The sequence below is a fragment of the Bradyrhizobium sp. 76 genome, assembly GCF_023073025.1.
Classification (GTDB): Bacteria; Pseudomonadota; Alphaproteobacteria; order Rhizobiales; family Xanthobacteraceae; genus Bradyrhizobium.
Window position 1 is genome coordinate 55,072 of the sequence record NZ_JADPIS010000015.1, and the last position, 222,210, is coordinate 277,281.

Here is a 222,210-nt window from a genome sequence, read left to right on the forward strand (position 1 = left end):
CGACATGGTTCGCCGCGGCGATGACGCCGCCGGCAAATTGCTCGCCGCTCTTGAACAGCGTGGCGACGATGTTTTCCTTCGATGCCTTTCCGAGCGCCGTGACGTACTGGTATTCGTCGATGATGGTGTCGCCGACCAGCACCACGTGCATGTCCTGCACCTTGTCGATCAGTTTCAGCAGGCGATCGGCGCCGCCACCTTCACGGACCTTTTGCAGGTAGTCGCGGAGCGGCGGATCGTAGATGTCGAAATACCGGTTCACCAGCGACGAGGAGCTGAATGTCACGTCCCGGGTGAACACGATGCGTCCGCCGTGACGCTCGACGGCGTCGCGTTCGCTCCGGATCTTGCCGGTTACGTCGTCTTCGGGGTTTTCGTAATCGGACCCCTTCACATAGATGTCCGGTCGCACCGTATCCAGGATCGGCTCGGCGCTGGAGGTGTGATTGATGCCGACCCAATCGACCGTCGCGAGCGAGGCCAGCATCTCGGCCCGCATGTTTTCGGGGAAAATCGGCCGACCCGGTCCCTTGTTGACATAACGGTCGGCGGTGATCGTCACCATAACGACGTCGCCCTCGTTGCGCGCCGCCTGGATGTGTCTGATATGGCCGAGATGCACGAGGTCGAAGACGCCGTGGCAGAGCGCAACCTTCCGGCCTCGCGCTTGCGCGGACCGCGCGATCTCGCCCAGTTCCTCGATCGTCTTGATCTTTTCGTGCGCCGCCAGTTGGTCGTTCAACGCGGGATTGCCGGTCGGAATATTGCCCATGTGAATAACCTAAAGCGCCAGCCGGCCTCAGCCGGGCGGCCCGGAATTGATCGATTCGCGGCAACGATACCCGGCGAACCTGTTCACTGGCTTGCCTTCTGCGGCACGCCGCGCGCCGCGTCGTTGTTGTCCCCGAGATATTTGAACCAGTCCTTCGTGGCGTCCGCGATCTTGTCCACCGTCCACAGGGGGGCGTCCTTGTACTGATCCATCGACTTCAGCATCGTCCCGACCCCGTCCTCAAATTTTACCTTCGGCGTCCATTTCAGGATCCGCTTGATCTTGGTGATGTCGGCATAGGTGCAATCGGGCTCGCCGGGACGCTTGGGAATGTGGACCTTGTCGCCGCCGAGAAGCTCGATCAGCCGGTTGACACTGTAGGTGTTGTCGGAGCCGACGTTGAAAATTTCGTTCGAGACCTCGGAGCGCGCGGCGGTCACGAAAGCGTCGGCGACATCGCTGACGAACGTGAAGTCGCGGGTCTGCTCGCCGTCGCCGACCACCGTGAAGGGCTTGCCGGCGAGCTTCTGCGCCATGAACACGCCGAACACCGCACCGTAGGTTCCCGTGGTGCGATGGCGCGGCCCGTACACGTTGAACAGGCGCAGCGCGACCGCGGGCAGCTTGTAGACCTGGCACCAGTGCATGACGCACTGCTCGCCGAGATTCTTGGTGAGGGCATAGGGATACATCGGCCGGATCTCGGCGCTCTCCGGCGTCGGATAGACGTCGGGAATTCCGTAGCAGGACGACGACGCGGCATAAACGAAGCGACTGACGCCCGCCTGCCGTGCAGCCTCGAGAACGTTGACGGTGCCGTCGACATTGGCGCGGTGATACGGGATCGGGGATTCGATCGAGGGAACGATGTCTGCCAGCGCTGCGAGATGGAATACCCAGTCGATGCCGTCGAAATGCGGCTTGATCGATTCGAGCTCGGTGACGTCGGCCCGCACGATCTTCAGTCGATCAGAATCGACGCGCGAGGCCAGATTTTCGGGACGTCCGATCACAAAATTGTCGAGCGCGACGACCTCGTGGCCGTCGTCGAGGAGGCGGTCGACGAGGTGACTGCCGATGAAGCCGGCGCCACCGGTAACGATGCATTTCATAGGAACATCCGTGATGCGAATGCCCAGCGAAACAGACCCGCCAATGTTGAGTGAAGGTGGAAACCGAATCGGCTGCTGGTCAACTTCGAAGGTAATATACCTTTGCAATCACTGGTGATAGCCGGTATCAGGGCGTCATGTCGCCGTCGAGCTGCGAGCCCATGCCTGCCGAGTCCGTCGATCCCGATCACAAGGCTTTCCTTGACGACTACGTAGGACGCCTCCATCGCGCGACGGCGATTGACGACGGTGTTTTCGCCAGGATTTCCGCCACCCGCACGGCTTGGTTGTGCGCGCGCGAGCAGGGCGGCCGCGTCATCTTCATCGGCAATGGAGGCTCGGCCGGCATCGCCTCCCATCTCGCGATCGATCTGGCGAAGAACGCATCTGTGCCGGCACTCTGCTTCAGCGATGCCAGCATGATGTCGTGCCTCGCCAATGACTATGGTTTCGAGGACTGGCTTGCGCATGCCGTGAGGTTGAGCGCCCGCGCCGGCGACTGCCTCGTCGCGATCAGCTCGTCGGGACGCTCGAAGAACATTCTCAATGCGGTCGCGCAGGCGCGGACGATGAAGCTCGATGTGATCACGCTGTCGGGCATGACCGCGGAGAATCCGCTGCGCAATCTCGGCAACGTCAATTATTACGTCGACAGTCGCAGCTACAATATTGTCGAGACCACGCATCAGTTCTGGATGATGGCCGCGATCGACCTCATCATCGGTCGCGCGGAATATCCGGCCTCCTGAGGCGGTGCCCTCTACTGATCACCACGGGTGAGATTGCCTCGCCTGTTCGCATGTCTCCGTCTTACGGTCCTACGATGAAAAACCTGTTCTACGTCCGCCATACCTGCCGCCTCTGTCATTCGGACAAGCAAGAGCTCGTCGTGCCGATGGCAGGCATGCCCATCGGCACGCCGAACTTTCAGGTGCCGGACGCAAGCGTCGACGATCCCGTCTTTCGGGCCGCGGTGCCGATGGCGCTGCACCTGTGCGCGGACTGCGGCCATCTGCAGATTCTCCACGTCGGCAATCCAGAGATCCAATACCGAAACTACGTCTATACCACCTCGCTCTCGCTTGGCCTGCGGGAGCACTTCGCGGGCTATGCCAACGACGTCGTCAGCCGATTCGCCATCGCGCCGGGCTCGCTGGTCGTCGAGCTCGGCAGCAACGACGGATCGCTGCTCGGTTTCTTCAGGGAGCGCGGCATGCGGGTGCTCGGTGTCGATCCCGCCGTCGACATCGCGCGGCGTGCGACGGAAGCGGGGATCGAGACCATCGGCGATTTCTTCACCGATGCCATAGGTCGCCGCATCCTGCAAAGCCACGGCGCGGCCAGTGTCGTGATCGCCAACAACATGATCGCCAATGTCGACAATCTCGACCCGCTGGTGATCGGGGTTCGCGACGTGCTTGCGCCGGACGGGCTGTTCGTTTTCGAAACGCAGTATGGCGTCGACGTCACCGAGAAGAACCTTCTCGACACCGTCTATCACGAGCATCTGTCGTATTTTAACATCAAGCCGCTGACGCGCTTCTTCGCGCGACTCGGCATGGAAGTGATCGACGTCCAGCACATCGAGACCAAGGGCGGCTCGATCCGGGTGACGGTGCAGCGTGCCGGCGGCGCGAAGAAGCCGTCCGCGGAGGTCGCGCGCTTCATCGCCGAGGAAGACCGGCTCGGCGTCGACCGGCCGGCCTACTATGTGCCCTATGCGAAGAGAATCGCCGCCATCCGCGACGAGCTGGTCGCGATGGCCGATGCCGCCCATGCGCGCGGCCAGCTCGTGGCCGGCTACGGCGTCTCGGTCGGGACCACGACCCTGCTGCCGCAGTTCGGCCTGGAGAACAAGATCGACTTCCTGGTGGACGACGACCCCAAGAAGGGGAGCGTTATGGCCGGCCCGGGGTATGACATCCCGATCCTGCCGCCCGCCGCCCTTTACGAGCGCAAGCCGGCGTTCGTCGTCGTCTTCGCCTGGCGCTATGTGGATCCGATCCGGGCCAAGCATGCCGGCTATTTCGCCGAGGGCGGAAAGTTCGTCGTGGCGTTGCCGGGCATTTCGACGATCGATCGGGCCGACTGACCTTGAGGGGTCGCCAAAGAGGCTGCAGGTGAGGGGGACGGGCCCGGTGGTCTCGTTCTGCGAGGAACCGGCTGAGGCCCTGGGAAGGCGCGCTTTGCAGGCGGCAGATAAGCCCTTGATCGGCCTGATCTCTAGTCGGTCGCCCGCGGAGGTCGGTTTACTCGCGCGGGCCCTCTCTATCTTGACCTTTGGTCCCATCCGCAGTAGATACCGCGCACTCGCAGCCGGCCCGTTAGACGCGGATTTCCGGCGCGGCTTTGAAATCCCCGAACAATCGAGCCCGATTTCCGGCTCATCCTTCGACAGAGGGCTGGGCCAACGGCGGCTGTTCGGATCCCTGAAATTCATTCGCGTCTGTCGACGGACGTTGGACATCAAACGATGGCAGTCAGCCCGTTCAAGTTCTTGCAGGAAGTGCGCTCGGAGACCGCCAAGGTCACCTGGCCGACCCGCCGCGAGACCACGATCACCACCATCATGGTGTTCGTGATGGTCGCCGTGGCCTCGATCTTCTTCTTCGCCGCCGACCAGATCATCCGCGTCCTCATCACCTTCCTTCTGGGCATTCACTGATGGCAACAGCAACGGCTCAATTGTCTGACAAGCGCTGGTACATCGTCCACGCCTATTCGAACTTCGAGAAGAAGGTCGCCGAATCGATCCGCGAGCAGGCCAAGCAGCGCGGGCTCGAGGAGCTGTTCGAGCTGGTGCTGGTTCCGACCGAGAAGGTCACGGAAGTGCGCCGCGGCCGCAAGATCGACGCCGAGCGCAAGTTCTTCCCGGGCTACGTGCTGGTGAAGATGAAGCTGACCGACGAGGCGTTTCATCTGATCAAGAATACGCCGAAGGTGACCGGCTTCCTCGGCGCGGAAAACAAGCCGATGCCGATCTCGGAAGCCGAGGCCATGCGCATTCTGCACCAGGTGCAAGAGGGCGTGGAGCGGCCGAAGGCGTCGGTGTCGTTCGAAATCGGCGAGAACGTGCGCGTGGCCGACGGCCCGTTTGCCTCGTTCTCGGGTGTGGTCGAGGAAATCGACGAGGCGCGCTCGCGCGTGAAGGTCGCGGTGTCGATCTTCGGCCGCGCCACGCCGGTCGAACTGGAATTCGGTCAGGTCGAGAAGGTCTGATCGGGTAGGCGTGAGGCTTCGGTCTCGCGCAGCAAGAGGCCGTGGGAGGGAGAGGGCGGTTGCCAGCCGCATCCGACCCAAACCACGAACCTGAAACCGCCGGCCCAGGCCGGCCCAACAGGAGTGATACATGGCAAAGAAAGTGACCGGATACCTGAAGCTTCAGGTCCCGGCCGGTGCGGCGAATCCTTCGCCCCCGATCGGTCCCGCGCTCGGTCAGCGCGGTCTCAACATCATGGAGTTCTGCAAGGCGTTCAACGCCCAGACCCAGAAGGAAGAGAAGAATACCCCGATTCCCGTCGTGATCACGATCTACGCCGATCGTTCGTTCACGTTCGAGATGAAGACGCCGCCGATGTCCTTCTTCCTCAAGCAGGCTGCCAAGATCCAGTCCGGCTCCAAGGCGCCGGGCCGTGACAAGGCGGGTGCGGTGACCAAAGCGCAGGTGCGCGAGATCGCCGAGAAGAAGATGAAGGATCTCAATTGCGACTCGATCGAGTCGGCCATGAAGATGGTCGAGGGCTCTGCCCGTTCGATGGGTCTGGAAGTGGCGGGGTAAGGGCTCATGGCAATCGGAAAGCGTTTGAACAAAGCCCGCGAAGGTATTGATCGCGAAAAGCTTTACCCGCTCGCGGACGCCATCAAGATGGTCAAGGAACGCGCGAAAGCGAAGTTCGACGAGACCATCGAGGTCGCGATCAATCTCGGCGTCGATCCGCGTCACGCCGACCAGATGGTCCGGGGTGTCGTGACCCTGCCGAACGGCACCGGCCGTACGCTCCGCGTCGGCGTGTTCGCCCGCGGCGCCAAGGCCGACGAGGCCAAGGCTGCGGGTGCCGATGTCGTCGGCGCCGAGGACCTGGTCGAGAAGGTTCAGAACGGCACGATCGATTTCGACCGCTGTATCGCAACACCCGACATGATGCCGCTGGTCGGCCGCCTTGGTAAGGTGCTCGGTCCGCGCGGCCTGATGCCGAACCCTAAGATCGGCACCGTGACCATGGACGTCACCGGCGCTGTGAAGGGCGCCAAGGGCGGCTCGGTGGAGTTCCGCGTCGAGAAGGCCGGCATCCTGCAGGCCGGCGTCGGCAAGGCCTCGTTCACCGAGGAAAAACTGGTCGAGAACATCAAGGCTCTCGCTGACGCCGTCTCCAAGGCCAAGCCGGCCGGTTCCAAGGGCACCTACATCCAGCGCGTTGCGGTGTCCTCGTCGATGGGTCCCGGCGTGAAGGTCGAGCCGGGCACCATTCTCGGCTAAGGTTTGGAAACGACATGAGGCGAGGGGCGGAATTGGGCAACCGATTCCGCCCCTCGTCGTTTGTCACGGCGTTCACCGGAAACAAGAACAATGACTGACAAGGTCCTGATCTACTCGCGCTTTCCCAAGACGATGATGGCGCGCTTCGCCGAGCGGTTCGAGCTGCTCGACACCGGCGGCAAGCCGGCGCGGGAGATGTTTTCGGCCGACGCGCTCGGCGATATCCGCGCAGTGCTCACCGCCGGCGGCACGCCGCTGGGCACGGAGGCGATGGACCTGTTTCCGAAGCTCGGTGCCATCGTCTGCTACGGCACTGGCTATGACGGTGTTGATCTGAAGGCCGCTGCCGCCCGCAACATCGCGGTCGGACATAGCCCGGGCGCCAATGCGGCCTCGGTCGCCGACATCGCGATGACGCTGGTGCTCGCGACGACGCGGCGAATCCTGGTTGCCGACCAGTACGTCCGAAGCGGCGATTGGGCCGCGTCAAAGCCCTCGCCGATGATGCGCCCGCAGGCCGGGATGCCGGGCCGCCGCATCGGCGTCTACGGCATGGGCGAAATCGGCCGCAAGATCGCAGCGCGCTGCGCCGCCTTCGAGAGCGAAATCGGCTATTTCAGCCGCAGCAAATACGACCTGCCCTATCAATATTTCCCGACGCTGGAGGCGCTCGCCGACTGGTGCAGCGTGCTGATGATCGCGGTCCGGGCAGGGGCCGAGACCCAGCATGCCGTCGGCGCCGATATCCTCAGGCGCCTCGGGGCGGACGGCTATGTTGTCAACATCTCCCGCGGCTCGGTGATCGATGAGAAAGCCCTGGTGGTGGCGCTCACCGAAAAGACCATCGCCGGAGCCGGTCTCGACGTCTACGACAAGGAGCCGCACGCCCCGGACGCGCTGACGGCGCTGCCCAACGTCGTGTTCGCCCCCCATATCGGCGGCCACACCCTCGAATCGCACGTCGCCATGCAGAACTGCGTGCTGGCGAACCTGACCGCATTTTTCGAGGGCCAGCCGCTGCCTTACGCGGTCAAAGGAGCCTGAATCGGCCCTTGTCGGCCCGGGTCAAGCGCCAGCGGCAACGGATTGGAACTGGTGTGAATTTTGCTCTTGGCAAGCCGGCGCCGAGCGGTTAAAGAACCGCTTCCGGACGTGCCGGCCTCGGCTGGCGCGTTCGTGCACGCATTCCGAAAACAAGCGATGGAGATCATTCCTTTTCAGGGCGTCCGTGAGGATTTGCCGGAAAAGGAGGGAAACCCGTCGGGTGTGGGATGCGGGCAGAGGTCGGGCGGTTCGCCGGCTGACCTTGTCCTGTCCAAGACTGCAGGCGCCCGCGGGGAATTTCGATTTCTCAACGGCTTAATCGCATGGCCTGCATAGACGGGTGAAGACCGGATTTCACGTCGTGACCGCCTTAGGGTCGTTGCGGAATGAGTTTGGTTCGGACCTCGACACGCCGTGGGCTCCAACGAGCTCCCGGAGGGCAGGCTTTGAATTGTCGTCTTGCCCGGCGTGTCCGATGGGTTTGGCCCTGAGGTTCAGGTTTGGGCGGGACGATGGGTGCAACCCGGCGGTCCCGCTTTCGCGATGACCGCCAACCGGAAAGAGCTTGCTGTGGAACGAGCGGCAAAAAAGGAAGCGGTCGAACAGCTCAATGGGGTCTTCAAGACCACGAGCGTCGCGGTCGTTGCCCAATATTCCGGCCTGACCGTTGCCCAGATGCAGAAGCTGCGCTCGCAGATGAAGCAGGCTGGCGCCTCGGTGAAGGTCTCGAAGAACCGTCTCGCCAAAATTGCTCTTGAAGGCACTGACGTCGTTGCCATCGGCCCCATGCTGAAGGGACCGACCGTGATCGCCACTTCGGACGATCCGGTAGCGGCGCCAAAGGTCGCCGTCGAATTCGCCAAGGCGAACGAAAAGTTCGTCATCATTGGTGGCTCGATGGGAACGACCGTCCTGAATGTCGACGGCGTGAAGGCTCTTGCCTCGCTGCCGTCGCTTGACGAACTGCGCGCCAAGATCGTCGGCCTGCTTGTGGCCCCGGCGACCAAGATCGCTCAGCTCGCCAACGCGCCCGCGGGCAAGCTCGCGCGCGTCATCCAGGCTTATGCCTCAAAGGGCGAAGCGGCCTGACGCCCTTCGCAAAACTCAAACCCGAACCAGACTTACATTCAAGGAAACTGAACAATGGCTGACCTGCAGAAGATCGTTGACGACCTCTCGAGCCTCACCGTGCTCGAAGCTGCCGAACTCGCGAAGCTCCTCGAAGAGAAGTGGGGCGTTTCGGCTGCCGCGGCTGTCGCCGTGGCTGGCCCGGCTGGTGGTGGCGCCGCCGCCGCTCCGGCCGAAGAGAAGACCGAGTTCACGGTCGTTCTTGCCGCCGCCGGCGACAAGAAGATCGAGGTCATCAAGGAAGTCCGCGCCATCACCGGCCTGGGCCTGAAGGAAGCAAAGGACCTCGTCGAGGGCGCGCCGAAGCCTGTCAAGGAAGGCGTGAACAAGGACGAAGCCGAGAAGCTCAAGGCCCAGCTCGAGAAGGCTGGCGCGAAGGTCGAGCTCAAGTAAGCAGCGCTTACTGGCACGAGATCCCGGTCAGCATCATCGCAACCGGGATCTCGGTCCACTCCCTGAAGGGGTGGGCCGGATGCAAAAGGCGTGCGACGGAACGACCCGACGCAGGCCGAACACGAAAAAGTGTGGGGATTTGAGGGTTTACCCCTCGAATCTGCACTAATGTCGCCCCATATCGGGTCGGCAGCACGAAAGCGCGGTGGGCAGGGATGCCGGATTCCTGTAAGCCGTTGGGAGAGCAAGCTATTTCGGGCTTTTGCAGTCCGTGAAGAGGTTGGTTGTGACGGGCGGGCGCGCTCCTGCGCCCCGCGCGTCGTTTTGCGTTTTGAAGGTCTGAAGAACAGATTCAGGACATTCCTGCCTGAAACTGAGTCTCCGGCCCCCAAGACGGGTTCGAAAAATTCAACCCGGGGAGCGGCGGTCGCTGCGTTCCGGAGGGCGCGCCCAAATCGGGCGACGAAAATGAGAGGCCACGATGGCGCAGCAGACATTCACCGGTCGCAAACGCGTTCGCAAGTTCTTCGGACACATCAAGGAAGTGGCCGAGATGCCGAACCTCATCGAGGTTCAGAAGGCGTCCTATGACCAGTTCCTGATGGTCGACGAGCCGCAGGGCGGTCGGTCGGACGAGGGCTTGCAGGCGGTGTTCCGCTCGGTGTTCCCGATCTCGGACTTCTCGGGCACCTCGATGCTGGAATTCGTCCGCTACGAGTTCGAGCCGCCGAAATACGACGTCGACGAGTGCCGCCAGCGCGGCATGACCTTCGCGGCCCCCCTCAAGGTGACGCTGCGCCTCATCGTGTTCGATATCGACGAGGAAACCGGCGCGAAGTCGGTCAAGGACATCAAGGAGCAGGACGTCTACATGGGCGACATCCCGCTCATGACGATGAACGGCACCTTCATTGTCAACGGCACCGAGCGCGTCATCGTCTCGCAGATGCACCGTTCGCCGGGCGTGTTCTTCGATCACGACAAGGGCAAGACCCATTCGTCGGGCAAGCTGCTGTTCGCGGCCCGCGTGATCCCGTATCGCGGTTCCTGGCTCGACATCGAGTTCGACGCCAAGGACATCGTCTATGCGCGTATCGACCGTCGCCGCAAGCTTCCGGTGACGTCGCTGATGTTCGCGCTCGGCCTCGACGGCGAGGCGATCCTCAGCACCTTCTACAAGAAGATCCAGTACAAGCGGATCAAGGAGGGCTGGCGTGTTCCGTTCGACGCCAATCGTTTCCGCGGCTACTCGACCATCAACGACCTGATCGACGCCGATACCGGCAAAGTCGTGCTCGAAGCCGGCAAGAAGCTCACCGTGCGCGGTGCGCGTCAGATGCAGGAGAAGGGGCTGAAGGCGCTGCGCCTCTCGGATGCGGAGCTCGTCGGCAACTACATCGCCGAGGACCTCGTCAATCCCAAGACCGGCGAGATCCACGCGGAAGCCGGTGAAGAGATCACCGACAAGTCGATGAAGGCTCTCAACGAGCAGGGCTACAAGGAACTGCCGCTGCTCGACATCGACCACGTCAATGTCGGCGCCTACATCCGCAACACGCTCTCGGCCGACAAGAACATGACGCGTGAGGACGCGCTGTTCGACATCTACCGCGTGATGCGTCCCGGCGAGCCGCCGACGCTGGATTCGGCGCAGGCGATGTTCCAGTCGCTGTTCTTCGACGCCGAGCGCTACGACCTCTCTGCGGTCGGCCGCGTCAAGATGAACATGCGCCTCGACCTCGATGCGCCCGACACCCAGCGCACGCTGCGCAAGGAAGACATCCTCTCCGTCATCAAGACGCTGGTGGATTTGCGCGACGGCAAGGGCGAGATCGACGACATCGACCATCTCGGCAACCGCCGTGTGCGTTCGGTCGGCGAGCTCATGGAGAACCAGTACCGCATCGGCTTGCTCCGCATGGAGCGCGCGATCAAGGAGCGCATGTCGTCGGTCGACATCGACACGGTCATGCCGCAGGACCTGATCAACGCCAAGCCGGCGGCCGCCGCCGTGCGCGAGTTCTTCGGCTCCTCGCAGCTCTCGCAGTTCATGGACCAGACCAACCCGCTCTCGGAGATCACCCACAAGCGCCGCCTGTCGGCACTTGGACCGGGCGGTCTGACCCGCGAGCGCGCCGGCTTCGAGGTGCGCGACGTGCATCCGACGCATTACGGCCGCATCTGCCCGATCGAGACGCCGGAAGGCCCGAACATCGGCCTGATCAACTCGCTCGCGACCTTCGCGCGCGTGAACAAGTACGGCTTCGTCGAGACGCCTTACCGCAAGGTCAAGGACGGTCGCGTCACCGACGAGGTCGTGTACCTCTCGGCGATGGAAGAGGGCCGCTACACGGTCGCGCAGGCCAACGTGCCGCTCGATCCGAAGGGCCGCTTCACCGAAGATCTCGTGGTCTGCCGTCACGCCGGCGAAGTCTTGCCGGTGACCCCGGACAAGGTCGACTACATGGACGTGTCGCCGAAGCAGCTCGTTTCGGTCGCAGCCGCGCTGATCCCGTTCCTCGAGAACGACGACGCCAACCGCGCGCTGATGGGCTCGAACATGCAGCGCCAGGCGGTGCCGCTGGTTCGCGCCGAAGCGCCGTTCGTCGGCACCGGCATGGAAGGCGTGGTTGCGCGTGACTCGGGTGCTGCGATCGCGGCGCGCCGTTCGGGCGTGATCGACCAGATCGACGCCACCCGCGTCGTCATCCGCGCCACGGAAGATCTCGATCCGACCAAGTCGGGCGTCGATATCTACCGGCTGATGAAGTACCAGCGCTCCAACCAGTCGACCTGCATCAACCAGCGTCCGCTGGTGAAGGTCGGCGACATCGTCAAGAAGGGCGACATCATCGCCGACGGTCCGTCGACCGATCTCGGCGAGCTCGCGCTCGGCCGGAACGTGCTCGTCGCGTTCATGCCGTGGAACGGTTACAACTTCGAAGACTCGATCCTGCTCTCCGAGCGGATCGTGAAGGAAGACGTGTTTACCTCAATTCATATCGAAGAATTCGAGGTGATGGCCCGCGACACCAAGCTCGGACCCGAGGAAATCACCCGCGACATTCCGAACGTCTCGGAAGAAGCGCTGAAGAACCTCGACGAAGCCGGCATCGTGTACATCGGCGCGGAAGTGCGCGCCGGCGACATCCTGGTCGGCAAGATCACGCCGAAGGGCGAAAGCCCGATGACGCCGGAGGAAAAGCTCCTGCGCGCCATCTTCGGCGAAAAGGCTTCCGACGTCCGCGACACCTCGCTGCGCGTTCCTCCGGGCGTGCAGGGCACCATCGTCGAAGTGCGCGTGTTCAACCGGCACGGCGTCGACAAGGACGAGCGTGCGCTGGCAATCGAGCGGGAAGAGATCGAGCGTCTGGCCAAGGACCGCGACGACGAGCAGGCGATCCTGGACCGCAACGTCTACAACCGTCTTGCCGAGCTGCTCGAGGGACGGCAGGGCATCGCCGGTCCGAAGGGCTTCAAGAAGGACACCAAGATCACCCGTGCGGTGCTCGAGGAGTACCCGAAGTCGCAGTGGTGGCTGTTCGCTTCGCCGAACGACAAGCTGATGGCCGAGATCGAGGCCATGCGGAAGCAGTACGACGAGTCGAAGAAGGGGCTGGAACAGCGCTTCCTCGACAAGGTCGAAAAGCTTCAGCGCGGTGACGAATTGCCGCCCGGCGTGATGAAGATGGTCAAGGTCTTCGTCGCGGTGAAGCGCAAGATCCAGCCCGGCGACAAGATGGCCGGCCGCCACGGCAACAAGGGCGTGGTGTCGAAGATCGTGCCGATCGAGGACATGCCGTTCCTCGAAGACGGTACGCATGCCGACATCGTGCTCAATCCGCTCGGCGTGCCCTCGCGCATGAACGTCGGACAGATCCTCGAGACCCATCTCGGCTGGGCCTGTGCCGGCCTCGGCAAGCGTATCGGCCAGACGGTCGATGCCTATTTGTCGAAGCAGGACATCAGGCCGCTGAAGGAAACCTTGAAGAAGGTCTACGGCGAGGACGAGACGATCAAGTCGCTCAACGACAACGAGTTGATCGAGCTCGGCCACAATCTGAGCCGCGGCGTTCCGATCGCGACGCCGGTGTTCGACGGCGCCAAGGAAGCCGACATCGAGGAGATGCTGAAGCTTGCCGGTCTGGACGCTTCGGGCCAGTCGACCGTCTATGACGGCCGCACCGGCGACGCCTTCGACCGCAAGGTGACGGTGGGCTACATCTACATGCTCAAGCTGCACCATCTCGTCGACGACAAGATCCACGCGCGTTCGATCGGTCCGTACTCGCTCGTTACCCAGCAGCCGCTGGGCGGCAAGGCGCAGTTCGGCGGCCAGCGCTTCGGTGAAATGGAAGTGTGGGCGCTCGAGGCTTACGGCGCGGCGTACACGCTCCAGGAGATGCTGACCGTGAAGTCGGACGACGTCGCCGGCCGTACCAAGGTGTACGAGGCGATCGTGCGTGGCGACGACACCTTCGAGGCCGGTATTCCGGAATCGTTCAACGTGCTGGTCAAGGAAATGCGCTCGCTCGGCCTCAACGTCGACCTGCACAATTCCAAGGTCGGACCGGGGACGGCGGAAGCGGCCGAGTAATACGACCCTCATGCCCGGCCTGAATGGCCGGGCATCGGCGCCCAGTCCTCGAATCGCGAGGGCAGGGCGCCCCGCATAGTGATTTTCGAATTTGCTGCCGGAGGCGACCGGCACGCGAGGAGAAGACGATGAACCAAGAAATTATGAATCTCTTTAATCCGACGACGCCGGCTCAGGTCTTCGACCAGATCCGGATCTCGATCGCGAGCCCCGAGAAGATTCTGTCCTGGTCGTACGGCGAGATCAAGAAGCCGGAAACCATCAACTACCGTACCTTCAAGCCCGAGCGCGATGGCCTGTTCTGCGCCCGCATCTTCGGGCCGATCAAGGATTACGAGTGCTTGTGCGGCAAGTACAAGCGCATGAAGTACAAGGGCATCATCTGCGAGAAGTGCTCGGTCGAGGTTACGCTGTCGCGCGTCCGGCGCGAGCGCATGGGCCATATCGAGCTCGCAGCCCCCGTCGCCCACATCTGGTTCCTGAAGTCGCTGCCCTCGCGCATCGGCCTCCTGCTCGACATGACGTTGAAGGATCTCGAGCGGATCCTCTACTTCGAATATTACGTCGTGCTCGAGCCGGGCCTCACCGCGCTGAAGGACCGTCAGCTCTTGTCGGAAGACGAGTATCTGAAGGCGCAGGACGAATACGGCCAGGATTCCTTCACCGCCATGATCGGCGCGGAAGCGATCCGCGAGCTGCTCAAGGGCATGGATCTCGAGAAGCTCGAGCTGACCTTGCGCGCGGAGATGCAGGAGACCGACTCCGACATCAAGCACAAGAAGCTCGCCAAGCGCCTGAAGATCGTGGAAGCGTTCCGCCACTCCGGCAACAAGCCGGAATGGATGATCATGACCGTGGTCCCGGTGATTCCGCCGGACCTGCGTCCGCTGGTGCCGCTGGACGGCGGCCGCTTCGCGACCTCGGACCTCAACGACCTCTACCGCCGCGTCATCAACCGCAACAACCGCTTGAAGCGGCTGATGGAGCTGCGCGCGCCGGACATCATCATCCGCAACGAGAAGCGCATGCTTCAGGAGGCGGTCGACGCGCTGTTCGACAACGGCCGCCGTGGCCGCGTCATCACCGGTGCCAACAAGCGTCCGCTGAAGTCGCTCGCCGACATGCTCAAGGGCAAGCAGGGCCGGTTCCGTCAGAACCTGCTCGGCAAGCGCGTCGACTATTCGGGCCGTTCCGTGATCGTGGTCGGTCCCGAGCTGCGCCTGCATCAGTGCGGCCTGCCGAAGAAGATGGCGCTCGAGCTGTTCAAGCCGTTCATCTACTCGCGGCTTGACGCCAAAGGCCTCTCCACCACCGTGAAGCAGGCCAAGAAGCTGGTCGAGAAGGAGCGGCCCGAGGTCTGGGACATCCTGGACGAGGTCATCCGCGAGCATCCGGTGCTGCTCAACCGCGCACCGACGCTGCATCGCCTCGGCATCCAGGCGTTCGAGCCCGTGCTGATCGAGGGCAAGGCGATCCAGCTTCACCCGCTGGTCTGCGCCGCGTTCAACGCCGACTTCGACGGCGACCAGATGGCCGTGCACGTTCCGCTGTCGCTGGAAGCGCAGCTGGAAGCGCGCGTCCTGATGATGTCGACCAACAACATCCTGCATCCGGCGAACGGCCAGCCGATCATCGTGCCGTCGCAGGACATCGTGCTCGGTCTCTACTACGTCTCCATCATGCGCGAAGGCCTGCCCGGCGAGGGCAAGATCTTCGGCGAGATGGCGGAGCTCGAGCACGCGCTGCACGCGAAGGTCATCCACCTCCACACCAAGATCAAGTACCGGTGGGAAGGCATCGACGATACCGGCAAGATCTCCAAGCGCTGGATCGAGACCACCGCTGGCCGTGTCATGCTGGGCAATTTGCTGCCGAAGAACCCGCGTGTTCCGTACGAGATCATCAACAAGCTGATGACCAAGCGCGAGATCTCCGGCGTCATCGACCAAGTCTACCGCCACTGCGGTCAGAAGGAGACGGTGATCTTCTGCGACCGAATCATGGCGCTCGGCTTCTACAACGCGTTCAAGGCCGGCATCTCGTTCGGCAAGGACGACATGGTCGTGCCGCACTCCAAGTGGAAGATCGTCGACACCACCCGTACGCTGGCGAAGGATTTCGAGCAGCAGTACAACGACGGTCTGATCACCCATGGCGAGAAGTACAACAAGGTCGTCGACGCCTGGTCGAAGGCCACGGAAGAAATCGCCAAGGCGATGATGAAGGAGATCTCCTCGACCAAGAAGACGGCGAGCGGGGCGGATGCCGACATCAACTCGATCTACATGATGGCTCACTCCGGTGCCCGCGGTTCGCCGGCCCAGATGCGCCAGCTCGCCGGCATGCGCGGCCTGATGGCCAAGCCGTCTGGCGAGATCATCGAGACGCCGATCATCTCGAACTTCAAGGAAGGCCTCTCGGTGCTCGAGTACTTCAACTCGACCCACGGCGCCCGCAAGGGCCTCGCGGACACCGCGTTGAAGACCGCGAACTCCGGCTACCTGACCCGTCGTCTGGTCGACGTGGCGCAGGATTGCATCATCACGCAGGACGATTGCGGCACCAAGCTCGGCATCAAGATGCGCGCCATCGTCGATGCCGGCACCGTGGTAGCTTCGCTCGGCTCGCGCATCCTCGGACGCACGGCCTGCGAAGACGTGCGTGACAGCACGGGCAAGGTGATCTTCAAGCGCGGTACGCTGATGGAAGAGAGCCATCTGGATGCCATCCATCAGGGCGGCGTCCAGGAGGTGAAAATCCGCTCGGCGCTGACCTGCGAGCTCGTCAACGGCATCTGCGGCAAGTGCTACGGCCGCGATCTCGCTCGCGGCACGCCGGTCAACCACGGCGAAGCGGTCGGCGTCATCGCGGCGCAGTCGATCGGCGAGCCTGGCACCCAGCTCACCATGCGCACCTTCCACATCGGCGGTGCGGCGCAGCTGAACGAGCAATCTTTCGTCGAATCCAACTTCGACGGCAAGATCGTGATCCGGAACAAGGCCATCGCTCGCAACAGCGACGGCCACCTGGTCGCGATGGTTCGCAACATGGTGATCGCGATCGTCGATGCCGACGGCACCGAGCGTGCGACGCACCGTATTCAGTACGGTTCGCGCCTGCACGTCGACGAAGGCGACATGGTCAAGCGCGGCCAGCGCATCGTAGAGTGGGATCCCTACTCCCGTCCGCTTCTCACCGAGGTCGAAGGCACCATCGGCTTCGAGGATCTGGTCGAGGGACAGTCGATCTCGGAAACACTGGACGAGGCCACCGGTATTGCCAAGCGCGTGGTCATCGACTGGCGCTCGATGCGCGGCGGCGGGGACCTGCGTCCCGCCATCGTGATCAAGGGCAAGGACGGCAAGGTGCTCAAGCTCGCCCGTGGCGGCGATGCCCGCTACATGCTGTCGGTCGATGCCATTCTGTCGGTCGATGTCGGCGCCAAGGTCCAGGCGGGCGACATTCTCGCCCGTGTCTCGACCGAAAGCGCCAAGACGCGCGACATCACCGGCGGTCTGCCGCGGGTGGCGGAACTGTTCGAGGCTCGGCGTCCGAAGGATGCGGCGATCATCGCCGAAATCGCGGGCACCATCCGGTTTGGGCGCGACTACAAGAACAAGCGTCGCATCTCGATCGAGCCGATGGACAAGACCGACGAGCCGCGTGAGTACCTGATCCCGAAGGGCAAGCACATCCACCTTCAGGACGGCGACATCGTCGAAAAGGGCGACTTCATCGTAGAAGGCAACCCGGCGCCGCACGACATTCTGGCGGTCAAGGGCATCGAGGAACTCGCAGCCTATCTGGTCAACGAGATCCAGGAGGTCTACCGGCTCCAGGGCGTGCTCATCAACGACAAGCATATCGAGGTGATCGTTCGTCAGATGCTCCAGAAGGTGGAAGTCACCGACCAGGGCGACACGGACATGATCTCGGGCGAGCAGATCGACAAGATCGAGTTCGACCAGATCAACGCGAAGGCCAAGGAAGAGGGCAAGAAGATCGCCACGGGGACGCCGGTTCTGCTCGGCATCACCAAGGCGAGCCTTCAGACCCGCTCCTTCTTCTCGGCGGCCTCGTTCCAGGAGACCACCCGCGTCCTTACGGAAGCGGCGGTCAACGGCAAGGTCGATCCGCTCGAAGGCCTCAAGGAGAACGTCATCGTCGGCCGGCTGATTCCGGCAGGCACCGGCGCCTCCATGGCGAAGATCCGCGAAGTCGCCGTGAAGCGCGACAAGATGATCCTCGACGAGCGCGAGAAGCAGGCGGCGGTCGTGCCGCCGGCGCCGGAAGTGGAGCCGATGGCGCTGCCACCTGCGGAATGATCGTTCATCCGTAGGAATACCGAGGACACTGAAAAGGCCGGCGAAAGCCGGCCTTTTTGCTGCTTTGTTTCCCTGTTGCGGTGCAGGATCAACCTTTGTTCATCTTTCCTTCAGGCGCAAAAGCGCTTCTGCTAGGAGAGCTTAGACCGGTGGTCCCGTGAAGGGGGCGGGCCGGAGACCACGGAATTCTCATGCTTGATCTCGCAATCGTAGGCGGCGGCCCCGGCGGGCTGATGAGCGCTTGGTATTTGAAGCGCAAGCTCGGCGATCTCTGCCGCGTCACCATCTACGAGGCATCCGACCGGCTCGGCGGCAAGATCGTCACGCGCAAATTCGATTCCGCGCCCGCGATGTACGAGGCCGGCGTTGCCGAGATCTACGACTACTCGATGACCGGGCCGGATCCGTTGCGCGAGTTGATCCAGCATTTCGGCCTGCAGACCATTCCGATGGATGCCGAGCAGGTGCAGTTCGGCGGCGAGCTCCTCAACGACGTCGCTGGCATGCGCCGTAAATACGGCGCCAAGACCGCGGCCGCGATCGAGGCGTTCCGTAAGCGCTGCGCCGAGGCGATGACGCCGATCGAGTATTACGAGGGTGTCGGCGCTCACGACAACGAGAATCCCTGGGCCTACAAGACCGCCGAACAGGTGCTCGACGAGGAGGTCGAGGACGAGACCGCAAAGCGATTCTTCAAGGTGATGGCACGCTCGGACCTCGCGACCGAGAGCCACAACACCAACGGGCTCAACGCGCTCAAGAACTACCTGATGGATGTCGACGGCTACATCGGCCTCTATTCCATCCAGAACGGCAACGAGCAGCTCATCGAGTGCCTCCAGTCCGAGGTCAATGCCGACATCCAGCTCAATCACCGCGTCCTCACCGTCGGCAAGGCGCCGACCGGCCGCTATCAGCTCAAGATGATGAACGGTAAGGGGCCGGAGACGCGCGACTTCGACCTTGTGCTGGTCTGCTTGCCGCATTCCTGGCTCGGGACCGTCGGCTGGGAGGGCGAACAGCTCCGCAAGTCGATGGTCAAGCACGTCTCGTACTTCGACCGTCCCGCGCACTATTTGCGCGTCTCAATCCTGTTCGACACGCCGTTCTGGGGCGACAAGATCGCCGGCGCCTGGTTCATGTCGGAAGCCTTTGGCGGTTGCTGCGTCTACAACGAGGGCGCGCGCCATGATGTGGGCAAGCACGGCGTACTGAACTGGCTGATTCCGGGCTCCGACGCGCTGGCCTTTGCGAATCTCTCCGACCAGGAGCTGATCGATGCCGCGCTGAAATCGCTGCCGGCATCGCTCGGCGATGCGCGCGCCCATTTCATGGAAGGCAAGATCCACCGCTGGCTGTCGTCCGTGAACGCGATTCCGGGCGGCTTGCCCGTGCGCGACGTCATGACCAATCACCGGCCGGAGCCGAAGGAACATCCCGGAATCGTGGTGGTCGGCGACTATCTGTTCGACTCGACGCTGAACGGCCTGCTCGATTCCTCGGACGCGGCGACGGACATCATCTTGACCGAGATGATGCGCCTGCGCCGCGAGCGTTCGCAGGACGACAAGCCGCTCTCGGACAAGATCGATCGCGACTATTTTGACAATTATCGCGGCCAGGGTCCCTACAGCGAAGTGTGGCAACACTTCACCGATCCCGACTATCTCACAAAACTGATCGGCATTGTCTGGGGCAAGGCCAAAGGCACGAAGCTCTTGATCGCGGGCTCGGCCAGCGGCGAGCTTGTCGGCGCGCTGCGCGATCGCGGCATCGATGCCTGGGGCATCGAGAACAACCGCACCATTCACGCCAGAACGCCGAAGGCGCTGAAGAAGTACAACAAGCTCGGTTCGATCACCGACATGCCGTTCAAGGACGGTGCGTTCGACTTCGTGTTCGAGACCAGCCTCTGCCATGTTTCCCCGAAGCAGGTGGTCCGTGCGATCAGGGAGCTGAACCGTGTGGTCAAGACCGGGCTCGTGTTCGGCTCGGTCACCTCGGACATGGCGCCGGCACTGATTGACCGCTACGACCTCCTGCGTGGGGTCAAGAAGCTCGGCACCTGGTGGGAATGGTCCGAACTGTTCTTCGGCAACGGCTTCGAGCTGTCGATGCACCGCAAGGACTGCACGGACGCGCTCTGGGAGACGACGCTCGCCGCCAACAAGGGGCCGGGCCAGTGGTACGCCGACGCCGATTCCCTGCGCTATTCCTTTTTCGACAAGGTCGAGGACGAGGAAGACGACTAGCCGCCTGAAACGGGCGCCTTTGCCAATTGTTTTGCCGAATTCATCCTGATCGCATAGAATCGATGCAATAGCGGTTTCCGCTATTTCCTGCTTTCTCCGCGGTCATGCCGGCCGTCAGCATCGGTTGGTTTCATGGCGTCCAAGCCCCTCCCGCCCGACAAACAGAAGCTCGCCGCGGAAGAGGCGGCCGAGTTCGACGAGAAGCTCGTCCCCACCGTCAAGCCGGACCTCGAAGACGACGAGGACGATGAAGACGAGGAGGATGGAGGGCTGGAGCTCGATGACGATGATGAGGACGAGGACCTCGTCGTCTTTACCGCGCGCGAGGCCGCCGGCGCGCTCGCGACCATCCTGGGCTTCGTCAAACCCTTCCTGGTCAATTACAAGCAGATGCTGTCGTTCGTGGCGTTCGGCGTCTTCGTCGAAACGCTCTTCAACGTCATCATGCCGCTCAGCCTGAAGTACCTGATCGACGACGCGCTCGGCGAGGAGGATTTCCAGGCGCTGTACAAGATCCTCGGCGTGCTCGCGGTCGCGGGCATCTTCACCTCGATCGTCGCGGTCTGGTACGAGCGCTGGGATGCGAGGCTCGCGGCGTGCATCATCTCCGACGTCCGCAAACGGCTGTTCGAGCACGTCCAGGACCTGCCGGCGGCCTATTTCGGTCGCACCAAGCGCGGCGAGATCCTGTCGCGCTTCTCCGTCGACCTCGCGGCCTTCGAGGGCTCGGTCAAGACCTTCGCCAACAGCGCGGCGTTGCCGTTCCTGGAATTGATCGCGGGCATCATCCTGATGGTGTTCCTGAACTGGCAGCTCGCGGCGGTTGCGCTGCTGGTGTTCCCGATCACGCTGATCGGTCCCCGCATGCTCACACCGAAAGCTGTTCAGGCGAATTACGAGCAGAAGCTCAATGAGTCCGCGCTGCTCGGCATGGTGCAGGAGAACGTGGCGGCGCAGGCCGTGATCAAGGCGTTCAGCCTGCAACGCCGGATGTTCGGGTTCTTCAAATTCCGCAACGACGAGACGCGAAACAAGATGGCCTCGGCGGCGTTCCTGTCGACCATGGTGGAGCGGACGGTCACAATTTCGGTGCTGCTCCTGCATCTCGTCGTGCTCGCGATCGGCGCATATCTGGCGACCAAGGGGCAGATCACCATCGGCACCTTCGTCACCTTCGAGAGCGCGTTCTGGGAGGTGTCCTACAACATCGCCCATGTGATGCATTTCATCCCCGTGTCGATCTCCTCGGCAGCCGCGATTCGTCACATGCAGGAGCTGCTCGACGAGCCCACGCGCAGCGCCGATCGTGCCGGCGCGCCCGATCTGCCGCGCATCACCAACGACATCACCTTCGACCACGTGACCTTCCAGTACGAAGGCAGCCAGACGCCGGTGCTAGACAATCTCAGTCTCAAACTCAGTGTCGGCAAGCGCATTGCCATCGTCGGTCCCTCGGGCTCCGGCAAGAGCACGCTGCTGAATCTGATCCTGCGGCTCTATGTGCCTGACGAGGGGCGCGTCACCATCGACGGCGTCGACGTCCGCAAGGTGACGCTGGATTCGCTGCGCCGGAGCATGGCGGTGGTGTTCCAGGAGAACATGCTGTTCAACATGTCGATCCGAGAGAACATCCGGCTCGGCAAGGAGGGCGCGACCGACGAGGAAGTGGAGGAGGCGGCCAAGAAGGCCGAGATCCACCGCTACATCATGAGCCTGCCGCAACGATACGATACGCCGGTGGGCGAGCGCGGCGATACCTTGTCGGGCGGCCAGCGCCAGCGCATCGCGATCGCGCGCGCGGTCATCCGTAATCCTTCCGTGCTGCTGCTGGACGAAGCCACGTCGGCGCTCGACCAGACCACGGAAGCTGCGATCAACCGCACGCTGCTGAAGGTTGCCAAGGGCCGCACCATGATCTGGTCGACCCACCGCCTGACCTCGGTGGTCGAGATGGACGAGATCATCGTGATTTCAGGAGGCAGGGCGATCGAGCGCGGCTCTCATGCGGAACTGCTCGCCAAGAACGGCACCTATCGCAAGCTGTGGAACGACCAGATCCACCAACCTCATGGCGCGCCGGCTCACGTCGACGAGGACAGCGACGATGACGACGAGGATGAAGACGATCTCGACGAGGACGATGAGGAGGAGTGACCGAGGAAGTTCGGCTCCAGATCGAAGGCTCCTCCAAGCGGCCGCAATAGCCCCTGAACCGACCAGGCAATGAAGCGTGCCCAGCGCTGCGCCGTCCAATAGGGGCTCGTCGCAATGGAGACTGAGCGGAAGTCGAACGCCTTCGCCGCCGACCAATCGTCGCACGCCCGCTTGACCGGATCTGCGTAGAAGGTGGCGATCTTGCTTGTATCCATCCCGTCGGAGGCCAGCCATCGCGGGATGTAGAGGTTGCAGAGCCGCTCGACGTCGGTGAAGACCTTGTCGCAGCCGGTGCCGGCGGCAGGGCAGGAGGTCGAGAAGGCATCGCCCACCAGCACGAGGCCGGGTAGGCCGCTGGCATCGTTCACATAGAGATCGACCGGGCGGATTTTCAGCTCACCGGGAATGTCGAACGGTCCAGTGATGCGCTTGAGCCGTGGCAGCGCGGCGTTCAACGTCTCGGCGGGCGCGCGGCGCAGCTCAAGCAGCCAGGGATCGTCGAAGCTGCGGTAGACGAACAGATTGGCGCGCATCCGCGTCCCGATCGGAAAAAGCGTGAGGTAGGGGATGCGGTCGCTCGGCCGTTCCGAGAAATAGGTCAACGCCGGGAAGTCGAAGGAGTCCCGTCCCGCGGGCACCACGTCGAACCCGATCGAAATCGAATGGCAGGCACTGACGATCTTTCGGGCGATTCCCAGCTGGTGGCGCAGCCCGACATTGAGGCCGTTGGCGAGCACGACCAACCGGGCGGAGATCATCTCGTCGTTGGAGAGAGTGACCCTCTGCCGCTCCGCGCTTGTCTCGACCAAGATGGCCTTGGCGCAGATGCGCTCGACGCCGGCAGGAATTTCGTCGCGGACCGCGTTGACGAGGGCGTCGTAGAGGATGTTGAACTGGCGGCTTGGCGCCTTGTCGAGAAGGCGGCCGAAGCGGGCGATCCAGTTCTCACCCACATAGGTCGCGCGGCGCAGCACCGATTCGGCGATTCCCGTCTGCAGGAATCGCCCGACCTGCACGTGACCGCTGAGTTTTTCGACACGAAAGTCCGCCGAATAGTTCTCCTGCGGATCGATCAGAATGGTCGAAATGCCGCTACGGCCGAGCATCGCGGCGGCGGTTGAGCCGGACAATCCCCCGCCGATAATGGCAATGTCGGTGTACCGCATGGTGCTAATCTCTGCCCAAGGCGGCACATTGGCGCTCCAACCGGAAAGAAAGCCTTAGCCAAAGGTTACAAAAGTATATTTAACCCGGGTATAAATTGGTTTCGAGGTGGCGGAACGCGCTCTTCGTTTCCATCTCGCGAAGGTGCAGCGAGCGGCCCGTGAAGCGATTTCAGCAGGCGCGGGAAGCGCTTCTGACTGACGTTTCGCCTTGACTTGACCGACTCCCACTTATAGAACCCCCTCACTTAACGACAGGCGGTGAGCATCGCCAACGTCGGAACGGGCCACCTGTTTGATCCCCTGGGATCGCCAAGACAGGCACCAACCTCGACGAATGCCGCTCAAACGCTGTCGATCATAGCTAGGCAATGCCAGTGCGATTTTAGTTCTCTTGAGCATGTTCTCTCGAGATCGAATTCGGATGCATGACCTCGGTGCGCGGGCCGCAGCTTCAAGCTGACCGGTTCAACTACTGCGGTCCTCTGTGGCGTCGAAGCGCTTTCCGCCCGTTGATGGGTGGTTGGCGCGATTTCGCTTTGTGCGGATTGTTCCGCGCAAGACGGCCTCGTCGGGCGGGTAGCTCGAAAGAATTTGCGGACCCGGTGACGGGCCGCGGCAGAACACAAAGGGTAATGCCAGGATGCCGACGATCAACCAGCTGATCGCTCAACCGCGGGAAGTGCAGAAGTCGCGCAAGAAGGTGCCGGCACTGCAGCAGTCGCCGCAGAAGCGCGGTGTTTGCACGCGCGTTTACACCACGACCCCGAAGAAGCCGAACTCGGCGCTTCGTAAGGTTGCCAAGGTGCGCCTGACCAACGGCTTCGAGGTGATCGGCTACATCCCCGGTGAGGGCCATAACCTCCAGGAGCACTCGGTGGTCATGATCCGCGGCGGTCGCGTCAAGGACTTGCCCGGCGTGCGCTACCACATCCTCCGCGGCGTTCTGGATACCCAGGGCGTCAAGAACCGTAAGCAGCGCCGTTCGAAGTACGGCGCCAAGCGTCCGAAGTAAGCGGGAACCAGGTCCATGTCTCGTCGCCATTCTGCCGAAAAGCGCGAAGTCCTTCCCGATCCGAAGTTCGGGAACATCATCGTCACGAAGTTCATGAATTCGGTGATGTACGCCGGAAAGAAGTCTGTCGCCGAAGGCATCGTCTACGGCGCGTTCGGCCTCATCGAAAGCAAGACCAAGCAGAACCCGCTCGGCGTGTTCGAGCAGGCACTCGAGAACGTCATGCCGACGATCGAAGTGCGCTCCCGCCGCGTCGGTGGCGCGACCTATCAGGTTCCGGTCGAAGTTCGCTCGGTGCGCCGTCAGGCGCTGGGCATTCGCTGGCTGATCTCGGCTGCGCGCGATCGCAACGAGAAGACGATGACCGAGCGGCTCTCTGCGGAGCTCCTGGACGCGTCGAACAACCGGGGTAACGCCGTCAAGAAGCGCGAAGACGTGCACCGGATGGCGGAAGCCAACCGCGCCTTCTCGCACTATCGCTGGTAACGGCGACACACGGAATCTAAGGAACACTCCATGCCCCGCGTTCATGCCATAGAGAACTACCGTAACTTCGGTATCATGGCGCATATCGATGCCGGCAAGACCACGACCACCGAGCGCATCCTCTATTACACCGGCAAGAGCCACAAGATCGGCGAAGTGCACGAAGGTGCCGCGACGATGGACTGGATGGAGCAGGAGCAGGAGCGCGGCATTACGATTACGTCGGCCGCGACCACCGCGTTCTGGGAAGGCAAGCGTCTCAACATCATCGACACTCCCGGCCACGTCGACTTCACCATCGAAGTCGAGCGCAGCTTGCGGGTGCTCGACGGCGCCGTGTGCGTGCTCGACTCGAACCAGGGCGTCGAGCCCCAGACCGAGACGGTCTGGCGCCAGGGCGACAAGTACAAGGTTCCGCGCATCGTCTTCGCCAACAAGATGGATAAGACCGGCGCCGACTTCTACAAGTGCATGCAGGATATCGTCGATCGTCTCGGCGCGAAGCCGATCGCGATCCAGCTTCCGATCGGCTCCGAGAACAACTTCAAGGGTCTGGTCGATCTCGTTCGTATGAAGGGCGTGGTCTGGGAAGAAGAGAAGCTCGACGCCAAGTTCGTCGACATCGATATTCCCGAGGACATGGTCGAGAAGGCCAAGGAATATCGCGAGAAGCTGTTGGAAGCCGCCGTCGAGCTCGACGACGAAGTTCTCGCCGCTTACCTCGACGGCAAGGAGCCGGACGAGGCGACGTTGAAGCGCTTGATCCGCAAGGCCGTGCTGACTGGCGCGTTCTTCCCGGTATTGTGCGGCTCGGCGTTCAAGAACAAAGGCGTGCAGCCTTTGCTCGACGCGGTCGTGGATTATCTGCCGTCGCCGGTTGACGTGCCCGCCATCAAGGGCGTCGACGAAGACGGCAACGAGGTCGTTCGCCTGCCGGACGACAAGGAGCCGCTGGCTCTGTTGGCCTTCAAGATCATGGACGACCCGTTCGTCGGCACCATCACCTTCTGCCGCATCTATTCCGGCACGCTGCTGTCGGGCACCGGCGTCATCAATTCGACGCGCGACCGCAAGGAGCGCATCGGCCGCATGTTGCTGATGCATGCGAACAACCGCGAAGACATCAAGGAAGCCTATGCCGGCGACATCGTCGCACTGGCTGGCCTGAAGGAAGCGCGCACCGGTGACACGTTGTGCGATCCCGACAAGGCGGTGATCCTCGAAAAGATGGAATTCCCCGAGCCGGTCATCGAGATCGCGATCGAACCCAAGTCCAAGGCCGACCAGGAAAAGCTCGGCGTGGCGCTGGCGAAGCTCGCTGCGGAGGATCCGTCCTTCCGCGTGTCGACCGACCAAGAGTCCGGCCAGACCATCCTCAAGGGAATGGGCGAACTCCATCTCGACATCAAGGTCGATATTCTCCGCCGCACCTACAAGGTCGATGCCAACATCGGCGCGCCGCAGGTGGCGTTCCGTGAGCGCGTCACCAAGAGGGCCGAAGTCAAGTACACCCACAAGAAGCAGACCGGCGGTACCGGTCAGTTCGCGGAAGTGTCGATCGTGGTCGAGCCGAACGAGCCCGGCAAGGGTTACGAGTTCGAGTCCAAGATCGTCGGCGGTGCGGTTCCGAAGGAATACATCCCCGGCGTCGAAAAGGGCCTCAACAGCGTGATGGGCTCTGGTGTCGTCGCGGGCTTCCCCGTAGTCGACGTCAAGGTTCAGCTCGTCGACGGCAAGTATCACGACGTCGACTCGTCGGCGCTCGCCTTCGAAATCGCATCGCGTGCTGCATTCCGCGAAGCCTTGCAGAAGGGCAAGTCCGTCCTGCTCGAGCCGATCATGAAGGTCGAAGTGGTGACCCCGGAAGATTACACCGGCTCGGTCATCGGCGACCTGAATTCCCGGCGCGGTCAGATCCAGGGCCAGGACATGCGCGGCAACGCCAACGTCATCAACGCGATGGTGCCGCTCATGAACATGTTCGGTTACGTGAATAACCTGCGCTCGATGAGCCAGGGTCGCGCGACCTTTACCATGCAGTTCGACCACTACGCAGAAGCGCCGGCCAACGTGTCGGCAGAAGTCCAGAAGAAGTTTGCCTGATTGTCGTCGGTCTCGAACTGACGATTGAACGGAGAGTCAAATGGCCAAAGCAAAGTTTGAACGTAACAAGCCGCACTGCAACATCGGCACCATCGGTCACGTCGACCATGGCAAGACGTCGCTGACCGCGGCGATCACCAAGGTCCTCGCCGAAGCCGGCGGCGCGACGTTCACGGCGTACGACCAGATCGACAAGGCGCCGGAAGAGAAGGCGCGCGGTATCACGATCTCGACGGCGCATGTCGAATACGAGACCAAGAACCGCCACTACGCGCACGTCGACTGCCCCGGCCACGCCGACTACGTGAAGAACATGATCACCGGCGCCGCCCAGATGGACGGTGCGATCCTGGTCGTGTCGGCCGCTGACGGTCCGATGCCGCAGACCCGCGAGCACATCCTGCTCGCCCGCCAGGTCGGCGTTCCCGCGCTCGTCGTGTTCCTCAACAAGTGCGACATGGTCGACGATCCGGAACTGCTCGAGCTCGTCGAGCTCGAGGTTCGCGAGTTGCTCTCGAAGTACGAATTCCCGGGCGACACCATCCCGATCATCAAGGGCTCGGCGCTCGCCGCTCTCGAAGATTCCGACAAGACGCTCGGCCATGACGCGATCCTCGAGCTGATGAAGCAGGTCGACGCCTACATTCCGCAGCCGGAGCGTCCGGTCGACCTTCCGTTCCTGATGCCGGTTGAAGACGTGTTCTCGATCTCGGGCCGCGGCACCGTCGTGACCGGCCGTGTCGAGCGCGGTATCGTCAAGGTCGGCGAGGAAATCGAGATCGTCGGTCTGCGCGCCACGCAGAAGACCACGGTCACTGGCGTCGAAATGTTCCGCAAGCTGCTCGATCAGGGCCAGGCCGGCGATAACATCGGTGCGCTGCTTCGCGGTACCAAGCGCGAGGACGTCGAGCGCGGCCAGGTGCTGTGCAAGCCGGGTTCGGTCAAGCCGCACACCAAGTTCAAGGCTGAGGCTTACATCCTCACCAAGGAAGAGGGCGGCCGCCACACCCCGTTCTTCACCAACTACCGTCCGCAGTTCTACTTCCGCACCACCGACGTGACCGGTGTCGTGCATCTGCCGGAAGGCACCGAGATGGTGATGCCGGGCGACAACATCGCGATGGAAGTGCACCTGATCGTGCCGATCGCGATGGAAGAGAAGCTCCGCTTCGCGATCCGCGAAGGTGGCCGTACCGTCGGCGCCGGCGTCGTCGCCTCGATCATCGAGTAATTACGAGAATAGGGATCGGCGAATAGCGAATGTGAAATTCGCTATTCGCTATTCGCCACCCCACTGAAGAAAGACCACGGCAATGAACGGCCAAAACATTCGTATCCGTCTCAAGGCGTTCGACCATCGTATCCTCGATACGTCGACCCGCGAGATCGTGAACACGGCGAAGCGCACCGGCGCGCAGGTCCGCGGACCCATTCCGCTGCCCACCCGCATCGAGAAGTTCACCGTCAACCGTTCGCCGCACGTCGACAAGAAGAGCCGCGAGCAGTTCGAGATGCGCACTCACAAGCGCCTGCTCGACATCGTCGATCCGACCCCGCAGACCGTCGATGCTTTGATGAAGCTCGACTTGGCCGCCGGTGTCGACGTCGAGATCAAGCTCTAAGATTTTTGGATCACGTTCGCCACTAGCGGACAGAAAGAACAGGAAGCACGCCGATGCGCTCCGGAGTGATCGCACAAAAGGTCGGGATGACGCGGGTCTTTACAGAGGCCGGCGAACATATCCCCGTGACCGTGCTGAAGCTCGGCAATTGCCAGGTCGTAGGCCACCGCACCGAAGAGAAAAACGGTTATGTCGCGCTCCAGCTTGGTTCTGGCAGCCGCAAGACCGTGTACATGCCCAAGGCGGAGCGCGGCCAGTTCGCGGTCGCCAAGGTCGAGCCGAAGCGGCAGGTCGAGGAATTCCGCGTCTCCGCGGATCAGATGATCCCCGTCGGTGCCGAGATCCTGGCCGACCACTTTGTCGTCGGTCAGTTCGTCGACGTCACCGGTACTTCGGTCGGTAAGGGTTTTGCCGGCGGTATGAAGCGCTGGAACTTCGGCGGTCTGCGCGCCACTCACGGCGTCTCGGTCTCGCACCGTTCGATCGGTTCGACCGGTGGCCGTCAGGACCCGGGCAAGACCTGGAAGAACAAGAAGATGCCCGGTCACATGGGCGTCGACCGCATCACCACGCTCAACCTTCGGGTCGTTCAGCTCGATGTCGAGCGCGGCCTGATCCTCGTCGAAGGCGCCGTTCCCGGTTCCAAGGGCGGCTGGATCCGCGTGCGCGACGCCGTCAAGAAGCCGCTGCCTAAGGAAGCTCCGAAGCCCGGCAAGTTCAAGGTTGCTGGCGAAGCGGACGCTGCTCCGGCTGCGCAGGAGGCGTGAGATGGAATTGAAGGTCACCACCCTCGAAGGAAAGGAAGCCGGCTCGGTCCAGCTTTCCGACACCATTTTCGGCCTCGAGCCGCGCCAGGACATCATTGCACGTTGCGTGCAGTGGCAGCTCAACAAGCGCCAGGCCGGCACGCACAAGGCCAAGGGCCGCGCCGAGATCTGGCGCACCGGCAAGAAGATGTACAAGCAGAAGGGCACCGGTGGTGCTCGTCACGGCTCGGCTCGCGTGCCGCAGTTCCGCGGCGGTGGCCGTGCCTTCGGTCCGGTGGTGCGTTCGCACGCCACCGACCTGCCGAAGAAGGTCCGTGCGCTCGCGCTCAAGCATGCGCTCTCGGCCAAGGCCAAGGACGGCGATCTCATCGTGATCGACAAAGCCGCGCTGGAAGCCGCCAAGACCAAGGCGCTGCTTGGTCATTTCTCCGGTCTGGGTTTGACCAACGCGCTGATCATCGACGGCGCCGAGCTCAACAACGGCTTCGCCGCTGCAGCCCGCAACATCCCGAACATGGACGTGCTGCCGATCCAGGGCATCAACGTCTATGACATCCTGCGCCGTCGGAAACTCGTTCTGACCAAGGCCGCCATCGATGCGCTGGAGGCGCGCTTCAAATGACGAAGAACATCGAGCCTCGCCACTACGACGTGATCCTGTCGCCGGTCGTGACCGAAAAGGCCACGATCGCCTCGGAGCACAACAAGGTGCTGTTCAAGGTGGCCGCGAAGGCGACCAAGCCGCAGATCAAGGAAGCGATCGAGAAGCTGTTCGACGTCAAGGTCAAGAGTGTCAACACGCTGGTCCGCAAGGGCAAGACCAAGATCTTCCGCGGCAACCTCGGCTCGCAGTCGAACTCCAAGCGCGCGATCGTGACTCTCGAAGAGGGTCACCGGATCGACGTGACCACCGGTCTGTAAGGTCGTACGACGATGGCACTGAAGACATTCAATCCCACGACGCCGGGCCAGCGCCAGCTGGTCATGGTCGATCGTTCGGCCCTCTACAAGGGCAAGCCGGTCAAGGCGCTCACCGAAGGCAAGCACTCCTCTGGCGGCCGCAACAACACCGGTCGCATCACGGTGCGCTTCCGCGGCGGCGGTCATAAGCGGACGTTGCGTACCGTCGATTTCAAGCGCGACAAGGTCGATGCGCCCGCGACGGTCGAGCGGCTGGAATATGATCCGAACCGCACCGCGTTCATCGCGCTGGTCAAGTACGAAGACGGCACCCAGGCCTATATCCTGGCGCCGCAGCGCCTGGCCGTCGGTGATTCCGTCGTCGCCGGCAACTACGTCGACGTGAAGCCGGGCAATGTCATGCCGCTGGGCAACATGCCGGTCGGCACGATCATCCACAACATCGAGGTCAAGATCGGGAAGGGCGGCCAGCTCGCCCGTTCCGCGGGCACCTACGCCCAGCTCGTCGGTCGCGACCAGGACTACGTGATCGTCCGCCTGAACTCGGGTGAACAGCGCCTGGTGCACGGCCGTTGCCGCGCCACGATTGGCGCGGTGTCGAACCCGGATCACATGAACACGTCGATCGGCAAGGCCGGCCGCAACCGTTGGCTGGGCCGCAAGCCGCATAACCGCGGCGTCTCGATGAACCCGATCGACCATCCGCACGGCGGTGGTGAAGGTCGTACCTCGGGCGGCCGCCACCCGGTTACTCCGTGGGGCAAGCCGACCAAGGGCAAGAAGACCCGCTCCAACAAGTCGACCAACAAATTCATTCTCCTAAGCCGCCACAAGCGGAAGAAGTAAGGAACGCCGGACATGGTTCGTTCAGTCTGGAAAGGCCCGTTCGTCGAGGGTTCTCTGCTCAAGAAGGCAGATGCCGCGCGCTCGTCCGGCCGTCACGACGTCATCAAGATCTGGAGCCGTCGCTCGACGATCCTGCCGCAATTCGTCGGTCTGACCTTCGGCGTCTACAACGGTCAGAAGCACGTGCCGGTGGCCGTCAACGAGGAAATGGTCGGTCACAAGTTCGGCGAGTTCTCGCCGACCCGGACCTTCCATGGCCACTCCGGGGACAAGAAAGCCAAGAAGGCTTGAGGATTAAACGATGAGCAAACCTAAGCGCGAACGGAGCCTCGCCGAGAACGAGGCCAAGGCGGTCGCCCGGATGCTGCGGGTGAGCCCGCAGAAGCTCAACCTGGTCGCCCAGCTCATTCGCGGCCGGAAGGCGGCTGCTGCGCTCGCCGACCTGCAGTTTTCGCGCAAGCGGATCGCGGTTGACGTGAAGAAGTGCCTGGAATCGGCTATTGCCAACGCCGAGAACAACCACGACCTCGACGTCGACGATCTCGTCGTGGCGCAGGCCTTCGTCGGCAACGGCCTCGTGATGAAGCGCTTTGCCGCCCGCGGCCGTGGCCGTTCGGGCCGTGTCTACAAACCATTTTCACAGCTGACGATCATCGTTCGTCAGGTCGAAGCCGCAGCAGCGGCTTAAGGGACGCAGGAGAACACGATGGGTCAAAAGATCAATCCGATCGGTCTGCGTCTCGGCATCAACCGGACCTGGGATTCCCGCTGGTACGCGGGCAAGCAGGAATACGGCAAGCTGCTGCACGAGGACGTCAAGATCCGCGAGATCCTGCACAAGGAGCTCAAGCAGGCGGCCGTCGCCCGCATCGTGATCGAGCGTCCGCACAAGAAGTGCCGCGTCACCATCCACTCGGCTCGTCCGGGCGTGGTGATCGGCAAAAAGGGTGCCGACATCGACAAGCTGCGCAAGAAGGTCGCGGACATCACCGCGTCCGACGTCGTCATCAACATCGTCGAAATCCGCAAGCCGGAGCTCGATGCGACGCTGGTGGCCGAGTCGATCGCGCAGCAGCTGGAGCGCCGCGTGGCGTTCCGCCGCGCCATGAAGCGCGCCGTGCAGTCGGCGATGCGTCTCGGCGCGGAAGGCATCCGCATCAACTGCTCGGGACGTCTGGGCGGCGCGGAAATCGCGCGCATGGAGTGGTACCGCGAAGGTCGCGTGCCGCTGCACACGCTGCGCGCAGACATCGACTACGGCGTTGCGACCGCGTTCACGACCTTCGGCACCTGCGGTGTCAAGGTCTGGATCTTCAAGGGCGAGATCCTCGAGCACGATCCGATGGCCCAGGACAAGAGAATGGCCGAAGGTGAGACTGGTGGCGGCGGCGATCGCGGCGGCCGGCAGCGCCGGGACAACGCTGCAGCCTGACGCCAGCACAGAGAATTTGAGGGCTTGAAGCCATGATGCAACCTAAGAAAACGAAGTTCCGGAAGGCGCATAAGGGCCGTATCCACGGCGTTGCGTCTTCGGGCGCGACGTTGGCCTTCGGCCAGTTCGGTCTGAAGGCGACCGAGCCTGAGCGCGTCACTGCGCGCCAGATCGAAGCCGCTCGCCGCGCGCTGACCCGCCACATGAAGCGCGCCGGCCGCGTCTGGATCCGCATATTCCCCGACGTTCCCGTGTCGAAGAAGCCTGCCGAAGTCCGCATGGGCTCCGGCAAGGGCGCGCCGGAATTGTGGGTCGCGCGCGTCAAGCCGGGCCGGGTGCTGTTCGAGATCGACGGCGTCAACACCCAGACGGCGCGTGAAGCGCTGACCCTGGCGGCAGCCAAGCTGCCGATCAAGACGCGCTTCGTCGAGCGCATTGCGGAGTAATGGCCATGGCCCAGATGAAAATCGAAGACATCCGCGCGTTGAGCCCCGATCAGCAGGATGACGCCATCCTGAATCTGAAGAAGGAGCGCTTCAACCTGCGCTTCCAGCGCGCCACCGGGCAGCTCGAGAACACCTCGCGTCTGCGCGAGGCCCGCCGTGACATCGCCCGGATCAAGACCGTCGCCGCGCAGACGCGCGCGAAGAAGAAGTAAGAGGCTTACGAAGATGCCGAAACGTACTTTGCAGGGCGTGGTCGTCAGCGACAAGCAAGCCAAGACCATCGTGGTGCGCGTCGATCGCCGCTTCACGCACCCGATCTACAAGAAGACGATCCGCCGTTCGAAGAACTACCACGCGCACGACGAGAGCAACGAGTTCAAGCCGGGCGACATGGTGTGGATCGAGGAATCGAAGCCGATTTCGAAGTTGAAGCGCTGGGTCGTGATCCGGGGCGAACACAAGAAAAGCGCCTGATCTGTTGGCTTTAGCCAACTGACTTCAGGTAAATGTTGAGCGCCGGCTGGGCTGGCGCAAATAGAAGAGGACGAGGTGCATCAATGATTCAGATGCAGACCAACCTCGACGTGGCCGATAATTCTGGCGCACGCCGTGTCATGTGTATCAAGGTGCTCGGGGGCTCCAAGCGCCGCTACGCCACGATCGGCGACATCATCGTTGTCTCGATCAAGGAAGCGATTCCGCGTGGCAAGGTGAAGAAGGGCGACGTGATGAAGGCCGTCGTGGTGCGCGTCCGCAAGGACATCCGCCGCGCCGACGGTTCGGTCATCCGCTTCGACCGCAACGCCGCCGTTCTGATCAACAATCAGTCCGAGCCGGTCGGTACCCGTATCTTCGGGCCCGTGCCGCGCGAGCTGCGCGCCAAGAACCACATGAAGATCATCTCGCTCGCGCCGGAGGTGCTGTGATGGCTGCGAAGATCCGCAAGGGCGACAAGGTCGTCGTGCTGACCGGCCGCGACAAGGGCCGCACCGGCGAGGTGTTCGAAGTGCGTCCGGACGCCGGTACGGCGCTGGTGCGCGGCATCAACATGGTCAAGCGTCACCAGAAGCAGACGCAGGCCCAGGAGGGCGGCATCATCTCGAAAGAGTCGCCGATCCAACTGTCCAACATCGCGTATGTCGGCAAGGACGGGAAGCCGACCCGCGTGGGATTCAAGATTCTGGCGGACGGCAAGAAGGTCCGCATCGCCAAGAGCTCGGGAGCTGAGATCGATGGCTGAGGCCGCTTACACGCCGCGCCTGCGCGCGGAATACGACGCGAAGATCCGGACGGAAATGACCGAGAAGTTCGGTTATGAGAACGTCATGCAGGTTCCGCGCCTGGACAAGGTCGTGCTGAACATGGGCGTTGGCGATTCCGTCAACGACCGCAAGAAGGCCGAGAACGCCGCTGCGGAATTGACCCAGATCGCCGGCCAGAAGGCGATCGTGACCTATTCGCGGATCGCGATCGCGACCTTCAAGTTGCGTGAGAACCAGCCGATCGGCTGCAAGGTCACGCTGCGCAAGGCCCGCATGTACGAGTTCATCGATCGCCTGGTGACGGTCGCGCTGCCGCGCGTCCGCGACTTCCGCGGCTTGAACCCGAAGAGCTTCGATGGCCGCGGCAACTACTCGCTCGGCCTCAAGGAACACATCATTTTCCCCGAGATCGACTTCGACAAGGTCACGGAATCCCGCGGTATGGACATCACCGTCTGCACCACGGCCAAGACCGACGACGAGGCGAGGGCCTTGTTGACCGCTTTCAATTTCCCGTTCCGGCAGTGAGACGCTGACCTAAAGCCTCTCAAACGCGGATACCCAGGAGCCAAACATGGCAAAGAAGAGTTCAATCGAGAAGAACAACCGGCGCAAGCGGATGACGAAGAACGCCGCTCCGAAGCGCGAGCGGTTGAAGGCGATCATCGCCGACAAGACGTTGCCGATGGAGGAGCGGTTCGCCGCGACCCTGAAGCTGGCGGAAATGCCGCGCAACTCGTCGGCGACCCGCATCCGTCTGCGTTGCGAGCTGTCGGGCCGTTCGCGCTCGAACTATCGCTTGACCAAACTGTCCCGCATCGCAATGCGGGACCTTGGCTCCAAGGGCATGGTCCCGGGCCTCGTGAAGTCCAGCTGGTAAGGAGGGTCGTTTAGATGTCTACGCACGATCCAATCAGCGATCTGATCACCCGCATCCGCAACGCGCAGATGCGCTCCAAGAACAAGGTCTCCACGCCTGGCTCGAAGATGCGCGAGAACGTCCTCGAGGTGCTGAAGAGCGAAGGCTACATCCGCGGTTACGCCACGCTCGAGCACTCCTCGGGCCGCAGCGAGATCGAGATCGAGCTGAAGTATTTCGACGGCGAGCCCGTTATCCGCGAGATCGAGCGTGTCTCCAAGCCCGGGCGTCGCGTTTACGCCTCGGTGAAGAACCTGCCGCGGGTCAATAACGGACTCGGCATTTCGGTGTTGTCGACACCGAAGGGAATCATGGCTGACCACAGTGCGCGTGAAGCGAACGTGGGCGGCGAAGTTCTCTTCACGGTGTTCTGAGAAGGATTTTTGATCCATGTCACGTGTTGGCAAAAGGCCGGTAGCGGTGCCGTCGGGTGTGACCGCGACCGTCGACGGGCAGACCGTCAAGATGAAGGGGCCGAAGGGCCAGCTTCAGTTCGTCGTCCATAGCGACGTCGAGGTGAAGCTCGACAACGGCCAGGTCAAGGTGAACCCGCGGGTCGAGACCAACCGCGCGCGGGCCCTTTACGGGACCGCTCGCGCCCAGGTCGCGAATCTGGTCGAAGGCGTCACCAAGGGTTTCGAGAAGAAGCTCGAAATCACCGGCGTCGGTTACCGCGCCGCGCTGCAGGGCAAGAACCTGCAGCTCGCGCTCGGCTACAGCCACGATGTGGTCTACGCGATCCCGGAAGGGATCACGATCACCGTGCCGAAGCCGACGGAGATCACGGTGACCGGCAGCGACATTCAGCGCGTCGGCCAGGTCGCCGCCGAGATTCGCTCCTATCGTCCGCCGGAGCCCTACAAGGGTAAGGGCGTGAAGTATGTTGGCGAATTCATCTTCCGCAAGGAAGGCAAGAAGAAGTAACGGAGCCGGTCATGTCGAAAGCCAAGGTTACGAATGCCCGGCGCAAGCGCAGTGTACGTCTGAAGCTGCGCCGCTCGGGTGGCGGCCGTCCGCGCCTGTCGGTGTTCCGCTCGTCGAAGCACATCTACGCCCAGGTCATCGACGACCTGAAGGGCGAGACGCTGGCCTCTGCCTCGTCGCTCGAGAAGTCGATGCGCGATGGCGGCAAGACCGGCGCCGACATCGATGCGGCGAAGGCGGTCGGCAAGCTGCTGGCCGAGCGCGCCGCCGAGAAGGGCGTCAAGGAAGTCGTGTTTGATCGCGGCAGCTATCTCTACCACGGGCGCGTCAAGGCTCTTGCCGACGCGGCGCGTGAGAGCGGGCTGAGCTTCTAACAGAATTTGAGGATTGAGGCGTAAGCCTCTGAAGGACTGGAAAAACCATGGCAGAACGCGAACAACGTGGTGGACGCGATCAACGCGGCGGCGGACGTGAACGCAGGGAAGAGCGCGACAGCGAGTTCGTCGACAAGCTCGTCCACATCAATCGCGTCGCCAAGGTCGTCAAGGGCGGCAAGCGCTTCGGTTTCGCAGCGCTGGTCGTGATCGGCGACCAGAAGGGCCGCGCCGGCTTCGGTCACGGCAAGGCGCGCGAAGTGCCTGAGGCGATCCGCAAGGCAACCGAATCCGCCAAGCGCAACCTGACCCGCGTGTCGTTGCGCGAGGGCCGCACGCTGCATCACGATATCGCCGGCCGTCATGGCGCGGGCCGTGTTTACCTGCGCGCGGCTCCGGCCGGTACCGGGATCATCGCCGGCGGTCCGATGCGCGCGGTGTTCGAGACGCTCGGCGTCCAGGACGTGGTTGCGAAGTCGATCGGCTCGTCGAATCCGTACAACATGGTTCGCGCGACTTTCGATGCGCTGAAGCATCAGGATTCGCCGCGCTCGGTCGCTGCCCGCCGCAACATCAAGGTGTCCACCCTCCAGTCCCGCCGTATTGGTGGCGACGCCGAGGCGGTTGCCGAATAACGGAAGCTTTTCGGAGTAGACGCCCATGGCCAAGAGTGCCGTTACGACCGCAAAGACGATCAAGATCGAGCAGACCGGCAGCGCGATCCGCCGCCATCACTCGCAGCGCTCGACGCTGATCGGGCTCAAGCTCAACAAGATCGGCCGCACCAGCGAACTGCCGGACACCCCGGCGGTGCGCGGCATGATCTTGAAGGTTCACCATCTCGTTCGCATCGTCGACGAGAAGTAAGCAAAGGCGCACGATCCCGAAGCGGGGACCCGTTTTCGGTGAAGGTCATGCGCAAGAAACAAGGAGCAGGGCGATGAAGCTCAGCGATATCGCCGACAATGCCGGCTCACGCAAGAAGCGTATGCGCGTCGGCCGCGGCATTGGTTCGGGCAAGGGCAAGCAGGCCGGCCGCGGTGGCAAGGGCCAGACCGCGCGGTCGGGCGTGCGCATCAAGGGTTTCGAAGGCGGTCAGATGCCCTTGCATCGCCGTCTGCCCAAGCGCGGCTTCAACAACATCTTCCGCATCGAGTTCGCCGAGATCAATCTCGACCGGCTCCAGGATGCGGTCGATGCCAAGAAGATCGATGCCGGCAGCGTCGTGAACGTCGAATCCCTGGTCAAGGCCGGCGTGCTGCGCCGCGCCAAGGGCGGCCTGCGGCTGCTCGGCCGCGGCGAGTTCAAGGCCAAGCTCAACATTGAAGTGCACGGCGCCTCGAAGACCGCGATCGCGGCAGTCGAGAAGGCCGGCGGCTCGGTGAAGATCCTCGCGCCTGCCAAGGAAGAAGGCGAGGCGGCGTAACAACTGCGTCATCGGCCCGCGGCTCGCGGGCCTTTACGCATGCGGGACGATGGACTTATCGAAGCCGTAGCCCCAGATAATGTCCGGTGTCCGGTATAATGTAGCCCGGCCGCGGGCATAACGGCGCAAAAAGCGGCGGGAGAAAGTCCAAGATGGCCTCTGCAGCGGAACAACTGGCAGCCAATCTTAATTTCGGTGCGTTTGCCAAGGCCGACGAACTGAAGAAGCGCATCTGGTTCACCCTGGGTGCGCTGCTCGTTTATCGGCTCGGGACCTACATCCCGCTGCCCGGCATCGATCCCAACATCTGGGAGCAGGTATTCCGCTCCCAGGCGGGCGGCATCCTCGGCATGTTCAACATGTTCGCCGGCGGCGGCATTCACCGCATGGCGATCTTTGCGCTGAACATCATGCCGTACATCTCGGCCTCCATTATCATCCAGCTCCTGACCACCGTCTCGCCGCAGCTTGAGGCGCTGAAGAAGGAAGGCGAATCCGGCCGCAAGCTGCTGAACCAGTACACCCGTTATCTCACGGTGATCCTGGCCGCGTTCCAGTCCTACGGCATCGCGGTGGGCCTCGAAGGCGCCGGCAACGTCGTCAGCGACCCCGGCATGTTCTTCCGTCTGTCCACCGCGATCACGCTGACTGGCGGCACCATGTTCCTGATGTGGCTGGGCGAGCAGATCACCTCGCGCGGCATCGGCAACGGCATTTCCCTGATCATTCTCTCCGGCATCGTCGCCGAGCTGCCCGCGGCGCTCGCCAACATGCTCGAGCTCGGCCGTCAGGGTGCGATGTCGACCGGCCTGATTCTGGTCGTCATCATCATGGCGGTGGCCGTGATCGCCTTCATCGTGTTCGTGGAGCGCGCCCAGCGCCGGCTCTTGATCCAGTATCCGAAGCGCCAGGTCGGCAACAAGATGTTCGAGGGGCAGTCCTCGCATCTGCCGCTCAAGCTCAACACTTCGGGCGTGATCCCGCCGATCTTCGCGTCCTCGTTGCTGCTGCTGCCGACCACGGTTGCGAACTTCAACGCGGGCAGCGGGCCGGAATGGTTCCAGTGGATCAACACCCAGCTCGGCCACGGCCGTCCGCTGTTCCTGATCATGTATCTGGCGCTGATCGTGTTCTTCGCCTTCTTCTACACCGCGATCGTGTTCAATCCGACCGAGACCGCAGACAATCTGAAGAAGCACGGCGGCTTCATTCCGGGTATCCGTCCGGGCGAGCGTACCGCGGAATATATCGACTACGTGCTGTCGCGCATCACCGTGCTCGGCGCGGTCTACCTGGCGATCGTCTGCTTGATTCCGGAGATCCTGATCTCCTACGCCTCGGTGCCGTTCTACTTTGGCGGCACTTCGCTGCTGATCGTCGTCAGCGTCACCATGGACACGGTGGCGCAGGTGCAGGGCTATCTCCTGGCGCATCAGTACGAAGGTCTGATCCGGAAATCGAAGCTGCGCGGCCGGCGCCGTTAAGCGCGGAGTCCTCTCAGGCGGCGCAATTGCGCCGCCGATTCGCCGCGCGAGTAACGCGCGGCGCCTGCGGGAGCGGCCAGCCAGCCATCCGGTGGCATCGGCAGAGCCACTCGCACTGAAGCGCAATCACTGATCTCAAAGGCTTCTTGGCGTCCGGCCATTTGCTCCCCTATGATATGGGTAGCGGTGCGGCGCTGATTATGATTTGCACTGTAACTGGACTTCAAAACACAGGTGCGCGACGTATCGCGCACCAATCGGGGGGCGTACGCCGATGAGAATTATACTTCTGGGGCCGCCGGGATCGGGCAAGGGCACCCAGGCGCAGCTGCTGGTGCAGCGCTATGGCATCGTCCAACTCTCGACCGGCGAGATGTTGCGTGCCGCGGTGGCGGCCGGAACGCCGGTCGGTCTCAAGGCCAAGGAGATCATGGCCAGCGGCGGTCTTGTGCCCGACGATGTCGTGGTCGGAATCATCTCCGATCGAATCGATCAGCCGGATGCCAAAAACGGTTTCATCCTCGACGGTTTCCCGCGCACTGTGCCGCAGGCGGAGGCGCTGGATGAGCTGCTCAAGCACAAGCACCTCAAGCTCGACGCCGTGATCGAGCTCCGCGTCAACGAGAGTGCACTCCTGAACCGTGTCGAGACCCGCGTCGCCCAGATGCGCGAGCGCGGGGAGGAGGTCCGACTCGACGACACCCCGGAGGTCCTGACCAAGCGGTTAGCCAGCTACCGCAACCAGACGGAACCGCTGATTCACTACTATTCCGAGCGGCGGAAGCTCTCGACCATCGACGGCATGATGGCGATCGACGAGGTCACCCGCGCCATCCATCGCCTGCTCCTGGCGCTTGGGGCGGTCGAGCCCAAGACGCATGGCAAGACGCACGGCAAGGCCTCCGCCCGTCGCGCGGCCAAGGCGGCCCCGGCCAAAAAGGCCAAGGCGGCGAAGAAATCGGCCAAAAAGCCGGCGAAGGCGGCCAAAAAGGCCGCCAAATCCAGGAAAGCGGCCAAGAAGGCCGCGAAGGGTCCTAAGAAGGCGGCCAAAAAAACCGTCAAGAAAACCGTGAAGAAAAAGGCAGCCAAAAAGACCGCCAGGAAGACTGTCAAGAAAGGTGCCAAAAAGGCCGCAAAAAAGGTCACGAAAAGGCGAGCTAAGCGCTAGCAGCGGTTGACGAAAGCCCCCTGAATCCCCTAATAAGCCCCGCATCCAAGTCGGATAGTTTCAAACGATGCCGGGCCCCAGGAAGACTAGGGGTGGGCGTCGTGTTCGCGTTTGTGAACACCTGCCCGAGAAACCAAGCACTTAAAGCCCGATTCCTGACGAGGGATCGGCGACAGGAGAGAAGGCCGTGGCCCGTATTGCCGGCGTGAACATCCCGACCAACAAGCGCGTGCTGATCGCGCTCCAGTACATCCATGGCATCGGTCAGAAGATCGCCGGTGAGATCATGGAGAAGGTCAAAATCCCGGACGATCGTCGGGTCAATCAGCTCAGCGACGCCGAAGTGCTTCAGATCCGCGAAGTGATCGACCGCGACTATCTCGTCGAGGGCGATTTGCGTCGTGAGGTCGGCATCAACATCAAGCGTCTGATGGATCTCGGCTGCTACCGCGGCCTGCGCCATCGTCGCGGTCTGCCGGTGCGTGGCCAGCGTACCCACACCAATGCGCGCACGCGCAAGGGTCCGGCCAAGGCCATCGCCGGCAAGAAGAAGTAAGTTTTCGCATCCAATTACGGCGTGTGGCGACCCGGGGATGACCCGTTCGCCACACGCCTTTCGTTCTACAGGTGTAGCCGCTGGCATTACGGCGGCGTTTGAGATCTTCAGGAAAGGTAGTCTATGGGCAAGGAAGCCACCCGCGTTCGTCGTCGTGAGCGCAAGAACATCGCCTCCGGCGTCGCGCACGTGAACTCGTCGTTCAACAACACGACCATCACCATCACCGATGCGCAGGGCAACACGATCGCCTGGTCCTCCGCCGGCACGATGGGCTTCAAGGGCTCGCGCAAGTCGACCCCGTATGCCGCGCAGGTTGCGGCCGAGGACGTGTCGAAGAAGGCGCAGGAACACGGCATGCGCACGCTGGAAGTCGAAGTCGCCGGTCCCGGTTCGGGCCGCGAATCGGCGCTCCGGGCGCTCCAGGCCGCGGGCTTCACCGTCACCTCGATCCGCGACGTGACCACGATCCCGCACAACGGTTGCCGTCCCCGCAAGCGCCGGCGCGTTTGATACGAAGTTGCGGGCGCATCGTCGCCCGCGATGACTTTTTTAAGAAGCCGCAGGTGCGACCTGTGGCCTTTCTCCAACGCCAGTATCTGCAACGGCAGTTTGACTGGCCTGTATGGGTGAAACAGTGACGATCCAGAAAAATTGGCAAGAACTGATTCGACCGAACAAGCTCCAGGTGCAGCCCGGCAGCGATTCGAACCGTTTCGCGACCATCGTCGCCGAGCCGCTCGAGCGCGGCTTCGGCCAGACGCTCGGCAACGCGCTGCGCCGCATCCTGCTGTCGTCGCTCCAGGGCGCGGCTGTGCAGTCGGTGCACATCGACGGCGTGCTGCACGAGTTCTCCTCGATCGCGGGCGTCCGTGAGGACGTCACCGACATCGTGCTCAACATCAAGGACATCTCGATCAAGATGCAGGGCGAAGGCCCCAAGCGCATGGTCGTGAAGAAGTCCGGCCCGGGCGTCGTCACTGCCGGCGACATCCAGACCGTGGGCGATGTCGTCGTGCTCAACCCGGACCTGCAGATCTGCACGCTCGACGAGGGCGCCGAGATCCGCATGGAGTTCACGGTCGCCACCGGCAAGGGCTACGTGCCCGCCGAGCGCAACCGCCCCGAGGACGCGCCGATCGGCCTGATCCCGGTCGACAGCCTGTACTCGCCGGTCCGCAAGGTCTCCTACAAGGTCGAAAACACCCGCGAGGGCCAGATCCTCGACTACGACAAGCTGACCATGACGATCGAGACCAACGGCGCGCTGACGCCGGATGATTCCGTGGCCTACGCTGCGCGCATCCTGCAGGACCAGCTCAACGTGTTCGTCAACTTCGAAGAGCCGCGCAAGGAAGTCGCCCAGGAGATCATCCCGGACCTCGCCTTCAACCCGGCCTTCCTCAAGAAGGTGGACGAGCTCGAGCTGTCGGTGCGTTCGGCCAACTGCTTGAAGAACGACAATATCGTCTACATCGGCGACCTCGTGCAGAAGTCGGAAGCCGAAATGCTCCGCACTCCGAACTTCGGCCGCAAGTCGCTGAACGAGATCAAGGAAGTGCTGGCCCAGATGGGTCTGCATCTCGGCATGGAAGTGCCGGGCTGGCCGCCGGAGAACATCGACGAGCTCGCCAAGCGCTTCGAGGATCATTACTGATCCGAACGACGACAGGCGAAGGCGCGAATTCATCGCGCCTTAGCGGGCGAACGCAGGCAGCCCACCTGAGCAACTGGTCCGACGAACCGTCGCGACGAATGAAATTCAAGGAATAGATAAAATGCGTCACGGCAAGGTTCATCGCAAGCTCAACCGCACCGCCGAGCATCGCCGCGCGATGTTCGCCAACATGTGCGCCGCGCTGATCAAGCACGAGCAGATCGTCACCACGCTGCCGAAGGCGAAGGAATTGCGTCCGATCGTCGAGAAGCTGATTACCCTCGGCAAGAAGGGCGGGCTGGCCATGCGCCGCCAGGCCATCTCCGAGATGCGCGACAAGGATCAGGTCAGGAAGTTGTTCGACACGCTCGCGCCCCGCTACAAGGATCGCCAGGGTGGCTACACCCGCATCATCAAGGCGGGCTTCCGCTACGGCGACAACGCCCCGATGGCCGTGATCGAGTTCGTCGATCGCGACGTCGATGCCAAGGGCCAGGACTCCGGTCCGGTGCAGGAAAAGGAAGCCGAGGCGGCGTAAGCCGACCGCGGAGAGTTTTCAGAAAGCGGCGCCTTCGGGCGCCGCTTTTTTGTTGGCGCGGCTGCATCTCATACCGCGCATCGTTTCGTTGAACGCGATTCCGGCCGGGGGGCTCTCGATGAGGATTGTGTCAGGGATTGCGCTGGCGCTGCTGATGTCGCCGGCCTCTGGCGAGACGCTGGTCGAGCGCGGCGCCTATCTCGTCAACAGCGTGATGGTTTGCCACAACTGCCACACGCCGCGAGGGCCGCAAGGGCTCGATCTCTCTCGCGCGCTCTCCGGGGGCAGCCAGGTTTTTGACGAGCCCGCCTTCAAGGTCTCTGGCTCCAACATCACACCGGACAAGGACACCGGCATCGGCAACTGGACCGACGCCGAGCTGAAGCGGTTTCTCGTCAGCGGCGTCAGGCCGAACGGAACCAGGGTCGCGCCGATCATGCCGACCGCGTTCTACACCGTGCTCACGGCCCGCGATCTCGACGCGCTCGCAGCTTATTTGCGCTCAGTGCCGGCCGTACGCCACGAGACGCCGCCGCCGGAATACAGAAGCGCGCCGAAGCCGGAGACGCCGATCTACGCCGGCAAGCAGGCGAACGAGGCTGAGCTTTCCGACAGGCTTGCGCGCGGCCGCTATCTCCTGACCATCGCCCATTGCCTGGAATGCCACACGCCGGACGGCCCGTCCGTCGTGCACGATTTCGCCGGAGCGAGCGGCAAGGGCGGCCGGACATTCAAGGGGCCGTGGGGCGAATCCGTCTCCGCCAACATCACCGCGGATATAGCCGCGGGCATCGGCGGGTGGAGCGACGACGAAATCAAACGTGCGATTGCGCAAGGCATCGCACGCGACGGCCACAAACTGAAGCCGCCGATGGCCTATGCGGCCTATGCCAGCATGACGGCCCAGGATCTCGATGCCATCGTCGCGTTTCTCCGGACGCTTCCGCCTCGCAACTAAATCCTCACGCGTCGGTGAGGGGCGATTGCACCCGCCCGCGCAGCGCACGATATCTCCGTCAGTTTCAATGGAGACATCGCATGAACATCGACCTTTCCGGAAAGACCGCCCTCGTCACCGGCTCGACCGCCGGCATCGGCCACGCCATCGCCAAGGGCCTTGCCGGCTCGGGTGCGAGCGTCGTGATCAACGGACGGGGCCAGGACAAGGTCGATGCGGCCGTGCGCAAGCTGGAAGGGGCGGGCGGAAAGGTCCGCGGCATCGCCGCCGACGTCTCGACCGCGGCGGGCTGCAAGGCGTTGTCGGCGGCGCTGCCAGACGTCGACATCCTTATCAACAATGCCGGCATCTTCGAGCCGAAAGACTTCTTCGACATTCCGGACGAAGACTGGAGTCGCTTTTTCGAGGTCAACGTGATGAGCGGCGTGCGTCTGTCACGCGCGTATATGAAGGGCATGCTCAAGCGCAACTGGGGCCGAATCGTATTCATCTCCTCGGAATCAGGGCTCAACATTCCCGTCGAGATGATCCACTACGGCATGAGCAAGACGGCGCAGCTCTCGGTCGCGCGCGGCCTGGCGCAGCTCACACGCGGCACCGGCGTCACCGTCAATTCCGTGCTGCCGGGCCCGACCATGTCGGAAGGCGTCGAGACCTTCGTGAAGGATCTCGCCAAGCAGAACGGGCAGTCGGTCGATGAGGCCGCGGCCAATTTCGTCAAACAGCATCGCCCAAGCTCGCTGCTCCAACGCTTCGCCAGCGTCGACGAGATCGCCAACATGGTGGTGTATGCGGCTTCGAAGGAAGCCTCCGCGACCAACGGTGCGGCGCTGCGCGCGGAAGGCGGCATCGTCAACACGATTGCCTGAGGCCGTCTCATGCCGGCCTATGTGATCTCGGAGGTCGAGGCGCGTGATCAGGCCGCGATGGAGGCCTATCGTACGCTGGCTGCTGCTACCATCGCGCAATATGGCGGCCGCTATCTCGTCCGCGGCGGCGCCGCCGAATTGGTGGAGGGCGGCCCGCCGTCCAAGACCATCATCATCGTGGAGTTTACCTCGATGGAACGCGCGCGCGAATGGTACGCGTCGCCGGAATATGCGGAGGCGCTAAAGCTTCGGCAGACCGCGCTGGAGCGGCGGTTGATGTTCGTCGAGGGCATGGTTCCGGTCTAGCTGGTCTGCTCGCTTGCCTCTTCAATTCGCGGCGGGACCGGCTAAACCTCGGTTTTATGCTCTGGCCCCTCTCGACCCGCCATAAACGCCTGTTCAGGCTGACATCCGCGCGATGGCAGCGGCGGGCGATCTTCGTGCTCGGTGGAATCGGGGTTGGCGCCGCGGCGGTGGCGCTGGCGCAGCTTGCCGATCTCGCCCAGCACGCCTTTGCGCTGCTGCTAGCCAAATCGCGCTACGCCGTGCTCGCGGTGACACCTCTCGGCTTCATGCTCTCGGCCTATCTGACCACCCGGTTGTTCCCGAACGCACAGGGCAGCGGCATTCCTCAGGCGATCGCCGCACGGCATCTGACCGATCAGACGGCGCGCGAGAGCCTGGTCTCGATCCGAATCGCGATCGGAAAGGTGATCCTCACCTTGTTCGGTCTGCTGTGCGGTGGCTCCGTCGGCCGGGAAGGACCGAGCGTTCAAGTCGGCGCTTCCATCATGTTCGCGCTCGGCCGCGTCTCGCCACGCCGCCAGCCCGGATTGATCCTGGCCGGCGCGGCTGCTGGCGTCGCGGCCGCCTTCAACACGCCGCTGGCGGGGATCGTCTTCGGCATCGAGGAGATGAGCCGTGCTTTCGAGACGCGTACCAGCAGCCTGATCATCGCGGCGGTGATCGCGGCCGGCCTGACCTCGCTCGCGCTGATGGGCAACTACGCCTATTTCGGCAGCAGTGCGATGTCGCTGGCCCCCGGCGCCGACTGGCTCGCGGTTCCGGTGTGCGGCGTGGTTGGCGGCGTGGCCGGCGGCGTCTTCAGCCGCATCGTCATCACCATGGCGCGGGGCTCGGCCCATCCGTTCGGGCGTGCGGTCAAGGGCCACCCTTTGTGGTTCGCGCTCGCGTGCGGATTGGCGGTCGCGATCTGCGGCATCGTCTCCGGCGATACGGTCTATGGCACAGGCTACCAGCAGGTAAAGACGGCCCTGGAGCAGGGCGCACCGCTGCCGCAGGACTTCGGCATCCTCAAGCTTCTCGCCACCACCTTCGCGGCGATCAGTGGCATACCCGGCGGAATTTTTTCGCCGTCACTCGCCGTTGGAGCCGGCCTCGGCAGCAATATCGCATCCTTCTTCCACGACGCTCCGCTCGGTGCGATCATGTTGCTCGGCATGGTGTCGTATTTTGCAGGGGTGGTGCAGGCGCCGATCACCGCTTTCGTCATCGTGACCGAGATGACCGACAACCACGCCATGGTGGTGCCGTTAATGGCCGCTGCCCTGATCGCACACGCCACCTCACGGCTGATCTGCGAGGAAGGGATCTACCACGCGCTCGCCAAGGGCTTTATCGAGCGGGCGACGCGTCCGCCGGAGACGAAAGCGGCGCCCACTTCGAGCTAAGACCTACCACCCCTCCAGCACGATCTTGCCGCGCGACTTGCCGCTCTCGAGCAGCGCGTGGGCGCGCTTGAGATTGGCCGCGTTGATCGTGCCGAAGGTCTGGTCGAGCGTGGTACGCAAGACGCCCTTGTCGATGAGGTCGGCGACGTCGTTCAGCAGATGATGTTGCGCGATCATATCGGCGGTCTGGAACGAGGAGCGCGCGAACATCGATTCCCAATGCACCGAGATGGCCTTGCCCTTGAACGCGCTCACAGTGAATTCCGGGGGATCGTCGATCAGGCCGAACTTTCCCTGCGGCGCCATGAACTCGGCGATGCTCTTGTAGTGCTGGTCGGTGAAGGTGAGGCTCGCCACCAGCGCGACTGGCGGCAGCTTGAGCTTCTCGATCTGCTCCTTCATCGGTTGGCCGTGGTCGATCACCGCATGCGCGCCGAGATCGAGGCACCATTTTTGCGATTCCGGCCGCGTTGCGGTTGCAACCACGGTCAGCCCGGTGAGGGCGCGAGCGAGCTGGATCAGGATCGAGCCGACGCCGCCGGCGCCGCCCGTGATCAGCAGCGTACGTGGATCGACACTCTTGCCGGGCACCGCACCCAGCCGGTCGAACAACAGCTCCCAAGCGGTGATGGAAGTGAGGGGAAGGGCGGCTGCCTGCGCGAACGACAGGCTCTTCGGCTTATTGCCGACGATACGCTCGTCAACGAGATGGAATTCGGAATTGGTGCCCTGGCGCAGGATCGAGCCGGCGTAAAACACCTCGTCGCCCGGCTTGAACAGCGTGACGTCGGGACCGACGGCGTCGACCACGCCGGCCGCGTCATAGCCCAGAATCTTCGTCTCGCCCTCGGGCGGAGCGGCGCGCTTGCGCACCTTGTAATCGACCGGATTGGCCGAGATCGCCTTCACGGCGACGCGGATGTCGCGGCCGCCGGGCTCGGGCTTTGCGGTCTCGAAATCGATCAGCGCGTCCTGATCCTCGATCGGAAGCGATTTCTTGTAGCCGACGGCCTTCATGGCTTGTCTCCTTCAGATAGCGTTGCAGATGCTGGGTCCCGGGTTCGCGTTTTCGCGTACCCCGGGACAACAGGCGATACCTAGAACGCGAACTGCGTCCGCATGGCGACCGCATCGAACTTCGAGCCGACATCGGCGGTCGAGACCGGCGAGGCCTGCCTCGACACCGTGCCATGCAGATAGTCCAGCATGAAACGGACGTTGCCGTTGACATACCAGTTCAGCGCCGCCGTGTAGACGGTCTGCCGGCCGCCTGCGATGCCGGTGGCGGTCCCGAGCTGATCGTTGAGGTCGATCGTGGAGAAGCGTCCCGCGACTTCCCACGCGCCCCAGCCGCCGCCCTCGAGCGAGAACGGGTGCGCCGGCTTGACGCCGCCATAGGCCGCATTCGCCGCATTATAGCTGCGACCCTCGCCAGTCAGCACGTAGCCGGCCTGCGCGTAGCCGCCCTGGAATTTGAGGCTCGGCGCACCCAGCGGCGGCAGGCCGGTATTGGCGCTGCGATCGATGTTGTACCAGAAATACTCGCCTTGCAGGATCAGCGGTCCATAGGTGGCGGCGGCTTCGACGCTGTAGACCTGCGCGTCGGAGGCATTGGCGATCGCGCCGGTCGTAGCCAGCGCCGTGGGATCGATGCGCAGTTCCGGACGATCGGTCAGCGTCACCGTCTGTGCACCCGTCACCAGATTGCGCGTCGGCTGGATCAGCCATTCGGCATTGCCCCCGAGATGGACCGAGTAGTCTTTGCCGCTGACGACTTGGCCGGCGACACGCGCGACCGCGCCGTACTGTTCCGTGGCGCCGTTCGGCGCAACGCTCGACGCTGAGTGGATCGCACCGGTGGCGGGGCCGGTGACATAGGCGCCGACCCAGAACTCGTCGTTGTACCAGCGCGTGCCGACCGCCGAACGGAAGTCGCCCGCGGCGATGCTCGTGGCGACGATCCCCGCCGAGGCGCGCTCCATGAACATGATGTCGTTGGAGCTCGTGGCCTCATCGAGAGTGTAGGGCAGGTCCATGATGCCGCCTTCGATGGCCATCTTGCCGCCGAACGGTTTCAGGCCGGTATAGCTGAGATAGGCGTTCTCGACGCCAGAGACGCCGCCCCCGGGCAGCGAACCCGGAGCTGCGCCGCCAAACCCGTCGGAGGAGCCCCCGAAGTCGTAGACCAGCGCGAAATTCCAGTCGTGGAAGAACTTGCCGGCGACACCGATGCGCGCGCGGCGGACGTTCTCGCCGCTGTCGAGCCTTTGCGGCACGGTTGCCGCCGTGTTGGGCCGATAGTCATAGCCGCCGACATCCCAATGCACGCGGCTTGTGATCCCGACGCAGTTAGCCCCATCGGCAGTGCAGATGGTCGGTCGGTTGTTCGGCATTGTCACGACGACGCCGGATGCGGGCGCCGGTCCCTTGAGCGGGATCGCCGCGTTGGCGTTGGCGACGGCGGCCTTCGCTTCGGAACGCGCTTCGGCTTTCGCCTCCGCCTTCGCCTCAAGCTTGGCCTTCGCTGTGGCCGCAGTATTCGCGGCGGTCTGGCTCTGGAGCTTGTCGAGCTTCTGCTCCAGCATCTTCAGCTGCTGCTTCAGGAGCGCGATCTCCTGGTCGCTGCTGCTCGCCGATTGGGCCTGGGCCTGCGAGGCTGCCAGTGCGGCGGCGAGACCCATCGCCGTGGCTGCAATTCTTGTCCTGCTCACGTCATGACTCCATCGTTTGACGAACTTCCCCAAGTCGCTGGCGGAGAGCCTAGGTGTGATCGATGACTACCCCGCGACGCTGCGGCCGGTTGCGCGGTTCCCACTGGTGTAAATTCGCCGCAACCGAATCCGCCTTGCGCCACCATGCAAGATGACGCACATCGTGCCAATCGACAGCCCCGGCAAATTGCGATTTCGCACGCAGAGCTTGCAGGCCGGCCACACCGAAAAGGCCCCTGAATATGCCGCCGGGCGCCCTTCTAATGGGGGGCGAACGCGCCTATATTCCGGCGTCTTTTCCAAGAGGTAGGAATGTTTCGATCGACCTGGACCGCCGTCGTCACGGCACTGTGCATAGCCTTTTCGGCCAACTTCAATCCGGCCGCCGCGCAGGACCGCCGTGTGCCGTCCTCGCCCGCCGAACTGCGGCTGTCCTATGCGCCGATCGTGCAGCGGGTGCAGCCGGCGGTTGTCAACGTCTATGCCGCCAAAGTGGTGCAGAACCGCAACCCGCTGCTCGATGACCCCATATTCCGCCGCTTCTTCGGCGTGCCCGGCCAGCAGCAGGAGCAGGTGCAGCGCTCGCTCGGTTCGGGCGTGATCGTCGATGCGTCGGGGCTCGTTGTCACCAACGTCCACGTCATCGAAGGCGCCGACCAGGTCAAGGTGTCGCTGTCGGACAAGCGTGAGTTCGAGGCCGAGATCGTGCTGAAGGACTCTCGCAGCGATCTGGCCGTGCTGCGTTTGAAGGACACCAAGGAGAAGTTTCCGGCTCTCGAATTCACCAATTCGGACGAACTCCTGGTAGGCGACGTCGTGATGGCGATCGGCAATCCCTTCGGCGTCGGCCAGACCGTGACTCACGGCATCATCTCGGCCTTGGCGCGCACGCAGGTCGGTATCACCGACTACCAGTTCTTCATCCAGACCGACGCGGCGATCAATCCTGGCAATTCCGGCGGCGCGTTGGTCGACATGAACGGCAGGCTCGCGGGCATCAACACCGCGATCTATTCGCGCTCCGGCGGCTCGCAGGGCATCGGCTTCGCGATCCCCGCCAACATGGTGCGCGTCGTCGTCGCCTCCGCCAAGGGTGGCGGCAAGGCGGTCAAGCGGCCCTGGTTAGGGGCGAAATTGCAGGCGGTGACGCCGGAGATCGCCGAGAGTCTCGGCCTGCGTTCGCCGACCGGTGCGCTGGTCGCAAGCGTCGTCCCGAACGGGCCGGCGGCCAAGGCCGGGCTGAAATCCTCCGACCTGATCGTCTCGATCGACGGCCAGACCGTGGATGATCCCAACGCTTTCGACTATCGCTTCGCCACACGGCCGCTCGGCGGCACGGCGCAGATCGACGTGCAGCGCGGCGGCAAGCCGGTCAAGCTGACGGTGGCGCTGGACGCCGCGCCCGATGCCGGCCGCAACGAGCTCGTCATCACCGCGCGCTCGCCTCTCCAGGGCGCGAAGGTCTCGACCATCACCCCGGCGCTTGCCGACGAGCTGCATCTGGACGCCGATACCGAAGGCGTCGTGGTCACCGATCTCGGCGGCGACAGCGCGGCCGCGAATGTCGGCTTCCAGAAGGGCGACGTCATCCTGGCGGTCAACAACCAGAAGATCAGCAAGACCAGCGATCTCGAAAAGGCGGCGGCCGAGCGCCAGCGCATCTGGCGCATCACGCTGGTGCGTGGCGGCCAGCAGATCAACGTCACGCTGGGCGGATGAGTCCGAAGCGACCACAGGAGACGCCAACCCTCTTCGCCGCGGCGGGGCTCGATCACGAGGCTCCGCATCCGCTGCCGGATCGGCTGCGGCCGCGCGCGCTCTCGGAGGTCGTCGGCCAGGATCACATCCTGGGTCCAGACGGCGCGCTGACGCGCATGCTGGAGACGCGCACGCTGGGCTCGCTGGTGTTCTGGGGCCCGCCCGGCACCGGCAAGACCACGGTGGCGCGGCTGCTCGCCGACGCCACCGATCTGCATTTCGAGCAGATCTCCGCGGTGTTCTCAGGGGTCGCCGATTTGAAGAAGGCCTTTGAGGCGGCGCGTGCACGCCGCGAGATGGGCAAGGGCACGCTGCTGTTCGTCGACGAGGTGCATCGCTTCAACCGCGCCCAGCAGGATTCGTTTCTGCCCGTCATGGAAGACGGCACGGTGGTGATGGTCGGCGCCACCACCGAAAATCCCTCCTTCGAGCTCAACGCGGCGCTTCTGTCCCGGGCGCGCGTGCTGGTGTTTCGCTCGCTCGACGCGGCCGCGATCGAAAAGCTGTTTGCGCATGCCGAGGAGGTCGAGGGCCGCAAGCTGCCGCTCGACGAGGAAGCGCGCGCCGTGCTGGTGCGCATGGCCGATGGCGACGGCCGCGCGTCGCTGACGCTCGTCGAGGAAGTCTGGCGCGCCGCGCGCAAGGACGAGATTTTCGACGCCGCGCAGTTGCAGGAGATATTGCAGCGTCGCGCGCCCATCTACGACAAGTCGGCTGACGGCCATTACAATTTGATCTCGGCGCTGCACAAGTCGGTGCGGGGCTCGGATCCTGATGCCGCGCTGTATTATCTCGCGCGCATGCTCGATGCTGGCGAGGACCCGCTGTTTTTGGCCCGCCGCGTCGTGCGCATGGCGGTCGAGGATATCGGGCTTGCCGATCCGCAGGCGCTGGTCATCGCCAACGCAGCCAAGGACACCTTCGACTTCCTCGGTCATCCCGAGGGCGAGCTCGCGATCGCGCAAGCCGTGGTCTATCTCGCCACCGCGCCGAAATCGAATGCCGTCTACACCGCCTTCGGCAAGGCGATGCAGGTCGCCAAGCAGGCCGGCTCGCTGCTGCCGCCGAAACATATCCTCAATTCGCCGACCAAGCTGATGAAATCGGAAGGCTACGGCGCATCTTACGAATACGACCATGACGCCCCCGACGCCTTCTCCGGACAGGATTATTTCCCGGAAGCGCTGGGTCGCCAGACCTTCTACGACCCGCCCGACCGCGGGTTCGAGCGGGAGATCAGGAAGCGGCTGGATTATTGGGCGAAGTTGCGGAAGGAGCGGGGTGGGGCCTAACCCTTTCGGGCTTGCTGTAGGGTTCGATTTACGGTTTACGTAACGCGTAATTCACGCTAGTCCGGCCAAGAAATCGCCATGCCCCGCACGCCCATACATCCCGGTGAACATCTTGCCGAAGAACTGCGACAACTCGGCATCTCCGCCGCAGAACTCGCGCGTCAGGTCGATGTACCCGTGAACCGGATCACCGGCATCATCAATGGACAGCGCGGCATCACGGCCGATACGGCGTTGCGTCTTGGTCACTGGTTCGACACCAGCCCGCAGTTCTGGATGAACCTGCAGCAGCAATATGAGCTGCGCCTCGCGGAAAAAGAGGTGGGGGCGCAGGTTGCGTCGCTGCCGCGCCGCGCGACGGTGCAGTCGACACGAACGTTTGGAAAAGCCACATGAGCCGCCGCATCAAGAGAATGAACCCAAAACCTCGCGAGCGCGATGAGCGCAAGGAGGCGCGCCCGTTCAAGGCGCGCAGCGCGAAGGCGGCTGGGCCTCGGCCGGGCGGCAAGCCGGGCACGAAGCCGCCGCGCTTCGCGAGTGAGCGCGTCGAGCGGCGCGCGCCCAAAGCCGAACCGGAAAAGGCTGCGCCGGCAAAGCCCCCCGTCGAGGCATTGCTGCCGACCAAGGTGCAGACCGTCAAGGTGACGGCCGACGAGAACAACATGCGCGTCGATCGCTTCCTTGAAGCGCACTTTCCCGGCCTGTCATTCTCCCACATCCAGCGCGTCGTTCGCAAAGGCGAGCTGCGCGTCGACGGCAAGCGCGTCGACAGCAAGGACCGGCTGGAGGAGGGCCAGAGCGTCCGCATTCCGCCGCTGAAGCTCGACACGCCGAAGGCACCCAACCCCGAGTCGGAGGCGGCGCAAAAGACGCTTGCCGCGCTGAAGGAGATGACGATTTACGAGGATGACGACGTTCTCGTGCTGAACAAGCCGGCCGGACTGGCCGTGCAGGGCGGCTCGGGCATGACGCGACACATCGACCAGATGCTGGAGGTGATGCGCGATTCCAAGGGCCAGAAGCCGCGCCTCGTGCACCGCATCGACAGGGAGACGTCGGGCTGTCTCCTGGTCGCCAAGACCCGCTTTGCCGCCTCGCATCTCACCGGCGCATTCCGTTCGCGGTCGGCGCGAAAAACCTATTGGGCGCTGGTGCCGGGCCTACCGAAGCCGAAGCAGGGCCGCATCTCGACCTTCCTCGCGAAAGAGGAGAGCGAGGACGACACCATCATGCGCATCGCCCAGCATGGCGACGAGGGCGCAAGCCACGCGGTGACCTACTATGCGGTGGTCGAGACTGCCGGCAACAAGCTGACCTGGGTGTCGCTGAAGCCTGTGACGGGGCGCACCCACCAGCTGCGCGCCCACATGGAACATATCGGCCACCCCATCGTCGGCGATCCCAAATATTTCAACATCGAGAACTGGCAATTGCCGGGCGGCCTGCAAAACCGGCTGCATCTGCTCGCGCGCCGTATCGTCATCCCGCATCCGCGCGGCGGCTTCATCGATGCCACCGCGCCGCTGCCGCAGCACATGCAGCAGTCGTGGAACCTGCTCGGGCTCGATGCAACGAGGTTTGATCCGATCGAGAACGCGCCTGAAGAGTAATTGAACGGGCCGGCGGCGGAAGGGTTGGTGACTGAACAGGGACCGGAATCAGATGCGCGAATTGTTTGATGAAGCTGCGGGGCGATCCCCGCTTGATCCGCAGGAATTGGTCCGCCAGGCCGCGCGCGTGCCGTTGCGCAAGCGCTTCTACAAGGAGGTGGGGGTCTCTGAGGCTGAGGGCGGTTTTGCCATCATGCTCGACGGCAAGGCGATCCGCACGCCGTCCGGCCGCCACGTGATCATCCCTTCGCGCGCGCTGGCCGACGCAGTGGCTGCGGAGTGGGCGGATCAGAACGAGACGACCAAGCCCATGACGATGCCGCTGACGCGGATCGCAAACAGCGTGGTCGAGGGCGTCGTCGACCGCGTTGATCTCGTCAGCGACGACCTCGCAAAGTATCTCCAGTCCGATCTGCTGTTCTATCGCGCCGGTCATCCCGAGGGGCTCGTCGCCCGCGAGGCCGCGCATTGGGATCCCGTGTTGTTCTGGGCCGCGGAGACGCTGGGGGCGCACTTCATCCTGTCCGAAGGCGTCATGCATGTGACGCAGCCGGATGAGGCGCTCCAGGCCGCGCGTGGGGCCTTGCCAGGGGACGCCTGGTCGGTCGCCGCCCTCCACGTGATCACCACCCTGACCGGCTCGGCGCTGCTGGCGCTGGCGCTTGCCCATGGCGTGCGCGACGCCGACCAGGTCTGGGCGGCAGCCTATGTTGATGAGGACTGGAACGCCGAGAAATGGGGCGTGGACGAAGAAGCGGCCGGCCGCCGCGCCGCCCGACTGCGGGATTTCGAGGCTGCCGTGGCGGTTTTGGCCGCTGTGAAGCCGCCTGCGGCCAAAGGTCCTTAACGAGAGGTTTACGAGGGCGGCCTTAGGGTGGGAGCCAGCGTTCCCTGGGCCCCACGATGCCGACGCCGATAAGCTCGATTCTTCCCGTCAGTGCCGCCAGCCCCGTTGCTGACGCGGCGACGCCCGATCTTGTGCTGCAGGCCGGCAGCGTGGTCGACGCCCGAGTGGTCAGCGTGCTCGCCGATAATCTGGTGCGGATCGCGATCGCCAACCTCTCGATGGATGTGATGTCAGAGGTGGCGCTGACACCAGGCCAAAATCTCCAGCTTGCGGTGTCGCAGAACGGCGGCACCATCCGGCTCGCCGTCATGGGCGGCGCAGGCGAGGCGGCCGCCGATCAGGTCACGTTGACGCCGGCTGCGGCCTCACTGGTGGACAGCCCGCCGCTAGTGCCGTCAGTGGGCGCCGCCCGCAATGCCCTCACACCGACCGAGCAGGTCGCCGTCACAGAAGCCTCGGCCGAGGCCGTGACGAAGCAGGGCAGCCAGGCGCCGCTGTTCGCCAATCTGGCCGCGGTCGTCACCAGCAGCGATCTTCCGGCGGGGCTGAAGCAGGCGATGCTGGGCGTGCTGGCGCAGCAGACGCCGCTCAACACCGGACTGGAAGGCGGCGACATCGAGGCCGCTTTCCAGAAGTCCGGGCTGCTCCTCGAAGCCTCGCTCGCCGCAGGCGCGACTCCGTCCTCCGGCACGATGCCGGATTTGAAAGCTGCGCTGCTGGTGCTGCGGCAGACGCTGACGACGCTCGATGCCGCGCCACAGACGCAGGGTGCCACCCTTCCAGCTGGTACCGGGGCAACACCGCAGGTTGCGACCGCGCAGACGCAGGCTGCACAGGCCGCAACGCCGTCAACCGAACCCGGGATCGCCCAACCGCCGCGTAGCGCCAATCTCGCAGCCTCTGTGTTGGCGGACATCGCTGGCGGTGCGCCGCAATCTGCGATGCCGCGGACCATGACCGCAGGCCTTGCTGCGAGCCTCCTGCAAGAGATCACGCAAAACCTGCCGCGCATGACGGGCAATTTGCCGGGCTCGAACAAGGCCGTGCCCGACGGACATGTTTTTGAAGCCGCCGCGCGCGCGACGCCACCGCCGGTTCGCGGCGCATTGCCGTCGCCGCAATCGATTGCCTCGCCGTCACTCGTACCGGACACACCACTCGCTGCGACCGTGCATCGCCTGCTCGACGACACCGATGCCGCCCTCGCGCGGCAGACCTTGCTCCAAGTCGCTTCGCTCCCCGATCGCACCAACGCCAGCGGTCACAGGATCGATCCGACTGTGCCGCAGTGGAATTTCGAGATTCCGTTCGCAACGCCGCAGGGCACTGCAATGGCGCAGTTCGAGATCTCGCGCGACGGCGGCAATGAATCCGCCGATCCCGCCAGGCGCGCCTGGCGTGCGCGCTTTACACTCAATGTCGAGCCAGCCGGCCCCGTGCACGCTTTGATTACGCTGAACGGTGACAAGACCTTCGTGCGGATGTGGGCGGAGCGGCCGACGACCGCACAGCAGCTTCGCGCCGGAATCGGCGAGCTCAACCAGGCCCTGACCAGGGCCGAGCTCAAGCCCGGCGACATCCTGGTCCGCGATGGCACCCCGCCGCAGCCCACTCCGGCCCGCGCCGGCCACTTCCTGGATCGCGCCACATGAGCGATCCGTCGAAGCTTGCGATTGCGCTCCATTACGAGAAGGGCAGCAACGCGCCTGTCGTCGTCGCCAAGGGCAAGGGCACGATCGGCGAAAAGATCGTCGAGATCGCCAAGGCCAACGACATCCCGATCGAGGAGAACGAGATCCTGGCCGGCGCGCTGTCCAAGGTCGAACTCGGCGAGGAGATCCCACCCGACCTCTACAAGGCGGTCGCCGAAGTGCTGGTGTTCGTACTGCGGCTGTCGGGCAGGCGGTAGCTGTCATCGTTTCACCACGATAGCGGCTGCATGGTCGCGGCCAACTTTATCGCGTAACGGACATCGCCAGTGCTCACCCGCCGTTCCACCCTCGGCCTTCTCGCCGCAGCTGCCGCTTTACCAGCGCGTGCATTCGCCCATGTCGCGCCGCCGCGCAACGAGATCCGTGACAGCCTCGCAAAGCGCTTCACCGACCTCGGCACGGCCGGGACGTTCGTCGGCTACAAGGTCGAGGACTATCTGGTCGTTGCCAGCGACAAGGAGCGTTCGGGCGAGGCGAAGCTGCCGGCTTCGACCTTCAAGATTCCGAACTCGCTGATCGCGCTCGAAACTGGCGTCGTCACTGACCCCGACAAGGACGTATTTCCTTGGGATGGCGTGAAGCGTCCGATCGAGGCCTGGAACAAGGACCACACGCTGCGCAGCGCGATTTTCGTCAGCGCGGTGCCGGTCTATCAGGAGATCGCACGCCGGATCGGACAAGAGCGCATGCAGAAGTATGTCGATCTGTTCGACTACGGCAATCGCGACATCGGCGGCGGCATCGACCAGTTCTGGCTCACCGGCGCCTTGCGCATCGATCCGGTCGAGCAGGTCGATTTCGTCGACAGGCTGCGCCGCCGCGCGCTGCCGATTTCGAAGCGCAGTCAGGATCTCGTCGCTGACATCCTGCCGGTGACCAAGGTCGGCGATAGCGTCATTCGCGCCAAGTCCGGGCTGCTTGGCGCCGAGCGCGGCGAGCCGTCGCTGGGCTGGATGGTGGGCTGGGCCGAGAAGGGCGAAGCGCACACCGTGTTCGCGCTCAATATGGACTGCAAGGAGCCGCGTCTGGTCGGCGAGCGCATGCCCCTGACGCAAGCCTGCCTTGCCGAGATCGGCGCGATCTAGCGCTATCACGCTGGCGTTGCTCGACTAGCATCCCCCGGTCAAGAAAACCGGGAGGACAAAATGAACTCAACGCCACTCTGGCTGTCGTCGCTCACACTCGCCGCGGCGGGCGGCTGGCTCGCCGCCACGATGTTTGCAGCGCCCGCCACCAGCAAGGAGCCGCGCTTTCCGCAGCTCACCATGGAACAGCTCGACGCCAAGCAGAAGCCGCTCGGCGAGCAGATCATGAAGGTCTCGAGCGTCGGCATCGGCGGTCCCTACAATCCGATGATCCGCAGCCCGGTGCTCGGCCAGCGCCTGTTCGACCTGTTCCACTATCTGCGCTGGGAGACCTCGGTCCCGACAAAACTCAACGAGTTCGCGATCCTGATCATCGGGCGGCAATGGCGTTCCCAGGTGGAGTGGTACGCCCATGCGCCGCTCGCGGCGAAGGCGGGTCTGTCGCCCGAGATCATCGCGGAGCTCAAGGCGAATAAGCGGCCTGCGAACATGGCCGAGGACGAGGCCGTCGTGTACGACTTCGTCGCCGAGCTCACCACGACGAAGAAGATCGGCGACGAAACCTATGCGCGCGCGAAGAAGGTCTTCAACGACCAGCAGATTGTCGACCTCACCGCAGTCGCCGGCAATTACGTGATGGTCGCGATGCTGCTGGCAATGGCGGAGGAGACCGTGCCGCCGGACAAGCAGGAGCCGTTCAAGCCAGGCGAGCCGTAGCCTCCGTCATTGCGAGGAGCCCTTGCGACGACGCAATCCAGATTGCCTCCGCGGCGAGATTCTGGATTGCTTCGCTTCGCTCGCAATGACGGAGTATGGGGCGCCGACGCCGGCTCCCAAGGCCGAGCTGCTTCCCAGCGCTAACCCAACTTGAACAGCGCCTGCAAAAACTCCACCAGGGCCTTGCGCGACTCGGCAGCAGTCGTTGGATTGCCGCCGACATGCGGATTGAGCTCGACGCAAGCGTCCTGGTAGGTGAACGGCGCTTTCGTATCGGCGTTCATCAGCACGCCGCCGTCGCCTTCGCGGATCTGGCAGTTGCGCACCGTCTGCGCACCCGCGGACACGGCGACGGTACTGACGCCGAGCAGCCCACTGTCGAAGCCGTGCGCGCTGTCCGGGTATTCGGTCAGCACCACGTCGCGGCCGGCCGTCTTGAGTCGCTCGACGAAAGCCTTGCAGCTCTTGACGGGATTGTAGTCGTCGGGCGTGCCGTGGAAAATGCGGATCGGGCGCGCGGCGATGTCCGTGTCGTTCTGATAGGTCGTGGAGCAGTCGGGATAGAAGGGAATGTAGGCGGCGAACTGGATGCCGGACTTGTTCCAGAGCTTGTGGAAGCGGTTGAGGCTCGCATAGAGCGTCGCCTGTCCGCCGCGTGAGAAGCCCATCAGCACGATGCGATCAGGATCGACGCGGGGATGTTTTGCGAGGATCTCCAGCGAGCGGTAGATGTCGATGACGAGGTTGAGCCGGCCGAGCAGGGCCTGGTTCGGCCCCACCACCGTCAGCCCGCGGCCGGTAAAGCCGTCGATCACGAAAGTCGAGATGCCCATGGCGTTGAACGCGTGCACCCAGGCCTCGGTGGTGGCGCCGACGCCGCTCGAGCCGTGCATCAGCACCACGACGGGGAGTTTTCCGCTGCCTTGCGCGACGCGCAGTTCGCCGGCGACCGTCACCGGCTTTCCGGCCGCAGCATCACCGCTGAGGAATTGCTGGTCGGAGAGGGTGAGCGAGGGGATCGGGTAGATCTCGGCGCGGGTGGCGACTTCCCTGGGAAGCGATTGTGCATTGGCGCCCATGCCGACGAACAGCGTTGAAATGCAGAGCGCCATGGCGACGCGGAATGCCGTCGGCATCGGATCCTCCCCCGTGATTTTCAGTGAGTAGAACAACAGGCCTGCGCGCTGTCAAATTGACGCAAGCCGGCGGTTCGCCTCAGGCGGGATCGGCCTTCTTCACCGTCAGCGCCTGGTCGATCGCAAAACCGCCAATCTCGCTCATCGCCTGCGAGATGACGTCGCCCTTGCGGGCAAAGCCGGCGGAGAGGAAATCGAACTGGGTGCGCGCCAGCCGCAGCACCTCGATCGGCACGGAGATTGCGGTCTCGTTGAAGCTGTCGACCGAGGCGTGCAGCGTCTCCAGCTCGCTTGTGAGCTGGCCGATATGGCTCTCGGCCTGCTGCATCAGGCCGAGCAGGTTGCCGCGCTCGGCATCGAATGCCGCGCGCTTGGCCGCCGCGGCCGCGGTGACCTCGGCAAGCTGGCTGCGCAGCGCGTCAATTTGCTTGACCATGGCGTCGGACGCCATTTCACCGGCCTCGCGCAGCTCGCTGTTGCGCGTGTTCTCTTCGTGCTCCCGGTGATAGAGGCGTTCCGCCGACATCGCCCGTTGCGTCAGCGACTCGATCAGCGCGGCCGCGCGCAACAGCATCTCGCCGTTCCGCCCCGACACCATGCTGGCCATGCGCCGCAGGAAGTCGGTGGTTTCGGACGATGGGTTCGGCGGCAGTGGAACGACCGTCGCGGACATGAGGTGATGCTTGCAGCCGGAAATGATGACCGCCGCCGTACCGACTGAGCTCACGCAACATTCGGCGCCTGATCGCAAGCCTGGAGCAAGCCTGAATCGCCGCGCCCGGTCAACCGGGCAGGGCCAGATTTGCAACTGCGTCAGGTATCCTTCTGCCGGCCGATCCGGCCGAGATGGGTGAAGCCGAACCCGGCCGAATATTTCAGGCCATAGCCCAGCGCCCGGTCGATGCCGATATGGGCGAGCCAGATCAAGGCGATGGACAGGGTGAGCGGCGAGGCGAGGCCGAAGCCGAGCGTCAGCAGCGCGACTGGCGCCATGTAGCTGTGGGCGGCGTTGTAGACCATCGCGCCGAGTTTGGCGTCCGACAGGTATGCCAGGAAGCTGAGATCGGGGACGAAGAACAGCAGTGCGAACACCAGCCATGAGCCGTCCCAGGCCCAGTAGAGCATCACCATCCCCACAAACAGGGTCAGGCCCTCCAGCCGCAGCAGGATGTTGACGCCGCCCCGTCGCCGCGCCGGTCTCGGCCGCTCCTTCGGTCATGCTCGTCTCCCAGGTAAAACTTTGAAATTCCTTGCGCTTTCCCGCTGCGGCAAGGCAGCCCTGCGGGACCGAAAGCCGCTTCCCGGCCCGCAAAATGCCGTGTTAGAACCCCCGGCAATCGCATTTAGGCTAAGAACTGGCGGGAGCAAATGAAGAATATCCTGGACGCCCTTGAAGACCGTCGCGCCGGCGCAAAGCTCGGCGGCGGCGAGAAGCGCATCGAGGCGCAGCACGCCCGCGGCAAGCTGACCGCGCGCGAGCGCATCGAGCTCTTGCTCGACAAGGGATCGTTCGAGGAATTCGACATGTTCGTCGAGCACCGCTCCACCGAGTTCGGCATGGAGAAGAACAAGGTGCCCGGCGACGGCGTCGTCACCGGCTGGGGCACCGTCAACGGCCGCAAGACGTTTGTCTTCGCCAAGGACTTCACCGTGTTCGGCGGATCGCTGTCGGAAACGCACGCGCTGAAGATCACAAAGCTCCAGGACATGGCGATGAAGGCGCGGGCGCCCATCATCGGCCTTTATGACGCCGGTGGCGCCCGCATCCAGGAGGGCGTCGCGGCGCTCGCCGGCTATTCCTACGTGTTCCGTCGCAACGTGCTTGCCTCCGGCGTGATCCCGCAGATCTCCGTCATCATGGGCCCCTGCGCCGGCGGCGACGTCTATTCGCCGGCGATGACCGACTTCATCTTCATGGTGAAGAACACCAGCTACATGTTTGTCACCGGCCCGGACGTGGTGAAGACCGTCACCAACGAGGTCGTCACGGCGGAAGAGCTCGGCGGCGCCTCGGTGCACGCCACGCGCTCCTCGATCGCCGACGGCGCCTTCGAGAACGACGTCGAGACGCTGTTGCAGATGCGGCGCCTGATCGACTTCCTGCCATCCAACAACACGGACGGCGTGCCGGAATGGCCGAGTTTCGACGACATCGGCCGGGTCGACATGTCGCTCGACACGCTGATCCCCGACAATCCGAACAAGCCCTACGACATGAAGGAGCTGATCCTGAAGGTCGTGGACGAGGGCGACTTCTTCGAGATCGCGGATGCCTTTGCCAAGAACATCGTCACCGGCTTCGGCCGCATCGCGGGCCGCACCGTCGGCTTCGTCGCCAACCAGCCGATGGTGCTGGCCGGCGTGCTCGACTCGGACGCCTCGCGAAAGGCGGCGCGCTTCGTTCGTTTCTGCGATGCCTTCAATATCCCGATCGTCACCTTCGTCGACGTGCCGGGCTTCCTGCCGGGCACCGCGCAGGAATATGGCGGCCTGATCAAGCATGGCGCCAAGCTCTTGTTCGCGTACTCGCAGTGCACCGTGCCGCTGGTCACCATCATCACCCGCAAGGCCTATGGCGGCGCCTTCGACGTCATGGCCTCCAAGGAGATCGGTGCCGACATGAACTATGCCTGGCCGACCGCCCAGATCGCGGTGATGGGCGCCAAGGGCGCGGTCGAAATCATCTTCCGCGCCGACATCGGCGACCCCGACAAGATCGCCGCGCGTACCAAGGAATACGAAGACCGCTTCCTGTCGCCCTTCATCGCGGCCGAGCGCGGCTACATCGACGACGTCATCATGCCGCACTCGACGCGGAAGCGGATCGCGCGGGCGCTGTCGATGCTGAAGGACAAGAAGGTGGAAACGCCGGCGAAGAAGCACGACAATTTGCCGTTGTGAGCGCGAGGCGTAGCCCGGATGAGCGTAGCGACGTCCGGGTTTTCTATCCAAGTCCCGCATGTCGCTTCGCTCATGCGGGCTACCGATTCTGCTTCTGAGTTGGCATCCTCGATCCAAATCCAATGACCGACAGCGATCCGACCGACGAGATATCCGACATCGAAGCGCGTATCGAGGCTTTGGCCGAGATCGCCGAGCGATGCCGGAAGTACATCCTGGCATCAAAGCTCGCCATCGGCGGCGGCGCTGCGCTGTTGCTGATCACGATCCTCGGCTTGCTCGGGATGGGCCAGACCGCCGCGCTCGGCTCGATCGCTCTGGTGCTCGGCGGAATTGTCTCGCTTGGCTCGAACGTCAGCACGTTGCGGCAGACGGAGAGCGCGATCGGTGATGCGGAGGCGCTTCGGTCTCAACTGATCAGCCGCATCGACCTTCGCGTGGTCGCCGATACGCCGATGAAGCTCGTGTAACCGAGCAGCCTTACGCCGCAGCCCTGCGCGACAGCACCTGCAACTCCTCGCGGCATTCGGCTGCGAACGCCTGAAGCTGCTCCGCGGTTTGGCGGTCGAGGATCGCCTTTGCCAGCCGTTCGGCGCGGGCAAGCTGGTCTCTGAGATATGCGATGCGGGCCATGTGTCACCTTCCGCAGGGTTGATTTGATGGCCGTGACCCTACGGCCATCGCCGGATTCATTATGTGAGGCACGTCACACCTCACGCCGGCGCGGCGTCAGCGGGTCGCGTCCGCCGCAGCGAAATGCGCCATCTGGTCGGCGTGGGCCTTGGCGAAAGCCGGGCGGGCGGTGGCGCGCGCGACGTAGGCGCGGCTGGCGGGACTGTCCGCGAGCCCTTCGAACTGATCGACGACGCGCAGCACGTCTGACATCAGGATGTCGGCGACGGAGAACGTGCCTGCCAGCCATTCGCGGTTGGCCAGCACCGCCTCCATGTGCTTGAGGCGGAGTTTTAGGAAGTCGTCGACGAATTTCCACGCGGCCGTATCGCTCGGATGGCCCATGAACTTCGACATCGTCCAGGGCAGGCTCGCCATCTCCACCGAATTGAGTGCGGCGAACAGCCATTCCGTGGCCTCGTTGCGGCCGCGCGGATCTGATGGCATCAGCTTTGCGCTGAGGCCGCCGAGATGCAGCAGGATCGCGCCGCTCTCGAAGATCGAGAGATCGCCGTCGGTCAGCCACGGCACCTGCCCGAACGGCTGGTGCGCAAGATGCTCGGCGCCGCGCCGGTCGAACGGCGCGCTCGCGACGCGATAGGGCAATGCGGCCTCTTCGAGCGCCCAGCGCACCCGAAGGTCGCGCACGAAACCGCGCGGGGGCGGGGGAACCCAGTCGAAGGTGGTGAGCGTGAGGTCGGGCATGTGGTGTCTCCGTCTGCTGTTCGGGCATAGGACGGGCGAGCGATGCGCGTTCCGACACCGGTGCCGTCCTTTTTTTGTCGTCGCCGACGTCATCGGCTAGTCTCACCCCAAACAACAGGAGGAAAATCCGATGCCGTCAGCCTTCTTCGTCGTCCGCGCCACCGTCCCCGATGCCGGCAAGCGCGCCGCCTTCGACAGATGGTACGAGACGGAACATCTGCCCGACGCGGTGAAGGTGTTCGGTGTGGCTAAGGCCTGGCGGTTCTGGAGCCTCGACGATCCCTCCCTGCATCAGGCGATGTATCAGTTCGAGAGCGAGGCTGCGCTGCAGGCCATGCTGAAGGGCGATGCGCTGACGCAGCTCGTGGCTGATTTCAACCGCGATTGGCCCGACGTGACGCGCACGCGCGAGTTGCTGGTGCTGGCGCAGGAGTTCGGGAAATAGAGCACCGCGCTACTGCGCTGCGAGTTCTCCTGTCACCTGCGCAACGAAGCTGAACGCGCGATTCAGCTTCGGTTCATGTCGTCACCGCGACACTTCCTCTGCATCACTGGGCACGACCATCCAAGAGGACAGAAGTCATGGAGCGCCGGAACTTTTTGAAATTTGCAATCGGTATCGCGGCCGGAGCTGCCGCGTTCACGACGGCCGCACAGGCCGCGCCGCTGGCGCCGCAGCCGCTCGGTGATCCCAGCAAGCCGCAAGGCAATCCCGACGCTCATCCCGCAGTCACGAGCAGCGATGAAGCCGCGCAGTTGAAGCCGGAGCAGGTGCACTGGCACGGGCACCACCGTCATTGGGGTTGGCGCCGCCGTCACTGGGGCTGGCATCGCCGACGCTGGCACCGCCGCCATTGGTAAGCGTCGCGCTAAGCGAGGCTTGAACGGGGACCGCGATCGCGGTCCCCGTTCTGATTCGAAACATCCGGGTGCGGCGTCAGGCGCTCAAAAGAAAATCGCCGCGCAGGCTTTCGCCGCGCGGCCATTTCGCTATGCGAAAAACGAGATCAGAACGGGCGGCAGCGGCCGGCGTACCAGCGGAAGCCGTAGGGGCACACGCGCGCGCGCGGCACGACGACGACAGGGGCCGGCGCGACCACGATCGGACCCGGGCGGACAACGACCGGGCCGCGCATCGGGCGGCAGCCGCCATAGGCGCCGCGATACCAGCCGGGGCCGCAACCGCCGGCGGCGCTGGCCGCCTCGCTGAAACCAACGACCGCGCTGGCAAGCATCACGGCGGCAAACAGGTATTTCATTTGATCTTCCTTCTCGTCCTTGGGGGTAGGATTGGGCCAGGTTTTAGGAGGGCTCGGCGCTTTCGGCGCACCATGAATCAAAAGACACGATTCGACACGTTAAAATCGCAACATGCCGAAACGACGCCAGCCAAATCTGCCAATCATGACCTGAATGCGGCATGAACATTCCCCGCACGCGGCTCCGGACGACAGCAATGACGCTACCGGCCGAGAAAACCCAGCACCAGATCCTTGTACTTCTCAGGCGCCTCCAGGAAGACGAGATGGCCGGTGTCCGGGATCACCTCGGCTCGCGCATTCGGCATCTTCGCCGCGAGTGCCTTCGCCAGCTCGGCGTTCTCTCCCATTTTCGCGCGCAGCGCCTCGGGCGCGTTCGGTCGGCCCGGTGCGTTGTGGTCGTCGGCGCCCATGATGAACAGCGTCGGCTCGGTGATCAGTGCGATCTCGTGCGCCACCGGCTCGCGATAGATCATCTGGCCGGAACTGACGAAGGCGCGCAGCCAGCGCGAATAATCAGGGCTGCCCTTGATATTGAAGCGGGCGTCGATGAACGGCGTGATCGCGTCCGGCGGCAGCTTGATGGCATAATTGGTCTGGAGCTGCTTGCGATAGCCATCAGCCGTGAGCTTGTCCTCGGTCTCGATGATCTTCTCGGTCGGAGTCGGCGGCACATAGAGGCGGTAGTCTTCCAGCCCGATCGGGGCCGTCAGAACAAGGTGGGCGACGCGGTCGGGAAAGGCGCGGGCGATGCGGACGCCCAGCATGCCGCCGAGCGAATGGGCGACGATCTCGGCCTTGTCGATCTTGAGGTGATCGAGCAGTGCGATGGTGTTGCGCGCCAGCGTGTCGAAATGCAATTCGCCCGTCGGCTTGGAGGATTTGCCGAAGCCGATCTGGTCCGGCACCACGACGCGGAAGCCGGCCTCGCTCAGCATCTTGATAACAGGCGCCCAGTAGCTCGACGGGAAATTGCGCCCGTGCAGCAGCACCACGGTGCGGCCGTTTGGCTGCGCAGGCGGCACATCCATATAGGCCATGCTGAGCTGCTCGCCGTCATTGACAACAGGCAGCAGGTGCACGGGGTAAGGATAGGCAAAGCCTTCGAGCGCGATGCCGTAAGGTTCGCGCGGGACGGTGTCGGCGGCGTGGGTGGAGGTGAGCGGAGAGGCGATGAGGACGGCGACGAGCGCGGCCGAAGCGAAGCGGATCATGGGGGTCTCTGTGTGTGACAACCGTGGCCATAAACACGTGGATGGCCGGGTCAAGCGAGAGACGTCGTTCACACGGAGTTGTGTTTAGTCCCGCCCGTCACCGAACAACGCGGCAAACTGCTTCTCGCCGGTGCGCGTAAAATTCACCACACGGCTGCCGGGCGTGGCGTCGCGTGCAGCCCATTTCAGCTCGGCGAAACGCTGCATCATCGCGGCGCCGAGCGTGCCGGCGAGATGGTGGCGCCGCTCGCTCCAGTCGAGGCAGGCCTTGCAGACCGGCCGGCGCGGATGAGTGAGCATGTCGGGCGAGATCTGCAAATGCTTCGCCAGGAAGCGCTCGCCCTCCGCCGTCAGCTCGATCTCCTGCTTCTTCTGCCTGACCAGGTTTTGCGCGCGCAGGGTGTCGAGCATCTGCACCCCGAGATCGCCGGCGAGATGATCGTAGCAGATCCGCGCGCGCCGCAGCGCCGGATCCTTCGGCCCGGTGCGCACGCGCATATGGCCGGTCCGTGCGGCGAGGCCCGCAAGGCCTTCCAGCACGCCGGCGACGTCGTCGTCGGTGAGGCGGTAGTAGCGGTGGCGGCCTTGCTTCTCCGGCTCGATCAGGCCGCCGGCCTCGAGCTTGGAAAGATGCGAGCTCGCGGTCTGCGGCGTGATGCCGGCCTCCTGCGCCAGCTCGCTCGCGGTGAGCGCGCGGCCGTTCATCAGCGCCGTGAGCATGTTGGCGCGTGCGGGATCGCCGACGAGCGAAGCGATCATGGCGATGTCTGGACCTGATTTCATGCTTCGATGGTAGCCGAAGCATTACGGTGGGGCAAGCGCGTAGCGTGGGGTTGCTCGTCATTGCGAGGAGCCCGTGACAAAATTGCGAAGCAATTTTGCACTGGCGACGAAACAATCCAGGCTGCCTCTGCAGAGGGATTCCTGGATCGCTTCGCTGCACTCGCAATGACGGTGTGGAACCAGAGGAGCCCATCATGTCCATCACCGCCTTCATCCGCTACCAGCTCGATCCCTTCAAACGCGCGCAGTTCGAGGAGTATTCGAAGCGCTGGCTCACCATCATCCCGAAATGCGGCGGCGATCTGATCGGCTATTTCATGCCGCACGAGGGCACCAACAATATCGCGTTTGCGCTGATCACCTTCGAGAGTCTGGCTGCGTATGAGGCCTATCGCGCCCGGCTGCGTCAGGATACGGAAGGCATGGCGAACTTCCACTTCGCCGAGGAGCACAAATTCATCCTCGCGGAAGAGCGCACGTTTCTGCGCCAAGTGGTTTTGTAAGTGGTATCGTAGGCCATCAACGACAGGAGAGATGCCCATGATCGCCGTGATCTTCGAGGTCTGGCCGAAGCCGGAACACCGCCAGGATTATTTCGACCTCGCGGCCGACCTCAAGCCGATCCTGCAAACCATCGACGGCTTCATCTCGGTCGAGCGTTTCGAGAGCCTGACCGACAAGGGCAAGATCTTGTCGGTGTCGTTCTGGCGGGACGAGGCGGCCGTGCAGGCCTGGCGCAACACGATGGAGCACCGCCGCACCCAGGCCAAGGGCCGCGCAAAAATCTTCGCCGATTATCATCTGCGTATCGCCAGCGTCATCCGCGACTACAGCATGAATGATCGCGAGCAGGCGCCAAAGGACAGCCGCGCGGTGCACGACGCGCACTAGCGCGCGCGGCGGCACGTCCCCATCTCTGCGCGGCCAACAAGGGAGAGAAACATGCACGTGACAACTGCTGACAAGCGCGCGACCTTCAGGAAGCTGCACGAGAGCGGCTGCTTCATCCTGCCCAATCCGGTCGACGTCGGCAGCGCGAAGGCGTTGCAGCATCTCGGTTTCAAGGCACTCGCGTCGTCGAGTGCGGGCTTTGCCTGGACCATCGGCAAGGCCGACAACCACGTCTCCGTCGAGGACGTCTGTCAGCACCTGGCGGCATTGAGCACGTCCGTCGATATCCCGGTGAACGCGGATTTCGAGGGCGGCTTTGCGGTCGAGCCGGACAAGGTCGCGGATAATGTCGAGCGCTGTGTGCGCACCGGCGTTGCCGGCCTGTCGATCGAGGATTCCACCGGCGACAAGGACAAGCCGATCTACGAGCGCGCGCTCGCAGTCGAGCGCATCAAGGCGTCGCGCAAGGCGATCGGCGATAGCGGCGTGCTCCTGGTCGGCCGCTGCGAGGCCTACCTTTGGGGCGTGACCGACCTCAAGCTCGTCATCGACCGGCTCACCGCTTACGCCGATGCCGGCGCCGATTGCCTTTACGCGCCGGGCCTCAAGAGCCGCGAGGACATCGCCGCGGTGGTGAAGGCTGTCGCACCCAAACCGTTCAACCTGTTGATCGGCGGCTCCGGGCTGTCATTGCAGGAAGCTGCCGATCTTGGCGTGCGCCGGATCAGCGTCGGCGGTTCACTCGCTCGCGCCGCCTGGGGCGGCTTCATGCGGGCCGCGAAGGAAATGGCGGAGAAGGGGACCTTCGCGGAACTCGCGAGCGGCTATCCCGGCGGCGAGGTCAACAAGATGTTCAGCTAAGACAAACGAAAGCGGCGGGATGTGAGTCCCGCCGCTGTCGCATATTGTTGCAATTCGTTACTTCGCGCCGTCAGCCGGTGCCGGCGTATCCGGGGCCGGCTTGCTCGGTGCGGCGCCCGTGGTCACGCCCGGCCCGGTGTTGGTGCGCGGCGTCACGTCGCGCATGCCGGGAGGTGCGGCCGGATTGGTCGCCGGTGCCTGCTGAGCGGTCTGCGTCGCCGGCGTGGTGCTGGCCTGGTTGCTGGTGCCGGTGTTGTTCAGGCCGTAGAATACGGCACCCAGCACCAAGGCGATTGCCACTGCGAACAGGGCTACTTTGCCGCTGGAGGCGGGGCCTTCGCCAAGCTCCGGGTCGACCTGAAGCTGGGCATCCCGTCGCGCCGCATTGCGATACTCATCATCGGCGAGATTCGGGCGGTACGGATCGTTGATAAAACGGTCGTCAGCCATCGATTGGTTCTCCTCGATTATTGCGGCGGGACAACCCGTGGATGCGAGATTCTGTTCCGCCCCTCTTAATGCTTTCGTCGCATGTTGCGCCCGCGGCGGGAATCGGAACCTGTTCGCTGGGGAACCTGAAGCGTAAGCTCCGCTGACGGAAGGGAACAACGCGATGTGGAGCTTGCCGCCGAGCGATAGCGTGCTGCATCTGTTGTCGCTGGTTGCGGTCGCGGCGCAAGGCATGACCGCTGCGCTCGCAGCCGGCCGCCGCAGCATGGATTGGCTCGGCGTCTGCTTCCTCGGCTGCATCACGGCGCTCGGCGGCGGCACTTTGCGCGATCTCTTCCTGGGGCATTATCCGCTGGCCTGGGTGCAGAACCCTATCTACCTCGCACTGGCCGGAGGCGCCGCCTTCCTCACCATCCTGATGGCTCGCCTGGTGCACCGGCTGAAACTGGCCTTCATCGTGCTCGATGCCATCGGCCTCGTCGTCTTCACCATGACCGGCTGCGACATCGCCTGGCAGATGGATGCCACGCTGCCGATCGTCATCGTCTCCGGCATGGTAACCGGTTGCGCCGGCGGCGTGTTGCGCGACGTGCTCTGCAACGATGTGCCGCTGCTGTTCCGCTCCGAACTCTATGCCAGCGTCTCGGTGGTGACGGGACTGTTCTATGCCACCGCGTTCGGTCTCAAGCTGAACGCCGAGCTCTGGACCATTTTGACGTTCGTCCTCGGCATCAGCTTTCGCCTGCTGGCGGTGCGCTACAAATGGGAGATGCCGAAATTCGTGTTCACGGAGGAGGAGCGGGAGCCTTGAGCTACGGCTCCTGCTTCCGCGCCCTCGCCACCTGCGCCGGCGTCACCAGCGGCGCGGCATTGCCCCAGGAATTGCGGATGTAGTTCGTCACTGCTGCGACCTCTTCGTCGGAGAGCCGGTTGGAATAGGCCGGCATCTCCCCGGTGTTAGGAGCGCGCGGGGTCGTCACGGTGTGGGCGCCGTCGAGGATGATGCGCAAGGTCGAGGACGGATTGACCGATTGCAGCAGCGCGTTGGCGGGCAGCGGCGGATAGATGCGCGGTGCGCCTGTGCCGTCGGCCTCATGGCAGGCGATGCAGAGCTTGGCGTAGATGGCCTGGCCGGCCTTCATCTCGGCATCATCAGGCGGCGTCACGATCGTCTCACGCCGCGCTGGCGGCAGGTTCTTCAGGTAAACCGCGATTGCGCGCACGTCGGCATCGCTCATCTTCGAGGTCGAGTTGACGACCACCTCCGCCATCAGCCCGCTGGCATGGCTCCTGGCGTTGCGCCCGCTCTGAAGATATTCGGTGACGTCCTCGACGCTCCACGATTTCAGCCCCGTGCGGGCGGCGCCATCGAGCCGTGGCGCGTACCAGCCGCCGACCTCGTTGCCCGCGAGGGCCTGCGCCTGCTTGTCCGCGCCGAAATAGTTCTTCGGCGTATGGCAGGCGCCGCAATGACCGAGCCCGGTGACGAGATAGCCGCCCCGATTCCACGCCGCGCTCTGGCTCTGGTCCGGCTCGAACAGGCCCGGCTTGAAATACACAATGTTCCAGATCCGCATCAGGCCGCGATAGCTAAACGGCCAGCGCAGTTCCGGCGACTTGTTGCGGCTCGTGACGGCCGCGAGCGTTCCGAGATAGGCCCGGATCGCCAGCGTGTCGTCCTTCGTCATCCGCGTGAAATAGGGGTAGGGAAACGCCGGGTAATAGTTGGAGCCATCGGGCGCGACGCCGGTGCGCACGGCGCGGGTGAAGTCGGCGTCGGTCCAGGCGCCGATGCCGGTGTCGCGGTCCGGCGTCAGGTTCGGCGCGTAGATCGCGCCGAACGGCGTGTCGATGCGCTTTCCGCCCGCGAACGGTTTGGCGGGATCGGCGGTGTGGCAGCCGGCACAGTCGCCGGCTTCCACCAGCGCCTTGCCAGTGGCGATCAGCTCCGGTGACGGCTCGGCAGCGACGGCCGCGTTCGCAACCGCACTGCACAACGCCAGAGCCACGAGAGCCAGGCCAGCCAGAATCGTCCGCATCGAAAGCCTCTCCTGCGCCCCATCGACGCCGTCCCGGATGACCAGGCGTCAATTCGTTGCGCGACGGCGGGGGTATGGTGACACAAAATGAAAATCGCGGATGCCAATGCAGCCACGAAATTGCGATTTTTCCCCGGCGCTGCCTTTGGTCCAGAATTGTGATGCGGAGCGTGAAATATCCGACATAGAGTGGCGGAAATGGTCGGCGCGCCCTAGCTAAAAACAACGGGCAGGCAACGGCTTAAGCAGCCAAGCGCTCAAAAGGGCGGAAGAGGACATAATGGGCATCAACCAGGGTCCGATCAGTCTCGATCAGAAATACACCCAGGACACCGGACATATTTTCACGACGGGCATTCAGGCCCTTGTCCGGCTGCCGATGGCCCAAATCCGGCGCGACCGTGCGGCGGGGTTGAACACCGCCGGCTTCATATCCGGCTATCGCGGCTCACCGCTCGGCGGCTATGACCAGCAGCTGTTCGCCGCGCGAAAACATCTCGAGCAGTACAATATCAAGTTCCAGCCCGGCGTGAACGAGGACCTGGCCGCGACCGCGGTCTGGGGCTCGCAGCAGCTCAACCTCTCGCCCGGCGCCAAGTATGATGGCGTGGTCGGCATCTGGTACGGCAAGGGGCCCGGCGTCGATCGCTGCGGCGACGTCTTCCGCCACGGCAATGCCGCGGGCTCCGCTAAAAACGGCGGCGTCTTGTGTCTCGCCGGCGACGACCACGGCGCAAAATCCTCGACGGTCCCGCATCAGTCCGACCACGCGTTCATGTCGGCGCTGATGCCCTATCTCTACCCCTCGAGCGTCCACGAGATGATCGAGATGGGTCTTCTCGGTATCGCGATGTCGCGCTACTCGGGCTGCTGGGTCGGCATGAAGGTGATCACGGAGACCGTGGAGACCACCGCCGAGATCGATCTCACCGACGAGATGACGCCGTTCGTGATCCCGACCGATTTCGAGATGCCCGAAGGCGGCCTCAATCTGCGCTGGCCCGACGACCGCTTCGCCCAGGACCGCCGCTTGCAGGACTACAAGGGCTTTGCCGCGATCGCTTTTGCGCGCGCCAACAAGGTCAATCGCATCACCATGGACTCGCCGAATGCGCGCTACGGCATCATGGCGTCCGGCAAGAGCTACGAGGATATCCGGCAGGCGCTGCGCGAGCTCGGTATCACACCCGAGGTCGCCGCCAAGATCGGACTTCGATTGTACAAGATCGGTATGCCCTGGCCTCTGGAGCCGGAAGGCGTCCGGCAATTCGCCGTGGGCCTCGAGGAAATATTCATCATCGAAGAGCGCCGTGAGATCGTCGAAAATCAAGTGAAGCAGGAGCTGTTCAACTGGCGCGACGACGTCCGTCCCCGGATCATCGGCAAGATGGACGACCACGACAAGCGCTTCCTCCCCTTTGCCGAAGAACTCAGCGTCGCCTCGCTGGCCAGCTCGCTCACCGAGCGGCTGCTTCGACTTGATTTCAATCCCGAAATTGCAACGATGCTGCGCGCCAAGGCCGATTGGTTCAACGGCCGCCAGGCGTCGCAAATGCAGGCGACCGCGCCTGTCGCCCGCACCCCGTATTTCTGCTCGGGCTGCCCGCACAACACATCGACCAAGGTGCCCGAAGGCAGTCGCGCCTTTGCCGGCATCGGTTGCCACTTCATGGCACTGTGGATGGACCGCTCCACCGAGACCTTCACCCACATGGGCGGCGAGGGCGTGCCGTGGGTCGGCGTTGCTCCCTTCACCAAGGAAGAGCACGTGTTCGCCAATCTCGGCGACGGCACGTATTTCCACTCCGGCAGCCTCGCGATCCGCCAGGCGATCGCCTCAGGCGCCAACATCACCTACAAGATCCTCTATAACGACGCGACCGCGATGACCGGCGGCCAGCATGTCGACGGCGAATTGTCGCCGCAGCAGATCACCTTCCAGCTTCACAGCGAAGGCATCCGCGAGATCTATCTGGTCTCCGAAAATCCCGACACCTATCCGGCGAACGAGATCGCGCCCGGCGTCAAGACAGCGCATCGTGACGAGCTCGACGCGGTCCAGAAAACGCTGCGCAAGGTCAAGGGTGCGTCCGCGATCGTGTTCGTGCAGACTTGCGCCGCCGAGAAGCGCCGCCGCCGCAAGCGCGGCACGATGGAGGATCCGGCGCGCCGTGTGCTCATCAATCCCGCGGTGTGTGAAGGCTGCGGCGATTGCTCGGTGCAGTCGAACTGCATTTCTGTCGAGCCGCTGGAGACCGAGTTCGGCCGCAAGCGCGCCATCAACCAATCGACCTGCAACAAGGATTATTCCTGCGTCAAAGGCTTTTGCCCGTCCTTCGTCACCGTCGACGGCGGCAAGATGCGCAAGCGTGCGCCGGCGGGCGTCGGCGATATCGGCGCGCTGCCTGAGCCGGCATCGCGCCCGAACCTGGACAAGCCCTACAATATCGCGGTCGGCGGCGTCGGCGGGACCGGCGTGCTGACCATCGGCGCGCTGCTGGGCATGGCCGCCCATATCGAGGGCAAGGCCTCGATGATCCTCGACATGTCGGGCCTGGCGCAAAAGGGTGGGGCGGTGCTGAGCCACGTCCGCCTGTCGGACCATCCGGCCGAGGTGACCTGCTCGCGCATCGTCACCGGCACGGCCGATGTGGTGCTCGCAGCCGATGAGGTGGTCGCAGTTGCCAAGGACACCATCTCGCTCTGCGACAGCAGCCGCACCCGCGGCATCATCAACAGCCACGTCATTCCCACGGCCGACTTCGTTCTCAACCGCGATTTCAACTTCCAGACCCGCAAGCTGAACGGGTTGCTGGAAACCGCGCTGCACAAGGATTCGGTGTTCTTCGACTTCACCAAGCCGGCCGAGCAGCTGCTCGGCGACAGCATCGCAACCAACATGATGATGATGGGCTACGCCTATCAGAAGGGCCTCTTGCCGTTGTCGGCGGAAGCGATCGAGCAGGCGATCGAGGTCAACGGCGTCTCGATCAAGATGAACAAGGAAGCCTTCCGCCTCGGCCGGCTCGCGGTCGCCGACCCCCAGCGCCTGGTAGACATGCTGAAGGGGACTGACGACGTCGTCGCACCGAAGACGCTGGAGGCGATGACGCTCGACGAACTCATCGAGCACCGCGCCAAGCATCTTACGGCCTATCAGAACGGCCGGCTGGCCAAGCGCTACCGGAAGCTGGTGGACCAGGTCAGCGACGCCGCCAGGCAGGGCGGCTATGACGAGGCGCTGACACGCGCCGTTGCGGTCAACTACGCAAAACTGCTGGCCTACAAGGACGAATACGAAGTCGCACGCCTTTACACCGACGGCGCGTTCGAAAAACAGCTCCGCGACCAGTTCGAGGGCGACTTCAAGTTCAACTTCAACCTGGCCCCGCCTATTCTCAGCAGGGGCGTCGATGCGCTCGGCCGCCCGAAGAAGCGCGCGTTCGGCCCGTGGATGCTTCCGGTGTTTCGCGTGCTGGCGAAGTTCAAGGTCCTGCGCGGCACGCCGTTCGACATCTTCGGTCGTAGCGCCGATCGCAAGCTCGAACGCGATCTGATCGCCGGCTACGAGAAGGACGTCGCCACCGTGCTCGGCCTGCTGTCGCCGCTCACGATCGACACCGCGGTGGAGCTGCTGTCGTTGCCCGACCGCATCCGCGGCTATGGCCCGGTGAAGGAGAAGGCCGTCGCGGACGCCAAGGCCCGCTACGCCCAGCTCGCCGCCGACCTCGCGAACCCGCCGCCGGCTCCGCGGCAGATCGCGGCGGAGTAGAATTTGTGGGGTGGGGGCGCTGATCCACCTACCAAATTCCTGTTTGAAATCAACCACCGGTCTACTGTGCATGGGGTTGTTTTCGCAGAAAAGGGTGTTCCGATAAAACGAAACCGCTTGTGGCGTCGGGCAAAACACCTTTAGGGTTCTGCCCGTCGCCCCCGTCATTGCGAGCGCAGCGAAGCAATCCAGAAATGCGTCCGCGGAGAAGATTCCTGGATTGCTTCGCTGCGCTAGCAATGACGATTCCGGAAGCAGAGGCGTTCCGACCGCACCTCGGCGATTTGCGCGAACCCGCTGCCCTCTCGCCCGGCGGAATATTTCCGCGCTTGCCAACAGGGCGGCAGCGGTTCAGAAAAAAACGGAAGCGAGAAACGCCAGCGGAGACCTTATTTGACCATCAAGGGCAAGGCCTACATTGCCGGGATCTACGAACACCCGACCCGGCACGCGCCGGACAAATCCACCGCGCAGCTCCATGCCGAGGTCGCCAAGGGCGCGATCGAGGATGCCGGGCTCAGCAAGGACGATGTCGACGGCTATTTCTGCGCGGGCGATGCCCCGGGCGGCGCCTGGCCGATGGTCGATTATCTCGGCCTCAACACCAAGAAACTCCGCCATGTCGATTCAACCGAGACCGGCGGCTGCTCCTACATCATCCATCTCGGCCACGCCGCTGAAGCCATCGCCGCGGGCAAGTGCTCGATCGCGCTGATCACGCTGGCCGGCAAGCCGCGCACCGGGGCGATGCCACCGCGCGCGGCCGGCGCCGAGGCCGATTTCGAGACGGCTTACGGCGCGACCACGCACAATGCCTACGGCATGTGTGCCATGCGCCACATGCACGACTATGGCACCACCAGCGAGCAGCTCGCCTGGATCAAGGTCGCGGCCTCGCACCACGCGCAATACAATCCGCATGCGATGCTCAAGGACGTCGTCACCGTCGAGGACGTCCTGAACTCGCCGATGATCTCCGATCCCTTGCATCGCATGGATTGCTGCGTCGTCTCCGACGGGGGCGGCGCGCTGATCGTGACGACACCCGAGATCGCAAAAAGCCTGAAGAAGCCGCTGGTCAAGCTGATCGGCCACGGCGAGGCGATGAAGGGCCCGCGCGGCGGCAAGGATCTCGACCTCACATACTCCGCCGGCATCTGGTCGGGCCCGCGTGCGTTCGAGGAAGCCGGCATCACGCCGAAGGACATCAAATACGCCTCGATCTACGACAGCTTCACCATCACGGTGCTGATGCAGCTCGAAGACCTCGGCTTCTGCAAGAAGGGCGAGGGCGGCAAGTTCGTCGCCGACGGCAATCTGATCTCGGGCGTCGGCAAGCTGCCGTTCAACACCGATGGCGGTGGCCTCTGCAGCAACCATCCCGTCAACCGCGGGGGCATGACCAAGATCCTCGAGGCCGTGCGGCAGCTGCGCGGCGAGGCGCATCCGAAGGTGCAGGTTAAGAATTGCGATCTCGCCATCGCCCACGGCACCGGCGGGCTTTTGGGTGTTCGCCACGCCGCCTCGACTGCGATTCTGGAGCGCGTGTGATGAGCGAAGTCAAGAAATATCCGGCCCCGGTGACCAACCCCGAGACAGCCGCGTTCTGGGACGCGGCCAAGCAGGGCAAGTTCATGATCAAGCGCTGCACCGCCTGCGGCGAAGCGCATTACTTCCCGCGCGCGATCTGCCCGTTCTGCTACTCCGACAAGACGGTGTGGGAGGAGTCTTCGGGCGAAGGCACGATCTACACTTACAGCTTGATGCGGAAGTCGCCGACAGGCCCTTACGCGATCGGCTACGTCACGCTGAAGGAGGGGCCGTCGCTCCAGACCAATTTCGTCGATTGCGATTTGACGACGTTGAAGATCGGCCAGAAGGTGAAAGTGGTGTTCAAGCCGACCGATGGCGCACCGCTGCCGTTCTTCACGCCGGCTTAGGGCGGTCCTCATCCTGAGGAGCTTGCGAAGCAAGCGTCTCGAAGGATGGCCACAATAAAGAAAGCGTTTCGGGCATCCTCATGGTTCGAGACGGCGCAAGAGCGCCTCCTCACCATGAGGATGAACACCACGGGGAGGAAACAACAAAAATGTCAGCCAGATACGACGAACTCAAAGGCCTCAAAAACCTCGGCCAGAAATATTCCTACACCGACCGCGAAGTGATGCTCTATGCCTACGGTATCGGCCTCGGCGCCGATCCGATGGACGAGAACGAGCTTGCCTTTGTCAATGAGGGCACGTTGACACCGCGGCCGCTCAAGGTGGTGCCGACCTTCGCGTCCGTTGCGGCGTGGGGCGCGGGTCCGGGCGAGATGAACCTCAACCGCGTGATGGTGGTCGACGGCGAGCGCGACATCACCTTCCACCAGCCGCTGCCGGTCGCCGCGCACATCACCGCCGATTCCTCTGTCGTCGAAGTCTACGACAAGGGCAAGGACAAGGGCGTCGTCATCAGCCACCAGACCGTGCTCAAGAACGAGAAGGGCGAGAAGCTGGCAACGCTGGTCGCCTCACGTTTCGCCCGCGGCGACGGCGGCTTTGGCGGGCCGGACCTGACCCAGCCGGATCCGCACAAGATCCCGTCGCGCGCACCCGACACGACCATCGACATCGTCACGCGTCCCGACCAGGCGCTGGTCTATCGTCTCTGCGGCGACCGCAACCCGCTGCACTCCGATCCCGAATTCGCGAAGAAGGCCGGCTTCCCGCGCCCGATCCTGCACGGCATGTGCACCTACGGCATCACCTGCCGCGGCGTGCTCCAGACCTATGCCGACTACGACGCCTCGGCCTTCCGCCAGCACGTCGCGCGGTTCTCCTCGCCGGTCTATCCCGGCGAGACCGTGACCATGGACCTCTGGAAGGACGGCAGAGTGATCTCGTTCGAAGCCAAGGTGAAGTCGCGCGGCGTCACCGTGATCAAGAACGGCAAGACGGTGCTGGGGTGATGATGCCGCTCGACGCGCTCTGAGTTATCTCGTCATGCCCGGGCTTGTCCCGGGCATCCACGTTCTTCGCGCGGTTGGCGATCAAGTTCGTGGATGGCCGGGACAAGCCCGGCCATGACGGAGCAAAAGAACAAAACAGGGAGACGCCACCATGGGACTACTCGATGGCAAGGTTGCGCTGATCACCGGCGCGGGCGGCGGGCTTGGTGAGGCCTACGCAAAGCTGTTCGCGCGGGAAGGGGCCTCCGTCGTCGTCAACGACCTTGGTGGCCCCCGTGACGGCTCCGGCGCCGACACATCGATGGCGCAGCTGGTGGTGGATGCGATCAAGGCCGAAGGCGGCAAGGCGGTCGCCAACGGCGCCGACATCTCCACCATGGAAGGCGGCCAGTCGGTGTTCGACGACGCCATCAAGCACTTCGGCCGCGCCGACATCCTCGTCAACAATGCCGGCATCCTGCGCGACCAGACCTTCGCCAAGGCTAGCGAGTCGGACTGGGACAAGGTCATCAAGGTGCATCTGAAGGGCACCTTTTGTTGCACCATGCCGGTGTTTCGCTGGATGCGGGAAAATGGCGGCGGCGTCATCGTCAACACTTCCTCGACCTCGGGCCTGATCGGCAATTTCGGCCAGAGCAATTACGGCGCGGCCAAGGGCGGCATCTGGGGCCTGTCCAACGTGCTGGCGATCGAGGGCCGCAAATACAACATCCGGATCTGGACGCTTGCGCCGGGCGCGCTGACCCGCATGACCGCAGACCTGCCCCGCTATAAGGAGAACCCCGGCGCGGCGCTGGGGCCGGACGGCATCGCGCCGGCCGTGCTATACATGGTCAGCGACTTGTCCGGCGACCAGACCGGCAAGGTGCTGGGCGTGTCCGGGCCCCGCGGCGTGCGCGAAATGCGGATGATGGAAATGGACGGCTGGAAGCCGCCGCACATGGGCTGGAAGGCCCAGGACATCGCCGATCATGCCAAGGAGATCTTCTTCTCCGAAGAGCAGATCAAGATGGGGGCGCGGCGGTTTTAGCCATCGACAGAGAGAAACAAGGACAACGATGAAACTCACCGCCGACGCCAAGGGCACCTTCGCAATCGCGCCGACGCCGTTCCACGATGACGGTCGGATCGACGAGCGCTCGATCGACCGCCTGACCGATTTCTACGAGGAGGTCGGCTGCGACGGCGTCACGGTGCTGGGCATTCTTGGCGAGGCGCCGAAGCTCGATGCCGCCGAGGCCGAGCAGGTGGCGGTACGCTTCGTCAAGCGCGCCAAGACAATGCAGGTGATCGTCGGCGTCTCCGCGCCGGGCTTTGCCACCATGCGCTCGCTGGCGAAGGCATCCATGGAGGCAGGTGCGGCCGGTGTGATGATCGCACCGCCGCCGTCGTTGCGGACCGACGACCAGATCATCGGCTATTACAAGCAGGCGGCCGAGGCTATCGGCCCCGACGTGCCCTGGGTGCTCCAGGACTATCCGCTGACCTTGTCGGTGGTGTTCACTCCCGCCGTGATCCGCAAGATCGTCACCGACAATCCCAATTGCGTGATGCTCAAGCACGAGGACTGGCCGGGGCTGGAAAAGATCTCGACGCTGCGCAATTTCCAGAAGGACGGCTCGCTGCGGCCGCTCTCGATCCTCTGCGGCAATGGCGGGCTCTTTCTGGACTTCGAGATGGAGCGCGGCGCCGACGGCGCCATGACCGGCTATGCCTTCCCCGAGCTTCTGATCGACGTCGTGCGACTTTCGAAGGAAGGCAAGCGTGACGCCGCCCATGATCTGTTCGACGCGCATCTGCCGCTGATCCGCTACGAGCAGCAGCCAGGCGCGGGCCTTGCCGTGCGCAAATACGTGCTGCAGAAGCGCGGCATCATCGCCTCCAGCGCCCAGCGCAAGCCCGGCGCCACCATCACGCCGGCGGCGAAGGCCGAGGTCGAGTACCTGCTGTCGCGCGTCGCCCGCGTCGACAAGCGCGCCAATCTCGGCCCGCAATCCAGCGCAGCAGGTTAATCGAATGGCCGAGGCATCAGCATCGCGCCCCGCGTCGACGATCCTCCTGCTGCGCGACGGCGTGAAGGTCGACGGCAAAAGCCGCGACGAAATCGAAGTCTTCATGATGGTGCGCCATCATCAGATCGAGTTCAATTCGGGCGCGCTGGTGTTTCCCGGCGGCAGCGTCGATGCCGGCGATCAGGAGATCGTCAAGCGCTCCGACCTGTATTCGGGCGGCGAGGGCCTGAGTGAAGCGGACCGCGGATTTCGGATCGCCGCGATCCGCGAGACCTTTGAGGAAAGCGGCATCCTGCTGGCGCGGTCGAAAGAATCGGGCACGCCGGTCGATGCCAGGCGCGCCGGCGAGATCGCCGATGCGCATCGCGTCGCGCTCAACGAGCACAAGGTCAGCTTCCTGAGCATTCTGGCCGACTACGGCCTCCAGCTCGCGCTCGATACGCTGGTGCCTTACGCGCACTGGATCACGCCCGAGGGGATGCCAAAACGTTTCGACACCTGGTTCTTCCTTGCGGCAGCACCTCCCGACCAACTCGGCGCACATGACGGCCGGGAGTCCACCGACTCGATCTGGGTCTCGCCGCGCGAGGCGGTGGAGGGCGGCGAGAGCGGCCGCTTCAAGCTGCCGTTCCCGACCACGCGCAATCTGATCCGGCTCGCCAAGCAGTCGAGCGTCAGCGCCGCACTCGAGCACGCCCGCGGCATGTCTGTCGTCACGGTGATGCCTGTCATGACCAAGACCGAAACCGGCCGTCAGCTCCGCATTCCCCGCGAGGCCGGCTATGACGGCGAGGTGTTCGAGGTCGGGGCGCTCGGCTAGGACACTTCGACACACAACGAAGTATTCGCGAGGGCAGACGCGCTACGTTCCGTTCCTGACAACAGGACGAGGCGCGCGACATGGACAACCGGCAGGACAACAACATTGTCGTCGAGCTGGCGCTGCTGCTCGCGCTCGCGACGCTCTGGGGCGGCTCCTACACCTTCATCAAGCTCGGCGTCGCCACCATTCCGCCGATCACGCTGATCGCGGCGCGCACCACGATTGCGGGCCTGCTGCTGCTCGCGATCATGTGGGTGCGGGGCATCAGGCTGCCGACGGCTGCCGCGACCTGGCAACGCTTCGCCTTCCAGGCCGTGCTCAACAGCGTGATCCCCTGGACGCTGATTGCCTGGGGCGAGCGCCACGTCGATGCCGCGCTCGCGACCATCCTCAACTCGGCAGGCCCGATCTTCACCTTCCTGCTCACGGCGGTCGTGACGCGTCACGAGGCGACGACACCGCGCAAGCTGGTCGGCGTGGTTGCCGGCATGGCCGGCATCCTGCTGATCGTCGGCGTCGATGCCTTCCATGATTTCGGAAGCGGCCTCGTCGCGGAGGCCGCCATCGTTGCCGCCACCATCTGCTACGCCTGCGCCGCCATCTTCGGTCGCGGCTTCAAGGGCCTCGATCCCATGGCGCCCGCGGCCGGTTCGTTGCTGGCCGGGGCGGCGGCGCTGATCCCGGCCTCGCTCATCCTCGAGCAGCCCTGGACGCTCTCGCCCTCGCTGAGTTCCGTGTTTGCGCTGCTCGCGCTGGCGACCTTCTCGACCGCCGCGGCCTTCGTGATCTATTTCCGCCTGATCCAGACCCTGGGCTCGGTCGGCACCACCGCGCAGGCCTATCTGCGCGTGCCGGTCGGGGTTGCCATCAGCGTCGCCTTCCTCGGCGAGAGCCTGAGCCGGACCGCCTGGATCGGCCTTGCCTGCGTCGTCCTCGGCGTCGCCGCCATGACCATCCCGGCCCGGCGGCCGGCGTCAAAACGTCATAAAACCGGAGGCAAGGAGGGCAGATATTAAGGATATTCGGCGGCTAGACGCATGTTCCCCCGGGACCGCAATACGTCGTATATTGGAGCTCCAATAGCCGGGTCCTCACATCACCAATGTCCGCCGAATTGACGCCGACCCCTGAGAAAAAGCGAACATTCTCGCTCTCCATCGGCCAGCTCACCTTCGGCAGCTTCCTTCTGGTGCTGGCGGTGATCATCGTCACCTCGACCGCGAGCGTGATCGCGATCCGGCACATCGACACGACCTTTGCCGAGCTGCAGCGGCTCCAGAGCGTCGGCGACCTCGCCGAGGACATCGACCGCCGCATGAACGAGCTGCGGCTCGCCGCGCGCGACTTCGTCACCGATCCCGGCGCCGGCATTCAGTTCAAGCAGGTGGGCGAGGCGGCCTCGACGCTCAGCGACATCCTGAAGAAGACCCGCATCGAGCTCGTGCCCGAGCAGCAGGACATGATCGACGGGGTCAGCGAGAGGCTTGCGACCTATCGCAGCGGGCTGGAGCGGATTTCGACCTTGATCGACCGCCGCGCCCAGCTGCTCGCCGGCCTGCCGCCGCTCCGCGACCAGTTCGACGCGGCTGTCTCCGGCACCGGGGACCGAGAGCTGGCGTCCCGCCTGTCGGAAGCGCAGAGCCGGATCGCGCTTGGTTTGCTTGCGCGCAACCCGTCCGCGGCCGAGCAGGCGGCGCAGAGCATGCGGGCGATGGGAGTCGCTGATCCCAAGCTCAGATCGGCCGTCAACGACTACGCCGAGGCGATCATCGCGGTCGCTGTCCGTGAACGGCAGATCGCCGACATCGATCGCGAGGTGCTGGGAACCGAGGGCCGGCTGATCGGCCGCGTCACCGAATTGCTGCGCGAGGTCAGCGCCCGGCGCGGCCACGTGCTGTCGCGCGACTTCGCCCGCACGCTGACGGAGGCGCGCTGGCAGAGCATCGTGCTCGGTACCATCGGCGTGCTGATCGGCATTCTCGCGGCTGGCTTCGTGGTGCGGCGGACAGTCCGTCCGCTCGCCCAGATCGCGCGGTCGATCCGCGCGCTCGCAGCCGGCGAGAAGAACACCTCGATCCCGTCCGCCGACCTCGACAATGAGATCGGCGACATCGCGCGGGCGGCCGAAGTGTTCCGCCGCGCGCTGGAAGAGGCCGACACGGCGCGCGAGGCGGCGGTGCGCGCATTGACCGAGCAGCGCCTCGCCGAAGAGAGCTATCGGAAACTGTTCGAGGGCTCGGTCGACGGCATCTATGTCACGACGCCGGCCGGCGACCTCCTCAACGCCAATCCGGCGTTGGCGCGGATGATGGGCTATGACAGTCCGCAGCAGCTGATCGACAGCATCAACGACATCGCCCACACCATCTATCTCAATCCCGAGGCGCGCGTCGAATATCAGCGGCTGATGGCCCGCGACGGCATGGTGCGCGAGTTCGAATACCAGGTGCGCCAGCGCGGCGGCGACATCCTGTGGCTGTCCGACAGTGCGACCGGCGTCCGCGACGAGGCGGGCAACATCGTTCGCTACGAGGGCACGCTGCGCGACATCACCGACCAGAAGCGCGCGGAAGACGCCATCGCCGAAGGACGGCGCCTGCTCCAGCAGGTCATCGACACCGTGCCCGCGGTCATCAACGTCAAGGACCGCGACCTGCGCTACGTGCTGATGAACCGTTACATGGCCGGCATCTTCGGCATCGAGCCGGGCGATGCGCTCGGCCGCACCACGGCCGATCTGATGTCGCGCTACGGCGCGGCCAAGTCCGACGAGAGCGACAAGCGCGTGCTGACGCTGCGAAAAGGTCTCGGCTTCTACGAAGAGGAGTACATTGATTCGTCCGGCCACATGCGGCAATGGCTCGTCAACAAGCTGCCGCTGCTCGATGCCGAAGGCGAGATCGAGCGGATCGTGACCGTGGCGCTCGACATCGGCGAGCGCAAACGCGGCGAGCAGGAGATGCGGAAAGCCAAGGAATCCGCCGAGACCGCGCTGCGCAATCTGCGCGAGACCCAGGCCTCGCTGATCGAGGCGGAGAAGCTGGCGGCGCTCGGACGCCTCGTCGCTGGCGTCGCGCACGAAGTCAACAATCCCGTCGGCATCAGCCTCACGGTCGCCTCCGCGCTGGAGCGCAAGACCGCGATGTTCACCGCCGAGGTCGAGCGCGGCGAGCTGCGCCGCTCTGCGCTCAACGACTTTCTCCACACCAGCCGCGATGCGTCCTCGCAGCTCGTCTCCAATCTCAATCGCGCCGCCGAGCTGATCCAGTCGTTCAAGCAGGTCGCCGCCGACCGCAACTATTCGGACCAGCGCAGCTTCGATCTCGGTGACCTCACCGAGCAGGTGGTGATGAGTCTGCGGCCGGGCCTTCGCAAGCACAATCTGACGCTCAATGTCGAGTGTCAGCCCGATCTGACCATGAACAGCTATCCCGGACCGTACGGCCAGGTGCTGACCAATCTGTTTCTCAACGCGGTGGCGCACGCCTTCCCGGACGGCCGGCCGGGGACCATCGACATCCAGGTGCGCGAGTCCGGCAAGGACAATGTCGAGATCATCTTCTCCGACAATGGCTGCGGCATGTCGCTCGATGTCCGCCGCCGTGCCTTCGATCCGTTCTTCACGACGCGGCGCGACCAAGGCGGCACCGGTCTCGGGCTGCACATCGTCTACAGCATCGTCACGAACAGGCTCGGCGGACGGCTCGATCTGGATTCCGAACCGGGCAGCGGCACACGTATCCAGATCATCCTGCCGCGCGTGGCGCCGCTCGAGCAGGCCGCGGAATAGCTCACGCGTTTTCGAGCGAAGTGGATGCCGGCTTCGCGTGAAGAAAACGCGTCGAAACAACAATTGAGAGCTTCAGTTCTGATTCAATCAGAACCGAAGCTCTAGTCGGCCTCTGCAAGCTTGTGCAACGTCGCGCCGAAAATCTGGCTGGCCTTTCCGACCAACGCGGTGCCCGTCATGTCCCCGCGCGTCTCCGTGAACGTGCCGCTGACGCCGATGCCAACCGCGGCAGGTCCGCCGAACAGCGGATTGTCGTCACCCCGCGGGGAGGTGTGACGCTGGACCAGCACCTCGCCCTTGAAGGTGTTGTCCTTCACCGTGTAGCTGCCGGTGTAATAGAGGTAGGCATCGCCGCCAAGAATCTTGCCGTCGCGAAACAGAATCACGCCGCTGCCCTTGCCGACCCGACCATCGAGCAGGTTCACGTGAATCGAATAGAGGCCGTTCTTCATAACGTCCCAAGGCCGGCCGCCATCGCCCAATGGCGTAACCGGTAGTGCATTTATGCCAAAGGGCATGCAGCCACGCAACGCGGCAGTTTGGCTGCCGACCTTGCGAGCTTGCCCGTGAGCCGTAATTGTCCCGGCTTGTCTATGACACTGCCATGACGGTCTGATCATGAAGCGAGGCCAGTCGTTACGAATCAAGTTGGCCCGCGAAATGCATAACCATTGTTGCACTGGCCGCGGGGTGCTGGAGCAAGACAAACGTGAGCAACTGGATCGATTCCGGCGGCGAGAAGCCGCGTCTGTCCAGTGTGCGTCCCACGATTTGCGAAACACGACAACGGCGGATCGGCGGCGCGGCACGCTGGCGAACCGTGGCGAGCCTAGCATGCGTCCTGGCCCTGATCGCACTCGCGGCCCCCTTCGGGCACGCGCGCGACCGCGGCCAGTTCGTCAACACCAATGCCGAATTGAAGGCCTGGTTCGACGGACTGCGAAGCGGCACGGGGCCTTGTTGCTCCGATGCCGACGGCTCGGCGCTCTCGGACACCGACTGGGACAGCAAGGACGGGCACTATCGGGTCCGCGTCCCGCGTTATGGCTACGTGATCGACGGCCGACCGCAGGAGCTCGTCTGGGTCGAGGTGCCCGAGGAGGCCGTGATCTCGGAGCCGAACCGGGTGGGGCGCACCATGGTCTGGCCGATCTACGGCTACATGGGCGTCGCCGTCCGCTGCTTCATGCCCGGCAGCATGACTTGAGGCACGCCGGGCGGCAACGTCGCCCGGTGAGCCGATGCGGCGCGCGCCGTGTCAGGTATATTTCTTGTCGCGCTCGAGCAACTCGATGGAGATGCCTTCGGGGCCGCGGATGAAGCAGATGCGCACGCCGGGGCGGATCGTGGTCGGTTCGCGCGTGAAAGTGACGCCCTTGGCCTTGAGCTCGGCGGCGACGGCGTCGATGTCCTTCACCGTGAGACCGAAATGGTCGAGGCCTTGATGCGGGTGCGGCGGCGGCGGGTTGACCGCATTGTCGCCCTCGAGCGGCGCAATGAAGATCCTTGCGCCGCCGAGATTCACGTCGATCCGTCCGGGCGCTTGCACGATCTCGCCACCGAGGATGTCCCGCAGCCAGGCCGCCGTGGCCTCCGGATCGGGGCTGCGCAGATGGACGTGATCCCAAGTGACGACTGGCATTTCGTGTTCTCCCGACGGATCTTGATGTTGCAGCGCATGTTAGCGGCCTCGGCCCGCGACCGCCACCGCTCTTGCCGACTCGGCAGCTGCGCGGGAACCTTAGTTCGCCTTCCCGATTAAGGTAAGCAGTGGCCGAATCCGTTGTCGAACGTGATCCCGCCGCGATCGGTGAAGCAACCATGAACGCTGGGTTTGACCGCATCGGGTTAGGGCGTTTCGCCGGGACCGGCGAACGACTGGCGCGGGCGGTGACGATCGCGAACGTTTCATTTGGACGAGGCCTGCTGTGGCTGTTCGCGGCCATCATCGTCGGTTGCGGCATCTGGATGCTGCTCCCCCTCTCCAGAGGCAACAGTGCAGAGCCGGTGACGTCTGAGATGGCAGCGGTCGCGACGGCGCCTTCGGGCGATGCGGCCGCCGCGTCGCCGCCTTCCGAAGCTCCGATTCCAACAATGGCAGAACTCGGCCGGATCAGGATTTCATCTCAGACCTGGCGCCGCGGCGGCCTTGGCTCGAAGGCGCTGGTGACGCTCACGCTGCGCAACGACAACGACTATGCCGTAAAGGATGTCGAGATCGTCTGCGCTTTTGCGCGGCGCGATGGCAATCATCTCACCGACCGCAGCCGCGTTCTGGCGGATCCGGTCAGCATGAAGAGCCGCAAGACTTTTGCGCGCATTCCTGTCGGCTTCGTCAACGTGAATGCCGATCAGGCGAAGTGTTCGCTTGTGGCAGCACGCCGGACATAAGGCTGGGAGTGCGGGGTAGCGGAAAAGTTACTGTCCCGGGGGCTTGGCCGAAAAACTTGGCGTCGCCATTTGAACCGAACGGCTGGGCCAGGAACCAATTAAATGATCGCCTGTTAAGGCGGAGAGCCCACGCGGGGATGCGGCGGGCGGAGCGTGGCCAATGCCCATCTTTCGGTATTTCTTCTTTGTCGGTGGAGCCTTGCTCGCACTGCTGTTCGCGGCGAACTACGCTCTGCCGACTTCGCCTGTGACGCAGGCTATCGCAACCGCAAGCAACGAACAGCCGTTGATTCGGATCCGGTCCGATCGCCACCTGCCGGAGCGTGTCGTACTCGACACCAGTCAGCCGACGCTTGCCGCCCCTGCGGTGAAGATCGCCGCCGTCGCGGCTCCCCAGCCGCCCGTGGAGAGCATGTCACCCGCTTTGGCCGAGATATCAGCCAAGGCGCGGGTCCGCGAGACGTTCGCCCAATTCACGCCGGCCGCGAAGGCCGATACCGCTGCGGCCAAGAAGACCGAAGCCAGGACGCAAATTCAGCCGCAAGTTCAGGCGCAGGCCCAGCCCCCTCAGACCCAATCCTCTCAGCTCTCGGCGCAGCAGCCCAAGCGCAAGGTCGCCAGAACGCATCCGGTGCCGCAGCAAGGGCGGCCGATGATGGTGATGGCGCAGCAGCCGCATTTCGGCTTCTTCAACAGCACCTGGTAAGGGCGGGTCTGACCCGTCTCGAATCAGGGCGGGAAGGGCTTTTTATTGGCCGGCCTCTCTGCTAATTCGAACCCATCCGAATGTCATCCGGCCTGCTGGCTCGCCAGCAGCGATCTGGGGCGTCTCGGTTACGGCCCAGATCTGGGCCAGGGCGCTCGTAGCTCAGCTGGATAGAGCATCGGATTTCGATTCCGAGGGTCGGGAGTTCGAATCTCTCCGAGCGCGCCAATTGTCAGGCCACAGTATTCGGATAGGGCGCGAGGCCGTGAGCCGCCTCTATTTGCCTTGGATCTTCAGCCCGTTGGGACCGACATTGATTTGCAGGCCATCGGGCTGCTTCTTCGTCTGGTAGAGATTGTAGCCGAGCACGGCCGCCGTGACGACCAGAGCACCGATGATCAGAAACAATACGTTGCGGCTAATAGACATTTTCTTCCTGAACCACTTGGTTGACGGCGAGAAAAACCCCGCACGTAGGGCGCGCGGGGTGCTTCAGTGCGCTGCCGGCGCACCGCCCGGATAATGCAGTTCGAGGGAACTGGTTCCCTTTAGGCGCGCGCCGCACTGGAAAGACTGGAGCCGGGTCTGGTCAACCAGCCGTCGGACCGGCTTGCCGGCCCCGGGCCAGCGTGTCGGACGGCGCTTCGTGGAAGGTCGCACGGTAAGCTGCGGCAAACTCCCCCAAATGGTGAAAGCCTTGGGCGCGCGCGCATGTGGCGACGTTGGCGCCCCCGCCTTTGAGAAGGCGAGACCGCGTCGCCCACAATTTTTTCAAACGAATGTATTGATGCAGGCTCATGCCACGCACCTTGCTGACGGCGCCGCCGAGCGTCCGGATCGAGACGCCGAACTCGCCGGCGAGATCGGCGGTATAGATCGGAGCAGTCGGATGTGCCGCGACGTAATCGTCGATCCGCTGCACGAGTTTGATCGACCGCTCGCCCTGGACGGAGGCACTCCGGTCCGAGAGCGAATCGATGCGAAACAGATCGTCGAGCGCGAGCAGCAGGCCTTCCTGGAGATGGGCGGCGACCTCGGTCGTTTCGAACAGGGCCGGCTGCACCGACGCGGTTCGCAGAATGTCGAGCAGGAGCTGCCGTATGTGGAGCAAAGCGGGGCGGTTCGCGACATAGGCCCGCAAATCGTCCGCCTGATCGAACCAGCCCCGGTCGCTCATGCCGGGTGAGAAGATGATCATCGCATGATGATTGGTCCGGCGCTCGACGAAATGGCATTCATCGCTGCCGCGGAGCGCGATGAAGAAACGCGCGTCCAGATCCATGCCCTTGGAATTGACCTGAAGGTCGTCCGTCATGGGCAGGATCACCATCCCCCCGGGCATCCGATAGGCGGCGTCGAGGATGCGCGCGAACGAGCGCATCATGACGATGCGGCAGCCGGGCAGGGAGACGACAGCGCGAGCCGCCGCGAAATTCCGGACGTCGAGCGGAATGCTTCTCGCATCCTCCATCGACTCGATCGGCCGAAACGCATCGACGTCGGCAAAGCCGATCAATTGAAGCGCCGAGGATGGGGCGAGGGCGTCGAACAACATGCGTGCGGCCGGCTGCTGCAATATGACAATCAAATGAACGTCGGAACATCGCCATCAATGGCGAAACATCGCGCTTCAGTAAACCGGATTCCGGGCCGTAGTATTGCGGACATCATGGCATGAAGCCGGCGGATCGATGTCGTCGTCAGCGGTCTCGAGACATCGGCTGGCCGGAGGCGAGGTCGATGAAATGCAGCCGCGTGCAGGCGGGACAGGCGAAGGAGGCAAAGCTCTCTGCCTCCTGTCTCTGTTGCTTCTCAAGATGTGTCTGCACGTTCATGCCCGTCTGGGGGCATCGAAAAACGATCAAATCGACCATCGTCGGAGAATGACGGCGTGGCGGATTTCGTCTTTGATCTAGATCAGTTTTGGAATGACTCCAGACCAACATCCTGATCTCGCAAAAGCGAAGGGGCCCCGGAGGGCCCCTTTAGAATCACCAGCGGCGATAGCGTGGTCCGTAATAGCGAGGGCCACCGTAAAAGCGCGGTGCATACCGGGGACCGTAGTAAGGCCGCGGCGCATAGTATCCATAGTAGTTCGGGCGCCAGAAACAGCGTCCCCAGGCGTCACAGACCATGCGGACCTGCTCGACGTCGGAAACCTGCGGCGTCGCAGGAGCAGGCGCGATGGGCATGGCGGACGCCGCCGATGATGCGACCAAGGCACCCAGCAGGGTCGCGGCGACGAGGCCAATTCTAAGCTTCATGATGTCTTTCTCCGCTTACGCAATACAGGGATATCGAAGTTTGTTCTGATCAAATTGTGGCGGGGGCGAAATGTAATGCTGATGAACAGGTCTTCAGCCAGCCCGCCGCAGGCCTGACCTTTGGCTCCGCCAGACTATCCAGGTTCGCGCTCTTGACCAATGCTGCGCTTGCGTTTGCGCCCCGCAGGACATCGCCACCATCCTTGATCCCGCGCAATTCTCCGATGCGGCTTCGTCCCTAAGCTTGGCGTCGTGGCCAGCCTTTTCGAGCAATTCGAAGAGCAGGCTCGCGAGGTCGCTTTGGAGCTGTGCAATGGACAAAATGAGAATCGACAAGGGGGACTGGCTGGTCGTGTGCGACGGGCGCAAGGCGCTCATTCTGGAAAACCTCGGCGACGAGATGTTTCCGAACCTCCACACCAGGGAGGTGCACGAGCAGCCCAATTCCTCGACCAGCGCGCAAGGGACCGACGCGCCGGGCAGGCTCCATGGCGCGGCCGGCAGCGCGCGCAGCTCGGTGGAGCAGACTGATTGGCACGACGAGGCCGAGCGCGCCTTCCTGCGCAGCCTCGCCGGACGGCTCGATGCCGCCGTCAGCTCAGGCGAGACCTCGGCCTTGACCATGGTGGCCTCGCCGCGTGCGCTTGGGATGATCCGCGCTGACTATTCGGATGTGGTGCGCAAGGCACTCCAGGGCGAGGTCGGCAAGGACCTCGTCAAACTGCCGGTCTATGAAATCGAGAAGCAATTGCTGCGGTCGGGCGCCGCCAAATAGCGGCCCCCGCGACGCGCCTGCGCCCCTCAGTAGCAGGGGTGCCGGCGGCGGTCCTGGCCGACATAGGCGGCTGCGCTCTGGTAGCAATGGTTGGTCGACGGGCCGTCGTAAAAGGCGAACGTCCCGGGCGTGATGCCGGGCCCGTAATTGTGGAGATAGCTGATCGGGTAGGGCAGCGGGTTCGTGGTATAGCGGTGGTACCGGTGATGTCCCCGTGCCTCTGCGAGGCCAGGGGCAAGGATTGCGGCCGACAGGGCAGCAATCGCGGCTACAAGCTTCAACTTGCTCATCTCGAATCTCCGGAACCCGCACGAATAAGTCAGCCGTTTATAGCCAGTTCGGGCGGCCGGAACACCCGTCTGCAGCCCGGAAATCGGGGCCAATCCCGCAGATTCCCGGGTGGGTGTGACAGAATTGCCGGTTCTGTGGTCCGGACTTGCCCATTTTTGGCCTTTTCGAGATGCTTAACGAATTCCCCACACAAGTATGACCAAAGAGAATTCGGTAAAATATCCTCTTGCCGGCCCGAGGATCATCTTGGGGGTCCTTCGAGGCCGGTCCATTCCTGAAGGCTTTCGCCGTCACCTCGCCATGCGCATCACGCTTCTGAGCCTGCTGTTGCTCTCGGTCGTCGCCGCCACGCCGGCGCGGGCCGAGCTGCACATTACCCGCGACCACGGCGGCTATGTCGAGGAGTACAAGGCCAAGTACAAGCGCGTCCGCGAAAAGGGCGAGCGCGTCATTATCGACGGCATCTGCAATTCGGCCTGCACCTTGGTGCTCGGCATCGTGCCGATGAACAAGATCTGCGTGACGCCGCGCGCCAGCCTCGGCTTCCACCAAGCCTACTACGACAAGGCCTTCACCTTCGGCATCAAGGTCACCAGCGCGGAGGGGACGTCCGACCTGATGGCCTATTACCCCGACACGGTGAAGGACTGGATCCGCCGCAATGGCGGGCTCACCACCGACATGAAAAAGATCAAGAACGGCGTCGAGCTCTGGAAGATCATCGATCCCTGTCCGGACGAATGGTGAGCGGCTGAGCCGTCCGGTCCGTCGCAGCGCAGCATCGTCCGGACGAAATTGGCCGAAATTCGCATTGCCGCATTGGCCCCCGGTGGGGCAATGAGGCGGCAATGAATCATAATCAAGAAGCCCTGACCGCCCGCGCCGCGCCGATCCTGTTCGTCCTGCTCTGGAGCACGGGCTTCATCGGCACCAAATACGTCGTCAACAATGCCGATCCCTTGACCTACCTCGCCATCCGCATGGTGTTCGTGGTCGGTCTGATGGCGATCATCGTCGCGATTGCGCGACCGAAATGGCCGGACCGTATCGGTATCGCGCACAGCGCCGTCGCGGGCATTCTCGTCCATGGCTTCTATCTCGGCGGCACCGCAATCGCGATCGCGCACTCGATTCCGGCCGGGCTCTCCGCGCTCATTCCGGGCCTTCAGCCGATCCTGACCTCGACCATCGCCAACCGCTGGCTCGGGGAGAAGGTGACGCCGGTGCAATGGGCGGGGCTCGTCCTTGGCCTCGGCGGCGTCGTGCTGATCCTCCACGGCCGTCCCATGACCGGCGAAGCCGGGCTCGGCTGGCTCGCCTCCGTCGTCTCGCTGATCAGCATCACGCTCGGCACGCTCTATCAGCGCCGCTACTGCAACCACATCGACTGGCGCGCCGGCAATCTCGTGCAGTACGTGTCCGTCACGATCTTCTTCGCGATCGGCGCCTTCCTGTTCGAGGACCGCGTGGTGCACTGGACACGCGAGTTCATGCTGGCGCTGGCCTGGCTCGCCGTGGCCCTCTCGATCGGGTCGATTGGGCTGCTGTACTGGCTGATCCGCCATGCCGCCGCCACGTCTGTTGCAAGCCTGTTCTATCTGGTGCCCGCCGTCACGGCGCTGATGGCTTATCTGCTGTTCGGAGAAAAGCTCGATGCGCTGGCAATCGCCGGCATGGTGATGTGCGCGGCTGCGGTGTTTGTGGTCAACCGACGCTTCTAGGACCGGCGGGCCGGGCCGCCGGAATACATCCCTGACGTGCGCGGCAAGATCGTGCTAGGGTCGGCGCATTTCAGTGGCCCTTTCACAGGTGATTTCCATGAAGAAGGCGAGACGCGCGTTGCTTGGCAGGTCCCTGAAGCCGGTCCGGATTGCCTGCATCAACTACGCGGAGCCGACGATCAGCGGCCGCAAGATGGCCAGGCTCACAGCGGCGCTCCAGAAATGCTACGACAAGCACTTCCTGCCGGTGTGGGGCTATCCGGTCGACCTCTATGTCAGCGAAAAGCCGAAGCCGGGCGAGTGGCAGCTGGTCTATTTTGACGAGGCCACCCACAAGAACATGCTCGGCCGCCATGAGCTGACGCATCGCCGCCAGCCGATCTCAAAGATCTTCGTCAAGGCGCTGGGCGACGAGCCGGTCAGCGTGGCGGCCTCACACGAGCTGTTCGAGATGGTGCTCGATCCCATGGCCAATCTCTGGGCCGACAAAAACCGGAACACCCAATATGCCTATGAGGTCTGTGACGCCGTGGAAGAGGACACCTTCTTCGTCGCCGGCTTCGAGATGTCGAACTTCGTCTATCCGTCCTGGTTCGAACCGTTCAAGCATCCCCGAGGCACCAAATTCGACCACAAGGGAACGCTGAAAGAGCCGTTCTCGATGACCGAGGGCGGCTACGTCATCAAGAAGGTCAACGGCAGGAAGGTGATCAAGGCGTTCGGCTCGCCCGAGAAACGGCGGCGTTTCAACGCCGAGGACCGGCGCGGCCATCGCAGCGAATTTCGCGATCCTCAAGGCGAGCATCACCCGGGCCGGCGCGCGGCCAAGCGGCGGGGGTAGGCATCGCTGGAGCCGTCTCCGGGCGCGTCCGCCCCCGGAGACCTCGGCGTTGCGATCAGCGCTTGGCCTTCTTGCCCTTCTTTTTCGACTTGGCAGCTTTCTTGGTGGCCTTCTTTGCGGTCTTCTTGGCCGCCTTCTTCGACGACTTCTTTGCAGCTTTCTTCGAAGCCTTCTTGGTGGCCTTCTTCGAAGTTTTCTTCGCAGCCTTCTTGGCTTTCTTCTTGGAAGCCTTCTTCGGCGCTACCTTCTTCGCGACCTTCTTGGCGGCTTTCTTCACCTGCTTGACGGCAGTGACAGCGGCGTCCTTGGTCGCTTCCACGGCGGTGGTGATCGTGTCCATCGCCTGTTCGGTGATCGGCTTGTCGTCGTCCATAGTGTCCCCCACGGTTTGCATGGAGCGATGACGATAGCGCGTTTCATAATTGTGTCAAAGCAACGCTCAACCTTTGCGGATCTTGGCGTAGGCGGCGAGCGCGCGCTCTCGTCCCTTGGCATGATCGACGATCGGCTGCGGATAGGTCTTGCCGAGCGTGACACCGGCGCTCGCAAGCTCGATCGGCGTGGCCTCCCAGGGCTTGTGGACCAACTTGGGCGGCACGTCCTTTAGCTCGGGCACCCAGCGCCGGACATAGGCTCCATGCGGGTCGAACTTCTCGCCCTGGAGTACCGGATTGAACACGCGGAAATAGGGCGCTGCGTCGGCGCCGCAGCCGGCGACCCACTGCCAGTTGGCGGGATTGCTGCCGGCATCCGCATCGACCAGCGTGTCCCAGAACCAGCTTTCGCCGTCGCGCCAGTCGATCAGGAGGTGCTTGACCAGAAACGAGGCGACCACCATTCGCACCCGGTTGTGCATCACGCCGGTGTGCCAGAGCTCGCGTAGGCCGGCGTCAACGATGGGATAGCCGGTGCGTCCGCGCTGCCAGGCGGCGAGCGCCTTGGCGTCGGGCTTCCATGGGAAGCCGTCGAAATTCGCTTGCAGGTTTTTGGTGGCAAGGTTGGGGTGGTCGTGGAGCAGGTGCCGGCAGAACTCACGCCAGCCAAGCTCGCTCAGGAACTTGTCGACACCGGGTCCGATCGCAGGGTTTTCCGCCGCGGCGAACCGCGCGGCGTGCCAGACCTGGCGCGGGCTGAGCTCGCCGAATCTCAAATGCGGTGACAGATGTGAGGTGCCCTCGCGGTCCGGGCGGTCGCGATCGCCGACATAGCCTTGTGCAGTGTGCTTGAGGAAATTGCGCAGGCGGGCGCGGGCGGAGGCTTCGCCGGGGGTCCATGTCTCGCGCAGGCCGCCGGCCCAATCGGGCTTGTGCGGCTCGAGCTTCCAGGCCTCCAGCGCGTCGCTGGCGACCGTCGGCGCAGGACGCAGCTCCTTCGGTGCCGGCAGGGGATTCGGCGGATCGCCGAGCGCCAGCACGCGCCGCCAGAATGGCGTGAACACGCGCAGGCCGCGGCCTTCCTTGTTGCGGATCGCCGCGGGCGGAACGAGCAAGTCGCCCGAGAAACTTTGCGAGTCCACGCCGATCTTTGCCAGTGCCGCTTCGAGCTGCCGCTCGATCGCCTGATGCGGCGCCTGTGCGATCCCGTTCCAGTAGACCGAACGCGCTCCGCTCTCACGCGCCACCTCCGCGATCACCCTGGCCGCCCGCCCCTTACGCAGGATCAGCGATCCGCCGCGGCTGGCAATGTCGGCGCCGAGCGCCCGCAGCGACTGCGCCAGCCACCAGCGCGCCCCGGCGCCCGGCGCTCGCCCGGCCGCGTCGTCCAGCACATAGAGGCAGATCACCGGCGCCCTGGTCGTCGCAGCGGCCTTGTGGAGGGCCGGGTGGTCGGACAGTCGGAGGTCGTCTCGAAACCAGACGATGATGGGCGGAGCACTTGGCGTGGTCCTTGGCGTAGTTCTGGGCGCGGTCAGGGGGGCCTCGTTAACGATTTGGTAAGCATGTCGCGGGGGGCGATTGGAACCGCCGTTAATGTGACCGTAAGCCGATTGCACGAATATGCAGGAATTACGGAGGTAATTTCATTCATGTACGGACGAGCAACGGCGAAGTTTCTGCCGCAATTCAAGCTTGGCACCAAGGCGCTCCTGTGCGCCGTGCTGCTGATCGCTATGAATACGGCGCTCGTGGTCGGCGCCGGCTATTGGTCGCTCAGCTCCGCTTTCAACGATCGCGCGCTCCGCGACATCGAGGTGAGTTTGCGCACGCTGGCGCTGGCCTTTGCCGAAATCGTTCCCGATGCGAAGATCACGATGCGGGATGGCGCGGTCGCGCGCGCCGAGATTCCCAAGATGCCGGACTTCAAGGATCACGCCATCGTCGATCGCGCGGTGTCCTATGTCGGCGGCAACGCGACCCTGTTCGTGTTCGACGATGCGAGCGGGCAGTTCGTGCGGCGCTCGACCAACGTGAAGAAGGAAAATGGCGACCGTGCCGTCGGGACCCAGCTTGCCGCCGATCACCCGGCGCAGGCGCTGCTGCGTCGTGGCGAGGCCTACAAGGGCCCGGCCACCCTGTTCGGCAAGTCCTTCATGACCGCCTATTTCCCGGTCGCCGACGCCAGCGGCAAGGTCGCCGGCATCCTCTATGTCGGCATCCCGATGGCCCAGTTCGAGAGCATGCTGGCCCAGACGATCGAGAGCATGGCGGCTGCCGCCGGCCTCGCCGCGTTGCTGGTGCTGGTCCTGACCTTGCTGGTCGTCCGCCGTGTCACCAAGCCGCTCACCTCGGTCACGCGCTCGCTGACCGCGCTCGCCGAAGGCCAGAGCGACGTCGAGATCGATTGCGAAAATCGCGCCGACGAGATCGGCGAGATCGCCCGCACGGTCGCGGTGTTCAGGAGCAATTCGCAGGAGCGGGCGCGGATGCGCAGCGAGCAGGCGGCGGCTTCGGCCGCAGCCGCCGAGCAGCGCAAATCCGAGCTGCGCAATTTCGTCGAGGAGTTCCGTGGCGGGGTCGGCGGCATTCTCGACAAGGTGCTGACATCGTCAGGGGAATTCGAGCGGACGGCGCGGCAGCTCACCGACACCGCGCGCTCCACCGCCGATCTGTCGGCGCGCTCGGCCGGAGCTTCCGAAAATGCCTCCGAGCACGTGCGTTCGGCGGCGTCGGCTTCGGACGAGCTGTCTCAATCGATCTCTGAAATCACCCGGCGGGTGCAGGAATCGAACGTCATTTCCGCCGAGGCCGTGCGGCAGGCCGAGGCGACCGATCAGCGCATCGCGCAGCTCTCCGAGGCAGGCGCGCGCATCGGCGATGTCGTCAAGCTGATCACCTCGATCGCCGAGCAGACCAATCTGCTGGCGCTGAACGCGACCATCGAGGCCGCGCGCGCGGGGGATGCCGGCCGCGGTTTTGCGGTGGTAGCCCAGGAGGTCAAGACGCTCGCCGGCCAGACCGCGAAGGCGACCGACGAGATCTCGAACCAGATCGCCAGCATGCAGCTTGCGACCGAGGAATCGGTTGTCGCCATCAAGGCGATCAGCCAGACCATCGAGCGCATCAGCGGCATCGCGGGCTCGATCTCGGCGGCGGTCGAGCAGCAGAAGAGCGCGACCCAGAACATCGTCGCCAGCGTTCGCGCGGCGGTATCGGGCACGGCCGATGTCGCCGTCAACGTCCGTCAGGCCGCCGAGGGTGCGAACGAGACGGGTGAGACGTCCAGCCGGATGTTTGCCTCCGCGCAGGCGTTGTCGGGCGAGAGCCTGCATCTGAAAGCTGAGGTCGAGGGCTTCCTCGAACGCGTGCGCGCGGCGTAAGAGCTGACATCGTCATCCCGGGTGATGCTGACGCATCGCCCGGAATGACAGTTGGGTTATTTCGGCTGCGGCACGATCCGGATGTAGGGCTTCGGCTCCTTCCAGCCCTGCGGGTAGATCGTCTTGGCCTCATCATTGGAGACCGAGCCCGCGATGATGACGTCGTCGCCCTGCGACCAGTCGGCCGGGGTCGCGACGCGGTGCTTGGCGGTGAGCTGGAGCGAGTCGATGACGCGGAGGATCTCCTGGAAGTTCCGGCCCGTCGTCATCGGATAGACCAGCACCAGCTTGATCTTCTTGTCCGGCCCGATGATGAAGACGTTGCGGACGGTCTGGTTGTCAGCGGCGGTGCGGGTGAGGGGATCGCCCGAGATCGCGGCCGGCAGCATGCCGTACAGCTTGGAGACGTTGTAATCGGTGTCGCCGATCATCGGATAGTTCGGGGCCGCGCCTTGCGTCTCCTTGATGTCGTCCGACCATTTGGCGTGGCGATCGACCGGATCGACCGAGAGGCCCATCAGCTTGACGCCGCGCCTGTCGAATTCCGGCTTGAGCTTGGCGAGCGCGCCGAGCTCGGTCGTGCAAACCGGCGTGAAGTCCTTCGGGTGCGAGAACAGCAGCGCCCAGCTATTGCCGATCCAGTCGTGGAACTTGATCTTCCCTTCGGTGGTCTCGGCTTCGAAATCGGGGGCGGTGGCGCCGATCGGAAGTGTCATGATTCTACCTCATGCTATTGAATTTACTTGAGAATTCATCTTTGACCGTCATGACCATTATAAGGTCTTCGCGATCCCAAGTGAACGCTAACTGAACCGCTTCAAGTAAAATGTGAATTCCTTCTTTGAAGGCCCGATTTCCTAGCACCTTTTTGTTACAGCGGCGCCTGGGGCGAAACATCTCCACCGGGGCTATACGGGCGTGATTGCCCCGAGAAAGCCTTTTATGACTTCCATCACCCTCGCCCGTCGCTTCCCAGAACCAAAATGGTCCTGACAGCGACCAATTGGCAACTATCTCGAAAAGTCGCGATCCCCGTACCGAATCATTAACCACCCCTTTACGCCGGCATGAAAATGCTGGCCGATCAGAAGAAATCTGGAAGTGAACTATGTCTGCCGCTGCGCATAAGTCTGTTGAGTCGCCGTCCCTCGAACCGTTCTGCCGCGATACCTCGGCCCATGCACTGACTATCGTGCGCGACGGCGTGATCACGGGCGAAGGCCCGACCACCAAGGGAAGGGTGCACTTCTCCCGCTCGCTCGATGCCGATGACACCGCCTGGTGCGTCCGCATTCTCACCGCCTCGGCTGTCAACGACCAGCCGGTCAGCCGTGCTGAAGCCGAAGCGCTGTTCGAGATCAACGAAGCTGCGACCGAGCGCACCGATGGTGGCCGGTTCGACGATTTGCTGGCCAAGGCGGTCGCCCATTATGCGGCGAGCGCCTCGGGCTTGAAGGTGCCGCCGCGCAGCGTCGCGCTGTCGGCCGAGTCCGATATCGAGGGGTGGGCGCCGTCCTATGCCTCCAAGGTCAACAGCGAAATGCTCGAGTGGATCGCCGGCCAGATGCGCGGCAAGCGCCAGAACAACCGTCGCCTTATGGCGATGGTGGCGACCTTCCTGGGCGCCACCGCGCTGCCTCTGGCGGGCCAATTGCCGAACGTGTTCGACATCGGCATGTAAAATTCTGCGCCTCTCACGAGGACGCATTTGAACGGCGGGGTTATTTCCCCGCCGTTTTTTGTTTGCCGGTGTCCAACTCGAGGCCGAGCGTGCGGCCCGGGAAACCGGCAGTGTCGAAATAGCGCTGGCTGCCGACGCGCTGGAAGTTCAGCACGGTCTGAAGGCCGTTCTCTGACTTCTTCGACTTCTCGACCCCCTTGTACGCCTTCGGCACGATGCCGTTGGGCATGGCCTCCGACATCACGCGGCCGACGAGGCCGCCGTTCTGCGATGCGCGCAGACCGAGGAGCTGGGCGGCCGTCATGCCGACGTCGGCATTGCTGACCGGGATCTCGCTGACATAGCCGGTTTTGAAGTCCGGACCGATCGCGGCCATGAAGTTCATGGTGTCGCCGCGGCTGAAGCTGCCATGCATGCCCTGGCCCTGGCGCAGCACGGTGTCGGCGACGTGCACCGAGCAGTTGGTCGGCGCCTCGCCGCAATCGCTGGCATAGGAGCGGAAGTTGACGACGATCGCCGGCGTCGGCGTCGCCGCCTTGCCGCGCAGGTTGACGCTCGACAGCGGCAGCGTGCCGGGGAAGCGGCCGAGCGAGTCGTCGACGAACAGGCCGGAGACGTAATCTTGCTCGAGCAGCACCTTGACGGTCTTGGCCGCCAGCTTCTTGTCCTTGTTCGGCAAATAGATCAGGTCGGAGCCGCCATTGGTGGCGACGATGAGATCGGGCTTTTCCGGATCCTTGCCGAGCACGCCGTTGCCGGCCTTGGGGTGCTTGTTGCCCTCGACCTTGGCGTTCTTGTCGTTGGGATCGAACAGCGGCAGGTCGAGCGCCTTGGCAAGGTCGAGCGCCAGAAAGCCCATCGGCAAAAAGTCCTTCGGCGTGTCGTCATAGCTGACCTTGGCCGAGGGGCTGGTCTTGCTTTCCTTGGAGATGGTCGAGAAGCCGTGGTCGGCTTGGACCATGATGTTGGTGTTTGCGGCAAGGCCGAGCTCGTCCAGCGCCTTGCGGAGCTGGGCGAGATTGTTGTCGGCATTCTTGATGCCGGCCATCGAGGTCGGCCCGTTGATGCCGGGCATGATCTGGTTGAGGCTGTCGCCGGTGTTGTGCTGACTGCCATCGGGATCACGCGACCAGAACACCAGCACGAACGGCTTGTTGTGCGCCTTGAACATCGGCAGCACGACCTTGGCCGCGACGTCGGCGAAATAGGCCTGCTGCGCAACGTTGGCCGCCGTGGTGCCGGGCGTCTTGGCATCGCCCGCCTTGGAGTTGTCGCCGCGCGGCGGCGTGGCGAGGGGCAGACCGGCCTTGGTGAGAGCGGCCTTGATCTCGTCCGACAGCGCCACGCCGTTCTTGCCGCCTGTGGCGTCGTCGAACACGACCGAATGCAGGCCGGCCTTTTCGGGCTTGTCGGTGTGGTCGAACTGATAGGTCGGACCATGCTTGCCGAGCGCGGCGGTGCTGTAGCCCTTGTCGCGGGCCAGCTTCAGGATCGTGTCCTCGTTGAGGTAGTCGCCCTTGAAATGCTCGTCGATGTCGCCGAGCACGGCGTCGTTCTCGATGAACGGGACGACGGTGTCGCCTGCGGGCACCGAGGTATAGTTGGTCCAGATCGTGTTGGAGAACACGCCGGTGTCGCCGAGATAATGGCCGGTCGACATCGCCGAGCCGTTGGCCATGGTGAAGGTCGGGAATAGCGAGTGCGAATTCTTGAAATTGACGCCCTTGTCGCGGATTTCGGCCATTGCCGGGGCGGTCTCGGGTGTTACCTTCAGCGCCCGCAGACCGTCGGGAATGAACAGGATCAGGTTGCGGGGCGTGTTGTTCTCTGCGGAGGCAGGTCCGATCGAAAGTCCGGCGGACAACACTGTCAGTCCGGCTGACAGCAACACCAGTGAACGGCGCATCAAAATCTCTCCCTGCGAGGCGGCTTGGCCGCCAACCGCGGCCCCCGGCTTCGTTTAGTTTCGCTGCATGACGGTTTTGTTACAAGAGCGGAGCGGCATGTAAAGAAGGGCAGGGGCCCGGCTCCGCGCGGCGTCCGGGGCACGAGATCGCGGTGTCGGCGGGCAGCTCCTTCAGCATCGTCATTGCGAGCGCAGCGAAGCAATCCAGAATCTTTCCGCGGCGGCAGACTGGATTGCTTCGCTGCGCTCGCAATGACGGAGTGAGTGGCTGGCAGCGTGGCCCTTCGATTCGCATTCCGAGTGGAAGACACACCTTCGCCGTCTCGCGGCTTGTTTTGCCCGAACTTTGCTTCATCGCCTCCCCCTCAAATGAAAGAGGGCGCAGGGAAGACCGGGTGCCGGCTGGCACCCGCGGTCCACTGTGCGAGATTGTCGTGAACAAGATTGCACAGCGGCATACAGGTGAAGCCCAACATCCGGCCTTCCCTGCGCAGGGGAAAGATAGCCCAAAATTATATGCGCGTGGGTTCGCAGAGACCCGAGTGGAAAGCGTAACCCGTTGACGCCTCTGCCATTTTATCTATCTGTAGTCCAAGTTACTTCTATGTATTCCTCCCATGATGGGGACGAAGACGGGGACACACATGGCACGCAAGGTTCGTCACACCGCGATTGAGAGCCGCAGCGCTCGGCTAAAACTTCAAGTTCGCGGTAAGCCTTATCCCGGTCCCTCGCTCGCGCGCGGCGTCTCGCTGCTCTATCGACGCAATCGCACGAACGGCTCATGGGTGGTGAAAGCCAGCGACGGTCATGGCACCTACTGGATCCGACGCATCGCCGATGCCGACGACTTCGACGAAGCAAACGGCAAAGACATATTGACGTTCTTTGAAGCGCAGGATGTCGCGAAGCGGTTGGCACGTGGCGATAGCGGAGGCGACAACGCACCCGTCACCGTAGACGGCGCCCTCAATTCCTATGAAGCCGATCTGAAGGCCCGCAACTCTAATCCCTACAACGCACAATGGCCGCGCGTGCATCTCACCTCGGTGCTGCTCGCCAAACCGGTTATCGTGCTCACCTCAATCGAGCTGCAGAAGTGGCGGGACGGGCTGCTCTCCAAGATGGCGCCTTCGACCGTCAACCGCCTCTGCGGTTGCCTGTGCGCCGCTCTGGAGCTTGCGGCACGTCATGATCAGCGCATCCAGAACAAGCAAGCATGGGACGTTGGACTGGCCGGCCTGCCGGATGCGCAAGAAGCCCGCAACGTGATCCTGTCAGATGAGGAGGTGCGGCAATTCGTTGCCGGCGCCTATGGCCTCGATGACAAGCTCGGCTTGCTAGTCGATACGCTGGCGATCACTGGCGCGCGACCAAGTCAAGCTGTGCGGTTGCGCGTTGCCGATCTGGATACTCATCCGCTACGCCCCAAGTTGTCGATGCCCAAGTCGGCCAAGGGCGGCGGGCGCAATCGCGCCAAGAAGAAACACGAACGCTACAGCGTGCCGATCACGGTGCAGCTCGCTGCAAAGCTGCGAGAGGCGGCGAACGGCCGTCCTGACACTGCACCATTGTTTTTGCAGACGGACGGAATCCCTTGGGGAGACAATCCCGGCCAGACCTATCATCGCCAGATCGACAAGATTGTTACTGCGATCGGCCGCGACCCGGCTGAAGTGACGATCTATGCACTGAGGCATTCGAGCATCGTGCGCATGCTGCTTGCTAATGTTCCGATCCGGCTCGTCGCGTCGTTGCACAACACAAGCGTGCAGATGATCGAGCGCACCTATTCGAAGTACATCACCGAGCACAGCGACGAGATTTCGCGCAGGGCACTGCTGCAGCAGAATGCACCACTTGGCGAGAACGTTGTTGCTCTAGTTCGTTGATGCGAACGGAGCGGCCTCCGTCTCCCCGCTGGTTATTCCCACGACCTACTATGCAAGAGGACACGTGGAATGGACGATTGTGTGTACTAAATCTGCGTGGAATGGACGATTGTGTTTACTAACTCTATTCACAAACCAGAAAATCTGACTAGGAATGTGGGCTCCCTCAGAGGTCGCGTGGACCTCAAGCAAATAGCAGGAGCAAGCATGTCATCTTCCATTATTGCTGACGACGTCGATGCCTATAGCATTGATGCATTTTGCGCTCGGCACAGCATTAGCACCCAGCTGTTTTACAAGCAGAAGCGGGAAGGTCTGACGCCTGCCACGTTCAAGGTGGGCACTCGCGTGTTGATCTCGCGGGAGGCTGCCGCCGCATGGCGTCGTGCGCGCGAGAATGCCAAGGCCGCGTAAAGAGAAAGCGGCCCGCCACAGGCCGCCCCTCATCACCAGTAGAGATTTCGAAATGCCCATCATTGATAGCAGCGCGCGCGCTTGCGCGCAAGTTGGCGACCTGAAAACGAAGATCGGACCTGTCGACTTTCTCAAGGCTCTATTCGCTTACACGACCGGTCCGGTCTACATCTGCTCGTTCGCCAATGAGCGCGATGACCCGACGCAGGCAAGCGAGCGTCACGTCATCACGCGCAAGCCGGTCGAGATCGAGGCGTTCGCCAAGAAGTGGGACAAGCCCGGTCGTGGGCTGTTCTTCTGCCTCGCCTCGATGAAGCCCGGCATTCAGCGCCGCAGCAAGGACGGCGTCGAGCAGTCAATCGGCTTGTTCGCCGACATCGACTTCAACAAGGTCGATGGTCTCGGCTCTGATCCGCGCGCTGAAGTGCTGCAGAAGCTCGGGCGCCTGCGCATCCTGCCGAGCGCGACCGTGTCCTCTGGCGGCGGCGTGCATGCCTATTGGCTCTTCAAGGAACCGATGGACACGCAGCTCGAACGCGAGCGCATCGAGAGCGCGCTGCGCCAGCTCGCTGACATCGTTGCCGGCGATCTCCCGGTTTGCGAAGTCAGCCGCGTGCTGCGCTTGCCCGGCTCGCACAATACCAAGGACGGCGCATGGAACGACGTCGAGATCACGTCGTTTGATCCTGACCGCCGCTATGAGCTGGACGATCTCGAAGAGTGGTTCAGCGAGCAGTCGCCCGTGATGCTGCGCAAGGTGCGCCAGCGCGGCGCGACCGTGCATGAGATCGAGGACGACTTCTTTGCGCAATATGCAAAGCAGTTCGACATCAAAGCGCCGATCGACGTCGAGGCGCGGCTGAACGCCATGATCTATATGGGCAGCGGCGAGAATTCGATCCATCAGACGCAAATCCAGTGCGCGGCCTCGATGCTGAGCCGTGGCATGGCGATCGATGAGGTCGTCGCGATCCTGCTTGCGGCAACGAAGGTCGCAGCCGGCGACTATGGCAAGCGCTGGAACTGGCGCATCGAGGAGCGCAACATCCGCAAGGACTGCGAGAGCTGGATCAAGAAGCATCCGCCTGAGAAGAAAACCCCGCGCGCTGAGCGGCAGCGGGCTGCCGAGCAGCCGGCGCCGAAGTCGATGCCGTTCACCGTCATCGAAGGCGGCGCGGCGACTGCGGCGATCGAGCAGCCGATCATCATGCCGAGCCCAAAAGCTGATGAGCTGCATGCCGTGCTTGGCAAAGCCGTGCTCGACAAGATGGCGCACAGCGGCGATCAGATGATCAACACGAAGGATGGCACGTGGTTTTACACGGCCGGCGTTTGGGAGCTGCGCGTTGAGCCGAAGTGGCTGAACGTCCGCATCGAGGAAACGTGCCAAGGGCTCGGCTTCAAGAGCACGACCAAGATCACCAACGAAACCCGCAACTGGATCGAGCGCCGGCCGTCGCTGTGGCGCGAGAGCGAAATCCCATGGGACCAGCACGGCAAAATCCCGACGCGCTCGGGGCTGGTCGATCCGCGCACGGGCGAGCTGGAGATCGCGCGCGCTGATCACTTCTGCACGTGGCGCATCGATTTTGACTATGACCCGGCCGCGACGTGCCCGTGGTGGGAGACCATGATCGCCGATATGTTCGGCGACAAGGACGATCAGCGCGATCTTGTGCGCGTTGTTCAAGAGCTGTTCGGCTGCGCGCTGATCGACAAGAAGCCGCGCTCGCTCTCGAAGGCGTGCGTGTTTTGGGGCATCCAGAACCTCGGCAAGTCGGGGCCGCTCGATGTCATCGCCGGGCTGTTCGGCAAGTCGATCAGCGCGCCCATTGGTTCGGTCGAGGGCACGCATGGACTGATGTCGTTCCAGCATCGGGCGCCGTGGGTGTTGCACGAAGCCTTTAACGGCCAGTGGAACTTCTCGACCAACGTCAAGTCGATCATCACGCAGGACCCGGTGCAGATCAACGTGAAGAACGGTCCGATGATCAACACCGTGATCCGCGCGCCGATCTTTTGGGCGACCAACTTCCAGCCGCAGTTCAAGGAACCGACGCGCGCGATCGTTGACCGCATGATCGTGATCGAAGTGTCGCGCCAGTTCTCCAACCGCAAGCCGATCGGCGCCGCCGCTGAGGCACTGCGTCAGGGCTTTTCCAAGCCCGGCGAGTTGGTCGTGGCGACCGAACTGCCCGGCGTTTTGAATTGGGCGACTGCCGGGCTTCGCAGGGCGCTGGAGCGGGGCTCCATTGAGACCACCAACGCAATCGAAGAGACAGCCGACGCGATCCACAAGGATAGCAACCTCGTCGCTGGCTTCCTCGCCGACTGCGTCGAGTTTGATCCCATGGCCCGGCTCCGCTCCTCCGACTTCTGTTTGGCTCATTCGGCATGGTGGCTAGAGCTGAAGGGCGAAGCTCGGCGTCTGCCGACCAACGAAGCGGTCGCCAAAGCGCTGAAAGCCATGGGTGACGCGCGCATCGGCATGGACCGCAACGAGATGCGCGATAGCGCGAGCCGTTACTACTGCGGCATCGCGCTGAATGCGGCAGGTCTTCGCTACCACCGCGCCGCCTATGAGAGCCGCCTGTTCGAGGGAAAGACCGCGACCGCGACCGACCCGGCGCGCGAGGTTAACTCGCTCATTCCAGTGAGCTGGAATGACCGCGAGACCATCGTCAAGATGCGTGCCGGTCACGACACCGGGTCACAAATGGATCGCGGGTCACTGACCGGTGACCGCGAAAGCGGCGTAAGGACGTTTCTGGTCACGACACCGGTCATCGGCGCAAGTCCCTGAGCACCTTTGTTTTTCGAGCTGCTGTGACCGTAATGACCCCTTTTCTTTCAATTGCTGAAGAAGATGAGAAACGAGGGAAGTGACAGGGAAAAGACAGGCAAGAAAGAGGGTTTTAGAGAAGTAGGAGTTTTCGGGTCAGATGGGTCATCGGTCACGACGGCGTCGCGGGGGCCGATCGAGAGTTGGGCAACCTCGGCAAGGCAAAGGCCCGGGCCCTTTGTCTTAGGGTCCTTGTCGGGGCGGACGTGGGGAGGGTCGCGCCCGCGCCCGATGGTTGCGCAGATCCAACAATTCCCTAGGCGGTTGATATTACAGCCGCGATGAACCCCACGAGCACCAACTCCAAACCAAAGGCTTATAGAAAAGGATAATTCAATGCCGAACCACCAACGCCTGATCAATCTGCTGTTGCAGATACTTGCCGAGCTTGGCTGGAAACCACCGGTCGGGGATGTCATCGATGAGATCGCCAATGGCGGCTTGCTCACGGTCGTGCAGGCGGCCGCCATTTGCGAAGTGACCGACCAGACGATTTACCGCTGGATCGACCATGCCGGCAGCCTCGGGCAGTCCCTCGGTAAGAAGAGCACGACGTGGTTGATCGGCACGGCGCGCCTTGTCGCCTACCTTGAGGCGCATCAGGGCGGGTTGCCGGCGCGCGTGAAAGCCGAGAACCTGCTGAAGAAGTATTGGCCGAGCTGGTCGCAGGTCGGGGGATTGGGTCAGGGAGATTGAAGAGCGGGTGCCACAATCGCGAATTGTCCGAGATCAACAAGAAAAGAAAGGCGCCTAGACCGGTGATGGAGAGATTGACCAGCGCATTGTCGGAGCAACAACTCGTCATCCCATCTGTCCAGCGCATGCTGGCGTTACCACGGGGGGTGGCGCGGATATGAAGAAGGAGCGGTCATCCTGTTTTGGGCTGGGTAGCTCGACCTAGCTTGAGTTTGCGTGCCCTGTTTCGCAAAGATGCGACAGGCCGCCTAAGTACGACTGCAATGCTGGGCCACGACTTGCCGGCGCGAAAAAGAGCAAACAGCTTCTGGTCTTCTTCAGAAGTCCAGTTAGTACCTCGGTGCGCCGCTCCTCTCGCCATCAACTACCCTCAACCCATTGAATTGAATGCAGAATATTGAGAATTCGTAAGCTGGTCAAGATTGGCAAACCCGGTCCTGAGCCCGAGGAGTGTGTTTGCAATGCGCGCTGGCCGATCAGATGATTTTCAAGCCTTTCTCGAACCCCGTTCCATCTCGCACGGCGCTACCAGCATTGGAGCTGGATTTCATGAGCATCCTCCGTCCGCATCTCGACGCCACCGTGGCACCGACCAATCGCTTTGACCCACCAGACCATCTACCGCTGGATTAACGGGCGCCGGCAGCAAGGGCAATCCCTAGGTACCGCCGCACGTGAAGCCGAGAACCTGCCGAAGAAATATTGGCGCATGTGGCCGAGGGCGGGGAATTGCGTCAGGGAGAATGAGCAATGAAGTCCCAAGCTAACAATGCTCGGTGGCTCTACGCTCGAACTGGGAACTGCCTCCGTGTAGGATTAGTCCCGGTAGGTGTGTTACTGGCAACCGAGGCTGTTTTTATCATGCGGTATGGCGTTCGTTAGGAAACTAGCGACGCTATCGGCGTTGCGAGAATTGTCATGGACGACAGTCAGCGCCGCGCCCGCGAAGAGGCGAGAGAAGCCTTGGAGAAGATCAAGCAGGAGACGGAACTGCTTAGGTCCACCCTCGCTGAGACGCGCCAGCATATCGACGCAAGCCGCCAGCTTCTCGCGCAGGCTCCGCCTCAAAGCAGGCCGCTGCGAATTCAACTTCGGTCGTACAGGTAAAACTTCACCGGGCGCGCCCGACCTCATGTCAGTTGAGGAATTTTCCCCAACTGATTTGCTAACCTTGCCTCCTTGCCGTCCTCACCGACGCACTTCGGCAACTGTCCATTATTGGACAGTTGGACGCGCATCCCATCTGATCGCAAGGACGCACCTTTTGAAAATGGCAATCGGAACCCGGAAACGTTAGGAAACTCGCGCGTTTAGCAGACCGGGGCAACGCAGTGGAGGAGACGCATGCGAACAGCAACTCTCGCGATGATTGTCGTTGCCGGAAGCGCGATTGCCTTCCAAGCAGCGGCGCAACAGCAAAAGGCCGCACCTAGTGAGCAAACCAAGGAGGAGATGCACGGTGATGTAGACAAAGGGCTCAAGACTAGCGAGCCCAACGAGCAGATGCAGCGTGATGCAGACAAAGGGGTCAAGACGCGCAACTCCGGACAATCCGGTTACGTGGCCGATCAAGACAAGCCGGGCGCTTCTGCGCATGCTCCGGGCCGACCGGGAAGTGAGCAGACGACCGGCTCGGGGAGCCAGACCGGCGCTCCAAAATAGAGCCATTAGCGCTCGCGTCGGCGGCGAGTTGCGCCAAGGTCGGCTTGACCGCGCGGCGCTCAGATTGGCCGGCCACATTTCGCGGTTGGCCCCGGCTTAGCTACTCGCCGCCGAATGTCCGTTCGGGGTCAAAGGTGAAGCACTCAACCTGAGCAGATCCTGCCCGCCACGGCCTTACTTGGCGGACCTCAATGAGGTGCCACGGTGTCCAAGAGCTTGGAGTTGCCGCACGATTTGTCAGTTGGCGAATTTTCGCCAACTGATTTGCGAGCCTTGCCGTCCGCGCCGACGCGCTTCTCAACTGGCGAATTTTCGCCAGTTGTTGCCTTGTGAGTTGCCGCAACGGTTTGGTGATGGACCCAAGTTCGCGACCGACTGCGCGATCCGATTGCTTCATCAGCTCCGGTTTTGGTTCGAAAGCAGCGACAACGCTCTTGCTCGCGGCCACATGCGCTACGAGACCTTCGATCTCTTTGCGGGGGCGATCGAAATAGTTGTAGACGAACTGCTTCCAGCTCTGATCGTCCGCCTCGACGCGGGCGCGCAGCGTGACGAGCATTTCGCCTGCCTCCTAGAGCCTCGCATCAGCTCCGCCAAATGCGCAAAAATGTGGAGCGCGCCACGACAAACCGCGCCCAATGTGGACTGCTCCACGCGGTGGATCTACGCAAATCAGGGTATGTCGGCTTACACTGGCCGTATGAAAAATCCATTCCGTAAAGACCCCACGCACAATCTCGGAACCACGGTCGCCTCGCTGACGACGCGCGGCGAACAGCTCGTCGCGAAACGCGCGACGGCACAGCTCGCCTTGGACGAGGCGATCAAGGCTCGCCAGCATACGCTGCTTGCGGGCGACCTCGATGATCAGCGCGCTCTGCACAATCTGCAGGGCCTCGTGGATACGGCAGCATCAACGCTGACCGGCATCGATGACGCGCTGACTGTGCTCGCGCATGACAAGGCCGAAGCAGAGCACCAGATCAAAGCTGAACACGAGCGCAAGCTGCGTGCGAACGCCGCAGACAAGCTGCATAAGCAGGTCGCCGCGATCGAAGCGGCATTGCCGATCTACTTGCAGGCGTCTCGCGATCTTGCCGATGGCCTTTCTAAGATCGATTGGCATTTCGAGACCGGCCAAATGGCGAGCTTCATTCAGAGCACGATGGGCCAGATCGAAGTCGCCGCCAACTTCGCGCTCGCCGAGCTGAAGTCGATGCAGGAGGCCATTCGTGGGGGTCAGCAGCCGGCCCCGCAGGACGCCTCTTCGATGCCGGCTGTGGAGCCTGTGCCGGAGCCGCCGGTCATGACTGTTTTCATGCTTCGCAGCGGCGAATTTCGTGACCATGACGGTCGCAAACAGTTTGCCGGGCAGTTTGAGGATGCAACGATGCCGGTTACGCCGGCACATCGCGCGTTGCGCAAAGGTTACGCCGTCCTGACCACCGACCCGCGTCGTGCGCAGCTCCGTGGCTCTCGCGGCGGTGACTTCAATCCGAACGCGCCGGACGTCGTTGATCTCGATGCGGAGGAGCGGAACGGCGAGTTGCAGCATGCTGATCCCATTCTCCGTGCGGCGAACTTCACGAAAATCGACCGTAGCGCTGAAGCGCGCAAGATCGAGATCTCGGTTCCGCGCGTGTGATGATGCGTAAGAAGATCACGACGCCGCCCGACACGATCACGACCCGAATTGACGGTTGGATCGGTACCTCAGGTCGCATGCCCGGGTCCGTCGCGGAGCTGATCTCGCGCCATGCCGGGGCTTGCAGTCCAGCTATCGCGGCGATCCGCGCGCGTATGGTGGCGCGCCACAAGAAGGTTCTCGGTCATGACTAAAGGAATTCCTGCCGATGAGTGCGGCGCGTCTGCGGCGACCGCTCTCGGTGGAAAGGCGGCCGCTGCCGGCGTCGAAGGCAATAGAGAGGTCGGCGGCGGCCCTGACGACGAGGTCGACGAATACGACGAGCTTCTGGCAGCGTTGGGCCGCACGCCCGAGCACGATCATCGCATTGCTATCCACGAAGCCGGGCATGCCCTTTGTGCACGCCTGCTTGGGCACGATGTTGGCGGCATCACCGTCAACCCGGATGCCGCTCGCGGTTACGAAGGCTTGTGCTGGGGGGTTGGACACAGCGAGGCGTTCGTGGGAGGCGCCGGCGATGCTTGCGACATTCTCGATGCACTTAGCGAGCATATGCCGCAGGCAGGCGAAGATCGTCGCACCGTGGCCGACATTTTCGAGAACGTCTACAACAGGTCTATCGAGTTCCTTGCCGGTCGGGCTGCAGAGCGCATGCTGATCGACGGAGAGCCGCCGACGCCTGCTGACGATCTCCGGCAAGCGCGCGAGCTTGCCTTGCTGATCTGCAAGAGCGAGCATGCCGTCGAGACCTTCATCGCACACTGCGAGGTCGCAGCGCGTGATTTGATGAAGCCCTATGGTGACGTGCTGATCGTGCTGTCCACCGTGTTGCGCATCAAGCGGACGCTGGATGGCGCTGAGATCGACGAGATCATCTCAGACGTGCAGGCGCGTAAGGCGTTGGCAGTTGAGCATCGGCGGCGCGCTGATTGGCGCGCACGCGAGCTCTCGGCGAAGTCGTTTTCGAGCCACATAGAGGCCACGATCGGATGACGTGATTGCGACTGCATCGGCTGGGCATGATCGGCGGATGGACCCGGACCCAGTCATGGCAGGACCCTCGGAGCTAGTCTCCGGGGGTCTATTAACGGCCGACGCGGCTTTGCTCTACATCAACGCGACAGCAGACTGCTATGTCGGCGCAAGATTATGCCGACGATCTCAGCACGGCATTGCGCTACTACTCACTGGAGACGCCGGTATCGCCCCAAGTGCATTCTGAAAGGCTCTTTGGGCTCACAGGTTGGGATGCTGGATATCGGATGCACGCTTCTTTACGCAGCCATCTTGTATCGAGCTGCCCGTGCATTCTTTGTAGAGCTCAAGAAGCTCCCCATCCGCTAAGTGGTCCCAGTACTCCGCCTCGGCGAGCAGGTTCCAGCTTCTGTCAGGATGATATGCGGCACTCTGTCGGCACAACGAGGCCATCGCGCGCAAGCGGCGTACGGTTTTCATTCCCTTCCTCCCGCGTTTTCTAACTTTTCCCCACCTTATTTTCTGTTTTTGCGTCAGACGCATCATGATTATGATGCAGAAGTATTTTTAGGTTTTTCCGATCGCCGACTAGTCGGTTGATGCCGCGCTTGCTGCGAGAAACTTTCGTTTCGGCTTCGCATTGCGCATTGGTTCACGCGCGGTGCGCTGCCCGTGGGCATTCGTTCCGCACTTGGAACTTTGTACGTTCGCCCGCATGAACCCAGCCCGGCAGTTTGCGCCTATTGGAGGATGGCGCCCCGTTTGTTCGGCGTTCTTCATCGGCTTGTTATGTCCTCCAAACGTAACTCACCCGAATGGCCTAGCATCCTCGCCGTTCTTGCGATCTACTTTCGGCGGCTATCTGCAGGGAGGGAGCGATGTCCTATACAATCGGATTTGTACGTAAGAACGAACGAGATGTTTGGGCGACCGAAACGCCGACAGCTCATCAGGCGGTCGCTATGATTGCGACACTTCAGGAGAGCGCCGAAGAGATCAGGTTCATCAGTTCACCTCAAGAAGGGGAGATGGGTATCGAGATGCTTCGGCTGTTGGCGAAGGAAGAAGCCGAGGAGCTGCCGATGGGACGATGACGCCAAAGAAGATCGGCACGAGCGCGTCGGAAGCAAAGATAGCGAGTGGCTGAGAGCACCACGCGGCAAACCAACTCGGAATAAGTTCGCAGAGATCAGGCGCCGCCTTGAGCTGCGGGCTATCGCTTTCCCGTTCTACGCTTCGCCGGTTGCGCGTGAGATGCTGACGATCTTGGGAAAGGGAGATCGAACCAAAACTAGTTGCTGGAGACCGGCTTCGAGCCGACGTTCAAAAGCTGTGAGATGGCTGTCACGATTTGCGCGGGGGGCAAAGGGTTTCCGAAGAAGGATGCTGTTCGGAACACCTTGGAAGGGCCATTCGTCAGCCGCAGCTCCCGTCATGTACACCACCGGGAAATTCGGAGCGACCTCGCGGGCAGCGCGCGCAACCTCCCATCCATTAAACCGACCCAGCAGGTTGATGTCGGTCACGAGAGCGCAGTAATTGGTTTGACGCCCCTTTAGCAAGGTAACGGCTTCTTCACCCGTTCGCGCGGTGGCTGGCTCAAAACCGCCTTCGTTCAACACGTCTGCGACGACACCTTGAACTGCTTCATCGTCTTCAACCAAAAGTACGATCGGCAATTCCACAACGCCCTCTGCTATGCCGCAACTCCGCAGATGTTACAAAGTGGACACAAGGAAAAGGTTCCAGAAGGGAACTCCATAGCGGATGCTTATATTCAGCTAGTGAAGTTGGTTGGACGCGGCGAGCGGAAGCCCGCTAGGGCACCTTTTGGTCCTGCCGGAACTGACGTATCGCTTGCGGCGCTTCTGTTGGTTATCTTCGCAAAAGTTCGCCCAGCGAAGCAGTTGCCTCCGCGCACCGTATGCTGTCGATCTGTCTAGATACGGAAAGTGCATCGCGCTTCAGCGCATCGATTGTTGAGCGCGCGGTGAGATCACGTTCAAACGCACTTAATCGCTTATTCAAATCGTCCAACTGCGACTGCAAGCTCCCGACAGTCGCCAAGTGACTTGCGCTCCAAATCCTTCGCATAGTTGATCCCCTGCGTTGCCTCACGCGGTTGTGAGGAACGTTGTTGACCGGATTTGGCAACGAAGCCGGCAACTTTCTGGCGAACCTAAGTTCTTTGGAACCGTTGCAACATTGTCACAGATGACCCGTTTTGCGGGCTCCCACCTCCCACTGGTTGCGTTGCAGCATGGCGCCGCGAATAATGCCAACATGCATTGCGATACAGACGTGTCGACCGAAGTGGCGAGGTATCATGCGCTCGCTCAGGAGTGTCGCGCCCGCGCATCTCAGGCGCGACATGCCTCGGACCAAAACGCTTGGTTGGCACTCGCAGATGAATGGCAAGTGCTGGCGCAATCGGGGCCAAACCGGGCTACAACTCGCGATGCATCTGACTGACGGCGACGATCAGGTGGGGCCGTTCTAGGATTTCGACCAACTGATCTAAAACAGCCGGAAAAGCACGACCGTTCGACCGGTCTACTTCCGTTAGTCGTTGTCGTGATGGATGACTTCTTTCTCTCTGCTGCCGTCCTCATTCTCTCTCTTGATCACGGTCGTTCTATCAGTTTCCCGATGCTCGGGCTCCCTGATGACAGTAGTGCGGTCGCGATCAACGGGTCGGCGCTCATGCGTCTCGCCAACAGTGACGCCTCCGCCGACGGGACCGGCCTGAACACCAACGCCAACTTCATCAGCAACTACGGGTGTCGAGATCGCACTCGCGAGCAGTGCAGCAAACAGGTACCTGCGCATCCCATTCTCCTTCAGCTTTCTGGCGCTTGGAGAATGTTGGTCAGCGGCAATATGTTCCTCGACAAGGCTTCTCATTCTTCACACATTGAACGAGCCCGCCATGTGTTTACCTACGCGGTACGTTGCTGATGATCCCGGAGCCTTCGCACGTAGTAGCCCTGTGTTTCGACTGCTGACTTGATTTCGTCGCTGACCTTGATCACCCGCTTCTTGCTCTTCCGCCATTTACCCCGCGAGCCGAGTACAGGCACTGCGGAGCCTTTCCACAGCACGAGCAGATCACGTTTCTGATTGAAGTAGACCTCGAACATCGTGCCCCCTTCCGGCCATCCAGCGTAGCGTGCCCGGGTGCCTGCACAGGTTGCAATTTTGCCACGGTATTCGTGCATTCTGGCCATCGTTCCACTTCGCACGACCCGTGACCTGTGGATTGTGGGCATAAGCTCAGTCAAACCTCGCCGAGCCGCAATTTCTGTTTGTACGTTGTTCGCATGTCACGCATGCAAACCAAAAGCGTTCTCGATGAATACGAACTGGCGATCGAGGAGATCATCGCCGCTTGTAATGACGACCCGCGCGATGCGCTTAGAGCATTGATGCTTCTCAACGAGCTGTTAGAGCATAGATTAATGCGCATCAGCGACCAAATGAGCGATGAGCTAGAGAAACGCCCCCCGCACGGCCTGCTGCATTAGGTGCGGCTCTGATCTGCTTCGTGGCTATATCCGCTCGTGGGAGCTATCGCCGTGCGCTGGCATCCGGGCGCGCAATCTATAGTGATCGAGCACGTACAGCCGGATGGCGCATGACAGATTTGCATGAGCGCGTCCATTATCGATTTCTGCGATAAGGTCCTTAAGGTTTGTGCCTTCCGTCAGAGCGATTTCGCGGAGGCTCGACCAAAATTCGTCCTCAAGGCTGATGCTCGTTTTGTGGTTACGAATGGCAATGGATCGCTTAGCAATCTGCGACATTGGATCTCCTGTTAAAATTCGTCCGGCGGCATCCGGCCTTGCGCCGCATCACGGACCCGCGTCATAATCTTCGAATAATAATCTTCCCGCTCCCGCCGAAACCGTTCTTGGTGCGCTTTGAAGTTCTCTACGCGCTTGCTGATCTGCTCGCGCTCGGACGGACCATAATTATAAGGCCGAGGTGCCGGACGGCTGGGCTCGTTTAGGATCGATACGACGAGGTCAAGCGGAGCTTGCGGACCGGCAACAGGCGAGTTGTGAGGAATTGCGAGCGCCGTCGCCGCTGCCAACGCGGCCGTCTCGGCCATCAGCGCTTCTAGCTCTTTGCGGTAGTCCATCTTACCAGCCCTCCGCTAAAGCGGGATTTTGGTGCGGGAGCGGGTAGGTAGTCAACGGGTCTGGCCGGTCGTTCGCAGGAAACCGAGTGAAGCCTTCTTCCGAGAGACTAAGGCAGCCGCCCGCCGCGCACGAGTGCCTGTTGCTGGGGATTTGATGGTCGAAACTGAACCATCTCGGCGTTTTGGGGGATGATGTCCATCATTCCCGCCTTGGAGGCAGCCTAATGGTATGTTTAGCTCTGTCTTCTTCGAGCCGCCGGTTCATCCACCGGCTTTTGGCGAATGCCTCGAAGAAATGATCCTTCGGGATGCTCCTGATTTCCGCAAGACGTTCATCCGGGATGCCATCCACGTACGCTTTGCGGCCAGCTTCCGTCAGTTGGTCGGGGTGGTGGAAATAGCGCCAAAACATAAACGCGGCTTCCTCGTCAGTATTTGGCTCTTTAATCGTAGCTAGGCCAAGTATGGCAAAAAGGATGAAGATTTCAGATGCCACGGGTTCAAACTCAAGCGACCCCTCTGGATCGCGGTCGGCATGTTTGAAAAAGTTTGCGGGCGATCTGATGAGCTTGTTGTACTCCGCGCGATGCTCGTCTTTGATCACATCGCTATCGAACACTAGATCGCGCCGGTATTTGTCCCGGTGAATGCTGATGAAGTGGATCACCTCATAAGCCGCAAAGGCCAGTGTGTGAATGGAGACTGCATCTCCATTGCGAAACCACAGACGTATTGCGGTCGCTAACTGGCGGCGTGCAGCATCCAGCTTAGTGACGATCATTGGTGATTTATCTGCGGTCAAGCAAAAAGCTCCTTGCCAGCAGCTTGCGGGCCGCCATTTCGGGATCGGCGAATGATCGGGTGGCGGCGAATTTCATGCTCTGGCCTGCTGCGACGGAAGCCGCTCGCCGCGCTCCCACATCGCGTACTTCCGCGCCGTCCAGTCGCGCTGATCGCGCCACCCCTGATAGTCGGCTTCCGTTCGTTTCGCTGAAAACTTCTGCCAAGCGACCTCGAAGTCGGCGCGCGCTTGCTCGAAGGTCGGCGCGGTGCCGCCGCGCTGTTCGCCGGGATTGGAGCCGGGATAGAACCCGCATTGCCACTGCCAGCTTTCTTGCGCACCGGGGTTGCCCACGCATTGCGCGATGGTGCCGACATGCACATCATCGAAATAGATGTGCCAGCAGTCTTGGCGTTCGGGATATCGGCGGCGGGTGAGCACGGACATTCCGTATTGAAGCGCAGCAGGCCCGGCATCGGCAAGCCGCTACAGCTTGCGGTGGACGACGCGCCGGGCACAACGGAGGCGACGGCGCGCCACAACTCTGCGATAATCCCAAAATGAAGACTGGAAGGAATGAGCTGTGCCCGTGCGGGAGCGGCAAAAAGTTCAAAAGATGCTGTCTGGGTGCCGAAAAGCCGGGCATGCAGCGCGGACCCATGCCCGAACGTGACCCCGCCTTCTTGGCGCAAGCGCAAACCATGCTGCGTCACCATCAAGCGGCCGAGAGCGTACGCCAGCAGCAGCAAGGCCACGGTAACCCCATTATCTCGTGGATGGATGAGGCGAACGGCTTCCGCTTCGTGGCGGTGAAGGGGGCGCTCCACTGGGGCAATAACTGGGTCCTCTTCCCGAACTTCCTCGATTACTTCATGAAGAAGACGTTCGGCCATGACTGGGGCGAGCGCGAACGCAACAAGGGCCTGCATCCGCTCTTCCGTTGGCTGCAAAAGACCCAAGAATACAGCAGCCACAAGCCCGGCGATCCGAAGGTGAGGACCATTGTGATGATGGGCTTCATGGCGTGCTGGCTGCACTTGGCTTATGCGCTGTACCTGATCGCCCACCACGACGAGATACCGAACTTGCTGGTGAAGCGGTTGCGCCATCCCCTCAGTTTCATGCCCGCCTATCACGAGGTTGTCGTGGGCGCGGCTTTGGCCGTAGCGGGCATGGAGATTGCTTGCGCGGAGACGATGGCCGGATCGACGCCGACACCGGAGTTTAGGGCAAAGTCCAAGGCATCCGGAAAGACCTATGAGGTCGAAGCCAAGCGCAAGAACGGCTGGAAAGCGCCTACGACCGACGTGACGAATGCGGAGTTTCAGCGCGAGTTGGAAGGCTATGTGCGCGACCAGATCTACAAGGCGTCTAAGAAGAAACTCACAAATCCGGTTTTTTGGTTTGAGTTGAGCATCCCCACCATGATGGCCGAGGCCGACTGGCGCGTGGTCGCCGAAAAAGCCGAAGTTGCGATCCGCGACGCAGAGAAAAGCATGACCGTGGACGGGCAGCCGATCGCGCCCGCGTATGTCGTCATCACCAACCACACTTTCCTCGCCAACGAGGACGTAACGGGCAACTCCTGCTTCGGCTTCTTGGAAACCATCAAGATCGACGACTATCCCTTCGGGCGACCAATAGAGGTCGAAGCTGCGCTGGAGGGCTACGATAAGCACCGCGACATTTTCTGGCTCATGGAAGCTTGGAAGACGGCCAGCACCGTGCCGACCACCTTTGATGGCTCGCCGCCTGAACTGCTCGACAGCGACGGCAAGCCGCAGCCCACGGTCAAGATCGGCGCTATCATGGATGTACCAGACATGGATGGAAAAACGGTCCGTGCGACGGTAGAGGAGATCACTTCATGGGGCGAAGACAAGGCCATGCTCGCCGTCGCCGCTAACGGTCTCCGCTGGATCGTGACAATGCCGCTGACAGCAGGCGAAGCGCAAGCCGCGCGCCGCTACACGGATGCGGTGTTCGGCAAGGATAACGCCTCGCACGGACTGCGCGATGGCGATCCCTTCGATCTTTACGATTGGTTTCTGAAAGCGCACGCCACCATGACCCAAGAACAGGTGGACAAGTTCTTCGAGCAAAATCCGACCGGCGCCCACTACAGGGGTCTCCCGCTGAAAGAAGCGCGGGTTCGCGTCGCACGCGAACACGCGAAGTGGGCATGGATGCGTAGCGAGCAGGAGCGGACCGCCAAGGCGCAGCACGCCCCAGCGGAGTGAGGGCACGCTGGGCGGACCGTCGCGGCCACCTTGCACGACCGCTCGTCGGGTCCTTTGGGGCTCATACCAAATCACGGGGACCGCCCGACCGCAGGCTTTCAGCATATTTGCGTTTTTCGTTTTTGTGGTTTCTTTTGCTCAATCTCGCTTTCTTAAGGCTCACGAAATGAGGCGGATTGATCTGGTTCAAGCGGCAACGGCGGGCTGGGCGAGGCTCACCCCTGAGCAGCGCGACCGGTTTTTCAAGACAGGCTTGAAGGCGGCGTTACGGCTGGACCGGCTTGAGTTTCGCGCTTGGCTCCTGCGGCGGGTCAGGACCGCGCCGCTCGCCCCTCCTGTCGATCCGGCGGCCTTTGCGATTTCGGATCGCGACATGGCCGCGCTGCTGAAGCAGTTGCCCTTGAGGGCGAACGATGCCGATCGCGAGACCCAGCCGTACGAACGCTTCCGCCCCTCAGCATCGACCGCCTCGCGGTCGCGCCACGCGGGGAAGGGCAGCATCGCGGCATTCCATCCACTCTATGCGTCCTCAACTTCCTCCAACTCCTCTGGCTCAGAAAATTCGGTCAAAGCCAAGTCCTGAGACACGGCACGAGTGAAAGCGTCGAAATCGGCAGAGGTCCGCAAATAAAACCGCAGGCCGCGTTTATCGTTCACTTCCTTGACGTTGGGTGTCGAAAGTCGCTTGCTCCAAAACTGTTCGTCGCTATCAAACCTCCCAAGCTGCCACACGTACCCAAATTCCGGTCTGCACGTTACCCAGAAACGTCGCTTCCCGCCGATACGGTACATGATTTGGCGCCGATAGAGCCGCGCTTCTTGATTGCTTGCGAGGGCGGTTCGTACGAAGTCGGCTACGGCTGGGTTTCCGATAGACTTCAGCGCCTCGTCCCAATCCTTCCACGCGGCGGAGGATCGATCTGTCTTCTCGGAGCCGCGAGTGAGGGCCGCGATTTCAATCGGTGGATACACGCACGCACAAGTCAAATAGTCATTGCCGCCTTCCTGAGATAGCGACAGCCTGTAACATCGAATATCAACTTCAAAATTTTCATGAAGCCATTCGGCGGCGATCAAGAGAGCGGGGTCGAAGTCCTCTGCAACGAGTAAAATTCGCTGTTTTTGGTTGATCGCTGAAACGTCTGAGCCAACGTGTTCCTCTATCTCGGCGCGCGCATCATCGATTGATAGTGTGTAGTTCGTAGCTAAAGTTTGGATAAACCGGTCGGACGGCCACTTAGAAATCATTCCAGCGTAGCTTACCGCCTGAAGCAATTGGAGTTTGTGCGTGCCGCGCTTAAGCTCAATGACGACAGTCGTTCCATCTTCGTCCGTTGCAAGAATATCAATCCTGTCAGGAACGGCATCAGACGGACGAACTTCCTGACCAATCACCCAAAAGTTTTCGCCGATCTCTCCACAGAAGCTGTCCGGGTCTGTGCAGATCATGGCTTGCAAGTCTCGTTCCCAATGATCGGCATCCACAAAAGTGGACTTCGTCAGTCGGACTAACTTTTTCCCGCTCTTGTCGATACGAAGCACGTATTTCTCCATCCGCCTGATGTGACGCTCGCGCGATTATGCCCATACCAGCTTTGCTTGGCGAGCCTGTTACGAAGGACGTTTTGCGCAGTCAGCGACCCAGACCGCTCACCGCGCTGACGGGCGAGCGACAGAAGACGGCATCAGGTCATCGCGCCTTCAACACTGTAGCGCGTGGAACGGACATCCGCTCGGTCAACATCGCCGCCAGCACCTCGTCGGTGACCGGGTTGCGGATCGGCACGAGCTGGTTGTGAACCCTAAGACTGCAAAGGCGCTCGGCCTCACCGGGCCGCGCGGAGACTGCTCGTCCGCGCCGACGAAGTGATCGAGTGACACCGGCAGCGCAGAAAGACGAGCAACACCGCGATCTTGAAACGTACGCCATCACCACATCAACATCAGCCGTTACCGAGCGCGCTAGGTGCCGTTACAGAGTGCCGCTGCCGATACCCGATGGACCAACGGCCTTTCATTTGATCAGTCTTTGACGCCGCGCCGCGCATAATTTTGCCGCGTCCATTTGTCCAATTCAGTTGAAGATTTTCTGGCTGTCTCTGCGTAGTAGGCGTCGCGCAACCATTCGTCTTGCTCGTTCAGAGCCTTGATCTGATCTTCGCGGCTTGGCTCACCCGTAAGGATGGGTAGCGGAACGTTGCTCCATTTCGTAATCTCCGCTGCAAACTCAGCGCACCGTTCTATCGCGCCCCTGAGTTCGCATCCCGTGTAATATTGAGTTGGCGGTGTCGGCGTTGTCGGCTTAAACATCATGAACACCAAGAAGAACGCAGCGACGGCCATGAACCCGGTTCTCGTTGGACCTTCAATGCTTCTTCGGGCTACTCCGTCCGTGCTCTGCGCGCTGGCACTCTCACCCTCGCGATTGACACCCGGCGACATGCTCGGAGAAATCGTGTTGAAGAAGGTTCTGCTTCGCAGTTCGCTCAGTCCGGCTGCGGCTGGTTTGCGTTTGCGTGCCATACAATCTCCGCTTCGATTGCCTGCCTCGATAGCAAGGCGAGGTTGCCGACCAGTGAACCGGCCTAGTGGATGAAGGGTTTTTGATTTCATTCGGTATCGTCTAAAATTACCCTGCTCGAAGCGGCGCAACCGTCCACGAAAGAGGTGCCGGTCACCGGCAGGCACCGGCGGGCGGCCATATGCGGATGCTGGTCTTGGTCGCCAGCACCTCGTCGGTGACGGAGTTGCGGATCCTTACCGGCTTGCCGCTCGCGTTGGCTTCCAGCTCTGCCACCGAGCGGGCTTAATTGCCGCGAACGATTTGCAAAGGGAATAATAGCTTCAGCGGTTCGGGACACAAATGTGAACACATGGGCTTCATACCATTGAATTATATAGTCTTTTTCTCGATATACCTTCCCTGCGCAGTGGCTTTACGGCTTATGTCGCGCTCTCCCCGGGGAGCGATGCACTATTGCCCCCGTCGCCTTGCGGATGGCTGATGCGTGTGCCCGGTTGAGCCACCACATCACCGCAACGCTTGACGCACAGACCCCGGGCGTCAGGACCACACGATTTTGCCGTACGCCGATCATACCGGTCGTGTGCGCGAGGCCTTCACTCACGGTTGCCCGCCCTGCGAAGCCATTCGCGCCGATGTGACTAACGTCCACCGCCGTCCGGCCCGCGTTCGTGACGATCGCGATACGCCCCTCTTCCTTGGGCCGGAGTGAGAAATTCCTAACAAAAATCCGAATTCTAATAAAGAGAAATATTTTGCCGCCGTTCCGTTGACCCCGGACTTGGGTGTTTCGCCCGAAGTGACGCAAGGGATTGTGGCCCGGCGGTCAATCCGGCGCCGTCGGCACCAGCGTATTCCGCGCGACCGCCTTGGCCGGCGCCGCCGTCGCCGAATTGCGGCCGCCATTGGCCAGGTTGCGGCGAAGCGATGGCGGCGCCGCCTGGAGGGCAAAGATGATCGCGATCTGGGTCCGGTTCTGAAGGCGGTATTTGCGCATGATGTTGCCGATATGCGCCCGCACCGTGTTCTCCGAGATCTTGAGCTCGTAGGCTATGTTCTTGTTCTGCATTCCGCGTGCGATCAGCATCATCAGGTCCCGCTCGCGTGGCGTTGGTGTGATCGGGTGTTTCGGATCCGGACTCATGACTGCTCCTCCGTGGCCTTTGGTCGATGCGAACACCCCAGCATGTTCTCACTCCGTCTTGAGTGCCTCGATCGGACTGAGCTTGGATGCCTTGTGGGCGGGATAAAAACCGAAGACCAGGCCGGTCGCGATCGAGAAGGCGAGGGCAAGGCCGATCGCCTGGCCGTCGATCGAGGTGATCCATCCTGCCATGCGAGCGACCGTCATCGAGAGCGTGACGCCGGCACCGACGCCGATCGCGCCGCCGAGCAGGCAGAGCACGAGCGCCTCGCAGAGAAACTGAAGACGGATGTCCCGCATCCGCCCGCCAAGCGCGCGGCGGATTCCGATCTCTCGCGTCCGCTCGGTGACCGACACGATCATGACGTTCATGATGCTGATGCCGCCAACGAGCAGCGAGACCGAGGCGATGGCGACGAGCAGGAGCGCGACGGTGCGGATCGCTCCCTGCTGCGCTTCCATGGCGGCGGCCGGATCCTGGACCTTGAAGTCGTCCTCCTGGCCGGCGGGAATACGGTGGCGCTGCCGCAGCAGGTTTTCGATCTCCGTTCGCGCGCCCGCCATCTGTCCGTCGGCGGCCACCTTGGCGATGATGTAGGCGACCGAATCACGGTTGATGTTGCTTGCGCTGCCGAGGAAGCGCAACTTGGCCGTGGTGAGCGGCACGAAGGCGACGTCGTCCTGCGCCGGTCCCTTGCGATCGAGAACACCGACCACTTCGAGCGGCACCTTCATGATCCTGATCTGGGCGCCGATCGGGTCCTCGCCGGGCGCGAACAGCTCATGCGCCACCGTGCTGCCGAGGATCACGACCTTGCCGGCGCCTGCCTCCTCGCTTCCGGAAAAATAGCGCCCGGTCGCAAGCTGCCAGTCGCGCACCATGAAGTGCCCGGTCGTCGTCCCGTTGATGGTCGTGTTCCAGTTCTTGCTCTCGTGAATGATTTGGGCCGTTCCTGCAATCGAGCCGGCCGCAGCCTGGATCTCGGGGATCTGCTCGAGGATCGCCTGCACGTCACTCTCGGTCATGGTGAGCTTGCTGCCATCCTTGAGACGTACGCCGCCCTGGTAGACCGCGCCGGGGTTGATCATCAGCACGTTGGCGCCGATCGAGCGGATCTGCTCCTGCAGCCGAAGCTGCGCGCCCGACCCGATCGCAAACACGGTCACGATGGAGGCGACTCCGATCACGATGCCGAGCATGGTGAGGATGCTGCGCAACGGATTGAGGCGCAAGGCGTGCAACGCGATCTGGAAGCCCTGGAGCATCGTCATGGCGCAGCGCTCCGTTTCGGCAGGATCGGGACCAGCGTTTCGTCAGCGACGAGCTCGCCGTCATGCAGGCGGATCGTGCGCCGGCACTGGGTCGCGATCCCTGGATCATGCGTGATCATCACGATGGTCTGACCGGTGCGGTTGAGCGCGGCGAACAGGGCCAGTATCTCGGCGCCGGTACGGCTGTCGAGCGCGCCGGTCGGCTCGTCGGCGAGCACGATCAGCGGAGAGGCGATCAGGGCGCGCGCGATCGCGACGCGCTGCTGCTCGCCGCCCGAGAGCTGCCGCGGGAAGTGGTGGGCCCGGTGCACCATGCCGACGGCCTCCAGGCTCTGCTCGGCGCGGGCCAGACGTTCCTTGCGGCCGATGCCGCAATAGACCAGCGGCAGCGCGACGTTCTCGATCGCATTGTGGCGCGCGAGCAGATTGTAGGACTGGAATACGAAGCCGATGCTGCGGGCGCGCAGGGACGACCGGTGGTCTTCCGAGAGATCGGCAACGTCGGTTCCCTCGAGATAGAGCGCGCCCTCGCTCGGCAGGTCGAGCAGCCCTAGCATGTTCATCAGCGTCGATTTTCCCGAGCCGGACGGTCCCATCACCGCGACGATCTCGCCTCGCTCGATGTCGAAGCTGACGTTGCGCACCGCGGCCACCGCCACTCCGTCGGCGCGATAGGTCCTGGAGACCGACTGCAGGCTGATGAGGGGCGGGAGGGCCGTCATGATCCGAACCTGATGCCGAGAAACTCCATGCCGGCCGGCCGGATGGCCTGACCCACAGCGACCTGACTGCCCTCGACGAGGTCTCCGCTCCTGAGCGCGACCTGTTCGGTGCCGGCCGCGCCGACGGTGACGGGAATGCGCCGGAGCGAGCCGCTTGCGGTGCGTGCCCACACCCCGCTGCGCGCCGCGGCATCCGGCTGCGTGCCGGAGGGCTGGAAGCGCAACGCGGCAAGCGGCACTTTCAACACGTCGTCCTGCCGCTCGATCACGATCTTCACCAGGGCGGTCATGCCGGGCAGCAACGCGCCGTCGAGATTGGAGGTCGCCAGGACGACGGTGTAGGTCACGACGTGCTGCTGGTTCTGCGGTGCCTTGCGCACCTGCCGCACCACCGCCTCGAAGCGGCGGTCCGGGTAGGCATCCACCGTGAAATGGGCGCGCTGATCGGGGGCGATGCGCCCGATATCGGCTTCGTCGACCTGCGCGTGGATTTCCATATCCTCCAGCCGGTGCGCGACCACGAACGTGGTCCGCGATTCCAGTCCGACCGCGAGCGTCTGGCCCTCGTTGACGAACCTGCCGACGACGACGCCATCGATCGGCGAGCGGATCACGGTGCGGTCGAGATCGGCCTGGGCCGCAGCGAGAACGGCCGCCTTCTCCGGCACGGCCATTCGTGCCTGCTGCAATTCCGCCTCGATCCGGCGGATATCGGCCTGCGCGCCGTCGACTGAGTAGGCGTTCAGGGACATGAGGACTTCGGCTTCGCGTTCTTGGGCAAGCCTCGCGGTGAACTCCGTCTGGGCGTCATCCACCGCCGTTATCGCCACAACGTTTTGTGACTGTAGAGCCAGCTTGCGCTGCAAGGTCTTCTGCGCCGACGCCTTGACCGCCTGCGCGCTGTCGAGCTTGGCCACGAGTACGTCTCTGCTGCCCCTGGCGTTTTGCAGATCGATCCTGGCGCGGTCGAGCTTGGCCCGCTCGATGTCGACAAAGGAGTTCGCCACCGCCACCGCCGCCCTAGCTTCGTCGACCTTGGCCGCAAAGCTGCGCGGATCGATCAGGGCGAGCGGCTGATCCTTGCTGACAGTGTCGTTGAAATCGACATAGACCCGGGCGAGCTGCCCGGATAACTGGGAACCCACCTCGATCGTCTTGACCGGCTGCAGGGCGCCGGTGACGGTGATGGTCTGCTCGATGCTGCCGCGCTGGATTGAGGCAAAGCGGAACACGGGGGCATCCGATCCGAAGCTCCGTGCTTCCGGCCCGACGGGTTTGAGCAGCCGTTGGGTCGATTCATAGGCGCGGGCCGCTTTCTCCGCCGCGGCCCCGGCCGCGTCGCCGATGACGGCCGGCCCCGCGGCGTAGACCGTGGCGAGGCCGCATGCAGTTCCGAGCAAGGCAATAACTGGCACAAATCGCATATCAAAAACCCCGCCTCTTGAAATGGCATCGTTGGCGGCACAGACAAAGGTCGCGCTATGGTTGTAAATCCAAGAAAACGCAGTCGATCGTCAGTGTGTCGCTGTTGCCGGGGCGACGGTCGGGCGCGCTTGATGATCCAGAAGTAAAGTCTGCGGGGTGCTATCTTTCGTGACTTGCCGGAAATGCATACGGAGCGTATCGATATGACGCGCGCGGTATCGAACTCGACAAGCTGACTGAACGTCCCGTCTGCTCTGGCCGAAGCGGCCAGCGCCCGGCGTTCAAGTCGGCACGTGGGTGGCGATGCCATGACGCAGTCGGCGATACCGAAGTTCCGACGCCAGATCGTCGCATTGTCGATATCGCGCATCGCCATGATGCCGCAGGTCGCCAGGGCGAATCCCCCCAATCACGAAACCCGATATGTGAACGCCTTCACTCGTCTTGAACGGGTGTTGGCCCTAAGACGTCGAAGCGGCGGACCGGAGCGACTCGCTCGATCCCCGCGAATTCATCCAAGCACCTTGATCTCGCTTGCAAGAAGAATGGATGGCTCGTTGCTTGTTCATCGAGCCCCAAGCCGGGGAGCCCGTTGCCATGAGTTCAGGTCAAGCTACAGTTTATGTCATTGACGACGAGATCCAGATTCGAACCGCGATCGGAAGTCTCTGCGAGGAGACCGGGCATCAGGTAAAATTGTTTGCATCGACCGACGAGTTTCTCGGGGAGATTATTTCCGGCGGGCCTTCATGCCTCGTGCTCGACGTCCGCTTTCCCGGCACCGCGCCGACCGGCCTCGAGCTTCAGCGCCGGCTCGCCGAGACGGGCGTGCTGATCCCGATCGTCTTCATCAGTGGCCATTCCGACGTCCGCGTCTCGGTCGAGGCGATGAAGCGCGGCGCAGTCGAGTTTCTTCCAAAACCCTTTCGCGAGCAGGAGATCCTCGACGCGATCAGGCACGGCATCGAGCGCGACCGCAGGCGGCTCGAACGCGAAGATAGCGTGCGCGAAGCGCGCCAGCGCGTCGAAACGCTGACGGCGAGGGAGCGCGAGATCATGCTGTTGATGGCCGAAGGTCTCGTCGCCAAGCAGATCGCGGCGAGGCTCGGGGTGAGCGAAGTGACGGCCAAGGTCCATCGCACCAGGATGATGCGGAAGCTGGAGCTTCGCTCGCCGATCGAGGTGGTGCGGTTGGTCGACAGCATGGGACGCGAAGACGAGACAACACGAACCGGCACGGGACAACCGTACAGCTAGTGCGCGGACACCTAAGGCGCCGCGCAACGTCTAGTCCGTACCGATTAGCATGAACTGCAGTCTGTCGCACGCAGCACGATCGGTTCAAAGTCTGTCCTGCGATGTCGGCCTCCTCCAAGACGGCATCCGAACCCAGTCAGAGATCTTAGCCAGAAAGGATATTCCATGCGCAAATTGTTTTTTGCTTCCGTTGCCGTGCTCGCCCTGTCCTCCGCCGCGCAGGCCGCCAACACCTCGACCACCGTGCAAGTGGGCGTCGTGAACGGTTCCAGCGTCTCGCAGCAGGGCCTCACCAACGACAGTTCGTCGACCAGCCAGCTCGGCATCATCAATAGCGCGACCACGATGCAGGGCACCAGCGCGGCCTCGCTCAACAACGGCAGCACGGTCAACCAGGTCGGCGTGCAGAACTCGGCGACGACCGGCCAGGTGGCGTTCGGCAACAACGGCAGCGCGATCACCCAGAACTCGTTCGGGCCTGCCGCGCTCCAGAACAACGCCGCTGCCGTCGGACAGCTCAGCGTGTTCGGCGTCAACGGCAGCACCGTCTCGCAGACGGCGCACTAAGCCAGCCCCGTTTGGCCGGACGCGTCAACTGCGGCGCGTCCGCGCCATCCTTGAAAGCACCGCCTCGGGCCGGACGACTCGGTGAGAGCTTGTCCGCCGACTTTCGCGGAGGAAATGTCATGCATCAAAAATATTCCGTTGCCACGATCGTCGCGTTCAGCTTGCTGACCGCCGTCGATGCCCAGGCCGGCAACTCGGCCAGCGTGCTGCAATTCGGCACTACCAACAACTCCTTCATTTCGCAGAGTGGCGGCACCAACAACAGCGCCACCACGATGCAATTCGGCGCCACCAATGCTGCGACTACGTTGCAGACGGGTTCGCTCCTCACCTTCAACACCTCGGTGATCGGGCAGGGCGGCACGACTGCGACGGCGTCCAACACCGCGTTACTCGGCCAGGCCGGTGGCTCCAACTCGAGCCTGATCGGCCAGATCGGCGCGAACAACGCGGCGGCCGTCGGACAGCTCGGAATCCTGAACGGCTCGACGATTTTGCAGCAGACTCCTTGATCGCAAATCAATTTTCAGTCGCGAGGCATGTCATGAGGCATTTTTCAGGCGCCGCCTGTGGCGCATTTCTCACCTTATGTTGCGTGGGCGCCGGATCGGCCGGTGCGCAGACCGCCGACATCAAGACCATCGTATCGCTCGGCGGCCCGCCGGTCGTGCTGAACCAGAACAGCCAGCTCAACATGGCCGGCGTGTTCATGATCGGCGGCAGCACCAGCGCGACCGTCACTCAAAACGGCACGAACAACGCGACCGGAATCCTGCAATTCGGCGGGACGACATCGGCATCGGTCGGGCAGGCGGGCGTGAACAATGTCGCGTTTGTCGGCCAGGCCGGCCAGTCCACCAGCAGTTTCCTGGCCCAGTTCGGTGCGTTCAACTCGGCGACTGTTGTCCAGAATAGCCATTGAGCCGGGCGCGACCTCGTCGTCAGAAATGTAATGGGGGCAAGCGATGAAATGCGCTAGGCTACTCCTGGCATTGGCGGCATTGTTCGCCGTCAGCGTCGCGTCCGAGGCATCCGCCGGATCCGTCCAGCGCGGCGTAACGAACCGGAACGTGAGCATCGAAACGGTCGTGCAGTTCGGCAACAATGTCCAGCCGGTCACGATCGAAGAGAACAGCCGCATCAATATCGCGCGTGTCATCCAGATCGGTGGCACGGGAACGGTCGATGCGACGATCATCCAGAACGGCACGCGAAATTATGTCGACGTGATTCAGGTGGGTGGCACGACCAATTTGGCGATCGGTCAGTCGGGCGTGAGCAACATTGCCGATATCACCCAGGTCGGCAATTCCACCAACGCCCTTCTGCTCCAGATCGGAGACATGAACACGGGAACGGTGCGACAATTCGGGCGCTTCAACTGGCTGTCGATATTTCAGTTCAGCCGGTGATCGTGAAGGCGAGGTGCAATATGAGGTTCATCGCACTTGCAGCAGGAATGAGCATCATGATGGCAATGGCAGCAGGGCCGGCGGGAGCCGGCGAGTCAGGTGACGGCCACACCACAATAGTTCAGGACGAGAACGGCACGTCCGTCATCACCCAGAGCGGCGATCCGGCGCAGGCCGAGGTCAAGATCGAGAAGGAGCCCGGGCGCACCACGGTCTATCGCCGCAGCGGTGGCAACACCGCCATCGTGACGCAGGGCACCGGAAATGCGCAGGATATGCTGGACTGGCTGCGCAAGCAGCAGGGCCGCTGACGCACGAAGGCCCACCGTCCGCGATGGACGATGGGCCAGATCGTGAGCGGGCGTTACCAGCTGCGATAGACGCCGGTCAGTGTACCGTTGTTATTGCCCTCCGGGCCGACATCGCCCTGCGTCGAGCTCGGCGCCGGATGATTGGTGCCGTTGAGCGCACCGTATGGTCCAGCGACATCCGGATAGTAGGCGCGGGGCTGAACCGGCTGATAGGCCGGGGCGGTGCGGTCCCATCCCGCGCGCGATCCGTTCCAATCATAGCCCTGGGCCGAGGCGGCCGACGTGCCCGCGACGAGTGAAGCCGTGATCAGGCAGAGGAGTTTCGACTTGTTCTGCATTGGAGATGCTCCTTGCTTGTGTCGGGAGCCAACGACCGCAGTGCGGGAGCGTTCCGGGTGTCGTCGATCGAACCGATCAACTCCGATCAACTGGTTATGAAGTCCGTTTTCCGGAACACGTGCGACATCAGCCGCAATCCCGGGCGTCTTGCCGCAGTCTGTTCCCTGTTAATCCCGTGCCTTAACCAATAATTAATTATACGTTTGCGGGTGGGCGACAGCCCGGCCTAGCGTGTCGTGGGGAGCCGCTATCCGCGAAGCCAAACGAGTTGGTGCGTATCATGATGTCCAGATCATTTGGGGCGTTGCTCGCCTCGCTCAGCGCAGCCGCGCTGCTCCTTGCCCCCAGCGACAGTTTTGCCAGGCCCGGCGGCGCCGTCGCACATGCCGCCACGCCTTCCGGTCCGGCGGCGCGTCCGCCGATTGCGCCGGGCGCCAGGTTCCGTGGCCGCAACACGCCCTGGGTCTACTGGCCGGGCGGCGGCGGGTTCTACTATGACAATGCAGGTTACGGTCAGCCTTTTGCCGAGACCGCCCAACCCGTTTCCAGCGACGTTCGCTACACCTATACGTACGACGTTCCCTGGGATTGGACACATCGCTTCCCGCCGAACGTGGTGCCGTCCGACCGGCCCTACGTGCCGAGCTGTCCGACGGAGCATGTGACTGTGCCCGGCCGCGGCGGCGGCGAGCACACCGTCAACATCATGCGCTGCTACTGAGCTAGCCCAGCTCGAAACTGGTCACGCCGAAGACGCGGTCGATCCGCAGCGGCGCGATCGGTCCGGTGTACATCCGCGCCGTCTCGAATACCGGCTTCAGCCCGAGCGTTTCCACGAGCGCAATCGCCTCGCGATTGACGGCGGGGACGTCGAGGAATATCTCGCCGCCGTTCGCGCTCGCCAGCAAGGCCTGCACGATCGCCTCCGCCGCCGCGCGGTCGTCGGCGACGAGCGGGCCGATCTTGCGGCCGGTCCGGCACGGCCGGATCACACCCCATGCCGCGAGCTTGCCATCGCGCAGCAATGCGCGACCGACATGTCCTGACGTGCCGATCCAGGCCCGCAGGAAGGCACTGCGCGGAGCTGGGAACACCGTTGCATCGTCGGCTTCGACAAGTGCGAACGGGATCGTGTCGAGCGCAACGACATCGGCGGGCGGCCTCGATGGTGCGGCGGCGATGCCGCCATAGCGGATATTGGCGTAAGCAAGCTGGAAGCCGGACTTTCTGTAATTATCCTGCTGCGCCACGACGCCGTCGAGGCCGATCACGCGAGCGCCCGCATGCACGATCGCCGCGTTCCAGATGCGCAGGCCGTGGCCTCTATCGCGAAAATCTGATCGCACGATGTAGAAGCCGAGAAATGCGAAGCGATCGTCGTAGTTGACGCAGGAGACGGTCGCGACCGGCTCGCCGCCGATCTCGCCGACAAAAAAGCCATGCGCGTCCGGGATCGCGAAACAGGCGGCGTCGGAGAGGCCCGGATTCCAGCCCTCGGCCGCGGCCCAGTCGACGGCGGTCACGATCTCCTCGGGGCGCAAATTGCGGATCTGCAAATCGCTCATCTTTCAAGTCGCTTCGACGGTGGACCTTCCGGCTGGTCCGGCGGTAGAAGACCTCATGAAAGGCCGGGCCTGCGGCTCGGCTCCACGATATCATAGAGGATGATCGGTCATGGCAGCAGAGATGGCAGCTGAGAAGGTCGCACTCGTGACCGCCGGCGGCAGCGGCATGGGGGCAGGGGCTGCGCGCCGGCTCGCAGCCGACGGCTTTCGCGTCGCGATCCTGTCCTCCTCCGGCAAGGGCGAGGCGCTGGCAGCTGAACTGGGCGGATTGGGCGTCACCGGTTCCAACAAGTCGAACGACGATCTGAAGCGGCTTGTCGACGGCGCGATGGCCAAATGGGGACGCATCGACGTGCTCGTCAACAGCGCGGGCCACGGGCCCCGGGCGCCGATCACGGAGATCACCGACGAGCAATGGCACACCGGCCTCGACACTTATCTGCTCAACGTGATCCGTCCGACCCGGCTGGTGATGCCAATCATGCAAACGCAAAAGGGCGGCGCCATCATCAACATCTCGACCGCCTGGGCATTCGAGCCGAGCGCGATGTTTCCGACCTCTGCAGTGTTCCGCGCTGGCCTTGCCGCCTTCACCAAGATCTTCACCGACACCCACGCCGCCGACAACATCCGCATGAACAATGTGCTGCCGGGCTGGATCGACAGCCTGCCAGAGCTAGATGCACGCCGCGACAGCGTGCCGATGCGGCGCTACGGCAAGGTCGAGGAGATCGCCGCGACGATCTCGTTCCTGGCGTCCGACGGCGCGGCCTACATCACGGGACAGAACATCCGCGTTGACGGCGGACTGACGCGTTCGGTCTGAGAGGCGGGGATTCGAATCGCGTTCGCGCGGGGTGTCGCGATGCGACAGTGGTGTGCGTGGCCCGCCGCTGCCACAGGGTGATGCGTGGCTCTCGAGTCACACCCGTCACGCGTTCGCGTGCCGCACGGCGCGTACTACGTCAAAGTCTCTATGAACTTCGCCGCAGCCCAAGACGGCGAGGGACCGGCAGCCTATGCCCGATCAGCGCCGGACAACTTCTGCCCGCGCGCGTTCGAAACGCGAGATCAATCGCGTGGGGTAAGGAGACCGGGATGAAGAAGTTTTTGCTGGCGGTTGCCGCGGTTGTCTTGGGCTCCGCATCCGTGCAGGCGGCCGACCTCGCGGCGCACTACACCAAGGCGCCGATGATGGCGACGGCCTACAACTGGACCGGCTTTTACGTCGGCGGCAATGTCGGCGGGCAGTGGGGCAGTGCCGATCCGGCCACCTCGACCGCGTTCGCTCCCGCCGGCTATTTCGCGGACACCAGTGTTACTGCGATTGCGGCAGTCGGCGCCCAGCGGGTCAACAGCTCCAGCGTCACCGGCGGTTTTACCGCCGGCCACAACTGGCAGGTCAACAACGCCGTGTTGGGCCTCGAAGGTGACATCAACTATTTCGGCTTCAAGGGCAGTGCGACGGGTTCGGCGTTCTATCCCTGCTGCGCGCCGACCGGCTTCACCGTGTCGTCGTCAGTCTCGGCCGATTGGCTTGCCACCATCCGCGGCCGCATCGGCTTCCTCGCGGCTCCGACCTGGCTGCTCTACGCCACCGGCGGCGCGGCCATCGCCGAGGTGAAGGGCAATTTCAACTTCACCGACACGTTCGCCGCCGCGACCGAGTCGGCCGCGATCCGCGACACGCGGGTCGGCTGGACCGCAGGTGTGGGCACCGAATATGCCGTCGGCGGCGGCTGGTCGCTCAAGGCAGAATATCTCTACGTCGATCTCGGACGCAGCACCGTGACCAGCACCAATCTGCTTGGCGGCGCGTTTCCGGCCAACGTCTTCACCCATTCGGTCGATCTCAAATCGAACATCGCGCGCGTCGGCGTGAACTGCAAGTTTGGCGGACCCGTCGTCGCCAGGTACTGAGCTTCATCCCGTTCCTGATCTGGCGTGGAAAGCCCCGGCTCAGCCGGGGCTTTCTGTTTTAAGGGATGTGTTCAGTGCGGGCCCATGAGCTTCGCCAGCGCGGGCAGGATCTTGTAGCGGGCGATCTCGTGCGGGTATTCGCCGCGATTGGCCAGCAACACGATGCCGATCCGCTGTGCGGGCACGAGGCCGATATAGCCGGAGGCGTTGTTGAGCCCACCCGGTTTGTCGACGACGGTGACGCCTGGAAGATGCACCGTCTCCCAGGCCATTCCCTGTCCGAACTTCTCGTCGACGCGGAAGATCTCGTGCTGTGTCATCCGCAATGCCTCGCGCAAATGCGGGTCGATCGATCGGCCATCGACGCAGGCCGCAACGAATGCGGCGAGGTCCCGCGGCGAAGAAAACATCTGGCCCGTGCCGGGAAAATCAAAATAGCTCTGCTGGTTGCCGATGGAGCCGATCGCCATGCCCTGATCCGAGTAGCCCTGGACCGCGCGCTGCATCCAGGTCTCGTCCATGACGGCACGGCTGTCCTCGCCGCGTTCAGGCAATGAGGTCGCATTCATGCCGATCGGCCTGAGGATGCGTTGTTCGAACAGGGTCGAGATCGGAGCGCCGTAACAGCGCTCGAGCACGAGCTGAAGCAGGACGTAGCCGGCGTGGCTGTAGACGCGCTGCTTGCCCGGCACTTGGCCGGCTTGCGGTCGCCAGCTGTTGAACATCTCGATGAGCTGCGCGCGGGAAAACGTGTCGCTCGGCCAGGGCGGATGGTCGGTCGGCAGCAGCATGCCTGAGGTGTGCGTGACGAGTTCGCCGACGGTGATGCGGCGGATATAGTCGCCGATGAGCTCCGGGAGATATTTCACCAGACGATCGTCGAGCCGCAGCTCGCCGCGGAGGGTGCCGAGCGCGACCAGTGTCGCCTCGAACGGCTTGCGCAGGGAACCGAGATTGAACAGCGTGTCCGGCGTGACCGGCCTTCGCGTGGCGTCGTCGGCAAAGCCGTAGTTGAAGAACTCGACATGGTTGCCGGCATAAAGCGCGGCGGCCAGACTGCCCGGCTGGTCCGGCGTTGCGGTCGGCGCCAGCTCGTTCGCGACGATGTCGCGCATCTGCGCGATCATGTCGGAATCCGCGGCGGCGCCGCGCGGCCAGGCAAGCGCGAGCGGAACGAGCGCAGCCCGGGCCAGCGCCCGTCGGGTGAGGTACGATGAGGTGACAACAGACGGCACGGCTCTGGCGCAGGATTCGATGCGCCCCCGGTCTCTTGTAGCGGGAAGGATCGCGCCCCCCTATTCACGATCGCGCGTGGTGGGTTCCGTCTGCGGAGCCTTGCGACAGTCCGTAGCCTGGATGGAGCGAAGCGCAATCCGGGAAAGTGCCGCAGCCGAGCGAGCGGCCCCCGATTACGCTTCGCTTCATCCAGGCTACCAGTCGGCAAAATAACTTAGCTAATTGGCTAACAATGTTGACGCCGGTTGGCGACAGTCCTATAGTTAGCCTAATGGCTAACCAATTATCCCAACTCGATCAGGTTTTCGCGGCCCTTGCCGATCCCACCCGGCGGGCGATCGTGATGCGGCTCTGCGCAGGTGAGGCGTCGGTCGGCGAGCTTGCCGGTCCCTTCGAGATGGCGCTGCCGAGCTTCATGAAACACATCCACGTGCTGGAGATGAGCGGTCTCATCCTGTCGGAGAAATCGGGGCGCGTGCGCACCTGCCGCCTCAGTCCTGACGCGCTCCTCACTGCGGAGGACTGGTTCCAGCATCAGCGCGCGATCTGGGAGGCGCGGCTTGATCGCTTCGAAGCCTACGTGATGAAGCTGAAGAAAGACAGGGCCGCTGCCAAGCGGCCGTCCAAGACAAGTAACAAGACGACCGGCAAGACAACCAAACGGAAAGGTTCCTGACGATGACGAATTCTGCCAATCCCGCCCTGTCGCAATGGTCGCTCGACCGCGAGATCGTGATGTCGCGCGTGATCGACGCGCCGCGCGATCTGGTGTTCGAAGCGTGGTCCGACCCAAAGCACCTGCCGCAATGGTTCGGGCCGAAGGGTTTCAAGCTCGAGACCTTCGAGATCGACGTGCGGGTCGGCGGCGTCTGGCGCTTCAACATGATCGGCCCGGACGGCACGGTCTACCCGAACCGCATGCGCTTCCGCCGCATCGAGCGACCGTCGCTGTTGGAGATGGATCACGGCGACGACCAGGACGAGGATCCCGGAATGTTCCGTTTCACCGTCACCTTCGCCGAACAGAGCAACGGCAAGACGGTTCTGATGATGCGGCAGCTGGCGTCGAGCACGGCGCAGCGCGACGGCATGATCAGCTTCGGTGCCGTCGAATACGGCTACCAGACGCTCGACAAGCTCGCGGCCTATGTGGGCGGGATGAAGAGATAGGGCGAGCAGCCACCTTCCTCCTTCATGCCGAGGAGGCCGCGGAGCGGCCGCCTCGAAGCAGGAGGACCATCGGTGAGGCCTTCATTCTTCAAGGCGCGCCCTCAGGATGAGGGGCGCTTCATTCCTTCGCCTCGTCCGTGACGATGTCGCCGAGTTTCTGCCAGCGCTGGCCGTCGAACTGCACCATCTGGAACTGCTTGTTGACGCGGTAGTCGGTCGGCGTCGTCGTCACCGAGATGCCCGGCAGCGTCAGGTCGAGTGTGATGTTGTTCAGGCTGGCGGCCTGGTGCATCACGTTCTCGCGCGTGAGATCGTCGCCGCATTGCTTCAGCACCTGCACCAGCAGCTGCGCGGTGATATAGCCGTAGACGTTCAGGTTCGAATCCCTGTCGCCCTCCGGGTAGTATTTGGCCATGAAGGCGAGATATCGCTTCATGCCGGGATCGTCCTTCCATTCGGGGTCGGCCGAATCCTTGACATAACCGACGCTGACGACGCCCTTGGCGTTGTCGAGTCCGGCGGGTTTCAGCACCGCGCTGACCGAGGAGGCGTTGATGTCGATGATGTGCAGCGGCTTCCAGCCGATCTCGGCAACCTTCTTGATCGCCTGCGCGGCCTGTTTCGGCGTCGTGGCGCTGAACAGCACGTCGGCACCTGCATCCTTCAACCGCAGGATCTGCGAATCGATGGTCGGCTCGGTGATCTCGTAGGACGTCTCGGCGACGATCATCTTCGACTTGTCACCGAGACCTGCTTTGAAGCCGGCGAGGTAGTCCTTGCCGAGATCGTCGTTCTGATAGAGCACGCCGACCTTGGCGTTCGGATGGTTCTTCAGAATATATTGCGCGTAGATCCGGCCTTCGACGAGGTAGGAGGGGTTGAAGCCCATGGTCCAGGGGAAGTTCTTCGGATCGGTGAAACGCGCCGCGCCCGTTGCCGCGAAGAGCTGCGGGACCTTCTTGGCGTTAAGATATTTTTGCACGGCGACGTTCGGCGCCGTGCCGATGATCTGGAAGGTCAGCAGCACCTCGTCGCTTTCGACCAGCTTGCGGGTCTGCTCAACCGTCTTCGGAGGCGAATAGGCATCGTCATACTGGATCAGATTGACCTTGCGGCCGTTGACGCCGCCCTGGTCGTTGATCATCTTCATGTAGGCGGCCTGGGTCTTGCCGATGACGGCATAGGCCGAGGCCGGCCCGCTGAGCGGGACGGTCTGGCCGACCTTGATCTCGGTGTCGGAAGCGCCGGGATCGTGTTTCTTCTGCGCCTGTGCCCCCGGGATCGATATCGCGAGAGCGATCGCGGCTGCCGCGACATGTTTGAGACGTAGTTTTTTCATTCCCATTCCCCGTTCGTGACTGTCACTCGCCCTTGAGGCCGGCCTCGCGGATCAGCCCGGTCCAATTTTTTGTTTCGTTGTCGATGAACTGGCCGAATTCGGCCGCGGTGCCGGCGCGCACTTCGAGGCCTTGGGCGGTCAGCTTGTCCTTGATCGCCGGCTCGGCCAGCGCGCGCAGCACTTCGGCCTGCAGCTTGTCGATGATGGCGCGCGGCGTCGTCGAAGGCGCCATGAAGCCGTACCAGCCGGCCGCAGCCACGTTGGGAAAACCCTGCTCGCGCAAGGTCCGCGCCTGCGGATAGAGCGCGCTGCGTTCGGCCGATGCAACGCCGAGCACAATGAACTTGCCGCTCTGGATGTAAGGCAGTGCGGTCGGCAGCGCCGTCAGCGTGGCATCGACGCGGCCGGCGAGCAGCTCGGTGTAGGACGCGGCATCGCCACGGAAGGGGATGTTGAGCCCCTTGACACCGGCATCCCTGAACAGGAGTTCGCCGGCAAGATGTGGCTGCGAGCCGGCACCGGGCGAGGCGAAGGTCAGGCCATCCGGCTTCGATTTGCCGTAGGCGATCAATTCGGGAAGCGTCTTGAACGGCGCGTCCGCGCTGATGATCAGGAACAGCGGCGCGATCACCGCCATCGCGACCGGCTGCAGATCCTTACGCTCATAGGTCAGCTTGCCGAACAGCGCTTCGGCGGTGGCGTAGGGGGCCGCAACATAGAGAAGTGTGTAGCCATCGCCCGGCGCATGCGCGACCGTATCGTTGGCGATGCGCGTGCCGGCGCCCGGCTTGTTTTCGACGATAAACTGCTGGTGCAGGTTGCGGCCGAACTCTTCGGCCAGCAGCCGCAGCGAGATGTCGTTGGAGCCGCCGGGCCCGTAAGGCGAGATCAGCCGCACCATACGCGACGGCCAGGCGTCCTCAGCGCTTGCAGAGAATGGAAGTCCGGATAGCGAAAGGGCGAGGGTGCCCAAAAATGTTCGCCGTGTGACGGTCATGGTGGCCTCCCGGTGGCGGAGCGCCGATTGCCTTTCATCGCTTGGCGCTCTTCTTGTTTTGCTTTCGTGTTTCGGTGGGCGGCGCCGCCCCAATCATGGTGCGGATGCTGTCGGCAAGGGCGGCAATGCGCGGGCCGATCTCGCCCTCCAGCTGGCCGGGCTGGAGCCGGAATGCGGGAATGCCGCAATTGAGCGAAAAGGCCTGCTTCGCCTCACGCGCATGAAACAGCGGCGCCGCGACCGCATGGATCGAGGCGATGTACTCGCCGAAGCAGGTGCAGAAGCCGCGGCTGGCGCATTGTGCGAGGCCGGCGCGGTATGTCTCGCGGAAGGCCGACCACAGCTCGGTATCCTCGCTTGCAATGCGCTTTTCGAGCAGCGCGGCATCGGCCTGCGGCAAGGTCGCCGCCGCGGCACGGCCCATTGCCGTCATCACCACGGAAATGGGCATGCCGATGTCGGGGACGTGCGGGCCGACGTCGCCGGAGCGCGCGGTCTCGACATAGATCATGGAGGTCGCATCGAGCAGGCCGATCGAGACCGTGCCGCGCACGCTTTGTGCCAGCTCCTGCATCATCGGACGCGCGACCTGGCGGAACTGCATGTCGGCGAGCAGCGGATGCGCCATGCGAAGTGCACGCGCGCCGACGCGATATTTGGCGCGTTCGGCATCGTAGCGGAGGTAGCCGAGCTCGGCGAGCGTATGAGTCAGTCGCGCCACCGTCGGGCGCGGAATCCCGGTCAGCGTCGACAGCTCCATGTTGCCGAGCTGCGTCGCCCCCGCCTTGAACGCTTCGAGCACCACGAGACCTTTTGCCAGCGTCGTCGCGAACGCAGCGTCATCGACGCTGTCGGCCAGCACGGCGGCGGCGGACGAGGAGGCGCGGATCGGTCTGGACGCGGTTCTGGCCATGCGGGCTTAATGAACCCGGTCTCGCCCGTTGTCCAATACATTCAGAAAATGTGCTTTTATGTCCACTATCCGGACACGGAGCGGCTGTGCCGGCGGGGATAAAATGTGCGCGAAGGGCCCCGCCGCGCACAGATTTTCGTCGCGATTCCGTGGCTTGTTGTGACAGGTTTATTACGACTGAATGTCATATGATTACAGCGGAGCGATTCATGTTGCAGTGGCAGGCGCGGACGAATCCCCTCGCGTGGTGGTGGGGGTCCCTGACGCTGGTCAGTGCTGCCAACATTCTCGTCTGGTTCATGCTGTACCGCGCGTTCTCCCCGACGCCCTCCGGCAGCATCAGTGGCGGCTCCGACATCGGGCTGATGTTCCTGCTCTGCGCCGGCTATGTCTTCGGCTGCGCCTTCCGTTCCTTCCTGCCGCGCGCCGACGTGCAGCGCATCTGCCTGTTCGACACCTGGCTCTCCAGCGTCTTCGTCGGCCGCACGGTCGCGACCGTGGCCGAACTGTGCTTCGCCGCGCAATGGGCGGTCATCCTGCATCAACTCGGGACCATGACGGGCGCCGAGACGGTCGTGAACATCGCGTGGGTGATCGTGCCGATCATCATCATCGCGGAGTGCTTCTCCTGGTATGCGGTGGTGACGACCAACTTCCTCTTCAACGCAATCGAGAACTCGCTTTGGGCCGTGACATTCTTCCTCGCAGGCATCGCGCTGTGCCGGCTGATGCCGGAATTCCAGGGGCCGGTGCGTTGGGCGCTGATTGCCGGCATCGTCGGCATCGCCTGCTTCCTGGCCTTCCTCGTCACCGTCGACGTGCCGATGTATCTCAGCCGCTGGCGGGCAGGGCATGAAGAGGGCAACAGGTTGCTCGGCTTCCTCGAAGGCTTGCATGACGTTTCGACCCGCTGGGTCGTGACCCACGACATCGCGCACTGGAAGGGCGAGCTGACCTGGATGTTCCTGTATTTCACCGCCGCCGTGTGGTCGAGCCTCGCGCTCTGTGCGCTCTACGCGATGGAAGGCTATCTCACGCGCTATCTGGCCTGAGCGATCAGGCCTCGCCGAGATCGACCTCCGTCAAGATGCCCTGGCGCAGCGCCAGCCGGACCAGCTCGATGTCGGAGCCGACACCGAGCTTGTCCTTGATCAGAGAATGCAGGTTCGCCACCGTCTTGGGGCTGACATGGAGTGTCTCCGCGATCTCCTCTGTCGTGTTCTCGGCGAGCAGCAGCCGCAGCACCTCGAACTCGCGCGGCGTGAGGACGTCGGCGGCAGAACTTTCGCCGGCCAGCCGGCTCAGCGCGAGCTCATGGTCGATGTCGGGGCTGATCGCGATCTTGCCTGCGAGCACGTCCATCACGGCGCGCACCAGCGTCTCTGGTGGACTGGTCTTGGTGACGTAGCCCCTGGCACCGGCGCGGATCGCCTGCACGGCAAAGCCGGCGTTTTCATGCATGGTGAAGACGAGGATTCTCGCGCCCTTGTCCCACTGCCTGATGCGCCTGACCGCCTCGATGCCGCCGATGCCGGGCATGCTCAGATCCATGATGACGAGGTCGGGCGCCTCCGATTTGTAGAGACGGTAGGCCTCCGCGCCGTCGGCGGCTTCGGCGATGACGCGTAGTCCCGGCTGCTTCTGGAGCACGGAGCGGTAGCCCTCGCGGACGACGGAATGGTCGTCGACCAGCAGAATGGTGGCGTCGGCCGTGCTCATGCGGCGTGCTCCAGCGGCGGCCGATCGGCGGCTGCGAGCGGAATGACCACGCGCAGTGCGGAGCCGCCGTTCGGCGCAGCCTCGAAGCTCAATTGGCCGCGCAAAGCCGCGACGCGCTCGCGCATGCCGAGCAGGCCCATTCCCGATTTCGCGACGGAATCGGTCGCGCGTCCGTCATCGTCGATCGCAAGCGCGATATCGCTCGCCCCCATCGTCAATTCCAGGCTGACTCGCGTGGCGACGGCATGCTTCGCGGCGTTGGTGAGCGACTCCTGCACGATCCGGTAAAGGCTGGCGCTGATCGTGGCCGGCAGGGTCTCGAATGCGCCGTCGAACCGGATCGAGAAGCGCGTCTCGCCGCGGCTGCGCCCGTTCCAGCCCGCGACGAGGCCTTCGAGGCTGGCAACGAGCCCGAGCTCCTCGACATCGGGTGGCCGCAGCCGGAACAGTGTGCCGCGCAACGTCTCCATCATGCCGGTTGCGGTCCGCGCGATGCCGTCGCATTCGCCAAGCAGGGAGGGACACTCTTGTGCAGCGGTCTGGCGGGCGGAGGAGGCGAGCGCGCGGATGGCGGCGAGCGACTGGCCGAACTCGTCATGCAGCTCGCGCGCGAGATGGCGGCGCTCCTCGTCCTGGAGCGCAATCAGCCTCCGCGTCAGCTCGCTGCGTTCGGCAAGCGCGGTCTCGAGGCTTTCGGCGAGATGGTTGAAGCCGTCGCGGATCGCGGAGAGCTCGGCGAGGTCGAACGGCGGCAGCCGCGTGGTGAGGTCGTTGGCGGCAATCCGCTCGAGGCCGGTGCGGATCATGCGGGTGGGGCGCAGCGCGCGTGCCAGCGCGGCGTAGACCAGCGCGCAGAGCAGCGGCAGCGCGATCGCGAGCGCGAGCATCAGGCGGCCGGCCTCGTGCCAGGCTTCCGCGGTCTGCACGGCCGGCTCGACCGAGACCACGGCCTCGCCGAGCTTCGTCCCGCGCACGATCACAGGCCGTGCCGCTTCTCGGCCGGGATCGAACAAGCCGCGATAGAAGGCCGCGAAGGCTTGCGGCGGCGGGTTCGCCGGAACGGGCGCGCCGCTGCAGAAGCGCTGGAGGACGTCGCCACTGGTGCCGCGGAACGCCAGGCACAGGCCGGGCGTCATCACATAAGCCGAAACGGGGTCGAGGTTGGGAAAGTCCGAGCGCGGGCTCGCGACCCACTGGATCTTGCCCTGCTGCAGCTCCAGCGTCTTGGCCACGATGGCGGCGATATCGTCGAGGCGCGCATGCGCCGCGCGGTCGGCCGTAATCAGGAAATAGGCGGAGATGGCGGCGAAGCAGGCGGCCGATATCGCGGCCACGCGCAACGTCAGACGGACTTTGAGATCGAACCTCGGGCGGTTCCACATCGGCAGGCACCTGGTGCGAACGGGTTTGTCGCGTCCGCATTAAACGGCAGAACGCATCCGGCGCAAAGCCGCCAGGCGCCAGTGCGGGGCACCGTCGTGAAATTTTCCCGGCCATCGCCGGGACCGGCGCCGCTGCATGGCCTGATTGCGCCGTCCAGATTGGCGCGCCGCTCCGTTATACGAGGCACATTATGCACCTGCGCCGGTTGATCCTCTCAGTCTGTCTCCTCGTCGTCCTTCCGGTGTCTTATGCGCTGGCCGGCGCCGAGACCGCCATCGGCATCGCCATGGACGATTTCAGTTATACCGATACGTCAGCAGAGCCCGCCAACCAGACCGCCGCCCACGAGCGACGGCTGGCGGCCTTCATGGCCGCGCTCCGGCAAGATATCGGCGGAGATCGGCGCTACCGGCTCGTGTCGTCGGCCCAGGACGGCGCGGCGTTCAAGGTGATCGGCGGCATCCAGAAGACGAGCACGCTGGTGCAATGGGCCAAGATCGCCGTGATCGACGTCGGCGGCAGGAAGGTCGTGATGGACAAGCTCTACACCTTCCGGGGCGACAATGATGAATCATGGGAGCGCGCCGAGATCTTCGTGTCGCGCGAGATCATGGCCGCACTCGCCACGCCTGCGCCGATTGCCATGGCCGTCTTCGATTTCGAGCTAGAGGATACGACCGCCGCTTCGGCTGGCGCGCCGGCCACATCGGATGCGTCATATCTGGCCGAGGTCACCGGCAGCGTGCGCGAGGCGCTGGGTCAATCCGGCCGTTACCGCATCGTCGATGTCGGCGGCGAGGCGCTGAAGGCGCGTGCGTTGCGCGACTGCGACGGCTGCGAGGTGGCGATTGCGCAGAAGCTCGGCGCGGACCAGTCGCTGATCGGCGTGGTGCGGCGGGTCAGCCGCACCGAATACACGCTGGGCTTCCAGGTGCGCGACGCCAGGACCGGCGCGGTGCTCGCACGCGGCGACAGCGGCCTGCGCCTGGGCGCGGACTATTCGTGGAAACGGGGCGCGGTGCGGCTGGTCAGCGACCGGTTGATCGAGAACCAATAGCAGCGGTCCTCGCTCAGAACGTCAGCTGCACCTTCATCGACTGCGAGCGATCGCTGGCGAGCTCGAACGCTGCGACCGCGTTCTCGAACGGCATGGTCGCCGTGATCAGCGGCTTCACGTCGATCAAGCCGTCACCCATCAGCCGCACCGCCAGCTCGAACTCGGGATCGAAGCGGAATGTGCCGCGGAGCCGCAATTCCTTGGCGACGATGGAGTTGATTGGCAGCGTCATCTCGCCGCCGAGGCCGAGCTGCACCAGTATGGCACCGGGCCTCAGCACATCGAGTGCGGTGCGCAGTGCGGCCTGGTTGCCCGAGGCTTCGAACAGAGTATCGAACACACCTTTACCGGTCCGCCAGGGATCGAGCGCCGTGGCATCGGCCGCGACATTGATGGCGTGAGTGGCGCCAAGCTTCCTGGCGACGGCAAGCGGCGCGTCGGCAACATCTGTCACGACGATCTCGGCGGCGCCGCCGAAGCGTGAGACCAAAATCATCAGCGCGCCGATCGGGCCGCAGCCGGTGATCAGCACGCGCTTGCCGAGCAGGGGCCCGGCCTGCTTGCCGGCATGCAGGCACACCGCGAGCGGTTCGGCGACCGCGGCTTCCGCCAGCGACAGCTTGTCGGCGATCGGAACGGCCTGCGCCGCATCGACCGTGATGAATTCGCGAAAGCCGCCCTGCACATGGGGAAAGCGCATCGCGCTGCCGAGGAAGCGCATGTCGAGGCACTGGTTGCGCATACCCTCCTGGCAATGCAGGCACTGGCCGCACGGCTTGCTCGGATTGACCGCGACGCGGGTGCCCGGCTTCACGTTCGCGACGCCGTCACCGATGGCTGCGACCACGCCGGCGATCTCGTGCCCGAGGGCCATCGGCTGCTGGATGCGCACGACACCGAAGCCGCCGTGATGATAGTAGTGCAGATCGGACCCGCAGATGCCGCCGTTCGCGATCTTGACGCGGACTTCACCCGGACCGGGCGCTGAGTCCGGATAGCTATCGATCCGCAGATCTTTCGGTGCGTGAATGACGACGGCGCGCATGGTTGGCTCCCTCAGCGTTTCGCGGCTCACATCGCAGCGATCATGCCGCCATCGACATAGATGATCTGGCCGTTGACATAGGTCGAGGCATCCGACGCCAGGAAGATCGCTGCGCCCACCAGCTCGTCCGGTCGGCCCCAGCGCTTGGAGGGGACGCGGCCCATCAGCCAGGTGTTGAAATCGGTGTTGTTCACCAGCGCCTCGTTCATGTCGGTCAACATGTAGCCGGGGCCGATCGCATTGGCCTGGATGCCATGCTGGGCCCATTCCACCGCCATCGAGCGGGTCAGGTTCTTGATACCGCCCTTGGCGGCGGTGTACGGCGCAATCGTGGGACGCGCGAGCTCGCTGCCGAGCGAGCCGATATTGATGATCTTGCCGTGCTTGCGCGGGATCATGCGCTTGGCCGCCTCGCGGCCGATCACGAAGGCGCTGGTGAGGTTGGTCTCGATCACCTTGCGCCACTCGTCGGTGGTGAACTCCACCAGCGGCTTGCGGTGCTGGATGCCGGCATTGTTGACGAGGATGTCGACGGCGATGCCCTTGTTGTCGAAGTCGTTGAAGGCGGCGACGATCGCGGGCTCGTCGGTGACGTTGAAAGCGGCGCCTTCGGCCTGCTGGCCGGCGGCGCGAAACTCGGCGACGGCCTGCTCGACGCGCTTGGGATCGACGCCATTGATGATCAGCTTGGCGCCTGCCTTGGCCATGCCTTCGGCGATGGCGCGGCCGAGGCCGCGGGAGGAGCCGGTCACGAGCGCGGTGCGGCCGGAAAGGTCGAAGAGGGCGGTGCTCATCTCAAAAGATCCTCAGACGTTGGAACGGCGCACGGTCAGATCGGAGCGGTCGAATACGGCGGGCAGAAGGTCGACGCCCAGCCCGGGGCCTTCCATCGGATAGACAAAACCGTCCTTGATCGTGGGCATGGTGGTCACGAGCTCATTGTACCAGCCCTTGTAGAAGGCGCGCACGGATTCCTGGATCAGCGTGTTGGGCTGGCTGAACGACATGTGGATGGCGGCGATGAAGCCGATCGGGCCGATGCAGTCGTGCGGCGCGAAGGGCCGGTGATAGGTCTCGGCCATCGCCGCGATCTTGCGGCCTTCCGTGAGGCCGCCGGTCCAGCACAGATCCGCCATCACCACGTGCATGGCGTCGCGGTCGAGCATGTCCTTGTAGGGGAAGCGCGAGCCGAGCGTCTCGCTGGCGCAGACCCAGACGTCGGTGCAGCGGGCATATTCGGCCAACGCCTGCGGCGAGTTCATCCGGATCGGGTCTTCGTACCAGGTTGGCTTGTAGGGCTCGAGCGCGCGCGCGATCTGTTTTGCGGTCGGCAGGTTCCAGAGCGAATGGAGCTCGACCATGATCTCCATCTTGTCGCCGACCGCTTTTCGGATCTTCTCGAACGGCTCGATCGCCTGCTTCATCTGCGCGGCGGAGATGTAGAGACCCTTGTTCTCTTGCGCCGCCGGATCGAACGGCCAGATCTTCATGGCGGAGATGCCGCTCTCCAGCAGGTTTTCGGCGAGCGCATCGGCGTTGTTCATGAAGCCGTCGAGGTCTTCGTAGGGCCCCTTGGAGCCACCGAGATTCCAATTCGCGACCGGGCTGATATTGGTGGAGCGGACATATTGGGTGCCGGCGCAGGTGTTGTAGATGCGCTGCTTGTCGCGGCAGAGGCCGCCGAGCATCTGGTGTACCGGCTGATTGCACACCTTGCCGAACAGGTCCCACAGCGCGATGTCGATTGCCGAAGCCGCGCGATATTCGACGCCGGTGGACGACTGCGCCATCGGCAGATTCAGCATGTCGCGATGGATCGCCTCGATATGAAGCGGATTGCGGCCGAGCAGGCGGTCGGCAAAGGTGTCGTGGATCTGCGCCTCGACTGCGCCGGCGCCGTAGAAGGTTTCGCCGAGACCGATCATGCCCGTGTCGGTGTGGACGCGCACCCAGATGACGTTGGAGAATTCTTCGGTGCGCAGCGTCTCGATCGACGTGATCTTCACGGCAATACTCCTCCCATCGCAGGCGCGCACAGCGCCGTCTTGTTGTCATTCTGCACCGCAGCATAGTGCGGGCACGCGCGGAGTCTTACGCTCGCTTGTAATATATCACAACATGTTTTAGGGATATCACGAACTAGGCGCCGCTCTGCAACGATGGCGCGGGCTGAGGGGGGAGACGACATGGCAACGCGCAAGCGCGCGCTCGAGGTGGTGAGGAACGACGACGGCGAGGGCAAGCCCTCCCGGCGCAACCGTCTCAACTTCTTCGAGCTCGCTTATCAGAGGATCGAAGAGCTGCTCGTCCATTGCGAGCTCAAGCCCGGCCAGTTCATGACGATGCTGGAATTGCAGCACATCACCGGGTTCGGCCGTACGCCGGTGCATCACGCCGTCAATCGTCTCTCCGCCGATACATTGATCATCATCCGTCCGCGCCACGGTCTGCGCATTGCGCCGATCGATCTGGCACGCGAACGCATGCTGCTGGCCTTGCGCCGCGACATGGAGCGCTTCGTGATCCGGCTTGCGGCCGATCGCGCCAGCCTCTCGCACCGCAATCAGGCGCTGCACATCGAGCGACTTTTGCGCGAGCGCCGCGCCAGTCTGACCCTCGACGAGTTCAATCATATCGACCGCCGCATCGACGCGCTGGTGCTGGAGGCGGCAGGCGAACCGTTTCTGGTGCACACGCTGCGCCCGTTGCACACGCTGTACCGGCGCATCGGCTACATCCACCACCGGTTCATGCCGGGACAGGCCGAGCTGTCAGGAACAATCGATCATCATCTGGCTATTCTTAATGCAGTTGCCAATCGTCGTGTCGAGGACGCGGTGAAGGCGAGCGATGCACTGATCGACTACATGGGCGAGATGTTCACCGGCATGGAGGTCGGGATCGACCCGCGCCTGCTCGATTGCAGCATCGAGCCGCTGCTTGGCACGTAAGAGAGTTTTGAAGAGAGGACCAAAGATGTCGACGATGGCGATGCCACAACCGACCGCGAGCGAAGCCGCGGTCCGCTATCTCATCACGAACTACAGTCCCAAGGGCAACAAGGTCGGCTGGCTGATGATGGCCTCGATCCTGGTCGAAGCCTGGGACCTCTATTCGATCGCCTTCGTGCTGATCTTCATCAAGGAGCAGTTCAATCCCGATCCGCTGATGCTGGGCCTGGCCGCGGCCGGTACGCAAGGCGGCGCCATGATCGGCGCACTGCTCGGCGGCTGGCTCTCCGACAAGATCGGCCGCCGCGTCATGTTCCTGGTGACGATGGTATTGTTCATCGTGCTGGCGCTGGCGCAGGCCTTCGTGCCCAGCGTCGGCTGGCTCGTCGTGATCCGCTTCCTGCTCGGCATTCCGCTCGGTTCGGACATCTCGACCGGCTACACCTACATCATGGAATCCATGGCCAAGGGTGAGCGCGAAGTCATGGGCAACCGCTGGCAGTTCATGTTCGCGGTCGGCGAAGTCCTGACGATCGGCGTCATCGTGATCTTCCTGCTGCTCGACATTCACCACGAGACGCTGTGGCGGGTGACGCTCGGCCTCGGCGCGCTGCCGGCGCTGATCATCCTGATCATGCGGCACGACGTGCCCGAGACGGCGGTGTGGCTGGTGCAGAAGGGACGCTACCGCGAGGCCAAGCAGGTGGCGCGCGAGATGTTCAACGACGATCTCGCCATGCTGCCGGACCATGACGTGGAGGTGCCCAAGGTCTCCACCCGCGCATTCCTCGCCGACCTCAAGAAGGATCCGATCCGCTGGCGCGCCACGATCTACGGCTGGATCGCCTGCTTCGCGCAAGCTAGCGAGTTCTCGACCTTCGCGTTCTATCTGCCGGTGCTCTTTGTGATGGTCGGCGTGTCGAGCGTGCTCGGCATCAATCTGGTGACGATGGCGCTGTTCTCCTTCGCCGCCGTATCGGGCTGGGTCGGTCCGCTGCTGACGCCGAAGATCGGCCATCGCGGTATCTCGATCGCGGGCTTCTCGATCGTGCTGGTCTCGCTGCTGGTCGCCGCCTTCGCGCTCTACACCGATAACAAGATCCTGCTGCCGTTCGCGGCTGCCGCGATGCTGTGGGGCCATTATTGGGATGCGTCGAACTGCATGACGATCCCGACTATGGTCGCCAAGCCGAAATATCGCGGCACCGCCAGCGGCTTCGCCTACATGTTCGTGAAGCTGCCGTCGTTCCTGGCGATCTTCCTGTTCCCGACGGTGTTCGCTGCGATCGGGCAGGCGAATGCGACGCTGATGGTCGCGATCTTCCCGCTGATCGGATTGCTCGCCGCGATCTTCATCCTGCCGGAAGTCTACGGCTACGAGAACGACTGATCTCGCAACTACCTGATCGCGGCAGCCAATGCCGCGATCAGAGCGGGCGGCGTCACCAGCAGTCCGAGCTTCAGGAACGGCCAGGCGCCGACTTCGATCTTCTCCCGCCGCAGCGCCACCAGCCACAGGATGGTCGCGAGCGAACCGGTCACCGACAAATTAGGCCCGAGATCGACGCCGATCAGGATGGCGCTCACGACCGGCGCGGGCAAATGATCGCTGGCGGCGACTGAGCCTGCAACGAGGCCGACGGGAAGATTGTTGGCGATGTTGTCGGCGATCGCGCTGGCGATGCCGACGCTCCAGGCCGCCTTCGTCACGGATTGACCGACGGCTTCGTGCAGCAGCGCGCTGAGCTGCCCGATCACGCCGGTCTTGATCAGCGCTTCCACCATCACGAACAGCCCGCCGACCAGCGGTAGCACGCTCCAGGAGACGCCGCGCAGCACGGGTAGCGGCGATTGCCGGCTGAGCAGCAGCACGATGGCGGCCGTCGCCACGCCGCAGACGAAGGTCGGCAGGCCCAATTGCTTGTCCAGCGCGGAGGCGGTGACCAGCACGATGCCGATCGCCACGATGCCGATGGCCGTCAGCTTGCCGCCGCGGCCGAGCTTTGGATGCGGCACGCTGCGCGCGATCGTCTCTTCCTTCAGGGCGCGGTGCTGGGTCAGCCGCAGCACGACATAGGTCAGCAGGATCGAGGCCGCCGAGGGCAGGGCGAACAGGCGCAGCCATTCGGTGAGCTCGGGCATATGCGCCCCGAACACGACGAGATTGGCCGGGTTGGAGATCGGCAACACGAAGCTTGCGGCGTTGGCGATGAAGGCGCAGACGAACAGATAAGGCAGCGGCTTGGCGCCGGCCGCGCGCGTCGCGGCATAGACGGCGGGCGTCAGCACGATCGCGGTGGCGTCGTTCGAGAGCAGCACGGTGACGAGCGTGCCGACGATGTAGATCAGCAGGAACAGCCGCTGCGGCGAGCCGCCTGCATATTCCACGGCGAGCGCTGCGAGATAGTCGAACAGGCCTTCGAGCCGCGCCAGCTCGGCGATCAGCATCATGCCGATCAGGAAAAGATAGACATCGACGCCTTTCTCGATGCCCGTGAGCGCATCCCGCCACGGCAGCAAGCCGAGCAGCACCAGTGCGCCGGCGCCGATAACGGCCCAGATCGCCTCCGGCAGGCGAAAGGGCCGTATGATGACGCCTGCGGTCGCGGCGACGATGATGCTCCAGGCCAGGATGGCGTCAGACGGCACGGTCGATCCTTGAGATGTGTCGGTTCATTCGGCAGCGATAGCCGAAGCCACCGCCGCTGTCTTCCCCCGGGGGCGCGGACCGCCATCTGCGATTTGCCGCGTCTCGGGTAGCGCGACAAAACAGACGGCGGCGCCGATTGCGGCCACCGCGCCAAGCGTGATGAAGGCCGCACTGTAGCCCGCGCCAACCACGACAAAGCCGGCGAGCGTCTTCGACAGCGCCGCCCCGATGCTCTGGGCGGTGATGATGGCGCCTTGCGCGACGTTGAACCGGCCGGTGTTGCGCATGAGGTCGGCGACGATGACGGGAAAGATCGCGCCAAAAATGCCGGCGCCGAAGCCGTCGAGAAGCTGCACGCCGACCAGCCAGAACGGATTGTCCGAAAGCGTGTAGAGCGCTCCCCGGAGCGGCAGGATCAGGAGCGCGGCTAGGAAGAAGCGCTTGTGGCCCCAGCGGTCGGCCTTCGCGCCCACCAGCATCGCGAACGGCACCATCACCAATTGCGCCGCGACGATGCAGGCCGACATCAGGCTGGTGCCCATGTTCTTGTCTTGCAAGGCGAGCTTTTGGCCGACCAGCGGCAGCATCGCGGCGTTGGAGAGATGAAAGAGCAGGACGCAGATCGCAAACACCAGCAGAGGACGGCAGGTCAGGAGTACGCTGAGAGCGGAGGCACGTTCAGGCTGCTCGTCCGCATCGGCGTCGTCGAGCCCGCGGGCAAGATCGTCATCGATGGCGCGGGCGGGGATTGCGAGGATGCTGACGAGGCTCGCGATCGCCATGGCGCCGAGAAGGTAGAACACGACAGTCGGTCCGAACCAATAGGCGGAGAGACCTGCGAGCCCGGCCGCGACAGCATTGCCGGCGTGATTGAGCGTCTCGTTGCGGCCGATCCGCCGGGTGAAGGCGGCATGGCCGAAGATGCCGAGCGAGACCGCGGCGATCGCCGGCGGAAACACCACGGCGGCGGCCTGCGCGATGCCTTGGGAGATCGCGACCGGCATGAAGCTGGGAAACAACGGCAGCGACAGCGAGGCGATCGTGACCATAATCGCGGCGATCACCATCACCAGCCGCTTGGACCGCGTCGCATCGACCGGCGCGCCGGCCGGCGTCTGCGCCACGATGCCCGCGATCGTCGCAATCGACATGACGAGGCCGATGCGCGCCTCGTCCCACCGCTACATAGACGGCGAGATAAGGCCCGAGCCCGTCGCGGACGTTGGCGAGAAAAAATTCGCTGCATCCAACGCGCGGCCGGCACGCCTCGCCTGATCGGGGCCTTGATCGCGATTCTGGCTCGACATCGGTCCCTCGATCAAGGCTCAAATTCACCCCGGCAGCAACCGTTGTGATGCCGCCCTGGTTCCGCGCATCGGAGGGCTCCTCAAAAGTCGATTGCCGGCAGCACCGCGCCGGCGCCAGCGTGGTGGGGCCGAGTTTCAGCCGATGAATATCCGATGGGATGCCATTCAGCGGTCGTTATGCGGGCAACCGCACCCTAACATCCCGCCGTCGTCCCGGCCTGCGCCGGGATGACGTAGCGTTCTTGGATTTACACTCACCGCGTCACCGATGGCTTTGCCGTGATCGCCTTGCGCAGGATGCGCGACAGCAATTCCACCGAATACGGCTTCTGGATCAGCTCGAATCCGCGATCGGCGTTCTCGGCGAGAACGTTGCTGTAACCAGAGGTGAGCACGACGGGCAGGCCTGGATAGCGTTCGCGGATGATGCCGGCGAGCTCGACGCCGTTCATGCCGGGCATGATGACGTCCGAGAAGACGAGGTCGACGGCGAACTCGTTCTCGCCGAGGATGGCGAGCGCCGCATTGGCGTTGGCGGCGCGGCGGACGACATAGCCGAGGTCTTCCAGCAGCTCCGTGGAGAAGCGGCCGACCTCGTCGTCGTCTTCCACCACGAGCACGCGATAGCCGCGCCCGGTGGCCGCGGCCTCATAGGTCAGCGCCGCTGCTTCCTGAGCTGTCGCGGGGCTTTGCGCCCGCGGCAGATAGATGGTGAAGGTAGCGCCTTCACCATGCGTGCTCGTCACGGCGATGTCGCCCTCGGACTGCTTTGCGAAACCGAAGGCCTGGCTCAGGCCGAGGCCGGTGCCCTTGCCGACCTCCTTGGTGGTGAAGAACGGCTCGAAGATCGCCTCGATGTTTTCGGGCGCGATACCGCTGCCGGTGTCGGCGACCGAGATCGCGACATAGTCGCCGCCGCGCGCCGATTGCGCGCGCAGGTTAGGGATGCCCTGGACTTTCCGGACCGCAATGGTGAGACGGCCTTCGCCGTCCATCGCGTCGCGGGCGTTGATGGCGAGGTTGATCAGCGCGGTCTCGAATTGCGCGATATCGGCGACCGTGAAGCAGTCGCCATCGTGAACCTCCACCGCGATTTCAATGCGGCCACCGACCAGCGGCCGGACCAGTTGCGCGACGCCTTCAACCTGGCTGCCGACGTTGAAGATCTGCGGTTTCAGCGGCTGCCGGCGCGCAAACGCCAGCAACTGGGCGGTCAGCTTGGAGGCACGTTCGACGGTGTCGGAGATGGCATCGACATAGCGGCGGCGGCGCTCCTCCGGCAGCTCGCGGCGGCGCAGGAAATCGGTGGCCGAGCGGATGATGGTGAGCAGATTGTTGAAGTCGTGCGCGACGCCGCCGGTGAGCTGGCCGATCGCCTCCATCTTTTGCGATTGCCGCAACGCTTCCTCGCCGCGGCGGCGCTCGGTGATGTCGACAGCCTCGGGCACTGCGCCGGTGATGTTGCCGTGGCGGTCGAGCACCGGGCGCATGCCGAACTCGAAATCGCGCTCGCCGATGGGAAGGCGCAGGCGCATCTCCAGCCGCACGGCTTCGCCCTTGAGCACGGTGTCGAAGGCCTCGCGCACCCGCGCGTTCATGCCCTCCGTCGTGCTGAACCAGGGCGTCTGCCACAACGGCTTTCCAATCACGTCCGCAGGGCTCGCCTTGATGGCGTCGAGCACGGTCGTGTTGGCGTAAAGCAGCTCGCCCCTGAGATTGACGAGGCCCTGGTATTGGTTGCTGGTCTCCAGGATCGCGCGCAGCCGCGCCTCGTTGGATTCGAGCTCGGCGGTGCGCTCGACGATGCGCTCTTCCAGCGTCTCGTTGAGCTGCCGCAGCTCGATTTCGGCCTGCTTGGCCACCGTGATGTCATGGGCCACGCCGATGAAGCCGATATGCCTGCCGGTCGGGTCCCAGCGCGGCTGCGATTCCGAACGCAGCCAGCGCCATTCGCCGTCGGCGTTCTTGTAGCGGGCTTCCAGCACGAACGGCTTGAGCGATGCTTCACCCTGGACGGACTGCTGCAGCACATGCGGCAGGTCGTCCGGATGCAGCACCTTGCGCCAGTCGAAGGAGATGGCCTGGTCATAGGGCAGGCCGACGAAATCGACATAGGCCTGGTTGGCGAAGGACCGCGTGCGGTCGAGTTTGGTGACCCAGATCGGCACCGGCGCGCTGTCGGCGATCAGCCGGAAGCGCTCCTCGCTCTCGCGCAGGGTCTCGCGCACCAGCATCTGGTCGGTGACGTCGATATGGGCGCCGACGAGGCGGAGGGCGTGGCCGCCACCGTCGCGCTCGATCTTGGCAACGACTCGGATCCAGCGGGTCTCGCTGTCGCTGGGACGGATGATGCGGTATTCGGCGGTGTAGTCCTCGCTGCTGCCGGACAGCGCATCGATGAAGTGCTTCACCGTAGCGTCCCGGTCGTCCGGATGAATGCGATTGATCCAGTCCTCGTGCGACTCGTCGGCGGCTTCCGGCGGCAGGCCGTGGAGCATCAGATATTCCGGCGAACGGCGGTTCTTGAAGCCTTCGCGGAAGTCGACTTCGAGACCGCCGACCTTGCCGATGCGCTGGATGCGCGCAAGCTCAGCTTCGCGTTCCTGGAGCGCGCGATAGGCGTTGTCGCGCTCGCGCGCGACGTCTTCCAGGTGCTGGCGCAGCCTTTCGGCGGCGATGGTCTCGGGCAAAGGATCGTTCAAGGCGTTGGCCGGGGTGATGCGAGAGCGCACGTGGCGGACGGATATTCACACAGACGAAGCGTGATGGCCATTGCCCAAAGGGTATATGGAAAGAAAGACGTCGCCGAATGCAGTGTGGTGGGCATGAAAGAACGCCGGGTCTGGCTATTTGTTCCGAACCTTGGAACGATGAGCCCTCCGCGCGCGTATCCGCGAGACGCCACAACTTTCATTCATAAAAACTCGCTTCCCGAAGAGGCTAAATCTTGAAGCTTTTTGTCTGCCAAGCCTGCGGCAACGTCATCTATTTCGAGAACCGCGCCTGCGAGCGCTGCGGCCACCGCGTCGCGTTCCTGCCGGAGAAGGAGACGATGTCGGCGATGGAGCCCGACGGAGAGGCCTGGAAGACGCTGGCGACCAAGGGCGAAAGCCGCATGCTGTGCAGCAATGCCGAGCATGATGCCTGCAACTGGCTGACTGACGCGGGCGACACTACCGGCTACTGCCGCGCCTGCCGCCATAACGGCGTCGTGCCGGACTTGTCGGATCCGGCGCAACTCGCCGGCTGGCGCGAGCTGGAGATGGCGAAGCACCGGCTGTTCTATTCCCTGATCCGTTGGAAGCTGCCGCTCCAGACCCGGCAGGACAATCCCGAACATGGCCTGATCTTCAATTTCCTCGCCGACGATCCGCAGAGCGGGCAGAAGGTCCTGACCGGTCACGACAACGGCCTGATCACGATCGCGCTGACCGAGGCCGACGACATCGAGCGCGAACGGCGCAGGCTGGAGATGGGCGAGCCCTACCGGACGCTGCTCGGGCATTTCCGCCACGAGGTCGGGCACTATTTCTGGGACGTGCTGGTGCGCGACGGCGGCAAGCTGGACGAATGCCGTGCCGTGTTCGGCGACGATTCCGCCGATTACGGCCAGGCCTTGCAGCGCCACTATGCCGAAGGCGCCCCGCCGGACTGGCAGCAGAACTACGTTTCTGCCTACGCGACGACGCATCCGTGGGAGGATTTCGCCGAGACCTGGGCGCACTATCTTCACATCGTCGACACCCTGGAGATGGCCAGCGAGTTCGGCATGGAGGTGCGCCCCAAGGTCGATCGCGACGGGGAGTTGACGACGCGCATCCGCTTCAACCCTTACGAAGCAAGGGACGTCGAGGCGATCGTCAACGCATGGCTGCCCTTCACCTTCGCCATGAACAGCGTCAACCGCGCCATGGGCATGCGCGACCTCTATCCGTTCATCCTCTCGCCGGTCGTCGTCGAGAAGCTCGGCTTCATTCACGGCCTGGTCCGGAATGTGGGCAAGGCCGGGAAGCCGTAGGCCGCCCAGGGGCCCGCCAGACCCGTTTCGGTCTAGCTTTGGTCTTGCGCTGGTACGCCAGAGGACCCGGATTTTGACCGTTGCCTCCGGCCTATTTTGATGTACCACGGGAGCCACACGGCCCGTCCCATAGGCTCCAACGGCCAGGGAAGGGTCCCGCCCAAGGTCGAGACTCAAGAAAAGCATGTTCAAACGCATTCTGATCGCCAATCGCGGCGAAATCGCCTGCCGGGTCATCAAGACCGCTCGCCGCATGGGAGTTCAGACGGTCGCGGTCTATTCCGAGGCCGACCGCGACGCCCTCCATGTCGAGATGGCCGACGAGGCCGTGCTGATCGGCCCGCCGGCTGCGGCCGAGAGCTATCTGGTGATCGAGAAGATCGTGGAGGCCTGCCGCAAGACCGGCGCCGAGGCCGTGCATCCCGGTTACGGCTTCCTGTCCGAGCGTGAGGCGTTTCCGCGCGCGCTGGAGGCGGCCGGCATCGTCTTCATCGGCCCCAACCCGGGCGCGATCGCGGCGATGGGCGACAAGATCGAATCCAAGAAGGCCGCCGCGAAGGCGAAAGTCTCGACCGTGCCCGGCTATCTCGGCGTCATCGAGGACGCCACGCACGCGGTCAAGATCGCCGACGAGATCGGTTATCCCGTGATGATCAAGGCCTCCGCCGGCGGCGGCGGCAAGGGCATGCGCATCGCGCATTCGACCTCCGAGGTCGCAGAGGGTTTCAACCTCGCCAAGGCCGAGGCCAAGGCCTCGTTCGGCGACGACCGGGTCTTCATCGAGAAGTTCATCGTCGACCCCCGCCATATCGAGATCCAGCTGCTGGGCGACAAGCACGGCAACGTGATCTATCTCGGCGAGCGCGAATGCTCGATCCAGCGCCGCAACCAGAAGGTCATCGAGGAAGCGCCGTCGCCGCTGCTCGACGAAGCCACCCGCCGCAAGATGGGCGAGCAGGCGGTCGCACTCGCCAAGGCGGTGAATTACGACTCCGCCGGCACCGTCGAATTCGTCGCGGGGCAGGACAAGAGCTTCTACTTCCTGGAGATGAACACGCGCCTCCAGGTCGAGCATCCCGTCACCGAGCTCGTCACCGGCGTCGACCTCGTCGAGCAGATGCTCCGCGTCGCCGCCGGCGAGAAGCTCGCGATCACGCAGAAGGACGTCACGCTGACGGGCTGGGCAGTGGAGTCGCGCCTCTACGCCGAGGACCCGTTCCGCAACTTCCTGCCCTCGATCGGTCGCCTCGTGAAATACCGTCCGCCGGCGGAAGCGAGCCAGGACGGCATCACCGTGCGCAACGACACCGGCGTGCAGGAGGGCGGCGAGATCTCGATCCATTACGATCCGATGATCGCCAAGCTCGTCACCCACGCGCCGTCGCGCGCGGCCGCGATCGAGGCGCAGGCCACCGCGCTGGACTCGTTCTATGTGGACGGCATCCGACACAACATCCCGTTCCTGTCGGCGCTGATGCATCATCCGCGCTGGCGCGAAGGCCGGCTCTCCACCGGCTTCATCGCCGAGGAATTCCCCAAGGGCTTTGCCGTGCGCGTGCCGGAGGGCGAGGTCGCACGGCGGCTTGCCGCGGTCGGCGCCGCCATCGATCACGTGCTGGGCGAGCGCAAGCGGCAGATCTCGGGTCAGATGGGCGGCCGCATCGTGCAACGCGAGCGTCGCCGTGCGGTCTGGCTCGACCGCCAGGAGATCCTGCTGGAAGTCGCGCGCGAGGGCGAGGCGGTCGCGGTGCGTTTCGTCGATGCCGACGGCAAGGCCGGCAATCCGCATCTGTTGCAGTCGGCGTGGAAGCCGGGCGATCCGGTCTGGCAGGGCACCATCGACGGGCACGTCGTGGCGGTGCAGGTGCGCCCGATCGCGAACGGCATCCGCCTCGCGCATCAGGGCGTCGAGGTGCCGGTCTATGTCTGGACCGAAGCGGAAGCTGCCTCGGCGCGGCTGATGCCGGTGACCACGGCTGCCGACACCGGCAAGAAGCTGCTTTGTCCGATGCCCGGCCTCGTGGTCTCGATCGCGGTGATCGAAGGGCAGGAGGTCAAGGCCGGCGAGACGCTCGCGGTGGTCGAAGCCATGAAGATGCAGAACGTTCTGCGCGCCGAGCAGGACGGCACGGTGAAGAAGATCCACGCCAGCGCCGGCGCGACGCTCGCGGTGGACGCGCTGATTTTGGAATTTGCGTAACGTCATTGCGAGGAGCACCGGGTCCGCGCGAAGCGCGGCCCGATGACAGGCTCCGCGACGAAGCAATCCAGTCTGTCTCTGCGGATGCATTTCTGGATTGCTTCGCTTCGCTCGCAATGACGGAGTATGCTGCGGCCCCCGTGACCTAACCGAGACATCACCATGGCCTTTCGTTCCCGCCGCGAAAAACTGCGCTCGATCCTGTCGGGCGGGATTTGCGTCCATCCCGGCTCGGTCTACGATGCCATCTCGATCCGCATCGCCGAGGATCTCGGTTTCTCGCTCGGCATGTTCGGCGGCTCGGTGGCTTCGCTCGCGGTGCTCGGCGATCCCGACATCACGCTGATCACGCTCACCGAGCTTGCCGAGCAGATGCGGCGGATGTCGCGTGCGGCGGCACTTCCGGTGCTGGTCGATGCTGATCACGGCTATGGCAACGCGCTCAACGTGCGCCGCACGGTGCAGGAGCTGGAGACGGCGGGTGCCGCCGGCCTCACCATCGAGGACACGCTGTTGCCGGCCGGCTTCGGCGAAGCGAAGACGCAGCTGATCTCGCTGGAGGAGGGCGTCGGCAAGATGAAGGCGGCACTCGACGGCCGCGGCGACCCCTCGCTCGTCATCATGGGCCGCACCGGTGCGGCCTCGATCACCTCGATCGACGATGCGATCCGCCGCGCCAGGGCTTATGAGGCCGCCGGCGTCGATGCGCTGTTCTTCACCGGCATCAAGTCGCGCGCCGAGCTCGAGGCGATCGCATCCGCCACGCGCCTGCCGATCGTGCTCGGCGGCGCGCCGGAGGAGTTGAACGTGCTCGAATACCTCGCTGGCCAGCGCGTGCGCATCGCGCTTCAGGGCCACGCGCCCATCGCGGCCGCAACGCAGGCGGTCTACGAGACGCAGAAGGCGCTGCGCGACGGCACTGCGCCCAAGAATCTCAAAGGCCTCCCGTCGTCGGACTTGACCAGCCGGCTCACGCGCGAGGCCGACGTCAAGGCGCGCAGCGCCCTTGTCCTCGGACTGACAAAATGAGCCAGGCGATCCTCCAGGTCATGATCCGCGGTCGCGTGCAGGGCGTCGGCTATCGTGCCTGGCTCGAGCATCAGGCGACGACCTGCGGCCTCGAAGGCTGGGTCCGCAACCGCCGCGACGGCAGCGTCGAAGCGCTGTTCGCAGGGCCGCCGAAGCACGTCGCCGACATGGTGGCGCTGTGCCGCCACGGCCCGCCGTCCTCGCGCGTCGACAGCGTCACCAGCGAGACGGCCGACGTCGATGAGCTGAACTTGCGCCGGGCGGGCGAGGCGTTCTCGGTGTTGCCGACGGTGTAGCTAAGAAATCACCGCGGCAGCTTGGCGATCGCTTCGCTCAATTCGTGGATCTCGTAGGGCTTGCGCAGGATCGGGAAATCGCCGCGCACGCCTGCGGCGACTTCGCTGTAGCCGGTGGCGAGCAGGATCGGCAGGCCGGGACGGATCTGGCGGAGGTGATGGGCGAGGCTGAGCCCGTCCATCTTGCCGGGCATGACGATATCCGAGAACACGAAGTCGACGCCGTTCTTCTCGATCTCGCTCAAGGCGGCTTCGGCGTCCGCGACGCGACGCACCTGATAGCCGAGCTGCTCCAGAAGACCGATGCTGACGGCGGCGACGTCCGGATTGTCCTCGACCAGCAGCACCGTGCCGCTGCCTTGGAACGCCGGTTCTCCCGCCGCCTCGCGCGATGGCTCGTCTTCTCCGCGCGGCAAGAGGATGGTGAAGGTCGTGCCCTTGCCGAGCGCGCTCGCGACCCGGATCGTGCCGCCGGCCTGATGGGCGAAGCCGTGCACCTGGGAGAGACCGAGGCCCGTGCCCTTTCCGATCGGCTTGGTCGTGAAGAACGGCTCGAAGATCTTGTCGAGAACGTCGGAGGGAATGCCAAGGCCGGTATCGCTGACGTCGATCGCGATGAATTCGCCCACGAGGGGGTCCTCGTCGAGCACGAGATTGCGCGCTGCGATCGTCACCGTGCCGCCGTCGGGCATCGCGTCGCGGGCATTGATGACGAGGTTGAGCAGCGCGGTCTCGAGCTCGGAAACGTCGGTCCTGATCGGCCAGACGTCGCCGCTGACGTCGAAAGCAAGGCGCACGGAGCTGCCGACGCCGGCATCGAGCACCTCGCGGATCGCCGCGATGCGGTCGGCGAAGTCGATCGCCTGCGGATTGACGCTCTGCCGCCGGGCGAAGGTAAGGAGCTGGTTGGTCAGCGCGGCGCCACGCCTGGTGGCGGTCTCGATGGCCGAGATCGCGCGCTGAAGCTTGGCTTCGTCGTCGGCCCCTCGCTTCAGCATGTGGAGGCTGCCGCTGATGATCATCAGGAGATTGTTGAAGTCGTGGGCGACCCCGCCGGTGAGCTGGCCGAGCGCATCGAATTTCTGGGATTCGGCGAGCTGCTTCTGCATCGCCTCGAGCTTGATCTGGGTATTGCGGCGCTCGGTGATGTCGCGCGTGATCTTGGCGAAGCCGACCAGCTTGCCGTCCTCGTAGATGGGATCGATCACGACGCTCGCCCAGAAGAAGGTGCCGTCCTTGCGGACGCGCCAGCCTTCCTCCTCGTAGCGGCCCTTGTCCCGCGCGATGCCGAGCGCACGGGCGGGCTTGCCGTTGGCGCGGTCGGTCTCGGTGTAAAAACGGGAAAAGTGCTGGCCGAGGATCTCCCCGGGCGAATAGCCCTTGATGCGCTCGCCGCCGATGTTCCAACTGGTGATGATCCCGGTGGGATCCAGCATGTACAGGGCGTAGTCCGCGACCCCTTCAACCAACAGGCGGAAACTGCGTTCACTCTCGAACAAGTCTCTCTGCTGACTGAACTTCTCGACCATTCCCGGACCCTGCCTTAACGGGAGCAAACGCCGCAGATGGCGGATTGTTCCCCGAGTTTGGAACCTTTTTAAGCAATATTGCGAGCCCGTATGCAGCACGCAAGCCAGCGGATGCTCTTGACAGCCGATCCTATCCGTCAGATATTTCTGTTATGGCAGAAACAACCGGAAGAAAGAAACTCCCAGCCGCCGTCGAGCGCTTCATCCTGCATTGGGGTGACATGGGAGACGAGTGGGGCGTCAATCGCTCGGTCAGCCAGATCCACGGGCTGCTCTATCTGGCCGAGGCGCCGATGACGGCCGAGGACATCGCCGACACCCTCGGCATGGCCCGCTCCAACGTCTCCAACTCGCTCAAGGAGCTGCTTGCCTGGAACCTGATCCGGCGCGTCCCGATTCTCGGCGATCGCCGCGACCATTACGAGGCCGAGACCGACATCTGGGAGGTCGCGGCCAGGATCGCGGCGCGGCGCAAGGAGCGGGAGCTTGATCCGGCGATCACAGCGCTCAGAGCCTGCGTGTCCGATGCCGCCGACGATCCGACCATCAATCCGGTCGCGAGCAAACGGCTGAAGGAGATGCTCGCCTTCACGGAGCTCGCCGACCACTGGTTCATGCAGATGCTGAAGGTGCCGCGGCCGCGGCTGGCCGCCTTGATGCGGCTCGGTGAGAAGATCGTCAATCTGCTGCCGCTGGGCAAGGCCAAATAGGTTTGAGGAGGGTGCGATGACGTCGGCAAGATTATCAGGCTCCAACGCGTCGACCTTCGCTCACACGAAACTGCTCGATGATCGCCGCTTCCGTGCGCTGCTGTCGGATGAGGATTGGGGCCGGCTGCCGCTGGCGACCTGGCGACGTTTTTCGAAACGCGTCGCCGACGGCGACAGCGTCGTCTATGTCGGTGTGGTCGATGAGATCGGCTTCAGCGACATCGGCTGGTGGTTCGCCCAAGCCGTGCGCCTGATCGGCGGTCCGCTGCCGACCGGGCGCGACACCGGCGTCCCCATCATCGTCACGGTGACCGAAGACGCCGGAGGCGGCGGCCAGACCTGGACCCGCATCTGCGCGCGCAATCGCGGCTTTCCGCAAGTGATCCATTCCGCCAAACGTTTTGCCGGCCCGACCGGGCTGGAAGAATATGTCGGCTTCGGCGTCTCGATGGCGCTCCGCATCGCGGTCGAGGACCAGGCGCTAACGTTTCGCAGCGCCGGCTACGGGCTCCAGTTTGGGCGCCTGTGGATTCCCCTGCCACGATGGCTGACGCCGGGCGAACTCACGGTGACACACAGCGATCTCGGCGAGGGCGCCTTCCGCTTTACCCTCGATGTCATTCATCCGCGTTACGGCGCGCTGATCCACCAGTCCGCAATGTTCAGGGAGGCCGTGTCATGACACAGCTCATGTGGACGCTCATCGCCATCCAGATCGTGATGGGCGTGTTCGACACCTTCTATCACCACGAATTCACCGAGCGCCTGGCCTGGCGTCCGTCGCAGCGTTTCGAATTGAAGCTGCACGGCATTCGCAACATGCTTTATGCGCTGCTGTTCCTCGTGCTCGGCTGGCTCGAAGTCCATGGCGCGCTGGCGCTGCTGATCGTCGCGGTGCTGGTCGCCGAGATCGTCATCACACTGATGGATTTCGTCGAGGAGGATCTCAGCCGAAAACTGCCGCCGAGCGAGCGGATCAATCACACGCTGCTCGCGATCAATTACGGCGCCATCCTGGTGTTGCTGTTGCCGGTGCTGATCGATTGGGCCACGCAGCCCCTCGGCGTGATGGTCGTGTATCAGGGCCTGCTCAGCGTTGCCGCGACGGCGTGTGCGGTCGGCGCCGCGCTGTGCGGTGTCAGGGATTTTGCGGCGATGCGCCGGCTCAGCCGCATGAGAAGCGCTCCCGCGCACGGGCTCGTCGAAAAGCTGTCCGGCCGCAAGACGGTGCTGATATCAGGCGCCACCGGCTTCATCGGCAGCCGCCTCGCAGCGAGCCTCAGCGGAGCAGGGCATCACGTCATTGCGCTGATCCGCAATCCCGCCATGGCCGAGATGCTGCCGCCGCCGGTCACTTTGATCACGAGCCTTGATCAGATCGCCTCGGACGCGCCTGTCGACGCTGTCGTCAATCTCGCCGGCGAGCCGATCGGCAACGGCCTGTGGACCGAGGCGAAGCGCGCGAAGATTCTCGGCTCGCGCATCGACATGACCGGCGAGATCGTCAAGCTGATCGCGCGGCTCGAACGCAAGCCCGAGGTGCTCGTCAGCGGCTCTGCGATCGGCTGGTATGGCCTGTGGGCCGACCAGGTGCTGACGGAATCGGCGAAGTCGCACGCCTGCTTCAGCCACGAGCTCTGTGCGGCCTGGGAGGCGGCGGCGCGGCCGGCGGAGGAGCTCGGCGTCCGCGTGGTCAATTTGCGCATCGGCCTCGTGCTCGGCACCGAAGGCGGCTTCATCACGCGCTTGCTGACGCCGTTCGAGTTTGGGCTCGGCGGTCCCATCGGCAACGGGCGGCAGTGGATGTCCTGGATCGAGCGCGACGATCTGATCCGGCTGATCGCCTATGTGATGGCGACGCCCGATCTCGCCGGCCCCGTCAACGCCACCGCGCCGATCCCTGTCACCAACGCAAAGTTCAGCGAGGAGCTAGGCCGCCGTCTGCATCGGCCCGCGGTGTTCCGGATTCCCGGCGGCCTGCTGGGCCGGATCGGCGGCGGTTTCGCCGACGAGCTCCTGCTCGGCGGTCAGCGCGTGCTGCCCAGCAAGGCGCTAAGCCGCGGTTTTGTGTTCCGGCACGAGACGCTGCGCAGTGCGTTCGAAGCAATCTTGTAAAGCCGTGCGGCGTCAGATCGCCGCCACGCTCCGGAATGTTGCCGCGACTGCGCGCAGCGCCGCCAGCTTGGCGGGATCGCTGACCTTGGAATGTAGTATCACCTTCGAGCTGCCGAGTTTCGGCAGCTTGTGGGTCGGCCCGATGTCGACCAGCCCGGGGGGCGCGATCCGTCGCGCCAGCGGCGCGATTGCAAGTCCGGCGAGCGCGGCTGCAACCACGGCGGTGACACCGCCGCCGACGAAGCGCTCACGCCATTTCAGGCCAGCCTTATCGAGCGCGCGCACGGCGATGGCGCGGACCCCACAGGGCGGGGCGAGCGTCGCGAGCGGCAAAGGCTGCCCCTTTGGCACTGTGAAGCGTCGTGACGCGAACCAGCCGAACTCGTCCTCGGCCAGCTTCTCGCCGCCGCGCCGGCTGCCTTCCTGGCGCACGATCACCGCATCCAGTTGGCCCGAATCATAGGCCTCCTGCATCTCGCGGGAGAAGCCGATGGTGACGGCGAGCGTGAGGTTCGAGGACATCGCATGCAGGCGTTCGAGCAGCGGTACCAACTCCGGGCCCGCGGCATGGTCGGAGATGCCGAGCGAGAGCGACTGCGCGACTGACCCCTCGCCCGACAGCGCGCAATCATGCGCCGCGATGAGCGCGCGGGCGCGCTCGAGGAACGCTGCGCCATCCGCGGTAAGACGGACCGCGCGCGGCGAGCGCTCGACGAGACGTTTTCCCAGCAGCGTCTCCAGCCGTTGCAGCTTGAGGCTGACGGCCGCCTGGGTCGTGCCAAGCGCTTCGGCGGTCCGCGTAAAGCTCTGGAGGTCGGCAACCAGCAGGAAGGCCTGGACGGTGGCGATGTCGAGCGTTGCTGTCATTATTATCTCTTATCACTGGTATCAACAGAGATAAGATACCAAAATGTCGAGGGCGGGTCTAGCTTCTCACCAACGCCGCGCAACACCTGCGCGACATCCGAGGAGAACGACCATGCCGCTGATCACCGTGTCCTACACCACCTCCCGCCAGTCGCCCTTGCTGAAGGCCGACATCGCGAGCGCCGTGTCCGAGCTCACCGCAAAAATCCTGCACAAGGATCCTGAGGTCACGGCCATCATCGTGAAGTCGGTGGAGGCGGCCGACTGGTTCGCCGGTGGCAAGTCGCTCGCAGAGCAAAAGCTCGCGAGCTACTGGATCGACATCCACGTCAGCGAAGGCACCAACACCAAGGACGAGAAGGCCGCCTATCTCGCCGCGATGTTCCAGCGCATGGCCGGGATCCTGGGCCCGCTGCATCACGAGACCTATCTGCATGTCGACGAGGTCAAGGGCGATGCCTACGGCTTTGGCGGCCTGACCCAGGAGCGGCGCTACGTCGCCGGCAAGCTCGAGGTTTCGCCGGAGAAGGCGTGAAACCGTGGACCGCGGGTGAACGATCTCACCCGCGGCCTGAACCGGCGGCCTGAACCGGTTGAGCCTCCTGATCGTCAGCTCGCTATGCGAAACTGAACTTCGTCCTTGTTCAGGAAACAGGTCTTGTCGAACAGCTTCAGGTCGAGCGGGTTCGGCAGCCTGACATCGTCCAGGTCAGGGCAGGGCTTGAGCGAGGGATCATAGGAACGGTCGATCTGCGAGATGAAGACGACAATCAATCCCTTGTCGCGCGCGAATGATTTCAACGCGCGCACCTGAACGGAAAGGTCGGGATTTTCCCGCCGCTGGTCGAGCAGTTGCAGATAGTCGATCACCACGACGGTGCCGCGCGGTGCTGCGGCCATCTGCTTGACGACGTGGTCGGCACTGATGGCGTCGGAGCAATCGACCTCGAAGAGTTTTTCGAATTGCGCCAGGTCCACGCCGATCGCCCGAAAGCGATCGAAGACGTCTTTCTCGGTGTATTCCAGCGAGAAGAACGCGGCGCGATGGCCTGACCGCATCGCCTCCACGGCAAGCTCCAGGCTCATCAGGGTCTTGCCCTGGCCGGGACGCGCGCCAACCAGCACCAGGTCCCCCGGTTGGAATTGCGGGAAAAGCCGGTTGGCCGGCGTCGCTGCGGCAGCTTTCGCCGCGAGCATGCTCCATGCGGAAAAGCCTTCCGTCGCGGCGATGCGGTCGAGCGCATCGTGCAGCGGAATGCCTTCCTCGCGGGACAGGCGCTTCGCTCTTCGCTTCAGATGATAAATGGGTGCAGACAGTCTCATCGCAAAAACCTCCCATTGCGAGCTGAAACGCAACCCCTCCTTATGCCTGGCGCTCGAACAGTCGGTCCGATGATCAATTCGCCCGGTATGAAATGTACTTTCCCGGCGGAGGGGGGAGGCGTGGGCGACACCGAGATCAAGCGTAGCTGATTCCGGGTTTGCGGAGAATGAGGGAGACCGGAAGTTAGGCCGCCGCTTCCGGCATCAGCGCCTGGGTCGGCCCGAACAGCTCCTCGAAGGCTTGCCGAAGCGCCACGTCGACATCGCTCATCGTCACGAGCTGGCCGAGGTCGACCAGCGAGGTGACGCCGTAGCGGGGATCGGCGACGCCGCAGGGCACGATGCCGTCGAAATGCGACAGCTCCGGCTCGACATTGATGGCGATGCCATGGAACGAGACCCAGCGCTTCAGCCGGACGCCGATCGCCGCGATCTTGTCCTCGTGCTCGGGTCCCTTATCGGGCCGCTTGACCCAGACGCCGACCCGGTCCTCGCGCCGCTCGCCATGGATATTGAACGCGGCGAGCGTCCGCAGAATCAACTCTTCCAGGCTCGCGACATAGGCCCGGACATCCGGCCGGCGGCGCTTCAGGTCGAGCATGACATAGGCCACGCGCTGGCCGGGCCCGTGATAGGTGAGCTGGCCGCCCCGCCCGGTGGCAAAGGTCGGGAATCGGGCATCGAGCAGGTCTGATTCCTTGCCCGAGGTGCCGGACGTGTAGAGCGGGGGGTGCTCCAGCAGCCAGACCAGCTCCGGAGCTTCACCCGCCGCAATCGCCGCGACGCGCGCTTCCATTTCGGCCACGGCCTCCGGATAGGGCACGGGCGCGTCCGAAATCCGCCACTCCACGGGCTCGCCGGAGGAGGCGGAAAACGCCGTCAAATCGAGCTCTTGGCGGGGGTTTTGGGGTGAATTAACCATTGGCTAACCATAACCGGGTGATGATCCCAGGCGCAAATACCAAGTCCCTAGTCCTAGTCCCAAGTTGCGGTGGTGCTGAAGTGCCTACTCTCGACAAAGTCACCGTGGATCTCATGGTCGTCCTCGGGACGACAACCATGCCGATCCATCAAGTATTACGTCTTTCCCGCGGCGCCATCATCGAGCTGGACGCAACCGAGGCCGACGAGGTCAAGGTTTTGGCCAATAATTTGCCCGTCGCCTCCGGCGTCGTGCTGGTCGACCGCAACCGGATCGCGGTCGAGGTCAAGCAGATGCTGCCCCGTATCCCGGGCACGCGGTAGCGGCCTGGGCACGCGGTAGCGGCCCGGGCACGCGCAGCCGCCTGGGCAGGCGGAAAAGGCCGATCCCGGCGCGAAGAGCCGGAACTTTCCTGCCAAGCTTGTGGAATTCAGGGCCTTTGGAGGCTTGTACCCCTCTGATGGATTTGTTAGATCGGCGCCGTTGATCCGGTTGGCCTTCAAGCCTCAAGCCGGCATCCCCAAAAGCGCTCGTGGCGGAATTGGTAGACGCGCTGCCTTGAGGTGGCAGTGAGTAAAATCGTGGGGGTTCGAGTCCCTCCGAGCGCACCAAGCAAACAGACACGCGAAAGATTGTTTCGCGATTTGCGGTGCCCGCCGTGTTCGCGCTGCGAATCCTGGAACGGGGCCTCCCCCAGTCTTCGATGTTCGATCTCGCGGCCGAGAGTCGGCGCGATCGTCGTCCGCGCCTCGCAATCACTTCGGCAAGGTCAGCAGGAGCCACGCGCCCGCGGCCACACAGGCAATGCCGGCAGCGCGCGCGATCCAGCGTCCCACCGGCGTGACTTTCTCCAAAAGTACAAGCAACGACAAAAGCGCAATCCAGAGCACGTTCATCACGCCGCCCACGAACAACAGCGCCATCAATACCCAGCAGCAGCCGACACAATAACCTCCATGCCGAAAGCCCAGCAGCACGCAACCCCGCAGGTCGCTGCGAAAGCCGCCGTGGCGCATCAGGAACAGAAACGGCGACTGGCATTGGGCGAGGCAGATGTCTTTGAGCCGTGTCCATTGATAGGCGCCCGCCGCGATCAGCACGATGCCGCCGAGCAGGTTGCTCGCGATCGCCATCCGGGAATCCAGCAGGGCAGCCCGCTCGATCGCCCATTGGAGCAGGGTGGCTGCCAGCGAAAAGCCGCACCAGGCCAGGAGATAGCCGGCGGCAAACCAGCCGGTCGCTGCGAATAGTTTGCCTTGCGCTTTGCCCTGTCGACCTACACGGGCGTACATCAGGATCATGGGCGCGGCCGAGGGGGCCATCATTCCGACCATCATCACCGCCCACATCAGGAACACATAGGCGAACTCGATTGTTCGCCACGGCTCTTCGGCTGGCAGCATGATTCCGATCCCAGCCGGGATCATGCGGAACTCGGTCATGTCCATGCCGCCCATGTCCATGTCGTTGGCGAGCCAGAGCACATAGCTCCACGCCAGCGCGACCATGAGGACGATCGCGCCGCCGACGATCCAGCGATCGCGCCGCAGCACGGCTTCCAAGGGGCTGTCCGTCATTTGCGATCGATGTTGTGCGATCGATGTTGCCGGCCACCGATGCAGGCCGGTATCTGGAGTTTACATCACGCCTGGTTCGACCAGCGGATCGGCGCATAGAGGCCGTTCCTGCCGGAATTATCCCAGCGCATGCCATGATCGCTGAAGGTATTGCCGGCAGCACCGACCGCCATCACCATGGCGTCGGGGCTGACCGGATGGCCGATGTTCACCCACATCTCGCCGCTCGGATGCATGGTCGGTAGCGGATCGACGGACATGTGCAGGACGCCGGGGATTTCCGCGGACCGCGTCTTGCCGTCGATTTGGAACGTGATCGGGACCTTGCGCACCCCCAGGTTCTTGCTGATCAGTGGCGCGAACGCGGCCATGGGACCGCCGGCACCGCCGGTGAAGATTGCAGCCAGGGCCTGGGTCTGGTCATCGTTGGCGCGCTGATCGATATAGGCGGCCACCGACCAGTCTCCGTCTGCCATGACCCCAGGTGCGTGGAGGATGACGAGCACATTCAGGTCATCGAGCGCGATCTCGCCATAGCGGCCGGTCTCGATGTGGAAGATCAGCGGTACGTTGCAGAAGCCCTCGGTCGGTCGCGCGGTCAACGGCGGCGCCGCCGACACCAGGCAGGGGCACACGATGCTGCAATTGCAATTCTCGAAATAGTCACCGGAAAGGTGCCATGGGACATCCGCCATTGCTGTCTCCCGCTTGGCCGAACCCGATAGATGCTTTCGAATGAGCTACGTAGAGTTGAAAATTACGCTTCGTGAGGAAGCACCGCAAGCCGATTCCACCATCGACATATGTCGAGCAAGGTGAGCGCGACGAAGTTCGCTATCCCTCATGCCCGGGTTCCCTTAGTTTGCCTGCGGTCGAAACTCCGGCTCGATCTGGGTGGCCGCGGGCATGAACACCCGCGCCGGATGGCTGAAGATCTCGAATTCGTCGCCCCGTGCGATCCCGACAAGCGTAATGCCACTGGCCTCCGCCGTTCGGACCGCAAGCGCAGTCGGTGCAGACATGGCGACGACGATGCCGGCGCCCATCGCGGCGGTTTTTTGCACCATCTCGACCGATAGCCGGCTGGTGAGGATGACGGCGCCGGCGCCGCCGGATGCACCTTCGATGGCGAGAGCGCCGGCAAGCTTGTCGAGGGCGTTGTGGCGCCCCACGTCCTCGCGCACCATCATGGTCTTGCTGCCTGGCCGGAAAAAACCCGCGGCGTGAGCGGCGCGTGTCTTGTGGTTGAGGATCTGTGACTCGGTGAGGGCCGCGATGGCCGTGCTGATCTGCTCCGGCGTGAGGCCCGCCGGTTGCTCGACGCACTGAGCGATACGGCCGGCTTCGCGCAGGCTGTCGATGCCGCACAGGCCGCAACCCGTCGGCCCGACCAGATGTCGCCGTCGCTCCTTCAGCCGTCGCCCGGCATTCGGTCGCAGCCATAGCCGCAGTTCGATCCCGTCGGGACCGGGAACGACCGTGAGCTCCTCGATCTCGCCGATGTCGCCGATGATCCCTTCGGTCAGACTGAATCCCACAGCAAGGTCGGTCAGATCGGCGGGAGTTGCCATCACGACGGCGACGGTCGTTCCGTCGTAGACGAGTGCCACGGGACATTCCTCGGCCAGCATCCGCTCATCGTGCGTCCCGCTCGACGTGAGCCGGGGCATTCTCACGGATGGCGTGGGCATGGATGCGCGATCGTGTGCGCCGGATCGAGAGCCGTGCATGGGTGTTCGTCCTACGTCAATTCATCGACGCACGAACCGGAGCAAGGTTCCGAACGGTTGGAACTTGCCATCCCATCTCGGGTTCTGCGTGCAGGGCTTGCGATTGAAGGAAACGCCATGCGGCAAAAGGCAAAGGTCGAGAACAATGATGCGCCGGCAGGCGGCTGGGGCTCACTTAAAGCCGTTGCAAGCATCCTGACGCAGGAAGAGGTCGCCATTCTCGGCAGCGAGATCCTGCTCAAGCAGAACAAGCCCGACGGATTCATGTGCGTGAGCTGCTCCTGGGCCAAGCCGGCCAAGCCACGTCCATTCGAGTTCTGCGAGAACGGTGCCAAGGCGACCGCCTGGGAGATTACTCGCAAGACCGCGAGACCGGAGTTCTTTGCGCAACATACGCTGACTGCACTACGAACCTGGTCCGATCATCAACTGGAGGAGCAGGGGCGCCTGACGACGCCGATGCGTTACGACCTGGCAAGCGACAAATATCTAGCGGTCGACTGGGACGAGGCCTTTGCGGATATCGGCGCCGAGCTGAACCGGCTCGATCCCCGTTCCGTCGTGATGTACACGTCCGGACGTGCCTCGCTCGAAACCAGCTACATGTACCAATTGTTCGGCCGCATGTACGGCACCAACAATTTCCCCGACAGCTCGAACATGTGCCACGAGACGACGTCGGTGGCGCTGCCGGAGGTGATCGGAGTTCCGGTCGGCACGGTGCTGCTGGAGGATTTCGAGATCACCGATTGCATCTTCTTCTTCGGCCATAACACCACCACCAATGCGCCGCGCATGCTGCATCCGCTCCAGGAGGCGGCGCAGCGCGGCGTGCCGATCATAACGTTCAATCCGCTGCGCGAGCGCGGCCTGGAGCGTTTCGTCAATCCGCAAAATCCCGTCCAGATGATCGCAGGCGGCACGCGCATCAGCTCGCAATATTATCAGGTGCGTGTCGGCGGCGACGCGGCGGCGATCGTCGGGATTTGCAAATGGGTGATCGAGGCGGACGACCTCGCTCGGGAAAATGAAACTGCGCGCGTGGTGGATGCCGAATTCATCCGGCAGCACACGGTCGGCTTCGAGGAGTTCGCCGAATTCTGCCGTGCACAGGATTGGGAGGAGATCGAACGGGCCTCCGGGCTTTCGCGCGGTGCCCTGCGCGAGGCCGCGAACACTTATATGGAGGCCAAGGCCGTGATCGCCAATTACGGCATGGGCATCACCCAGCACAAGCACGGCGTCGAGACGAACAAGATGATCGTCAACCTGCTGCTGCTCCGCGGCAATATCGGCAAGCCCGGCGCGGGCATTTCGCCGATCCGGGGCCACTCCAACGTGCAGGGCCAGCGCACCGTCGGGATCTCCGAGAAGACCAAGCTGGTGCCGCTGGACAAGCTTGCGGAGCTCTACGGTTTCGAGCCGCCGCGGTGGGAGGGACTGTCCACCGTCGACGCCTGCCAGGGCATTCTGAAAGGCGACGTTCGCGGCTTCGTCAGCCTCGGCGGCAATTTCCTGCGCGCCGTTCCCGAGCGGTCCCTGATGGAGCCCGCCTGGTCCGGCCTGCGCCTATCGGTGCAGATCGCGACCAAGCTCAACCGGACCCACCTCGTGCCGGGCGAGGTCACTTATCTGCTGCCGTGCCTCGGCCGGATCGAGATCGACCGGCAGGCCAGCGGCGCACAAGCGGTGTCGATGGAGGATTCCACCACCTGCATTCACGGATCGCGCGGCCAGCGCAAGCCGGTGGCCGACCATCTCCTGTCGGAGCCGGCGATCGTCGCCGCCCTGGCAAAGGCAACGTTGAAGCCCAACCCCAAGATCGATTGGGACGCCTGGGTCGCCGACTATTCGCGGGTTCGGGACGCCATCGAGCGCACTTATCCCGACCAGTTCAAGGACTTCAATGCGCGCATGTTCGAACCCGGCGGTTTTGCGCGGCCGCTCGCGGCGCGCGAGCGGAAGTGGAAGACCCCGAACGGCAAGGCGAACTTCACCGTTCCAAAGTCGGCCTTCGCGCCACCCCGCGAGACCGACGGCATCTATGAGCTGATGACACTGCGCGCGGACGGGCAGTTCAATACGACGATCTACGCCGAAGGCGATCGCTTTCGCGGCATCGAGGGCGGCCGCTACGTCGTGTTCATTAATCCCGCTGACATGGAGGAAGACGGGCTAAAATCGGGAGATACCGTCACGCTGGTGACGGAGGCGGGCGATGGCGTCACGCGCAGCTTGAGCGAGCTCCAAATCGTCCCCTATGGCATCCCGCGCAGGAGCATTGCGGCCTATTATCCCGAATGCAACGTGCTCATTCCGCTCTGGCATCAGGCGGAGGGCAGCAAGGTCCCTGCTGCGAAATCCATTCCGGTGCGTCTGTTCAAGGACATCCTTCCAGAGATCGTCGAGGGCGGAGAGGCTCCGATCTCGGCGTCGTGAACGCCGTCGATCGCGCCCACAGGAGTGAAGGACGATGAGAGACAGCGCGTCGGAAGTGACCGGCATCAGCGACGCCGTTCACTTGTGCATCGACATGCAGAACATCTTCGCTCCCGGCGGTCTCTGGGCGACGCCATGGATGGCGAGAGTATTGCCGACGATCGCCTCGATCGTTTCGCGCCATCAGGCCAGAACGATCTTCACGCGATTCATCACGCCCGAAGATCCGGAAGATCGGCCCGGACAGTGGCAGAGCTATTTTCGTCGCTGGCGCGAGGCGACCCGCAAGCATCTTCCGCCATCTGGTCTCGAACTCGTGCCGGCCCTGAGCCGCTTCGTTCCTCCGGCGGCCGCCATCGACAAGCCGGCCTATTCGGCGTTCAGCAATCCCGGCCTCGCGAGCCTGCTGGTGGACAAGGGAGTCCGCACGGTCATCATCACCGGGGCAGAGACGGACGTCTGCGTGCTCTCGACGGTCCTGAGCGCCGTCGATCTCGGCTTCAGGGTCGTCATCGTCGAGGATGCGCTGTGCAGCTCGTCCGATGTCGGCCACGATGCGCTCATGACGATGTATCGCACCCGCTTTCATGGACAGGTCGATCTGATGACCGCCGAGGAATTGGCGGAGTTCTGGCGCGAGTAGGGTGCAATCTACTCAATTGACGTTGTCGCCGAGCATGTTGCGGAACGCCGTGGTGACGGCAGCAATGCCGATCGCGCGGTGCATGAGCGCGATCTCCCCCTGCTGCTCGTGGCGGATGGCGTGGGCCATCACACGCAGGCGCAGATCGCCGGCGCTATGCCACATCTGGTCGGCCATCCTGACCGCGCCGGCGTGATGCTTGCTCATCGTCTCGACGAACAGCGTGTCGAATTGATCCGCCGGCGCGGCCTTGACCTGCCGCATCTCGGCCTGCGTCAGGAAGCCCGGCATGGCGGCACGTTCGTCCGAGCTGCAATCGGGCATCTCGGTGTCGAACCAGCTCAGCCACCAGGTCTCGAAAATCCGGTTCTCGCCCGTCTGGCTTGCGACCATCAGCATCGCCAGCTTTCGCAGATGCGGGTCCTGCGCGCGCTCCGCGGCGCTCCGCGCCAGCGCGATGCCCTGGGCGTGATGCGCGGTCATGTGACGGATGTAAGTCTGGTCCGCGTCTCTGTCGTGGCCCATCCATAGCGGCTCGTAACCATGGCTGCCGAACAACGCGGTCGCGCCGAGCAGCGCGATCAAGGCCAGCGCGCCGGTGATCCAGGCATTGGTGAAGCGAACATCGCGCGCGGGTGCAGCTCCCCCCGTCCAGCGCAGCCTGGCGAACAGGGGGTACATCACGGCCGAGGAGCTGTGGACGAGCAGGCCGATCCAGTACGGCTGCTGCAGCGTGAACAGCGGCTGCCAGAACGGAAACAGCGGCACCAGCACGAACCATTCCATGCTTGACGAGAACACGGCCCATGGCAGGGCGAGCAGCAGGATCGTGAGCGGCCGCAGGTCGGCGGTCCAGCGTCCGAGCACACCGAAGAACACCAGCGCCCAGGAGAAGTCCGCCCATTGGTGGAAGGCGATCCCGGCAAGGATCGCGCTCCACGACGGCTCTGCGCTGATCGCCCAATCGCGCGCGGGAATGGCGGCGACCGTCATCCAGTCGACGGCGGCATCGCGTCCGATGCGCGCGGCGAAGAGCTGGCTGACGATGGTCGAGAAGGTGCTGCTGATCAGGCCGAGTTGGGCAGCGGCGATCCAGCGGGAGCGCCGCCGTGAGGCGGCTTCATCACCGGGGCGAATTGAACTGGAAATGGCGGACGGCGCGGCGGCGTTCACGTCAGCTGATTGAGTTTCTTCAACGGATTGAGCTCGCTCGGCTTGCTCTGTTCGTCCCGGCCGCGCCCCGCTTGCTCCCTGCCTTCCTCATGGAGATCCTGATCCCCGACGATTTCACCGATGGCCTGCTTCGTCTTGCCAGCGATCCGCTGACCGAGGCCCTTGGTCTTGCTCATGGTCCGCCTCCAGGCTCACGCCGCTACCCCGGCGCTTGAAGGGGGTGAGCGCCGGGGCCGCGGTTTGGTCTACTCTGCCTCCGGCAGGGGGGACGTCGGAAGCGTTGATGAGACTCCCTGCCGCGCGGATGGTTCCTCGGCCTCACCGTGGCTCGATCGCGATGATCACGCCTTCATTGCCGCGGAGCAGGATGGTGGCACCCGGCAGCGGCTCGGACGGCAGGTCCAGATGCGTCGACATCAGCAAGCGGCCGCGACCTTGCCAATGCCATTTCCGCGGCTCGGCGGCGATGTTGAGCGCGACCAGAATGTCGCTGCCGTCACCCGTCCGCCTGTAGGCAAGCACGTCGTTCTGCGCGCGTAGCGGCTCGTAACCGCCGTGGTGCAGGCACGCGTGCTCGCGGCGCAACATCATCAGCGCGCGAAACAGCGCCAGGATCGAACGCGGGTCGCGCCGCTGCCCGGCCACGTTGGCGGCGCCGTCAGGCGGCTCCAGCGGCAGCCACGGATTGCCGGTGGTGAAGCCGCCGTTGGTGCTGTCGTCCCAACGCATCGGCGCGCGTTCCGGATCGCGGCAAAGGCCGTAGCCCCGCACGAGCTTCTCGAAGGGGTCGCGGACGCGGTCTGACGGAATGGGAACGCGCTTGCGGCCGATCTCGTCGCCCATGAAGAAGAACGGCGTTCCCCGCAGCGTCATCAGCAGCATCGCCAGCACCCGCATCTGCGCGTCGCCGATTTTGCTCGCAATCCGCTGCTTGTCGTGACCACCGACAACCCAAACCGGCCATGCATGATCCGGGATGGCGTTGAAATACGCGTCGATCGTCGCTTGCAGCGACAGTGCGTCCCATTGCGAGTCCAGCAGTGCGAAATTGAGCGGCAGATGCAGGCGCGGCCGGTCGTTGCCGTAGAAGTGTCCGATGCGGTCGGTCTTGCCCTGGACTTCGCCGCACAACATCCGCCCCGGATAGCCGTCGATCACCTCGCGGATGAATTCGATGCAGTCCATCGTCTCCGGCCGATCGTCGGTAAAGACCGGCGTCTGGCGCTGCGGCGGCGGCTTGCCTTTCGCTCGGGGGTTCGGCGGATTGTCGCGCAGGAGCGCGTCCTTGATCAGGACGGCGCTGGCATCGACGCGAAAGCCGTCGACGCCGCGATCGAGCCAGAAGCGCATGACATCGGCGATCGCGGCGCGCAGCTGCGGGTTGCGCCAGTTCAGATCGGGCTGCTCGACCAGGAAGGAATGGTAGTAATATTGCCGCCGCGCCTCGCACCATTCCCAGCCGCTGCCGCCGAAGCGGCTCAGCCAGTTGTTGGGCGGGCCGCCGTTCTCGGCCCCGTCGGCCCAGATGTACCAATCGGCTTTCGCGCTGTTCCGCGAGCTGCTGCTCTCGACGAACCATGCGTGATCGTTCGCAGTATGGTTGGGCACGAGATCGAGGATCACGCGGATCTCTGCTGCGTGCAGGGCCCTGAGCAGGCGGTCGAACGCATCGAGGCTACCGAACGCCGGGTCGATGGAGCAGTAGTCGGAGATGTCGTAGCCGAGGTCGCGGAAGGGGCTCTTGTAGATCGGCGTCAGCCACACCGCGTCGACGCCGAGCCATTTCAGATAGTCGATGCGCGATGTCAGACCGGCGAGGTCGCCATTGCCGTCACGGTCCGAGTCCTGGAACGAGATCAGTGCGATTTCGTAGATGACGGCGGATTTCCACCAGGCACCTTCATCACGGGACTCGTCGCTCATTGCCTTGCATCACCTCGTCGTGCGTCTTCAGGTCCGTCCCGCCGTGGCGTGCGCCGCGATCTGTTTTGCCGCGGTCCGGGCGCTCTCGATGCCCTTGGGAAAGCCGCTGCGGTTCGGATACAGCTTGCGCCGGGCGTCGCGCGGCGGCCGCCGCGGCTTGGTGTCCTGCGCGGCGCGGTAGTCGAGGATCGCGATTCCGCCGACCATCAGCAGCGCCAGCGCGATATTGCCCTTTTTGGGATTATCCGCGGTCAACCCGGAAAGCAGCGCGGCGGCATCGAGGCCGTCGCCGCCGACGCGGGCCCACAGGCCGGCGTTCTTCTCGACCGAGAGCGTCGTGATCCCGGCCAGGATCTCGCGCACGCCGAAGGCGCGGACCAGCGTCTCATGGCCTTCCATTCCCAGCGTTTCCGTGACCCGCCGTGGCGCGAAGAATTCGACGACGCCGAGGCCGATGCTAAACCAGCCGAGCGCGCGGGCGAGCTGGTCTTCGGGGCGCTTCAGGCTCGGGCCGCCTTCGACGATCTTCGGATCGCCCTTGGTGCGAACGATGTTGGAGAAATGAAACATGTATCTTGCTCCTCAGGGCTTCAGCACGACCTTGACGCAGGAGTCGCGCTTGTCGCGAAACACCTGATACATCTCGGGACCTTGGCTAAGCGGGACGGTGTGGGTGATGACGAAGGACGGATCAATCTGGCCTTCCTCGATGCGATGGAGCAGGTCGTCGGTCCAGCGGTTGACGTGGGTCTGGCCGGTGCGCATCGTCAGGCCCTTGTTCATGAAGGCGCCCATCGGAAGCATGTCGGAGAATCCGCTGTACACGCCCGCGACCGAAAGGATGCCGCCGGGACGGCAGACATAGATCATCTCGCGCAGCACATGCGGCCGGTCGCTCTCCACCATCACCATCTGCTTGGCGCGGTCGAGCAGCGTGTCGGGCAGGGAGGCCATCACATGCGACTCCATCCCGACGCAATCGATGCATTTCTCGGGGCCTCTGCCGTCGGTGAGCTCCTCGAGCCGCTCCAGGACGCTTTCGTTCTCGAAATTGATAGTGGTCGCGCCGCCGGCTTCGGCCATGCTGAGCCGTTCAGGCAGGCAGTCGATCGCGATAACCTGGTTGGCGCCGAGCAGGATGGCGCTGCGGATCGCCATCTGCCCCACCGGACCGCAGCCCCAGATCGCGACCGTGTCGGTCGGCTCGATGTCGCATTGCACGGCGGCCTGCCAGCCGGTCGGGAAGATGTCGCTGAGGAACAGCAATTGCTCGTCGGGAATTCGGGCGGGCACCTTGATGTGGGTGGCGTCGGCAAAGGGCACGCGCAGATATTCGGCCTGGCCGCCGGGATAGCCGCCGGTCAGATGCGTATAGCCGAACAGGCCGGCGCCGGAATGACCGAACACCTTTTCAGCGAGATGGCGCTTGCGGTTGGTGGTCTCGCAGACGGAGAAATTGCCGCGCTTGCACTGGTCGCATTCGCCGCAAATGATCGTGAAGGGCACGACGATGCGGTCGCCCTTCTTCAGCTTGCCATCAACCCCCGAGCCGACCTCGACCACTTCGCCCATGGTCTCGTGGCCCATGATGTCGCCGGGCAGCATGCCCGGTATGTAGTTGTGAAAGAGGTGCAGGTCCGAACCGCAGATGGCACAGCTCGTGACTTTAATGATCGCGTCGCGCGGATCCTGAATCTCGGGATCGGTGACGGTGTCGCAGCGAATGTCTTCCTTGCCGTGCCAAACCAGCGCCTTCATCTCTGTCCTCCCGCGAGCTACGAGGCATCCAAGTCGAACAGCGAACGATGGTTGCTATCGCACGGTACAGAATCTTTGCGCCGCACCAGAGTGCGTCCCGATAGGAACGAGCGGCCACCGCGGTGATTGGAGCGTCATCAATCCCACTCAAGGACTAGCGAAGGATACGCTCATGGCCGCGAACCAACTTGCAGTCGTTACCGGCGCCTCCACCGGCATCGGCCTGGAACTCGCCAGATGTTGTGCCCAAGGAGGCTTCAACCTTGTCATCGCTGCCGATGAGCCCGAGATCGAGAGGGTGGCCGTGGATCTCCGCAGGCTCGGCACCAGCGTCGAGGCGGTCGAGGCCGATCTCGCCACCACCGAAGGCGTCGACAAGCTCTGCGCCGCGGTCGGCGACCGGCCGATCGACGCGCTGCTGGCCAATGCCGGCGTCGGCCTCGGTAAGGCCTTCCTTGACCAGGATTTTGCCAGGATCAAGCACCTTGTCGACACCAACATCACCGGCACGCTGTATCTGATCCATCGCGCCGGCAACGAGATGCTTCGCCGCAATTCGGGCCGTATCCTGATCACGGGCTCGATCGCTGGATTCACGCCGGGCAGCTTCCAGGCGGTCTACAACGCCAGCAAGGCATTCCTCGATTCATTCTCGTTCGCGCTCCGCGAGGAGCTGCGCGACAGCGGCGTCACCGTCACCTGCCTGATGCCGGGCGCCACGGAAACCGAGTTCTTTCGCCGCGCCGACATGATGGACACGAAGGTCGGCACCGAGCCGAAGGACAGCGCCTACGACGTCGCGAAGGCCGGCTTCGACGCCATGTTGCGCGGCGAGTCCGACATCGTGACCGGAATGAAGAACAAGATCCAGACCACGATCGCCAACGTCACGCCCAACGAGATGTTGGCCAAGCAGCATCGCAAGATGGCGGAGCCGGGCACGGCGAAGTCGTAGAACGATGCCGTCGCAATCTAGGCTGAGGGCCCCGCCGCTCCCGCGGATCGACAAAGGAGGAATCCGATTCACATAGCCTAATGCGCGTGGCTTGCCAGTCCGCCAGATTGGTTGGGCTGGAGAAGGGGGCTGTGATGCCGATGGATCGCGTCGAACAGGCCTTTATCGCAACGGCAATCACGGGTTTTCTGGTGATGATGGCGGCGATCGTCTGGATGATGATGGGCTAATGGCGGGGAGGGCTGCTGTTTGCGGATCGCGTTGCCCTATGCTGCGGTGCTCCTGTGCCTGGCGGTGACCGCTTGGCTCGCTTTCGCGCATCTGTTCTGATCGCCGTTCGGCTCACCCCTGCGGATCGGCGATCAGTGCGGCCAGCCTGTGGGCCATCGCCGGCAGATCGATCGGTTTCTCCAGGATCAACACGTCGTGGAATTCCGGACTGATCGTGACCTTGTCGTATCCGGTCGTGAAGAGGAACGGTATGTTCCGTGCCTTCAGTTCGCGCGCGACAGGAAAGATCATCTCGCTGCGGATGTTCACGTCGAGCACGGCGGCATCCAGGATGCTGCCGTCGTGCAGGATCCTGAGTGCGTCCGCGAGATCGCCGACGGGGCCCGCGACGTCTGCGCCGAGCGCGCGACATGCCTTGCCAATGTCATCGGCGAGAAAATATTCGTCCTCGACAACGAAGATCCGCCGCCCGCTGAGCGGCGGCAGCGGATCTGACGACGTGGGCGATATCACCATGACGCCTCCCATGCCTTCCTTTCCGGACCGTAGGAACATAGGGCGGTGACCCGCCTTGGTACAAACGTTACAACCGAAAGTGGGTTCCATGAGCAACCGCGACATCATCGTCATAGGTGGCTCGGCCGGCGCGACCGCACCGCTGAAGCAGATCCTGGGCCGCCTGCCGCCGGATCTGCCCGCGGCGGTGTTCATCGTGCTGCACATCCCGGCGCAAGGCATCGGCATTCTCTCGACGGTCGCCAGCAGCGCCGGCCCGCTCCCGGTCCGGCAGGCCGAAAACGGCATGAAGATCGAGCCCGGCCAGGTTTACCTGGCCGCACCCGACCATCATCTGCTGCTGTCCGAGGATCGCGTGTTCCTCGGGCGCGGTCCGCGCGAGAACATGGTGCGGCCGGCCATCGACGCCTTGTTTCGCTCGGCCGCCATCAATTACGGCCCGCGCGTGATCGGCGTGCTGCTCAGCGGCCTGTTGTCCGACGGTGCGGCCGGTCTCAACGCGATCAAGCGTTGCGGCGGGATATCCGTGGTTCAGGACCCCTCGGACGCCATCGCCGATGAGATGCCAAGGAGCGCCCTGGAGGCCTCCATCATCGATCTTTGCGTCCCAGGCGCCGGAATGGGTGATGTCCTGTCCGATCTCACCAGGGAAGTTGCCGGCGCCGCGCTGCCGATCCCGCCGGAGATCCGGCTCGAGGTCGAGATCGCGGCCGGCGAGCGGATCGGCAGTGACAAGCTCATCTCGGTGGCTGATCCGGTTGCGCTGACCTGTCCGGCCTGCGGGGGGGTGCTGTCCGAGATTAAGGAAGCGCACCCGATGCGCTTCCGTTGCCAGGTCGGTCACGCCTACACCGCCGACATCCTCGCCAAGGAGCAGGAAGGGCAAGTGGATGAAGCCCTGCGGGTCGCGCTGCGTATCATCGAGGAGCGGGCGGAGCTAGTACAGCGCATGGCCGCTGACGGCCGGCGCAGTGGCCGGCCCGCGGTTGCCGAGATGTACCAGGCGCGGGCTGCCGAATATCGCGAATATGCCGACATGATACGGCGGGTTGTGCTAAAGTCGCTCGATCCTCCGGTTCGCAACCGGGAGGCTTGAGGGTCGCCATGAACATTTCCCTCGCCGAATGGACCGAGCAGCTCGATACCGAGCGCCGCCATCTGATCAAGGCCGATCGTGATATCGATGAGGGTTGGCAGCGCATCCGAGACCAGGAGGATCGGATTCGTGCACTCAGTGCCGGCAGCCATGAGGCGGCCCTGGCGGAGCGGTTGGCGGAGGCCCTGAAGCAGACCCTGACCGAATGGCTGCGCCATCGTGTCCTGATCGAGCAGCGGATTGCCTACCTTCGGCAGCAAGTCGGTCCGGAGTGATCCGGGCGGCAGGCCGCCCGAAATCTGCGCCGAGTTCATACATGAAGTCGAGTTGCCGCTCGACGTTGCGGCGCAAACGATCGTTCTCGCGGAGCAGCCGGCGGGCGGTCGCGGTGGCATCCTCGGCCCGCCTGATCAGGGCCGCGAGTTCGTCGGACGTTTGCATCATAGGACTCCTGCCGCACGCAACTATGGGCCCGTGGTCGGGAATTGACAACGACGCTCGCTGTATGGAACGCAGCGTGACATTTCCGCCTTTCACCTGTTGAGATAACGTCAATTCTGCTATTGCGGCGAGCGGGCATCCGGTCCCGGCACTGAATGAGAGCCACCGAAGACCATGCATGAAGTCGGCGACCAGTCGGTCGAAAGAGAGCGCCAGATCAACTCCCCGCTGATCATCGGGGTGGGTGCCCCGCCGACCGCTCTGGGCAGCATCGAACGCTTCTTTGGCAAGTTGACCCTTGGGGCCGACCAGGCCGTCGTGCTGGCGCTTCAACATCATGAAGCGCTCGATGAACCCCGGCTGCGCCGGATCGTGCAGAATTCCAGCGGCGGCAAGGTCGCCGACATCAGCGACGGCCAGACCATCGAGGGCGGCACGATCTACCTATGCCCGCCGGCGATGATCACCACCATCCGTGGCGGGCGCTTCGCAGTCCGAGAGGCCGAGCAGGCGCCGGGCGAGCGGGCCACCATCGACAGCTTCCTGGTGTCGCTGGCTGAAGAACGCGCCGAGCAATCGATCGGTGTGATCCTGTCAGGCATCGGCGGCGATGGCACGCTGGGTACTGCGACGCTGAAGGATCACGGTGGTCTCGCGATCGCCGAAAAAGGCGCGAGCGACGAGGCGGATCATCTGAAGGACGCCGATACGCCGGCCGCGATCGCCGACTACGTGCTGACCGCCGAAGACATCGCCGAGCACATCCAGGTCTATGCCCGTCATCTGCGGCGGCTGGAAGAGAAGCAGGGGTTCGACGAGGTCTTGGCCGCTGCGGCGACCTCGCTGTCGCGCATTGCCGACGTCCTGCGCAGCAAGACCGGCAATGATTTCCACGGCTACAAGCAGAATACCTTTCTGCGCCGCGTGCAGCGACGCATGCAGGTGGTTCAGATCGCCGATATTTCCGCCTATGTCGATTTCCTGCGCAACGACCAGGACGAGGTGCAGCACCTCTTCAACGATCTCTTGATCGGCGTCACCGAATTCTTCCGCGACAAGCGCGAATTCGAGGTGCTGGAGAGCCAGATCGTCCCGAAGATCTTCGAAGGCAAGACCGCGGGCCAGCAGGTTCGCGTCTGGGTGCTCGGCTGCGCCACTGGAGAGGAGGCCTATTCGATCGGTATCCTCCTGCGCGAGCACATGGCAAAAATGGACTCCGCGCCGCAGGTTCAGATCTTCGCTACCGATATCGACGGGCGGGCGCTGGCGACCGCGCGCGTCGGCCGTTACCGCACCAAGATCGAGGCGGACATGACCAGCGAGCGGCTGGCGCGCTGGTTCGTGCGCGAGGGTGACACCTATTGCGTGGTCAAGGAGCTGCGCGAAATGTGCATCTTCTCGCAGCATAACGTGATCAAGGACGCACCGTTCTCCAAGCTCGATCTCGTCTCCTGCCGCAACCTGCTGATCTATCTCAATGCCGAACTGCAGAACCGGGTGATCCCGCTATTCCATTTCGCACTTCTGCCGGATCGCTATCTGTTCCTCGGCAATTCCGAGAACGTGACGCGGCATCCAAAATTGTTCGTGCCGATCGACCGCCGCGCCCGCATCTTCAAGAAGCTCGAGACCGGAACGCGGTTGCCGCCGGAATTTCCAATCACGACCGCTGCGGGGAGGGCAACCCTCGAGGTGGTGCCGGCGCGCTCGTTCCGCCCCGACGTCGGGCTGGAGCGCCGCGCGCAGCGGGTCGCGGAACGCTACTCGCCGGCCTATGTCATCATCGACGGCAACTTTCAGGTCCTGCATTTTTCCGGGCGCACCGGCCGCTTCATCGAACCGACGGCAGGGGTCGCTACGCTAGACCTGCTCCAACTCGTCCACCGCGATCTCCGCCTGGAACTGCGCGCGGTGCTCAGTCGCGCGACGGAGACCAACGAGGCCGCCCATGTCGTGCAGGTGCAACTCGGCGCCAACGGCCATCGCATTCTCGTCGACATCACGGTGGAGCCGATTCAGGATGGCGGCAGCGGCCACCGCAATTTCGTCGTCCTGTTCAAGGAAGGCCCGGTCCGCGCCATTGATCCCGAAGAGGGCCAGCCCAATGCGCTGGTGCAGACCGAGCATGTGGAGCGTATCGAAGGCGAGCTGCGGGCGACGCGGGAGCGCCTTCAGGCGACCATCGAAGAACTCGAAAGCACCAACGAGGAGCTGAAGTCCTCGAACGAGGAATACCAGTCGCTCAACGAAGAGCTTCAGTCCGCAAACGAAGAGCTCGAAACCTCGCGCGAGGAACTGCAGTCGGTCAACGAGGAGCTGACCACCGTGAACGGCGAGCTGGCCCACCGCGTCCAGGAATTGACGCGCGCCACCAGCGACCTCGAGAATTTCCTGGAGAGCACCCAGATTGCGACCGTGTTCCTCGACAACGATTTGCGGGTGATGAACTTCACGCCGGCGATCACGCAAATTCTGCATCTCGTCGAAACCGACACGGGCCGTCCCATCGCGCATATCAAGGCGCGCATCCCCATCGAGGAGCTCTATGACGACATTCGCGGCGTGCTGCGCACGCTCGCCATCGCCGAGCGCGAGCTGAGGGACCCGGACGGCGGCACGCGCTACATCGTGCGCATCCTGCCCTATCGCAGCATCGACAATTTCATCGCCGGGGTCGTCATCACCTTCGTCGACATCACCGCCATCACCCGCGCCGAGGAGCGGCAGCGCCTGCTGCTGGCCGAGCTCCAGCACCGCGTCCGCAACACGCTCGGCGTGGTGCGCTCGATCGCGCGTCGCACGGCCGATACGAGCTCGACGGTCGAGGAGTTTGCTTCCCACCTCGACGGCCGGCTCAACGCATTCGCCCGTACCCAGGCGCTGGTGACCCGCGACCCCGAGGGCGGCGTTGATCTCGAATACCTCGCGGTCGAGGAGCTGCTGGCCTATAATGCGAGAGAAGGCGAGCAGGTGCGTGTCAGCGGGCCCACGGTACGTTTTCACTCCAAGGCCGCGGAAACCTTCGCGCTTGCCATTCACGAGCTCGCGACCAACGCGCTGAAATATGGCGCCCTGAGCCGGCCGACGGGTCGCATCGAGATTTCCTGGCGCATTGAGCAGGGCACCGAGCCGGCGGAGCTGGTATTCGAGTGGCGGGAGCGCGGTGGGCCGCCGGTTGCGCCGCCGCCGCACAAGGGATTTGGGACCGAGCTCCTTGAGCGCACACTCGCGTTCGAGTTCAAGGGGCAGACCACGATGGCATTCAATCCGAGGGGACTGGAATGCACGATCGCCATTCCCCTCAGCAAGCGCGCGTTTCATACACCGGCGGTAGCCAACTGATGCCCTTGTCGCTAGATCGCAGCCTGCTGGATCCGGTCATTCGCCGGCTGAACGTGCTGAGATCGTTGTCGGCCGAGGCCCGCACCTCGCTCGAATACGCAATGCTCGAGGGAATCCAGCGCGCAGGGGCGGGCGAGGATCTGATCTCGGAGGGCGATCCGGTCGACAGCGTGCGCCTGGTGCTGTCGGGCTGGCTCTGCCGCTACAAGACGCTCGAGGACGGCAGGCGCCAGATCGTCAATTTTCTCTTTCCCGGCGAGAGTTGCGACGCGCACGCGTTCCTGCTGTCGGTGATGGATCATTCCATCGCGGCGATGACGCCGGTCGTCTACACCGAAATCAAGCGCGCGCGGTTCGAGAGTCTGGTGGCGGGCGACCGTGGGCTCGCGGAAGCGTTCTGGTGCGAGACGCTCGTCAACAACGCGATCCAGCGCGAATGGGCCATCAACCTCGGCCGCCGGGTGGCCTTTGAACGCGTGGCCCATCTGTTCTGCGAAATCATCGAGCGGCTGCGTCCTGTCGGCATGGTCGAGGGCAATTCCTGCGTGATGCCGGTGACGCAAATGGATCTTGCGGACGCCACCGGCCTGTCGGTGGTCCATCTCAACCGCACGGTTCAGGAGTTGCGTGCCTCCGGCTTGATCGTGCTGCGCGATCGCACGCTGACCATCACCGATCTCGATGCGCTCAAGGACGCGGCGCTGTTCTCGTCGAGCTATCTGCAACTCTATCGACGGGCTTAAGCGCTTTCTCGCCTGGGAACGGTCGTTGGTCCCCTATCCGATCGGGTGTTCCGAGGTACTTGATCCAGGTTAGTGTTCGCGGCTGTTTTTGAGCGGACGGCTGGTTTTGAGCAACTTACGTAACTTACGTAAAGGCGCCTTCGTCGCGAAGCTTTTATACTCTCGCTCCATGAACGACGTCCTCCTTTCCCGCGCTGAGCGCGCGATCGAAGCAAGCCGCGTCCTTCGGGCGCAGCACAGAGCGGTCGCGGATCAGCTTGAAAATGCGAAGCGCGAGGTGCGCCGCGTGGTGATGGAAAGTGCGATGTTGCGTGCGGAGCTCAAGGCTCTTCGCGACGATCGCGAAGAGCAGCCCGCCCAACACCTTGTGCCGCCGGAATAGGAGCCGACGAAGTGAACGTGCAGCACGCGCCCGGATGGCGCCCCGCTGCGCGCGTCCGGCGCTGCTCGGCCGCTGTCCTTCGCACCGCAAAATCACGCACCGTTAACTTACTGAAATGCAGGAACCTGCGGTTGCGGCCGAAGCTCCGAACGCTGCCGGTCTGGGCCGCCCCAACCGGCACGAAACTCCGGCCCCGGCGCCGACCTCCCGCCGGGGCCAATTTCCCTCCATCCAAAGGGTTTTGTGAAAGTACAATGACCGCCAAACGCAACCGCAGGAAACAAACCCAATCGCTCCAGGAGCGATTAGCGGCATTCGCCGAAACCGCCCGCGACCGCGCGCGCAGCCTACCGCCCGGCAAGGAGCGCGACATGCTGCTTCGGCGCGCCATGCAGAACGAAGTGACCTCGAACCTGACGGACTGGTTGAGCGAACCCGTCTACCCGAGACGAGGAGGATGATGATGCGGAGCATCAAGCACTACCGCGCTTTCCAGATCGATCCGGACGGGCATGTGTTTGGATGCATCAACCTGGTCTGCGACAATGATGAGCAGGCCAAGCGCGAGGCCGCCTCGCTCGTGCTGGTGCACCGCATCGAACTGTGGCGGCTGGACCAGCGCATCGCGCAATTCGATGTGCCGCTGGAAGTTGTTCGCCAGTAGAGCGACGAGAGGAGAGCGACGAGGAACCGCGCGCTGCGCCCCGGGTTGGTCGACTGTACCGACCTCGCGAGGAGCCAGCATGACGGAAGCCGACATTCGCAAGGGGATGCCGCCCGTCAAGCTCTCGCGCGAGGCGTTCGAGCGCCGCTACCGGAGCCGGTTCGTCGATCCCGCCTTTGCACCGCTCCAGCGCGAGCTCGACGCGATCGTCGGCGCGGCCTGGGATGCCTACAGCGGTTCACGCAAGGCCCCGCTGACGCGAAAGGCGGGCGCGGGATTCGCCGATCCCGGTTACGACATCGCCGTCGACTGGCTTGATGCGCGCGCGAAGATCCTGGCGGCGCAGCGACGCCATGACGATGCGGACGAGACGCCGCGCATCCTGATCATCAACGGCTCGGCCCGCAGCGAGCACACCTGTCCCGGCGAGATGTCCAAGACCTGGCGTCTGGTCGAGCTCGCCGAGCCGGTCTTTGCCGAGCTTGGGTTTGCCGTCGACATCCTCGATCTGTCGCGCTTGACTTCGGAGTTCGGCAAGACGATCCATCCCTGCAAGTCCTGCGTCGGAACGGCGATGCCGCTCTGCCACTGGCCGTGCAGCTGCTATCCGAACTATTCGCTGGGCCAGACCGACGACTGGATGAACGATATCTATCCGCTCTGGGTCGCGGCCCACGGCATCCTGATCGTGACGCCGGTGAACTGGTATCACGTGCCCGCCGGCCTCAAGGCGATGATGGACCGCATGGTCTGCGCCGACGGCGGCAATCCCGACCCGACCTCGACTCACGGCAAGAAGGCGGACGAAGCCAAGGCGCTGGAGCTGAAAGGCTGGTCCTATCCGCGCCATCTCGCCGGCCGTCATTTCGGCCTCGTCGTTCACGGCGATGCGGTCGGTGCCGAGGGTGTGCGCCGGGCCTTGTCGGATTGGCTGACCGACATGCAGCTGATCTCGGCGGGCCGCTTCGCCGAGCTCGATGGCTATGTCGGCTACATGGAGCCATACGCCACCTCGCACTGCGACCTCGATGACGACAGGGCATTCCAGACAGAGGTGCAGAACGTCGCGCGCGCCCTCGGCAATGCAGTCCGGCTGGTGCGGAGCGGGCAGCTTCGCGAGCCCGGTGCGGGCCTGTCCGACCCAAACCCCAAATGACGGCGAATGATCAGCCGTATGATTGCCTGATCGTCGGCGGGGGCCCCGCCGGGCTGATGGCTGCGATCTACCTCGCGCGATTTCGGCGCCGCGTCTGTGTCGTAGACGCAGGCGCGAGCCGGGCGGCGCTGATCCCGCGCAGTCACAATGTGCCGGGCTTCGTCCACGGCCTGTCCGGCACTGACCTGCTCGCGCGCATGTCCGCGCAACTGGGCGAGCTCGCGGTCACGCGCGTTGATGTCGAGGTCACCGGCTTGCGACGACACGATCATGGTTTTCAGGCGATCTGGAACGGCGGCGCGCATGCGGCCAGCACCGTCATCCTTGCCAGCGGCATCGTCGACGCCCATCCGCCGTTCGACGAATGGCGAGCGGGGGTCGCAGACGGGCTGTTGCGCTACTGTCCCGTTTGCGACGCCTTCGAGGCGATCGGCCGTCGTATCGGCATCGTCGGTCCGCTTGACCGCGCCGCCGGCAAGGCGCTCTTCATGCGCGGCTACTCGCGCGACGTGACGCTGCTGGCAACGGGCGAGGATGACGGGAAGGCCGCCGCACAGGAGCTGAATGAAGCGGGTGTTGAGATCGTCGTCGCGCCCGGCCTGCGCCTGAGGCGGAGAGACGACAGCATCGAAGCCGTCTTCGCAGGAGGCCACACTGCGCAATTCGAGATGGTCTACCCGGTAATGGGTGCGGAGGTGCGCTCGCATCTCGCGATGAATCTGGGGACCGAACATACCGGGGAGGGTTACCTGAAAGTCGACGACCATCAGCGCAGTTCGGTCGACGGGCTCTACGGGATCGGCGACGTCGTCACCGACCTGCACCAGATCTCGGTCGCGTTCGGCCACGCCGCGGTCGCCGCCTGCACCATCCACCACAGCCTGCCGCGGCGGCTGGCATGAGGAGCGGGGTATCGGACATTGGTGACAGAATCATCCTCGAAGACCGCGGTCTATGCGGCGCTCTTCGGCAATGTCCTGGTCGCGGTCACCAAAATCGGCGCCGCCGCCTGGACAGGAAGTTCGGCCATGACGAGCGAAGCGGTGCATTCGCTCGTCGACACCACCAACGAGATCCTGCTGCTCTACGGCTACCGGCGCGCGAGCCGTTCGCCCGACGAATGCCATCCGCTCGGCTATGGGCGCGAGCTGTATTTCTGGAGCTTCATCGTTGCGCTGCTGATCTTCGCCCTGGGCGCCGGTGTCTCGCTGTATCAGGGCATTCTGCATGTCGCCGCACCCGAGCCGATCGAAAGTCCGATCGTCAGCTTCGTGGTGCTCGGGCTGTCGTTCCTGTTTGAAGGCGGCTCCTGGCTGGTTGCCCTGCGGCGCTTCAGTTCGGACGGCCAGCGGTTCGGATATTATCAGGCCTTCGTTCGCAGCAAGGATCCTCCGGCATTCATGGTGCTGCTCGAGGACAGCGCGGCGCTGGTCGGCATCGCTATCGCCGCTGCGGCCACCGCGGCGGCCGTATGGCTGCGCCAGCCGGTCTGGGATGGGATCGGCTCGATCCTGATCGGGATATTGCTGGCCATCGTGTCGATCGGTCTCGCGCGCGAGAGCAAGAGCCTGCTGATCGGCGAGCCTGCCGATCCGGAGCTTGCGCGATCGGTCCTCGACATCGCAAGACGTTCGCCCGGCGTTCTCAGGGCCAACGGTCTTCTGACGGTGCAACTGTCGCCGGTCGAGGTCGTTGCGGCCCTCAGCATCGAATTTGCGGATGACAAGCGCGCCGACGACATCGAGCGATGCGTCGTTTCGATCGAGGCCGAGATACGCAAACGCCATCCAAGCGTGGCGGCGCTGTTCATCAAGCCGCAGACCGATGCTCGCTACCGGGCGGTGCGCGCGAGGCGTTACGGCTAGCTTCGCGAAGTTCCCCGGTGTCACAATCGGCAGGACGGCAGGAACGATCGCAACATCCCACTGGTTGACCCATGCAGGGGGCGAGCATTGGAGAAAACCGGATGGCTCAATCCGAAGACATGACGCGCTGCATCGCGCTCTGCATGAGCTGCTACCAGACCTGCCTCGGCACCGCGATGAACCATTGCCTCGAGACCGGCGGCAAGCACGTCGAGCCCAAGCATTTCCGCCTGATGATGGCGTGCGCCGAAATGTGCCGGACGGCGGCGCATTTCATGCTGATCAATACGCCGCATCACCGGCATACATGCGGCGAATGCGCAGAAATCTGCAGCGAATGCGCCGAGGATTGCGAGCGGGTCGGCGGCATGGAGGAGTGCGTCGCCATGTGCCGCTCCTGCGCACAATCCTGCCGTGCGATGGCGGCCTGAGGACAAGCCCATGCTGGAAGAGAAACTCATGGAAGCCATCGTCGAGGAGCTGAAGCGGCAGGCGGCCAACCGGCCGCAATTGCTGAAGGTCGAACGGGCGGACGACGCGAAAGCCTCGGAGGAGCTGATCGTCAACGGCAAGATCGACTTGGCCGCGTTGGTCATGGTGATCGCCGGATCTGTCGCCGGCGGACCTTAGGTCCGGCCGGTCAACGGCGCTCTCAGCCATACTCTTCGCCGATGCCGTATTCCCGGTAGATCTCCAGCGGATCGAGGTCGGGAAACAGCCGGCATTTGGCCTGGGCGAGATGCAGGCTCACCGCCGCCGGCTCCTTGCCGTTCGAGAGCATCTTGCGGATGTCGTCCATATGCGCGCTCGGCTGGTGCTTGGTGTCGAGCTGTTCCAGCGCGACTAAGGCAGTCGCCAGCGCCTCGGTCAGAACCCAGTCGTCGTGGCCGGTGATTCCCTTCTTCGGCATCGGCAGACCCCACATGTGGCGGCCCCAGTCTATCGGGACTTCCGCCAAATCTCCAAGGAGCCGTTGCAGCCAACAGGCGCGCGGAAGGCACCGGCGGCCTTGCTCCGGCTTGCATTATGGCCGGCCGTGGCTAAAAGGCGGCATTGCAGGGGCAATAGTATCTTTGTTGAAACAAAGTTGGCGTAGACGGGCCTGCATGGCATTCAGGCCGGCTGTTCCGGTCTGGGCTCCTGATCCCCGCATTTGCAACACGGTCCGGTTGCGCCACCCTCCAAGGCTTGAGCCCGCATGGTCTTTTTAAGCTTCGTCTATCGCTTCGTGACCAACTTCGCATTCATGGCGATGGTCTATTTCAGCCTGAATTTCATGGAGAAGTACCAGAACCGGGCGATCATCGCGATCCTGGTGCTGGTCTATACCGGCATGCGCGCAGCTTCGACGCTGCGGGCGTTCTACTTCTACCAGAAGATCGAGCGGCTGGAGGCTGAGACCAAGCGGCTGCAAGGGCCGATCAATGACGGCGCGGGCGGAACGAACGCGCGCAGGCAGGTCGTGGTTGACGTCGCCCGGCTGCGGCGCGACGGCGAGGTCAAGTCCTATATGGACCTGTTCTTCCTGGCGCTGATCGTATTGCTCTGCGTCGCCAACATCATGCGACAGTAAGCTCTACTGCGCGCGCTTCTTCAGGCTCGCCACGCGGGTCGGGCGCGGCGCGGCGCTCTTGGGCGCAGTGCTCTTGGGGGTAGTGCCCTCGGCCTCTGCGGCATGCTTCGGTGTGCCATGAACAGCGTGCGCGGTGCGGGGAGCGCGCGACTTGCCGGCTTTGCTCTTGGCCGCGCGGGGCGTCTCGGCTGCCATCGCCAGGCGCGTCGCGGCGCGCCGCGACAAGGTCGTCGACAGCAGCACCTCGACCGAGCCTTCCGGGATTGCAAAGAGATCGCGGCCAGGCACGGGCAGGGTGGCCGCGACATTGGCGAGCGCCATGGTCTTGTGCGGCAGCAGCGGTTGGTGCGCGGCCTGTGCGTTGAGGTCGGCCAGCGAGGGCGCCGGAAGCATCTTGGTCTGCGCGAACACGAAGTTCGGCACGGCCGGCCAGCGCGCGATCGGTGTGGTCTCGGTCGGCGGATGCAGCAGCCATTCGACCGGCGTTGTCGGCGTCGCCGGCTGCTCGGGGGTCGCGGGCACCACATGCACGATGCGATAGCCGCGCGCCTTGAGGTCGCGGATGATCTTCGGCAGCGCCGCCACTGTGCGGGCCTGGATGTCGTGCAGCAGCAGGATCCCCTTGCCCTTGGCCTCAAGCCGCTGGATTGCGAGCTGATAGACGCGATCGGACGACACATGGCGCCAGTCGTCGGCCGGGAAATCGGCGCTCCAGACCTGGATCCCGCGCGAGATCAGAACGTTCTCGACGCCGTCGGCGCGCATCAGGCCGGGAATGCGGAAGAACGGCGCGAGCTTGGACGGATCGGTCATCGCGGCCGACGTCCACTCGATGCCGCCATTGATTTGCGCCTCGGCCTTGTCGAGCGGCATCCGGTCCATTGTGAGCGGATGGTTCATGCTGTGCGTGCCGACGGTATGGCCCGCTGCGACCAGCTTGCGCACGCCTTCCGGGTTCGCCTTGGCCTGTTCGCCAATGATGAAGAAGGTCGCCTTGATGCACTCGTCGGCGAGGATCTGCAGCACCTGGTTGGAATATTTCGGCAACGGACCGTCGTCGAAGGTCAGGACGACTTCATGGTCCTTCAGCGGCAGCGTCTCGCGGTACTGCATGGTGCCGATGCGGGGATGCTCGTGCGGATCGACCACGAGGGTGCGGGAGGTCCCGAGCGCGCCCGGATGGCCGGGGCAGTCGGCCGCAAGGGCCGGCGAGCCGATGGTCAGGACACCCAAAAATCCGCCGAGGAATCCACCAAGGCGAAGGACGATCCACGATCGCGTCCGAGCAACAACGCTACTTCCGATCATGAACCCCGTCTGCCCTCTTACGCGATTGCCGCCATAGTAGGTCGGAGACATCAGCAAACGGTTCAGGCGCAAGAGCCTTTGCCGTTGCAAGTCCCCTCAATACTTGCATGGCGTAGCATGAACAGACTGTTAATAGGGCCCAAATCACCCCATTTTGCGCCGGCGTGACATTCCGGCATCAATGCGCGTCGGCACTCTTCTGCGATGCGCCCGCCGGCACGACGTGAACCACCCGATAGCCATTCTCCCTCAGATACCGCAGGAAGGCCGGCATGATCGCGGCCGTGCGTGCCTTGGGATCGTGGAACAGGATGATACCCTTGCCGGCGGCGGCAAGGCGCTCGGTGACGAGCTTCAATTCCTGCTCCGGCGTCATCTCGTTCCAGTCGCTGGCCCACAGGTCAGCCCCGAACACGACGATGCCGCGGGACTGGAGCAGGTCGAGCTCGGCTTGCGTCGCTTCGAAATAGGGAAACCGGAAGAACGGCGTCGAGGGTGTCGTCGTCGGCGTGCCGTGCAGCGCCATCTCGTCGGCGGCAATGCCGCGGTCGATCTCGCTCTTCGCCTTGTCGAGCGGGATCCGCGCCATGAACGGATGCGAGAAGGTGTGGTGGCCGATGCTGTGGCCCTCGCGGGCGATGCGCTTGACCATGTCGGGGTGTTCCGAGGCGTGCAGGCCGATCAGGAAAAAAGTCGCGCGCACGCATTCCTGCGCCAGCGCCGCCAATACCTTCGACGTCGTCGGCGGATGCGGTCCGTCGTCGAAGGTCAGCACGACCTCGTGATCGGCGAGGGCCAACGTCTGCGGAAAGCTCTTCAGGCCCACGCGCGGCGTGGTCTTGGCGTCGACGCTCAGAATGCGGGAGGTGCCGAGCGCGTCCTTGCGCGGGCACTCGGCGGCTTCAGTCGAGGCGATGCCGGTGAGGGCGGCGAGGGCTGCGCCGGCCGCCATCGAGGTCCACCTCAGTCGAAGCATCTTTGTCATTGCGCTCAGAGTTGCCTTGTGGGTATTGGCTGAACCAACAGCTCAGACCACTCGTTCCAACCTGTCGGACGGCGAGGCGCGCCATGGATGAACATCTGGACGGTGCCGCGCCTGCCGCGGAATCGGTACTCGACCACGTGCCGATGCGCAATGAAGACGGCGAAATTCGTCACGAATTCGTCGCGGAAATTGCCCATGCGATCGAGGCCGGCGACAGCGCCGCGCTGCGCGCCTGCGTTGCCGAGCTGCACGAGGCCGATCTCGGCGATCTCATCGGGGCTCTCGAGCCAGACGATCGGGTCCGCCTGGTCGAGCTGACGGGGCGCGATTTCGACTTCTCCGCGCTGAACGAGCTCGACGAGGGCGTGCGCGAGGAGATCCTCGAGGAACTGCCGCCGCAGACGGTCGCGGAAGGTGTGCGCGAGCTCGAATCCGACGACGCGGTCGAGCTGCTGGAAACGCTCGATCAGGCCGATCAGGAGGAGATCCTCGAGAAGCTGCCGCTCAAGGAGCGCGTCGTGCTCGAGCGCAGCCTGCTTTATCCGGAAAATTCCGCCGGTCGCCGGATGCAGACCGAGTTCATCGCGGTGCCGCAGGATTTCACGGTGGGACAGGCGATCGACTACATGCGCGAGACGCCGGATCTGCCCGACCGCTTCTACGAGATCTATGTGGTCGACAAGGAGCAGCACTGGCAGGGCGCGGTCTCGCTCGACGTGCTCCTGCGTGCCCGCCGCCCGGTGGCGCTTGCCGAGCTGACTGACGAGGATCGCCGCCGCGTCTCCGTCCTGGAGGACCAGGAGGAGGTGGCCCGCATGTTCGGCAAGTACAACCTCGTCGCAGCCCCCGTGCTCGACACCCAGGACCGCCTCGTCGGCGTCATCACCGTCGACGACGTCGTCGACGTCATTGAGGAAGAGGCGGACGAGGACCTCAAGGCGCTCGGCGGCGTCAACAGCGACGAAGAGCTGTCCGACACGGTGTTCACCATTGCACGCGCGCGGTTCAACTGGCTGCTGGTCAATCTCGCCACCGCCTTTCTGGCGTCCTCCGTGCTCGGCCTGTTCGAGGGCCAGCTCGAGAAGATGGTGGCGCTCGCCGTGCTGGCGCCGATCGTCGCAAGCCAGGGCGGCAATGCCGCGACCCAGACCATGACGGTCGCGGTGCGGGCGCTGGCGACGCGCGAGCTCGGCTCCTCCAATGCATGGCGCGTCGTGGTGCGCGAGGGTCTGGTCGGCCTCGTCAACGGTCTCGCCTTTGCCGTGATCACGGGCGTCGCTGCGGTGGCCTGGTTCAGGATCCCGGGCCTTGGCATCGTCATCGGACTCGCGATCATCGTGAACCTCTTCGCCGGCGCGCTCGGCGGCATCCTGATCCCGATGGCACTCGAACGTGTGCGAGCCGATCCGGCGGTGGCGTCAGGCACGTTCGTGACAACGGTCACCGACGTCGTCGGCTTCTTCTCCTTCCTGGGAATTGCGACCTTGTGGTTCGGGCTCAGGTAGGAGCTGTTGAAATCCGTAGCCTGGATGGAGCGAAGCGTCATCCGGGCCGCCGGGTCGGCTCCAGAGACGCCCCGGATTGCGCTGCGCTCCATCCGGGCTACTGGCCTTCATCTTTAATTCGAACTTAAGCGGCCTGCCGCATCATCGCCTTGCTTGGGGGAATGAGCATGCGTGTGCGGCTGAAGGCGGACGGACGGATCGTCGAGTTGCGGGATGGGCAGGAGTTTCCGGTCCAGCCGTTTCCAATCCAGCCGGTACCTAACGCAGCGCCGGCCGAAGCCAGCTCGCTCGCCGTACGCGATTTACGGCGCCGCGCCTGCCTGACGCAGATGGAGTTTGCGGCCAAGCTCGGCGTTCCCGTCGAGACCATCCGTAACTGGGAGCAGGGCAAGCGGGCCCCGCGGGGACCCGCCCGCGCGCTGCTCGCCGTGATCGCGCATGCGCCCGACACCGTGTTCCAGGCGCTCGCCAAACCTTGAGCTCAAAGCCTGACGTCATGGCTTGAGTCAGGGCTTGGCGCGAACCTCCCGTTAGCATTGCGCTGAAGATCCGGCTCGGCCGCTGACGTCGCCCGTTGGCAGTGTCGCCAGCCGGGTTCATAATGACGCCCGGATGATGATTTGGGACGACCGCGACAGAGAGGATTCCTCATGCTGTTCGTCGAAACCAATGGCGCAAGGATACCGGCGATCGGGCTGGGAACCTGGGAGCTGAGCGGGCGCATGTGCGCGCGTGTGGTCGAGCAGGCACTGCGGCTCGGCTATCGCCACGTCGATACCGCACAGGTCTACGACAATGAGCGCGAGGTCGGCGACGGCCTGCGCGCCTCCGGCGTGCGCCGCGACGACATCTTCCTGACGACGAAGGTCTGGACCAATCATTTCGCGCCCCACGATCTCGAACGCTCGGTCAAGGAGAGTCTGGTGCGCATGCGGCTTCCCTCCGTCGATCTCTTGCTGTTGCACTGGCCCAATTCGCACGTGCCGCTGGAGGAGACGTTGGGCGCGCTGTCGCATGCCAAGCGCATGGGCCTGACCCGCCACATCGGCGTCTCCAATTTCACCGTCGCGCTGATCGAACAGGCGGTGGCGTTGTCGCCGGAGCCGCTGGCCTGCAACCAGGTCGAATACCATCCTTATCTCGACCAGGCGAAGGTGAGGGCGGCCTGCGATCAGCACGGGCTCGCGCTGGTCGCCTACAGCCCGATCGCCAGAGGGCGGATCAAGAGCGACCAGACGCTCGCCGAGATCGGGCGTCTGCATCACAAGACGCCGGCGCAGATCTGCCTGCGCTGGCTGGTGCAACAGAATGTCGCTGCGATCCCGCGCACCTCGCGCGTCGAACGCCTGTCGGAAAACATCGAGATCTTCGATTTCGAGCTTTCGGACGACGAGATGGCCCAAATCGCCGCGCTGGCCAGTCCCAGGGGCCGCCTGACCGATTTCGGCTTCGCGCCAAAATGGGATTGAGAGGGGGCTGCCGTATGCTAGGACCAGCTTGGCAACCTGAAGTCAGGCGATGGAACTGCGGAAGATCATACGGACGGACATTGCAGCGTCGGCGATCGCCCATCTGACGCTGGTCGCGCTGATCATCGTGATCAGCGAAGTCCATCCGTTTCACGCCAGCCCGCCCGAATCGGTTTCCGTCAGCATCGTGACGCCGGAGCAGGTGAAGCAGGAGGAGGCCAAGGCCGAGGAGAAGGCAGAGGAAAAACTCAAGGCGAAGCCGCCGGAGCCGACTCCTGACCTGAAACTGCCGAAGCTGGATTTCACCGACAAGGACAAGGCGGCCGCCGCGCCGAAGCCCGAGGCGAAGCAGCAGGCCGCAGCACCGTCCTCGAAGCAGCAGGCCTCGCCCGAACAGCCGCAGCAAAAACAGCCGCAGCCACAGCCTTCACAGACGCCTCAGCAGCAGCGCGAGGCAAACACGCAGACGCAACCGCAGCCTCAACAGCCACAGCCTCAGCCATCGCAGTCGCCGCCGCCTCAGGCGACGCCCCCGACGCCGCAGCCCCCGGCGCCGCAACTCCTGCCACAAGCGATGCAGCAGCCACAGGCCGCGCCGCCCCCGGCCTATCAGGCGCCGGAGCCCGATGTCACCGTCAAGTACGGCGTCATGCTGGGCCTGCCGCCGGAATTGCCGACGGAGCTGCCGAAGGACGCCCCCAAGGACGATGGCGGCGATGCCAAGGATTCAATCGCGGCCAAGCTGCCGGCCGAAATCATCGCCGAGCTGCGCCGTCACTTGCGAAGCTGCGCCAAGCTGCCGGCGGGGGTCGCGCCGACCGACAACGTCAACATCAAGCTGCGCACGGTGCTCGCCACCGACGGCACGCTGGCGCGCGAGCCGATCCTGATCGAAGCCCCGCCGTCCGCGAAGGGCGTGGCGCTTGTGAAGTCCGCCATGAGCGCGCTTCAGGCCTGCCAGCCCTACAAGATGCTGCCGGCCGACAAATACGGGGAATGGAAGGTGATAGACCTGCCGTTCAGCCCACGGGATTTCGGCGGATAGCAGGTCATCATGTAGCCCGGATGGCTTGTCCGCCGTAGCTCTAAGAGCGAAGGCGGAAGCGAAGCGTAATCCGGGGCCGCTCGCCCGGCATTCGGCACCTTCCCGGATTACGCCGCTGCGCTCCATCCGGACTTGCTGCTCAGCGCATAGAATGACCGTACGTCCAACTTTGCGTCTGGCGACGGACAAGCCCGAGATCGCCGCTAGTCCTTACAAGCCAGCCGGAGCACACGCTGGGGACACTACCATCTCAACCCAACACCTTGTGCACCGCGCGCTAGTGCCCAGGATCTCGCATGCTGGGTCAGCCGACACAATGTCGCGGCAGCACTTCGGGCACGTATATCCCGCGATGCTTGGTGCGAAGTCATACTCCGGACCAACGTAGGCGCAGATCATGTGGTGGAATACCGGAAACGAGATCAGAGCGGATGAGCCGCAAGCCGGGCAATTCGTTTGAGTCCCTTCGATCTGCATGCTGCACCTCGCTCCCTCTCACAGCTCGTCGAGCCCGAATAGTCCCACCAGCACGGAAGCGATCCGCGCGCTGAGTTGCGTATAGTGCATGTGGACGTCGACGGCCGAGTTCAGCGCCGGGAGATGCGCGCCTGGGCTGAACCTAATTCGCGCGATTTGCGAGGCGGTACGCTCGCGCGCCACTGACGAGCCCGGTCCCGGGTACACATCTGACACCGGCAGGATTTCAATGATCTCGCCCAGAATTCGCCGGTTGCCGAACAGGACAAACACTTCGTTGCCGACTTTTGGATCGGACAGGCGTTCGTTAGGAACGTACCAGTCGACGAAGACATCAGTGGGGTCGAGAATTTCTGCAATCGGAGTGCCCGCCACCAGCGATTGGCCGGCGCGCGCAGGATTGTTCGCGACTATGCCAGCTATGGGCGCGAAGACTCTCCCATCTGCAAAGCTGCTTTCAACCTTTTCGAGGCGATCACCGAGTTGCCGGCTGAATTCGTCGAGAGCGGCCAATTGAGTGCTGGCTTCGGCGGCTTCCGCCTCCTGCGAGACCACGGCTTTGTTCGCCAAGGCGCGCTCCCGGGACATGTCTATACGGTAATTCAGGCTCGCGGCTGATGAGTTTGCGATAAGTTCGACGGCTTCCTCAGCAAGCCGCAGATGTGAGCGCGCCGCGTCGAGAGATTCGCGCGCAACCCGGGCCTTGACACGCAGTTCCGCTCTGCGGCCGGCGATGTCCGCGAGCGAACGCATATAGGTGGCGACAATTTCATCGTGCTGCGGAGACCGAACCCTTCCGATTTCTTCGCCGGCCTTGACCGATGCACCTCTCAGCACGGTGATGCTGTTGATCTGCACGATGTAAGGCAGTGAAATCAAATATCTTGGTGAGGACACGCTGCCCGGCCCGCCGAGATAGAGAATTGGCCTCCCGAAATAGACGACAAAGAATGCGAGTATGCCGAATACGATTGTCGCATAGGCGGCGCGGACAGCCCGTCCCGCCGCGCGCCGACGGCTCTCGATGGGGTCGGGGATATGGGGATCGAGTCGTGTTAGCGTGATGGTCATTTGGCCACTTCCTTCGTCCGATCGCCGAATAGTGCACGGCGAACGCGCGGCGGCACGAAATCATCGTTCCGCGACGAGGCAAAGATGATTTCCGAAGAGTAGGAAAAGAACCGCGCGCACTTCAGATAGACGCCTTGGTAAAGCGGAAAGATCAGCGCCATCTTCCAGCCGAAGGTTCCGACGGATCGATGGAATAGGGCGAACACAAGTGCCACATTGAAGACCGAGATCCAGAGCAGCAGCACGTATATCGCCGAAAGAAACAACACGGCATCCGAGCCGAACAACAGCACAATGTAGGCCAAGTAGAATGGCAGGCTGAGCGTCGGAACGAGATCGAAGACGATGAAGTCCAGCCGTTGGATTGTGTCCGGTAAACGCTCTAGCGGGTGCCGAAAACTCAGCTCGCCATACATCATGAAACGGATGCGCAGAGCATCGCGATCCCAGCGCGCGCGCTGGCGCAGCAGACTTATGCCGCTTGCGGGGGCGGCTGTTTCCGCCCAGGCGTCGGATACGAAGCGAATGACATAGCCGAGCCTGCGGAGCCGCAAGGTGTATTCCATATCCTCTCCCGGGCCGACGTCGAGCCCGCCCTGCTGCGCGAAAATATCCCGGCGATACATGGAACAGGCGCCGGACAGACACGCGATCGCATCCACCACGTCTAGGATCGACCGCCCCGCGGTGATCGACATCAGGTATTCGACGCTTTGAAGTCCTGTCCATATCGAGTCGCGCTCGTTGCTGATCGCGATGCTGCAACTTGCGCCGGCGACGAGCGGATCGCTGAACGCAGCCGCGAGGCGCTCAACCGCGTTCGGTTCGAAGACAGTGTCGGCATCTACGGTCAAGAGAAGATCGCCGCGGGCAAACCGTGCTGCAGCGTTGATGGCGGCGCTGCGGCCGCAGCGCGTCCCATGGCAGATGACCATGTCAACCTGCCCCTGCGCTCTCGCCCGCTCCGCGACCGCACGTGTTTCGTCGGTGGACCCGTCGTCGACGACGATGATTTCGACAGGTCGGAGGGTTTGCCGGCGCAGCGAACTGATCGAAGGAGCAAGCCCGGAGCCGCCGTTGAACGTCGGGATAATCACGCTTACCCTCGCTTGGCAAACCGTCCCACTGGCGCTTCGCCGCTTCGAGCTGAACAGAGCAAGAGACACCAACGATAAGGTGTAGCGGGGGATGTCGAATATCAGCAGCGAGAAGGCGAGTAGAAATAAACTCGTTCCGGCGAGCACTTCGACCATTTCGGACATGCCGCCACCTCCACTACGACAGGACCACTCCGAGCATCCGACCAAACAAGGTGCGCAAGGCAATTATCAGACCAGAAAATGAAGACCATCGCGTTGATGGTCGAGTGGTAAATTGCGTAAACATTTGCTTTTTGTGTTTGCGCTATTCACCTGCAGCGTCGGCTTCGTCAGTTGACGATGACCGGCTCTCGAAGGCTGATTGTTGGCGTGCCGGCATCAGCGTTGCAGTTGGAGTTGTTCCCCGCGTCGATAAATCCCACAAGGTGACCAGGTCCGTCCAACCTTTCAGGCGCAAGACGGCCTCAGTCTGGAAAGACTGAGGCCGGTGGGGGCGTCGATGTACCGTTGGGGTCGGTACTCCAGAACTCTAATCGCGACGCACCAATCTGCGTATTGTCCTTGAGGACAACCAATCAGCACGTCGTCCCTCTCACACATCTGCGAACCGCCCGACGGGTATGCCGGACGGTGGTCCGTGCCACGCACACGCCGTTGATACGTGTCCTACCGACGCCGCAGGCAGCAGCGACTTCCGTAATCAAGCTTTCGGGCTGTGAAATCGGGCAGGTGTCATCGCCTGAGCCGATACTGCGAAGAAGAAGGCGGACGTGGCAATTCCGAGCGACTTGATCATATCGAGCTCCCTGGAAGCGCCCAACCGCCCGGCCGGCGCGGCGAAGCGATGGACGCGACTCCCTCAAGCTGATGCCCGCTCAAGTCAGGGAATTGAGATAGATCAAAGCGACTTCAGGAGTTCCCATGAGGCAATCGCTGCACAGGCCGAGACGCCGGTTTAGGATTATGATCGCAGGCTTCCCTGTGCCCTTGGATAAGAGGGGGAGGTGACCAGGCAAAGATACGGGCGAAATGCGCCGCGAGAGTGCGAAGCTATGTCTGCAATTCAAAATGCGAGCTGGAAAAGTGGCGCTGCCGCCTCATACTGCGTCAATGCGAGCGCAGCGACTTGTCCGCCACACTCCGCCCTCGTACCCCGGACGCAGCGCAAGAGCGCTGCAGCGCGTCCGGGACACAAGCGCGTCAACGACCGCGCCTCATCTCCTCGCCGTCCACCACCTCCGGCGCCATTGCCTCCCACGCGCTCGAGGCGAATTGCCGCCGCCAGGTCACGATCACCACGGCGGCCGTGGTCACGAACAACACCCAGGGGCTGACGAACCAGCCGAGATAGCCGAGTGCGAAGAAGAAGGCGCGCTGGCCGCGGTTGAAGTGGCGGCCGGCGGATTCGAACAGGCGCGAGGTGCGGATCACATGGGCTTCGGCCTCCGGCGTGTCACGCTGCGAGGCCGCGGGCATGCCGCCGAACAGGATCGCGACATAGTTGAACAGGCGGTACGACCATGCGAATTTGAAGAAGGCGTAGACGCAGATCAGGACGAGACCGACGCATTTCAGCTCCCACATGGCCGGCGAGGTGCTGAGATCGATCGGCAGCTTGCTCAAGATCGTGATCGCGTCGTTGGTCGCGTGCAGCAGCGCCAGCGCGCCGCCGAGCGCGATCAGGCTGGTGGAGGCGAAGAAGGCGGTGCCGTTCTGCAGCGAGGCCATGATCTGCATGTCGACCATGCGCGCGTCGCGGTCGAGCAGCCGGCGCACCCACACCTCGCGGTAGCGGTTCATGCGCGCCGACAGGCTGTCCCGGCCATAGGCCGAATGCTCCAGCGTCAGCGCGTAGACCAGCCACTCGATGATGAAGAAGCCGACGGCGGTGATGTCGACCCAATGCCTGCTCATGTGTGTCTCCTGATCGCAACGCTTGCCACGCATGGCGAGGTGCAGCAACGATTGATTGGCGGCAGGCGATGGCGTTAAAAGCGGCTCGCTTCAAGCGTATCGGGAAGGACTGATGACATGGCTGCGCTGAAACTCGCAATCGGCAACAAGAATTACTCGTCATGGTCGATGCGGCCCTGGCTCGCGCTCCGCGCCAACGACATCCCGTTCGTTGAGACCCTCATCCCGCTCTACACCGACAATCCCGCGGACAAGGAGCAGATCATCTCGTTCAGCCGCGCCGGCAAGGTGCCGGTGCTGGTCGACGGCGACATCACGGTGTGGGATTCGCTCAGCATCATCGAATACCTTGCCGAGCGCTACCCGGAAGTGAAGTTGTGGCCGGACGCCGCCGCCGCCCGCGCCCATGCCCGTTCGGTGTGCGCCGAGATGCATTCCGGCTTCATGGCCCTTCGCAACGAATGCGGCATGAACCTGCACCGCCCGGTGCACCCCGTGACGCTGTCGGCGGACGCCGAGGCCAATATCGCGCGCGTGCAGGAGATCTGGCGCGAATGCCGGACCCGGTATGGCGCCAATGGACCGTTCCTGTTCGGGCGCTTCGGCGCGGCAGATGCGATGTATGCCCCGGTCGTGCACCGCTTCCGCACCTACGCAATCGAGGTCACGCCGGAGACCCGGGCCTACATGGACACGATGCTGGCGCTGCCGGCGTTCCAGGAATGGACCCGGGACGCGCTCGCCGAAACTCTCATCATCGAAAAGTTCGAGAACGTGTAGTCGCGAATGTGATTAAGCGCGGCTTGACGGCGCAGTGCGTGGCGGCGCTCAATCGCGGCGGAGCTACGGGCAAGGAGAGGGGACATCATGGGAATCCTGGACTCGCTGGAGAATAATCCGGCGCTGCGTAGCGCGCTCGGCCAGCTCGGCGCAGCCGTGTTGCCCGACGTGCTGAGCGAGGTGCTCGGCAGCAACAATCAAGGCGGTCTCGGCGCGATCGTCGCAAAGCTCCAGCAGGCGGGGTTCGGTGACCAGGTCAAATCCTGGCTCGGCAAAGGCCAGAACCTGCCGATCTCGGCCGACCAGCTCCGCGGCGTTCTCGGCAGCGATATCGTCCGCCAATTGGCTGCCCGCTACAACATCCCGGTCGACCAGCTGGGCCAAATTCTGGCCCAGGAACTGCCCAAGGCGGTGGATCACGCCAGCCCCGACGGCCGTTTGCCCCATACCGCCTGAAGAACCGGTTCCAGCGGTATCATCGGCTGGCGGCATCACTCTGAAATAACTGCAAAATTCGCACGTTTGCCATGTTGCATACTGCTGGCCAAAAACGCCCGCCGCGTGCTATACCCCGGCCGGGTTTCCGGCCGGCCGACGCAGTGGGACCATGGGCGTGGCAGGCGTTGTTTGAGTGATGGAGAGGGTGTTGAAGCACAAATTCCCTATTGGCGCGCGCGTATTGTTCACCGCCAGCAATGTCGCACGCCCCGCTGCCAGCGGCTCGTATGAGGTCATCCGCCTCCTGCCGACCGATGGTGACGACTGTCAGTACCGGATCAAGAGCTCGACCGAAGCCTTCGAACGCGTCGCCAAGGAAAGCCAGCTCGCGCTGTCCTGAAGGCCGCCGCTATCCGCGCATTGGCGCGTCCCGGGGAATTGTATTCTGCCGCCGTCAAAAGGCCCGCTTCACCTTCAAAAGGTGGGCCGGGGGCAGCAGCCGACTCTCGGTGCTCGCTTTGACCATTCGCTCTCTGCTCGCGTGAGGGGACGTCGCGCATGAACTGGGCATGGGCCTCGTCGCTCGACCAAATCTGGCGCTCGCCGGCCTTTCCAATGTGGATGATGGTGGCGGCTGCCGGCTTCTTCGGACTGATCCTCCTGGTTACGCTGCTGCGCGCCGAGCGATCGGTCGCCAACGGTGCGCTGACCGTTGTTGCACTGCTCGCCATTGCCATCGCGTTGGCTGCCGTCGTGCGTGTCGATGGACCGGCGGGGCAGACCACGCCGACCGAGGCGCGCGCGCAGGCCGCGATGACTGCGAGCCTGCCGGCGCTGTCCTGTCTCGACGATCTCGCCGGCGATGCTGTGGCCATTGGCTGTGAAAAGGCGCTGTTCGGCGCGCCTGACGTGGCGGCTGCGGCCGTCTCCACGACCGCGGCCAGGATCGACCGGCTGACGGCGCTCGGCGATGCAGCGACCGCGGAGAGGAGCCTGACGCCCGACATCAAGGTGCTGCGCAAATCGCTGGAGCGTGATCGCTACGGCCTGGTCGCGCAGGTGCTGGTCGCGCGCGACGGCTGCACGCAGTTCGACTGCGCCGCGTTCCGCTCGCTGACCGACCAGCAGCAGGTCGCCGCCAACATGGATTCCCATCTCTACGACACGCTGGTCGCGCGCTACGCGCCGACCTGGAATGCGCCTGCAGCAGCGCAATCGTTGCCGGCCACTGCCGCGCTTGCGGGACTGCCGCCGTCGATGCCGACGGGCAAGCCGACCAATGCGGAGTTCCCGAGTGCCTCGTCGACGCCGCCGGTCAGCATCATGAACCCGGAGCCGCCGACGCGCCAGGCGTCCCCCACCGCGAACGCAGCGGCCGCGCCGGCTCCGCGCGCCCCGGCAGCGGCCTCGGCACAGACCGCAGCTCCCGCCGCGAAGAAGCCGCCTGCGCCGAAGGCTGCGCGGGCGCCAGCGGCAGCACCGGTTCCGCTCACGCCGCCGGCGGCAGCTCCCCCGGCTGCGGATAACGAGTAGATCGGCATTCCAAATGCGTGGCTGCCCGGCTAATGCTGGGGGCATGCCACTACATCTGATCAAGCTCGCCGTCGGCTGCGAATCCATCAAGGAATTGAAGGAGTGGACCGCCGAACGGATGCAGACCGCCAAGAAGAAGGGTCTGCCGCAACATCACATCCACATCACCCGCATGGTGCCCAAGCGCGACGCCGAGATCCTGTCGGGCGGCTCGCTCTATTGGGTGATCAAGGGCGAGGTTGCCGCGCGCGAAAAGATCATCGGCATCGAGCCGTTCCGCGACAAGGACGGCATCGGGCGCTGCCGGATCGTGATGCAGCCGAAGGTGATCGCGGTGTCGCCGCGGCCGATGCGCCCATTCCAGGGCTGGCGCTATCTCGCCGACGATTCGGTGCCGCCCGATCTCGGCAAGTCCGCGGCCGGCTCGATCGCGGCGATGCCGGAGCCGATGCGGCGCGAGCTGCGCGATCTCGGGTTGCTCTAAACCGCGATATTGTCGATCAGCCGGGTCGTGCCGAGCGTGGCCGCGACCAGGATGCGCAAGGGGCCGTCCTTGCGCGAGATGACAGGCGCCAGGGTCGCTGCATGGCGCACCTCGAAATAGTCGAGCTCAAAGCCGGCCGCCGTGATCATCGTGGCACCGCGTGCCATTGCGGCTGCGACCGCTTCGCCGGCGCGGATGCGCCCGGCGCTGTCCTTCATGGCGCGGTACAGCGTGGTCGCGGTCTGCCGCTCCTGTGGTGACAGGTAGACGTTGCGCGAGGACATCGCGAGCCCGTCGCGCTCGCGCACGGTGCGGGAACCGATCACCTTGACGCCGAGGTCGAGGTCGCGGGCCATCTGCGCCACCACCCGCAACTGCTGAAAATCCTTCTCGCCGAAGATCGCGACATCGGGCCGGCACTGCGTGAACAGCTTGCCGACGACGGTGGCGACGCCGCCGAAGAAATGCGGGCGGAAGCGGTCCTCGAGGCCGGCCAGCGCTGGTCCCTCCGGCACGATGCGGGTGGCAAAGCCCTCCGGATACATGGCCTCGGCGCCGGGATGCCAGACGATATCGACGTCGTGGGCGGCGAGCTTGGCGAGATCGGCCTTCCAGGTTCGCGGATAGGCGCCAAAATCCTCGGTCGGAGCGAACTGGGTCGGGTTGACGAAGATCGACACCACGACGCGGCTCGCGCGCCGCCTGGCCAGGCGCACCAGCGACACATGGCCGTCATGGAGCGCTCCCATGGTCGGGACCAGCGCGATCGTGGCCTTTCGCTTGCGAAGATTGTCGACGGCGCGTCGCAGGGTGGGGACCGTGCGGGCGATCAAGGGGCTGCGTGACATCAGAACTCGACCGGGTTGGGAATCGGCGGGCGCGTCCCGGCGCCCGGCAAGCTAACCTTAACAAGCGGCGCCCATGGACGCCACGCATCCGGATGCGGCAGAGCATCCCGCGCAAAGCCGCGCAAGTGGTCGCGACATTGTGGGCTGGATCACAGACGCGAAGCGGCGCGGCGATTCATGATGAAGGACGGCGCGCCGCGATTTGTATTGCCTGTCACGCATTTCACTTGACCGCAGACGCGGCCATCTCGAAGATATTGGTTAGGGGTGTTGAGGATCGCGATGCTTGTGCAAGCTAGCCAAGGCCAGTCCGGCTCGGCGCATGTGGTCGTGCTCGGCAACGAGAAGGGCGGCTCCGGCAAGTCGACGACCGCCCTGCACATCGCAGTCGCGCTTCTGAAAGCCGGTCAGCGCGTCGCCACCATCGACCTCGACTGCCGTCAGCAGAGCTTTACTCACTACATCAACAACCGTTCCGCCTGGGCGCGCCGCACTAAGCTCGACCTCGAACTGCCGCTGCATCGCTGCATCAAGCTCGGCGAAACCATGCAGGTCGCCGAGAACGAGAATTCGGAGTTCCTTCAGTTCATGGAAGCGGTCTCGGCGGTCGAGAGCAGCTTCGACTTCATCGTCATCGATACGCCCGGCACCGACAGCTACCTGATGCGGCTTGCACACTCGATGGCCGACACGCTGGTGACCCCGATCAACGACAGCTTCCTCGATTTCGATGTGCTCGGCACCGTCGACCCCGCCAATTACGCGGTGACGGGCGAGAGCCACTACGCCGAGATGGTGCGGGATGTCAGGCGCAAGCGCCGCCAACTCGACGGCGCGACCACCGACTGGATCGTCGTGCGCAACCGCCTGTCGATGCTCGGCTCCCGCAACAAGCAGCTGGTTGCCGAGGGGTTGAAGGATTTGTCGCTGCGGCTGGGCTTCCGCTACGTCGACGGCTTCGCCGAACGCGTCGTCTATCGCGAGTTCTTCCCGCGCGGCCTGACCGCGCTGGACGAGATCGACGAGGCCACCCTCGGCATGCGGCCCAATCTCGGCCATCTCACTGCGCGGGAGGAGGTGACGAGCCTGCTCCGCCAGCTCAAGCTTCCGCTCGATGAGCGCGGACGCCGCCGCGCCGCCAACCGCGCCGAGTGGTTCAACCAGGTCGACAAGCCGCTTGAGGTCCACGACATCCTCGGCGCCTGAGGCGGCGGTATATCGCTACTTCCAGCCAATCAAAGCGGCCGGTCTTCCGTGGGAACCGAGCCCGCGCTCAACCGTTTTCACCCCGCGTTTACTGCAAAATTGAACCCGATCGAGACAGGTTGCGTCGGAAGGTGACGTGCACCCTGACGTAGCCGTATGAGAGCGAGGTGCCCAACAAACGTGTGCGCCGCACAATGAAAGGGCTGCCAGTTCACAATATTTAGCCTTCCTGTCACGCGGCTGTGACATATATTAGGGAATAGGCGACCAGGGGCCGAAGAGCTCCGGAAGAACACGATTTTCAACAGGGATTCAGGCCGCAAGAGCCTGAGGCTGAGGACGAAAATGAAGCGTGGAATTGCCGTTCTGGTTTCGGTCAGTGCCCTCTGCGGCGTCGCCTATTTCACGGCGAGCAAGTGGGCAATCAGGCACGAGACCATCACCTTCTACGATGCCTCGCGCGACAACCGTGCGGTGCCCGTCGATATCGCGATCCGTCGTGACAAGGAAATGCAGGCCAATGCCGGCATGATCACGATGCCGGTCGCCGTGATCAACCACGGCAACACCGTCAAGAACACCGAGTACGGCTTCCTCGCCAATATTTTCGCCGCGCGCGGCTATCTCGTCGTCAGCCCGCAGCATGATTTGCCGACCGATCCTCCGATGGTGACTAAGCCCGGTGAGATCTATGTCGGCCGGCTGCCGCAGATCCTGCGCGGCGTCGCCAACATCCATCTCGCCATGCAGGAGATGAAGAAGGTTCAGCCCAACGCCGACTACGAAAAGGTGACGATGGTCGGCCACTCCATGGGCGGCGACATCACGATGTATTTCGCCAAGCAGTATCCGGATGAGGTCAAGAAGGTCGTCACGCTCGACAATCTTCGCGTGCCCTTCGTCACCGCCGGCAAGTTCAAGATCCTGTCGTTCCGCTCCACCGATCCGCAGTTCAAGGCCGATGCGGGCGTGATCCCGACCGACGAGGAATGCGAGAAGGCCGGTATCCAGGTCGTGAAGACCGAATTCCAGCACAACGATATGCGCGACACCGGTCCGGACGCGGCCAAGAATTCGATCCAGGGCATGCTCGACAAGTTCCTGAGCGCGACCGACAGTGAAGTGGCGCCGGTCGATACGCAATCGTCCCCGCCCAAGATTCTCGAGCCCGGGCCGGTCGCTTTGATGGCGCCTGCCAAGAGCTGACGCCTTCCTCGTCGTCGATACCGATTTTCAAAGCCTCCGCCGGCTTCCGCCTGCGGGGGCTTTGCACATTGACCGGGCGGCATGCGCTGACCACATTAGCCGTTCACGCCAAGGTCAAGGAATGTCCGGCGAACCCATCAAACCGCGCGGCCGCGATGCCGTCTCGACGCAACCAGGCGGCGCTGTGCCGCAGGCGGGGACCTCGACCCCGGAGGACATCGCCGCCTTCGTCGCAAACGCGCGCGCGCTGTCACCGCATGCGCCCGGTGCGAAAGGGCGGCTGATCTTCGCGCTGGATGCGACGATGAGCCGGCAGCCGACCTGGGACATGGCCTGTGCGCTTCAGGCTGACATGTTCCGTGAGACCGCCGCGCTCGGCAGTCTCGACATCCGACTCGTCTACTATCGCGGCTTCAACGAGTGCCGCGCCACGGGATGGATCTCCGACAGCGCCAGGCTGGCGACGCTGATGGGCAAGATCGATTGCCGTGGCGGCGACACCCAGATCGGCAAGGTGCTGAGCGAGGCGCGGCGCGAGGCGGTCGCATCCGGCGTGCGCGCCGTCGTCTTCGTCGGCGACGCCATGGAGGAGAACGTCGACGAACTCTGCGCCAAGGCCGGCGAGCTCGGCATGCTCAAGGTGCCTGTGTTCGTATTTCAGGAAGGCCATGACGCGGTGGCCGAGCAGGCCTTTCGCGAGATCGCGCGCCTGACCGGCGGCGCCTGGTGCCGCTTCGATCCGGGCGCGGCGGCGCAGTTGCGCGAGCTGTTGCGCGCAGCCGCCGCCTACGCGGCCGGCGGACGCGAGGCGCTGTTGCAATTGGCGAAGACCACCAGTGGCGCGGCCAGGCTGATCGGCCAGATGAAGTAGCGCTGCAGCGGTCTGCGGGGCCAAGGACTCGATGCTTTTTGGCGATAGGCCGACTATATTCCGGCCATGACCCTGATTGCCGGTGCTATCGCTGTTATCACCCTTTATCTGCTGCTCCAGATGTTCCGTTCGGCCAATCCGGCCGCGCTTGCGCGCGCGATCAGGTTCGGTGGCGGCGTGGTCGCGCTGGCTGTCGCAGCGTTCACGGGATTGAAGGGCGAACTGGTGGTGGCGATCCCGCTCGGGATATTCGGCGCCGGGCTCCTGGGCTGGACACCGATGGCAAACGCCGGCTTCGGCAATATCGGCGGGCTGTTCGGCGCCGGCGCGACGCGCCCGGCCGGTCAGGCGTCGCGCGTGCGCTCGCAATTCCTGGATATGCGGCTCGATCACGAGTCCGGCCAGCTCGGAGGCCGGATCGTCGCCGGGCCTCACGCCGGGCGCGATCTCGATGAGTTCGATCTCGCGGCCCTGCTGGCAATGGTCCCGGCGTTCGACGGCGAGAGCGTGGCCCTACTTGAAAGCTATCTGGACCGCCGGTTTCCCGCTTGGCGTCAGAACGCGCAGGGCGACGCGGCAGGGGGGCGGCGCCGCACGGTGGCGACCGGCAAAATGACGACGGAGGAGGCCTATCAGATCCTTGGCCTGCAGCCGGGGGCGGGGCGTGACGACATCAGCCGGGCTCACAAGTCCCTGATGAAGAAACTGCATCCCGACCAGGGGGGCTCGACGTATCTCGCTGCCCGGGTAAACGAGGCCAAGGATACTCTGCTTCGCACGCATAACGGCTAACTCCGGCACCACGCTACAAACGCTCGTCCCGTGTGAGCCCCGCTTGCTCTGTTTGCCGTCGCCCCGATGCCCGCCATTGTCGGCGTGGTCGATCCCTTGCGTAAAGTTTTAACCGTAAATCCTTGACGAGAGGTTGTCGTGGAACAGCCTCGTCCGTCACCGCGTCCCGAAAATGAAAATGCCCGCGCAAGGCGCGGGCATTTTGATTGGAACGGTGCGAAAAGATCAGTTGCGGACGGTCATGCAGGAGATATCGGCACGCTTCAGGGTGCGGCAGACGGCTTCCGCCTGGTCGCGGTCGAGCCCGGCGAAGCGGGCGCGGTAGAGCTTGCGATTGTCTTTCGCGACGACCGGCTCGGTGAACGGATCGGCCTTGCTGAGCAGGCCGCGAGCCGAGCTGCGCGCCGCGTCGATGCGCTGCTGGGCTTCGTTCTCGCTCTCGAGCGCGCCGACCTGGACGATCCAGCCGCTGTGGGTGACGATCGGCTTCGTGGTGGCGCTCATCTGGACCGGCTGCAGCGCCGGGTCGGCTGACGCAAGCTTCGTAGCAGCCGGGGCGGGTGCGGCGGCGGTGGCGGCCGGCAATACGCCGAGGATACCATTGCCGGTGCCGAAGCCCGCCGGCTGACGCGGCAGCTCGGTACGGGCGATCTCGGCCTTCGGCGCCTCCGGTTGGCTGGCGACCTCGGGCTTGTTGATGAGGTCTGCCCGGGCCACGACGGCGCCGGAGGTTTCGGCGACGTCGGAACGGGACGCGATCGTGCTCGTGACCTGCGGTGCGATCTGAGCCGGGGCGGCGGAGGCGACCTTCACGGTGCCGGCCTTGACCTGCACGGTCTTGACCCGGACCGGCTTCATCGGCTCGGACGAGCCGGGGATGATCGAGAGGGGCTGGCTCGAGATCACGCCATTGGTGAGCGGCGCAGGCTCGATCTTGGATTCAATCGACCGAACTTCAGGCTTGTTGGCTTCAGATCTGGGCTGAGCCGGCGGCACCGCGGCAGTCGCAGCCGCAAGCGTCGCCAGGCGCGCGGCGAGACGCGACGGGGCTGCTTCGGGAGCGGGGGCAGCCTGAACCTGCGGAGCGGAGCGGGCCGGGGTATCCGACGCATCAGCGACTTCGGCAGCGGCGTCGGAGCCGTTGCGCTCGGTGACTGCGGCGACGGTGTGGGTGGTCGCGGCCTTGTCGAGGTTCTCCGCGAGCAGGTTGCGCATGATGGCGTCGCGCGAGCCGCCGCTACGGCCGCCCAGCACCACGCCGATCAGGTGGCGGTTGCCGCGGCGCATCGAGGTCACGAGATTGAAGCCGGAGGCGCGGGTGTAGCCGGTCTTGATGCCGTCCACGCCCTCGACATTCCCGAGCAGATGATTGTGGTTCCGGATCGACTGTCCGCGCCAGTTGAACGTCGAGGTCGCGAAATAGCGATAATAGCGCGGGAAACGCTCCTGGATGGCGCGGCCGAGCGTGGCCTGGTCGCGCGCGGTCGTGACCTGCTCGTCGTTGGGAAGACCGTTGGCGTTGCGGTAAACCGTCCTGGACATACCGAGCGAACGCGCCTTGCGCGTCATCATCTGGGCGAAGTCGTCCTCGTCGCCGCCAATCGCTTCCGCGATCACAACGGCTGCGTCGTTGGCGGAGCGGGTGACGAGACCCTTGATTGCGTCCTCGACGCGGATGGTCTGGCCGGCACGCAGGTTCAACTTGGTCGGATCCTGATCGGCGGCGTGCTGCGACACCGGCATCTCGGTGTCGAGCTTCAACTTCCCGGACTCGAGGCGCTCGAACAGCAGATAGAGCGTCATGATCTTGGTCAGCGAGGCCGGGTGGCGGATCCCGTCGGGACTCGTTGCCTGAAGCACGGACCCGGAATTGCCGTCGACGATGATCGACGCGAATTTCGGGCTGGAACTCTCGGACACATCGCGCTGCACGCGGTGGTGCGCGTAGTGACGACGGTAGCGCCGCGCCTCGGCAGCATCTGTGGTGAAGATGACCGCACTGGTGACCGCAAGAAGCCCAAAAACGCCAACCCGCGCCAAGCGCGAGGAAGACAAGTTTTTACGAAGCATGAAACCCCGTCCCCGTTTCTGACTTGATCACCGGCTCGTGAGGCGAAATTGTGCCCATGGGACCCGGGATCATTACCTGCTCAGGCTGTCCTTCCGCAGGTGTTCGCTGCGGGGGACGTTGGGCCTGAGCCGCTATTCTGGCTAAGGTGATGTTCTCCAACGGCTTTTGGCCGTTTGTGGAAGCTGAACACGTCCAGGGAATCAAAGTAGGGCGCTGCGGTTTCCAAAAGCTTAAGGAACCCTTGCGGGAAAACCCCGGAATTGGTGCGAACTTGTCCTTATTTTTGTGCGTCGCACAAAATTCTTGACTTTTTTGTGCGCTGCACTAATTGTAAGCAGGGTCAGGGAGCCGGGGCTTCCCGACGAGAGCTAGGGAAAAGGATTCCGAATGTTCAAGGTTGAAGACTTTCAAGGCTACGGGAAAGAGCACTTCGAGCAGTACGTCGCCTCCGCGACCTCGATGCAGCACGGCCTTCAGGCGATCGCCAGCGCCTATGGCGACTACACCAAGAAGTCGTTCGAAGACACCAAGTCCTTCGTCGAGAAGCTTTCCGGCGTGAAGTCGCTGGACAAGGCCGTCGAAGCGCAGACCGAATTCGCCCGTTCCGCCTACGAGTCCTTCGTCGCGGAATCGCAGAAGATCGCCGGCCTTTACAGCGACCTCGCCAAGCAGGCCTTCAAGCCGGTCGAGACCATCGTGTCGAAGTTCACTCCGGCCGCCAGCTAACGTTTCCTGACGTCCTGGAATCAAAAGCCCGGCTGAAGCAGCCGGGCTTTTTTGTTTGTCGTGGCGTGTCGATCTCAGCGCGCGACGCGCAGCTTGGACAACGACGTGCCGATGTCCTTGAACACCGAGACAGTCTGATCTGCCTTCGTCACCAGGTAGAACTTGTCGGTGCCGCTGGCGCAATATTGCAGCACGCTGGACGTCGGATCGCTGCCGGTGTTCACCTGCACCGTATAGATCGTGATGTTCGCCGCCTTGGCGTTGTCGCACAGCTTCTTCTGCCGCGCGTCGATTTGCCAGGCGTTGCTGTACCAGCGGTTCTGCGTATTGAGACCGTCGGAGAGCAGCACGATCGCATCCTTGTAGGTGTAGTTGGGGTCCTTGGCCGGCGCGTTCATGGGATCGCCAGCCGACAGCGTCATCCATCCCCAGGCGAGGCCAATGCCCTGGTTGGTGTTGCCGGTGGGCTTCATGGCGTCGATCCGACTCTTGAGTAAGCTCCAGTCGTAGCTCAGCGGCATGATTGGCTGCAGATAGGACGAACTGCCGGGGTCGCAGTAGGAGTACTGTTCGGCCGGGAACTGCGTTCCCGCGTTACCGCTCGTGGGCGTCGTGTTCTTCGTGTCGTAGTCCTGGTCGCGGTCGACCACGCATCCCGTCCATGTGTTGTGGTTGGCGAACCTGGTGCCGCGGGCCGCGTCCCAATCGCTGAAATCGACCCAGTACTTGCTGTAGTTGCTGGCGCCGACGTTGACGTCCTTGGCAAACGGAACAATCGAGATGTAGACGTCGCCATCGGTCTTGGAGAGCGGGCTGAGCTGGTCGACCAGGCTCTTCGCGGCGGTCTGCATCGCCGCCATCTTGCCGTCGTCGGCCATCGACCCCGTGTTGTCGAGCACCAAGGCCACGCGCATGCGCACCAGGCCCCAGGCGCTGGTGGAATTGGCGCCGACGTCGAGTGTCGGGAAGCCCGCGACCTTCATGAAGGTGGTCGTGTAGGTGCCGGTGCCGGTGACCTGGATGGTGGAGCCCATGCTGGTGCTTGCGGTGTAAGTGGCCGCGATGCTGACCGACGGCAGGGCGTTGGTGGCGGTGAACAGGGCGTTGAAATAAGCCTGCGCCTTGATGCTGATCTGCGAAGTCGTGATGGTGCCGGACGACAGATCCTTGGAGACCATCAGCGAGGTCGAATCGAGGGCCGCCTGCATTGCGGAACGAGCCTGGGCCGCGCGGCTGTAATCGATTGCAGCTCCGACGAAGCCTAAAACCGGGAGCAGCGCTATGGCGAAGATCACGGCGATATTGCCTTGTTCGGCCGCTGCGAACCGGGCGAGGTGTCGACCAATACGGCTGACGAATGGCAGGCGAGACATGACGATTCCCGGAAATCTGTGACTTTGCCCGTTTTCGCGCCACGCCGTTGAACGCAGGGTAAATCGGTCCGTAGAAAACCGGAGCTAGCCCGCGCGAAACAGCCGCAGCCACGTTGCCGGCCGGGTTCCTGGTCAACATCTTCTAAACGGGCGGGGCAGAAGCTTTTGTCAAATCAGTCCGGATTGATTAACCTTGGCAAGGATCGCCCGGACCGGGAATCGGGACCGCCATGGCCGCATCGGCCGAGCTGTCGTACGCTTGCGGCGAGCCGGGGGCAGGCCCATATTCGGTGAGGCCGATCCGGCTTGGACCGGACCGGCTGGAAGCGGCGATCCAACAAGGCGGTGCGCCTGTGCGAAGCTCCAAAAGCCGGGGCTGCGCGGCAAACCGTCATACGCTTCCGTGGGGAATTTGAACGCCTGAGCCATGCCGCAACTGTCTTCCAGACCAGATCCGTCCGCGGCCGCCGCCGCCCACGCTGCCCTGATGAGCAACGACGAGAACCGTTCCGGCGGTCCCTCCGCGCCAAACACGTCCGTCATCACCAAGGTCAAGCCGAAGACCAAACGGCCGAACCTGTATCGTGTGCTGATCCTGAACGACGACTACACGCCGATGGAATTCGTCGTTCATGTGCTGGAGAAATTCTTCCAGAAGGACGCCGAGGCTGCAACCAAGATCATGCTGCACGTTCATCATCACGGGATCGGGGAGTGCGGCGTGTTCACCTACGAGATCGCCGAGACCAAGGTGACGCAGGTGATGGATTTCGCTCGCAAGCACCAGCATCCGCTGCAATGCGTGATGGAAAAGAAGTAAGACTCGACACGTTACGGCGCGTTCGAAGCCGGCTTGTGCATGCCGTAGTGTGATTGCCGCGTGATGTCTGCGCGCGATGTTCGTTGCAGACGGCAAAACTACGGAATTTCGGACCGGTGCCGATCGTGCCCAAACCGGAACGGGTTTTGCATCGAAAAATACCTCAGCTGTGCAGCCGCCTGAGTCGCGGAACCGGTCTTTCGCCGCGATCTTGTATAACTATATGTGACAAAGGTTGTTGTTGCCTGACCGGGCGATGGCGATCATGATGGTGGGGGCCATAGAGGACGCGAATGCCGACTTTTTCCCAAAGCCTTGAACAATCCCTGCATCGTGCACTGGCGATCGCAAACGAGCGTCATCACCAATACGCGACGCTCGAGCATCTTTTGCTCTCCCTGATCGACGACTCCGATGCAGCCGCCGTCATGCGCGCCTGTAGCGTCGACCTCGACAAGCTCCGTACGAGCCTCGTCAATTATCTTGAGACCGAATTCGAGAACCTGGTGACGGACGGCGCCGACGACGCCAAGCCGACCGCAGGCTTCCAGCGCGTGATCCAGCGCGCGGTGATCCACGTGCAATCGTCCGGTCGCGAAGAGGTGACCGGCGCCAACGTGCTGATCGCGATCTTTGCCGAGCGCGAGAGTCATGCCGCGTATTTCCTGCAGGAGCAGGACATGACGCGCTACGACGCCGTCAACTACATCAGCCACGGCATCGCCAAGCGGCCGGGCGTCTCCGAGGCGCGGCCGGTGCGCGGCGTCGACGAGGAGACGGAGACCAAGGGCAGCGAGGACGCCAAGAAGAAGGGCGAGGCGCTCGAGACCTATTGCGTCAACCTCAACAAGAAGGCGCGGGATGGCAAGATCGATCCGGTGATCGGACGCAATTCCGAGATCAACCGCGCGATCCAGGTGCTGTGCCGCCGGCAGAAGAACAATCCGCTGTTCGTGGGCGAGGCCGGCGTCGGCAAGACCGCGATCGCGGAGGGCCTGGCTAAGCGCATCGTCGACAGCGAAGTGCCGGAGGTGCTGGCGGCTGCGACCGTGTTCTCGCTCGACATGGGCACGCTGCTCGCCGGTACGCGCTATCGCGGCGACTTCGAGGAACGCCTGAAGCAGGTGCTGAAGGAGCTCGAGGCGCATCCCAATGCCATCCTGTTCATCGACGAGATCCACACCGTGATCGGTGCGGGCGCAACGTCGGGCGGGGCGATGGATGCCTCGAACCTGCTCAAGCCCGCGCTCGCTTCCGGCACCATCCGCTGCATGGGCTCGACCACCTACAAGGAATACCGCCAGCACTTCGAGAAAGACCGCGCGCTGGTGCGGCGCTTCCAGAAGATCGACGTCAACGAGCCGACGGTCGAGGACGCGATCGCGATCCTCAAGGGCCTCAAGCCGTACTTCGAAGACTACCACCGGCTGAAATACACCAACGAGGCGATCGAGGCTGCGGTGCAGCTCTCTTCGCGCTACATCCACGACCGCAAGCTGCCGGATAAGGCGATCGACGTGATCGACGAATCCGGCGCGGCGCAGATGCTGGTCGCCGAGAACAAGCGCAAGAAGACCATCGGCATCAAGGAGATCGAGACGACGATCGCCTCGATGGCGCGGATCCCGCCGAAGAGCGTGTCGAAGGACGATGCCGAGGTGCTCAAGCATCTCGAGCAGACCCTGAAGCGCACCGTGTTCGGTCAGGACAAGGCGATCGAGTCGCTCGCCGCTTCGATCAAGCTGGCGCGTGCCGGCCTGCGCGAGCCGGAGAAGCCGATCGGCTGCTATCTGTTCTCTGGTCCGACCGGCGTCGGCAAGACCGAGGTCGCGAAACAGCTCGCGGCGTCGCTCGGCGTCGAGCTGTTGCGCTTCGACATGTCCGAATACATGGAGCGGCACACGGTGTCGCGCCTGATCGGCGCGCCTCCCGGCTATGTCGGCTTCGATCAGGGCGGCTTGCTCACTGACGGCGTCGACCAGCATCCGCATTGCGTGGTGCTGCTGGACGAGATCGAGAAGGCGCATCCCGATCTCTACAACGTGCTGCTCCAGATCATGGATCACGGCCGGCTCACCGACCACAACGGCAAGCAGGTCAACTTCCGCAACGTGATCCTGATCATGACCACGAATGCGGGCGCGTCCGATCTCGCCAAGCAGGCGTTCGGCTTCACGCGCTCGAAGCGGGAAGGCGACGACCACGAGGCGATCAACCGGCAGTTCGCGCCGGAATTCCGCAACCGTCTCGATGCCGTCGTGTCGTTCGGCCATCTCAGTGTCGAGGTGATCGGTACGGTGGTCGAGAAGTTCGTGCTTCAGCTCGAAGCGCAACTCGGCGATCGCGATGTCACCATCGAACTGTCCGACCCTGCCAAGACCTGGCTGGTGAAGCATGGTTACGACGAGCAGATGGGCGCACGTCCGATGGCTCGCGTGATCCAGGAGCACATCAAGAAGCCGTTGGCCGACGAGGTGCTGTTCGGCAAACTCAAGGGTGGCGGCCATGTCCGCGTCGTCCTGGTCAAGGACGAGGCCGACGAGACCAAGGACAAGATCGGCTTCGAGTTCGTCGAGGGGCCGGTCACGCCGAAGCAGGAGAAGCTCCCGGGAGCCCGCAAGCGCCCGCCGGGCAAGTCCAAGCCAGGTGGCCCCGGCGGCTCGAAGGGGCCGACCAAGAGCCCGCTGGTCAAGGCTTGATCCGCACGCGATGAATTGAAAAGGCCGGCTGAGAAGCCGGCCTTTCTTATTGGCAGCCAAATATAAGCAAGAAGATCCGATATGACCGACACGCCTTCTGCAAACCCGTCGTCAGCTTCCTCGATCCCCGCCGACGATCCCGCACGCGCCCTGACGGTCGCCGATCCCGACGGCGCTGACGTGCCGCATATCTCTGTGGCCGGCGGCACCTACACGGTCCTGGTGTCAGGCGCGCAGACCGCAGGACGCTATTGCCTGGTCGACATGCTGGTGCCCGCCGGCGGCGGGCCCCCGCCGCACCGCCACGATTTCGAGGAAATGTTCACGCTGCTCGAAGGCGAACTTGAATTCACCTTTCGCGGTAAGTCCCACACCGTAAGTGCGGGGTCGACCGTCAACGTTCCGGCCAATGCGCCGCACGCGTTCAAGAACGTGTCCGGCAAGATGGCCCGTATGCTCTGCATGTGCACGCCAGCGGGACAGGACGAATTCTTCCTGGCGGTTGGCTTTCCCGTCGAAGGCCGCACGTCGCCACCGCCGAAGCCGACTCCGGAAGAGATGGCCGAGAAAGGCAAGCTGATCGCAGCACTGCTGCCGAAATATCGCACCGAGATGGTGAAGATGTGAGGAGGGGCGGACCCAGCCGAAATCGGCCTTCCCAAATGGTCACGCGCTATTCGCCGCGCAGGCGCTGGTCGTCCTGCACCCGAACATGCTCGGCGCCGCGCGCGCCCGCGGGCGACAGCCGCAACATGCTCAGCGCCGCGCCGCAGAGCGCAAAGCCGACGCCTGTCAGCAACGCGATCCTGGTTCCCTCGATCGGATAGCGGCCGAGGAACAGCGCGACCAGCGCTGCGCCGGTGGTCTGCCCAAGCAGTCGCGCCGTGCCCAGCATGCCGCTGGCGCCGCCGGCACGCTCGCGCGGGGCGGCTGCGATCATGGTGCGGTTGTTGGGGGTCTGGAACAGGCCGAAGCCGGCGCCGGCCAGCGCCATTCGCCAGATCACGTCGAGCGGCGTGGGCGCCGCCGGCAGCAAAGCGAGCGCAGCGAGGCCGCAGGCGAACAGCGTGAGGCCGATGCCGCCGAGCAGGCCGGCCGGATAATGCTCGACCAGGCGGCCGGCGAGGGGGGCTGCGAACGCCACCGCGATCGGCCATGGCGTGATCAAGAGGCCCATATGGACCGCCGAATAGCCGAAGCGGCTCTGGAGGTAGAAGGGGATCGCAACGAAGGCCAGCATCTGCCCGCAGAACGAGGCGATCGAGGTTGCAATCGACAGCGCGAACACCGGGATACGCAATAGGTCGATCGGCAGCAGCGGCGAGGCCATGTGGGTCTCGCGGTAAATCAGCAATGCGCCGGCGACGAGCGCTACGGCGAACTGCACGAGGCAGGTGATCGCCGCTTCGCCATGACCGACGCTATCGACGGCCGCGATGCCGACACCGAAGGTGATCGCGGACAGCCCCGCGCTCTGCCAGTCGAAGGAATGGCTCGCAGGCCTGGTGTGCGGCAGGCTGCGCAGGCCCAGCACCAATGTCACCACGCCGAGCGGGACGTTGATGGCGAACAGCCAGGGCCAGTTGCCGAACGCCAGGATACCGGCTGCGAGCGTCGGGCCGACCGCGGCCGAGAAGGCGACGACGAGAGCGTTGAGCCCGATGCCGCGGCCGAGCTGGCTGCGGGGGTAAGTGAAACGCACCAGCGCTGCGTTGACGCTCATGATTCCGGCCGCGCCGAAGCCCTGCACGATGCGTGCAATCGTGAGCAGCGGCAGCGTGTGCGCCAGCGCGCAGAATGCGGAGGCAAGCGTGAACAGCACCAGCCCGACCAGATAGACGCGGCGATAACCGACGATCTCGCCGAGCGAAGCCAGCGGCAGCAGCGAGATCGTGATCGCGAGCTGGTAGCCGTTGACGATCCAGATCGAGAACGCCGGGCTCGCGTCGAGGTCGGCCGCGATCGTCGGCAGCGCGACGTTGGCGATGGCGCTGTCGACCACTGCCATGATGATGCCCAGCGCAATGGTCAGGACCGCCTGGCCCCGCTGCGGCTGCGGCAGGCCGTCGGCGTGCTCCATGGGGGCTGGCGACATGAGGGCGGCGTGCTTGATTCGAGCCGTGGTTCGTCTCCGGATTAGGAAATTGCGAGATGCATCGCAACCCGGCAGGACACGGGCGGTTCCTGCGCCGGGAGCGGGTCTCCCGGCACCGCGGGCATGGGTCGGAACGGCGTTCGCGGGCTCACCAGCGCGAGGTCGACTTCCCGAACACATAGAGCGCGACGAGCCCAACCGTCACCGCGGTCGAGACAATCCGGATGGTGCGGTCCCAATCGATTCCGCTCCGCTCGGCGCGGTTGAGATTGAGAGCCGTGAACAGGGCCTTCATGGCAAATCGGCGCATCGGGCTGCCTCAAGGGTGCGCACGATGCCACTGTCGCCGCGGTCCGACTTGATGCAGCTCAAGCCGGATTGCGCCGGCGCGCCCGGCCGTTACACCGCCGGCGGATTGCGGTCGGTGAAAGTCGTGCGCTGGTGCCAGTAGGGATAGGGCAGCGTCACCTTGCTCGCCGCATCGAGCTTTGCGATCTGGTCCTTGGTCAATGACCAGCCGACCGCGCCGAGATTTTCGCGCAGCTGCGTCTCGTTGCGCGCGCCGATGATCAGCGTCGAAACGGTCGGACGCTGCAGCAGCCAGTTCAGCGCGATCTGCGAGACGCTCTTGCCGGTTTCCTTGGCGACCTCGTCGATTGCCTCGACGACGCGATAGACGTGCTCGTCCGGCACGGGCGGGCCGAACTCAGCCGTCTTGGGCAAGCGGCTTACGTCAGGCTTTGGCTGGCCGCGGCGGATCTTTCCGGTGAGGCGCCCCCATCCGAGCGGCGACCAGACCAATGCGCCGAGCCCTTGGTCGAGGCCGAGCGGCATCAGCTCCCATTCGTAGTCGCGCCCGATCAGTGAATAGTAGGTCTGGTTGGCGACGTAGCGCGGGAAGCCATGTTTGTCGGCAACGCCAAGCGATTTCATCAGGTGCCAGCCCGAAAAATTCGACACGCCGACGTAGCGGATCTTGCCGGCACGCACGAGCACATCGAGAGTGCTAAGCACCTCTTCAGGCGGGGTGAAGGCATCGAAGCCGTGAAGCTGGAACAGGTCGATGTAGTCGGTACCGAGCCGGCTCAGCGAAGCATCGATGGCCGCGAGCAGATGCTGGCGCGACGACCCGATGTCATTGGGGCCGTCGCCGAAGCGGAACGTCGCCTTGGTCGAGACCAAAACCTTGTCGCGGCGGCCCTTGATGGCCTCGCCAAGAACGCGCTCGGACTCGCCGAGCGAATAGACGTTCGCGGTGTCGAACATCGACACGCCGGCATCGAGGCAGATATCCAGAAGGCGCCGCGCTTCGGTCGCGTCAGTCGCGCCCCACGCAGCGAGGCGGCCAACGCCGCCGAAGGTGCCGGTCCCAAGACTCAAGGCGGGCACCATGAGGCCCGAGCGGCCCAAGCGTCGGTATTCCATCGACTTGCTCCTCGGCTGGCCGCTGATTGATCCCCGCGACCTCTGTGCCGGATGGTAGTGCAAGCACGTGCCGTGTCCTACGCCGCGCTCACATACCGGCCTTGCTTGGGGGAGGCCTAGTCGTGCAGACGCATGTCATCGAATGCTGCGTCAATCACGCGCGGACCGACCGTCGTCGCGGGAAGCCGAGCCGCGCTCCTCGCTAGTGGCGATTGAAGGCAGGCGACCTCGCTCTCGCGCGCCTGCTGCGGCAGGAGCGTCAGGCCCCAGCCCACCGCGACCAGCACCGCGAGCCGGATCACGATCACGCCGAGCAAGACCTCCGATCCGCTTATCGGGGCGTTGGTTTTCATGTGCAGAGCCTGATCCCGGCGGCAGCACCTGACAATCTGGAATTCACGAGCATGGCCTTCGCCTGAAGCGAAGGCTCGGGCCAATGGCTGCCCGGACGTCAATGCCGCGACTGGCTCTGCCTGAAGTCGCGCGGTGACATCCCGAAATGCTCGCGGAAGACGCGGCCGAAATGCGAAAGGTCGTTGAAGCCCCAGGCGAAGGCGATCTCGCTGATGTGGCGGTGAGTGAGCACGGGGGAGGCGAGGTCGCGCCTGCATTGAGCGAGGCGCTCACCGAGGACGTAGCGCTGGAACGAGGTGTCCTCGTCGGCGAGGAGATCGTTGACGTAGCGGGACGAGATGCCGAGCGCCGCTGCGGTCTCGGACAGCGAGAGGTCGGGATCGGCAAGATGAGCCCGGATATGCGCCTTCAGCCGGTAGAGCAGGGCGGAGCGATGGGTCGAGGACGGCAGCGGCGTCTTGCCCAGCCGCTCGCCAAGTGCCATCGCCAGGACATCGACGGCCTGTTCCGACAGAGCGGCGGCGTGGTGCGGATCGATCTGATCCGCACTCTGGCAGAGCCGGTAGATGAAATCGTAGGCGATCCGCTGCAGCGGCGAGTCTGGTCCGAAAGCGCTGGCAGTAAGGGTTTCGGTCGCGCCGAGCCGGCGCTGCAGCATCTCGCGCGGCACCTTGAAGATGGTCTGCGTGAAGATGCCGTCGAATTTCAGCTCGTAGGGACGGGTGGTGTCATAGAGCGCAAATTCTCCCGGATGCACCACGGCCTCGCGGCCGTCCTGCACCACAGCGCCGGCGCCGCGATTGCCGAGCGCGATCAGGATGAAATCCTGACCCGAGCGCGCGATGCGCGAGGGCGTGCGCAACACGTGCTGACGGTCGGAGCAGACCTCGGAGCATTCCGCCTTGCCCAGTGGCGCCCGGGTGACCGAGCCGCGAAAGGCGCTGCCAAGATCGGACTTGCAGTCGAGTCCGACGAAAACGTCGCAGACGATATCCTGCCAGAGCGCAAGGCGGCGGTGGCCTGGGCTGTCGTCCGTGGTGAACTGGATTGGCATCTGCAGAGCCTCCCTTTCACATCCCGCAAAATTGCGTGTCGGCGCAGGTCCCCACTGACGGAGGCAAATCCTGTACCGGGCCGGCGATTCCGTCCGGTCGAGTTTTTGTTCCGCCGTGGTCGAGCGCCCGCCGCCCGGCTTGGTCAAATAGACTGCATCGGACCTGGCTTCCGATCAACCGGCAAGGGAGGTGGGAATGGGCATCGAACATCCGAAATACAAGGTCGCGGTGGTGCAGGCGGCGCCCGCCTGGCTCGATCTCGATGCCTCGATCGACAAGTCGATCGCCCTGATCAGGGACGCCGCCGAGAAGGGCGCCAAGCTGATCGCCTTTCCGGAAGCCTTCATCCCCGGCTACCCCTGGCACATCTGGATGGATTCGCCGGCCTGGGCGATCGGCCGCGGCTTCGTGCAGCGCTATTTCGACAATTCGCTGTCCTACGACAGTCCGCAGGCCGAGCGGCTGCGTGATGCCGTGCGCAAGGCCAAGCTCACTGCCGTGCTCGGTCTGTCCGAGCGCGACGGCGGCAGTCTCTATCTGGCGCAATGGCTGATCGGGCCGGACGGCGAGACCATCGCAAAGCGCCGCAAGCTGCGGCCGACCCATGCCGAGCGCACCGTCTATGGT

General features: G+C 63.6%; 232 protein-coding genes, 2 tRNA genes and 4 pseudogenes (2 of these 238 cut by a window edge). 158 read left to right on the forward strand and 80 right to left on the reverse strand.

Annotated features, from left to right (window positions below):
- Both IVB48_RS01000 and IVB48_RS01005 read right to left on the reverse strand, forming a co-directional pair.
- A protein-coding gene (locus IVB48_RS01000; RefSeq protein ID WP_247361936.1) for a PfkB family carbohydrate kinase crosses the window boundary here: on the reverse strand, window positions 1–772 show its 5' end (the start). Its footprint begins 800 nt before the window's first position; only the first 772 of its 1,572 coding nucleotides appear in the window; the start codon lies at window positions 770–772; the stop codon falls past the left edge of the window.
- 83 nt (window positions 773–855) lie between these two features.
- On the reverse strand, window positions 856–1,884 hold the full coding sequence (locus tag IVB48_RS01005) for an SDR family oxidoreductase (protein WP_247396614.1): 1,029 nt from the start codon (window positions 1,882–1,884) through the stop codon (window positions 856–858).
- Window positions 1,885–2,045: 161 nt separating this feature from the next.
- Between IVB48_RS01005 and IVB48_RS01010 the strand changes: the two genes are divergently transcribed.
- The 13 genes from IVB48_RS01010 to IVB48_RS01070 all read left to right on the forward strand — a co-directional run bounded on the left by IVB48_RS01010 (window position 2,046) and on the right by IVB48_RS01070 (window position 22,254).
- Window positions 2,046–2,633 carry an SIS domain-containing protein gene (locus IVB48_RS01010; RefSeq protein ID WP_247396616.1) on the forward strand — a complete coding sequence of 196 codons (588 nt, stop codon included), beginning with the start codon at window positions 2,046–2,048 and terminating at the stop codon, window positions 2,631–2,633.
- A gap of 74 nt (window positions 2,634–2,707) precedes the next feature.
- Window positions 2,708–3,976, forward strand: a complete 1,269-nt coding sequence (locus IVB48_RS01015; protein WP_247396618.1) for a class I SAM-dependent methyltransferase — start codon at window positions 2,708–2,710, stop codon at window positions 3,974–3,976.
- A gap of 381 nt (window positions 3,977–4,357) precedes the next feature.
- Window positions 4,358–4,549 carry a preprotein translocase subunit SecE gene (gene secE, locus IVB48_RS01020; RefSeq protein ID WP_007602984.1) on the forward strand — a complete coding sequence of 64 codons (192 nt, stop codon included), beginning with the start codon at window positions 4,358–4,360 and terminating at the stop codon, window positions 4,547–4,549.
- Window positions 4,549–5,103, forward strand: a complete 555-nt coding sequence (gene nusG / locus IVB48_RS01025) for a transcription termination/antitermination protein NusG (protein ID WP_007602985.1) — start codon at window positions 4,549–4,551, stop codon at window positions 5,101–5,103. The genes secE and nusG overlap by 1 nt, the downstream gene beginning before the upstream one ends.
- A gap of 130 nt (window positions 5,104–5,233) precedes the next feature.
- On the forward strand, window positions 5,234–5,662 hold the full coding sequence (gene rplK, locus IVB48_RS01030) for a 50S ribosomal protein L11 (RefSeq protein ID WP_007602986.1): 429 nt from the start codon (window positions 5,234–5,236) through the stop codon (window positions 5,660–5,662).
- 6 nt (window positions 5,663–5,668) lie between these two features.
- Window positions 5,669–6,361, forward strand: a complete 693-nt coding sequence (gene rplA, locus IVB48_RS01035; protein WP_007602988.1) for a 50S ribosomal protein L1 — start codon at window positions 5,669–5,671, stop codon at window positions 6,359–6,361.
- Window positions 6,362–6,451: 90 nt separating this feature from the next.
- A complete protein-coding gene (locus IVB48_RS01040) occupies window positions 6,452–7,405 on the forward strand; it encodes a 2-hydroxyacid dehydrogenase (RefSeq protein ID WP_247396619.1) in 954 nt (317 codons plus the stop codon).
- Between the two features lie 570 nt (window positions 7,406–7,975).
- Window positions 7,976–8,494 carry a 50S ribosomal protein L10 gene (gene rplJ, locus IVB48_RS01045; protein ID WP_027567495.1) on the forward strand — a complete coding sequence of 173 codons (519 nt, stop codon included), beginning with the start codon at window positions 7,976–7,978 and terminating at the stop codon, window positions 8,492–8,494.
- 54 nt (window positions 8,495–8,548) lie between these two features.
- Complete coding sequence (gene rplL / locus IVB48_RS01050) at window positions 8,549–8,926, forward strand: 50S ribosomal protein L7/L12 (protein ID WP_007602994.1); 378 nt, start codon at window positions 8,549–8,551, stop codon at window positions 8,924–8,926.
- 481 nt (window positions 8,927–9,407) lie between these two features.
- Window positions 9,408–13,523 carry a DNA-directed RNA polymerase subunit beta gene (gene rpoB, locus IVB48_RS01055; protein WP_007602996.1) on the forward strand — a complete coding sequence of 1,372 codons (4,116 nt, stop codon included), beginning with the start codon at window positions 9,408–9,410 and terminating at the stop codon, window positions 13,521–13,523.
- 128 nt (window positions 13,524–13,651) lie between these two features.
- On the forward strand, window positions 13,652–17,848 hold the full coding sequence (gene rpoC, locus IVB48_RS01060) for a DNA-directed RNA polymerase subunit beta' (RefSeq protein ID WP_247396621.1): 4,197 nt from the start codon (window positions 13,652–13,654) through the stop codon (window positions 17,846–17,848).
- Window positions 17,849–18,039: 191 nt separating this feature from the next.
- On the forward strand, window positions 18,040–20,100 hold the full coding sequence (locus tag IVB48_RS01065; RefSeq protein ID WP_247396624.1) for an FAD-dependent oxidoreductase: 2,061 nt from the start codon (window positions 18,040–18,042) through the stop codon (window positions 20,098–20,100).
- Between the two features lie 132 nt (window positions 20,101–20,232).
- A complete protein-coding gene (locus tag IVB48_RS01070) occupies window positions 20,233–22,254 on the forward strand; it encodes an ABC transporter ATP-binding protein (RefSeq protein WP_247396628.1) in 2,022 nt (673 codons plus the stop codon).
- Here IVB48_RS01070 and IVB48_RS01075 read toward each other — a convergent pair.
- Window positions 22,182–23,420 (reverse strand): NAD(P)/FAD-dependent oxidoreductase, encoded by a 1,239-nt coding sequence (locus tag IVB48_RS01075; RefSeq protein WP_247396631.1) that lies wholly within the window; start codon window positions 23,418–23,420, stop codon window positions 22,182–22,184. The two genes, IVB48_RS01070 and IVB48_RS01075, sit on opposite strands and share 73 nt — an antisense overlap.
- Before the next feature lie 640 nt (window positions 23,421–24,060).
- Between IVB48_RS01075 and rpsL the strand changes: the two genes are divergently transcribed.
- The 35 genes from rpsL (at window position 24,061) to IVB48_RS01250 (ending at window position 46,881) form a co-directional block, all read left to right on the forward strand.
- The gene (gene rpsL, locus IVB48_RS01080; protein WP_007603006.1) at window positions 24,061–24,432 is read left to right on the forward strand and encodes a 30S ribosomal protein S12; all 372 of its coding nucleotides are present in this window, start codon (window positions 24,061–24,063) and stop codon (window positions 24,430–24,432) included.
- A gap of 15 nt (window positions 24,433–24,447) precedes the next feature.
- Entirely contained in the window at window positions 24,448–24,918 is a 471-nt protein-coding gene (gene rpsG, locus IVB48_RS01085; RefSeq protein ID WP_007603009.1) for a 30S ribosomal protein S7, read from the forward strand.
- 30 nt (window positions 24,919–24,948) lie between these two features.
- Window positions 24,949–27,021, forward strand: a complete 2,073-nt coding sequence (fusA, locus tag IVB48_RS01090) for an elongation factor G (RefSeq protein ID WP_027518591.1) — start codon at window positions 24,949–24,951, stop codon at window positions 27,019–27,021.
- Window positions 27,022–27,061: 40 nt separating this feature from the next.
- Entirely contained in the window at window positions 27,062–28,252 is a 1,191-nt protein-coding gene (gene tuf, locus IVB48_RS01095) for an elongation factor Tu (RefSeq protein ID WP_018456453.1), read from the forward strand.
- Between the two features lie 82 nt (window positions 28,253–28,334).
- Window positions 28,335–28,643: a 30S ribosomal protein S10 gene (gene rpsJ, locus IVB48_RS01100; RefSeq protein ID WP_002712302.1), complete on the forward strand. Its 309-nt coding sequence runs from the start codon at window positions 28,335–28,337 to the stop codon at window positions 28,641–28,643.
- Window positions 28,644–28,696: 53 nt separating this feature from the next.
- Entirely contained in the window at window positions 28,697–29,410 is a 714-nt protein-coding gene (gene rplC / locus IVB48_RS01105) for a 50S ribosomal protein L3 (protein WP_007603016.1), read from the forward strand.
- Window position 29,411: 1 nt separating this feature from the next.
- Window positions 29,412–30,032, forward strand: a complete 621-nt coding sequence (gene rplD / locus IVB48_RS01110) for a 50S ribosomal protein L4 (RefSeq protein WP_007603018.1) — start codon at window positions 29,412–29,414, stop codon at window positions 30,030–30,032.
- Window positions 30,029–30,331, forward strand: a complete 303-nt coding sequence (locus IVB48_RS01115; protein WP_007603019.1) for a 50S ribosomal protein L23 — start codon at window positions 30,029–30,031, stop codon at window positions 30,329–30,331. Before rplD ends, IVB48_RS01115 begins: the two co-directional genes overlap by 4 nt.
- Before the next feature lie 12 nt (window positions 30,332–30,343).
- Window positions 30,344–31,177 (forward strand): 50S ribosomal protein L2, encoded by an 834-nt coding sequence (gene rplB, locus IVB48_RS01120; RefSeq protein WP_007603020.1) that lies wholly within the window; start codon window positions 30,344–30,346, stop codon window positions 31,175–31,177.
- Window positions 31,178–31,189: 12 nt separating this feature from the next.
- Window positions 31,190–31,468: a 30S ribosomal protein S19 gene (gene rpsS, locus IVB48_RS01125; protein ID WP_007603021.1), complete on the forward strand. Its 279-nt coding sequence runs from the start codon at window positions 31,190–31,192 to the stop codon at window positions 31,466–31,468.
- 10 nt (window positions 31,469–31,478) lie between these two features.
- Entirely contained in the window at window positions 31,479–31,865 is a 387-nt protein-coding gene (gene rplV / locus IVB48_RS01130) for a 50S ribosomal protein L22 (protein WP_007603022.1), read from the forward strand.
- Between the two features lie 18 nt (window positions 31,866–31,883).
- Window positions 31,884–32,609, forward strand: a complete 726-nt coding sequence (rpsC, locus tag IVB48_RS01135; RefSeq protein WP_007603023.1) for a 30S ribosomal protein S3 — start codon at window positions 31,884–31,886, stop codon at window positions 32,607–32,609.
- Between the two features lie 32 nt (window positions 32,610–32,641).
- Window positions 32,642–33,055: a 50S ribosomal protein L16 gene (rplP, locus tag IVB48_RS01140; protein WP_007603024.1), complete on the forward strand. Its 414-nt coding sequence runs from the start codon at window positions 32,642–32,644 to the stop codon at window positions 33,053–33,055.
- Between the two features lie 5 nt (window positions 33,056–33,060).
- A complete protein-coding gene (gene rpmC, locus IVB48_RS01145; RefSeq protein ID WP_007603026.1) occupies window positions 33,061–33,267 on the forward strand; it encodes a 50S ribosomal protein L29 in 207 nt (68 codons plus the stop codon).
- 13 nt (window positions 33,268–33,280) lie between these two features.
- Window positions 33,281–33,529 (forward strand): 30S ribosomal protein S17, encoded by a 249-nt coding sequence (gene rpsQ / locus IVB48_RS01150; RefSeq protein ID WP_007603028.1) that lies wholly within the window; start codon window positions 33,281–33,283, stop codon window positions 33,527–33,529.
- An 83-nt stretch (window positions 33,530–33,612) separates the two neighbouring features.
- A complete protein-coding gene (gene rplN / locus IVB48_RS01155; RefSeq protein WP_007603030.1) occupies window positions 33,613–33,981 on the forward strand; it encodes a 50S ribosomal protein L14 in 369 nt (122 codons plus the stop codon).
- Window positions 33,981–34,295: a 50S ribosomal protein L24 gene (gene rplX / locus IVB48_RS01160; protein WP_007603031.1), complete on the forward strand. Its 315-nt coding sequence runs from the start codon at window positions 33,981–33,983 to the stop codon at window positions 34,293–34,295. Before rplN ends, rplX begins: the two co-directional genes overlap by 1 nt.
- Window positions 34,288–34,845, forward strand: coding sequence for a 50S ribosomal protein L5 (gene rplE, locus IVB48_RS01165; protein WP_007603032.1), 558 nt, complete (start codon window positions 34,288–34,290; stop codon window positions 34,843–34,845). Before rplX ends, rplE begins: the two co-directional genes overlap by 8 nt.
- A gap of 46 nt (window positions 34,846–34,891) precedes the next feature.
- Complete coding sequence (rpsN, locus tag IVB48_RS01170; protein ID WP_007611604.1) at window positions 34,892–35,197, forward strand: 30S ribosomal protein S14; 306 nt, start codon at window positions 34,892–34,894, stop codon at window positions 35,195–35,197.
- A 14-nt stretch (window positions 35,198–35,211) separates the two neighbouring features.
- Complete coding sequence (gene rpsH, locus IVB48_RS01175) at window positions 35,212–35,610, forward strand: 30S ribosomal protein S8 (RefSeq protein ID WP_007603034.1); 399 nt, start codon at window positions 35,212–35,214, stop codon at window positions 35,608–35,610.
- Window positions 35,611–35,626: 16 nt separating this feature from the next.
- Window positions 35,627–36,160, forward strand: coding sequence for a 50S ribosomal protein L6 (gene rplF, locus IVB48_RS01180; protein ID WP_007611603.1), 534 nt, complete (start codon window positions 35,627–35,629; stop codon window positions 36,158–36,160).
- 11 nt (window positions 36,161–36,171) lie between these two features.
- Window positions 36,172–36,534 carry a 50S ribosomal protein L18 gene (gene rplR, locus IVB48_RS01185; protein WP_007603036.1) on the forward strand — a complete coding sequence of 121 codons (363 nt, stop codon included), beginning with the start codon at window positions 36,172–36,174 and terminating at the stop codon, window positions 36,532–36,534.
- 47 nt (window positions 36,535–36,581) lie between these two features.
- Window positions 36,582–37,169, forward strand: coding sequence for a 30S ribosomal protein S5 (rpsE, locus tag IVB48_RS01190; protein ID WP_007603037.1), 588 nt, complete (start codon window positions 36,582–36,584; stop codon window positions 37,167–37,169).
- A gap of 25 nt (window positions 37,170–37,194) precedes the next feature.
- Window positions 37,195–37,401, forward strand: coding sequence for a 50S ribosomal protein L30 (gene rpmD, locus IVB48_RS01195; RefSeq protein ID WP_007603038.1), 207 nt, complete (start codon window positions 37,195–37,197; stop codon window positions 37,399–37,401).
- A gap of 73 nt (window positions 37,402–37,474) precedes the next feature.
- Window positions 37,475–37,960 carry a 50S ribosomal protein L15 gene (rplO, locus tag IVB48_RS01200; RefSeq protein ID WP_007611602.1) on the forward strand — a complete coding sequence of 162 codons (486 nt, stop codon included), beginning with the start codon at window positions 37,475–37,477 and terminating at the stop codon, window positions 37,958–37,960.
- Between the two features lie 152 nt (window positions 37,961–38,112).
- On the forward strand, window positions 38,113–39,444 hold the full coding sequence (gene secY / locus IVB48_RS01205) for a preprotein translocase subunit SecY (protein ID WP_007611601.1): 1,332 nt from the start codon (window positions 38,113–38,115) through the stop codon (window positions 39,442–39,444).
- A gap of 274 nt (window positions 39,445–39,718) precedes the next feature.
- Window positions 39,719–40,612, forward strand: a complete 894-nt coding sequence (locus IVB48_RS01210; protein ID WP_247396636.1) for an adenylate kinase — start codon at window positions 39,719–39,721, stop codon at window positions 40,610–40,612.
- A 187-nt stretch (window positions 40,613–40,799) separates the two neighbouring features.
- Window positions 40,800–41,168, forward strand: a complete 369-nt coding sequence (gene rpsM / locus IVB48_RS01215; RefSeq protein WP_007611599.1) for a 30S ribosomal protein S13 — start codon at window positions 40,800–40,802, stop codon at window positions 41,166–41,168.
- A 123-nt stretch (window positions 41,169–41,291) separates the two neighbouring features.
- Window positions 41,292–41,681: a 30S ribosomal protein S11 gene (gene rpsK / locus IVB48_RS01220; protein ID WP_007603045.1), complete on the forward strand. Its 390-nt coding sequence runs from the start codon at window positions 41,292–41,294 to the stop codon at window positions 41,679–41,681.
- A gap of 112 nt (window positions 41,682–41,793) precedes the next feature.
- Entirely contained in the window at window positions 41,794–42,825 is a 1,032-nt protein-coding gene (locus tag IVB48_RS01225) for a DNA-directed RNA polymerase subunit alpha (protein ID WP_035961343.1), read from the forward strand.
- A gap of 121 nt (window positions 42,826–42,946) precedes the next feature.
- Entirely contained in the window at window positions 42,947–43,363 is a 417-nt protein-coding gene (rplQ, locus tag IVB48_RS01230) for a 50S ribosomal protein L17 (protein WP_007603047.1), read from the forward strand.
- Between the two features lie 118 nt (window positions 43,364–43,481).
- Window positions 43,482–44,321, forward strand: a complete 840-nt coding sequence (locus IVB48_RS01235) for a cytochrome c (RefSeq protein ID WP_247396637.1) — start codon at window positions 43,482–43,484, stop codon at window positions 44,319–44,321.
- Between the two features lie 80 nt (window positions 44,322–44,401).
- Window positions 44,402–45,190 (forward strand): SDR family oxidoreductase, encoded by a 789-nt coding sequence (locus IVB48_RS01240; RefSeq protein ID WP_247396639.1) that lies wholly within the window; start codon window positions 44,402–44,404, stop codon window positions 45,188–45,190.
- Between the two features lie 9 nt (window positions 45,191–45,199).
- The gene (locus IVB48_RS01245) at window positions 45,200–45,496 is read left to right on the forward strand and encodes a DUF1330 domain-containing protein (RefSeq protein WP_247396642.1); all 297 of its coding nucleotides are present in this window, start codon (window positions 45,200–45,202) and stop codon (window positions 45,494–45,496) included.
- Window positions 45,497–45,552: 56 nt separating this feature from the next.
- Window positions 45,553–46,881: a chloride channel protein gene (locus IVB48_RS01250; protein WP_247396645.1), complete on the forward strand. Its 1,329-nt coding sequence runs from the start codon at window positions 45,553–45,555 to the stop codon at window positions 46,879–46,881.
- A gap of 3 nt (window positions 46,882–46,884) precedes the next feature.
- On the opposite strand, the gene IVB48_RS01255 is transcribed toward IVB48_RS01250, so the two are convergent.
- Entirely contained in the window at window positions 46,885–47,898 is a 1,014-nt protein-coding gene (locus IVB48_RS01255; protein WP_247396648.1) for a zinc-binding alcohol dehydrogenase family protein, read from the reverse strand.
- Between the two features lie 80 nt (window positions 47,899–47,978).
- Window positions 47,979–49,592: an OprO/OprP family phosphate-selective porin gene (locus IVB48_RS01260; protein WP_247396666.1), complete on the reverse strand. Its 1,614-nt coding sequence runs from the start codon at window positions 49,590–49,592 to the stop codon at window positions 47,979–47,981.
- Window positions 49,593–49,904: 312 nt separating this feature from the next.
- Between IVB48_RS01260 and IVB48_RS01265 the strand changes: the two genes are divergently transcribed.
- From IVB48_RS01265 to IVB48_RS01305, 9 genes are all read left to right on the forward strand, one after another.
- Window positions 49,905–51,311 carry a DegQ family serine endoprotease gene (locus tag IVB48_RS01265; protein WP_027567482.1) on the forward strand — a complete coding sequence of 469 codons (1,407 nt, stop codon included), beginning with the start codon at window positions 49,905–49,907 and terminating at the stop codon, window positions 51,309–51,311.
- Complete coding sequence (locus IVB48_RS01270; protein ID WP_027518575.1) at window positions 51,308–52,642, forward strand: replication-associated recombination protein A; 1,335 nt, start codon at window positions 51,308–51,310, stop codon at window positions 52,640–52,642. The genes IVB48_RS01265 and IVB48_RS01270 overlap by 4 nt, the downstream gene beginning before the upstream one ends.
- A 78-nt stretch (window positions 52,643–52,720) precedes the next feature.
- The gene (locus IVB48_RS01275; RefSeq protein ID WP_247361904.1) at window positions 52,721–53,038 is read left to right on the forward strand and encodes a HigA family addiction module antitoxin; all 318 of its coding nucleotides are present in this window, start codon (window positions 52,721–52,723) and stop codon (window positions 53,036–53,038) included.
- Complete coding sequence (locus IVB48_RS01280) at window positions 53,035–54,252, forward strand: RluA family pseudouridine synthase (protein WP_247396669.1); 1,218 nt, start codon at window positions 53,035–53,037, stop codon at window positions 54,250–54,252. The genes IVB48_RS01275 and IVB48_RS01280 overlap by 4 nt, the downstream gene beginning before the upstream one ends.
- Before the next feature lie 52 nt (window positions 54,253–54,304).
- On the forward strand, window positions 54,305–55,099 hold the full coding sequence (locus IVB48_RS01285) for an ATP12 family protein (protein ID WP_247396672.1): 795 nt from the start codon (window positions 54,305–54,307) through the stop codon (window positions 55,097–55,099).
- Between the two features lie 56 nt (window positions 55,100–55,155).
- Window positions 55,156–56,751: a flagellar hook-length control protein FliK gene (locus IVB48_RS01290; protein ID WP_247396674.1), complete on the forward strand. Its 1,596-nt coding sequence runs from the start codon at window positions 55,156–55,158 to the stop codon at window positions 56,749–56,751.
- On the forward strand, window positions 56,748–57,008 hold the full coding sequence (locus IVB48_RS01295; RefSeq protein ID WP_007603059.1) for an EscU/YscU/HrcU family type III secretion system export apparatus switch protein: 261 nt from the start codon (window positions 56,748–56,750) through the stop codon (window positions 57,006–57,008). The genes IVB48_RS01290 and IVB48_RS01295 overlap by 4 nt, the downstream gene beginning before the upstream one ends.
- Before the next feature lie 69 nt (window positions 57,009–57,077).
- Window positions 57,078–57,896 carry a penicillin-binding transpeptidase domain-containing protein gene (locus IVB48_RS01300; RefSeq protein WP_247396677.1) on the forward strand — a complete coding sequence of 273 codons (819 nt, stop codon included), beginning with the start codon at window positions 57,078–57,080 and terminating at the stop codon, window positions 57,894–57,896.
- 60 nt (window positions 57,897–57,956) lie between these two features.
- The gene (locus IVB48_RS01305) at window positions 57,957–58,613 is read left to right on the forward strand and encodes a carboxymuconolactone decarboxylase family protein (RefSeq protein WP_247396681.1); all 657 of its coding nucleotides are present in this window, start codon (window positions 57,957–57,959) and stop codon (window positions 58,611–58,613) included.
- A 140-nt stretch (window positions 58,614–58,753) separates the two neighbouring features.
- Here the strand turns inward: IVB48_RS01305 and IVB48_RS01310 are convergent, their stop codons facing one another.
- From IVB48_RS01310 to IVB48_RS01320, 3 genes and pseudogenes are all read right to left on the reverse strand, one after another.
- Window positions 58,754–59,749, reverse strand: coding sequence for a dienelactone hydrolase family protein (locus tag IVB48_RS01310; RefSeq protein WP_247396686.1), 996 nt, complete (start codon window positions 59,747–59,749; stop codon window positions 58,754–58,756).
- A gap of 79 nt (window positions 59,750–59,828) precedes the next feature.
- On the reverse strand, window positions 59,829–60,422 hold the full coding sequence (locus IVB48_RS01315) for a hypothetical protein (protein WP_247398105.1): 594 nt from the start codon (window positions 60,420–60,422) through the stop codon (window positions 59,829–59,831).
- Between the two features lie 140 nt (window positions 60,423–60,562).
- A pseudogene (locus IVB48_RS01320) lies at window positions 60,563–60,968 on the reverse strand (DUF4260 domain-containing protein).
- 149 nt (window positions 60,969–61,117) lie between these two features.
- Here IVB48_RS01320 and IVB48_RS01325 point away from each other — a divergent pair.
- Both IVB48_RS01325 and IVB48_RS01330 read left to right on the forward strand, forming a co-directional pair.
- Window positions 61,118–62,650, forward strand: coding sequence for an acyl-CoA carboxylase subunit beta (locus tag IVB48_RS01325; RefSeq protein ID WP_007603066.1), 1,533 nt, complete (start codon window positions 61,118–61,120; stop codon window positions 62,648–62,650).
- 122 nt (window positions 62,651–62,772) lie between these two features.
- Window positions 62,773–63,120: a hypothetical protein gene (locus tag IVB48_RS01330; RefSeq protein ID WP_027567472.1), complete on the forward strand. Its 348-nt coding sequence runs from the start codon at window positions 62,773–62,775 to the stop codon at window positions 63,118–63,120.
- A gap of 10 nt (window positions 63,121–63,130) precedes the next feature.
- Here IVB48_RS01330 and IVB48_RS01335 read toward each other — a convergent pair whose 3' ends face one another.
- Entirely contained in the window at window positions 63,131–63,283 is a 153-nt protein-coding gene (locus IVB48_RS01335) for a hypothetical protein (protein WP_018456483.1), read from the reverse strand.
- Between the two features lie 96 nt (window positions 63,284–63,379).
- Complete coding sequence (locus IVB48_RS01340; protein WP_247361884.1) at window positions 63,380–64,027, reverse strand: glutathione S-transferase family protein; 648 nt, start codon at window positions 64,025–64,027, stop codon at window positions 63,380–63,382.
- A 130-nt stretch (window positions 64,028–64,157) separates the two neighbouring features.
- On the opposite strand from IVB48_RS01340, the gene IVB48_RS01345 reads away from it, so the two are divergent.
- Together IVB48_RS01345 and IVB48_RS01350 are read left to right on the forward strand one after the other, a co-directional pair.
- Entirely contained in the window at window positions 64,158–64,472 is a 315-nt protein-coding gene (locus tag IVB48_RS01345; protein ID WP_247396689.1) for a hypothetical protein, read from the forward strand.
- A gap of 137 nt (window positions 64,473–64,609) precedes the next feature.
- Window positions 64,610–64,888: a twin-arginine translocation signal domain-containing protein gene (locus IVB48_RS01350; protein ID WP_247396701.1), complete on the forward strand. Its 279-nt coding sequence runs from the start codon at window positions 64,610–64,612 to the stop codon at window positions 64,886–64,888.
- 146 nt (window positions 64,889–65,034) lie between these two features.
- On the opposite strand, the gene IVB48_RS01355 is transcribed toward IVB48_RS01350, so the two are convergent.
- The 3 genes from IVB48_RS01355 to IVB48_RS01365 all read right to left on the reverse strand — a co-directional run bounded on the left by IVB48_RS01355 (window position 65,035) and on the right by IVB48_RS01365 (window position 67,283).
- Window positions 65,035–65,286, reverse strand: a complete 252-nt coding sequence (locus IVB48_RS01355) for a hypothetical protein (protein ID WP_007603074.1) — start codon at window positions 65,284–65,286, stop codon at window positions 65,035–65,037.
- Between the two features lie 203 nt (window positions 65,287–65,489).
- Window positions 65,490–66,500 (reverse strand): alpha/beta hydrolase, encoded by a 1,011-nt coding sequence (locus IVB48_RS01360; protein ID WP_276576823.1) that lies wholly within the window; start codon window positions 66,498–66,500, stop codon window positions 65,490–65,492.
- An 84-nt stretch (window positions 66,501–66,584) separates the two neighbouring features.
- Window positions 66,585–67,283, reverse strand: coding sequence for a winged helix-turn-helix domain-containing protein (locus tag IVB48_RS01365; protein ID WP_211399403.1), 699 nt, complete (start codon window positions 67,281–67,283; stop codon window positions 66,585–66,587).
- A 194-nt stretch (window positions 67,284–67,477) separates the two neighbouring features.
- On the opposite strand from IVB48_RS01365, the gene IVB48_RS01370 reads away from it, so the two are divergent.
- The 3 genes from IVB48_RS01370 to IVB48_RS01380 are packed head-to-tail and all read left to right on the forward strand — an operon-like array spanning window position 67,478 to window position 69,035.
- Window positions 67,478–67,786 (forward strand): NIPSNAP family protein, encoded by a 309-nt coding sequence (locus tag IVB48_RS01370; protein ID WP_247396703.1) that lies wholly within the window; start codon window positions 67,478–67,480, stop codon window positions 67,784–67,786.
- A gap of 37 nt (window positions 67,787–67,823) precedes the next feature.
- A complete protein-coding gene (locus IVB48_RS01375) occupies window positions 67,824–68,174 on the forward strand; it encodes an antibiotic biosynthesis monooxygenase (protein WP_007603077.1) in 351 nt (116 codons plus the stop codon).
- A gap of 51 nt (window positions 68,175–68,225) precedes the next feature.
- Window positions 68,226–69,035, forward strand: a complete 810-nt coding sequence (locus tag IVB48_RS01380) for an isocitrate lyase/phosphoenolpyruvate mutase family protein (protein ID WP_247396711.1) — start codon at window positions 68,226–68,228, stop codon at window positions 69,033–69,035.
- 57 nt (window positions 69,036–69,092) lie between these two features.
- Here the strand turns inward: IVB48_RS01380 and IVB48_RS01385 are convergent, their stop codons facing one another.
- Window positions 69,093–69,485, reverse strand: a complete 393-nt coding sequence (locus IVB48_RS01385; RefSeq protein WP_027567464.1) for a hypothetical protein — start codon at window positions 69,483–69,485, stop codon at window positions 69,093–69,095.
- Window positions 69,486–69,648: 163 nt separating this feature from the next.
- Here IVB48_RS01385 and IVB48_RS01390 point away from each other — a divergent pair, with 163 nt between their 5' ends.
- Complete coding sequence (locus tag IVB48_RS01390) at window positions 69,649–70,296, forward strand: trimeric intracellular cation channel family protein (protein WP_247396712.1); 648 nt, start codon at window positions 69,649–69,651, stop codon at window positions 70,294–70,296.
- Window position 70,297: 1 nt separating this feature from the next.
- On the opposite strand, the gene IVB48_RS01395 is transcribed toward IVB48_RS01390, so the two are convergent.
- Window positions 70,298–71,524, reverse strand: a complete 1,227-nt coding sequence (locus IVB48_RS01395) for a c-type cytochrome (RefSeq protein WP_247396716.1) — start codon at window positions 71,522–71,524, stop codon at window positions 70,298–70,300.
- A gap of 280 nt (window positions 71,525–71,804) precedes the next feature.
- On the opposite strand from IVB48_RS01395, the gene IVB48_RS01400 reads away from it, so the two are divergent.
- The 9 genes from IVB48_RS01400 (at window position 71,805) to IVB48_RS01440 (ending at window position 84,871) form a co-directional block, all read left to right on the forward strand.
- Window positions 71,805–75,296 (forward strand): indolepyruvate ferredoxin oxidoreductase family protein, encoded by a 3,492-nt coding sequence (locus IVB48_RS01400; protein ID WP_247396718.1) that lies wholly within the window; start codon window positions 71,805–71,807, stop codon window positions 75,294–75,296.
- A gap of 393 nt (window positions 75,297–75,689) precedes the next feature.
- The gene (locus IVB48_RS01405; protein ID WP_085360843.1) at window positions 75,690–76,847 is read left to right on the forward strand and encodes a thiolase domain-containing protein; all 1,158 of its coding nucleotides are present in this window, start codon (window positions 75,690–75,692) and stop codon (window positions 76,845–76,847) included.
- Window positions 76,847–77,236, forward strand: a complete 390-nt coding sequence (locus tag IVB48_RS01410; protein ID WP_247396722.1) for an OB-fold domain-containing protein — start codon at window positions 76,847–76,849, stop codon at window positions 77,234–77,236. Before IVB48_RS01405 ends, IVB48_RS01410 begins: the two co-directional genes overlap by 1 nt.
- A 149-nt stretch (window positions 77,237–77,385) precedes the next feature.
- Window positions 77,386–78,246 carry a MaoC family dehydratase gene (locus IVB48_RS01415; protein WP_247396725.1) on the forward strand — a complete coding sequence of 287 codons (861 nt, stop codon included), beginning with the start codon at window positions 77,386–77,388 and terminating at the stop codon, window positions 78,244–78,246.
- A 151-nt stretch (window positions 78,247–78,397) separates the two neighbouring features.
- The gene (locus IVB48_RS01420; protein WP_247396728.1) at window positions 78,398–79,276 is read left to right on the forward strand and encodes an SDR family oxidoreductase; all 879 of its coding nucleotides are present in this window, start codon (window positions 78,398–78,400) and stop codon (window positions 79,274–79,276) included.
- A 28-nt stretch (window positions 79,277–79,304) separates the two neighbouring features.
- On the forward strand, window positions 79,305–80,258 hold the full coding sequence (locus IVB48_RS01425; protein WP_247396731.1) for a dihydrodipicolinate synthase family protein: 954 nt from the start codon (window positions 79,305–79,307) through the stop codon (window positions 80,256–80,258).
- 4 nt (window positions 80,259–80,262) lie between these two features.
- Window positions 80,263–81,078, forward strand: coding sequence for an NUDIX hydrolase (locus tag IVB48_RS01430; RefSeq protein WP_247396733.1), 816 nt, complete (start codon window positions 80,263–80,265; stop codon window positions 81,076–81,078).
- An 80-nt stretch (window positions 81,079–81,158) separates the two neighbouring features.
- Window positions 81,159–82,097: an EamA family transporter gene (locus IVB48_RS01435; RefSeq protein WP_247396747.1), complete on the forward strand. Its 939-nt coding sequence runs from the start codon at window positions 81,159–81,161 to the stop codon at window positions 82,095–82,097.
- An 86-nt stretch (window positions 82,098–82,183) separates the two neighbouring features.
- Window positions 82,184–84,871 carry a PAS domain S-box protein gene (locus IVB48_RS01440; protein ID WP_247396749.1) on the forward strand — a complete coding sequence of 896 codons (2,688 nt, stop codon included), beginning with the start codon at window positions 82,184–82,186 and terminating at the stop codon, window positions 84,869–84,871.
- A gap of 101 nt (window positions 84,872–84,972) precedes the next feature.
- On the opposite strand, the gene IVB48_RS01445 is transcribed toward IVB48_RS01440, so the two are convergent.
- Window positions 84,973–85,323, reverse strand: a complete 351-nt coding sequence (locus IVB48_RS01445; protein ID WP_007603093.1) for a GrlR family regulatory protein — start codon at window positions 85,321–85,323, stop codon at window positions 84,973–84,975.
- 257 nt (window positions 85,324–85,580) lie between these two features.
- On the opposite strand from IVB48_RS01445, the gene IVB48_RS01450 reads away from it, so the two are divergent.
- Window positions 85,581–86,078: a hypothetical protein gene (locus IVB48_RS01450; protein ID WP_247396751.1), complete on the forward strand. Its 498-nt coding sequence runs from the start codon at window positions 85,581–85,583 to the stop codon at window positions 86,076–86,078.
- Window positions 86,079–86,129: 51 nt separating this feature from the next.
- Here IVB48_RS01450 and IVB48_RS01455 read toward each other — a convergent pair whose 3' ends face one another.
- Window positions 86,130–86,513 (reverse strand): VOC family protein, encoded by a 384-nt coding sequence (locus tag IVB48_RS01455; protein ID WP_018455287.1) that lies wholly within the window; start codon window positions 86,511–86,513, stop codon window positions 86,130–86,132.
- Between the two features lie 179 nt (window positions 86,514–86,692).
- Here IVB48_RS01455 and IVB48_RS01460 point away from each other — a divergent pair, with 179 nt between their 5' ends.
- The 3 genes from IVB48_RS01460 to IVB48_RS01470 all read left to right on the forward strand — a co-directional run bounded on the left by IVB48_RS01460 (window position 86,693) and on the right by IVB48_RS01470 (window position 88,196).
- A complete protein-coding gene (locus tag IVB48_RS01460) occupies window positions 86,693–87,262 on the forward strand; it encodes a hypothetical protein (protein ID WP_247398110.1) in 570 nt (189 codons plus the stop codon).
- A 160-nt stretch (window positions 87,263–87,422) separates the two neighbouring features.
- Window positions 87,423–87,968 carry a hypothetical protein gene (locus IVB48_RS01465; protein WP_247396752.1) on the forward strand — a complete coding sequence of 182 codons (546 nt, stop codon included), beginning with the start codon at window positions 87,423–87,425 and terminating at the stop codon, window positions 87,966–87,968.
- Between the two features lie 151 nt (window positions 87,969–88,119).
- Window positions 88,120–88,196: transfer RNA gene (locus tag IVB48_RS01470), tRNA-Arg, on the forward strand.
- 48 nt (window positions 88,197–88,244) lie between these two features.
- On the opposite strand, the gene IVB48_RS01475 is transcribed toward IVB48_RS01470, so the two are convergent.
- The 3 genes from IVB48_RS01475 to IVB48_RS01485 form a co-directional block, all read right to left on the reverse strand.
- Window positions 88,245–88,397, reverse strand: a complete 153-nt coding sequence (locus IVB48_RS01475; RefSeq protein WP_018455284.1) for a hypothetical protein — start codon at window positions 88,395–88,397, stop codon at window positions 88,245–88,247.
- 160 nt (window positions 88,398–88,557) lie between these two features.
- Complete coding sequence (locus IVB48_RS01480; protein ID WP_247396755.1) at window positions 88,558–89,523, reverse strand: helix-turn-helix domain-containing protein; 966 nt, start codon at window positions 89,521–89,523, stop codon at window positions 88,558–88,560.
- A 436-nt stretch (window positions 89,524–89,959) separates the two neighbouring features.
- Complete coding sequence (locus tag IVB48_RS01485) at window positions 89,960–90,232, reverse strand: hypothetical protein (protein ID WP_081747828.1); 273 nt, start codon at window positions 90,230–90,232, stop codon at window positions 89,960–89,962.
- A 313-nt stretch (window positions 90,233–90,545) separates the two neighbouring features.
- Between IVB48_RS01485 and IVB48_RS01490 the strand changes: the two genes are divergently transcribed.
- Window positions 90,546–91,007: a host attachment protein gene (locus IVB48_RS01490; RefSeq protein ID WP_247396757.1), complete on the forward strand. Its 462-nt coding sequence runs from the start codon at window positions 90,546–90,548 to the stop codon at window positions 91,005–91,007.
- Window positions 91,008–91,033: 26 nt separating this feature from the next.
- Here the strand turns inward: IVB48_RS01490 and IVB48_RS01495 are convergent, their stop codons facing one another.
- On the reverse strand, window positions 91,034–91,297 hold the full coding sequence (locus IVB48_RS01495; protein WP_247286983.1) for a hypothetical protein: 264 nt from the start codon (window positions 91,295–91,297) through the stop codon (window positions 91,034–91,036).
- A gap of 301 nt (window positions 91,298–91,598) precedes the next feature.
- Between IVB48_RS01495 and IVB48_RS01500 the strand changes: the two genes are divergently transcribed.
- From IVB48_RS01500 to IVB48_RS01510, 3 genes are all read left to right on the forward strand, one after another.
- Window positions 91,599–92,045, forward strand: coding sequence for a hypothetical protein (locus IVB48_RS01500; protein WP_007603109.1), 447 nt, complete (start codon window positions 91,599–91,601; stop codon window positions 92,043–92,045).
- 101 nt (window positions 92,046–92,146) lie between these two features.
- A complete protein-coding gene (locus IVB48_RS01505) occupies window positions 92,147–93,019 on the forward strand; it encodes a DMT family transporter (protein WP_247396761.1) in 873 nt (290 codons plus the stop codon).
- 97 nt (window positions 93,020–93,116) lie between these two features.
- Complete coding sequence (locus IVB48_RS01510; RefSeq protein WP_247396764.1) at window positions 93,117–93,860, forward strand: hypothetical protein; 744 nt, start codon at window positions 93,117–93,119, stop codon at window positions 93,858–93,860.
- A 55-nt stretch (window positions 93,861–93,915) separates the two neighbouring features.
- On the opposite strand, the gene IVB48_RS01515 is transcribed toward IVB48_RS01510, so the two are convergent.
- Window positions 93,916–94,233: a histone gene (locus IVB48_RS01515; RefSeq protein ID WP_247396767.1), complete on the reverse strand. Its 318-nt coding sequence runs from the start codon at window positions 94,231–94,233 to the stop codon at window positions 93,916–93,918.
- Window positions 94,234–94,299: 66 nt separating this feature from the next.
- The gene (locus IVB48_RS01520) at window positions 94,300–95,772 is read right to left on the reverse strand and encodes a deoxyribodipyrimidine photo-lyase (protein WP_256468861.1); all 1,473 of its coding nucleotides are present in this window, start codon (window positions 95,770–95,772) and stop codon (window positions 94,300–94,302) included.
- Window positions 95,773–95,886: 114 nt separating this feature from the next.
- Here IVB48_RS01520 and IVB48_RS01525 point away from each other — a divergent pair, with 114 nt between their 5' ends.
- A complete protein-coding gene (locus IVB48_RS01525) occupies window positions 95,887–97,617 on the forward strand; it encodes a Cache 3/Cache 2 fusion domain-containing protein (RefSeq protein WP_027567441.1) in 1,731 nt (576 codons plus the stop codon).
- Window positions 97,618–97,673: 56 nt separating this feature from the next.
- On the opposite strand, the gene IVB48_RS01530 is transcribed toward IVB48_RS01525, so the two are convergent.
- Window positions 97,674–98,333, reverse strand: a complete 660-nt coding sequence (locus tag IVB48_RS01530) for a peroxiredoxin (protein ID WP_247396771.1) — start codon at window positions 98,331–98,333, stop codon at window positions 97,674–97,676.
- Between the two features lie 392 nt (window positions 98,334–98,725).
- Between IVB48_RS01530 and IVB48_RS01535 the strand changes: the two genes are divergently transcribed.
- Window positions 98,726–99,298 carry a hypothetical protein gene (locus IVB48_RS01535; protein WP_247396774.1) on the forward strand — a complete coding sequence of 191 codons (573 nt, stop codon included), beginning with the start codon at window positions 98,726–98,728 and terminating at the stop codon, window positions 99,296–99,298.
- Window positions 99,299–99,338: 40 nt separating this feature from the next.
- Here IVB48_RS01535 and IVB48_RS01540 read toward each other — a convergent pair whose 3' ends face one another.
- Window positions 99,339–101,204: an alkaline phosphatase family protein gene (locus IVB48_RS01540; protein WP_247396776.1), complete on the reverse strand. Its 1,866-nt coding sequence runs from the start codon at window positions 101,202–101,204 to the stop codon at window positions 99,339–99,341.
- A 644-nt stretch (window positions 101,205–101,848) separates the two neighbouring features.
- Between IVB48_RS01540 and IVB48_RS01545 the strand changes: the two genes are divergently transcribed.
- The 8 genes from IVB48_RS01545 (at window position 101,849) to IVB48_RS01580 (ending at window position 111,348) form a co-directional block, all read left to right on the forward strand.
- Complete coding sequence (locus tag IVB48_RS01545; protein ID WP_247396779.1) at window positions 101,849–103,096, forward strand: site-specific integrase; 1,248 nt, start codon at window positions 101,849–101,851, stop codon at window positions 103,094–103,096.
- Between the two features lie 207 nt (window positions 103,097–103,303).
- Entirely contained in the window at window positions 103,304–103,510 is a 207-nt protein-coding gene (locus tag IVB48_RS01550; RefSeq protein ID WP_247396782.1) for a hypothetical protein, read from the forward strand.
- A gap of 52 nt (window positions 103,511–103,562) precedes the next feature.
- Window positions 103,563–106,313, forward strand: a complete 2,751-nt coding sequence (locus IVB48_RS01555; RefSeq protein WP_247396785.1) for a DNA-primase RepB domain-containing protein — start codon at window positions 103,563–103,565, stop codon at window positions 106,311–106,313.
- A 375-nt stretch (window positions 106,314–106,688) separates the two neighbouring features.
- A complete protein-coding gene (locus IVB48_RS01560) occupies window positions 106,689–107,048 on the forward strand; it encodes a helix-turn-helix domain-containing protein (protein WP_247396788.1) in 360 nt (119 codons plus the stop codon).
- Window positions 107,049–107,966: 918 nt separating this feature from the next.
- Complete coding sequence (locus tag IVB48_RS01565; protein WP_247396791.1) at window positions 107,967–108,155, forward strand: hypothetical protein; 189 nt, start codon at window positions 107,967–107,969, stop codon at window positions 108,153–108,155.
- A 237-nt stretch (window positions 108,156–108,392) separates the two neighbouring features.
- Window positions 108,393–108,710: a hypothetical protein gene (locus IVB48_RS01570; RefSeq protein WP_247396794.1), complete on the forward strand. Its 318-nt coding sequence runs from the start codon at window positions 108,393–108,395 to the stop codon at window positions 108,708–108,710.
- Window positions 108,711–108,951: 241 nt separating this feature from the next.
- Entirely contained in the window at window positions 108,952–110,355 is a 1,404-nt protein-coding gene (locus tag IVB48_RS01575) for a hypothetical protein (protein ID WP_247396795.1), read from the forward strand.
- 186 nt (window positions 110,356–110,541) lie between these two features.
- Window positions 110,542–111,348: a hypothetical protein gene (locus IVB48_RS01580; protein WP_247396798.1), complete on the forward strand. Its 807-nt coding sequence runs from the start codon at window positions 110,542–110,544 to the stop codon at window positions 111,346–111,348.
- A gap of 243 nt (window positions 111,349–111,591) precedes the next feature.
- Here the strand turns inward: IVB48_RS01580 and IVB48_RS01585 are convergent, their stop codons facing one another.
- On the reverse strand, window positions 111,592–111,810 hold the full coding sequence (locus IVB48_RS01585; protein ID WP_247396800.1) for a hypothetical protein: 219 nt from the start codon (window positions 111,808–111,810) through the stop codon (window positions 111,592–111,594).
- A gap of 398 nt (window positions 111,811–112,208) precedes the next feature.
- On the opposite strand from IVB48_RS01585, the gene IVB48_RS01590 reads away from it, so the two are divergent.
- Complete coding sequence (locus tag IVB48_RS01590) at window positions 112,209–112,424, forward strand: hypothetical protein (RefSeq protein ID WP_247396802.1); 216 nt, start codon at window positions 112,209–112,211, stop codon at window positions 112,422–112,424.
- Window positions 112,425–112,621: 197 nt separating this feature from the next.
- Here the strand turns inward: IVB48_RS01590 and IVB48_RS01595 are convergent.
- Window positions 112,622–113,009, reverse strand: a pseudogene (locus tag IVB48_RS01595) (response regulator).
- 898 nt (window positions 113,010–113,907) lie between these two features.
- Between IVB48_RS01595 and IVB48_RS01600 the strand changes: the two are divergent.
- On the forward strand, window positions 113,908–114,288 hold the full coding sequence (locus IVB48_RS01600) for a hypothetical protein (RefSeq protein WP_247396804.1): 381 nt from the start codon (window positions 113,908–113,910) through the stop codon (window positions 114,286–114,288).
- Here the strand turns inward: IVB48_RS01600 and IVB48_RS01605 are convergent.
- Complete coding sequence (locus IVB48_RS01605; protein ID WP_247398119.1) at window positions 114,270–114,470, reverse strand: hypothetical protein; 201 nt, start codon at window positions 114,468–114,470, stop codon at window positions 114,270–114,272. The two genes, IVB48_RS01600 and IVB48_RS01605, sit on opposite strands and share 19 nt — an antisense overlap.
- A gap of 189 nt (window positions 114,471–114,659) precedes the next feature.
- Between IVB48_RS01605 and IVB48_RS01610 the strand changes: the two genes are divergently transcribed.
- Complete coding sequence (locus IVB48_RS01610) at window positions 114,660–114,854, forward strand: hypothetical protein (RefSeq protein ID WP_247396806.1); 195 nt, start codon at window positions 114,660–114,662, stop codon at window positions 114,852–114,854.
- Between the two features lie 24 nt (window positions 114,855–114,878).
- On the opposite strand, the gene IVB48_RS01615 is transcribed toward IVB48_RS01610, so the two are convergent.
- From IVB48_RS01615 to IVB48_RS01630, 4 genes are all read right to left on the reverse strand, one after another.
- Complete coding sequence (locus tag IVB48_RS01615) at window positions 114,879–115,133, reverse strand: ribbon-helix-helix domain-containing protein (RefSeq protein ID WP_247396808.1); 255 nt, start codon at window positions 115,131–115,133, stop codon at window positions 114,879–114,881.
- An 11-nt stretch (window positions 115,134–115,144) separates the two neighbouring features.
- The gene (locus IVB48_RS01620; protein WP_247396810.1) at window positions 115,145–115,471 is read right to left on the reverse strand and encodes a hypothetical protein; all 327 of its coding nucleotides are present in this window, start codon (window positions 115,469–115,471) and stop codon (window positions 115,145–115,147) included.
- A 199-nt stretch (window positions 115,472–115,670) separates the two neighbouring features.
- Window positions 115,671–116,273, reverse strand: coding sequence for a hypothetical protein (locus tag IVB48_RS01625; protein ID WP_247396813.1), 603 nt, complete (start codon window positions 116,271–116,273; stop codon window positions 115,671–115,673).
- 72 nt (window positions 116,274–116,345) lie between these two features.
- On the reverse strand, window positions 116,346–116,699 hold the full coding sequence (locus IVB48_RS01630; protein ID WP_247396815.1) for a hypothetical protein: 354 nt from the start codon (window positions 116,697–116,699) through the stop codon (window positions 116,346–116,348).
- Between the two features lie 113 nt (window positions 116,700–116,812).
- Between IVB48_RS01630 and IVB48_RS41080 the strand changes: the two are divergent.
- The 3 genes and pseudogenes from IVB48_RS41080 to IVB48_RS01645 form a co-directional block, all read left to right on the forward strand.
- Window positions 116,813–116,878, forward strand: a pseudogene (locus tag IVB48_RS41080) (SEC-C metal-binding domain-containing protein); the annotation flags it as partial.
- 33 nt (window positions 116,879–116,911) lie between these two features.
- The gene (locus IVB48_RS01640) at window positions 116,912–118,492 is read left to right on the forward strand and encodes a hypothetical protein (protein ID WP_247398207.1); all 1,581 of its coding nucleotides are present in this window, start codon (window positions 116,912–116,914) and stop codon (window positions 118,490–118,492) included.
- Between the two features lie 166 nt (window positions 118,493–118,658).
- Window positions 118,659–119,075 carry a hypothetical protein gene (locus IVB48_RS01645; RefSeq protein WP_247396818.1) on the forward strand — a complete coding sequence of 139 codons (417 nt, stop codon included), beginning with the start codon at window positions 118,659–118,661 and terminating at the stop codon, window positions 119,073–119,075.
- On the opposite strand, the gene IVB48_RS01650 is transcribed toward IVB48_RS01645, so the two are convergent.
- From IVB48_RS01650 to IVB48_RS01675, 7 genes are all read right to left on the reverse strand, one after another.
- A complete protein-coding gene (locus tag IVB48_RS01650; protein ID WP_247396821.1) occupies window positions 119,012–120,034 on the reverse strand; it encodes a hypothetical protein in 1,023 nt (340 codons plus the stop codon). The genes IVB48_RS01645 and IVB48_RS01650 overlap by 64 nt on opposite strands.
- Window positions 120,035–120,514: 480 nt before the next feature.
- Window positions 120,515–121,015, reverse strand: coding sequence for a hypothetical protein (locus IVB48_RS01655; protein WP_247396830.1), 501 nt, complete (start codon window positions 121,013–121,015; stop codon window positions 120,515–120,517).
- Between the two features lie 151 nt (window positions 121,016–121,166).
- Complete coding sequence (locus tag IVB48_RS41085) at window positions 121,167–121,289, reverse strand: hypothetical protein (protein WP_256468851.1); 123 nt, start codon at window positions 121,287–121,289, stop codon at window positions 121,167–121,169.
- A gap of 553 nt (window positions 121,290–121,842) precedes the next feature.
- A complete protein-coding gene (locus tag IVB48_RS01660) occupies window positions 121,843–122,160 on the reverse strand; it encodes a LuxR C-terminal-related transcriptional regulator (protein WP_247396834.1) in 318 nt (105 codons plus the stop codon).
- 48 nt (window positions 122,161–122,208) lie between these two features.
- Window positions 122,209–123,432, reverse strand: a complete 1,224-nt coding sequence (locus IVB48_RS01665; RefSeq protein ID WP_247396837.1) for an ABC transporter permease — start codon at window positions 123,430–123,432, stop codon at window positions 122,209–122,211.
- Window positions 123,429–124,154 (reverse strand): ABC transporter ATP-binding protein, encoded by a 726-nt coding sequence (locus IVB48_RS01670; RefSeq protein WP_247396840.1) that lies wholly within the window; start codon window positions 124,152–124,154, stop codon window positions 123,429–123,431. The genes IVB48_RS01665 and IVB48_RS01670 overlap by 4 nt, the downstream gene beginning before the upstream one ends.
- Window positions 124,151–125,578, reverse strand: a complete 1,428-nt coding sequence (locus IVB48_RS01675) for an efflux RND transporter periplasmic adaptor subunit (protein ID WP_027567435.1) — start codon at window positions 125,576–125,578, stop codon at window positions 124,151–124,153. Before IVB48_RS01675 ends, IVB48_RS01670 begins: the two co-directional genes overlap by 4 nt.
- A gap of 598 nt (window positions 125,579–126,176) precedes the next feature.
- Here IVB48_RS01675 and IVB48_RS01680 point away from each other — a divergent pair.
- The 6 genes from IVB48_RS01680 (at window position 126,177) to IVB48_RS01705 (ending at window position 129,126) form a co-directional block, all read left to right on the forward strand.
- On the forward strand, window positions 126,177–126,836 hold the full coding sequence (locus IVB48_RS01680) for a response regulator (protein WP_027567434.1): 660 nt from the start codon (window positions 126,177–126,179) through the stop codon (window positions 126,834–126,836).
- A gap of 165 nt (window positions 126,837–127,001) precedes the next feature.
- Entirely contained in the window at window positions 127,002–127,403 is a 402-nt protein-coding gene (locus IVB48_RS01685) for a curlin subunit CsgB (RefSeq protein ID WP_247286972.1), read from the forward strand.
- A 119-nt stretch (window positions 127,404–127,522) separates the two neighbouring features.
- Window positions 127,523–127,915 carry a curlin gene (locus tag IVB48_RS01690; RefSeq protein ID WP_247396846.1) on the forward strand — a complete coding sequence of 131 codons (393 nt, stop codon included), beginning with the start codon at window positions 127,523–127,525 and terminating at the stop codon, window positions 127,913–127,915.
- 32 nt (window positions 127,916–127,947) lie between these two features.
- The gene (locus tag IVB48_RS01695; protein ID WP_027567431.1) at window positions 127,948–128,325 is read left to right on the forward strand and encodes a curlin; all 378 of its coding nucleotides are present in this window, start codon (window positions 127,948–127,950) and stop codon (window positions 128,323–128,325) included.
- Between the two features lie 79 nt (window positions 128,326–128,404).
- Complete coding sequence (locus IVB48_RS01700) at window positions 128,405–128,815, forward strand: curlin (protein WP_276576824.1); 411 nt, start codon at window positions 128,405–128,407, stop codon at window positions 128,813–128,815.
- A 20-nt stretch (window positions 128,816–128,835) separates the two neighbouring features.
- Complete coding sequence (locus tag IVB48_RS01705; RefSeq protein WP_247396851.1) at window positions 128,836–129,126, forward strand: hypothetical protein; 291 nt, start codon at window positions 128,836–128,838, stop codon at window positions 129,124–129,126.
- Window positions 129,127–129,179: 53 nt separating this feature from the next.
- Here the strand turns inward: IVB48_RS01705 and IVB48_RS01710 are convergent, their stop codons facing one another.
- Window positions 129,180–129,464, reverse strand: coding sequence for a hypothetical protein (locus IVB48_RS01710; protein ID WP_027567428.1), 285 nt, complete (start codon window positions 129,462–129,464; stop codon window positions 129,180–129,182).
- A gap of 281 nt (window positions 129,465–129,745) precedes the next feature.
- Here IVB48_RS01710 and IVB48_RS01715 point away from each other — a divergent pair, with 281 nt between their 5' ends.
- Window positions 129,746–130,186: a hypothetical protein gene (locus IVB48_RS01715; RefSeq protein WP_247396854.1), complete on the forward strand. Its 441-nt coding sequence runs from the start codon at window positions 129,746–129,748 to the stop codon at window positions 130,184–130,186.
- 1 nt (window position 130,187) lies between these two features.
- Here IVB48_RS01715 and IVB48_RS01720 read toward each other — a convergent pair whose 3' ends face one another.
- On the reverse strand, window positions 130,188–131,030 hold the full coding sequence (locus IVB48_RS01720; protein WP_247396856.1) for a GNAT family N-acetyltransferase: 843 nt from the start codon (window positions 131,028–131,030) through the stop codon (window positions 130,188–130,190).
- Between the two features lie 121 nt (window positions 131,031–131,151).
- On the opposite strand from IVB48_RS01720, the gene IVB48_RS01725 reads away from it, so the two are divergent.
- Entirely contained in the window at window positions 131,152–131,856 is a 705-nt protein-coding gene (locus IVB48_RS01725; RefSeq protein ID WP_247362765.1) for an SDR family oxidoreductase, read from the forward strand.
- Between the two features lie 272 nt (window positions 131,857–132,128).
- Complete coding sequence (locus tag IVB48_RS01730; protein ID WP_247396858.1) at window positions 132,129–132,950, forward strand: outer membrane protein; 822 nt, start codon at window positions 132,129–132,131, stop codon at window positions 132,948–132,950.
- A gap of 71 nt (window positions 132,951–133,021) precedes the next feature.
- Here the strand turns inward: IVB48_RS01730 and IVB48_RS01735 are convergent, their stop codons facing one another.
- Window positions 133,022–134,077 (reverse strand): serine hydrolase, encoded by a 1,056-nt coding sequence (locus IVB48_RS01735; protein ID WP_247398122.1) that lies wholly within the window; start codon window positions 134,075–134,077, stop codon window positions 133,022–133,024.
- Window positions 134,078–134,457: 380 nt separating this feature from the next.
- On the opposite strand from IVB48_RS01735, the gene IVB48_RS01740 reads away from it, so the two are divergent.
- Together IVB48_RS01740 and IVB48_RS01745 are read left to right on the forward strand one after the other, a co-directional pair.
- A complete protein-coding gene (locus IVB48_RS01740; RefSeq protein ID WP_247396860.1) occupies window positions 134,458–134,862 on the forward strand; it encodes a metalloregulator ArsR/SmtB family transcription factor in 405 nt (134 codons plus the stop codon).
- A 2-nt stretch (window positions 134,863–134,864) separates the two neighbouring features.
- On the forward strand, window positions 134,865–135,356 hold the full coding sequence (locus IVB48_RS01745; protein ID WP_247396862.1) for an SRPBCC family protein: 492 nt from the start codon (window positions 134,865–134,867) through the stop codon (window positions 135,354–135,356).
- A gap of 118 nt (window positions 135,357–135,474) precedes the next feature.
- On the opposite strand, the gene IVB48_RS01750 is transcribed toward IVB48_RS01745, so the two are convergent.
- From IVB48_RS01750 to IVB48_RS01760, 3 genes are read right to left on the reverse strand one after another with little or no spacing between them, the layout of a single operon-like run.
- Window positions 135,475–136,695, reverse strand: a complete 1,221-nt coding sequence (locus IVB48_RS01750; RefSeq protein WP_247396864.1) for an ABC transporter substrate-binding protein — start codon at window positions 136,693–136,695, stop codon at window positions 135,475–135,477.
- A 22-nt stretch (window positions 136,696–136,717) separates the two neighbouring features.
- Entirely contained in the window at window positions 136,718–137,692 is a 975-nt protein-coding gene (locus tag IVB48_RS01755) for a tripartite tricarboxylate transporter substrate binding protein (protein WP_247396867.1), read from the reverse strand.
- Between the two features lie 34 nt (window positions 137,693–137,726).
- Window positions 137,727–138,605 carry an IclR family transcriptional regulator gene (locus tag IVB48_RS01760; protein WP_247396869.1) on the reverse strand — a complete coding sequence of 293 codons (879 nt, stop codon included), beginning with the start codon at window positions 138,603–138,605 and terminating at the stop codon, window positions 137,727–137,729.
- A gap of 209 nt (window positions 138,606–138,814) precedes the next feature.
- Here IVB48_RS01760 and IVB48_RS01765 point away from each other — a divergent pair, with 209 nt between their 5' ends.
- Complete coding sequence (locus IVB48_RS01765) at window positions 138,815–139,657, forward strand: hypothetical protein (protein ID WP_247396872.1); 843 nt, start codon at window positions 138,815–138,817, stop codon at window positions 139,655–139,657.
- A 4-nt stretch (window positions 139,658–139,661) separates the two neighbouring features.
- On the opposite strand, the gene IVB48_RS01770 is transcribed toward IVB48_RS01765, so the two are convergent.
- Together IVB48_RS01770 and IVB48_RS01775 are read right to left on the reverse strand one after the other, a co-directional pair.
- Window positions 139,662–140,324, reverse strand: coding sequence for a response regulator transcription factor (locus tag IVB48_RS01770; RefSeq protein ID WP_247396876.1), 663 nt, complete (start codon window positions 140,322–140,324; stop codon window positions 139,662–139,664).
- Window positions 140,321–141,706 carry a HAMP domain-containing sensor histidine kinase gene (locus IVB48_RS01775; protein ID WP_247396885.1) on the reverse strand — a complete coding sequence of 462 codons (1,386 nt, stop codon included), beginning with the start codon at window positions 141,704–141,706 and terminating at the stop codon, window positions 140,321–140,323. The genes IVB48_RS01770 and IVB48_RS01775 overlap by 4 nt, the downstream gene beginning before the upstream one ends.
- Before the next feature lie 191 nt (window positions 141,707–141,897).
- Between IVB48_RS01775 and IVB48_RS01780 the strand changes: the two genes are divergently transcribed.
- On the forward strand, window positions 141,898–142,764 hold the full coding sequence (locus tag IVB48_RS01780; RefSeq protein ID WP_247396888.1) for a DUF3280 domain-containing protein: 867 nt from the start codon (window positions 141,898–141,900) through the stop codon (window positions 142,762–142,764).
- Window positions 142,765–142,777: 13 nt separating this feature from the next.
- On the opposite strand, the gene IVB48_RS01785 is transcribed toward IVB48_RS01780, so the two are convergent.
- From IVB48_RS01785 to IVB48_RS01795, 3 genes are read right to left on the reverse strand one after another with little or no spacing between them, the layout of a single operon-like run.
- Window positions 142,778–143,809, reverse strand: coding sequence for an L-idonate 5-dehydrogenase (locus tag IVB48_RS01785; protein ID WP_247396890.1), 1,032 nt, complete (start codon window positions 143,807–143,809; stop codon window positions 142,778–142,780).
- Between the two features lie 26 nt (window positions 143,810–143,835).
- Window positions 143,836–144,603: an SDR family oxidoreductase gene (locus IVB48_RS01790; RefSeq protein ID WP_247396894.1), complete on the reverse strand. Its 768-nt coding sequence runs from the start codon at window positions 144,601–144,603 to the stop codon at window positions 143,836–143,838.
- Between the two features lie 12 nt (window positions 144,604–144,615).
- Entirely contained in the window at window positions 144,616–145,815 is a 1,200-nt protein-coding gene (locus tag IVB48_RS01795; RefSeq protein WP_247396896.1) for a mandelate racemase/muconate lactonizing enzyme family protein, read from the reverse strand.
- A 180-nt stretch (window positions 145,816–145,995) separates the two neighbouring features.
- Between IVB48_RS01795 and IVB48_RS01800 the strand changes: the two genes are divergently transcribed.
- Complete coding sequence (locus IVB48_RS01800) at window positions 145,996–146,760, forward strand: GntR family transcriptional regulator (RefSeq protein WP_027567412.1); 765 nt, start codon at window positions 145,996–145,998, stop codon at window positions 146,758–146,760.
- Between the two features lie 25 nt (window positions 146,761–146,785).
- Window positions 146,786–148,150 (forward strand): MFS transporter, encoded by a 1,365-nt coding sequence (locus tag IVB48_RS01805; protein WP_027567411.1) that lies wholly within the window; start codon window positions 146,786–146,788, stop codon window positions 148,148–148,150.
- Between the two features lie 8 nt (window positions 148,151–148,158).
- Here the strand turns inward: IVB48_RS01805 and IVB48_RS01810 are convergent, their stop codons facing one another.
- The 3 genes and pseudogenes from IVB48_RS01810 to IVB48_RS01820 all read right to left on the reverse strand — a co-directional run bounded on the left by IVB48_RS01810 (window position 148,159) and on the right by IVB48_RS01820 (window position 153,449).
- Window positions 148,159–149,409, reverse strand: coding sequence for an arsenic transporter (locus tag IVB48_RS01810; protein ID WP_247396900.1), 1,251 nt, complete (start codon window positions 149,407–149,409; stop codon window positions 148,159–148,161).
- Between the two features lie 24 nt (window positions 149,410–149,433).
- Window positions 149,434–150,717, reverse strand: a pseudogene (locus tag IVB48_RS01815) (MFS transporter).
- A gap of 254 nt (window positions 150,718–150,971) precedes the next feature.
- Window positions 150,972–153,449: a PAS domain S-box protein gene (locus IVB48_RS01820; RefSeq protein ID WP_247396912.1), complete on the reverse strand. Its 2,478-nt coding sequence runs from the start codon at window positions 153,447–153,449 to the stop codon at window positions 150,972–150,974.
- Between the two features lie 33 nt (window positions 153,450–153,482).
- Here IVB48_RS01820 and IVB48_RS01825 point away from each other — a divergent pair, with 33 nt between their 5' ends.
- From IVB48_RS01825 to IVB48_RS01845, 5 genes are all read left to right on the forward strand, one after another.
- On the forward strand, window positions 153,483–153,668 hold the full coding sequence (locus IVB48_RS01825; protein ID WP_247396923.1) for a hypothetical protein: 186 nt from the start codon (window positions 153,483–153,485) through the stop codon (window positions 153,666–153,668).
- Window positions 153,665–154,735 carry a putative zinc-binding peptidase gene (locus tag IVB48_RS01830; RefSeq protein ID WP_247396927.1) on the forward strand — a complete coding sequence of 357 codons (1,071 nt, stop codon included), beginning with the start codon at window positions 153,665–153,667 and terminating at the stop codon, window positions 154,733–154,735. The genes IVB48_RS01825 and IVB48_RS01830 overlap by 4 nt, the downstream gene beginning before the upstream one ends.
- A 184-nt stretch (window positions 154,736–154,919) precedes the next feature.
- On the forward strand, window positions 154,920–156,935 hold the full coding sequence (locus IVB48_RS01835) for an acetyl/propionyl/methylcrotonyl-CoA carboxylase subunit alpha (protein ID WP_247396930.1): 2,016 nt from the start codon (window positions 154,920–154,922) through the stop codon (window positions 156,933–156,935).
- A 162-nt stretch (window positions 156,936–157,097) separates the two neighbouring features.
- Window positions 157,098–157,964, forward strand: a complete 867-nt coding sequence (locus tag IVB48_RS01840; RefSeq protein ID WP_247396931.1) for an isocitrate lyase/PEP mutase family protein — start codon at window positions 157,098–157,100, stop codon at window positions 157,962–157,964.
- Window positions 157,961–158,260 (forward strand): acylphosphatase, encoded by a 300-nt coding sequence (locus IVB48_RS01845; RefSeq protein ID WP_247396934.1) that lies wholly within the window; start codon window positions 157,961–157,963, stop codon window positions 158,258–158,260. Before IVB48_RS01840 ends, IVB48_RS01845 begins: the two co-directional genes overlap by 4 nt.
- Window positions 158,261–158,268: 8 nt before the next feature.
- Here the strand turns inward: IVB48_RS01845 and IVB48_RS01850 are convergent, their stop codons facing one another.
- Window positions 158,269–159,789, reverse strand: a complete 1,521-nt coding sequence (locus tag IVB48_RS01850; protein ID WP_027567405.1) for a PAS domain-containing sensor histidine kinase — start codon at window positions 159,787–159,789, stop codon at window positions 158,269–158,271.
- A gap of 152 nt (window positions 159,790–159,941) precedes the next feature.
- Between IVB48_RS01850 and IVB48_RS01855 the strand changes: the two genes are divergently transcribed.
- From IVB48_RS01855 to IVB48_RS01865, 3 genes are read left to right on the forward strand one after another with little or no spacing between them, the layout of a single operon-like run.
- Complete coding sequence (locus tag IVB48_RS01855) at window positions 159,942–160,499, forward strand: MarR family transcriptional regulator (protein ID WP_247396936.1); 558 nt, start codon at window positions 159,942–159,944, stop codon at window positions 160,497–160,499.
- 16 nt (window positions 160,500–160,515) lie between these two features.
- Window positions 160,516–161,181 carry a DUF4166 domain-containing protein gene (locus tag IVB48_RS01860; protein ID WP_247396938.1) on the forward strand — a complete coding sequence of 222 codons (666 nt, stop codon included), beginning with the start codon at window positions 160,516–160,518 and terminating at the stop codon, window positions 161,179–161,181.
- Window positions 161,178–162,614 (forward strand): TIGR01777 family oxidoreductase, encoded by a 1,437-nt coding sequence (locus IVB48_RS01865; RefSeq protein WP_247396940.1) that lies wholly within the window; start codon window positions 161,178–161,180, stop codon window positions 162,612–162,614. The genes IVB48_RS01860 and IVB48_RS01865 overlap by 4 nt, the downstream gene beginning before the upstream one ends.
- Before the next feature lie 12 nt (window positions 162,615–162,626).
- Here IVB48_RS01865 and IVB48_RS01870 read toward each other — a convergent pair whose 3' ends face one another.
- Entirely contained in the window at window positions 162,627–163,481 is an 855-nt protein-coding gene (locus IVB48_RS01870; RefSeq protein WP_247396942.1) for a LysR substrate-binding domain-containing protein, read from the reverse strand.
- A gap of 112 nt (window positions 163,482–163,593) precedes the next feature.
- Between IVB48_RS01870 and IVB48_RS01875 the strand changes: the two genes are divergently transcribed.
- The gene (locus tag IVB48_RS01875) at window positions 163,594–164,016 is read left to right on the forward strand and encodes a 4-oxalocrotonate tautomerase family protein (RefSeq protein ID WP_247396944.1); all 423 of its coding nucleotides are present in this window, start codon (window positions 163,594–163,596) and stop codon (window positions 164,014–164,016) included.
- 74 nt (window positions 164,017–164,090) lie between these two features.
- Here IVB48_RS01875 and IVB48_RS01880 read toward each other — a convergent pair whose 3' ends face one another.
- The gene (locus IVB48_RS01880) at window positions 164,091–164,804 is read right to left on the reverse strand and encodes a DNA helicase (RefSeq protein ID WP_247361751.1); all 714 of its coding nucleotides are present in this window, start codon (window positions 164,802–164,804) and stop codon (window positions 164,091–164,093) included.
- Between the two features lie 184 nt (window positions 164,805–164,988).
- Window positions 164,989–165,726 (reverse strand): lipoyl(octanoyl) transferase LipB, encoded by a 738-nt coding sequence (lipB, locus tag IVB48_RS01885; RefSeq protein ID WP_247396946.1) that lies wholly within the window; start codon window positions 165,724–165,726, stop codon window positions 164,989–164,991.
- An 80-nt stretch (window positions 165,727–165,806) separates the two neighbouring features.
- Here lipB and IVB48_RS01890 point away from each other — a divergent pair, with 80 nt between their 5' ends.
- Together IVB48_RS01890 and IVB48_RS01895 are read left to right on the forward strand one after the other, a co-directional pair.
- Window positions 165,807–166,049, forward strand: a complete 243-nt coding sequence (locus tag IVB48_RS01890) for a FliM/FliN family flagellar motor switch protein (RefSeq protein ID WP_007603171.1) — start codon at window positions 165,807–165,809, stop codon at window positions 166,047–166,049.
- Window positions 166,050–166,252: 203 nt separating this feature from the next.
- Window positions 166,253–166,337 (forward strand) — tRNA-Leu (locus IVB48_RS01895).
- Between the two features lie 144 nt (window positions 166,338–166,481).
- Here IVB48_RS01895 and IVB48_RS01900 read toward each other — a convergent pair.
- The 3 genes from IVB48_RS01900 to fdhD form a co-directional block, all read right to left on the reverse strand.
- Complete coding sequence (locus tag IVB48_RS01900) at window positions 166,482–167,303, reverse strand: DUF2182 domain-containing protein (protein WP_247361747.1); 822 nt, start codon at window positions 167,301–167,303, stop codon at window positions 166,482–166,484.
- 65 nt (window positions 167,304–167,368) lie between these two features.
- Complete coding sequence (locus IVB48_RS01905) at window positions 167,369–167,998, reverse strand: DUF1326 domain-containing protein (RefSeq protein WP_247361745.1); 630 nt, start codon at window positions 167,996–167,998, stop codon at window positions 167,369–167,371.
- Between the two features lie 162 nt (window positions 167,999–168,160).
- The gene (gene fdhD, locus IVB48_RS01910) at window positions 168,161–169,033 is read right to left on the reverse strand and encodes a formate dehydrogenase accessory sulfurtransferase FdhD (protein WP_249805397.1); all 873 of its coding nucleotides are present in this window, start codon (window positions 169,031–169,033) and stop codon (window positions 168,161–168,163) included.
- A 117-nt stretch (window positions 169,034–169,150) separates the two neighbouring features.
- Here fdhD and IVB48_RS01915 point away from each other — a divergent pair, with 117 nt between their 5' ends.
- On the forward strand, window positions 169,151–171,472 hold the full coding sequence (locus IVB48_RS01915; protein WP_247396949.1) for an FdhF/YdeP family oxidoreductase: 2,322 nt from the start codon (window positions 169,151–169,153) through the stop codon (window positions 171,470–171,472).
- Between the two features lie 34 nt (window positions 171,473–171,506).
- Window positions 171,507–172,115 (forward strand): isochorismatase family cysteine hydrolase, encoded by a 609-nt coding sequence (locus IVB48_RS01920; RefSeq protein ID WP_247396951.1) that lies wholly within the window; start codon window positions 171,507–171,509, stop codon window positions 172,113–172,115.
- 12 nt (window positions 172,116–172,127) lie between these two features.
- Here IVB48_RS01920 and IVB48_RS01925 read toward each other — a convergent pair whose 3' ends face one another.
- The 5 genes from IVB48_RS01925 to IVB48_RS01945 form a co-directional block, all read right to left on the reverse strand.
- Window positions 172,128–173,288, reverse strand: a complete 1,161-nt coding sequence (locus tag IVB48_RS01925) for a DUF305 domain-containing protein (RefSeq protein ID WP_247396954.1) — start codon at window positions 173,286–173,288, stop codon at window positions 172,128–172,130.
- On the reverse strand, window positions 173,285–173,464 hold the full coding sequence (locus IVB48_RS01930) for a CsbD family protein (protein WP_247396957.1): 180 nt from the start codon (window positions 173,462–173,464) through the stop codon (window positions 173,285–173,287). The genes IVB48_RS01925 and IVB48_RS01930 overlap by 4 nt, the downstream gene beginning before the upstream one ends.
- A 142-nt stretch (window positions 173,465–173,606) precedes the next feature.
- On the reverse strand, window positions 173,607–175,211 hold the full coding sequence (locus IVB48_RS01935; protein ID WP_247396961.1) for an alpha-amylase family glycosyl hydrolase: 1,605 nt from the start codon (window positions 175,209–175,211) through the stop codon (window positions 173,607–173,609).
- 27 nt (window positions 175,212–175,238) lie between these two features.
- The gene (locus IVB48_RS01940; protein ID WP_247396964.1) at window positions 175,239–175,781 is read right to left on the reverse strand and encodes a hypothetical protein; all 543 of its coding nucleotides are present in this window, start codon (window positions 175,779–175,781) and stop codon (window positions 175,239–175,241) included.
- A 12-nt stretch (window positions 175,782–175,793) separates the two neighbouring features.
- Window positions 175,794–176,969: a zinc-dependent alcohol dehydrogenase gene (locus tag IVB48_RS01945; protein ID WP_247396967.1), complete on the reverse strand. Its 1,176-nt coding sequence runs from the start codon at window positions 176,967–176,969 to the stop codon at window positions 175,794–175,796.
- A 172-nt stretch (window positions 176,970–177,141) separates the two neighbouring features.
- Between IVB48_RS01945 and IVB48_RS01950 the strand changes: the two genes are divergently transcribed.
- Complete coding sequence (locus IVB48_RS01950; protein WP_247286914.1) at window positions 177,142–177,924, forward strand: SDR family NAD(P)-dependent oxidoreductase; 783 nt, start codon at window positions 177,142–177,144, stop codon at window positions 177,922–177,924.
- Window positions 177,925–178,266: 342 nt separating this feature from the next.
- Here IVB48_RS01950 and IVB48_RS01955 read toward each other — a convergent pair whose 3' ends face one another.
- Window positions 178,267–178,671 carry a response regulator gene (locus tag IVB48_RS01955; protein WP_247287427.1) on the reverse strand — a complete coding sequence of 135 codons (405 nt, stop codon included), beginning with the start codon at window positions 178,669–178,671 and terminating at the stop codon, window positions 178,267–178,269.
- An 88-nt stretch (window positions 178,672–178,759) separates the two neighbouring features.
- Between IVB48_RS01955 and IVB48_RS01960 the strand changes: the two genes are divergently transcribed.
- From IVB48_RS01960 to IVB48_RS02015, 12 genes are all read left to right on the forward strand, one after another.
- Complete coding sequence (locus IVB48_RS01960; protein WP_247286913.1) at window positions 178,760–179,767, forward strand: chemotaxis protein CheB; 1,008 nt, start codon at window positions 178,760–178,762, stop codon at window positions 179,765–179,767.
- 8 nt (window positions 179,768–179,775) lie between these two features.
- Window positions 179,776–180,042, forward strand: coding sequence for a hypothetical protein (locus IVB48_RS01965; protein ID WP_247286912.1), 267 nt, complete (start codon window positions 179,776–179,778; stop codon window positions 180,040–180,042).
- A 340-nt stretch (window positions 180,043–180,382) separates the two neighbouring features.
- Window positions 180,383–183,550, forward strand: a complete 3,168-nt coding sequence (locus IVB48_RS01970) for a CheR family methyltransferase (protein ID WP_247361723.1) — start codon at window positions 180,383–180,385, stop codon at window positions 183,548–183,550.
- Entirely contained in the window at window positions 183,550–184,293 is a 744-nt protein-coding gene (locus IVB48_RS01975; protein WP_247396984.1) for a Crp/Fnr family transcriptional regulator, read from the forward strand. The genes IVB48_RS01970 and IVB48_RS01975 overlap by 1 nt, the downstream gene beginning before the upstream one ends.
- A gap of 88 nt (window positions 184,294–184,381) precedes the next feature.
- Entirely contained in the window at window positions 184,382–184,675 is a 294-nt protein-coding gene (locus IVB48_RS01980) for a hypothetical protein (RefSeq protein ID WP_247286908.1), read from the forward strand.
- A gap of 254 nt (window positions 184,676–184,929) precedes the next feature.
- Window positions 184,930–185,136 (forward strand): hypothetical protein, encoded by a 207-nt coding sequence (locus tag IVB48_RS01985; protein WP_247396987.1) that lies wholly within the window; start codon window positions 184,930–184,932, stop codon window positions 185,134–185,136.
- 2 nt (window positions 185,137–185,138) lie between these two features.
- Entirely contained in the window at window positions 185,139–185,339 is a 201-nt protein-coding gene (locus IVB48_RS01990; RefSeq protein ID WP_247286904.1) for a hypothetical protein, read from the forward strand.
- A 79-nt stretch (window positions 185,340–185,418) separates the two neighbouring features.
- Window positions 185,419–186,495, forward strand: coding sequence for a flavodoxin family protein (locus tag IVB48_RS01995; RefSeq protein WP_247396989.1), 1,077 nt, complete (start codon window positions 185,419–185,421; stop codon window positions 186,493–186,495).
- Window positions 186,492–187,397: an NAD(P)/FAD-dependent oxidoreductase gene (locus tag IVB48_RS02000; RefSeq protein WP_247396992.1), complete on the forward strand. Its 906-nt coding sequence runs from the start codon at window positions 186,492–186,494 to the stop codon at window positions 187,395–187,397. Before IVB48_RS01995 ends, IVB48_RS02000 begins: the two co-directional genes overlap by 4 nt.
- Before the next feature lie 18 nt (window positions 187,398–187,415).
- Window positions 187,416–188,360, forward strand: a complete 945-nt coding sequence (locus tag IVB48_RS02005; protein ID WP_247396996.1) for a cation diffusion facilitator family transporter — start codon at window positions 187,416–187,418, stop codon at window positions 188,358–188,360.
- 101 nt (window positions 188,361–188,461) lie between these two features.
- Entirely contained in the window at window positions 188,462–188,791 is a 330-nt protein-coding gene (locus IVB48_RS02010; protein WP_027567375.1) for a four-helix bundle copper-binding protein, read from the forward strand.
- Between the two features lie 10 nt (window positions 188,792–188,801).
- A complete protein-coding gene (locus IVB48_RS02015) occupies window positions 188,802–188,990 on the forward strand; it encodes a hypothetical protein (RefSeq protein WP_247396999.1) in 189 nt (62 codons plus the stop codon).
- A gap of 22 nt (window positions 188,991–189,012) precedes the next feature.
- Here IVB48_RS02015 and IVB48_RS02020 read toward each other — a convergent pair whose 3' ends face one another.
- Window positions 189,013–189,270, reverse strand: a complete 258-nt coding sequence (locus IVB48_RS02020; RefSeq protein WP_007603214.1) for a hypothetical protein — start codon at window positions 189,268–189,270, stop codon at window positions 189,013–189,015.
- A gap of 288 nt (window positions 189,271–189,558) precedes the next feature.
- Here IVB48_RS02020 and IVB48_RS02025 point away from each other — a divergent pair, with 288 nt between their 5' ends.
- Window positions 189,559–189,933 carry a hypothetical protein gene (locus IVB48_RS02025; protein WP_027567373.1) on the forward strand — a complete coding sequence of 125 codons (375 nt, stop codon included), beginning with the start codon at window positions 189,559–189,561 and terminating at the stop codon, window positions 189,931–189,933.
- Window positions 189,934–189,936: 3 nt separating this feature from the next.
- On the opposite strand, the gene IVB48_RS02030 is transcribed toward IVB48_RS02025, so the two are convergent.
- The gene (locus tag IVB48_RS02030; protein ID WP_247397002.1) at window positions 189,937–191,241 is read right to left on the reverse strand and encodes a polysaccharide deacetylase family protein; all 1,305 of its coding nucleotides are present in this window, start codon (window positions 191,239–191,241) and stop codon (window positions 189,937–189,939) included.
- A gap of 178 nt (window positions 191,242–191,419) precedes the next feature.
- The gene (locus tag IVB48_RS02035) at window positions 191,420–192,193 is read right to left on the reverse strand and encodes a polysaccharide deacetylase family protein (protein WP_247398124.1); all 774 of its coding nucleotides are present in this window, start codon (window positions 192,191–192,193) and stop codon (window positions 191,420–191,422) included.
- A 116-nt stretch (window positions 192,194–192,309) separates the two neighbouring features.
- Between IVB48_RS02035 and mgtE the strand changes: the two genes are divergently transcribed.
- From mgtE to IVB48_RS02055, 4 genes are all read left to right on the forward strand, one after another.
- Window positions 192,310–193,731, forward strand: a complete 1,422-nt coding sequence (mgtE, locus tag IVB48_RS02040) for a magnesium transporter (protein WP_247397004.1) — start codon at window positions 192,310–192,312, stop codon at window positions 193,729–193,731.
- Between the two features lie 161 nt (window positions 193,732–193,892).
- On the forward strand, window positions 193,893–194,210 hold the full coding sequence (locus IVB48_RS02045) for a helix-turn-helix domain-containing protein (protein ID WP_247397008.1): 318 nt from the start codon (window positions 193,893–193,895) through the stop codon (window positions 194,208–194,210).
- 171 nt (window positions 194,211–194,381) lie between these two features.
- Window positions 194,382–195,200: an aldo/keto reductase gene (locus IVB48_RS02050; protein ID WP_247397011.1), complete on the forward strand. Its 819-nt coding sequence runs from the start codon at window positions 194,382–194,384 to the stop codon at window positions 195,198–195,200.
- A gap of 49 nt (window positions 195,201–195,249) precedes the next feature.
- Window positions 195,250–196,245, forward strand: a complete 996-nt coding sequence (locus tag IVB48_RS02055; protein ID WP_247397014.1) for a hypothetical protein — start codon at window positions 195,250–195,252, stop codon at window positions 196,243–196,245.
- 495 nt (window positions 196,246–196,740) lie between these two features.
- Here IVB48_RS02055 and IVB48_RS02060 read toward each other — a convergent pair whose 3' ends face one another.
- From IVB48_RS02060 to IVB48_RS02070, 3 genes are all read right to left on the reverse strand, one after another.
- On the reverse strand, window positions 196,741–197,793 hold the full coding sequence (locus IVB48_RS02060) for an HlyD family efflux transporter periplasmic adaptor subunit (RefSeq protein WP_027567366.1): 1,053 nt from the start codon (window positions 197,791–197,793) through the stop codon (window positions 196,741–196,743).
- On the reverse strand, window positions 197,790–199,055 hold the full coding sequence (locus tag IVB48_RS02065; protein WP_247397016.1) for a glycosyltransferase: 1,266 nt from the start codon (window positions 199,053–199,055) through the stop codon (window positions 197,790–197,792). Before IVB48_RS02065 ends, IVB48_RS02060 begins: the two co-directional genes overlap by 4 nt.
- A gap of 1,038 nt (window positions 199,056–200,093) precedes the next feature.
- Complete coding sequence (locus IVB48_RS02070; RefSeq protein ID WP_027567364.1) at window positions 200,094–200,807, reverse strand: DUF599 domain-containing protein; 714 nt, start codon at window positions 200,805–200,807, stop codon at window positions 200,094–200,096.
- A 117-nt stretch (window positions 200,808–200,924) separates the two neighbouring features.
- Between IVB48_RS02070 and IVB48_RS02075 the strand changes: the two genes are divergently transcribed.
- The 5 genes from IVB48_RS02075 to IVB48_RS02095 all read left to right on the forward strand — a co-directional run bounded on the left by IVB48_RS02075 (window position 200,925) and on the right by IVB48_RS02095 (window position 204,042).
- On the forward strand, window positions 200,925–201,587 hold the full coding sequence (locus IVB48_RS02075) for a glutathione S-transferase family protein (RefSeq protein WP_247397020.1): 663 nt from the start codon (window positions 200,925–200,927) through the stop codon (window positions 201,585–201,587).
- A gap of 87 nt (window positions 201,588–201,674) precedes the next feature.
- On the forward strand, window positions 201,675–202,043 hold the full coding sequence (locus tag IVB48_RS02080) for a YidB family protein (protein WP_247361701.1): 369 nt from the start codon (window positions 201,675–201,677) through the stop codon (window positions 202,041–202,043).
- A gap of 178 nt (window positions 202,044–202,221) precedes the next feature.
- Window positions 202,222–202,425: a hypothetical protein gene (locus IVB48_RS02085; RefSeq protein WP_007611353.1), complete on the forward strand. Its 204-nt coding sequence runs from the start codon at window positions 202,222–202,224 to the stop codon at window positions 202,423–202,425.
- A gap of 158 nt (window positions 202,426–202,583) precedes the next feature.
- Window positions 202,584–203,558, forward strand: a complete 975-nt coding sequence (locus tag IVB48_RS02090; RefSeq protein WP_247397024.1) for a hypothetical protein — start codon at window positions 202,584–202,586, stop codon at window positions 203,556–203,558.
- Window positions 203,559–203,601: 43 nt separating this feature from the next.
- Window positions 203,602–204,042, forward strand: a complete 441-nt coding sequence (locus IVB48_RS02095; protein ID WP_247286885.1) for a DUF1489 domain-containing protein — start codon at window positions 203,602–203,604, stop codon at window positions 204,040–204,042.
- Here IVB48_RS02095 and panC read toward each other — a convergent pair.
- Window positions 204,039–204,890, reverse strand: coding sequence for a pantoate--beta-alanine ligase (gene panC / locus IVB48_RS02100; RefSeq protein ID WP_247397038.1), 852 nt, complete (start codon window positions 204,888–204,890; stop codon window positions 204,039–204,041). The two genes, IVB48_RS02095 and panC, sit on opposite strands and share 4 nt — an antisense overlap.
- Window positions 204,891–205,172: 282 nt before the next feature.
- Here panC and IVB48_RS02105 point away from each other — a divergent pair, with 282 nt between their 5' ends.
- From IVB48_RS02105 to IVB48_RS02120, 4 genes are all read left to right on the forward strand, one after another.
- Window positions 205,173–206,096 (forward strand): division plane positioning ATPase MipZ, encoded by a 924-nt coding sequence (locus IVB48_RS02105; protein WP_007603231.1) that lies wholly within the window; start codon window positions 205,173–205,175, stop codon window positions 206,094–206,096.
- 345 nt (window positions 206,097–206,441) lie between these two features.
- Window positions 206,442–207,302 (forward strand): alpha/beta fold hydrolase, encoded by an 861-nt coding sequence (locus IVB48_RS02110; RefSeq protein WP_007603233.1) that lies wholly within the window; start codon window positions 206,442–206,444, stop codon window positions 207,300–207,302.
- A 121-nt stretch (window positions 207,303–207,423) separates the two neighbouring features.
- Window positions 207,424–208,173, forward strand: a complete 750-nt coding sequence (locus IVB48_RS02115; protein ID WP_247397041.1) for a VWA domain-containing protein — start codon at window positions 207,424–207,426, stop codon at window positions 208,171–208,173.
- Between the two features lie 66 nt (window positions 208,174–208,239).
- A complete protein-coding gene (locus tag IVB48_RS02120) occupies window positions 208,240–208,965 on the forward strand; it encodes a DnaJ domain-containing protein (protein WP_247397043.1) in 726 nt (241 codons plus the stop codon).
- A 225-nt stretch (window positions 208,966–209,190) separates the two neighbouring features.
- Here the strand turns inward: IVB48_RS02120 and IVB48_RS02125 are convergent, their stop codons facing one another.
- Complete coding sequence (locus tag IVB48_RS02125; protein WP_247397046.1) at window positions 209,191–211,035, reverse strand: D-alanyl-D-alanine carboxypeptidase; 1,845 nt, start codon at window positions 211,033–211,035, stop codon at window positions 209,191–209,193.
- 388 nt (window positions 211,036–211,423) lie between these two features.
- Here IVB48_RS02125 and IVB48_RS02130 point away from each other — a divergent pair, with 388 nt between their 5' ends.
- Complete coding sequence (locus tag IVB48_RS02130; RefSeq protein ID WP_007603238.1) at window positions 211,424–211,762, forward strand: phasin family protein; 339 nt, start codon at window positions 211,424–211,426, stop codon at window positions 211,760–211,762.
- Window positions 211,763–211,836: 74 nt separating this feature from the next.
- On the opposite strand, the gene IVB48_RS02135 is transcribed toward IVB48_RS02130, so the two are convergent.
- On the reverse strand, window positions 211,837–213,135 hold the full coding sequence (locus IVB48_RS02135) for a pilus assembly protein (protein WP_247397049.1): 1,299 nt from the start codon (window positions 213,133–213,135) through the stop codon (window positions 211,837–211,839).
- Window positions 213,136–213,622: 487 nt separating this feature from the next.
- Here IVB48_RS02135 and clpS point away from each other — a divergent pair, with 487 nt between their 5' ends.
- The 3 genes from clpS (at window position 213,623) to IVB48_RS02150 (ending at window position 217,281) form a co-directional block, all read left to right on the forward strand.
- Complete coding sequence (gene clpS, locus IVB48_RS02140) at window positions 213,623–213,955, forward strand: ATP-dependent Clp protease adapter ClpS (protein WP_018455182.1); 333 nt, start codon at window positions 213,623–213,625, stop codon at window positions 213,953–213,955.
- Between the two features lie 293 nt (window positions 213,956–214,248).
- Window positions 214,249–216,654 (forward strand): ATP-dependent Clp protease ATP-binding subunit ClpA, encoded by a 2,406-nt coding sequence (clpA, locus tag IVB48_RS02145; RefSeq protein ID WP_018455181.1) that lies wholly within the window; start codon window positions 214,249–214,251, stop codon window positions 216,652–216,654.
- Between the two features lie 81 nt (window positions 216,655–216,735).
- Window positions 216,736–217,281: a cupin domain-containing protein gene (locus IVB48_RS02150; RefSeq protein WP_247397052.1), complete on the forward strand. Its 546-nt coding sequence runs from the start codon at window positions 216,736–216,738 to the stop codon at window positions 217,279–217,281.
- Between the two features lie 46 nt (window positions 217,282–217,327).
- Here IVB48_RS02150 and IVB48_RS02155 read toward each other — a convergent pair whose 3' ends face one another.
- The 5 genes from IVB48_RS02155 to IVB48_RS02175 form a co-directional block, all read right to left on the reverse strand.
- Window positions 217,328–218,749, reverse strand: coding sequence for an MFS transporter (locus tag IVB48_RS02155; protein ID WP_247397054.1), 1,422 nt, complete (start codon window positions 218,747–218,749; stop codon window positions 217,328–217,330).
- A 148-nt stretch (window positions 218,750–218,897) separates the two neighbouring features.
- Window positions 218,898–219,059: a hypothetical protein gene (locus tag IVB48_RS02160; RefSeq protein ID WP_197031132.1), complete on the reverse strand. Its 162-nt coding sequence runs from the start codon at window positions 219,057–219,059 to the stop codon at window positions 218,898–218,900.
- A gap of 89 nt (window positions 219,060–219,148) precedes the next feature.
- Window positions 219,149–220,174 (reverse strand): aldo/keto reductase, encoded by a 1,026-nt coding sequence (locus tag IVB48_RS02165; RefSeq protein WP_247397056.1) that lies wholly within the window; start codon window positions 220,172–220,174, stop codon window positions 219,149–219,151.
- 116 nt (window positions 220,175–220,290) lie between these two features.
- On the reverse strand, window positions 220,291–220,527 hold the full coding sequence (locus IVB48_RS02170) for a hypothetical protein (RefSeq protein ID WP_247397059.1): 237 nt from the start codon (window positions 220,525–220,527) through the stop codon (window positions 220,291–220,293).
- A 98-nt stretch (window positions 220,528–220,625) separates the two neighbouring features.
- A complete protein-coding gene (locus IVB48_RS02175) occupies window positions 220,626–221,582 on the reverse strand; it encodes a helix-turn-helix domain-containing protein (RefSeq protein ID WP_247397062.1) in 957 nt (318 codons plus the stop codon).
- Window positions 221,583–221,778: 196 nt separating this feature from the next.
- Here IVB48_RS02175 and IVB48_RS02180 point away from each other — a divergent pair, with 196 nt between their 5' ends.
- A protein-coding gene (locus IVB48_RS02180; protein ID WP_247286861.1) for a carbon-nitrogen hydrolase family protein crosses the window boundary here: on the forward strand, window positions 221,779–222,210 show its start. It continues 585 nt past the right edge of the window; the window shows 432 of its 1,017 coding nt (coding positions 1–432); its start codon is at window positions 221,779–221,781; its stop codon lies off the right edge, out of view.

Bases quoted from the DNA above. Each gene is read 5' to 3' on its own strand.
- IVB48_RS01940 (WP_247396964.1), bottom strand. From the start codon at position 175,781: ATGTTTCATTTCTCCAACATCGTTCGCACCAAGGGCGATCCGAAGATC.
- IVB48_RS01900 (WP_247361747.1), bottom strand. From the start codon at position 167,303: ATGACGGACAGCCCCTTGGAAGCCGTGCTGCGGCGCGATCGCTGGATC.
- IVB48_RS01545 (WP_247396779.1), top strand. From the start codon at position 101,849: ATGGCACGCAAGGTTCGTCACACCGCGATTGAGAGCCGCAGCGCTCGG.
- IVB48_RS01800 (WP_027567412.1), top strand. From the start codon at position 145,996: ATGGCAACGCGCAAGCGCGCGCTCGAGGTGGTGAGGAACGACGACGGC.
- rplR (WP_007603036.1), top strand. From the start codon at position 36,172: ATGTCGAAAGCCAAGGTTACGAATGCCCGGCGCAAGCGCAGTGTACGT.
- IVB48_RS01950 (WP_247286914.1), top strand. From the start codon at position 177,142: ATGGCCGCGAACCAACTTGCAGTCGTTACCGGCGCCTCCACCGGCATC.
- IVB48_RS01250 (WP_247396645.1), top strand. From the start codon at position 45,553: ATGCTCTGGCCCCTCTCGACCCGCCATAAACGCCTGTTCAGGCTGACA.
- IVB48_RS02045 (WP_247397008.1), top strand. From the start codon at position 193,893: ATGAGCATGCGTGTGCGGCTGAAGGCGGACGGACGGATCGTCGAGTTG.
- IVB48_RS01850 (WP_027567405.1), bottom strand. From the start codon at position 159,789: ATGGTCGAGAAGTTCAGTCAGCAGAGAGACTTGTTCGAGAGTGAACGC.
- IVB48_RS01445 (WP_007603093.1), bottom strand. From the start codon at position 85,323: ATGAAGAACGGCCTCTATTCGATTCACGTGAACCTGCTCGATGGTCGG.
- rplX (WP_007603031.1), top strand. From the start codon at position 33,981: ATGGCTGCGAAGATCCGCAAGGGCGACAAGGTCGTCGTGCTGACCGGC.
- IVB48_RS01735 (WP_247398122.1), bottom strand. From the start codon at position 134,077: ATGATCGCGCAGATGCGCGACATCGTCGCGAACGAGCTGGCGCCGACC.
- rplN (WP_007603030.1), top strand. From the start codon at position 33,613: ATGATTCAGATGCAGACCAACCTCGACGTGGCCGATAATTCTGGCGCA.
- IVB48_RS01675 (WP_027567435.1), bottom strand. From the start codon at position 125,578: ATGCGATTTGTGCCAGTTATTGCCTTGCTCGGAACTGCATGCGGCCTC.
- fusA (WP_027518591.1), top strand. From the start codon at position 24,949: ATGCCCCGCGTTCATGCCATAGAGAACTACCGTAACTTCGGTATCATG.
- IVB48_RS01780 (WP_247396888.1), top strand. From the start codon at position 141,898: ATGCACCTGCGCCGGTTGATCCTCTCAGTCTGTCTCCTCGTCGTCCTT.
- IVB48_RS01750 (WP_247396864.1), bottom strand. From the start codon at position 136,695: ATGAAAAAACTACGTCTCAAACATGTCGCGGCAGCCGCGATCGCTCTC.
- IVB48_RS01075 (WP_247396631.1), bottom strand. From the start codon at position 23,420: ATGCGGTACACCGACATTGCCATTATCGGCGGGGGATTGTCCGGCTCA.
- rpsL (WP_007603006.1), top strand. From the start codon at position 24,061: ATGCCGACGATCAACCAGCTGATCGCTCAACCGCGGGAAGTGCAGAAG.
- IVB48_RS01315 (WP_247398105.1), bottom strand. From the start codon at position 60,422: ATGTCCGCGACGGTCGTTCCACTGCCGCCGAACCCATCGTCCGAAACC.
- IVB48_RS01400 (WP_247396718.1), top strand. From the start codon at position 71,805: ATGGGCATCAACCAGGGTCCGATCAGTCTCGATCAGAAATACACCCAG.
- IVB48_RS01690 (WP_247396846.1), top strand. From the start codon at position 127,523: ATGCATCAAAAATATTCCGTTGCCACGATCGTCGCGTTCAGCTTGCTG.
- IVB48_RS01535 (WP_247396774.1), top strand. From the start codon at position 98,726: ATGTCTGCCGCTGCGCATAAGTCTGTTGAGTCGCCGTCCCTCGAACCG.
- rpsN (WP_007611604.1), top strand. From the start codon at position 34,892: ATGGCAAAGAAGAGTTCAATCGAGAAGAACAACCGGCGCAAGCGGATG.
- IVB48_RS01985 (WP_247396987.1), top strand. From the start codon at position 184,930: ATGACCGCCAAACGCAACCGCAGGAAACAAACCCAATCGCTCCAGGAG.
- IVB48_RS01995 (WP_247396989.1), top strand. From the start codon at position 185,419: ATGACGGAAGCCGACATTCGCAAGGGGATGCCGCCCGTCAAGCTCTCG.
- IVB48_RS01710 (WP_027567428.1), bottom strand. From the start codon at position 129,464: ATGCAGAACAAGTCGAAACTCCTCTGCCTGATCACGGCTTCACTCGTC.
- IVB48_RS01805 (WP_027567411.1), top strand. From the start codon at position 146,786: ATGTCGACGATGGCGATGCCACAACCGACCGCGAGCGAAGCCGCGGTC.
- rpsH (WP_007603034.1), top strand. From the start codon at position 35,212: ATGTCTACGCACGATCCAATCAGCGATCTGATCACCCGCATCCGCAAC.
- rplA (WP_007602988.1), top strand. From the start codon at position 5,669: ATGGCAATCGGAAAGCGTTTGAACAAAGCCCGCGAAGGTATTGATCGC.
- IVB48_RS02000 (WP_247396992.1), top strand. From the start codon at position 186,492: ATGACGGCGAATGATCAGCCGTATGATTGCCTGATCGTCGGCGGGGGC.
- IVB48_RS01585 (WP_247396800.1), bottom strand. From the start codon at position 111,810: ATGAAAACCGTACGCCGCTTGCGCGCGATGGCCTCGTTGTGCCGACAG.
- IVB48_RS01435 (WP_247396747.1), top strand. From the start codon at position 81,159: ATGGACAACCGGCAGGACAACAACATTGTCGTCGAGCTGGCGCTGCTG.
- IVB48_RS01930 (WP_247396957.1), bottom strand. From the start codon at position 173,464: ATGAGCAAGACCAAGGGCCTCGGTCAGCGGATCGCTGGCAAGACGAAG.
- IVB48_RS01600 (WP_247396804.1), top strand. From the start codon at position 113,908: ATGGATGACTTCTTTCTCTCTGCTGCCGTCCTCATTCTCTCTCTTGAT.
- IVB48_RS01975 (WP_247396984.1), top strand. From the start codon at position 183,550: ATGCCCTTGTCGCTAGATCGCAGCCTGCTGGATCCGGTCATTCGCCGG.
- IVB48_RS01775 (WP_247396885.1), bottom strand. From the start codon at position 141,706: ATGTGGAACCGCCCGAGGTTCGATCTCAAAGTCCGTCTGACGTTGCGC.
- IVB48_RS01840 (WP_247396931.1), top strand. From the start codon at position 157,098: ATGGCCTTTCGTTCCCGCCGCGAAAAACTGCGCTCGATCCTGTCGGGC.
- rpoC (WP_247396621.1), top strand. From the start codon at position 13,652: ATGAACCAAGAAATTATGAATCTCTTTAATCCGACGACGCCGGCTCAG.
- IVB48_RS02015 (WP_247396999.1), top strand. From the start codon at position 188,802: ATGCTGGAAGAGAAACTCATGGAAGCCATCGTCGAGGAGCTGAAGCGG.
- clpS (WP_018455182.1), top strand. From the start codon at position 213,623: ATGAGCAACGACGAGAACCGTTCCGGCGGTCCCTCCGCGCCAAACACG.
- IVB48_RS01490 (WP_247396757.1), top strand. From the start codon at position 90,546: ATGGACAAAATGAGAATCGACAAGGGGGACTGGCTGGTCGTGTGCGAC.
- IVB48_RS01500 (WP_007603109.1), top strand. From the start codon at position 91,599: ATGCGCATCACGCTTCTGAGCCTGCTGTTGCTCTCGGTCGTCGCCGCC.
- rpmC (WP_007603026.1), top strand. From the start codon at position 33,061: ATGGCCCAGATGAAAATCGAAGACATCCGCGCGTTGAGCCCCGATCAG.
- IVB48_RS01475 (WP_018455284.1), bottom strand. From the start codon at position 88,397: ATGTCTATTAGCCGCAACGTATTGTTTCTGATCATCGGTGCTCTGGTC.
- IVB48_RS01725 (WP_247362765.1), top strand. From the start codon at position 131,152: ATGGCAGCTGAGAAGGTCGCACTCGTGACCGCCGGCGGCAGCGGCATG.
- IVB48_RS02130 (WP_007603238.1), top strand. From the start codon at position 211,424: ATGTTCAAGGTTGAAGACTTTCAAGGCTACGGGAAAGAGCACTTCGAG.
- IVB48_RS02160 (WP_197031132.1), bottom strand. From the start codon at position 219,059: ATGCGCCGATTTGCCATGAAGGCCCTGTTCACGGCTCTCAATCTCAAC.
- IVB48_RS01365 (WP_211399403.1), bottom strand. From the start codon at position 67,283: ATGAAATCAGGTCCAGACATCGCCATGATCGCTTCGCTCGTCGGCGAT.
- rpsC (WP_007603023.1), top strand. From the start codon at position 31,884: ATGGGTCAAAAGATCAATCCGATCGGTCTGCGTCTCGGCATCAACCGG.
- secY (WP_007611601.1), top strand. From the start codon at position 38,113: ATGGCCTCTGCAGCGGAACAACTGGCAGCCAATCTTAATTTCGGTGCG.
- IVB48_RS01395 (WP_247396716.1), bottom strand. From the start codon at position 71,524: ATGCGGACGATTCTGGCTGGCCTGGCTCTCGTGGCTCTGGCGTTGTGC.
- IVB48_RS01390 (WP_247396712.1), top strand. From the start codon at position 69,649: ATGTGGAGCTTGCCGCCGAGCGATAGCGTGCTGCATCTGTTGTCGCTG.
- IVB48_RS01015 (WP_247396618.1), top strand. From the start codon at position 2,708: ATGAAAAACCTGTTCTACGTCCGCCATACCTGCCGCCTCTGTCATTCG.
- IVB48_RS01305 (WP_247396681.1), top strand. From the start codon at position 57,957: ATGAACTCAACGCCACTCTGGCTGTCGTCGCTCACACTCGCCGCGGCG.
- IVB48_RS01880 (WP_247361751.1), bottom strand. From the start codon at position 164,804: ATGAGACTGTCTGCACCCATTTATCATCTGAAGCGAAGAGCGAAGCGC.
- IVB48_RS01410 (WP_247396722.1), top strand. From the start codon at position 76,847: ATGAGCGAAGTCAAGAAATATCCGGCCCCGGTGACCAACCCCGAGACA.
- IVB48_RS01325 (WP_007603066.1), top strand. From the start codon at position 61,118: ATGAAGAATATCCTGGACGCCCTTGAAGACCGTCGCGCCGGCGCAAAG.
- IVB48_RS01340 (WP_247361884.1), bottom strand. From the start codon at position 64,027: ATGCCCGACCTCACGCTCACCACCTTCGACTGGGTTCCCCCGCCCCCG.
- IVB48_RS01065 (WP_247396624.1), top strand. From the start codon at position 18,040: ATGCTTGATCTCGCAATCGTAGGCGGCGGCCCCGGCGGGCTGATGAGC.
- IVB48_RS01860 (WP_247396938.1), top strand. From the start codon at position 160,516: ATGACGTCGGCAAGATTATCAGGCTCCAACGCGTCGACCTTCGCTCAC.
- IVB48_RS01790 (WP_247396894.1), bottom strand. From the start codon at position 144,603: ATGAGCACCGCCCTCTTCGACCTTTCCGGCCGCACCGCGCTCGTGACC.
- rpsS (WP_007603021.1), top strand. From the start codon at position 31,190: ATGGTTCGTTCAGTCTGGAAAGGCCCGTTCGTCGAGGGTTCTCTGCTC.
- IVB48_RS01270 (WP_027518575.1), top strand. From the start codon at position 51,308: ATGAGTCCGAAGCGACCACAGGAGACGCCAACCCTCTTCGCCGCGGCG.
- IVB48_RS01655 (WP_247396830.1), bottom strand. From the start codon at position 121,015: ATGGCACGCAAACGCAAACCAGCCGCAGCCGGACTGAGCGAACTGCGA.
- IVB48_RS01970 (WP_247361723.1), top strand. From the start codon at position 180,383: ATGCATGAAGTCGGCGACCAGTCGGTCGAAAGAGAGCGCCAGATCAAC.
- IVB48_RS01745 (WP_247396862.1), top strand. From the start codon at position 134,865: ATGACGAATTCTGCCAATCCCGCCCTGTCGCAATGGTCGCTCGACCGC.
- IVB48_RS01420 (WP_247396728.1), top strand. From the start codon at position 78,398: ATGGGACTACTCGATGGCAAGGTTGCGCTGATCACCGGCGCGGGCGGC.
- IVB48_RS01210 (WP_247396636.1), top strand. From the start codon at position 39,719: ATGAGAATTATACTTCTGGGGCCGCCGGGATCGGGCAAGGGCACCCAG.
- IVB48_RS01615 (WP_247396808.1), bottom strand. From the start codon at position 115,133: ATGTCGCAGATTGCTAAGCGATCCATTGCCATTCGTAACCACAAAACG.
- IVB48_RS01460 (WP_247398110.1), top strand. From the start codon at position 86,693: ATGAACGCTGGGTTTGACCGCATCGGGTTAGGGCGTTTCGCCGGGACC.
- IVB48_RS01245 (WP_247396642.1), top strand. From the start codon at position 45,200: ATGCCGGCCTATGTGATCTCGGAGGTCGAGGCGCGTGATCAGGCCGCG.
- rpsK (WP_007603045.1), top strand. From the start codon at position 41,292: ATGGGCAAGGAAGCCACCCGCGTTCGTCGTCGTGAGCGCAAGAACATC.
- IVB48_RS01010 (WP_247396616.1), top strand. From the start codon at position 2,046: ATGCCTGCCGAGTCCGTCGATCCCGATCACAAGGCTTTCCTTGACGAC.
- IVB48_RS01570 (WP_247396794.1), top strand. From the start codon at position 108,393: ATGCGAACAGCAACTCTCGCGATGATTGTCGTTGCCGGAAGCGCGATT.
- IVB48_RS01310 (WP_247396686.1), bottom strand. From the start codon at position 59,749: ATGCCGACGGCATTCCGCGTCGCCATGGCGCTCTGCATTTCAACGCTG.
- IVB48_RS01960 (WP_247286913.1), top strand. From the start codon at position 178,760: ATGAGCAACCGCGACATCATCGTCATAGGTGGCTCGGCCGGCGCGACC.
- IVB48_RS01610 (WP_247396806.1), top strand. From the start codon at position 114,660: ATGCAAACCAAAAGCGTTCTCGATGAATACGAACTGGCGATCGAGGAG.
- IVB48_RS01670 (WP_247396840.1), bottom strand. From the start codon at position 124,154: ATGACGGCCCTCCCGCCCCTCATCAGCCTGCAGTCGGTCTCCAGGACC.
- rplQ (WP_007603047.1), top strand. From the start codon at position 42,947: ATGCGTCACGGCAAGGTTCATCGCAAGCTCAACCGCACCGCCGAGCAT.
- IVB48_RS01440 (WP_247396749.1), top strand. From the start codon at position 82,184: ATGTCCGCCGAATTGACGCCGACCCCTGAGAAAAAGCGAACATTCTCG.
- IVB48_RS01565 (WP_247396791.1), top strand. From the start codon at position 107,967: ATGGACGACAGTCAGCGCCGCGCCCGCGAAGAGGCGAGAGAAGCCTTG.
- rplD (WP_007603018.1), top strand. From the start codon at position 29,412: ATGGAATTGAAGGTCACCACCCTCGAAGGAAAGGAAGCCGGCTCGGTC.
- IVB48_RS01765 (WP_247396872.1), top strand. From the start codon at position 138,815: ATGTTGCAGTGGCAGGCGCGGACGAATCCCCTCGCGTGGTGGTGGGGG.
- rpmD (WP_007603038.1), top strand. From the start codon at position 37,195: ATGGCCAAGAGTGCCGTTACGACCGCAAAGACGATCAAGATCGAGCAG.
- IVB48_RS01785 (WP_247396890.1), bottom strand. From the start codon at position 143,809: ATGCGCGCCGTCGTCATTCACGCACCGAAAGATCTGCGGATCGATAGC.
- IVB48_RS01580 (WP_247396798.1), top strand. From the start codon at position 110,542: ATGACTAAAGGAATTCCTGCCGATGAGTGCGGCGCGTCTGCGGCGACC.
- IVB48_RS01360 (WP_276576823.1), bottom strand. From the start codon at position 66,500: ATGATCCGCTTCGCTTCGGCCGCGCTCGTCGCCGTCCTCATCGCCTCT.
- IVB48_RS02025 (WP_027567373.1), top strand. From the start codon at position 189,559: ATGGTCTTTTTAAGCTTCGTCTATCGCTTCGTGACCAACTTCGCATTC.
- lipB (WP_247396946.1), bottom strand. From the start codon at position 165,726: ATGGTTAATTCACCCCAAAACCCCCGCCAAGAGCTCGATTTGACGGCG.
- IVB48_RS01040 (WP_247396619.1), top strand. From the start codon at position 6,452: ATGACTGACAAGGTCCTGATCTACTCGCGCTTTCCCAAGACGATGATG.
- IVB48_RS01335 (WP_018456483.1), bottom strand. From the start codon at position 63,283: ATGGCCCGCATCGCATATCTCAGAGACCAGCTTGCCCGCGCCGAACGG.
- IVB48_RS02135 (WP_247397049.1), bottom strand. From the start codon at position 213,135: ATGTCTCGCCTGCCATTCGTCAGCCGTATTGGTCGACACCTCGCCCGG.
- IVB48_RS01680 (WP_027567434.1), top strand. From the start codon at position 126,177: ATGAGTTCAGGTCAAGCTACAGTTTATGTCATTGACGACGAGATCCAG.
- IVB48_RS01375 (WP_007603077.1), top strand. From the start codon at position 67,824: ATGATCGCCGTGATCTTCGAGGTCTGGCCGAAGCCGGAACACCGCCAG.
- rplL (WP_007602994.1), top strand. From the start codon at position 8,549: ATGGCTGACCTGCAGAAGATCGTTGACGACCTCTCGAGCCTCACCGTG.
- IVB48_RS01240 (WP_247396639.1), top strand. From the start codon at position 44,402: ATGAACATCGACCTTTCCGGAAAGACCGCCCTCGTCACCGGCTCGACC.
- IVB48_RS02065 (WP_247397016.1), bottom strand. From the start codon at position 199,055: ATGTCCGAAATGGTCGAAGTGCTCGCCGGAACGAGTTTATTTCTACTC.
- IVB48_RS01480 (WP_247396755.1), bottom strand. From the start codon at position 89,523: ATGTTGTTCGACGCCCTCGCCCCATCCTCGGCGCTTCAATTGATCGGC.
- IVB48_RS01665 (WP_247396837.1), bottom strand. From the start codon at position 123,432: ATGACGATGCTCCAGGGCTTCCAGATCGCGTTGCACGCCTTGCGCCTC.
- IVB48_RS01965 (WP_247286912.1), top strand. From the start codon at position 179,776: ATGAACATTTCCCTCGCCGAATGGACCGAGCAGCTCGATACCGAGCGC.
- IVB48_RS01510 (WP_247396764.1), top strand. From the start codon at position 93,117: ATGAAGAAGGCGAGACGCGCGTTGCTTGGCAGGTCCCTGAAGCCGGTC.
- IVB48_RS01415 (WP_247396725.1), top strand. From the start codon at position 77,386: ATGTCAGCCAGATACGACGAACTCAAAGGCCTCAAAAACCTCGGCCAG.
- IVB48_RS01825 (WP_247396923.1), top strand. From the start codon at position 153,483: ATGGCCATTGCCCAAAGGGTATATGGAAAGAAAGACGTCGCCGAATGC.
- IVB48_RS01915 (WP_247396949.1), top strand. From the start codon at position 169,151: ATGCGGCAAAAGGCAAAGGTCGAGAACAATGATGCGCCGGCAGGCGGC.
- IVB48_RS01430 (WP_247396733.1), top strand. From the start codon at position 80,263: ATGGCCGAGGCATCAGCATCGCGCCCCGCGTCGACGATCCTCCTGCTG.
- IVB48_RS02090 (WP_247397024.1), top strand. From the start codon at position 202,584: ATGAACTGGGCATGGGCCTCGTCGCTCGACCAAATCTGGCGCTCGCCG.
- IVB48_RS01870 (WP_247396942.1), bottom strand. From the start codon at position 163,481: ATGACAGCAACGCTCGACATCGCCACCGTCCAGGCCTTCCTGCTGGTT.
- IVB48_RS01845 (WP_247396934.1), top strand. From the start codon at position 157,961: ATGAGCCAGGCGATCCTCCAGGTCATGATCCGCGGTCGCGTGCAGGGC.
- IVB48_RS02020 (WP_007603214.1), bottom strand. From the start codon at position 189,270: ATGCCGAAGAAGGGAATCACCGGCCACGACGACTGGGTTCTGACCGAG.
- IVB48_RS01755 (WP_247396867.1), bottom strand. From the start codon at position 137,692: ATGACCGTCACACGGCGAACATTTTTGGGCACCCTCGCCCTTTCGCTA.
- IVB48_RS01525 (WP_027567441.1), top strand. From the start codon at position 95,887: ATGTACGGACGAGCAACGGCGAAGTTTCTGCCGCAATTCAAGCTTGGC.
- IVB48_RS01760 (WP_247396869.1), bottom strand. From the start codon at position 138,605: ATGGCCAGAACCGCGTCCAGACCGATCCGCGCCTCCTCGTCCGCCGCC.
- IVB48_RS01835 (WP_247396930.1), top strand. From the start codon at position 154,920: ATGTTCAAACGCATTCTGATCGCCAATCGCGGCGAAATCGCCTGCCGG.
- IVB48_RS01770 (WP_247396876.1), bottom strand. From the start codon at position 140,324: ATGAGCACGGCCGACGCCACCATTCTGCTGGTCGACGACCATTCCGTC.
- rplP (WP_007603024.1), top strand. From the start codon at position 32,642: ATGATGCAACCTAAGAAAACGAAGTTCCGGAAGGCGCATAAGGGCCGT.
- IVB48_RS01515 (WP_247396767.1), bottom strand. From the start codon at position 94,233: ATGGACGACGACAAGCCGATCACCGAACAGGCGATGGACACGATCACC.
- IVB48_RS02115 (WP_247397041.1), top strand. From the start codon at position 207,424: ATGTCCGGCGAACCCATCAAACCGCGCGGCCGCGATGCCGTCTCGACG.
- IVB48_RS02050 (WP_247397011.1), top strand. From the start codon at position 194,382: ATGCTGTTCGTCGAAACCAATGGCGCAAGGATACCGGCGATCGGGCTG.
- IVB48_RS01295 (WP_007603059.1), top strand. From the start codon at position 56,748: ATGAGCGATCCGTCGAAGCTTGCGATTGCGCTCCATTACGAGAAGGGC.
- IVB48_RS01720 (WP_247396856.1), bottom strand. From the start codon at position 131,030: ATGAGCGATTTGCAGATCCGCAATTTGCGCCCCGAGGAGATCGTGACC.
- IVB48_RS01555 (WP_247396785.1), top strand. From the start codon at position 103,563: ATGCCCATCATTGATAGCAGCGCGCGCGCTTGCGCGCAAGTTGGCGAC.
- IVB48_RS01505 (WP_247396761.1), top strand. From the start codon at position 92,147: ATGAATCATAATCAAGAAGCCCTGACCGCCCGCGCCGCGCCGATCCTG.
- IVB48_RS01350 (WP_247396701.1), top strand. From the start codon at position 64,610: ATGGAGCGCCGGAACTTTTTGAAATTTGCAATCGGTATCGCGGCCGGA.
- IVB48_RS02150 (WP_247397052.1), top strand. From the start codon at position 216,736: ATGACCGACACGCCTTCTGCAAACCCGTCGTCAGCTTCCTCGATCCCC.
- tuf (WP_018456453.1), top strand. From the start codon at position 27,062: ATGGCCAAAGCAAAGTTTGAACGTAACAAGCCGCACTGCAACATCGGC.
- IVB48_RS02110 (WP_007603233.1), top strand. From the start codon at position 206,442: ATGAAGCGTGGAATTGCCGTTCTGGTTTCGGTCAGTGCCCTCTGCGGC.
- IVB48_RS02035 (WP_247398124.1), bottom strand. From the start codon at position 192,193: ATGGCGGCCGGCGCAGCCCTCGCCGCCCTCACCGGCATCGCCTCGACT.
- IVB48_RS02030 (WP_247397002.1), bottom strand. From the start codon at position 191,241: ATGATCGGAAGTAGCGTTGTTGCTCGGACGCGATCGTGGATCGTCCTT.
- IVB48_RS01945 (WP_247396967.1), bottom strand. From the start codon at position 176,969: ATGAAGGCGCTGGTTTGGCACGGCAAGGAAGACATTCGCTGCGACACC.
- IVB48_RS01425 (WP_247396731.1), top strand. From the start codon at position 79,305: ATGAAACTCACCGCCGACGCCAAGGGCACCTTCGCAATCGCGCCGACG.
- IVB48_RS02095 (WP_247286885.1), top strand. From the start codon at position 203,602: ATGCCACTACATCTGATCAAGCTCGCCGTCGGCTGCGAATCCATCAAG.
- IVB48_RS02060 (WP_027567366.1), bottom strand. From the start codon at position 197,793: ATGACCATCACGCTAACACGACTCGATCCCCATATCCCCGACCCCATC.
- IVB48_RS01560 (WP_247396788.1), top strand. From the start codon at position 106,689: ATGCCGAACCACCAACGCCTGATCAATCTGCTGTTGCAGATACTTGCC.
- rpsQ (WP_007603028.1), top strand. From the start codon at position 33,281: ATGCCGAAACGTACTTTGCAGGGCGTGGTCGTCAGCGACAAGCAAGCC.
- clpA (WP_018455181.1), top strand. From the start codon at position 214,249: ATGCCGACTTTTTCCCAAAGCCTTGAACAATCCCTGCATCGTGCACTG.
- IVB48_RS01990 (WP_247286904.1), top strand. From the start codon at position 185,139: ATGCGGAGCATCAAGCACTACCGCGCTTTCCAGATCGATCCGGACGGG.
- IVB48_RS01540 (WP_247396776.1), bottom strand. From the start codon at position 101,204: ATGCGCCGTTCACTGGTGTTGCTGTCAGCCGGACTGACAGTGTTGTCC.
- IVB48_RS01865 (WP_247396940.1), top strand. From the start codon at position 161,178: ATGACACAGCTCATGTGGACGCTCATCGCCATCCAGATCGTGATGGGC.
- rpsE (WP_007603037.1), top strand. From the start codon at position 36,582: ATGGCAGAACGCGAACAACGTGGTGGACGCGATCAACGCGGCGGCGGA.
- IVB48_RS01235 (WP_247396637.1), top strand. From the start codon at position 43,482: ATGAGGATTGTGTCAGGGATTGCGCTGGCGCTGCTGATGTCGCCGGCC.
- IVB48_RS01905 (WP_247361745.1), bottom strand. From the start codon at position 167,998: ATGGCGGATGTCCCATGGCACCTTTCCGGTGACTATTTCGAGAATTGC.
- IVB48_RS01465 (WP_247396752.1), top strand. From the start codon at position 87,423: ATGCCCATCTTTCGGTATTTCTTCTTTGTCGGTGGAGCCTTGCTCGCA.
- IVB48_RS01265 (WP_027567482.1), top strand. From the start codon at position 49,905: ATGTTTCGATCGACCTGGACCGCCGTCGTCACGGCACTGTGCATAGCC.
- IVB48_RS01630 (WP_247396815.1), bottom strand. From the start codon at position 116,699: ATGTCCGTGCTCACCCGCCGCCGATATCCCGAACGCCAAGACTGCTGG.
- IVB48_RS01660 (WP_247396834.1), bottom strand. From the start codon at position 122,160: ATGAGTCCGGATCCGAAACACCCGATCACACCAACGCCACGCGAGCGG.
- IVB48_RS01380 (WP_247396711.1), top strand. From the start codon at position 68,226: ATGCACGTGACAACTGCTGACAAGCGCGCGACCTTCAGGAAGCTGCAC.
- IVB48_RS01855 (WP_247396936.1), top strand. From the start codon at position 159,942: ATGGCAGAAACAACCGGAAGAAAGAAACTCCCAGCCGCCGTCGAGCGC.
- rpoB (WP_007602996.1), top strand. From the start codon at position 9,408: ATGGCGCAGCAGACATTCACCGGTCGCAAACGCGTTCGCAAGTTCTTC.
- IVB48_RS02075 (WP_247397020.1), top strand. From the start codon at position 200,925: ATGGCTGCGCTGAAACTCGCAATCGGCAACAAGAATTACTCGTCATGG.
- IVB48_RS01345 (WP_247396689.1), top strand. From the start codon at position 64,158: ATGCCGTCAGCCTTCTTCGTCGTCCGCGCCACCGTCCCCGATGCCGGC.
- IVB48_RS01715 (WP_247396854.1), top strand. From the start codon at position 129,746: ATGATGTCCAGATCATTTGGGGCGTTGCTCGCCTCGCTCAGCGCAGCC.
- IVB48_RS01255 (WP_247396648.1), bottom strand. From the start codon at position 47,898: ATGAAGGCCGTCGGCTACAAGAAATCGCTTCCGATCGAGGATCAGGAC.
- IVB48_RS01685 (WP_247286972.1), top strand. From the start codon at position 127,002: ATGCGCAAATTGTTTTTTGCTTCCGTTGCCGTGCTCGCCCTGTCCTCC.
- rplK (WP_007602986.1), top strand. From the start codon at position 5,234: ATGGCAAAGAAAGTGACCGGATACCTGAAGCTTCAGGTCCCGGCCGGT.
- panC (WP_247397038.1), bottom strand. From the start codon at position 204,890: ATGTCACGCAGCCCCTTGATCGCCCGCACGGTCCCCACCCTGCGACGC.
- IVB48_RS01225 (WP_035961343.1), top strand. From the start codon at position 41,794: ATGGGTGAAACAGTGACGATCCAGAAAAATTGGCAAGAACTGATTCGA.
- IVB48_RS01620 (WP_247396810.1), bottom strand. From the start codon at position 115,471: ATGGACTACCGCAAAGAGCTAGAAGCGCTGATGGCCGAGACGGCCGCG.
- IVB48_RS01955 (WP_247287427.1), bottom strand. From the start codon at position 178,671: ATGGTGATATCGCCCACGTCGTCAGATCCGCTGCCGCCGCTCAGCGGG.
- IVB48_RS02055 (WP_247397014.1), top strand. From the start codon at position 195,250: ATGGAACTGCGGAAGATCATACGGACGGACATTGCAGCGTCGGCGATC.
- IVB48_RS01485 (WP_081747828.1), bottom strand. From the start codon at position 90,232: ATGAAGCTTAGAATTGGCCTCGTCGCCGCGACCCTGCTGGGTGCCTTG.
- IVB48_RS01355 (WP_007603074.1), bottom strand. From the start codon at position 65,286: ATGAAATACCTGTTTGCCGCCGTGATGCTTGCCAGCGCGGTCGTTGGT.
- fdhD (WP_249805397.1), bottom strand. From the start codon at position 169,033: ATGCACGGCTCTCGATCCGGCGCACACGATCGCGCATCCATGCCCACG.
- IVB48_RS01290 (WP_247396674.1), top strand. From the start codon at position 55,156: ATGCCGACGCCGATAAGCTCGATTCTTCCCGTCAGTGCCGCCAGCCCC.
- IVB48_RS02120 (WP_247397043.1), top strand. From the start codon at position 208,240: ATGACCCTGATTGCCGGTGCTATCGCTGTTATCACCCTTTATCTGCTG.
- rplF (WP_007611603.1), top strand. From the start codon at position 35,627: ATGTCACGTGTTGGCAAAAGGCCGGTAGCGGTGCCGTCGGGTGTGACC.
- IVB48_RS01455 (WP_018455287.1), bottom strand. From the start codon at position 86,513: ATGCCAGTCGTCACTTGGGATCACGTCCATCTGCGCAGCCCCGATCCG.
- IVB48_RS01115 (WP_007603019.1), top strand. From the start codon at position 30,029: ATGACGAAGAACATCGAGCCTCGCCACTACGACGTGATCCTGTCGCCG.
- IVB48_RS01730 (WP_247396858.1), top strand. From the start codon at position 132,129: ATGAAGAAGTTTTTGCTGGCGGTTGCCGCGGTTGTCTTGGGCTCCGCA.
- IVB48_RS01275 (WP_247361904.1), top strand. From the start codon at position 52,721: ATGCCCCGCACGCCCATACATCCCGGTGAACATCTTGCCGAAGAACTG.
- rplO (WP_007611602.1), top strand. From the start codon at position 37,475: ATGAAGCTCAGCGATATCGCCGACAATGCCGGCTCACGCAAGAAGCGT.
- IVB48_RS01695 (WP_027567431.1), top strand. From the start codon at position 127,948: ATGAGGCATTTTTCAGGCGCCGCCTGTGGCGCATTTCTCACCTTATGT.
- rpsG (WP_007603009.1), top strand. From the start codon at position 24,448: ATGTCTCGTCGCCATTCTGCCGAAAAGCGCGAAGTCCTTCCCGATCCG.
- IVB48_RS02070 (WP_027567364.1), bottom strand. From the start codon at position 200,807: ATGAGCAGGCATTGGGTCGACATCACCGCCGTCGGCTTCTTCATCATC.
- rplE (WP_007603032.1), top strand. From the start codon at position 34,288: ATGGCTGAGGCCGCTTACACGCCGCGCCTGCGCGCGGAATACGACGCG.
- IVB48_RS02165 (WP_247397056.1), bottom strand. From the start codon at position 220,174: ATGGAATACCGACGCTTGGGCCGCTCGGGCCTCATGGTGCCCGCCTTG.
- IVB48_RS02170 (WP_247397059.1), bottom strand. From the start codon at position 220,527: ATGAAAACCAACGCCCCGATAAGCGGATCGGAGGTCTTGCTCGGCGTG.
- IVB48_RS01530 (WP_247396771.1), bottom strand. From the start codon at position 98,333: ATGACACTTCCGATCGGCGCCACCGCCCCCGATTTCGAAGCCGAGACC.
- IVB48_RS01550 (WP_247396782.1), top strand. From the start codon at position 103,304: ATGTCATCTTCCATTATTGCTGACGACGTCGATGCCTATAGCATTGAT.
- IVB48_RS02010 (WP_027567375.1), top strand. From the start codon at position 188,462: ATGGCTCAATCCGAAGACATGACGCGCTGCATCGCGCTCTGCATGAGC.
- IVB48_RS01495 (WP_247286983.1), bottom strand. From the start codon at position 91,297: ATGAGCAAGTTGAAGCTTGTAGCCGCGATTGCTGCCCTGTCGGCCGCA.
- IVB48_RS02085 (WP_007611353.1), top strand. From the start codon at position 202,222: ATGGAGAGGGTGTTGAAGCACAAATTCCCTATTGGCGCGCGCGTATTG.
- IVB48_RS01005 (WP_247396614.1), bottom strand. From the start codon at position 1,884: ATGAAATGCATCGTTACCGGTGGCGCCGGCTTCATCGGCAGTCACCTC.
- IVB48_RS01070 (WP_247396628.1), top strand. From the start codon at position 20,233: ATGGCGTCCAAGCCCCTCCCGCCCGACAAACAGAAGCTCGCCGCGGAA.
- secE (WP_007602984.1), top strand. From the start codon at position 4,358: ATGGCAGTCAGCCCGTTCAAGTTCTTGCAGGAAGTGCGCTCGGAGACC.
- rplB (WP_007603020.1), top strand. From the start codon at position 30,344: ATGGCACTGAAGACATTCAATCCCACGACGCCGGGCCAGCGCCAGCTG.
- IVB48_RS01640 (WP_247398207.1), top strand. From the start codon at position 116,912: ATGCCCGAACGTGACCCCGCCTTCTTGGCGCAAGCGCAAACCATGCTG.
- rplC (WP_007603016.1), top strand. From the start codon at position 28,697: ATGCGCTCCGGAGTGATCGCACAAAAGGTCGGGATGACGCGGGTCTTT.
- rplV (WP_007603022.1), top strand. From the start codon at position 31,479: ATGAGCAAACCTAAGCGCGAACGGAGCCTCGCCGAGAACGAGGCCAAG.
- IVB48_RS02125 (WP_247397046.1), bottom strand. From the start codon at position 211,035: ATGCTTCGTAAAAACTTGTCTTCCTCGCGCTTGGCGCGGGTTGGCGTT.
- IVB48_RS01370 (WP_247396703.1), top strand. From the start codon at position 67,478: ATGTCCATCACCGCCTTCATCCGCTACCAGCTCGATCCCTTCAAACGC.
- mgtE (WP_247397004.1), top strand. From the start codon at position 192,310: ATGGATGAACATCTGGACGGTGCCGCGCCTGCCGCGGAATCGGTACTC.
- IVB48_RS01920 (WP_247396951.1), top strand. From the start codon at position 171,507: ATGAGAGACAGCGCGTCGGAAGTGACCGGCATCAGCGACGCCGTTCAC.
- IVB48_RS01280 (WP_247396669.1), top strand. From the start codon at position 53,035: ATGAGCCGCCGCATCAAGAGAATGAACCCAAAACCTCGCGAGCGCGAT.
- IVB48_RS01645 (WP_247396818.1), top strand. From the start codon at position 118,659: ATGAGGCGGATTGATCTGGTTCAAGCGGCAACGGCGGGCTGGGCGAGG.
- IVB48_RS01330 (WP_027567472.1), top strand. From the start codon at position 62,773: ATGACCGACAGCGATCCGACCGACGAGATATCCGACATCGAAGCGCGT.
- IVB48_RS01285 (WP_247396672.1), top strand. From the start codon at position 54,305: ATGCGCGAATTGTTTGATGAAGCTGCGGGGCGATCCCCGCTTGATCCG.
- nusG (WP_007602985.1), top strand. From the start codon at position 4,549: ATGGCAACAGCAACGGCTCAATTGTCTGACAAGCGCTGGTACATCGTC.
- IVB48_RS01875 (WP_247396944.1), top strand. From the start codon at position 163,594: ATGCCGCTGATCACCGTGTCCTACACCACCTCCCGCCAGTCGCCCTTG.
- IVB48_RS01705 (WP_247396851.1), top strand. From the start codon at position 128,836: ATGAGGTTCATCGCACTTGCAGCAGGAATGAGCATCATGATGGCAATG.
- IVB48_RS02080 (WP_247361701.1), top strand. From the start codon at position 201,675: ATGGGAATCCTGGACTCGCTGGAGAATAATCCGGCGCTGCGTAGCGCG.
- IVB48_RS02175 (WP_247397062.1), bottom strand. From the start codon at position 221,582: ATGCCAATCCAGTTCACCACGGACGACAGCCCAGGCCACCGCCGCCTT.
- IVB48_RS01385 (WP_027567464.1), bottom strand. From the start codon at position 69,485: ATGGCTGACGACCGTTTTATCAACGATCCGTACCGCCCGAATCTCGCC.
- IVB48_RS01590 (WP_247396802.1), top strand. From the start codon at position 112,209: ATGTCCTATACAATCGGATTTGTACGTAAGAACGAACGAGATGTTTGG.
- IVB48_RS02105 (WP_007603231.1), top strand. From the start codon at position 205,173: ATGCTTGTGCAAGCTAGCCAAGGCCAGTCCGGCTCGGCGCATGTGGTC.
- IVB48_RS01935 (WP_247396961.1), bottom strand. From the start codon at position 175,211: ATGAGCGACGAGTCCCGTGATGAAGGTGCCTGGTGGAAATCCGCCGTC.
- IVB48_RS01605 (WP_247398119.1), bottom strand. From the start codon at position 114,470: ATGTTCGAGGTCTACTTCAATCAGAAACGTGATCTGCTCGTGCTGTGG.
- IVB48_RS01740 (WP_247396860.1), top strand. From the start codon at position 134,458: ATGGCTAACCAATTATCCCAACTCGATCAGGTTTTCGCGGCCCTTGCC.
- rpsJ (WP_002712302.1), top strand. From the start codon at position 28,335: ATGAACGGCCAAAACATTCGTATCCGTCTCAAGGCGTTCGACCATCGT.
- IVB48_RS02155 (WP_247397054.1), bottom strand. From the start codon at position 218,749: ATGTCGCCAGCCCCCATGGAGCACGCCGACGGCCTGCCGCAGCCGCAG.